This is a genomic window from Acidipila sp. EB88, from assembly GCF_003858395.1.
GTDB lineage: Bacteria > Acidobacteriota > Terriglobia > Terriglobales > Acidobacteriaceae > EB88.
The window spans coordinates 2,478,147-2,708,832 of the sequence record NZ_QWEV01000005.1 but is presented as its reverse complement, the minus strand read 5'-3'; the positions used below and the strand labels follow the sequence as shown (position 1 = coordinate 2,708,832).

The window sequence follows — 230,686 nt, the reverse complement described above, 5'->3', positions numbered from 1 at the left end:
AGCAGTCCACCAGCAACGAGCAGAAAGTCGCCGTGCTGCTGCAGCGCGCCGTGATTGAAGATCGCCAGAAGCACAACGACGCTGCCGACGCCGACTACAACAAGGCTCTTGCGATTGATCCCAACAACAGCCTGGTACTGAACAATTACGGCTACATGCTAGCGGATCGCGGCGCGCGCCTGAACGACGCGCTCGCGATGATCCAGAAGGCCGTCAAGCTCGACCCGCAGAACTACGCCAATCTCGACTCGCTGGGCTGGGCGTACTTCAAGCTGGGGCAGTATGCGCTGGCAGAGAACAACCTGCTGCGCGCCTCGCAGCGATCCACGCAGGACCCCACCGTGCACGAGCACCTCGGCGACCTGTACGAGAAAACCAATCGCCTGAAACAGGCCGCTTCCCAGTGGGAAGAATCGCTTCGCCTTTACAGCAAGACCGATCCAGGGGACGCCGAGCCGGGCGAAGGCCCGCGGTTGCAGAAGAAGCTCGACACCGCCCGCGTGAAGCTGGCGAAAGAAATGCCGCCACCTGCGCAAACGGACAAGCAGCACCCCTGAACCCAGGCCACCGAGGTCCTGAGGAGTCGAGTACACGCGTATGCATTCAACCCATGATTGATGCACCGTAGGATTCGCCAGGTCAAATCCATGCTTCGTTGACAGACTGATCCAACGGGTACCGTCCCGAAGGGACAGCGAGCCGCGCAGCCGGTTTCGCCTTTGCATTACCCTTGAAGCATATGCACCCGCTCGAACACTGCGCCGTCTCGAACGAACCGGCCGACCTGCTCGCCCGGCGGGCCTACCCGGAGCCTGAGCACGCGTATCGCTCACCCTTTGAACGCGACCGCGCTCGCATCATTCACTCCCGCGCCTTTCGCCGCCTCGCCGGCAAAACCCAGGTGTTCTCCTCGGGTGGCACCGCGGGCAGCCTCATCGCCGGTGAGCCTTCAGACCACTTTCGTTCCCGTCTCACGCACACCATGGAGGTCGCGCAGATCGCGCGCACCATGGCCACCACCCTCGGCCTCAACCACAACCTGACCGAAGCGCTGGCGTTAGTGCATGACATCGGCCACCCCCCGTTTGGACACGCCGGTGAGCGCGCGCTGGATGCGGCGCTGCGGGAACATGATCTGCGCTTCGATCACAACCTGCATGCCCTGCGCATCGTGGAGTCGTTCGAGGTGCGCTACGCCGGCTTCCCCGGTCTTAACCTCACCCTGGCCGTACGCGAAGGCATCATCAAGCACTCGCACGATTACACAACGGCTGAGCAGCCGCAGCTTGCCGAGTATCTGCTGGACGAACCGCCGCCACTCGAAGCACAGATCATCGACCTCGCCGACGAGATCGCCTACCTGACCGCCGACCTGGACGACGGCATGGAAGCAGGCCTGCTCGACCTCGCGCATGTGCGCGCACACCTGGACCTGTTCGAGCGCTTCTACGAGCCCCTCGCCCAGGCGCATGCGGGTGTTAGCGAAAAGCTCGTCTTCAACGAAGCATTGAAGCGCATGCTCAACGCGCTCGTGGGCGATCTGCTCGACGAAACCGTATGCCACGTGCAAGCCACCGGCGCTCGCTCCCTGGCAGATATTCGCTCCGCCGGTCGTCGCCTGGTTGCGTTCTCTCCATCGATGGAAGCCGATCGCATGGAAGCCAAGCGCTACCTGTACGCGCACCTGTACGGCTCTGCCGCACTCAAGCGCGACCACGCCATGGCCGAGACGGTGGTACGCGACCTGTTCCGCGCCTGGATGGCAGACCCTGCACTGCTGCCTGCGAGCTATGCGGCGCGCATGCAGAACGCGCACGAGAAACCGGCTCGCGTCGTGGCTGACTACATCGCCGGCATGACCGATCACTTCATCCTGCAGCAGCACGCCGCCTGGAAGAACGCGCGCTAGCCGCGAAGAGGCGCGTGCTCCGTTCTGCCGACCGCTGACTGCTCGGGGCTCTACGGTGTCTCGCGCATCCACCGGAAGCTGTGCGCGGCGAACCAGCACTCGATCGCTGCCACCATGGGAAACAACACACACACGGCGAACACCGACAGCCAGTGCGAGGCCGCACCACCATGTGCCCAGCCCGCCGCGCCGTAGAAGCAGAACACCACAAACGCTGTGAAGAAGGCCATGATGCAGCGCCTTGCCTTGGAGCCGCGAAACAGCCGTCGCTGCGCCGCGGGCTCGAACAGAAAGAAGAAGTGCAGCAGCACCAGCGCCGTGGGAAGCCCCAGCACCAGCAGCACCCACCAGGGCGAACAGGCAAAGCCCTGCGCCACGGTGTGCATATCTTCACGATAGGAGAAGGTGCGGACCGGCACGTAATCCAGGAGATTGCCGACACTGGCCACCACCAGCCAGTAGGCAAACAGGGCTGCTGTGCGACGGCCCTGTCGTGCTGCCGCATGGTGCCACCAGCGCGCCAGCGGATAGGTGACCAGTGCATTGCCGATAAACGCTCCGGCGGCGGCAATCAGGCCAGCCTGCCAGCCGTGGTGCGTTCCGAAGATGGGTCCGTAATCGACATTCTCGTCGATCTCGGACATGATCAGCAGGTTCGCCGCATCCAGGTGCCCGTAAGTGAGTGCCCACGGGTTTTGCTTCCAGCCCAGTGCCCACGCCAGGAACGAATGTGCGAACTCATGTGCAAAGAATGCCAAAGCATGCGCGAAGTAAAGCTGCACCAGAACCGAGAGTGCAAAAATGGCCCAACCCTGCGCGCGTCTCCACAATTTTCGGGATCGCTGCATGGGCGGATGATATCAGCGACCGGACACAAAAGGCACTGGATTGAGAGGCTTTAACGCTCCATGGTGCTCCAGCGGTGGTAACTTTCGGGGCCCCAGTCCCGGAATGCAACAGGCAAGCCGCGCCCCGTGTTCTTTCCATGCAGGGGCGGCTTTCGGGTACAAGCGTGGTTACAGTAACCGCCTACTGTACCTTGCCCTGTGGCCGCAGCTTCTTGAGTTCGCCGGCACACGCGATCGCGTTCAGGCTCGCGAGCTTCAGGTTGTCGAAAGCAGCCCAGATCCAGAAGCGCGTCGACAGCCCTTCGTTCGCATCTGCCTGCCGGATCCGCAGCAGCATGTCTTCCTGCCCGGCCGAGCTCAAATTGCTGGGCGGGTCGCCGTCGCCGATGATCACGTCCGCGTGCTCGCCCGCAAGGGTGGCCTCGAGGTGTTCCAGGGCAACGGGCTTGTCCAGCTCCACACCCAGCGAAATACCGTAGCCATGGAACGCCGGCACCTGCAGCAACTGGATGCTTACCCGGGGTAGCCTGCCGCCGGAAAGCAGTGCGTAGTGCCGCCGGATGCGTGCTTCGGTAGCCACCAGGTCGATCTTCGCGGCCTCACCCAGCACGGGCGTCAGGTTGAACGCCACCTGCATGTCAAACACATCCTTGGGCATGTTCTGGAAGTTCAGCAGGGTCACCGTCTGCTGGTGCAGTTCATCCACCGCCGCGCGCCCGTGTTCCGAGGCCGGTTCATGCACCGTGGCCCACGCGCTCTGCACCGCGCCCACGTCCTGCAGGCGCGCCAGGATCATTCCCAGCGCGGTCGCGGCGATGTGCGCCGGCACCAGCGCCGGGGTATGCAGATCGGGCAACGGAGTCGTGGGATGCTCGATCGAGTCCCGCACCCACGGCGAAGCCACCAGCACGCCGGGCTCGCTCTCGAGCACGCCGGACAGATCGATAATGCTCGCATGCGCCGCCACCGCGGCCTGCCAGTGCGTGCTCGCCTGCGCCTGCGGTCCGCTGAAGAACACATAGTCCACGTGGCGGAACGAGTCCTGGTCCACGCCCTGGATCACCGTGACTTCATCGCCGATGGTCTCGATCTGCCCTTGACTTTCGTTCTCATCCATCAGCACGATCTCGGCAGCCGCAAACGCGCTGTCTTCCAGCGCTTCGGCCAGTTCCTTGCCGATCAGCGAGGCTGCTCCAACGATCGCGATCTTTTGCTTCACCAACGTACCTTCCTTCTTTGCTGCTTAAGCGCTGCCAAGCGGGGCAGACTTGCGCTGCCACGAGTACAACAGCCGCGCCAGAATGCCGGAGAACATGTACACCAGCGCAATCGCTGCCAGCACATATTGCGAAAAGAACACCAGGGCGTACAGGAATACGCCGAGCAGCACGATCCAGCGGAATGGATGCGTGTGCGCGAGGTTGATCTCCTTGCCGCTCCAGAACCGCCAGGTACTCACCATGAGGAAGCCGATAAAGCCCACAAACGCGCCCCACAGCATGGCCACCCAGTACACCGCCACCGGGATGCCGGAGAAGAAGTGCACCACCGCGGCAATAGCCCCGGCCGCAGCCGGGATCGGCATACCCACAAAATACTTGCGCCCCGGCCTGCCGGGGTTTTTCGGCATCGGCGTGCCTGTGCTATTGAACCGGGCAAGGCGTGCCGCGCCGCACAGCAGGAACAGGAAGCACAGCAGCGCGCCAAACTGGATCAACTTGTGCCGCAGGCCGCCACCCATCGAGGGCGGCAGCATCTGGAAGCCCCAGCAGTAGGCCAGCAGCGAAGGCGCCACGCCAAAGGTGATCACGTCCGCCAGCGAGTCCAGCTCCTTGCCGAACTCGCTGGTCGTGTTGGTCATGCGCGCGATGCGCCCGTCGATCGTGTCGAACGGAATCGCGAAGCCGATCGCCAGCGCCGCATAATCGAAGTGCTGCGGCTCCAGCACCGAGCCTTCAAGGCTCTGCGTGATGGCAAAGTAGCCGGCAGCGATGTTGCCCGCCGTGAACAGCGAGGGCAGGATGTAGGCGCCGCGCCGAGGACGGCGGGGTCCCCGACGGGGCGGCTCTGCTACGGGGGTCGCATCTGCCGGACTGTACTCCGCCTGGTTCAACGTCCCGACTCCCGTGCCTCGGCAGCAAGCGCATCGCGCGACGTGATCTGATCCCGCATCGTGGCGCCATCCAGGTCTCCGCGGGGTGGCACGGTGGCAAGCACAGTGCTGCCGCCCTTCACAATCGCGCTCACGGCCACGTGCATTTCGGCGTCTGCCGGGAGAATGATGTCAGTGCGTGAACCGAACTTGATCAGGCCCACGCGCTGCCCGCGCGCCAGGCGGTCACCCACTACCTGCCGGAACACGATGCGGCGGGCCAGCAGCCCGGCAATCTGCTTGAACACCACCTGGTAGCCGTCATCGGCTTCCATCACGCAGATGTTCTGCTCGTTGCGATCCGCCGAAGCAGCGTCCATCGCGTTGACGAACTTGCCCTTCTGGTAGCGCACCTCGCGCACCACGCCGGCAACCGGCGCGCGGTTCACATGCACGTTGAACACGTTGAGGAAAATCGAAATGCGGGTGCGCGGCCCTTCGGGGGTCGCAATGGTCTCGATGCTCGTGACCTTGCCGTCGGCAGGCGAAACCACCAGCCCCTGGCCCTGCGGAATGGTGCGTTCGGGGTCGCGAAAGAACCACAAAAAGAACGCGGCAAACCCAAGCGGCAGCACCGCCCAAACCAGGGAGTGCGTCAGCGCAACCACCACAAGCGCTACCAGAACCAAAGAAATGCCGTAGAAATACCCGTCGCGAACCATCGGTCTGATTATAGGGCCGTCTTCTGCTTCGGCCATTTTGCAAATGCACCCCGGGCGTGGCGGCGAGGCCTGTCAACATTGCGCGCGATCCCGGCAAAGGGCACACGTTACTCAACCAGCGGTGGCAAGCAAAACACGAGGGTTCCCTTTTGACTCCGCCCGCCTTCTCCGCCCTGCCCTGGGGTGCAATCCCGGCCAGCCGCTACGGGTTCCGTTCCATCGGCAGCGCACAGCTCAGCAGCACGGCATCCTCTACCGGGTTGTTGTAGTATCCCGGCCGTACCCCGTCGTCCTGGAATCCCATGCGCCGGTAGAGCCGCAGTGCGTCCTGGTTCGATGCCCGCGCCTCGAGCAGCAGCCGCTCGGCGCCCTGCGCCACGGCCCAGCCAGCCGTAGCTGCCAGCAACGCCGCGCCCACGCCCCGGCGGCGAAACCCGGGCGCCGTGACCACGGCCTCCAGCTCGGCAATGCCAGCGACCTGCGAAGCCATGGCGAAACCCCAGACCACGCCCATGCCCTCAGGGTCGGCACCGGGCGGCCCGATGCGGCCCGAAGGGTTCACGGCCGCCGGCTGCTGTTTTCGCCGGACCATCGGCACAACCAGGCCCGGCACTTCCGCCCCGGCGCTCCGCGGTTCTCCATAGCCAACCCATGCGCCCCGCCGCCCAGGCTGGGCCTGGATCACGTCCAGCATGCGCAGAAATTCGCTCGGCGGCCAGTGCGGAGCAGTCGGCACCACCGCCGCGATCGCCACCACGTCGGCGAGGTCCGAGGCCAGCATGGGACGCACCCGCACCTCCTGCGAGGTCCGGCCCAGGGTTTCCATCAGGGCTGCGACACCGCGGCTACCGGGGAAACGGTCGTGGGTGCGCCCAGCATCTGTTCGGCCTGCCACAGGTACAGGGCATCGAGCGTAGCCGCGTCGTCCGCGCGCCCGCTTCCGATCCGCCCGCTCGCGTATCGCAGGGCGTCTGCCGCGGTAGGCTCGGCAACCCTGCGCGCCCCGGCGAACATTGTTTCCACCTTTTCCTCGCAGACCACGAGCCCCGTCGTGGGCCCGGCTTCGCCAGCAGCAAGCAGGCACTCCGTTGCCGCATCCTCATGGCCCCGCGCGGCCCGCAGGTACACATTGCCGCGCCCGGCATACAGTGCCACGCGCGGGGCGTGCTCGCGTGCGGCGAGCACCGCGAGTCGCGAGACGCCGAACAGCGGCACATTCAGCGCTTCCGACAGGGCCTTGGCCGCGCTCAGGCCGATGCGCATGCCGGTAAAGCTTCCCGGTCCCCGCACCACCACGATCGCCGCCAGCGACTGCAGCGGCGAGCCTGCTGCATGCTCACCTGCGCGACTTCCCAGCGCATCGTCGAGCGCCTGCGTAATCTGCGCCCCCGCGGTGCGCGCGCCCAGGCGCACTTCGCGCAGGATCAACACGTTCGCGGCAACCCCAGTTCCAGCAACGCGCCCCAGTGCCAGCGTCGTTTCTGTTCCACACGCGTCAAGGCTCAACACCAGGCCCGGCATCAGGCCCGACCCCGTCCCGTCTGACGAGTCGGGCGCCGGCACTGCATCCGCGCGCGGCTCCATCCGCGCCGCTGCTCGCAACGACGGCACCTTGCCGGGTCCATCCTCAACCGCTGATTTCACCTGCTTCACCTCGTGACCGCTCCCCGGCGGGACCGGCGGTCCCGGAACATCTACGTTGCTTCATCCAGACGCCCCAGCACCTTGGCAAGTTGCGCGTCATTGCTGTACCCGGAGCGCACAGCCCGCGCGCGCCCTGCCGCGGCGATACGTTCACGCTCCTCCGGGTGTTCCAGGTAGTAGCGCGCCTTGTCCGCGCACTCCTCCTGCGACTCGTAAAACACGGCTTCACGGTCTTCTTCAAACGCTTCCAGGTGCCCGGGCGATCGCTCGGCCAGCAGGAACTGCGCGCACGCCGTGATCTCGAACGACTTATGCGCGACGTCTTCCTCGTTCTTGCGCGTCACAAACGCCATGTTGATGCGCGAGCGCCACATCGACTCGCGATACGCGCCGCCTTTCATCATGCCGCCAAACACAAACCGCTTCTGCAGCTCTTCCGGCCATGCCTTGTCCCAGCGAGGCCCTGCCACTGAGAGCGGCAGCCCGTACGTGTCGCCGAGCCCGCGCAAAAACTCCGGGCGGTCTTCAAGCGGCGAGCCGGTGTAAGCCAGCCCTCGGTCCCGGTCGGCATCCGACCAGCCGGCCGGCGGTGGAAAATGCTGCAGCGGATCGTACGACAGCGCGATCTTGATCGCCGGCAGGCCCCACTCGCGGTAGCGCTCCACATCCACCGTGCGAAACAGGCAGTGCAGGTCGAACAGCCGGTACACCTTGTAAAACTGCATCCAGCAGCCATCGTTGCGCGGGCCGAACGGATTGTCCTGGTTGTAGCAGACGGTGGTCGCGCCTGTGCTCTTCACCATCTCGATGGTGCCCGCATGAAAGTGCACCGGCTTGTCGAACCACACCACGTCCGGCTTGTGCTCGCGCACGGCCTTCTGCAGCGCCCGGTTCGCCCGGCTGATCAGCGGGCCGACCGGGTAGCGATAGCGCAGCGCGGCCACGTACCGGGACTTCGGCTCAAAGGCATCCGCCGCGAAAGGGATCATCTCCTGCCCGAGTCGCCGAAACGCCTCCAGCCGGTACAGCGAGGTGTTGCCGGCGTCCAGCGGCGCCACGTACAGAATCTTCCGCCGCCTCGGCGTTTGCCCGCCTGACGACCCCAGCGCGTCCTGCTCGTTCATCTTTGCTTCTCCGACGTTGCTTCTCCAGAACTCGCGCTACAGGCTGTTGAGCGCCTGCTGCAGGTCTGCTTCCAGGTCCGCAAGGTCTTCAATCCCGACCGAGATGCGCACCATGCCGTCCGTGATCCCGAGCCGCGTGCGCGCCTCCTGACCTATCGCCGCGTGCGTCATCGTGGCCGGGTGCGAGATCAGCGTCTCCACGCCACCCAGCGACTCGGCCAGCGTGCACACCGTCAGCTTTGTCAGGAACCGGTTTGCCCGTTCCAGCGAGCCCATCTCGAACGCGATCATCCCGCCAAAGCCGCTCATCTGGCTCTTGGCCAGCGCATACTGCGGGTGCGTCGGCAGCCCCGGGTACCACACCCGCTCCACCGCCGGGTGCGCTTCCAGCAGCGCCGCAATCGCGCGGCCGTTGCGGTCATGCTCGCGCATCCGCACCGCCAGCGTCTTGATACCGCGCATCACCAGCCACGCCTCGAACGGCGAAAGAATGCCGCCCGTGCACTTCTGGATAAATGCGAACTGCTCCTTGTGCCGGGGCTTCGTCCCGACCAGCACCCCGCCCAGCCCGTCCGAGTGGCCGTTCAGATACTTGGTGGTCGAGTGCATTACCAGGTCCGCACCCAGCGCAATGGGCTGCTGAAAGTACGGCGACATAAAAGTGTTGTCGACAGCGAGATCAAGATCCGGGTTGTGCGCATGGCAGATCTCGGCGGCCTGCCGGATGTCCGTCAGCGTCATCAGCGGATTGGTCGGTGTTTCGATATGCACGAGCTTCGTATTGGGCCGGAGCGCGGCCCGTAGCGCCACCGGGTCCGAGGTATCCACGTACGAGAACTCGATGCCGTAGCCCGCGACGATCTGGTCAAACAGGCGCGGCGTGCCCCCGTAGACATTCTCGCCGCACACCACGTGGTCGCCCGTCTTCAGCAGCGTCACCATCGCCGAGATCGCGGCCATGCCGCTCGCAAACACATGCGCGCTGGTGCCACCCTCAAGCGAGGCCAGGTTGGCCTCAAGCGCGTCCCGCGTCGGGTTCGATACCCGCGAGTACTCCCAGCCTTTATGCTTGCCGATCTCCTCCTGCGCATACGTCGAAGAAAGATAAATCGGTACGTTCACAGCGCCGGTCGTTGCGTCCGGCTCCTGCCCATCATGAATTGCACGCGTGGAAAATCCAGCCATGGCTTCAAGGTATCAGGCCAAAACCGCCTGCGCGGCTCGCGGTCCCTTCGGGACGGGTCCTCGTGCAGTACCAAAGCCTCAAGGTACACACGCCACGAAGTGGCCGCCTCCCGCGCAGGGGTTCTTACTCGCCGCCCTCGAAGATATGCTTCGACAGGTAGCGCTCTGCTGAGTCCGGCACGATGGTCACGACGCGCTTGCCCGGCCCAAGCCGCTCCGCCAGCTGCAGTGCCGCAAACACGGCAGCGCCTGCGCTCGAGCCCGCCAGCACGCCCTCTTCCGCCGCCAGTCGCTGCACCATGCGGAACGCGTCCCCGTCCATCACGCGCACGATCTCGTCTGCTGCGGTGCCGTCAAAGGTCCCCGGCACAAACGACACGCCGATGCCTTCCACGCGGTGCCGCCCCGGTTCGCCACCCTGCAGCACGGACCCCTCGGTCTCGACCGCCATCGTGAGGATGCGCGGATCCTGCTCTTTCAAGAACCTCGCGACCCCGGTAAAGGTGCCCCCGGTGCCGACTCCGGCCACAAACGCATCCACGCGGCGGTCCATCTGCTCCCACAGTTCACGGGCGGTGGTCTCGTAGTGAAATACCGGGTTGGCCTGGTTCTCAAACTGCCCGGCCAGGAAGCACTGAGGGTCGCTTGCCGCCAGCTCCCGCGCCATCCGGATCGCCCCGCGAATGCCGTCCGCCTCCGGAGTGCGGATCACCTCCGCGCCAAACGCGCGCATCAGCGTGCACTTCTCCTCGGCAAAACCTTCCGGAACATAAAGGATGACCTTGAAGCCGCGGTTGATGCCAGCCAGCGCCAGGCCCACGCCCGTGTTGCCGGCAGTGGCCTCGACGATGGTCATGCCCGGGCGCAGCGCGCCGCGCCGCTCCCCGTCCAGCACGATGCCGAGCGCTGCGCGGTCCTTGACGCTCCCGCCAGGGTTCAGAAATTCAAGTTTGGCAAACAGCGCGGCGCGCCCCGGCGATCCAGTATTGTCCTGCGGCGTGGGCGTGAGCCGGCGCATCTCGAGCATCGGTGTTTCCCCGATCAGCTCCAGGATGCTGCTGGCCACGCGCAGTCTGCTTGCTTCCGCGGCAGCATCCGCCACGCGCTACGCCTTCTGCTCGGGCGCCGAGACCACTCCGAGCCCGGGCGCACTCGCCAGCACCGACTGCACCGCGTCCCGGATCTTGCCGTTGATCAGCGAGCAGGGCAGCAGCATCGGCGATTGCACGCACTGCACTGAAAGCGTCTGCGATGCCTCCACGTAGCTCCAGCGAATGGTCACACCCATGTGCGATGCCTCGCCTGTATACCCCGTGCCATTCAGCCCGGGCAATCCCAGCTGCTGTCCCTTTTTCAGGAACAGGGCGAAATGCTCGCTGGTTACCCCGGAAAAGCCCTGCTCTTCACATTGCGCCATCTGCAAAACCCTCTTTCTGTCTGAGGCCACGATCGCGCCTGTTATTTGCTGCCCTGCGCAGCGGTTTCCGGTGCACCTGCAGCCGCGGTCTTCGGGTAATACCCGCTGCGCGTCCGCACGTTCAGGCTTTTCTTGCCCCCATTGGGATGCGCCATCACCTTGACCTGTCGAAATCCGCCCAGTGCCGCCGGCTTGGTGGAGTGGTACCCCAGCGTGTACTGCGAGCGAATATCCTTGGCCACCTCGTCCGCGATCGCGTCCACATCGCCCAGTGCCCGTGGGAAATACGCAATCCCGCCGGTTTCCTGCGCCAGCAACTGCAGCGCGCGCTTGGCCTGCTTGGCCTCGTGCCCGCCTCCGTCATCGCCGAACAGTAGCCCGATGCAGTACACGATCGGACCCTGCAGGTCCTGCACGCGGCGAATCGTCTGCTCCAGCGTCAGCCCGGATGCATTGTCCTCGCCATCCGTGATGATCAGGATCACCTGCTTGGGCCGCTTGGCGCCCTTGCTCAGCTCGTCAGCCGACGCCACCGCGGCGTCGTACAGAGCGGTGCCGCCCTTGGAGTCGTAGTGGGCCAGCCCGTCGCGCAGCTTGTTCAGGTCGCTCGTAAAATCCTGGTCGATAAACGCCTCATCGGAGAAGTTCACGATAAAGGCCTCATCCTGCGGGTTGGAAGCGCGCACCAGGTCCAGCGCCGCCGCATTCACCGCGCCGCGCTTGGCCCGCATCGAACCCGAGTTGTCCACCAGGATGCCCATCGACACCGGCGTATCCGTGTGCTGGAACGAGGCCAGCGTCTGCGGCACGCCATCTTCGAACACGTGAAAGTCATCCTTGGCGAGGTCGTTCACCAGGTGTCCCTGGTCGTCCAGCACCGTGGCGTTGAGCACCACTTCCTGCACGTCGCGACGCAGCGTGTAGCGGCCATCCGACTTGCTGATGTCGGCGCTTTGCGAGGCGGCAGCGCCTGCGTCGACCCCGGCCCCGGGCTTCACGGCCGCATTGTCGGCCTCGTCGGGCGAGCGTACAGGGTCCCGCTCCACGTCGAGCGGCTGCTGCACCTCGGCGGGCATGACCGGCGCCGAAGCAGATGTCTGGCTTTGCGCCGGCGCGGCAGCAGGCGGCGGTGCGGCCTGGGAAGCAACCTGCGCACCTTGCGCAGGCACAGCCATCGGCAACACGAGCAGCAACAGAAGGGCGAGATGTCTATTGGGCAGGGGCATAGTAGCCGGATCGGGCATGCACCGTAAGCAGCGGAAGCCCCGGTGGCGGCTCCAGCCGCACCTTCACTTTACGCCACTTGCCATCCCGTTTGGTATCGGTGGACCGGTAACCCAGTACATACTCGTCGCGGATCTCGTCGCTGATCTTGGACGCCACATCCGCCATATCGCTCAGGTCATTCACCCGGAAAAGCCTGCCCCCGGTCTCTTCGCACAGATCGTTCAGCAGCAGCGGGCCGAGGCGTTCCTCGGTAGTCGGCGCAAACTCGTCAAAGATCCCGATCGAGTACATCTGCACATCGCTCTCACGCACGATCGACTTCACCTCGCCCTCGGTGTAGCGCGACCGGTTGTCGCCGCCGTCGGAAACCACCAGCAGCGCCTTGCGCGCATACTTCGCGTCCTTCATCTTGTTCACGCCGAAATAGATCGCGTCCAGCAGCGCAGTGCGCTTGCCGGGCTTGGTCATCGCCAGCCGCGCATCCACGTCATCCACCGACGAGGTGAAGTCCTCGATCAGCTCCGGCCTGTCATTGAACGCCACCACGAAAAACTCGTCCTGCGGATTGGCTGTTTTCAGGAACGCGCGGATCGACTGGCGCGACCGGTTGAACTTGCTGGTCATCGAGCCGCTCAGGTCCAGGATGATCCCCAGCGAGACCGGTGCATCCTCGGTCGAAAAGGTCTTGATCGTCTGGTACTGTTCGGAGCCGGTGCCCTTCTCCGAGATAAAGAAGTTTTCCTTCTCGAGCCCGGTCACAAGACGGTTCATCGGATCTGTCACCGTCACGGGAATCAATGTAAGGTCCACATCCACCCGGATCCGCTCGTTCGCGCGCGCCTTCAACGCGGCGGCCCCCTCAAGCGGCGCGGGCTGCTGCACCGGCTTTTCGTCCTTGCTTCCGGGCGCGGCGCCCGGAGCCGCGCCGGGAGGAGGAGGCGGCGGCACATGCACCTGGTCGAGCGGGGCGGGGTTCTGCGCCAGCAACACGGGGCCGCCTGCAAAAACCCCGAGGTACGCCACCACCACCAGGGCAATCAGCAGCCCGGACCGGGTGGGCCGCTTTCTGTTCCGGGAACCCGCAACTTGAGGCGTTCTCTGCATCTGTGTGTCCCTTGCTTTGTTCTACCGCGCAACCCATGGCAGGCGCCAGAGCATTCCCGCATCTGCTTGCGGCTGCTCGATCCCGCAAAGGCCCGAGAGCAGCGCCCGGGGCGAGACCAGGCCGCGATGAGCCACCGGCCATGCACTGCCGGCCACTCTCTCAGAGCCTGCCAGGAACATCTGCGCCATGGACCCGCCGCCCCCGGCCGCACGCGACCCGCTAGAATCGTGCAACGCGCCGCGCCTGCTCACCCGCCGGCTCAGCCTTCGACCGCAAAGGACACGACTCCCCGCATGGCTCGCATCTTTCCCTTCCGCGCCCTCCGCTACAACCCCTCGCTCGTCCGCGTGGAAGACTGCGTTACGCAGCCTTATGACAAGATCACCCCGTCGATGCAGCAGAGTTACTACAGCCGCAGCCCCTACAACCTCGTGCGCATCATCCTCGGGCTGCCCGAGCTTTTCGACGAGACTGGCGTAAACGATGTGTACACCCGCGCGGCCCGCGACTTCGCCGACTGGCGAGAGGCCGGCGTCCTGGCCGAAGAGCCGGAACCCTGCGTCTTTGCCTATGCCCAGCGCTTCCAGGTTCCCGGCACGGGCGAAACCGCCGAACGACGCGGACTGATCGCGCTCGGTGCCGTGTCGCCCTACAGCGAGGGCGTGGTGTTTCGCCATGAGCAGACGCACACGCGCGCCCGCGTCGACCGGCTCAACCTGCTGCGCGCCACCCGCGCGCACTTCGGGCAGATCTTCATGCTCTACTCCGATCCCGCGCACACGGTGGAGTCCCTGGTCTTCCCCGCCGCGGGCAAACCGGCAGCCGTGCCCGAGATCGAATTGACCGACGAGTTCGGAACACTGCACCGGGTCTGGCGCATCAGCGACCCGGCCACCATCAACATGGTCCAGGGCGCCCTTGGCGACAAGAAGCTCATCATCGCCGACGGCCATCACCGGTACGAAACCGCGCTGGCGTACGCGGCGGAACAGGCCCCGGCGACAGCCTTGACTGCCCAGGCACAGCACGGCACACCAGGCAGCGAGAGCCGCGCAGCCAACAGCCGGACCCCTGCGCCCGCCCAGCACCCCAGCCTTGGCAATCCCGCGCTTGCCGCACTCGCCGAGCCCGCCTACCCGGAAGCCGCGGTGTTGATGTGCTTTCACAACATGGACAGTGTCGGCCTCCACATCCTGCCGACCCATCGCATCGTGAGCGGTCTCCGCTCCTTCGATCCGCAGGCATTCCTCCAGGCGGCGGAAGCTTTGTGCACCCGGGTCGAGCTGCTCGCCGTGGATCCGCGCCAGCCGGACGCCCTGTTCGCCGCGCTGGCAGAGCACACGGCAGCAGCCGGCCCTAACACCTCCACAATACTGGCCGTTCTGCGCGACCAGGTTCTGATGCTCTCGCTTGATGCCGAAGCGCGCGAGCGAGCGCTGCCGCAGGTACCCGCGCGCAAGCGACAGCTCGACCTGGTGGTGCTGCACGACGCCATTCTGCACGGGCTGCTCGGGATCAGTCCCGAAGCAGTCAAGGCCGGGGAGTACGTGCAGTACGCGCGCGAGGCCGCCGATGCCGTTGCCGCGGTGCTTCGCGGTGACGCCGAACTGGCGTTCCTGGTCAATCCGGTAACGCTTGAACAGCTGCGGGAAAACAGCTTTGCCGGCGAGGTCATGCCGCAGAAGTCCACTGACTTCTATCCCAAGCTGCTGAGCGGCCTGGCTATCTACGCCCTCGATGAACAGCCGGCCGGCTCGCCGGGCAGCCGCGAAGCCTGAGCGGACAGGGTCGCACAGTAGGGTCGGCGGGAGCGCAGAAGCTTCCGCATCGGGCTCGGGCGGAGTCGAGCCCGGGCGGAAAGGAAGGAAGCTTTGCCGGGCAAGCCATGCATTGATGCTGCACAGCGAGGATGGGGAACGAGGCAGGCGCGCGCTCCAAGTGTGTATTCGCAAAGTGCCCGCCGATACCGCGCTCTGCTCGCCTTCGCCGGCCTCGCGGTGCTGCCGGCATCCGCTGCCATGGCGCAGGCTCCGGCCGGGGCCGCTGCTACGGTCGTGCTCGATGCGGCGCACGGCGGCTCGGAGACCGGCACACTGCTGAGCTCGCAGCTGCTCGAAAAGAACCTCGTGCTCGATCTGTCTATTCGGCTCCGGTCCGCGCTGACCGCGCGGGGCATGCACGTCGTTACCACCCGCGAAGCCGACACCAACCCTTCTGCCGATGCCCGCGCAGGCGAGGCCAACCACGCGCGCCCCACCGCCTGCGTGGTGCTGCACGCCACGGCCAGCGGTTCCGGCGTTCACATCTACACTTCTTCGCTTGAGCAGGCGGCCCCCGTGACGCAGGGGCTGGTGCCGTGGAGCACCGCCGGCGCGCCGTTCGCTACCGACAGCCTCAAGCTCGCGTCCGACATCAGCGCCGCGCTCGGCGCAGCCGCGCTTCCCTTCACGCTGGGCCGGGTCCGGCTCGCGCCGCTTGACGCTCTCCGGTGCCCCGCGGTCGCGGTTGAAGTCGCGCCGCTCCGCGCCACCACGCACGGCAACCGGCCCGCAGCGATCGACGATGCCGCCTACCAGGGCCGCATCGTGGACGCGCTTGCCGCCGCGCTGCTGCAGTGGACCGGCGAGCACCCCTCGGTGGCTGCGCAATGAGCCCCCGCAACGAACCGCCCTTTGACGAAGCGCCCGATCGCCGGGCTCCGGATGGTCCGGAGCCCGGCGCGGGACGCAAACCGCCCGCGGGACGCGACGATCGCGCCGGCCTGCCGCCCCGGCGCGGAAGCTGGCAGGCACCTGCTGGGGAGCCCGGCACGCCTGCGCCCCCGGCACAGCCGACGGCACGGCCACCGGCTCGGCCACCATCCGGGCCACCCGCCCCGCGCGCACCCAGAGTCCCGGGCAGCGGCAATCCCGCGCCCTCGGGCAAGTTCCCCGGCCCGTCCCCATCCGGATCGTTCGTCCCACCCCGCGGAACGGGTCCGACGGCAACTCCAGGCAAAAGCCCGGGCACGGCGCAGGCCCCAACCCCGGGGGCAAAAAGCACCACTCCACCCGCGAAGCCCTCCACACCTGGGCAGTCTTCGGACGCGGCGTGGCGAGCGCCCCAGGGAACCCGGCGGCCGGCTGCTTCTGATGCAATCGCGACCCGCGATCCGGGAGCGAGCGTTCCCGGGCAACCTCCAGCCGCACAGGGCACCGCCCGCGCACGCTCCATGCCTACGCAGCCTGCAGGCTCGTTCCGCGCACCCGGCGCGGCGACGGCACCCACGGCCAGACGCCCCTCGTTCATCTCGCGGGGCGAGCGCACGCTGTTCTGGACGCTGCTGGCCGCGGTGCTCGCCATGTGCATCTTCCTGGTCCGGTATCGTGAACGGGCCGATGCGCACTTCGCCTCCCGGGCGCTGCCGATCCCGCTCGCGACCGCGACCGCCGGCTCCGGACCGGCGTCGCTGCTGCTGTATCTCGCGAGCGACGACTCGGGCGCTCTGGCCGAGCGGCCGCTGTCTTTTCCGCTCCCCGAAGACCCCAACACCCGCGCGCGCGTCGTGCTGTCCAAGCTCCTCTCCGAGTACACGGCCACCGGCTCGCTACACCCGCTGCCGCCCGCGGCGCCCGGCGTAGACGCCGTAGACGAGGTCTACCTCACCCCACTGCCTGGCACCGGGGCGGGTTCTGCCGCGGGCGCCGGCGGCCGCCGGCCCTTGCTCGCGGTCGTCGACCTCGCGCCCACCTTCGTCCACACCCATCCCTCCGGGATCGAGCCCGAGACCCTGACCTTGCTCTCCATGATTGCGACCCTGCACGCCAACCTGCCCGATGTTGCCGAGGTGCGCTTCCTCGTCGATGGCCAGCCGCGCCCCACCCTGGCCGGCCACGCAGACCTGCTCCACACCTATCTCGCCGGCGGGGCGCAGCTCACCCCCGGTGAGGCCTTCACCACACGCGGGAGCCAGCCATGACCGCGCCCGGCAGCACCCTCCGCATTGGCGTCTTCGACTCCGGCGTCGGTGGACTCACCGTACTGCGCGCGCTGCGTGCGCGCCTGCCGCACGCCCACTACCTTTACCTCGGCGACACGGCCCGGCTGCCCTACGGTTCCAAGTCCCAGGCGACCATCGCCCGCTACGCCGTGGAAAGTGTTCGCTTCCTGCTCGAGCAGGGCGCCGAATACCTGGTCATCGCCTGCAACACCGCGTCCGCGCTGGCTCTTCCCGAGATCCGTGCCGCCAGCCCTGTGCCCGTGCTGGGCGTGATCGAGACGGGCGCCGATGCAGCCCTCGCAGCCTCCCGCTCGGGCGACGTGTCAATCCTGGCGACCGCCGCGACCGTGGCAAGCCTCGCCTACTCTGCCGCCTGCGCGGAGCGCGGTCTCCGGGCCAGCGAGATGGCCTGCCCGCTGCTCGTGCCCCTGGTCGAAGAAGGCTGGGTTGCCCACCCCGTGACCCGCGACGTGCTGCGCATTTACCTCGCGCAGTCCACCGCGGCAGCCCGGGGCGACGCGCTCCACCCGGACGCGCTCGTGCTCGGCTGCACCCACTACCCACTGCTGCGCTCAGAAATCGAAGCCCTGGTGCCGCGCGGTATGGCGGTGATCGACTCGGCCGCCGTCACTGCGGAAGCCGTCACCCGCGCACTTGGGCTCGTTGCGGACCGCGAACCTGTTTCCACCGGCACGCTCGCGAAGCCCCCGATCCGCTTCTTCGCGACGGATGGCGCCGAACGCTTCAAAGCATTAGGCAGCCGCTTCCTGGATGAACCCATCGAAGCCGTCACCCTGATCGACCTGGGCGGCTGAACGGGAGCCGTTCTGCTTTAACGATTGGCTTTCAACCCAGCCGCCGCCCAACGGAAGGCCCACTCCAGCCCGCGCATTCGCCCCGGGTACACGTGCCACGAAGTGGCCGCCAGCCGCGCAGGCGGTCCACCAGCCAGCAGTGAATTTCCCGGGGCTGCTATCCTTTCGTTGCCCCGCTGCACGCCGGCGGGTCGAAAGGATCCAAGTTCATGCTTAACCTGCAGGGCCGCGTCGCGGTCGTCTTCGGCGTCGCCAACAAGCGATCGATCGCCTATGCCATCGCCCAGAAGCTCGCCGAAGCCGGCTGTACCCTCGCCATCGGCTACCAGAGCGAACGACTCAAGGGCGAAGCCGACGCACTGATCCAGGGTCTCGAAAACGCCAGCACCTTCCAGTGCGATGTATCGAGCGACGAAGAGATCGAGCGCTCCTTCGCCGCACTCAAGCAGCGTTACGGCACGATCCACACCCTGGTCCACTCGATCGCCTTTGCGCCCGCGCACGAGATCCACAACGACTTCCTGGAGACCACGCGCGAAGGCTTCCGCATCGCGCACGACGTCAGCGTGTACTCGCTGATCGCGCTGGCCCGTGCCGCCGCACCGCTCATGTCCGAGGGCGGCTCCATCATGACGCTCTCCTACTACGGCTCGGAAAAAGTCTTCCCCAACTACAACGTCATGGGCGTCGCCAAGGCTGCGCTCGAGTCCACCGTGCGCTATCTCGCTGCATCGCTCGGCGCGCGCAAAATCCGCGTCAACGCCATCTCCGCCGGCCCCATCAAGACCCTGGCTGCACGCGGCATCGGCGACCTCTCCATCATGCTCAAGGGCCATGCCGACCGCTCACCGCTGGGCCGCAACGTCGAGCAGGCCGAGGTCGCAGGTGCAGCCGTGTACCTCGCGTCCGATCTCTCCACCGGCGTCACCGGCGAGGTCACCTACGTCGACTGCGGCTACAACGTCATGGGGCTCTAACACGAGGGCGATAGAGTACAGCGCATGCCGATCAACCAGTACAGCGTGCTCAAGGGCACACCTCTCTCCGGCTCCATTTCGAAAGACTCGCGCCCCCACTACCTCATCGAGCTCTCTGCCGGCAGCGTGAGCTGGCAGATAGCGGTCAACGTGGAGTCCGACACCGGCTCTGGCTCCAGCGCCGAGGTGCTCTACGCGCTCGATGAAGACTGGACCCCACCGGACGCGGCTGCCTTGGCTGCCCTGCCGATGGGCGCAACCAGCCTCGCCGGCAAGGACGCTAACCCGGCCATCGACTACCTGCGCAGCCGCACACCCGCAAACCAGCCGCTGATCACCCGCGCCGCCATGACGGACCTGCCGCTGCCAGGCAAAACCGCCGCGCAGAACCTGCAGAACGCGGTGATCCAGTACCTGAACCAGGCCATCGCGGACAAAGACGGCACCATCTACGCCTTCGGCGCGCTCTACACCTCGGGCAATGGCATCCACGATATCCACATGAACCAGGGCAATCCCGCCAATGACCACGCCAGCGACAACGGCATCTGGCAGGACGGACTGCTGGTTTTCTCCATGCCCAATGCCCCGGCCGGCGCCTCGCAGTGGACCGCCATCTTCATCGCGTTCCAGGAACAGGTCTGGTCTACGGACAACAGCGGCAACGTGACTTCGTAAGTACAGAGCTTTGACTATGCAGCAAAGAAACGCGGCAACCTTCAGGGAAGGTGTATTCCCCACGAGGTTGCCGCGTTTCTTTTTGGCTTTTCAGCCCGCACTGCATCATGGCGGTCGCGGGTGGTGCCGTTCAGGCCGCTCGCCGCGGCTTCTCGCGCCTAAGCCGACTGCTGCAGTTCCTGGCGAAGCTTGACGCTGATCTTGCGCCCATCGCCACCTTCCGACTCCATCACGATCTCCCCGGCCGCGCGACGCTGGATTGAAGCGAACTTCTCGCCCCACTCCACCAGCACAATCGCGTCATCCTCCAGCAGCTCGTCAATGCCGAGCTGCTCCACCTGCCGCTCGCTTTCGAGGCGGTACAGGTCGAGGTGATACAGCGAGACGGGCTTGCCGTTGAGCGAGCCTTCGTACTCGTGCATCAGCGTAAACGTCGGGCTCGTCACCTCGTCCGGCTCAGCCGCGCCCAGCGCATCGGCAATGCCTTTCACCAGCGTGGTCTTGCCGGCGCCCAGCGTGCCGGTCAGGATCATCAGCACGGGCGGCTGCAGCGTCTTCAGCAGCTCCGCCCCGGCGCGGATCGTTTCCGCTGCATTCTCCGTGTGGAACTCCATCGTGCGCGTCGCCAGCTCTTCCGTCATTTAGGTAGGCCCTCCCACCAAACATACCCGCCTTTTGCTTCAGTCCGGTAACGAAATGCCTTCCACAGGTTTTGCAATACATCCGTGACCAGCAGAGTATGTTCATCCTGCGCACGTACCGCGATGTCCGCCGCCAGCCCGTGCATAAACACCGCTGCTTCCACCGCCAGCTCCAGCTTGTCCGGATACTGCGCGACAAACGCCGCCACGATCCCGGTGAGCATGTCGCCCGACCCGCCCTTGGCCAGCCCCGGGTTGCCGGTCGTGTTTACCGCGACCATGCCGTCGGGGTGCGCCACCAGCGTGCGCCAGCCTTTCAACACCAGCGTCACGCCATACTCCATCGCAAACCTCCGCGCCAGCCCGATGCGATCCTTCTGCACCTCGGCAATCGACATCCCCGCCAGCCGCGCCATTTCGCCTGGGTGCGGCGTCATCACCACACGTTGCCCATCCCGGTTAGCGCGTTCGCGGAACCGCGGCATATCCTTCGCCACCAGGTTCAACGCATCCGCGTCCAACACCAGCGGCACCTCGGCTCGCTCCACCAAGGCCCACACCAGCCCTGCTGCCTGCTCGCTCTCCCCCAGCCCGGGGCCGACTGCAATCACCGACTTCTTCTTCAGCAACGCGGCAAGCGCGTCCTGCCCCGGCGCGTTGAAAAAGCTGGTGTCGAGCTGCGCCTGCGCATCTTCGGGTAATGGCTCGGTCATCAGCTCCGGGGCCACCAGCGCCACCGTGTTCAGAACAGACGCAGGCACCGCCGCCGTCACCAGCCCCGCCCCTGCTCGCAGCCCGGCCAGCGAGGCCATCGAGGGCGCGCCCGCCTTGCCGTGGCTCCCGGCAAACAGCACCACGTGCCCATGCCTGCCCTTGTTGTCGTCTGCCTTGCGCGGCCTTTCGGTAATCCACTTGGCCGAGCCCGTCCAGCGCAGCTGCTGCCCGGACACAATCGCTTCGTCCGGCGATCCGATGTTGGCGATCACAATCGGCCGGGTGGCCGAGCCCGTAAGGTTGCCGAACGCATGCGCCAGCTTGGGCGCCGTAAACGTGACCACCGCGTCCGCCCGCACCACGCCCTGCTCCTCGTACGCCAGCGAGTCCGCATCCCAGCCCGACGGCAGGTCCACCGCCACGATCGGCGTCGGCAGCATCGGGTTTACCAGGTCGCGCACCGCCGAGAGCACCCCGCGCATGGGCGGCTTGAACCCCGTCCCCACCATCGCGTCAAGGATCAGGTCCGCTCCGGCAAACAGCCTCGCCACCGCCTCGGTATGCAGCTCCGCCTCCGTCGGGATCTCGGTGACCGGCACCAGCGGCTGCGAGCGATCGAACATGGCCTCAGGATCACCCTTCAACTCTTCCTTGCGACCAAGCAGCAGCACATGCGGCTTCAGCCCCGCTTCCGCCAGGGCCGCCGACGCCATCAGCCCGTCGCCGCCGTTATTGCCCTTGCCGCACAGCACCACGATGTTGCGTGCCTCCGGAAACTCCGCCGCGACGAAGCGCGCCACCGCCTCGCCTGCATGCACCATCAGCCGCGTCAGGCTCACCCCGTACTGCTCCGCCGTCGCGCGGTCGCACGCGCGCATCTCTTCCGCCGTCAAGATCTTCATCCGGTTCCTCACTCAACACAGATGCAGAAACGAAACCCAGGACCCCCTGCGCGGGAGGCGGCCACTTCGTGGCGGGTACACCAGAAAAGCAGAAGCCCTGGAACACCCGGATCGATCTTGCCGGGGTGTCTCAGGGCTTCTGTTTCTAGAAAGTACATGTCCCGAAGGGACCGCCAGCCGCGCAGGCGGCTTGGCTCTTACCGGGAAGAGTTCCCCGGCAGCGCCACGGTGGCTTCCCGCGAGGCGAAGTAGCTGTGATCCCACATGTTCTTGTAGAACAGCCCGGTCAGCTCTGCCGCCTTGGGTCCAAATGTAGCGCGGCCGCCTTCCAGGAAGATCACCGTGACGATGCGCCCGTACTGCTGCGTATCGGCAAAGCTGGCAAACCAGCCGAACCGGGTGCCGTCGTTGGAGCACGTGCCCGTCTTGCCCATCACCGGGAACTGGTTGAACGAGGCACGCAGCGAACGCGCCGTGCCCCAGCCGACTGCGCCTGCCATGCCGGGTTCAATTTCGGGAATCAGGTTCTTGATGTTGAGCGTCCGCTTGATGCGGGGCTGGTAGGTGGCGATCGCCTGCGCGGTGGTCGGGTGCTGCAGGTAGTACAGCGTGCCCCCGTTGGCGATGGCCGAAACCAGCGCACCCAGCTGCAGCGGCGTCATCGAAACGCCCTCACCGAAGGAGCACATGCGGCCGACGCCACCCTTGGAGTCAGGCAGCGGCTGCGAAGGGTACACGCCGAGCTGCTCGTTGGGGATGTTGTAGCCGGCAAGCTCGCCCAGCCCGAACTGGTTGGCGTAGTGCCGCACCCGCTCGAAGCCAAGCCGGCGGCCCAGCACTTCAAAGTACGGGTTGACCGACTTGGCCAGCGCCGTGGTCAGGTCCAGCGAGTAGTGCCCACCCAGGTTAACCGGCGTGTCCTTGGTGATGATGCCCTCGGACAGGGCAGCCAGCGCGACCGAAACCTTGATGGTCGAGCAGGGCTCAGCACCGCTGGACAATGCCAGCTTCTGGTTCACCATGGCCAGGATGCGGCCATTGTCGGGGTTGATCGCGACCACCGTGCCGTACATGTTGCCCAGCGCGTCGATGGCGGCCTGGCGCACCACCGGGTCTTCGCCCGTGGTGATGTCGTTCTGGCCTACGTTTTCGTTGGTGAATGAGTCCGCGGTGAACCGCTCGCCGTAAACATGGCGGCGGACCGCGACCCGGCGCATGCGACCATTGCGCCCCCGCACCAGCCGCGTGGTGGAAGCTACCGCCACGGCGCGTCCGTGCCGTCTACCTGCCGCAACTACGCGATGGCTGCTCTGGAGCGAGGCCAGGTGGCGTCGGGCACGCGGACTTTCCTGGACGCGCGCCGTGGCCCGGGCATGGTGCCTGCGCGTGCTTGCGGTCGCGAAACTGCTCAACGGCAGAAACAGCAAAGCCAGTACTGCAAATAAGGGCAGAATACGTCTCATGCAAAAGCTCTCGAGTCTGCTGCGGAGCAAGCCCCACCGCTGAAAGTTCAAGTCATTCATGTACTTGTCATGCAGAGCTTTACCAGGCTGCCTCGCCCGGGTGTCCGCGAATGGCGATACTTGAATGCAAATCGCCATTCAAGCGGTGGTTTATGCATTCGGTGCAATCACTCTAGCAAAGCTTTGGCTCAAATCTGCCAAAAGTCGCCCTGCTAGTTACCTCCGCGCCGCAAATACGCCGGGATCTCCAGGTCATCCTCTTCCGACTGCTGGCTTTCGGCCATGGAAAGCTGCTGCGGCTGCTGCTCCCAGCTATGCTCCGCGCGATCGCTCGCCTCGCTTTCCCACGCGCCACGCGGTCGATTTTCCGCCGGACGCTCCTCGCGGAAGTCATCGGTAAAGAACGAGTCCACCGGCTCGGGAGCCGGCCGGGCGGCAGCGCCGGTGTTTTCCCGTGCGAAGTCACGCGGCAGAAAGATCTCCTGCTCCGCGAGTTCCTGCGCCGTGGGCGCGGCCTGCACCAGGGCACTCTCACGCCGTGGGAGCCGCTGCGAAGGCGTCGGCTCGTCTTCAAGCTCGCTGGCGAACCGCGGCTTCTCGGCCGGCGCGCTCGGCTTGGCTGCTGCCTTTGCAAGGCTGGGCTGGGCGGCTACCGCCGCCCGCTCCTGCGGACTTGGCTGGCCCTGGCGAAAGCCGGTAGCAATCACAGTGATCTTGACGTCGTCGCCCATGGTTTCATCCAGCACCGCGCCGAAGATAATGTTGGCATCCTCATGCGCCGCGCTCTGGATCAGCGTCGAGGCCGCATTGACCTCGCTCAGCTTCAGCGACGACGAACCCGAAATGTTGATCAGGATGCCGCGTGCCCCGTCGATAGCGCCGTCCTCGAGCAGGGGCGAGGCCATCGCGGCCTGCGCGGCGGCAATCGCCCGGTTGTCGCCCGAACGCTGCGCCGTGCCCATCACCGCGTAGCCCATGCCCGCCATCGTGGTCTTCACGTCGGCGAAGTCGCGGTTGATGATGCCCGGGATCGTGATGATGTCCGAGATGCCCTGCACCCCCTGCCGCAGCACGTCGTCCGCCACGCGGAACGACTCGAAGAACCCGGCGTCCTGCGCCACAGCGAGCAGCTTCTCATTGGGAATCACGATCATCGTGTCCACGGAGTCCAGCAGCTCCTGCATGCCGCGCTCGGCCTGCGCCATGCGGCGCTTGCCCTCGAAGCCGAAGGGCCGCGTTACGACCGCGACGGTCAGCGCCCCCATCTCACTGGCCAGCGAGGCAATCACCGGTGCCGCACCCGTGCCGGTGCCGCCGCCCATGCCCGCCGTCACAAACACCATGTCCGCGCCTTCCAGCGCTTCAATAATCTTTTCCGAGTCTTCCAGCGCCGCCCGCCGGCCCACATCGGGGTTCGCACCGGCGCCAAGCCCGCTCGTCAGCTTCACCCCGAGCTGCAGCTTCACCGACGCCGAAGAGAGCTGCAGCGCCTGCACATCGGTGTTGGCGACGATAAACTCCACGCCCTCAACCCGTGCCGCGATCATGCGGTTTACCGCGTTGCCACCGCCGCCGCCCACGCCGATCACCTTGATCTTCGCCCCACGTGGGATCTCGTCGTGATACTGGATCCGCATCTCTTCTGCTTCGCTCATCGCACCCTCACCTTTTACTTCCATCTCGCCCTACTTCTAACCGCCTGCCAGCGCACCGCCGCTCGGCCTGCACAAACTGAAACCCGCATCGGGCCAGAACGTTCCTGGCCAGAATCCTAGATACTTCCCGCAAACATCGACCGCAGCTTGGCCCGCAGCGACCCTTCCTGCTCCGCGCGAATCGTGCTGGTGCGATGCGCATACAGCATCAGTCCTACCAGTGTCGCGTACTCCGGCTGCTGCAGTTCGGCCGGCATCCTGGACAGCGGCACCGGCGTACCGATGCGCGCCGGCACCCGCAGAATGCTTTCCGCGGTATCCAGCAGGCCGGCCAGCTTCGCGCCGCCACCAACCAGCACGCACCCCGCGCCCAGTGCTTCCAGCACCGCGCCATTCCGCAGCGAATCGCGAATCAGCGTGAACAGTTCCCGCGCCCGCGGCTCAAGAATTTCCGCCAGCGCTCTCTGCCGGATCGATCCCCGCGGCATCACGCCCTGGTCTTCCGGCTGCCACTCGATCTCGCTAGTCTGCGAGACCGAGGTCACAACCGCGTGGCCGTACTCGCATTTCAGGTACTCCGCCTCGGGCAGACCCAGGTGCTGGCCTACCGCCAAGTCGTTGGTAAAGTGGCTGCCCCCGATCGGGATCGCCGCCGTGTACACCACCGCGCCTTCAAAGTAGACGATCAGCTCCGTCGATCCCGCGCCGATATCGATCAGGCAGCAGCCCAGCTCGCGCTCATCCGGGGAAAGCGAGCTTTCCGCCGCCGCTAGCGCCTCGTACACCGTCTCCGTTGCTGCCAGCCCCGCCTTGTTGCAGCAGGTCACCAGGCTCTGGTGCGCGCTGGCCGAGCAGGTCGCCAAATGCAGCGAAACTTCCAGCTGGTGCCCCACCATGCCCACCGGGTCATGGATCCCCGGCACCTCGTCCAGCAGAAAATGCCGCGGCAGCAGGTGCAGGATCTCGCGATCGCTCGGCAGCGAGATCGCCCGGGCCCGGTCGGCGGCCGCCCGCACATCCTCCCGCGTAATCTCGCGCATCTTCGAGCCCAGCGCGATGCCGCCCTGCGAGTTCACCCCGCGCACATGGTTGCCGCCAATCCCGGCCACGCACTGCTCGATCACGGCCTGCGAGGACGCCTCCGCCAGCACCGACGCCTGGTTGATCGACTCGGTCGCCGGCTTCAGGTCCGCAATCACGCCCCGGCGAATGCCCGCGCTTGCCGCCACCCCGTGCCCGCGATACCGCAGCGAGCCTTCGTGCAGCTCCGCCACCAGCATCCGTGTCTTGTGGCTGCCCACATCCAGAACCGCCAGCACCGGCTCACCTTTCGGCGTCATTGCGACCTCCCGGCATGTGCCCTTCCTGCGTGATCTACGTAGTGCGGCACCCACTGCACCGAATGGTGCGGCCCGCGACGTTCCGAGTACCAGGCCGGGTGTTTGCCGGGGTGTTGTGCCGCATGGGCTGCCGGATGGCTGACCACAGCATGCGGGTCATGCGACCCGTGGGAACTGCCTGCCCTGGCACCGCTATGCCCGCTGTTGCCTGCCGCTTCACCTGACCCTGGGTTCGATGCAGCCACAGCCTGCGCCGCGGCCGCCTTCTGCTCCGCGGCCTCATCCGCCTGCGCGGCATCAGCCATCTTCAGCACCACCTGCTTGTCGTAGCGCAGGTCCACGGCGCTCAGGTTGGGATACTGCTGGCGCCACTCGGCCAGGTGTTGCTGATACGAGTGGTACCGCTCCAGGAAGTCGCCATTGCCGAAGTGCAGCAGGATATCCGTACCCTGCGCCGGCACCACGGCACGCACGTCATCCAGGTCGCTCAGGTCGACCTCGCTCAGCAGCGGCGTCACCTTGGTCGGCCCTGCATCCAGCGCAGCCGAGAAGCGCGCAAACAACTGCATCCGCTCCGCCCTCGCGGCCAGCGGTCCGTTCGCATCCAGTCCCGTCACTACCGGGAACGAGTAATGCCGGGCCGCCAGGGTCGCCGGGGCCATGCTCAGCAGCACGCCCTCGGCATCCACCAGTCCGATCTGCCGGCCCACGCGCACAAAGGCAACCGGCACCCGCTCCTGAATCTCGACCCGCAAGGTATGCGGCAGCAGGCGCATTACGGTGGCATGCCTGACCCATGGCTCTGCTTCCAGCGCTGCCTCGCGCTTTGCCAGCGGAACGAAGAAGATGTTGCGGCCAATGTCGGACCCGAAAGCATTCACCAGCTCGGTGCGACTTAGTTCGGTGTTGCCCGTGGCCTCGATGGCGGCCGAGGAGTCGATGCGGAAATGCGCGTCATGGGCGAGAAATGAATGCACCTCCCAGGCTGCGGCAGCGAAGCAGCCGAGCACCACCAGCACTGCCAGTGCCACAAGGACGCGGCCCACACGGGTCTGCAGCAGCAGGCGCCACCACGCGCCCTTGCGCCGCTGCCGGCCACTGGCATCCCGCTGGCCGTTGGGGCCGACCCGACGGCTGCCGCGCAGGAAAGGCGCAGCCCCGCGATCGTCCGCTGTGTCGCGGTCGAGCGCGGGGTCATAGTTGGGCACCAGCTCGCCATCGGCCCCGCGCCGTGCCGGCTTGCGCCGGCGGCTGCCAGGTGCCGCAGGCACGTCCGGGCGCAGGAACGAGTCATCCTCGTCCTCGGCGACCGCCGCACGCTGCCGGCTGGTCCATCCATCTTGGTTCAGTTTTGCCACGCCCGAGCCAGGTCGTGGAGAATCGCCACCCTGACTATAGCCCGCCACAATCGCTCCACCGCCCGGTTCCCGGGCGAATTCCTCGGCAATGATCCATATCGGTAACGCAGCGCGCTGTCACGTGCCGCGACGCCTCGTCAATCCACTGCAGGCACAGCAGCCGCCAGCGATGCCTTGTCCAGAGCACTGCGCCGCCGGATCGCCCGGTTCATGGGTTCTGCATACAGAATGGCCACGCCCCATCCAAGCACGGCCGCCGTCACCAGCACCGCGACGAACAACACGGGGACACCCGCCATCGGCTTGCCCACCGCAACGAACACCGCAAACAAGGCCACCACGGCAAACATGTGCGTCAGGTAGATCTCGTAGCTTCGCTGTCCAACAAGCAACAGGGGCGCGAGTACGCGTGGGGCTCGCCATCCCGACTGCGTCGCAGCGGCGATCACGAGCGCGACCCCGCCGCCCAGCATCGTGAAGTCCAACCCGCTGCGGCCCAGGCCCAGCTTCAAGGCCTCGACCGAAAACCCCAGGTTGAAGACCAGCACGGCCGCCCCGATTGCCCCGCAAACATAGATCCACGGGCGCGAGAGGTGCTTGTTCGCAAGGAACATGGCGGTGAGGCACCCAAGGGCGATCCCGTCCATGCCGCCCAGGTACGAGTACTCGCGCCAGACCGGGTTCGGGTTAAACCCCTTCATCCGTGCAAACGGCCCGGCAACCACAAAGCAGATCAGCAGCGGCACCAGCAGCCACTGCCTGCGCAATACGCGGGCCACCACGGGGAAAAACAGGTAAAACATCTCTTCAACGGAAAGCGACCAGAGGATGTCCCAGTTCCCCGGAAGGTAGCCCCGCGTCGCTTCCAGGTACCCGATGTGCAACGTGGCTGCCGCGAGAAGCGCCCGTGGCAGTCCGCCCGTTTTTGGCGAAACGACGTACCCCGGTACATGCACCAGGTGCAGCACACTCAGCAGCAGCAACACCAGGATCATCAGCGGGGCGATCCGTGCAAAGCGCAGCAGGTAAAAGGCTCGGACCTCGAGCGTCTCCGGTCCCTTCCACCGCCGCATGCTTGTCGACGTGATCAGGTATCCCGAAATCACGAAAAACATTTGCACCGCAAACTGGCCATTCCACACCAGTGTGTCGGTGAGCTGCGTCGGCAGCCCATGGGTATACGGCACCCGGGCTCCCAGCAGGCGCATGTTCACGTGGTTCATCAGGACGAAGAAGATAGATAGCCCACGCAACAGGTCAATGCCATCGACCCGATCCCAACTCCTGGCAGTCGCCCCGGAGAAATCACCGAGCATGGTGCCGCTTGTGGAGCCCGTCTCTTCCTGCACAGCATCTCTCCAGCGCAAACCCAGCGACACGTTTCGATCGGGAAACAAACGCCCGGCGGGCTATCGGCCTGCGGGCACTCCTGCCTTCAAGGCTTCAAGCACCAGCGGCGCAATCTGCGACACGCTCCCCGCGCCCAGCGTCAGGATCACATCCCCGTCCTCGGCAGCCATGATAGCCCGCTCGACCGCTTCGATCGCGCTCCCGGCATACCGCATGCCGGTCTGCGCCGCCGCGGCCACCAGTGCCTCGGCGGTGATCCCGGCGATCGGCTGCTCGCTCGCCGGGTAGATCTCCAGCACCTGCACCGTAGCCGCGCCCTGGAACGCCCCGGCGAACTCCGGCATCAGGTCGCGCGTGCGCGTGTACCGGTGCGGCTGAAAGATCACGTGCACCTGCCCAAACCCGCACTGCTCCGCCGCCCGCAGCGTCGCCACAATCTCGGTCGGATGGTGCCCGTAGTCATCGACCACGGTGACGCCGCGCACGCAGCCCTTGTTCTGAAAGCGCCGGTCGACCCCGCGAAACTGCCGCAGCCCCGCAATCATCTCCGCAGGCTGCACCTCGAGCTGATGCGCAATCGCAATGGCTGCCGTCGCATTCAGGACGTTGTGCGCGCCCGGCACCAGGAGGTCGAATGGACCAAGCACCGTGCCATCGGCCACAATCTCGAACCGCGAGCGCACCGGCATGCCGTCCGCACCCTCGTGTTCGGTCGCCTGCGGCGCCAGTCCGCTGGTCGTTGGGAGTGAGCGCACCACGTAGTCGGCATGCGGGCTGGTGCCGTAGGTAAACACGCGCCGTCGCACCCGCGGCAGCAGCGCGTTCAGCGCGGCATTGTCACAGCAGGCCACCACGGCGCCATAGAACGGCACCCGGTCCATGAACTCCACAAACGCCGCTTCCACGTCGGCCATGTCCCGGTAGCAGTCCATGTGCTCACGGTCCAGGTTGGTCACGACTGCCAGGATCGGCGAAAGCTTCAGGAACGACCGGTCGCTCTCATCCGCCTCCGCCACCAGGTACTGCGATTTGCCCAGGCGCGCATTCGAGTCCAGCGCATCGACCCGTCCGCCCACCACCAGCGTCGGGTCGAGCCCACCGGCGCCCAGCACGCTGGCAATCATCGACGTGGTAGTCGTCTTGCCGTGCATGCCAGCCACGGCGATGCCGTACTTCAGGCGCATCAGCTCCGCCAGCATCTCGGCCCGCTGGATCACCGGGATCTTTCTCCGGCGCGACTCGACGACCTCCGGGTTGGCGGGATCGATCGCTGAGCTCGCAACCACGACGCCCGCGCCCACCACGTTGGCGGCCGCATGCCCCAGGAACACGCTCGCGCCCAGTCGCTGCAGGCGCTCGGTGACGGAGCTGTGCCGCTGGTCAGAACCGGAGACTGAGTACCCCAGGGTAAGCAGGATCTCGGCAATACCGCTCATGCCGATCCCGCCGATGCCGATAAAGTGAACGCGCTGTGCCTTGGCAAACATGCTGTGCTAGCAGACTATCGCAGGGCGCTGGCGCCAGTTCCGGCGCGCGCCTTCTCCCCGAGGCCTCTGGCGCCCACAAGCCGTTCTTCGGGAGTGCAGACGAGGCCGAGGGGGTTGCCTGGACTACGCCCGTGCATTGGTCACCACGCAGCATGCCCCTTCCGCCGCACCCCGGGCGCAACGCGCATCCAATCGTAGGTCTGGGTTGGAAAACAAGTGTCTGCCCGCGCAACTACTGCCAATGATGCGTGTTTCCACAGACAGTCCGGCCGAACGCAGCAACGCCGGCCAAGCGGTCATACCCGCCGCGAGAAGCACGTGGCTCAGCGCGGGATGAGGAGAAATCAAATCATGAAGAACATCGTTCGCGCTCTCGCACTTTCTGCTCTGCTGGCTACTCCCTTCCTGGCAACGCCGCGTGCCGCAGAAGCACAGGTTGCGGTGGGCATTGGCATCGGCCCTGCAGTGGACTACCCCGGGTACGGCTACGGTTATGCCGATGTGGCGCCGGCCTGCTCCTACGGCTACTACAGCTACTACCCCTACTCCTGCGCGCCCTACGGCTATTACGGCGCTGACTGGTTCCTGGGCGGCGTCTTCATCGGCGCGGGCCCCTGGTACCACGGCTTTTACGGACGCGGCTGGGGCTACGGCTATGGCCGCATCGGCTACGGTTACGGCGGCTTTGGTTATGGCCGCGGCGGCTACGGTGGCTACGGCCGTGGTGGATACGGCGGCTACGGTCGCGGTGGATACGGCGGCGGCGGTTACCGCGGTGGCTATGCCGGCGGCAATGGCTATCGTGGGGGCGGCTACACGGGCGGCGTAGCCCGTGGCGGCAACTTCGCAGGCGGCGGCTACGCGGGCGCTCGCTCCGGCGGTTTCGCTGGTGGTGGCTACTCCGGCGCGCGCTCCGGCGGCTTCGCGGGCGGCGGTGGTGGCTTCCATGGCGGCGGCGCTGGCGGCGGCTTCTCCGGTGCTCACGCCGGCGGTGGCGGTGGCGGCTTCCATGGCGGCGGTGGTGGCGGCGGACACCGCTAAAGCAGGCCGAACCTGCAGCTACCCCAAACCCGGGGCGGCAGTACCAACAACAAGAGCGGAGCCCGCATGGGACTCCGCTCTTTGTTTTGTTCGCTGCTCTTCAGTGACAGCGAGCTGCCCGCCTGCTATCTCTTCAATCGTTTCTGCTCACCCTCCGCGAGACCACGCAGGGTGAGCACGCCCGCGTTGCAAGATGCCTGGCCGCTCTACTTCCGGCGCAGCTCCCGCACCATGGTCGCAATCTCCTCCGCCGCATGCGGCCGCGCTAACGCGCGCGCCGCGCCGGCCATGCGTGCAAGGCGCGGCTCGTCGCCCAGCAGCCCCACCAGCTCCTGCAGCAACCGGTCCGCCGTCAGCTCCGGCTCGAGCACCACTACCGCGGCCCCGCGTGCCGCCAGCTCCTCGGCATTGCGCCTCTGGTGATCGTCCGCGGCCAGCGGAAACGGCACCAGCAGCGATGGCTTCCCTGCCGCGCACAGCTCCGCCACCGTGCTCGCCCCCGAGCGGGCCAGCACCAGGTCAGCCGCACCGAACCGGGCCGGCATGTCGTCCACAAACGCGCTGACCTGCCACCGCCCCGGGTCAGCCCCGGTTGCGGCAAAAGCCCGCCGGGTTTCCTCCGCAGCACGCGCCCCTGCCTGGTGCAGCACCCGCAGCCCTGGCACGGCGGCCAGCAGGCGCACCAGCACCTCGGGCATCACCCGGTTCAGCGCCCGCGCCCCCTGGCTGCCGCCAAACACCAGCAGCTCCGGCGCCTGGTCCGCATTGGCATCCCGCGTCGGCAGCGAGAAGAACGCCCCCCGCACCGGGATCCCCGTCACCCGCGCATTGCGAAAGAAGCGTGCCGCCGGCGCAAAATTCACCGCAGCCGCGGACACCCGCTTACCCACCAGCCGGTTCGCCAGCCCGGGAGCCGCATTTGGCTCGAACGCCAGCGTGGGCACCCCGCCCAACACGGCCGCGGCCATCGCCGGGCCTGAAGCATACCCGCCCACGCCGACCACAACATCCGGCTTGAAACTCCGCAGCAGCGCCCGCGCCCGCAGCACGGCACGCGGCAAGTCCAGCAGCGTCCGCGCCCGGGTTGCGAGGCTCACGCCCTTTAACTGCCCTACCTCGATCAGCTCCAGGCGATACCCCGCCTGCGGCACCAGCCTCGACTCAAGACCCCGCGAGGTTCCCAGGAACAGCAGCTCCGCCCCACCCGGTCCCGTCTCCAGCGCAGTCGCAATCGCCAGCGCCGGGATGATATGCCCGCCCGTGCCGCCGCCCGCGATCAACACCCGGATGGGCCGTCCCTGCTCCACTCCAGCAACACCCGCTGCCGTCACTCGATCTCCCGCGTAATATTCAGCAGCACCCCAACCGAGGCAAGCGTAATAAACAGAGACGTTCCGCCGTAAGAAACAAACGGCAATGTGATGCCCTTGGTCGGCAGCAGCGCGATCACCACGCTGATGTTGAAGAACGCCTGGATCAGCACCGTCGACGTAATCCCGAACGCGAGGAACCGCGCAAATGGGTCCGTCGACAGGATCGCCGCGCGGATTCCGCGATAGCCGAACCCCACAAACAGGAGCAGAATGCAGATCGCCCCGATCAGTCCAAGCTCCTCCGCGACATTCGCAAAGATGTAATCGGTGTGCGGCTCAGGCAGGTAGAACAGCTTCTGCCGCCCCTCCATGTAGCCCACGCCGTGGAACCCGCCCGTGCCCACGGCGATCAGCGACTGGATGATGTGAAACCCCTTACCCAGCGGGTCCGCTTCCGGATTCAGAAACGCGAAAATCCGGTCCCGGCGAAACTTCACCCGGAACAGCAGCACGTACAAAAACGGCAGTGATCCCAGCGCCGCCCACCACAGGTACTTGAAGTTCATCCCCGCCAGGTACAGCAGCAGCGCCGTCACCGCAGCGCACACCATCGCGGTGCCCAGGTCGGGCTCCTTTACGATCAACAGCACAAACAGCAGCGACGGGATCACCGCCGGCAGGATCGTCTGCTTGACCTCTTCAATCCGGCTCATGCGGTCCTGCAGCCACCATGCCAGGAACAGTACCAGCGCCGGCTTCGCCAGCTCCGACGGTTGAAACTGCATCGGTCCCAGCTTGATCCAGCGATGCGCGCCATGCGAGTCATGCCCGAAGAACGCGCCCACCAGCAGGATGATTGTGATCGCCACCCCCGGAAACACCACGGTCGGGTTGTTCAGCTTGCGATAGTCCACGTGCATCAGCGCCCACATGGCCAGCAGCCCGGCCACCGCCCAGATCGCCTGCCGCTTTACAAAATAGTAGGCCGAGTTGAACTTCGCGCTCGCCATCACCGCTGACGAAGAAAAAATCATCAGCAGCCCCGCCACCACCAGCAGCAGCGTAATGCAGAAGATCCACTTATCCACGCCGACGCGTTTGGCCACCGGCTAGCTTCCCTGCCGCGTTGCTTCAAGGTCAGAGGTTTCGACGGGTGCCTGGGCAGTCGCCAGGGGCAAAGCCCGCACCAGGTCCTTGAATCGCTCGCCTCGCTGCTCGTAGTCGCGAAACTGATCGAAGCTTGAGCAGGCCGGCGCCAGCAGCACCGTCTCGCCCGGCGTCGCCGACTCCGAAGCGAGCGCAACCGCGCGCTCCAGCGTGTCGGCACGCACCACCGGGATCGCGCCGGCCTGTTCCCGGAGCACGTCCAGGTGCGACTCGATCTTGGCCGCAGCCGCGCCGATCGTGTACACCGCACGCACCCGCTCGCGGATCAGCGGCAGCAGCGCCCGGTAATCCGAGTCCTTGTCCTTGCCACCCAGGATCAGGTGTACGCCTGCCGGGAACGAACTCACAGCCTTGGCCGCCGCGTCCACGTTGGTCGCCTTGGAATCGTTGTAGTACGCAACCCCGCGCACATCCGCCACAAACTCCAGCCGGTGCTCCACCGCCTGGAAGCTGCTGACCGTCGCATGGATCACCTCGGCCGGCACCCCGGCGAGCCGGGTCGCCACCACGGCTGCCAGCACGTTCTCAAGGTTGTGCACACCCTTGAGCGGGATTGCCGCCACCGGCAGCACCGGCTCCGCAGGACCACTCTCCGTGGCGCGGAACATCACCACGCCCTCGTGCACAAACGCGCCCTGCCGCACCACCCGCTTGCGCGAAAACCAGAACACCTGCGACTGAGCGCGCGCCGCTGCCCGGTGGGTCACGTCATCATCCGCGTTCAGCACCAGGAAGTCCGCAGCCGTCTGGTTCGCGAAGATCCGCTCCTTGGCCTCGCGGTACTTTTCAAACGACCCATGCCGGTCCAGGTGATCGGGGGTTATGTTTAACAGCACCGCGATCTCCGGGCGGAACGTATCGATCGTCTCCAGCTGGAACGACGAGATCTCCAGCACATTCCAGCCCTCGTCCCGCGACGCGTCCGTCAGCGCCACCACGGGCACCCCGATATTGCCGCCCACCACCGTCGGCACCCCGCTCGCCGCGAGGATCGCCCCGCACAGGGTTGTCGTCGTTGTCTTACCGTTCGACCCGGTAATCGCCAGTGTCCTGCCCTTCAGGAAGCGCGACGCCAGCTCCACCTCGCCCACGATCTGCTGCCCGAACGCCCGCACCTGCCGGATCTCCGGCGTATCCAGAGGCACGCCGGGACTCAGTACCAGCAGGTCCTGCCTGCGGAACGTCAGCAGGCCATGGCCGCCGGCTTCGACCGCGATGCCTTCTTCCAGCAGCATCGGGATCTCCAGCTCCAGCGCCTTGGCGCTGCGCATATCCGAGACCGTAACCTGCGCTCCCTGCCGCCGCAGAAACAAGGCCGCAGCCAGTCCCGACCGGCCCAATCCCACTACCAGCACGCGTTTGCCCTTCAGCTCCATCCAGCCGCCTCTGCCCTCTGCAAAATCTTCAGCCCAATTGAAACACGCGGGCCCGACCGGACGATAGACGGGCGAGACAAGCAAGACCGCCTGCGCGGCGTGCGGTCCCTTCGGGACATGTGTTCTTTAAGTACACACGCCACGAAGTGGCCGCCAGCCGCGAAGGCGGTTTACCTCAGCTTCAACGTCGTCAACGCAAACAGCGCAAACACCAGCGAGCCGATCCAGAACCGGGCGATCACCTTGGACTCCGACCAGCCCATCAGCTCGAAGTGATGGTGCAGCGGCGCCATCTTGAAAATGCGCTTCTTGCGGAGCTTGTACGAGCCCACCTGCAGAATCACCGAGGCTGCCTCCAGCACGAAGATGCCACCGATAAACGGCAGCAGCAGCTCCTGCTTGATTGCCACCGCCACGGTGCCAATCGCGCCGCCCAGCGCCAGCGATCCCACGTCACCCATGAACACCTCGGCGGGGTGCGCGTTGTACCAGAGGAACCCGATGCTTGCGCCCACCATCGATCCACAGAAGATCGTCAACTCGCTCACCATCGGCATGCGCGAAAGCTCGAGGTAGTCCGCAAACACCACGTGCCCGCTCACATAGGTCAGCACCGTCAGTGCCGCTGCCGCGACGATCGTGCAGCCGATGGCGAGACCATCCAGCCCGTCCGTGAGGTTCACGGCGTTGCTTGAGCCCACCACCACCAGCACCACGAACGCGATAAACGGTAGAAATGCCAGCAGGTGCAGGTGCGGCAGGTGCGCCAGCACCGGGATCGACAGCGCCGGATGAAACCGCTTCAGAAACGGCACCACCAGCTCGGTCGAGTAGTTCCCCTGCGTCTGCATCGATACCAGCGCCACGGCTACACCCGTGCTCACCAGGATCTGGTAGCCCATCTTCGCGCGCGAGGTCAGCCCCAGGTTCCGCCGGTGCACGACCTTGATGTAGTCATCGGCAAAGCCGATCGCACCGAAGCCCAGCGTCGACAGCATCACCAGCCAGATGAAAGGGTTCGACAGGTCGGCCCAGAGCAGCGTGGGCAGCAGAATCGAGATGCAGATCAGCACGCCACCCATCGTCGGTGTGCCTGCCTTCTTCTGGTGCGCCTGCGGCCCGTCCTCGCGGATGTACTGGCCGATCTGGAACTCGCGCAGCTTCTCGATCACGTACGGGCCGATAAACAGGCCGATCAGCAGCGCGGTGAGCGAGGCAAAGGCTGTGCGAAAGGTGAGGTAGCGAAAGATGCGAAACGGCGAAACGTAGGGAAACAACTTTTGATAAAGCAGCCAGTAAAGCAACGGGCCTCCAGGCGCAAGCAGATGCGGGTCCCACACAGCAACTCGTGCAGCGCTTACACAACGCCCCGCGCCACCACTGCGGCTCTATCTTACAGTCGCTGCCGTCAGCCGCTGCGTGTATTCCCCGGGGGTACCGTCTCCAACCGGGTTCCCCTTGTGCGCCCATGTGTTTCGTCCCCGCACCTGCCCGGGCTGCAACCAGGCGCTCCCCGGCAGAGCGCTGCCGTGCGCATGCTCGACCGCGGTCAAAGCCGCTTGCCGCGCCGCTTGGCTGCCTGCTTCGGCCAGTACTGAAAGGCATCGGCATACAGTTCGCCGCTCAGGTCCAGCACCCTCTGCTGCAGGCGCGCCTGCGCTTCGGCGATCGCGCCGTTGTAAATCACGGGACCCACTTCCTCGATGAAAAAGTCCAGCAGCAGCCCCGCCGGCAACTCACCGAGCGGCTCCGGCAAATTCTCTTCAAAGTAGCGACGGATCGAAGCAATCGCCTCCGCCCGCACCTGCTTGGATATCTCCACCGGCATCGCATGCTCCTCTTGGCGCAAGCCTATCGCAGCGCCGTCGAAGGTGTGCATCGCAACCCGCAACACCATGGCGTTCGCCTTGAGGGAACCAATAGCCCCCAACCTGCGTACCTTCCTGCACGACGAGTTTGACTGAACCATGGCAGCAGATCCCGTCGCACTGCACCGGCCGCTGTTGCGACCAAGAGGGATATCCCATGTCGATTCGCTTTGTGTCTACTGCTGCTTCCAGGTTTGTCGCCGTCACCGCTCTCACCCTCGCCGCAGCATCCGGCGCCCACGCACTGCCGCTTCCCGGCCTGTTTCACCTGCACACCGGCGCGTCCATCAAGGCGTCCGGGGATACCCGGCTCCTCGTCAAGGTTGAGAACCCGAACACTTTTTCTCGCGATGTCGCGATCGACAACCACGTGTACACCATCCCGTCCGGAGAAGGGGTGTTCGTGAAAGCTCCGGCCGGCACACCCATTTATGCAGCGAGCAACACGTTCGCGCGCCACGCCAGGGGCTCTGTCATCGCACAGCTCACGCGCGGCCGCAACGTCATCCTGCTTCCCTAGCGGCAGTTCCCTGACCATGCGCGCGCACAAAAAAGGGCCGTCTGTAAGACCCGGGGGTGGGTTCTACAGACGGCTCTGGTTGTATGTCTCTCTGATCGAACCTGCGCCAGTCGATGCAGGACGGTGAACCCTGACGACCTCGCCGGCGGTGCGCCCGAACTTTGAACTACAGGTTGAGATTAAGTCCGATGTGAAGCCCAAGCAGAATAAGACTGATGACCATAACTTATCTCCCTTCTACGCATCTGGAGTGCGTATTACTAAGTAGATAAGAAACGATCCGCCCACTTAAAGCTAGATAGCTGCGCAATATTTACATTACTCACGTACTAAGTCGACGCGCTCTACCCCTAAACTTACCCACTTACCCGGCACGCTCAGGCCGTGAGCCGCATGGGCTGCCGCTTCCAGTAGGTCAGCGAACGCCACAGCCACTCCACCGGCCCGAAGCGGAAGTGGCGCAGCCATACCGGACTGACCGTAAGATTGATCAACCACATACCCAGCACCACCAGGTAAAGCTGGTAGTACTCCAGCATGCCGTACCAGTGCAGCGGTCCCCACACAAACAACCATTGCATCAGGATGCTGGTCAGCAGGTAATTGCTCAGCGCGGTTTGCCCGATGGCCGCCATGCGCCCGAGCAGTGGACGGAAGATGCCGCGCTTCACCAGCAGGATCACCAGCGCCGCATTGCCAATGGCTCCAAACAGTCGGCTTACCTGGAAAGTAAGCTGCTGCGGCAGGGTATGCAGCAGTTCAAAATGCCCGTGCCACTCGTACCACGTCGACCCCGCAGCCAGCGGCCACGCCACACCAAGCCCCACGAGCGCACAAACCAAGTACGTGCGGGCGCGCAGCCGTCCCACCAGGAAACCGTTCCGGAAAAGTCCCATCCCGATCAGCATCATGCTCAACACATCCATGGTGTCGCGCGGCATCTGCGTGGTCTGCCAGCCAAACACAATGGGTGCGTTTGTCTTCTGCGCGGCGAGGTAGCCGTGATGCGCAGCGATGTCCTGGTACAGCGACGCGCGCGTCGGGATCTGCGCGGCCTCGCGTGCTTCCCAGGTCGCGATCGCACCCTGCTGCGGGGCAGACAGCGACTGATGTGCATCGCGCGCCGCATACGCACTTACGGCAGCTGCGTGGTCGTGCAGAACCTTGCGCACATGCAGCGGCTCAAGCACCAGCGGTTGAATGGAGAGCAGCACCACGCCGGCCCATAGCAGTGTCTTCGCTTTCAGGTGGCGCAGCGGGAACAGGAACAGCAGCGCAAAAATCCCGTACGGATACAGGATGTCGCCGAACCAGATGAGATAGCTGTGCACGAGGCCAAACACCACCAGCCACATGTTGCGCCGGGTAAAGATGTCTGCCGTACGTACGCCGGCGCCACGGCTTTCTGCGCGGCTCGTCAGCAGGATCACGCCTGCGCCGAACAGCATCGAGAACAGTGCGCGCATACGCCCTTCCGCGAAGATCCAGCGCGCGAACCAGATCGCCGTGTTGACGTGCCAGTGCGGACCGGAGAATACCGGCTTGATCATCGTGATGGGGTTTACGTTGTCGAACTCCGGCAGGGAAAAACCAGGGATAGTCATCAGCAGGATGCCCATCAAGGCGAACCCGCGCAGCACATCCAGGGTGCCGATGCGTTCACTCCGGCTGACCGGACCTTCTGCGATCGGGGCTGGCCCCGCCAGCTCTTCGGGCGCACCCGCTCTAACTGGCGATTGATCCAGCACGTACGTCTCCGACCTCATGAAACCTCCGGGGTGTAACAGGGCTTGTTGCGAGTGAGTCTAGGGGGTACGGGGCGCTACAGCAAGTACATTCGCGTCCCGCGACGCATGCGCAGTTGCTTCCGTCTTCAATGCGTCATTGTTGTTACGCTAGGAGTCACACCCAGCCTTGGTAACACTGCACAGGTAATACTTTGTGTTGTTACTAAAATAGACAGCGTGACTGATCTACCTGCCGCAGCACACAGGTATGTGCACCGACTGCACGCACGCATACGGCTGATTCACACAAGTTCTCTCTAAGTGCAGGAGGAAGTCAGCCACTAACTCGCACGCACGGGTTCACAGTTGCCGGTCGCGTGCGCCGGGCATGCTAGGCCCGGCGCATCGTGCCAGCGGCTGCGTCTATCCCTCGCGTCGCTCCGCCTGCAACAGCAGCAGCGCCCGCTCCAGCCGCACACCGCGGGAGCCCTTCAACAGCACGGCATCCCCGGGGCGCAGTTCGCGGCGCATCCACGCTCCCGCCTCGTCGGCGTTCTGCAGAAACAGCGCAGGTGTTCCACGCAGGGCAGCGGCCTCGGCCAGTGCGAGCGCAGCACCCTGTACCCCGATCACCCAGGCCGCACCCGCCTCTGCTGCGGCTGCGCCGCAGGCTGCATGCAGCGCGCCCGTGTCAGGGCCCAGCTCCAGCATCTCGCCCGCGACCACGATATGCCGCTCCGCCGGCACCTGCATCAGCGCGGCGATCATCGCATGCAGCGCGGCGGGGTTGGAGTTGTAGGAATCGTTGATGATGCGCGCCCCGGCAAACCACACCGTCTCGCCGCGCTTCTCGCCCGGCGCCATCCTGGCCAGCGCCGCGGCACCGTCTGCAAGCGGCACGCCAGCTTCCAGCCCCACGGCGAGCGCCAGCAGCGCATTCCCAACGTTGTGGCCGCCCAGGAATTGCAACCGCAACTGTGTCTTTTGCGGAAGCCCCGCATGCACCGCCTCTACCTCCATGTCGAGGCCGCTCGCACCCAGCTCGTGCACCGCTGCCGCGCGTACTTCGGCTTCCGGTCCGCGCCCTACCAGCACCGAGCGCCCGGCGAACGAAGCCGCAAAGTGCGCAACGCGCGTGTCATCGCCGTTCAAAAACGCAACGCCCGTCTCCGGCTGCAGGGCATCCACAAGCTCCCGCTTGGCGAGGGCAATGCCTTCGATCCCATCCGCGAAGTTCTGCGCGTGCGCCATGCCCACGTTGCAGACAACGGCCCAGTCCGGCGCAGCCAGTCGTGCGAGCAGTGCGATCTCGCCCGCGGCCGACATGCCCATCTCGATCACTGCGTACTGGTGGTCCTGCTCCAATCGCAACAACTGCAGTGGCAAACCAAAGTGGTTGTTCAGGTTGCCCGCTGAGCGGAGCACCTTGTACTTCGCGCCCAACACCTCGGCCACCATCTCCTTGGTCGTGGTCTTGCCCGCGGAGCCGGTTACGCCGATCAGCGTGCCGCCCCAGTGTCGCCGCATCGCGGCCGCCAGGCGCTGCAGGGCCAGTAGCGGATCATCCACCACGACCAGCACCGCACGGCGCGCCTCATCGCTGAGCAGCGCCACGTGGTCTTGCGCGACCACCGCCGCAGCGGCCCCGCGCTCCATTGCATCGGCCACAAACGCATGCCCATCGAAGCGTTCGCCCGAGACCGCAAAAAAGAGCTCGTCGCGCTGTACCGTGCGCGAGTCAATGGAGTACCCGGCAATCACCAGCAGTGCGGGCTGCTGGAGCAACATCGTGTCAGAGCTTGCGCCGGCCAGCAGCCCCGGTTCCTGTTCTTGCTCCTGTTCCGGGCTCGCGGTCGCGGCGCTTAGCCCGCCAGCTTCGGGCACCAGCAACGTGCCGCCCATCCACTCCACGCATATCTGCAGCGGCAGCTTCATCGCGCCTCTCCGTGGCCCAAATAGCCCAGCGCGGCCAATGCCTCGGCCGCCACGCTGGCATCATCAAACGGCAGCAGCTCGGCGCCAACCTGCTGCGTCTTCTCATGACCCTTGCCCGCGATCAGCACGATGTCCCCAGCCTGCGCCTCGCGCAGCAGCCGCCGAATCGCAGTGGCCCTGTCCACTTCCACCAGGAAGCGCACCCCGCTTTCACGCAAACCGGGCAGCACATCGTCCAGGATGGCCTCGGGCTGCTCGGAGCGCGGGTTGTCGCTGGTCAGCATGCACAGGTCGCTCCCGGCGCCCGCGGCCTTGCCCATGCGCGGCCGCTTCGCTCGATCCCGGTCACCACCACAGCCAAACAGCGTGAGCACGCGACCCGGCTTCGGTTGCGCATCCGCAAACTCGCGCGCCACCGCGATCAGGTTGCGCAGCGCGTCGTCGGTGTGCGCGTAGTCCACCACCACCGTGAACGGCTGCCCACTCTGCACCGTCTGGAACCGTCCCGGCACATGCCTGAGCGCAGTCGCGCCATCCACCACCTGCTGCAACGACAAGCCGCGCCCCAGTGCCGCGGCAGCCGCGGCAAGCATGTTCTGCACGTTGACACGGCCTGTCAGCTCCGAATGAATCTCGGCCGAGCCCCACGGCGTCTCCAGCGCAAACTGCATGCCTTCGGGTCGTAGCTGGATGCTGCTCGCGCGGAACTCGCCAACCCCGAGCCCGTACGAGAACAGCTCCGCCCCGGCTTCGCGTGAGCGCAACGCCAGCTCCAGTCCATGATCGTCTTCCACGTTGATCACCGCGATCCGCGGCGGCGCGCCCAGGCGGCCATCGAACAGCCGCTGCTTCGCCTTGAAGTACTGCTGCATGGTCTGGTGATAGTCCAGGTGGTCCTGGGTGAGGTTGGTGAAGATGGCCACATCAAACGGCAAGCCATGCACCCTGCCCTGCTCCAGCGCGTGCGAGCTCACCTCCATCACCGCCTCGGTCGCACCCAGCTGCGTGCCTTCGGCGAATAGCTGCAGGAGGTCGCGGCTTTCCGGCGTCGTATGTGGAGAAGCGCGCACATCGCCTGCCACGTGGTACTCAATCGTGCCCACCAGCACCGTCTTGCGACCGGCCTCGCGCAACATGGCGTCGAGCAGAAACGCTGTCGTGGTCTTTCCGTTTGTGCCGGTCACGCCCGATAAGCCCAGCAGCTCCTCGGGGTGGTTGTAGAGATTGGACGCCAGCCGTGCCAGCGCCTCGCGCCCGTGCGGCACCAGCAACAGTGGCAGCCGGGGATGCCGCTCCACCAGCGAGGCAAACTTCTCCGCGGCATCCGTCGCCACTGCCGCGGCCCCGGCAGCTACCGCCGCATCCACAAACTGTGAGCCATCCACCGTGCCGCCGCGCATCGCCATGAACAGCGAGCCTTTGCCCACAGCCCGCGAGTCGAACTCCACCGAGCGAATCTCGGCCGTCGCAGGGCCCGAGCGGCTCAGAACGTTTACTTCGTGCAGCACCTGTTCCAAACGCATATGTGCCTCTGATGCTATCCGCTGCCGTCCCACCTTCGCGCGCCTGCATGCGAAGTGCGGGCTCGTGCGAGGGCGAAACCGCCTGCGCGGCTGGCGGCCACTTCGTGGCGGGTCGATGTGTGGGCTGCTTTGGAACGGGGTCGGGAGATACGGCTGGGGCGGATGCTGCTGCTGGCCTCGCGAGAAACTGCTGATCGAGCCATTCAAACTTCCCATCGTTTCGCGGCAGTCACGCAGCACAATCAACCGCAAGAATGGCACACGTCATACTTCATCAAGTACGCGAGGTGTGCCACTGCTGCTCCTCCGCGCACCGCCAGCCGCGGCTCCGGAGCGTTTGTCCGCAGTGCTCACTGACGCGTAAAGCGCACCACGATCTCGGTCCCGTCGGGTACCTTGGTCCCCGGCGCAGGCGCCTGCGCCCGTGCCAGCCCGCTCCCGATCACCTGCACACCAAGTCCGATCGCTCCAGCCTTCTCCGTGGCGCCGCGCACGGTGGAGCCCACGAGGTCGGGCACGGCCACGGTGTGGCCCCCGGCTACACGCACGGTGCCATGCGCATCGGGCTTTGGCTCCTCCGCAGCAGCAAAGGCCGCGGAGTCATCCACCGGGGGCACCGGAGCCGGAGCTTCGGGAGTGCGGCCCTGGCGTGCCGTGCCTTCTGCGCGATCCTGCGTGGGGGCCGGCGCACCGGCACGCAGATCCGCCGGCGTTCCAGCCGCGGCAGCAGCCGCCGCGCTGTCTTCTGCCGGTGCGCTCGAGAGCAGCACCGCGGGCTTCCGCAGCGGGTCATCCGCTGGCAGGTCGTTGATATCGCCAAACAGCGCATTCAGGTCACCCACGGGACCCGACAAGTCCTCGGGCGCACTCGGCCTGCTGTTGGCTTTCTCTTTCGCCATCTCCGGCGCGGTCTTCAGCGATTCATCGTGGGGCACGCCCAGGTACTCGAGCACTTCTTGTGCCAGCTCCTGGAACACCGGCGCGCTCACCAGCCGTCCAAAGTGGCCGCCCACCGTCGGCGAGTCGATAATCACCGCGATTGTCACCGCCGGGTCGTTCACCGGGGCAAAGCCCACAAACGAAGCCACGTACGCAGTCCTGGAGTACGTATGCGTGCGCACATCGATCTTCTGCGCGGTTCCCGTCTTGCCGGCGGCGCTGTAGCCGTTCAGGTTCGCCATGCCCTTGCCCGTGCCGTACAGCACCACGCCTTCCATCATCTTGCGCATCTGCGCCGAGGTCACCGTCGTGATCACGCGATGTGCCTCCGCTGGCAGCGGGTTTGGTAGTTCGGTTCCCGGGTGAAACACCGCCGGCTGCAGCCCGGGGTTTCCTCGCACCTTGTCGGTTGCCTGCAACACGATGTGCGGAGCAAGGTACGTCCCACCATTCGCAATCGTCGAGGCCATCGTCACCAGCTGGATCGGCGTCACCGCCACCTCGTGTCCCATCGGCACGGAACCAATCGTGGTCGGCTGCCACCGCTGCGGTGGCTTCAGCAGCCCGCGTGTCTCGCCCGGCAGCTCCAGGCCCGTCCGCTGCCCGAACCCGTACGCGTGAATGTACGAGTAGAACGTGTCCTTGCCCATGCGCTCGGCCAGCTTGATCGCCGCCACGTCGCTCGACTCCCACAGCGCCTGGCTCGTGGTCAGCACGCCGTTGTACTGGTCGTCATGCACCGTGCGCCCCGCCACCACGATCTTGCCGCCCTGGCAGTCGATCTTCTGGTCCGGCGTCGTCACGTGCTGGTCCAGCGCCGCCGAGTACGTTACCAGCTTGAACGTCGAGCCCGGCTCATACACGTCGCTCACCGCGTGGTCCCGCAGCAGTTGCGGCGAGGTATGTTTCACATCGTTCGGGTTAAACGTCGGCCGGATCGCCAGAGCCAGGATCTGCCCCGTGTGCGGATCCTGCACCACCACCGTGCCGTTCAGCGGCTTCACCCGCTCCATCGCGTGGTCCAGCGCCTGCTCCGCCATAAACTGGATATTCGCGTCCAGCGTCAGCACCAGGTTCTGCCCCGGCGCCGGGTCGCGCTCCACCGAGTCCAGCACATGCCGCCTGGCATCGAGCGCCGTCAGCTCATGCCCCGGCTGCCCGTGCAGGTCCTTGTCGAAGCGCTGCTCCACCCCGCCCAGCCCGTTCTCGTCCACGCCCACATACCCCAGCACCTGCGCGGCGATATCGTTCTCCGGGTAAAACCGCTTGAACTCTTTCTGGAAGTACACGCCCTTCAGCTTCAGCGCGCGCACCGCCTCCACCACCCGCGGATCCTGCTTGCGCGCAATCCACGTGAAATACCGCGAGCTGTTGATGCGCTTCAGGATCTCCGCCGTCTCCGTAAACCGGTCCTGCGGATCGGTATGCAGCACGCCCGAAAGCGCCTCCGCCAGTGCCGGCCTCCGGTCCGCCGGGATCTCCCCCGGCACCGCGTAGATCGAGTCCACCGACACCGTCATCGCCAGCTCATGGAGGTTGCGGTCGTACAGCACCCCCCGCCGCGGCGCCACCTGGAACGTCCTCTGCTGCTGCTGCGCCGCGCGCGCCACCCACTCCGGGTTCTTCACCACCTGCAGCCACACCAGGCGCAGCCCGATCAGCAGCGCCCAGCTCAGAAACAGCGCCGCAATCGCAAACACGCGCACGCGCTGCATCGGCGTCGCGATCTTGGTCCGGTGCTTCGACCCCGGCAGGTGCGCAAACGAGAACGGCTTCATCGCGCCCACGCAGCAAGGCAGCAGGAGCTCAGGCACCGCACCGTGCCGGCAGCAACGCCGAGGCCGCAGCAGCAAGGCACGCAGAACAACAGCGACGCAGCAACAGGATTTCGCATGATGGGCATGATTCGCTTGGTTCGAATGATTGGCTTGATTCGCATGATTCGCTTGGCTGGCTCACAGCTTCCGGCCGCCTCATTCCCATGCGTATGGTCGTCAGCCTCGCGCATGCAACAAAGCTTCAACCAAAGCATACTGCCCGCCCCCGGCCTGCCCGTGCCGTCCCGCGCCGATCCTGCACAGGAGGAACCACGGCCGCCATCTTACCCGCGCCGCGCCGCCACTACGCCAAAATACCTTTTCGACAAAACCCGCCAAAACCCGAAGAAAGGGTCACCGAAGTACCGTAGCGGTCCGCCGTTTATGCACCATCCTCAAAAACACTGCATAAATATGCATCGGTGTTTTTGCAAACGCGCACAAAACGCGTCCAAAAACACGCATTTTGCGCAAACTGCAAACGATCAGTTTTTTTGATCGTTTTGCAGATGTCAGGGCTGAGCCGCGGCACACTGCAGGAGTGTTTGGCACTTGGCGGCCGTAGCAGCTCCAGGGTTACATTCCACTGAGGTAAGACTTCTAGATTTACTGGCGTTAGGCCCACATCATTGCACTAGCAATGAATTCCTTGCATTCCGTTGAGGAATCGTCAACATCCCCGCAGCATCCTGACCGGATGGTAGAGGCGCATGCCGCCTAAAGATCCTCAGAAATGCTCTTCTCGCCAGTCGAGGATTGCAAACGATCCTCCAGCATACCGGTACTTAATCACGGCCTACTTTTTGGAAAGATAATCGTAAGCGACAGTGCCGTCTTCACGAAGAAACTGAAGGTAGTGATTTTGAAAATCATTTTTCAATGTTCTTCTTACAGCGCAACGCAAGAACGGCAACCATCTGGTGATTTCACGAGTAGATGTCAAATCATCGAAATGCAAGTAGCTGCCTGTATCCAAAATCCCGTGAGCAATTTTGTCCCTTACCCGCCGGAGTGGACCGTCAAACACCGCTGTCAATTTCTTCCCTCGTACTTCCAAGGGAAATATCTGGTCAAGCGTGATTTCCTCCCACTTGCGTGGCCCGACAAAAATTGCTTTAAGCCATGCAATCTGTTCAGCATGAGTTGTAGGAATTACTTCGCCTATTCGAACAGGGCGATGTTCCCTCTTTAGATTCCGAATAAGGCGCTCGCGCCGTTTCCGGCTCGCCTCCAATATCTTGTAAAGGCACAAAAAGCGGTAAGCGGGCGTATTAGAGTTAAGTGCCTCGCGATATAGCGCAGCTACATTTGCAAACTCGGGATCGTAAGCTTCAATCGGCGCCGAAGTGCCACCACTTTGGAACGGGGTCATCAAAGCGAGGCTCTTATTTGATGTCGCTACTTCTGTGACTTCTATGAGATTGATCCGGAGAGGGATATCGAGATTTGCTGAATACTCGCTCAGCACGCTCTGCGCAGCCTTGGTTGCTCGCGTTTCCGCATCGTTGCGATCTTGAGCTTGGAACGGTTTGCTGTGCAGTTTGGCGAGGAAGCCCCCCTTATCAGGTGATCCTTCAAAAACAAACGAGTCAGTCTCGCCTTCTACGGCTATGACAATTCTCATGGCATCAGCAGGAGCAGGAAATGCAGGGGAGAGGATCGCGAGATGAGAACTCCCTTCCATAAAATCCGCAAACTTCACTTCGTTCTCTGGGAAGGTGCGTACTCCCGGCTTTCCCAGCACAAGGGTCACTTCATAGAGCCCGGGGAGACCCCATGGAGGAACGGCATTTAGGTGAGCGCTTGGCTCTTTGAAAATATTGGTCAACACTAGGGAATAAGGCTCACCCGGAAATCCAATCCCGCCTATGTTGATCTTCCTCTGCTCAGGGTCTTCGTTCTGGAACTCTGTAGTGTGATCCATGTCGACATTCGCAAGACGTACTTATGATTTCAACGGCCCATTAGTCCTGAGAAACACTCTTCTCGCGACCAAGTCGTGTGCTCCCGTGTCTCGCCTCTGAGACGGGGGATCCAACACCCACGACCCAGTCTTTAACCTAACCTATCGCCCCGCCCCAACTTCGGCGGCTTTGCCATCGTCGCTCGTAAACGTCCCAGCCGGCCGCAACACCTGCCCCGCTGCTGCCTATCGCTAGGGCGTCCACGCTCGCTTTGGAGACATGGAACACCACCAAACTCCGCCCAGCCTTCGCCCGCTTACCGCCCCAGCGGCAACTCCCGCGCCATCGCCATCGTTGCCCCATCCGCACCGGTCAACAATCCATCCGGACGCACCACCTGGCCGGGCGCCGGCTGCTGCAGGCCCATCTGCCGGGCCATGCGATCGATCCGCGCCGGGTCGCTCAACTGCGCCTCGCTCAAACGCAGCTGGCGGTTCTGCTCCTGCAACTGTGCCAGTTGCTGTTTCTGCGTCTCCACGTGGTACCCCGCCTGAATCGACGAGTAGTGCTGCCAGCCGTAAAACATCACCAGCGCAAACAGCATCACCATCGCGCTCGCAAACGAGCGCATCTCGCGCTTGCGCTCCGGGCACTGCGCCTTGACCAGCCGCGAATTATCCATCCGCTTGGTGAAAAAGATTTCAGGGGTCGGTCCGCGGCGCACCCGCTGCTCCGCCATCAGGCGCGAACCATGCCGGTTGTCACCAGGCTCGGGGCTCGCAACTTCCCGTGCCATGCTGAAGATCTCCGATAGTACCTGTGTCGCCATGCTGCACCCTCTTGGTCTGTGTGGTCGTGTTCGGGGTCTTGCGCCGCTTCCTTCGACCGGGCCAGGTCGCTGTTGCTTTGGAAGTGGGTGGTGCGCGGTTTGTTCGTGCGTGGGTTTGTCTTTCGCCATTTGGTGCGGCTGGACGACCCGGCCCGATCTGCTCTAGCGCTGCCTTGCCTGCTGCCGCGCCTTCATCTTTTCGGCTCCCCGCAGTGGCGTTCTGTCCACCCCGGTGAGCTCAATCCGTTCCGCTGCCCGCAGCTTCGCGCTGCGGCTGCGCGGGTTTCTCTGCACTTCATCCTCGCCCGCCGTCACCGGCTTGCGGGTCAACACTTCCAAGGTTCCGGCTTCCTTGCCATCGCGCATGGCATCCTTCGCCAGCCGGTCTTCCAGCGAGTGAAACGAGATCAGCACCAACCGCCCCCCGGGCTTCAACAGTGCCGGCGCGTTCTCGAGCAGCGCCTTGATCTCGTCCAACTCTCCATTCACGTGAATTCGGAGTGCCTGAAAAGTTCTGGTCGCCGGATGAATCTTGTCGCCTTTCATTGCTGGGGCCGAACTCCTTACCACTCCGGCTAACTGCGCCGTGGTGGTAATCGGTCGGGCCCTCACAATGGCTCTGGCGATTCTCCGCGACCTCCTTTCCTCTCCGAGTTCGTAAATCAGGTTGGCGAGATCGTTTTCGTCCACCTGATTTACCACTTGTTCGGCAGTCAGCTCCTGCGCGGTATTCATCCGCATGTCCAGGGGTCCGTCTGCCTGAAAACTAAATCCGCGATGCGCCTGGTCCAGGTGCATGGAACTGGTGCCGAAATCCGCCAGCATGCCGTCCAGCTCGCCCGGCTTCACAAACTCTGCCACCCGGCTGAACTCGCCGTGGATCAGCGTGAGCTTCGGCATCGCCTCGCCCAACTCACCGGCCAGCGTCGCCAGCCTTGCCCGCGCCAGCTCCAGTGCCTCCGGGTCCCGGTCAAAACCGATCAGGTGCCCGGCACCGCCCAGTGCCTTCGCAATCGCGCTCGCATGTCCGGCAAAGCCCAAGGTGCAATCCACGTAGGTGCCGCCCCGCCGTACCGCGAGATACTCCATCACTTCCATCCAAAGAACTGGCACATGCCGTTCACCGCTCATATGCCCCGGCCCCTCAGAGCCTTTTGCTGCCACTTTCACTTGCCGTCCCTACAATCCGTATGCCGCCAGCGACTGCTCATCCTGCTCGGTCAGCGGGTTGGCTTCCATGTTCTGCCGGAAGCTTTCGTGGTTGGCGACCTCGAGATAGTTCTGCATCCCGAACACCACCACGTCCCCCATCACCTTGGCCTGCTCCCGCAGAATCTGCGGCACCAGCACCCGGCCCTGCTCGTCCATCTTTGCCATCTGCCCGTAGTAGTTCAGGCGGTCCAGCAGCTTCTTCTTCGCCGGGTTAAAGCTCGGAATCGCTGCCAGCTTGGCTTCAAACTTTTCCCACTCCGGCAACGCATGAATCTCAGCTACCTTGCCGTCCCTGCTGGTGATGTAAAACCACACATCCTTCTGGTCTGCATACAGCTCGTCAATCTGGCGCTTGAACTCCGCGGGGAGCTTCAGCCGGCCTTTTTCATCAACCCGGGCTGGATGGTTTCCGCGGTACATCGTCTGGCGCCTCGTTCATGGGGTCAAAAGCAAACCCGGGAGTGATTTTGCTCCCGCGCCGGAGAACTCTGCAACTTTTTCTCCACTTTCAACCACTTTTGACCACAGCTTAGAACAGAATTTGCCAATCCCCCACCCAAATCGAATGTGGAATTACCGATATGGGGTTACTAATGGGGGCTGCCGGTGGAAGTCCTGTGCAAAACCGAGGCCGGAATGCCTATGGCGCTACTTTGATCTCTTATCGACTCAGGTCTTATGAACGTGAACCGGCATGCTGGAGGGGGTATGGGCCCGGAGCCGCTTCTGCAGGTAGGCGGCAAGATAGAGGACCACACCAATATTGAGCAGTGTGAAGATGCACTTTGGCCAGTTGGGTTTGTGGATGATCTCGAAGAACTCCCACGGCAGAAACGAGGCGGTCACAATCAGCGTCAGGTACTCGGCCCAGCGTTTGCCCAGCACAAGGCCGGTACCCTCCAGGACATCCAGCGCTGCGTAGCAGAAGATGGCCGTGGAGATCAGCCGCAGCTTGTGCGGGCTGATCAGCGCGATCTTTTCGAGGATGAGATTGACCATGCGGCCTTCCGGATCGAAGCGCATGTCCACAATCCAATGCGTGACCAGGCTGACCAGGTCGCGATGAACCAGGCGCAGCGCGCCGAAACCGAGCGCCACGAACAGCACCGCCTTCAGCAGCTTGGCGACTCCGATTAAGACCAGCCATCGGTTGGTCTCTTCTTTTGGACGATTTGAGGTAGGCAGGGTCTGCTGCATGGCAAAAGGGAAAAGCGAGGCGTTCTCTGTAGCATACGCAAGTCTCGGCCGCATCGTTGTATCGGGCGGCATCCCAGTACCGGACGACATGCAGGGGCTTGCGCGTCGAGTATTCATCCGGTACCTGGCAGAGCCGAAAACCGCAGCCGGGCAGGAATCTGATCCGGCAGGGCTCGCGTTTTACCATCAGACCGGCGAGTGGCAACTCTTTGCTTCTGGTCTGGGTTGACGTTTGTTTCACTTGTGCAGCAGAACTCCTCGGTTAGAGGAAATGAAAGGCAATACATCTCATGTTGAAGCAAAGAGCAGTCCTCGCAGCAACGCTGGCCTTGGCCATGGGTTTCTCCGCAGTCGCAGTGCACGCCGAGAAGGATCCGATGGTTGGTGGGGCCGCCATGTACCCGACCAAGAACATCGTTGAGAACGCCATGAACTCCAAGGACCACACCACCCTGGTTGCCGCAGTCAAGGCAGCGGGCCTCGTGGATACCCTGGAAGGTACGGGACCGTTCACAGTGTTTGCACCGACCAACGAAGCGTTCGACAAGCTGCCAGCTGGGACCGTGGACACGCTCGTGAAGCCGGAGAACAAGGACCAGCTCACCAAGATCCTGACCTACCACGTGGTTCCGGGCAAGATCACGTCCAAGGACCTGATGAAGATGATCAAGAAGGGCGACGGCAAGGCCGAGCTGAAGACCGTGCAGGGCGAGACGCTGACGGCCGCCGTGCAGGACGGCAAGATCGTGCTGACCGACCAGAAGGGCGGCACCGCCACCGTGACGATCCCCAACGTCATCCAGTCCAACGGCGTGATCCACGTTGTAGACTCCGTGTTGATGCCCAACTAATCGCGATTTCGCAAACAAAGGCGCCCCGTGCTGGGGCGCCTTTTTACGTGCCCTCACCACCGCCACCTGCCCTCCGAACGCGCGGGCAAGCGGGCGCGCATCCAAGCCGCATGCGCCATCGTCTCCAGATGCACCAGTGGGTTCCGTATGCAGTGCCCGCAGTGTTCGACTTCTTCGCCAATCCTGCCAACCTGCCGCCGCTGATGCCGCGCTGGCAGGCAGCCCGCATCGACACCGCGGAGCTGGTAGATCCCGTGCCTGCTCCCGCAGATCGTCCTGCAGCGAAAACGCCGGCAGCCGGCCAGGGCTCCCGCATGCTGATCAGCTTTCGACTCGTGCCGTTGCTGCCGATACGGATGCAGTGGGACGCGCGCATCGTGGAGTTTGCGTGGGACGATCACTTCTGCGATGCCCAGGTGACTGGCCCCTTTGCCTACTGGCGGCACTGTCATCGGCTGCACGCGGAAACGCGCCAGGGTGCCGAGGGAACAGTGGTCACGGACGACGTGACCTACGCCTTTCCGCTGGGGCCGCTGGGCGACCTGGCATGGCTGGCGGGAGGCGCGCTGCAGGTGCAGTCGCTGTTCCGCTACCGGCAGCGTCAGTTGCTCAAGCTGCTGCCAGCAGCGCGCTAACCGACCGCCACCACCTGTGGACGGCGGCGCGGCATCTTCTCGAGGATCGGCTGCAGGCGGGCCCAGGCGGCTTCCACCGTGATGCCGTAGCGGGTGCGCAGTGCATCCACCGTGCCGTGTTCGATGAACTGGTCGGGCCAGCCGATCCGGACGACCGGAACGAAGATCCCGGCCAGTTCCAGCTCTTCCAGCACGGCACTGCCGAAGCCACCGGCGAGCACGTGGTCTTCAAACGTGACCACGGCTGTCGAGCGCTCGGCGTACTGCAGCAGCAGTGCACGGTCGAGCGGCTTCACAAAGCGGGGGTTGATCACCGCGGCCGAGTAGCCGTGGTCGCTGAGCTTCACAGCGAGCTCCTGTGCCATGGGCAGCAGGGCTCCCAGGCCGAAGATCACGATCTCCTCGCCTTCGCGGATGACCTTGGCCCGGCCGATCTCGATGGGTTGCGGATTGGCTTTCAACGCTATCCCGGGGCCGACGCCACGCGGGTACCGGATTGCACTGGGGCCGGGGTGCTGGTGCGCGGTGACCAGCATGTCCGCCAGTTCGTCCTCGTCCGCCGGCACCATGTGCACGATGTTGGGCACGGGGCGCAGATAGCTGATGTCGAACAGGCCATGATGCGTAGCGCCGTCGTCGCCGCTGAGCGAACCGCGATCCATGCAGAAAACCACGGGCAGGTTCTGCAGGCACACGTCATGCACGATCGGGTCAAACGCCCGCTGCAGGAACGTGGAGTAGATCGCCACGAATGGCTTGAAGCCGCGCGTGGCCATGCCTGCCGCGAAGATCACGGCATGCTCTTCCGCGATGCCGACGTCGAAGTAGCGCTGCGGGTGGTGCGGGCGGAACAGGTCAAGCGCAGTGCCGTTGGGCATCGCCGCGGTGATCGCGACGATCTTCTCGTCGCCGTCCGCGAGCTTCACCAGTGTGTTCGCAAACACCTCGGAATAGGTCTGCCGGCCGGGGGAGTGGGTATGCCCGGTTTCGGGATCGTACGGGCCGAGGCCGTGAAACTTCTTCTGGCCGTTCAGTGCAGGCTCGAATCCCCTGCCCTTCTGCGTGATGACATGCAGCAACACGGGCCGCTCCTGCTCTTTCAGGAACTCAAAGGTCTCGATGAGCAGGCCGACGTTGTGTCCATCAAGCGGGCCGTAGTAGGTCAGGCCGAAGTCCTCGAAGAACGAGGACGGAAACACCATGCCCTTGGCGGCTTCTTCCGCACGGCGCACTGCCTTCTTCGCGGCCTTGCCACCGATGCGCTCAACCAGGCGCGTGGCCCCGGAGTGGAGCGACGTGACGTGGTGGTTGGTCACGATCTTGTGCAGGTACTTGGCAATGGCCCCGACATTGCGGTCGATCGACCACTCGTTGTCATTGAGCACCACGATCAGGCGCCTGGTCTGGTCTGCGATGTTGTTGAGCGCTTCAAAGGAGATGCCGTTGGTGAATGCGGCGTCGCCGGCCAGGGCCACCACGTGCTCCTTGCCCCCCGCGAGGTCGCGTGCCACAGCCATGCCCAGCGCGGCGGACAGTGCCGTGCCGGCATGCCCCGCACCGTAGCTGTCGTGTTCACTCTCGGTACGCAGCATGAAGCCGTTCAGGCCGCCGCCCTGCCGGATCGTGTCGAACCGATCTTCACGGCCGGTGAGCAGCTTATGGATGTAGGACTGGTGGCTCACGTCGAAGACAAACTTGTCCGCAGGCGTGGAGAAGACGTAGTGCATGGCCAGCGTGAGTTCCACCACGCCGAGATTGGGTCCCAGGTGTCCGCCGGTTTTGGAAAGCGAAACGATCAGACGCTCGCGGATCTCCTGCGCCAGTGCTTCCAGCTCGGGGATGCTGAGCTTCTTGATGTCGGCTGGAGACTGAATGGTGCCAAGTCGAGTGGTCATGCTGCTCCTGCGCTGCTGCGGCACTGCCCTGGCGAAGCAGCCGCCTGATGCAAGGCGACTGTGCATGCAGCGCCCTGGCGTGCGCAGACCGGCCTTCCCATAACCTCGAAGTATACCAGCCGGGGATTCGCTGCCCGGCTTCGCACGGCCAGGGGAGATGCGCCCGGCGGAATCAGAAACCGGGTGCTCTAGGCCAGTTCGGCGACTTCCGGCGCGGGCGCCTCAGTGCGGAACACACCCTCCCAGCGGGCGATCACCGCGGCAGCCAGGCAGTTGCCCGTGACGTTCACCACGGTGCGACCCATGTCCATCAGCGCGTCGATCCCCAGGATCAGGAAGATAGGCGCCTCCGGCAGGTGAAACGCGCCGGCCGTGGCGAGCAGCACCACCAGCACTGCGCGCGGCACCCCTGCCACACCTTTGCTGGTGAGCATCAGCACCAGCAGCATACTCACCTGTTCCCGCAGGGACATGTGCACACCCGCTGCCTGGGCAACAAATACCGAGGCAAGCGCCAGGTAGAGTGCCGAGCCGGCGAGGTTGAAACTGTAGCCGGCGGGGATCACGAAGCTCGTGACGTAGCGTGGCACACCGAAGGCCTCCATCGCCTCCATTGCACGCGGCAAGGCAGCCTCGCTGGTGCTGGTGGCAAACGCGATGGTCGCAGGCTCCGCAACGGCCCGCAGAAAGCCTCGCACCGGCACGCGCGCGATCAGGGCGGCTGGCAGCATAGCCAACAGTCCGAAGGTGAACAACGCCGCATACAGCGTGGCCAGCAGGCGCGCGAGGTGCGCCATGACACCCATGCCTGCGCTTGCCACCGTGTAAGCCAGGGCCGCGCCTACACCGATCGGCGCAAAGTACATCACGAGATTGGTGAAGGCGAACATCGTCTCGGTAAGCGACTCCACCAGCGCAAGCATCGGCAGCCTTCGGGCGAGCGGCACGTTGCGCAGCGCCAGCGCGAACAACAGCGCGAACACCGCAACTTCCAGGATCTGCCCGTCGGCGACCGCCTTGGCAATGTTGTCCGGGAAGACGCGCAGCAGAAATGCCTGCCAGCTTCCCATCTCCGCTGATGCCGGTGCGAGGCTGCTGGCGCCGGAACCCGACTGCTGCAGGGCTACACCTACCCCAGCGCGGGAAAGGTTGATCGCCACGAGGCCGATGGCCAGGGCAGCCGTGGTGAGCACTTCGAAATACACCAGGGACTTCCAGCCGAGGCGTCCTACACTGCTGTTCTGCCCAGCTTGAGTGTGTCCGGCGATCCCGGTGACCAGGGTGCCAAAGATCAGCGGGGCCACGATGCACTTGATGAGCCGAAGAAAGATGTCGGAGAACACGCGCGATGCGAGCGCGGCATGCGGCAGGTCCAGGCCATACTCCACGCCGGCCAGCATGCTCCAGAAGATCCACGGCGTAAGCGACCGACGGCGCAAGGCCCAGCCCGCAAGAAGCGCAAGCGCGAGGCAGCGCAGCCCAAGGGTGCCTGCCACGTGCGCGGGCGTCCGGAGCCAAAGGCCAAGTCCCCAGAGCAGGAGGCTCGCTCCCACAACGGAGGTCTGCGTTGAAGATTCGGGATGCCGGATGCGCTGCAGGTAAGGAACGGCCACGCACCCAGCATAGTGCCAACGCCCTGCCTCGCCTGCCTGGCAAGACGCGCTGCCTCTTTAAAACCAGGACAACCGCCTGCGCGGCTGGCGGTCCCTTCGGGACAGGTACTCGCTAAAAACAGTAGCTTCAACGCGCCAAAAAGCTTCCGGCGCCTTGAGGCGTTCGACTTTCCGGTACACACGCCACGAAGTGGCCGCAAGCCGCGCAGGAGGTTTTCGAGAACTAGAAAAGATGCTCCTGGAGCTACTCCGAAAGCTCACCCGAGAGTTCATCGGTGGACGAGTTCCACTCGTGTTCGAGCGATTCCCTGATGCGATCCAGCACTTCTTCCCGGTCCAGCCCTGCGCCCTGCTCATAGGAGTTGGCGATATGGCCCGCGAGGTCGGCGAGCATCATGCCCCAGGCAGCCGGATCCTCCCAGATGCCGGCGCGCAGGCTCACGTGCTGTGCGCCATCCGCGACCCAGACCCGGAGCAACTCAAACGCTTTGGGGTCCTGCCGGGCGTCCTCCGGGATCAGCAACTGCTTTGCGTCTGCCATGCTTTTCTCCTCGATCCCGTGTGTGTGACGCGGAGCCTTGTGGGTTAATCGTCTTCTTCGTGTGCCTTGGCCAGACCGCCAAAGTCTTCCAGCGTGGTGATGTCGCCACGGATTTCGCCATGCTCCGCGAGCTCGCGCAAAAGCCTGCGCATGATCTTGCCGGAGCGCGTCTTGGGCAACTGCTCCAGGAAGCGCACCTCGTCCGGCCGCGCCAGCGAGCCGATCTCCTTGGCCACCCAGGTGCGCAGTTCTTCCATCAGTTCAGCGGAGGGAGCGTGCCCGCTTTCGAGTGTCACAAAGACCGCGATGGCTTGCCCTTTGAGCTCGTGCGGCTTGCCTACCGCCGCTGCCTCGGAAACCTTGCGGTGCGCTATCAGGGCTGATTCGATCTCCATGGTGCCCAGGCGGTGGCCGCTGACGTTGATCACATCGTCCACTCGCCCCATCAGCCAGTAGTAGCCGTCCTCGTCGCGCCGCGCGCCATCGCCCGAGAAGTAGCAGCCCGGAATCTCGCTCCAGTATGTCTTGACGTACCGGTCATGGTCGCCCCAGATCGTGCGTGCCATGGACGGCCATGGCTTGCGGATCACCAGCAACCCACCCTGCCCGTCGGGTACCGGTTCGCCCTGTTTCGTGACAATCTCCGGCAGCACGCCGAAAAACGGCACGGTGGCCGAGCCGGGCTTGGTCGCGATAGCGCCAGGCAGGGGCGTCAGCATGTGCGCGCCGGTCTCGGTTTGCCACCAGGTATCGGCGATTGGGCAGCGTCCACGACCGATCTCAGTGTGGTACCACATCCAGGCTTCCGGATTGATGGGCTCGCCCACCGTTCCCAGCACCCGCAGGGAATCGAGCTTCGCTGCCCTGGGAAAGCTGTCGCCCCACTTCATGAACGCGCGGATCGCGGTCGGCGCCGTGTAGAACGCGGTGACCCGGTGCCGATCGATCACCTGCCAGAAGCGGCCTGGGTCCGGAAAGTTGGGCGCCCCCTCGTACAGCAGGGTCGTGACGCCATTCAGCAGCGCGCCGTACAACACGTAGGAATGCCCGGTGATCCAGCCCACGTCCGCCGTGCACCAGAACACATCGTCATCGCGTGTTTCGGGGTGCAGGTCGAACACCAGCTTCGTGGTCAGGTAGGAACCCACCGCGTAACCGCCATTGGTGTGCACCAGGCCCTTGGGCTTGCCGGTGGTTCCGGAGGTATAGAGGATGAACAACGGGTCTTCCGCTGCAAGCTGCTCGGGCGCGCAGTGCGGCTCGGCGGCTGCCATGGCGTCGTGCCACCACAGGTCGCGATCCGGGTGCATCGCAAGCGGCGAACCGGTGCGCGCATAGACCACCACGTGCTGCACGTCGGGGCACTGTTTCAGCGCTTCATCGACGGACTGCTTGAGCTTGATTTCGCCGCCACGACGGTAGGTTCCGTCCTGGGTGAGCACGACGCGGCAATCAGCATCCAGGATCCGGTCGGCAATGGCCTGCGGGGCAAACCCGCCAAAGATGACCGAGTGCACAGCGCCGATCCGCGTGCAGGCGAGCATGGCGATCGCCACTTCAAGCGACATGCCCATGTAAATGGCGACCCGATCGCCCTTGCCAACGCCCAGCATCCGCAGCATGCTGGCACACCGCTCCACCTCGGCTAGAAGAGCAGAGAAGGTCAGGGTGCGAGTTTCGCCGAGTTCCCCTTCCCAGATCAGCGCGGTGCGATCACCGCGTCCGGCGGCCACATGCCGATCCACGCAGTTGTCGCTCATGTTGAGCGTGCCATCGGCAAACCAGCGGGCGGCTGTCTCCGGTTTCAGGGCGTTCCAGTCCACCACTTCGCTCGGTTCGCGAAACCAGCGCAGGGCCTTGGCCTGCTCCATCCAGAACTCCTCTGGAGACTCGATGGAGCGCCGGTACGTTGCCTGGTACTGAGCCACGCTTTGTACATGGGCATGCGCTGCAAACTCCGCCGGGGGTGCAAACAGGCGGGTCTCACGGAGGGTAGACGTCAGGTTCTCGGAAGCGTTGTGCGGAGTTGCAGCCATGCGAGCCAGGTAGCCCTTTCACGTACGCGCCCCCTGCCTGCAAAAACCACAAACAGGACACACCGTACGAGACCACAGTAAAGGTGCCACGCGTCCCAAGCAAGCCATGCACGCGTTGCGGAGCCGTCGGTACGCTGCCGCCTTGTTCGTCATGCAGGGGATCGGATAGAGCTTTGTACGTTCCTGCGGCAGCGCGCGGTGCTTCGGTGCCGCAACAGGGTGCAAGAATGGAAGCAGATACGAAAGAGGCATTCACCCATGAGCACCTTTTCCTTTCTAGACCGGGAGCGCACCATTGCCCGGCCCGGCTACAGCCGCTGGCTTGTGCCCCCGGCTGCCCTTGCCATTCATCTTGCCATCGGCCAGGTGTACTCATTTTCTGTTTTCGTTAAACCGCTCCTGGGTCTGCATGACAGTGCAGGGGCGGCCTGGAGCCAGAAGGAGATCGGCTATATCTTCTCGATCGCCATCGCTTTCCTGGGGATCTCGGCGGCCTTGTTCAGCAAGTGGCTGGAGCGTGCGGGGCCGCGCAAGGTGCTGTTCGTGGCTGCGATCTGCTTTGGAGTAGGCTTCATCGTTTCGGCAATCGGGGTGCAGATCCACTCGCTGGCGCTGGTGTACCTGGGGTACGGGGCCATTGGCGGCATCGGGCTCGGCCTGGGCTATATCTCACCGGTAGCCACCCTGCTGCGCTGGTTCCCTGACCGCCCGGGACTGGCCACGGGCATGGCCATCATGGGCTTCGGGGGCGGCGCCATGATCGGCTCCCCACTCGGCACCCAGCTCATGGGCTTCTTTCACACGCACTCGCACTACCAGCCCATTGCCGCAACCTGGGTCACCATGGGCGTGGTGTACTTCCTGTTCATGATGTTCGGCGTGTTCATGATCCGTATTCCGAGGCCTGACTGGAAGCCCGCCGGATGGACGCCCAAGGCCAGCACCTCGGCCCTGATCAGCACTCACAACGTGTCTGCCAATTCCGCCATGAAGACACCGCAGTTCTGGCTGCTGTGGGTAATGCTTTGCCTCAATACGACGGCCGGCATCGGCATTCTCGAATCGGCTTCGCCCATGATCCAGAACCTGTTTCTCGGCAAGGTCACCGCGGCAGCAGCCGGCGGTTTCGTGGGCGTGCTTTCGCTGTTCAACATGGGAGGACGTTTCATCTGGTCGTCCATGTCTGACTATGTGGGCCGCAAAACGACCTTCACCCTCTTCTTCGTGCTGGGCACTGTGTTGTTCTACCTGCTGCCGGGATTCAGCTCGATCGGCCTGTTTGTGCTCACAGCCGGGGTGCTGATCAGCATGTATGGCGGCGGCTTCTCCACTGCCCCCGCCTTTCTCAAGGACCTGTACGGCTCGGCCGAGGTAAGCGCCATCTATGGGCGCCTGCTGACCGCCTGGTCGACCGCGGGCATCGTGGGGCCGCTGATCGTCAACGGCATCCTGGACCACACCGTGGCCTCAGGCCAGCCGCTGCGTAGCGCGTACCCGCTGGTGCTGCACATCATGGCTGCGCTGCTGCTGGTCGGGTTCCTCGCCAGTCTGCTGGTCCGCCCTGTTGCGGAGCGCTTCTGGATGCGCGAAGGCGACAAGGTCGCCCCGAGCTACGGAGCGCACTAACAGCGCGAGAACGGAAACAGGAACAAGACCCGGAATGGAGAACACGGAATGAACACAGCAATCTCGGACGAGAAAGTGACCAGCTCATCGCTGAGCGTCGCGCTGGCGTGGGCAGTGGTGGTACTGCCCGCGGCATGGGGCGTCTACAACACGGTGCTACGCGCGATCAACCTCTTCACCAAGTAAGCGGCACACCCACAGGCTCAAAACGCAGAACGCCAGCCCTTTGGCTGGCGTTTCTGCGTTTTGAAGCAAAGTCGCGGTTAGAAGCCTGTGCGTTGATAACGCTGCTGGTGCCACTCCCACGCGCTCTTGATGATGCCGTCGATTTGGGTGTATTCCGGACGCCAGCCGAGTTCTGCCGCAATCTTTTCAGAGCTCGCGATCAACACGGCTGGGTCGCCCGCGCGCCGGGGCTCTTCCACGACTGCGATGGGGCGGCCGGTGACCCGGCGCACCGCCTCAATGATCTCGCGGACGCTGAACCCAACACCATTGCCCAGGTTGTAGATCAGGCGAACGGGCTGCTCACTCTTGAGCAGCGCCGCGAACGCCATCTGGTGTGCCCGGGAAAGATCGCTGGTGTGGATGTAATCCCGAACCGCAGTGCCGTCGGGCGTCGGATAGTCCTGCCCAAAGATCTTGATGGAAGCCCGGCGGCCGATCGCGACATCGAGCACCAGGGGGATCAGGTGCGACTCCGGCTCGTGCGCTTCGCCCCTGCCCGGCACAGCGCCGGCCACGTTGAAGTAGCGAAGGCTGGCATAGGAGAAGCCATGGCTCTGGTAGAACCAGCGCAACATCTGCTCCACCAGCAGCTTGGACTCGCCGTACGCATTGGTGGGGCGCAGGGGTGCGTCCTCCAGGATGGGCGTGCTTTCGGGCTCGCCGTACAAGGCCGCGGTGGACGAAAACACCAGGCGGCGCACGTTGGCGGCGAGCATGGCTTCAAGCAGCGTCAGCGTGCTGGCGCTGTTGTTGCGGAAGTAGGTCTCGGGCGTTTTCATGCTTTCGCCTGCTTCGATCAGCGCCGCAAAATGCATGACGCCGTCGAAGCTCCCGGTGCGCAGCGTCTTCTCGATCAGCGCACGGTCGCCGAGTTCGCCTTCGACAAAGGTGGCGCCGGGTGGAAGCATCGATCGATGCCCGTGGCATAGGTTGTCAAAGATCACAACCTCGTGCCCGGCCTTGAGCAGGTCTTCCGCTACCGTGCCACCAACATAGCCTGCCCCACCTGTAACCAAGATCCTCATGCATCACGTCCTTCCAGAGACATCTAATAACTAGAGCCGAAACTCAGCGACCACCTTTGCAGAGCAGCGGGTTGGCGCCAAGTTCCCAATGGTAATCGAAAGGTTTCAGTTCTTCGCGAAAAGAACAGCAGCGTCGCTAGAATGGGTGTGACTTCCCCGTGACAGGTAATACAGGTTTAACGGGGACAAAGCTCATGAGGGGGCCGGGGAAGCTGGCAATGCGAAGTGAAAGTGCTTGTCTCAAGGCTCTTTCGCACGATTCGCCCTGCTGCCTTCCGTGCACGCGATGACCAAAGAGACTGCTATCTCGACGACCCAGGTAACAGACGCCCCGAGGCCCCCTGAAACGGGGCCATGGCCGCATGCGTCTAATTCGTACAGCCGCACCAGTACACAGGAGGCAGCAATCGCCACCCCGACCCTCGAGCGTGGGACACAACGCGACGTGCTTAACCACGCGAATTTTGGCCTTCTCAAGGAAGACAAGGGAAGGTTCGGTTCTTTTGGCGTGTCCGTCGGCATCAACCTTGCCATCGTGGCGGCGATCCTGGCGTTCACCATCAACCAGGTGCATGAAGAGCATGTGCGGCGGCAGGAGCAGTTGGTCTACCTGGCTCCAGAGCCCAAGCCGTATGTGCCACCCGTTCCCAAGGTGAAGCTGCCGCCCATTCCACCGCTTCCACGCGACCAGCCCAAGATCCAGCCGCCGGTGCCTACGCCGGTAGTGGAACCGCCCAAGCCGGAGCCGATCAAGGTAGCAGTGAAGCAGCCCACACTCCCGAACCCGGCACCCCGGCCCGTGGTTGCTCCACCGAAGCCGGTCGTGGGCGTGTTCAAGTCGCCTGCGGCACCGGCGGCCCAGGCGCCCAAGGTAGCCGCGGCGCAGGCCGCGGGTTTTGGAGCGCCCACGGGCGTACAGGCAAATCCCAATGCGAACCGGCCTTCGCAGCTCGCCACGGTAGGAGCATTTGGCGCCGCCGCAAACAGCAACCAGGGCGCCGCAGCGCGCCAGGGTGCGGTGACCAGCAGCGGCTTCGGTTCCGGCGCACCCTCCGGCTCGCCTAACGGCAGCGCACGTGGGGTCGTCTCCACGAGCGGCTTCGGTTCAGGCACGCAGGCATCCGGCGCACCCGGCGGCCGGGGCACTGTTGCATCAACGGGTTTCGGCCAGGGCAGTGCTCCGGCCGGGGCCTCGGCGGCAGCCCGCGCGCAGCAGCCCGTGGTGACCAGTATTGTGTTGTTATCAAAGCCGGTTCCCCAGTACACCGAAGAAGCGCGGGAAGCGCATGTGCAGGGGGATGTCACGCTGGAAGTCAGGTTCACGGCGGATGGCCAGGTGCAGGTCTTGCGGGTTGTGAGTGGTCTCGGGCATGGTCTGGATGAACAGGCGCAGCTGGCTGCTTCCAGGATCCGCTTCAAGCCGGCTACGCGCGACGGCAAACCTGTGGATCAGGTCGTAAACATCCACATCAGCTTCCAACAGGCTTAAGGCAGCACCGCCTATAGCGGGCGGCGTTGCCCGTTCAATCAATGCTCGTCAACGGGCATACCAATGAGCACACCACCGGGGTACCCGGTAGATGAGGACGTTTTCATGATCGCTCGAAAGCTCGGGCTGTTTGCACTCGGCACAGCACTGGCAGCCGCGCCAGCTTTTGCCAAGAAGGAAAAGCCGCTGCAACTGGCTCCTTTGACCGCCGAACAGAAGGAACTCGTTACCAAGGCGATGGACCGGGAGAAAAATACGGTCAAGCAGATTGCCAAGCACACGCCCGTAGTGCAGACCTACATCCAGAACATGCGTCCGGATGCGATCGAGTACCAAGTTCCTGTTTCGGACCAGTACATCATCGGGCGCGTGGATTTCGGCAAGACGTTCTCCAACGACCAGTACGACAGCAAGGCGACCAAGAAGGGTCTGCTGCACGGATCACTCGGGTACATCACGGGCCTCAGCAAGGCATTCGAGCTGAGCTACTCGGCCACCGGCTTCATGGACATGATGTTTATCGATCCGGCCGGCTTCGACTTCCAGCACTATGACTTCACCTTCGTGCGCCGCGAGTTCATCGGCAATATCCGGACTTCGGTGTTTGACGTAAAGCCCAACAAGAAGGCAGGCGCAGGGCGTTTCTTCGGACGCCTCTGGGTGGAGAACCGGGATGGCAACATCGTGCGCTTCAATGGCACGTACACCAGCAATCCCAACGACGAGGACACGCACTACTACCACTTCGACAGCTGGCGCTCCAACCTGCAGGAGGGCCTGTGGCTGCCCTCCGTGATCTACACGGAGGAGTCGGACCACTCGGCCGCTGCGCACGCCAAGGGTTTCAAGGCGCAGACCTCTTTCTGGGGCTACTCGTTGAAGCTGCCGCAGGGTGACTCGGAAAACACCTCGGTCGAGGTCGAAGGTGCGCAGGACCAGAGCCAGAACTCGCAGGATGTCAGCCCCCTGCAGGCACAGCGGCTGTTTGTGACGCAGGCGGAAAACAACGTCCTGGATCGGCTGGTGCAGGCCGGGCTACTCGCTCCGCCGAGCCCGTTCGACAAGGTGCTTGAGACTGTTACAAACAACATCATCATCGGCAACAACCTTGCCCTGCCGAGCGATATCCACTGCCGCGTTATGCTGACGCAGCCACTCGAGGCGCTGGCGGTCGGCAACACGATCCTGCTCTCCAAGGGCCTCGTCGACGCCCTGCCCAACGAAGAAGACCTGGCAGCGGTGCTTTCCTTCGAGCTGGCGCACATCACCCTGGGGCATCACATCGACACGCGCTACGCGTTCAATGACCGGCTGCTCTTCCCCGATGAGGCGGCATTCCAACGCATCAACATGAACCACACGGATAAAGACAATGCGGCGGCGGCCAAGCGTGCGGTCGACCTGTTCAACAACTCCGTGTACAAGGACAAGGCCGGCAGCGTAGGCCTGTTCTTCGCAGAGCTGCAGAGCCGCGAGAAGGAACTCACAGCCCTGCTCTCGCCGCGGCTCGGCGATTCGCTGATCCAGCCGAGTGGCGTGCCGTGGCTCGATGCCCTGGGCAAGAACCAGGTGAAGCTGGACGTGGCCGACATCAAGCAGCAGGCTGCCCTGCCCCTTGGAAGCCATCTCCGCATCGACTCCTGGGATGACAAGGTCATCGCTCTGAATGCGCCGGCCCCGTTGATCACCAATGCCAGCGACAAGCTGCCGCTTGAGATCACGCCCGTCTACCAGCGGCTGACGTACTACCAGCCCCAGCAGGATGCGGCCCCCGCAGCCACCGGGCAGGCTGTTGCACCCGCACCGGCCTCGCCGGATGCCCAGCAGCCTGCCAACGCACCCGACGCGGCTCCTGCGCCCGGTGCTGCCACGTCGCCGGCGCCTGCCGGCGCACCGCAACGATAGAATCAAGGCTGAGGGCGCATCCCCTGCGCCCTCAGCGATGGAATGCCTTCCGGCTATCGCAATTCTGGAGATCCATCATGCGTATGCCGCAGGCCTGTGCCTGTTTTATTGCAGTAATCCTGCTTGCTTCTACCGCTATCGCCCACGCCCAGGTACACGAATCAGCCACTGGCGCCGCGCGCCATTTGTGGGCCGGTGCGGAGTTTTCTAGCTTCGATCCTGACTACGGTCCAGACCGCCTTGAAGGCGTCGGGCTCTATGCCGACTACTTCATCACGCGCACCTTCGCCATGGAAGGCGAGGTTCGCCTGCTCGACTTCAACAAGCCCAATGGCCTGACCGAGAAGACGTTCTTGGGCGGCCCGCTGTACACCTTCTACCGGCACGCTCGATTTTCCGCCTACGGCAAGGGGTTGCTGGGGGGCGCAACTGTCAACTACCCATTCGACATCGGGTATGGCAGTTACTTCGCCGCGGAGGCCGGCGGGGGCATCGAGTACCGCCTGCTTCCCAGGGTCAAACTGCGGGGCGAGTACACGTACCAGTTTCTGCCTGGCGCGCCCGGCTTTTCTTTGCCCGGCTACCCGGATGACGGGTTGACTCCTTCCGGGATCAATATCGGGCTGTCGTATCGCATCTTCTAAACCCAGCTCAAACCATGCTGCAAAAGCAAAAGCCCCGCATCCGCGGGGCTTTTGCTGGTCGGAGAGAAAAGAAGCTTAGAAGTGGTACGCCACGCCGACAATTGGGTTCGAGATGTTCTCGTACCGGCCGGTGTTGGTGGAGTTCCCGGTCGCGCCATAGTTCGGCGCCTTGACCACAATGCCACGATACTGCACGCGGATATCAAAGCTCGGGCTCAGCTCATACGCCACGCCGCCGCCGTAAGGAACACCGATCTGCGTGCTGCTCTTAAGCGGGTTGTAGTTCGTCTTGTTGTCGTTGATGATGCCGAAGAAGTAGCCGCCGATACCGCCTTCAACAAACGGGAAGAAGTTCTTGTACGAGAAGGCGCTGTACACGTACTCGGCGGAGAACTCCTGGAACTGGGTGTGTGCCCGGATCGATGCTGCGTTGGTCGCGAAGTCAGCAATGTACCGGTTGTAGCCGTAGTTCACCTCGGCTGCGCCCCTGGGGGTCAGCAGGTAGCGGTAGCTGGCGACGAGCCCAATGTCGGCGACCGTCCCGGTCTGGTGAACGCCGTTGCCCACTACCTCCGGAGAAAAGAGCCCGGAGTAGCTGACACTTGCGTCCTGCCGGCTTTCCTGTGCGTGCGCCACGGTGGCGGCGACCAGAGGCAGGCTCGCCAGAAACAAGATCCATTTGTTCATTCGCTGTGTTGACCTCTCGCCCGGCGCAAACCTAGCTCTTCCTAAGCGCGGAGCGTGCCCTGTGGGCTTCACCAAGTTCCGGATGCATCCAAAAGTACGACGCCACTCCCGGTCAATCGCAATTGTACCTGTGCGAGGGCTGGGTTGTGCGACGCCGCTGAGGAATGTGGCTCTGCGAAGGCGAAGCTCCCGTCGTGGATGCACGGGTTCATGATCCGCAGCGTACGCTCGTCGTCGGTCACCCCGCCGGGGTCGGCGCCGGCTACGACTCCGGCTCTTCCGCAAAGGCATGGGGAGCGCCCCGTTGCTCCGCCAGGGTTTGCAGGCTCCGCAGGAATGCGCTTGCGGCATGGGAAAGCGTGCCATGCCGCCGCCGAATGAGCCACATGCGACGCTTCCAGTCGAATTCCGGCACCGGCACCCGGACGAGCATGCCCTGCTCTACCTCCTGCGCAACGGCTAGCGCGGGCAGGATTGCCACGCCTGCGCCCAAGGCCACAAACCGCTTGATCGCCTCGAGGCTGGGCAACTGCACCCCCATATGCAATGGCGTCTTCAAGCGGGCGAACAAGGCGGTGATTTCCCGCCGCAGCGGCGAGGCGACGGCATGGCCGATGAAGTTCTGCGTGCCGAGGTCGCGCACCGATACCTGGGGCGCCGAGGCCAACGGGTGCTGCGGGTCCACCACCAGCGCCACCTCGTCGTCGTATATCGCGGTCGCAAGCAGCCCTTCCTGCTCCGGCTGAAAGCTCAGGACACCCAGTTCCACCGAGCGCTCGAGGACCTGCTCTGGGATGCGGCTGGCCAGAGACCGCTGCACCACGATGTTGATCTGCGGACTCACCTGACGGTAGGCAGCCAGGACCGGGATTAGAAGGTGCGAGGTGTACTCGTTCGCGGCAACCAGAAGCCGGCCGCGCTCGAGCGAGCGCAACTCTTCCACCGCACTGGCCGCCTCGACCCGGAGACGCAACAGTCGCTCGGCATAGTCGCGCAGGACTTCTCCGGCTGCGGTGAGCGTGCCGTCCCGAGTGCCCCGTTCAAACAGCCGCTCGCCGAGTTCTTCTTCGAGCTTGCGGATCGTCTGGCTGACCGCGGGCTGGGTGCGCCGGAGACGTACGGCTGCCCTCGAGAAGCCCTGTTCTTCCGCAATGGCCAAAAATGTCTCGAGATGCGCCAGCTCCATAATGTTGACCCTTTGCAGTTGACCTTGAGGCAAGCATGTATTCGCTCAACTAATCATAAAGCGAATAATTTCGAATTGGAATTATGCAAGCTCCTCTGACACACTGTTGATGGAATCGTAAAAGCAGGGGCGGACTTATGGCAGGCGCACCAAACAACGTTGTTTTCTTCGACACCACGCTTCGCGACGGCGAGCAGTCGCCCGGGTGCAGCATGACCGAGGCCGAGAAGCTGAGGATGGCCCATGCCCTTGAGGATCTCGGGGTCGACATCATGGAGGCCGGCTTCGCCATCTCCTCCGAGGGCGACTTTCAGGCGATCCAGCGCATTGCCCGGGAGATCCGCCGGCCCGTGATCGCGTCCCTCGCGCGCGCCCGACGCGAGGATATCGAGCGCGCCGCGGCGTCCATCGAGGGTGCGGCCAAGGCCCGCATTCACACGTTCCTGGCCAGCTCCGACATTCACCTCGAGTTCAAGCTCAAGATGAGCCGAGAGAAAGCGCTCGCGCAGGTGGGCGAGATGGTCGCGCTGGCCCGGACCTACGTTGAGGACATCGAGTTTTCCGCTGAAGACGCCACGCGCACGGACATGGACTATCTCTGCGCGATGACGCAGATCGCCATCGAAGCCGGGGCAACCACGATCAACCTGCCGGACACGACCGGCTACTCGACGCCCGAGGATTACGCGGCGATGTACCGCGTCGTGTACCAGCGCGTACTTGCCGGAACGCCGTACGCGGATACCGTGATCCTGTCGACGCACTGCCATGACGATCTTGGTCTGGCGGTGGCAAATACGCTGGCGGGTATCGAAGGCGGGGCGCGGCAGGTGGAGTGCACGATCAATGGAATCGGCGAACGCGCCGGCAATGCCGCGCTCGAAGAGATAGCAGCGGCCCTGCGCGTGCGTGCGGACCGCTACAAGGTGGAGAGCAACATCGTGCTCGAAAAGCTTTACCCCACGAGCCAGTTGCTGGGCGAGACCATCTCGTTCCGCCCGGCGCCCAACAAGGCAATTGTGGGAGAGAACGCGTTTGCGCATGAAGCCGGCATTCATCAGCATGGCATGCTGGCCAACCCGCTGACATACGAGATCATGACGCCGGCCTCGGTCGGGCAGCCTGCCAACAAGCTGGTGCTGGGCAAGCACTCGGGTCGCGCGGCCTTGCGGTCGCGACTGGCGGAGCTGGGATTCGTTCTGCCGGCCGAGCAGCTCGACGCGGCCTATGCGGCGTTTACCACCTTGGCGGACAAGAAGAAGTCGATCTATGACCAGGACCTGGTGAAGCTGGCGAACCAGGCCAGCGGCGTCGAAGCCGCAGACGACGCGGCGCAGGCAGCACAGGTCTAGTCTGAAGAGACAGGAGCAAGCAATGCAGTTGAAAGTTCTGGTACTGGCCGGCGATGGCATCGGCCCCGAAGTGACGGAGCAGGCGATCCGCGTCCTGCGCACGGTCGCCGCGCATGGCGATCACGCGTTTACGTTCGAAGATGGCCTGATCGGCGGCGCGGCGATCGATGCCGCGGGCACACCGTTCCCCCCGGCCACGCGCGAAGCAGCGCTGGCGAGCGACGCGGTGTTTCTGGGTGCGGTGGGGCACAACAAGTTCAACGCACTGCCGCCCAGCGAGCGCCCTGAGGCGGGCCTGCTGGCGCTGCGCGCCGCGCTTGGCGGCTTCGCCAACCTGCGTCCGGCGTTTGCGCACCCGGCGCTTGCCGATAACTCGCCGTTGCGCCCCGCCGTGATCGAGGAAGTCGACATCCTGTTTGTGCGCGAGCTGCTGGGCGGCCTGTACTTTGGCCAGCCGCGCGAGTGGAACCGCGCCACCAACGAGGCCTGGAACACCATGCGCTATACCCGCGCCGAGATCGAGCGCGTGGCCCGCGTGGCGTTTGAGCTTGCCGGCAAGCGCCGCAAAAAGCTCACCTCGGTAGACAAAGCCAACGTGCTCGAGGTTTCGCAGCTTTGGCGCGCCACTGTGAACGAGGTTGCGAAGGATTATCCGGAAATCACCGTGGAGCACGAGTTCGTGGATGCCTGCTCCATGCACCTGATGAACAACCCGCGCCGCTTCGACGTGATCCTTACCGAGAACCTTTTCGGGGACATCCTGTCGGATGAAGCCGGCGTGATCACCGGCTCACTCGGCGTGCTGCCTTCCGCCACGATCGGGGGACAGGTGGACCTGTTCGAGCCCGTGCATGGCTCGGCGCCCGACATCGCAGGCCAGGGCATTGCGAATCCCGTGGGCGCGATCCTGACGGCGGCGATGCTGCTGCGCCACTCGGCAAAGCTTGAAGCCGAAGCCCTGGCAGTGGAGCAGGCGGTGCGCACCGTGCTTGAGTCCGGAGCGCGTACCAAGGATCTTGCACGCGGCCAGCAGGGCACCATCCTCAGCACGCAGGAGATGGGGACCAGGGTCAACGATGCGCTGATCGACGTGCTGCGCGGGCAGGCCGAGAGTGCCCGTCTTACAGGCGTCACCCGCTAAGCGCTTTGCAACAGTTGCAGTAGTCAAGTGTCGTAAGCCGCGCAGGCGGCGAACAGAGGTCACATGAGCCAAGCAAAAACACTTTTCGAAAAAGTCTGGGAGCAGCACATCGTCGCCGAGCCTGCGGGCGAGCCGACGATCCTCTACATCGATCTGCAGCTCGTTCACGAAGTCACGTCTCCCCAGGCATTCGAGGGGCTTCGCCTGGCCGGTCGCCGGGTGGCCCGTGCCGACCGGACGCTCGCGACTGTGGACCACAATGTGCCAACCGACAAGGATCGGATCCATATCAAGGACCCGATCGCGGCCAAGCAGATCGAGGCACTGCGGAAGAACTGCGCGGAGTTCGGCGTGGAACTGTTCGATGTGAACTCCGTCGACCAGGGCATTGTGCACATGATCGGACCGGAGCTTGGCGCAACCAAGCCGGGCATGACCATCGTCTGCGGGGACTCGCATACCTCCACGCACGGAGCCTTCGGCGCACTTGCATTCGGCATCGGCACGAGCGAGGTCGAGCATGTGCTGGCCACGCAGACCCTGCCCCAGTCGCGTCCGAAGACCTTCCGCATTGCCGTGGAAGGCGAACTGCCGCACGGTGTCACCGCGAAGGATATTGTGCTCGGCATTATCGGCCGGATCGGCACCGACGGAGCGACCGGCTATGCCATCGAGTTCGCGGGTTCCGCTATCCGCGCGCTGTCGATGGAAGGCCGCATGACCATCTGCAACATGAGCATCGAGGCCGGTGCACGTGCCGGCATGATCGCTCCGGACGAGACCACCTTTGCGTACCTGGAAGGCCGCCGCTTCGCGCCCAAGGACGCGGACTGGGAGCGCGCCAAGCAGGAGTGGCGCAAGCTGCCGACTGATGAGGGCGCCGCCTTTGATCGCGAACTGCTGATCCCCGCGCACGAGCTCACTCCCTACGTCACCTGGGGCACCAGCCCGGGCATGGTGGTCGGCGTCACCGACGTGGTGCCGGACCCTTCGCTGGGCGAAACAGAAGCCGATCGCAATGGCCTTGCGCGCGCGCTCGAATACATGGACCTGCGCGCCGGGACCCCGATTGAGGAGATCACGATCGACCGCGTGTTTATCGGCTCATGCACCAATGCGCGCATCGAGGACCTGCGCGCTGCCGCCAAGGTGCTTGCGGGTTACCAGGTGCATGCCAACGTACGCGGCATGGTCGTTCCCGGGTCGCAGCAGGTCAAGGCGCAGGCAGAGCGCGAGGGGCTGGACCATGTTTTCAGGGAAGCAGGTTTCGACTGGCGGGAGCCGGGCTGCTCCATGTGCCTCGGCATGAACCCGGACATTCTGCAGCCAGGCGAGCGGTGCGCTTCAACCTCGAACCGCAATTTTGAAGGACGCCAGGGCAAGGGCGGCCGCACCCACCTGGTGAGCCCTGCCATGGCCGCAGCCGCGGCCGTGATGGGTCGCTTCACCGACATTCGAACCTGGCAGTACCGAACCGCCAGCCGCGAAGCCGAGGTACTCGCATAATGCAGGCCTTTACGACTCTCACCTCCATCGTCACGCCGCTCGAGCTGTCCAATGTCGACACGGACCAGATCATCCCGAAACAGTTCCTGAAGCGCATCGAGCGCACGGGCTACGAAGATTATTTGTTCTTTGACTGGCGGCAGGACCCGGGCTTTGTTCTGAATAACCCGGCGTACGGGGGCTCGCACATCCTGGTGGCCGGCAAGAATTTTGGCTGCGGCTCGTCGCGCGAGCACGCTGCCTGGGCGCTGGAGCAGTATGGCTTCCGCTGCGTGATCGCACCCAGCTTCGCCGACATCTTCTACTCCAATGCCGGCAAGAACGGCATCCTGGCGATCACGCTGAGCGAGGCCGAGGTGGAACGGCTGCTGCTGCAGGCAAAGACCGCCGATGGCTACCGGCTGACGGTTTCACTCGAGAGCAACACCATCGAGGATGAGAGCGGCTTTGCCACCAGCTTCCAGATCGATCCCTTCCGGCGCGATTGCCTGCTGCAGGGACTCGACGACATCGGGCTCACACTTCGCCATGCCGCCTTGCTTTCGGCCTATGAGCAGAAACACGATACGGAAAACTGGCTGCTCGCCCGCGCGTAAACGAACCGCGGCGCAGCGCGACCTGTAGTGCACCACAAGAAAAGAGAAAACAGTTGAGCACGAACGACAAGCTTCACCAGATCGACCCGGCAAAGCGCAACAGCGCAGTCGTGACTGAAGGACCGAGCCGCGCCGCGGCGCGCTCCTACCTGCGGGGCGTTGGTTTCTCCAAGGAAGACCTGCACAAGCCGATCATCGGCATCGCCAACACCTGGACCGAGATCGGCCCCTGCAACTTTCACCTGCGACAGGTGGCCGAGGCCGTGAAGCAGGGCGTGCGCGACGCCGGCGGCACCCCGATGGAGTTCAACACCGTCACGATTTCGGACGGCATCACCATGGGTACCGAGGGTATGAAGGCGTCGCTGATTTCACGCGAGGTCATCGCCGACTCGATCGAGCTGGTGACGCGTGGCAACTCGTTTGATGGATTGGTCTGCATTGCAGGCTGCGACAAGAACATGCCTGCGGCCATCATGGCGCTGGCTCGGCTTAATATCCCTGGCCTGATGCTGTACGGCGGTTCCATTGCGCCCGGCCTGCTGCCGCAGCCTGACGGCAGCACCAAGGAAATAACAATCCTGAACGTGTTTGAGGCCATTGGCTCGCACGCTGCCGGCAAGATCGACGATGCGCAGCTCGAGGCGGTGGAAGCAGCCGCCTGCCCTGGCGCCGGCGCCTGCGGTGGACAGTTCACGGCGAACACCATGGCCATGGCCGGTGAGTTCCTCGGCATCTCGCCCATGCAGATCACCGGGGTACCGGCGATGAGCAAGGACAAGCACGAGGCTTCGCGCGAGGCGGGACGCCTGGTGATGGAACTCACGCGCAAGCAGATCAAGCCGCGGGACCTGCTCAACCGCCAGGCCATTGAGAATGCAATCACCGCGGTAGCAGCATCGGGCGGCAGCACCAATGCCGTGCTCCACCTGATCGCAATTGCCGATGAGCTGGACATCCCGCTCTCGATGGAGGATTTCGACACCATCAGCGAGAACACGCCCTTCATCTGCGACCTGTCGCCCGGCGGCAAGTACGCGGCCAAGGATTATCAGGAAGCTGGCGGCTCTCGCGTACTGGCTGCACGGCTGGTGGAACGTGGCCTGCTGCACAATCAGCCCACCGTGACTGGCAAAACGCTGCACGAAGAGGCCGCGCTTGTGGAAGAGACAGCTGGCCAGCAGGTGATTCGCCCCTGGGACAACCCGCTCAAGGCGACAGGCGGCCTCGTGATCCTGCGTGGCAACCTTGCGCCCGAGGGCTGCGTGGTCAAGGTGGCGGGCCACGAGCGCGTCTTCCATAAGGGACCGGCGCGCGTGTTTGACTCCGAAGACGCCTGCTTTGAAGCAGTCGAGAACGGGCAGATCAAGCCGGACGATGTGTGCGTGATTCGCTATGAAGGTCCCAAGGGTGGGCCTGGGATGCGTGAGATGCTGGCAGTGACTGCAGCGATCAAGGGCATTCCGGAACTGAGCGAGACCGTAGCGCTGCTGACCGACGGGCGATTCTCAGGCGCGACACGCGGGCTGATGGCCGGCCATGTCGCACCCGAGGCGCAGGTGGGCGGCCCCATTGCTGCAATCCGCGAAGGGGACACGATCCTCTTCGATATCAAGAACCGCACGCTCTCGGTCGATGTGCCGCAGCACGAGATCGACGAGCGGCTCAAGGCATGGAGAGCGCCCGAACCGCGCTACAAGCGCGGCGTCTTCCGCAAGTACGCGGACTCGGTTTCCTCCGCATCCCTTGGAGCGGTCACCAGGTAAGCAGCAGCCAACGCGATACAGGAGCGCACCATGAGCGATCCCAGGCACGACAAGACCGTAGAGAACCAGAAGGCCGAAGCCAGCAAGGCCGAGGCCACCGACAGGGCCGGCGACCAGTTGCCCAACCCGTATCAGGACCCACAGATGGGCCTCAGCACGCACGGCGACGCGCTCGCGGACTACCAGCCATCCACACACCCGGCGGCAGAGGTCGAGCACGCCGTGGAAGCACACCAGCCGATCAGCCTCACGGGAGCCGAGATCGTGTGGGCGACGCTGGAAGGCGAAGGCGTACGCGAGGTGTTCGGCTACCCGGGTGGTGCGATCCTGCCGGTGTACGACGCCCTGCGCAAATTCCCGATCAAGCACATCCTGGTGCGGCACGAGCAGGGCGCCACGCACATGGCCGACGGCTACGCGCGTGCTTCGGGCCGCGTCGGTGTGGCGATTGCCACCAGCGGCCCCGGCGCGACCAACATGGTGACCGGGCTTGCGACCGCGATGCTCGACTCCATCCCGATCGTCTGCATCACGGGCCAGGTTTCAAGCAAGGTGCTTGGCTCGGACGCGTTCCAGGAGGTCGACATCACGGGCGTGACCCTGCCGATCACCAAGCACAACTACCTGGTGACCAAGGCCGAGGACATCGCGCCGGTGCTGCGCGAAGCCTTTGCCGTGGCCCAGGCAGGCCGCCCTGGTCCGGTGCTGGTCGATATCACCAAGGACGCGCAACAGGCGACCGCCTCGTTCGACTTTGCCGCGGCGGCTCCGGCCGCACGCCGTCCCCACCCCATGCTCTCGGCAAGCTATGACTCCATCACTGATGCCGCGACGCTGATCCGCGCGGCCAAACGCCCGGTGATTCTCTCGGGCCACGGCGTGATCAAGGCCAAGGCGACCGAGCAGGTACTCACGCTGAGTGAACGGCTGCAGATCCCGGTCGCGACCACGTTGCTGGGCCTTGGCGGATACCCTGCCTCACACCCGCTCGCGCTGGGCATGATGGGTATGCACGGCGAGTCGTGGGTCAATGACGCCATCCAGAAGTCGGACCTGCTGATCGCGTGCGGCATGCGCTTCGACGACCGCGTGACCGGCACCCTGGCCACCTACGCGCCGCACGCCAAGAAGATCCACATCGAGATCGACCCGGCGGAGATCAACAAGAACGTCAAGGCAGATGTGGCCCTGATCGGCGACCTGCGCGAAGTGCTCGAGCTGCTGCTGCCGCATATTTACCAGAGCAATGCCCCGGCGGAAAGCGCGTGGCTACGGGAGATCAACGAGAGCAAGGGCGAGAGTGCGGTGCGCGACATTCGCAACCTGCCTGACCTCGGCCACCTGTATGCCGCGCACGTGATGCACGATCTGTGGCGCGTGACCGAGGGAAATGCGATCGTCGCGACGGACGTGGGCCAGCACCAGATGTGGGAAGCGCAGTACTACCGGCACGAGCACCCGCGCACGCTGATCACCTCCGGCGGTCTTGGCACCATGGGCTTTGCGCTGCCTGCAGGCATTGGCGCAAAGGTAGCGTGTCCGGATCGCGAAGTGTGGGTCATCGCCGGCGACGGCGGCTTCCAGATGACCGCCTGCGAGCTTTCGACCATCGCGCAGGAGCAGCTCGATATCAACATCGCCGTGATCAACAACGGCTATCTTGGCATGGTGCGCCAGTGGCAGGAGTTCTTCTACGAGAAGAACTATGCCTCTTCCCCGATCCTCAGCCCCGACTTCGTAAAGCTGGCGGAAGCGCACGGCATCGCGGGAGCAACGGTGCGCTCGCGCAGCGAGGTCGATGCGGCCATGACGCAGGCACGCACAACCAGGGGGCCGTTCCTGATCAATTTTCTGGTGGAGAAGGAAGAGTCGGTGTACCCGATGATTCCGGCGGGTGCGGCACTGCACGAGATGATTCGGCGGCCCGCTGCCGGGCCTGATCCGATGCTTGAGAGTTCTGAAGATCTGTAACCGCTGCTGCGCAGAAGAAACGAGAAGCAATGCTGCACACTTTTGTGGCCCTGGTGGAAGACAAGCCGGGCGTACTGAGCCGGGTTTCCCTGCTGTTTCGCAGGCTCAACGTCAACATCTATTCCCTGTCCGTGGGTCGATCGGAGCGCGTCGGCACCTCGCGCATGACGATCATCGCCGAGGCCTCGGCAACGGCGAGCCACCGCATTGCGGCCAGCCTGTACAAGCTCGAGAATGTGATCAGCGTGGAAGATGTAGGAGAGCAGGCGACTGTGAACCGCGAACTCGCGCTGATCAAGGTTGCGGCCACACCGCAAACACGCTCGCACATTTTCGAACTGGTCGAGGTTTTCCGTGCCCGCATCGTGGACCTCGCCAAAGAATCGCTCATGATCGAACTGACCGGGGTGGAGAGCAAGATTGAAGGACTCATCCAGGTGCTTGAAGAGAGTGGCGATGAGGTGCTGGAAGTCGCGCGCACCGGTCGCATGGTGATGCGTCGCGGCAAGCATGGCTCGCGCGTGCTGGGTGCCATGCGACTGGCCGATGCGGGCGATGCGCCGCGCGAACCCGGTACGCTGGACGAGGGCGAACCCACGGAACACCGCTTCAACGATTAACCAAAACCGCAGCCGTTTCATCCACCGAAGGGACACAGAAGAACGATGGCAAAGACATACCATGACAGCGACGCAGACCTCTCGATCATCCAGGGCAAAAAGGTAGCGATTATCGGCTACGGCTCGCAGGGTCATGCCCACGCGCTCAATCTCAAGGACTCGGGTGTGGACGTGCGCATCGGTCTGCGTGAAGGTTCCAAGTCGGCCGACAAGGCACGCAAGAGCGGTCTCGAGGTCGCCTCCGTTGCCGATGCTGCGAAATGGGCCGACGTTGTGATGATCCTGGCGCCGGACGAACTTCAGCGGACCATTTACGCGGAGCACGTCAAGGACAACCTCGAGCCCGGCAACGCGCTGGCTTTTGCTCACGGCTTCAACGTGCGCTTCGGCACCATTGCACCGCCCGCAGGCGTGGACGTGTTCCTGGCAGCGCCGAAGTCCCCGGGGCACCGCGTGCGCGAGGTCTTTACCGAGGGCGGCGGCGTTCCCGGGCTGATCGCTGTCGAGCAGGATGCCACCGGCAATGCGCACGCGCTTGCCCTGAGCTACTCCAAGGGCATCGGCTGCACGCGCGCCGGCGTGCTCGAGACCACGTTCAAGGAAGAAACCGAGACTGACCTCTTCGGTGAGCAGGCAGTGCTCTGCGGCGGCACAGCGGAACTGGTCAAGGCCGGGTTTGAAACGCTGGTCGATGCCGGTTACCAGCCTGAAATCGCTTACTTCGAGTGCCTGCACGAGCTCAAGCTCATCGTCGACCTGATGTATCGCGGCGGACTTGCGTACATGCGCCACTCCATCTCGAACACAGCCGAGTGGGGCGACTACGAGTCGGGCAAGCGCGTGGTGACGCCCGCGGTGCGTGCCGCCATGAAGGACATCCTCACGGACATCCAGAACGGTGAGTTCGCAAGAAAGTTCATCGCGGAGAACGAGGCCGGCAACAAGACGTTCAACGAGATCCGGGCGCGGGAAGCCGTGCACCCGATCGAAACAGTGGGCGCGGAACTGCGCGCGGCCATGCCATTCCTTGATCCGGTCGTGGTCAAGGACGGTACGCCGCAGCCGGCCGCGCACGTGTCCTCACGCGCCGAGACCGCCAAGGCGTAAGCCAGGCGCCGGCAGGCTGCGGAGCGCGTCTCTGCAGCCTGCCTGTGTTGCTCCCGCCGGCGCTGGCTCCCCCAGGACCGCTGCATCCACAACTGCTGCTTGTGCCGTCTCCCTCCTCTATGCGTTTCTGCCTCGTCTCATTGCTGCTCATTTTGCCGCTCGGTGCTGCCCGGGCCCAGGCGCATGCCGGCTGCCCGGAGCATCCGCACAGCCTCGCAGCCATGCAGGGCTGCTACCGTCCGCTGCTCGTGTTCAGCCCTTCTGCCACGGACCCGCGATGGCTCCAACAGGAACGCCTGCTGGACCATGACGCCGACGACATGATGGATCGGGATGTTGTGCTGCTGCCCGTACTTACGAATGCCCGCGGGTACAAACCTCCACTGGACGCGCCGTCTATCACCCTGCCACCACAGGAGCTTGCCATGGTTCGCAAGCGCTTCGGCGTCGCCGCCAGTCGCTTCGTGGTGGTGCTGCTGGGCGAGGATGGCTCCGCGAAACTGCGGGAGAGCAAGCCTGTCTCGACAGACACTTTAAATGGATTGATCGACACCATGCCGACGCGCCGGCAGGAGATGCAGCAGCCACACAGCAACTAGCTGCTTCGTCCGTTCCCTCACCGCCCTCGCACGCTGGCACCAGGAGTACGATGAGCACACGCCTATGAGTACCGCGCCCTACACTCTGGAAGCTTCTCCTGGTTCTGAACCCCTGGTACCGGGCCCACGCGAAGACGTCATCGCTGCGCTGGAGCGGATCACGGCCCTGCAGGGTCTCACCGCGGCCGAGCTTGCATGGTTCGCCGAGCATGGCGTGCAGCGCGTCGCCACGTCGGGGGAAACGCTCTTCCAGGAGGGGCAGGCCGCCGTAGCGATGGTGATGCTGCTGCGTGGCGAGATTCACGTGCGCCGCGAGTATGGCGGGGTGCTTCCGCTGTTTATCGGCCGCTCCGGGCAGCTCACCGGCCTGATTCCTTTTTCGCGCATGAAGACCTATGGCGGCATCGGCTTCGCCGTCGGGGATGTGTGGGCGCTGGTTATTCACAAATCGCTCTTCGACGACATGTTGCGTGCCATCCCGTCCATGGCGCAGCGCTCCGTCAGCGTGCTGCTGGATCGCGTGCGCGAGGTGACCCGGATTGAGCAACAGGCAGAGAAGCTCAACGCGCTTGGCAAACTTGCCGGCAACCTGGCGCACGAGCTGAACAACCCTGCCTCGGCGGCGCAGCGGGCAGCTTCGGGCCTGCTGTCCGAGCTGAGAACCTACGGGCAGCAGAAGTTTGAACTGGGCGCGATCTGTTTGCAGGACTCCGAATTGTCAGCGGTGCGGGCGTGGCAGGACGAGATACGTCATCGGGCCGTACCGGCTGACTCCCTGGCCGTGGCGGAACGGGAAGATACGCTGTCGCGGTGGTTCAGCCAGCACCAGCTTGCCCAGAGCTGGCAGGCCACACCGGACCTGAGCGAGCTTGGAGTGGAGGCGCCGGACCTGGACCGCCTCGACAGCCTGCTGAAGGGCCGCGGCGTGGACGTCGTGCTGCGGCAGTTTGCCTCCGCGCTCCGCGCCGAGCGCATGACCGAGGCCATGGTCGATGCCACGGCACGCATCTTTGACCTGATCCGCGCGGTCAAAGACTACTCCTACATGGACCAGGCGCCGATCCAGGAGATCAGCATTCCGCTGGGGATCGAGAGCACCCTGGCCATGCTGCAGTCACGCCTCAACGGCATCGAAGTCGACCAGCACTATGCCGCCGATCTGCCTACAATCTCGGCCTACGGGTCCGAACTCAACCAGGTATGGATGGCGCTTCTTGAGAATGCGATTGACTCAATCGCCACGCAGAAACAGAAGCAAGGCAGGATCACGGTGCGCGTCACCACTGCGGGACCGCTCTTGCTGACCGAGATCTGGGATAACGGGCCGGGCATCCCCGCCGAGCTGCGGGACCGGGTTTTCGAGCCCTTTTTCACCACGCGACCGCCCGGCGTGAACCTGGGGCTTGGCCTGGACATGGTGCAGCGCGTGGTGCGGAAGCATCGCGGCTACGTACGGGTGCAAAGTGTTCCAGGCGAGACGTGCTTCCAGGTCCGGCTGCCAATCGATCAGCTACAGGCTTACTGAGGCCTACTGAACGACCCGAAAGGGGGAGTTGTCGCTCCCCTTCGTGATGGCTTACTGGTCGACTTCCACGCCCCGCCAGAAGGCGACGTGGTTCTTGATATTGTGTGCTGCGGGCTTGGGATCCGGGTAATACCAAGCGGCATCCTGGTTTTCCTGACCATCAATCAGGAGGGAGTAATAGCGAGCTTGTCCCTTCCAGGGGCAGGTTGAGGTGGTGGTGCTGGGACGGAAGAACTCACGCTTCAGCGCACTCTCGTGGAAATACACATTGCCTTCGACCATCTCGAACTGATCGCCTTCTGCAACTACCTTGCCATTCCAAACTGCACGCGCCATGCTCTTTTGCCTTTCGCCTTGCTTTATCAAATTAGCAGATCAGCAGGGTTTTGCCTGCTGATCTGTCAGACCGCGATCCGCTCCCGTTTTGCCCCGGGCCTTGGTTTGGCGCTCTTCTTTGCCGGGGCTTTTTTTGCAGCAGCCTTGGCCGGCATCACCGTTTTAACCGCGACCGTGGCGGTCGCCGCAACAGCGCCGTCGGCAGAAGGAGCATCGCCGATGCGTTCGGTGAACGAACAGACGATCGGCTCCATTGGCTCATCTGCCACGAGGGAACCCTTTTTGCCTTTGGCCTTCTTCCTGGGAGCTTCCACAACAGCGACCGGGCCGCCTTTCTTGTTGTTGGGGCAGACCAGGTACACGCCTGACTTCAACGTCTTCTCCATCAGGTACGGGCTGTCGCACTCGGGGCAGTGCTGATCAATCGGTTTGTGGTTCGCCGTGAAGTCGCACTTGGGATAGTTGGTGCAGGAGTAGAACATGGTCCCGAAGCGTGACTTCTTCTGCGCGATCTCGCCGTCGGCGCATTTCGGGCAGTGCATCCCGATGGTGTCCTGCTTGATGTACTTGCACTTGGGGTAGGCGGAGCAGGAGACGAACTCGCCGTACTGTCCGCTGCGCAACACCAGCTGCGAGTCGCACTTGGGGCAGTTTTCATCGAGCGGCACGGCCGGCTTCTGCTGCTGCTTCGAGGTGAGACGGCGCACCGTTTTGCAGGCAGGGTCTTCGTTGTAGCCGGTGCAGGCCATGAAGGGGCCGAAGCGGCCATTGCGCAGCACCATCGGGCGGCCACAGGCTTCGCAGAACTCTTCCTTGTCCTCGGCATCGCCTTCGGGCAGGTTGAGGTTGGGCTTGGTGTCGTAGTTCTCCTTGGTGAACGAGCAGGAGCCCTTCACCTTCTTGTCGTAGGCGCTGCAGGCGTAGAAGGTCCCGAACTTGCCCCACTTCATGACCAGGGGCGAGCCGCACAGGTCGCATTTCTGGTCCGTCGGGACCTCCATGCGCTTCAGGTCCTCCATGTGCTCACTGGCGTGCACCAGTTCCTTCTTCAGGTGGCCATAGAAACCCTGCAGCAGCGACGTCCAGGGTTCCTTGCCGGCTTCCACATCATCCAGTTCGGTCTCGAGCCGGGCGGTGTACTGCGTGTCGAAGATGTAAGGGAAGTTCTTCACCAGCAACTCGGCGACCACGGTGCCGATCTCGGTGGGAATAAAGCCGCCGTTCTTCTTGCCGCCGACCTTCTGGACGTATTCGCGCTCCTGGATGGTGTTGATGATCGCCGCATAGGTCGATGGGCGACCGATGCCCCGCTCTTCAAGCACCTTGACCAGCGAGGCTTCGGAGTAGCGTGCGGGTGGCTCGGTGAACTTCTGCACCGTGTCCACGGCGGAGCGCACCTTGAGCGGATCGGTGCTCTCACGCGGGGCCTCGCCGAGCTCGGCCAGCATCGCGCCGAGAGTCGAGTCCTCCAGATCCTGGTCTTCAGCACGCGCCTCGATCTTGGCTTTGCGCATCTCGTACTGCCGCCGCGCATCTGCAAGCCGCGTTTCCCGTTGTTTCAGCGCGGCCGCCTCAAGGGCCTCGGCCGGGGCGAGCACGAGTTCCTGCTTCTCGTTAAGCGCGGGCAGCTTCTGCTCCTCGTCGCCATCTTCCGTGTCCTCGTAGACCTTGAGGAAGCCGTCGAACTTGAGCACAGAGCCGCTGAGGCGATAGTTATACACGTGGCTGGACGGCTTGACCGCGTGGGCATCGATCTCCACCGTGGTCACGTCGAACACTGCCGGCATCATCTGCGAAGCAATGAAACGCTGCCAGATCAACCGATACAGGCGGTACTCGGCATCGCTGAGGTACTTTCGCAGCGAGTCCGGGTTCATTTCCGGGTGGGTGGGGCGGATGGCCTCATGGGCATCCTGCGCATCCTTCTTGCTCTTGAAGCTGTTGGGCTTCTCCGGCAGGTACTGCTCGCCGAGCTCCTGGCCGATCCATGCACGGGTTTCCGTGATGGCGTCAGGCGAGACGCGCGTCGAGTCGGTACGCATGTAGGTGATAAGGCCGATCGTGTCAGGCTGACCGTCCTTGTCCTTGCCAAGCTCTACACCCTCATAGAGGCGCTGGGCCAGGCCCATGGTCTGCTTGACCCCGAAGCCGAGCTTGCCGGCGGCATCCTGCTGCAGCTTGCTGGTCGTGAAAGGGGCAGGCGCGTTGCGCTTGCGCTCCTTCTTCTCGACCGTACGCACGGTCCAGCGAGCAGTGGTTGCACCTGCAACCGCCGCCCGGGCGGCATCGCCATTCGGCAGGGCCGGCTGGCTGACCGTGTCGACGGAGATGCGCTCCCCATCAATGCCGACCAGGCGTGCGGTGAACAGCTCGGAGGCCTTGGCTGGCGATTGCAACACGGCATCAACGGTCCAGTGTTCCACGGGCTTGAAAGCCTTGATCTCGCTTTCGCGTTCCACGATGAGGCGTACGGCGACGGTCTGCACGCGCCCCGCAGAGAGTCCACGACGCACCTTGTCCCACAGGAGCGGTGAGATCTGATACCCCACAATGCGGTCCAGCACGCGGCGGGTCTGCTGCGCGTCCACGAGGTTCACGTTGACCTTGCGCGCGTTGTCAAATGCAGCCAGCACGGCCTTGGGGGTGATCTCGTTGAAGGTGACGCGCTGAATATCGGCGGTGCCGATACCGCGCAGCTCTTCCTCAAGGTGCGCGGCAATGGCTTCGCCTTCGCGGTCAGGGTCAGGCGCCAGATAGATGTGATCCATCTTGCGGGCGAGCTTCTTGAGGTGGTCGACCACCTTTTCCTTGCCCGGGATCACGATGAGGTCTGGCCGGAACGAGCCGCCGTCCAGGTCCACGCCGATCTTGGACTTCGGCAGGTCCTTGATGTGACCGAGAGAGGCTTCGACGATAAAGTCGCTGCCCAAATACTTGTTGATTGTCTTGGCCTTTGCGGGCGATTCGACAATCACGAGAGATTTACCCATTGTTTCCTTCTTTACCTGCCGCGGCGAATGGGCGGCCATACCGAAATCTAATGGAAGCTACCACGCGGCTCACCTTTGGGGCCAGCAGCGGCAGCAACGCGGATGGGGAAAAGAGTTCCCGAAAGTCGCAGGCAATCGTGAAAAGACCGTTGGAACGATCCTGATTGCCTGTCTGGATAGCTAAAGATGCAGGCACACGTGGAAAAGTCGCACGGCCGCCCTATTCTGCAATGAATTCAAGATGACCTTGTGGTTAAAAGGCCCGGACGTAGTGCTTGCCGGGCAGCGCTTTGACCTTGCCCGCCAGTTCAAGCTCGAACAGCGCGGTGAACACCTCGGAGGAGGAGAACTCGCCTTCGAGCTTCTCCATGATCTCGTCCAACTGGAGCGATTCATCATGATGTAGGACGGAGATTACCCGGGATTCGGTAGGCGGCAGCCCGTGATCTTCAAACAGGGTGGCGGCGGTACCGGCCGGCTCGGGGGCGTAGCCGGGCAGCGTTGCTTCCAGCTCGACGCGCACCTGGGTCGGCAGATCCTCCCATACATCCTCCCAGGTAGCCACCAGCTTGGCGCCCTGCTTGATCAGCGTATTAGGACCCCAGGAGTTCTTGTTGGTGACGTTGCCGGGCACAGCGTACACGTCGCGGTTCTGCTCCAGGGCACAGCGCGCGGTCACTCGCGAGCCCGAGTATTCGGCGGCCTCGATCACCAGAACCCCGATGCTCAAGGCACTGAGAATGCGGTTGCGCTTGGGGAAGTTGGGCGGAGCCGGGTAGGTGCCGAGGGGCTGCTCGGTAGCGATGCAGCCGCCGGTAGCGAGGATCTGCTCGGCCAGTGCCTTGTTTTCCTTGGGATAAATGACGTCGATGCCGGTACCCCAGATCGCAACCGTGGGCTTGTTGCTGGCAATGGCGCCGCGGTGCGCAAAGGCATCGATGCCGCGCGCCATGCCGCTCATGATGATGAGGTTGCGACTGGCCAGATCGCGCGAGAGCAGCTCGGCCATGCCAGAGCCGTACGGGCTGGGTTGCCGCGTGCCCACGACCGCGATGCCGTGGCCGGAGAGCAGTTCGGCGTTGCCGCGAATCCAGAGCACAGGCGGCGGGTCGTAGATCTCGCGCAGACGCTCGGGTAATGCTCGTCGCCGAAGCAAAGGAAGCCGGCACCCATGGCGCGCAGGCGCTCGGCCTCCTCGTTCGCGGCCCGCCAGGCGTGGCCATCGGCGATGTGCTGCACGGCGGGCGCGGGGAAGCGCTGCGCTTCCAGCGCGGTCAGCGGCAGCCGAGCCACCTGCAGCGCCGAACCGACCCGCTCCACGGCCTGCAGGATGCGACGCGGGCCGAGCTGCGGGGTGAGCACCAGTGCGAGCCAGGCAAGCCGTTCCGGATCTTCCGCGGCTGGCGTGCCGGCGGGGAGGACGACCTGGGGCGGGGGCAGCGGGGCGAACGACTTTGTTGCCGGCACGGGAACCTCGCAGGGGCAGCCGCGCGCAGACCGGTGGTTGCGTCCGGGGGCGATGCCAAGCAGGAATGGTGGAGAGACTTGCCCGGAGCGTACGTGGCCGCAGGCGGGTGGGCAAGGTGCCAAAGGTACCGGCTGAAGGCAGGCGGTGGACGGACTGGAGGCGAGCGGGTGCCGGGATGGGTTATGAGCGGAGACGCTATGGGCGGGCTGGATGCGAAGGGGCGCCTTGACTGGAGGAGACGCAGTCGACAGGGCGTGGGCGTGAGCCAGGACGCGGGTGCGCGGAGAAGCGGTTCGATGGGGCGCACAGTTCTGGATGGGCCAGGCGGGGTGCTTGAGCAGCGGCGGGCGCTGCTCAAAGTGGACTTAGCGATGCGCCAGCGCGATATCAGCCCTGGACCATCTCGCGGTCCAGGGCGTACTGCAGCAGCACCTCGAGCGGCACGGACTGCAGGGCGGCTTCGTGGGTCGCGGCGAGCACGATCGGCGGGGCCACACCACCGCGCTGTGCCTCGACCCAGCGGCTGACGCAAAGGCACCAGGGGTCGCCCGGCTGCAGCCCGGGGAAGCCAGGGCGGGGGGTGGAAAGGTCATTGCCCCGGCTCTTCGAGAACAGCAGAAATTCCTGCGTCACGACCGCGCATACCACGTGGGAGCCGGCGTCATCGGGCCCCGTATCGCAGCAGCCATTGCGGTAAAAGCCGGTGACCGGATCGCGGCCGCAGGTTTCCAGCCGTCCCCCTAATACGTTGCGTGCCTCTTCATTGGTTCCCATCGCACTCACCTCTCTGCTGGTCGGCTCGGCTACAGTGTCTCAAGGGACACTCCAATGCCTGCCATCTTTTCTTTGCCACCCACCAAAACGCTTGACCAGATGAACCGCCTTGGTGATATGGGCCGGTTCCCTGCCATTGTGCATGCGGGCGCGACGTTGAACGTGCTGTTGACGATCGCCTTCACACTGGTTGTGTTTGCCCACTACGGCGCCCTGCCCTGGGCGCTGCCTTTGTGGGTTGCACTGGTGCTTGCTCTTAATCTGATGCCGGTCCTGGCCCTGCGTGCTGTGGGCTGGCGCGCGGGCGAGGCGTATCCCGCAATCGAGCAGATGCAGTTCGTGGGCGACCAGCATCGTTTCCCGGACTGGGTGTACCTGGCGGCCTCGGCGGACATGGCGTTCTGGATCGCGCTGGCCTGGGCCGCGTACGCGGTGGCGCCGCCGCTGTGGGCGCTGCTGGGCGTGCAGCTGCTGGCGCTGGTGTGTACGTTTGCGCCGGTCTGGCTGCGCCTGCTGGGACGCGGCGGCGGCGCGCAGTGACGCCACTGTTGCGCATGGCGGCGATTGACTTTTTGAACCCGGCCCCGCTGATGTGGAACTTTGAACATGCCCCCGAAGCCGAAGAGCTGGCGGAGCGGTACGCGGTGGAGAAGATGACCCCGGCGGCCTGTGCCGCAGCGCTGGCGCAAGGCGAAGCGGACCTGGGGTTGATCCCCGTGGGGGCCTACGCCACGCTGCCGGGGCTGCTGGTGGTGCCGGGCTGTGCGATTGCCTCGCGCGGCGCGATCCGCTCGCTGCTGCTGGTGATTCGCGGCGATAGCGAGGCACTGACGGGGCAGGCAACAGGGCAGGAGGCTGATCTCGAAGGGCCTTCAGCGCGGGAGCTGGCGCGCATCCGGACGGTGGCGCTGGACACCTCGTCCCGGACCTCGGCGCTGTACACGCAGGTCCTGTTCCGGCGCTTCTGGGGGCATGCTCCCATGTTTGTGAGCCGGGCACCGCAACTGGACGCGATGCTGGCGGGCGCGGACGCGGCGCTGCTGATCGGCGACCCGGCGCTACACGCCCTGCGGGACCGCCAGGCGCGCATGGAGCGGACCGGCGAGCACCTGCGCTACCTGGACCTGGGTCACTTGTGGCAGGTGGCGACCGGGACGCGCTGGGTGTCGGCGTTCTGGGCCGTTCGGGACGCGGGCCTGCGGGGTATGCGGGCCGGGGAACGAGCGCAGATCCAGATCGACCTGGAGCGCTCGCGCGACGCGGGGCTGGCGCATGTGCCGGAGCTGGTGGAGGAGTGGGCGCCGCGGCTGGGGCTTGATCGCGCCATCGTCGGAACCTACCTGCGGCACAACATTCATTACCACCTGGATGCCGAGGCGATTGCCGGGGTGGAGCGATTTCTGCACGAGGCGCACGCACTGCGGCTGATCCCGGCACCGCCGAAGCTTGCATTTCTGGGCTGAAAACAGGTGCACAAAGCGGTGCGAAACGCGTGCGTTGCGCAAAAAGCGAATTTATATTTATGCAGCGATTTCGAGAATGACGCATAACTATGCACGAAATAACGCGCTATTTGCAAAATCCAATTCCGCGGAATGCATATTTATGCGTGTCACATCGTTTACGGTGCATGTGAGAGGATGTCGCCTGCGCACAGTGGTGGTGGGCTGATCCCTGCCAGGTGCCCGGTTTGCAGCAGAAGTGCTGTGACCGTCCTGAACGGCACGGCTGCAAGCTGGCGGATGCTGACGCAACGTACGGGCCGATGAGGCACCCGGGCGGGTTGCGACACCTGGACATTTGCAGCAGGGTCGAGGGCGGAGTAAGTGGCGGCCGAGAGTAGCCAGAGCGGCGGGTGCCTGGGCCGGACAGGCGCTGGGCGGGCGAGTCACTCAACGGAAGCAGGCGACTGGGCCGGGCGGGTCGCTAGACGAAGCAGCGTCAAAGCGAGGCCGGTATCTCGGCGCGGGCCATTTCGGGAGCCATGTATGCGAGTGGGGATCGCGGAGCATGAAAAGGAATTTGGCCGCGGTGCATACGCGTGGGGGGATGTTTGCTTCCTATCATCGTCCATGCCAGTTCCCCATCTTCCCTCTCTCTTGTTGTTGCTGCTGAAAACCGCCCCTGCTGCCGCCGTGCACCACGGTAAAGGCGGCCACATGCCGCGCTGGCTCATCCACCTGGGCATGCCGGGCCTGTTTGTGGTGTCTCTACTGGATGCGGCAATCATTCCGCTGCCGCTGCCGGGCAGCACAGATGTGCTGCTGCTGCTGCTGTGCGCGCAGCATGGGTCGCACCCAGCGCTGCTGGCGGCCATCGCCATCGTGGCCAGCGTGATCGGCGGGTACACGACGTGGGCCGCGGGACACAAGGGCGGCGAGTCGATGCTGGCGCACTTTGCGCCGAAGCGGATGGTGGAGCCGGTGACGCGCTGGATGAAGGGGCATGGGTTTGCCACGATCGCAGTGAGCGGCGTGCTGCCGCCGCCAGTTCCGCTGATGCCACTGCTGCTGGGCGCGGGTGCGCTGGGTGCCTCGCGGCGGCATTTTCTGCTGGCGTTTTCGCTGGCGCGGGCTGCACGCTACGGGCTGATCGCGTGGGTCGGGGCAACGTATGGGCGGCGGGTGCTGCGTACGTGGAACCAGTACCTAGCGGAGTGGTCGGAGCCGATCCTTTGGACGTTTTTCGGGTTGCTGGTGGCGGCGATCTGCTTCGGGTTCTGGCAGTACAGGCGGCAAAAGCGATCGTGGGAAGCAGAGCAGGGGCGGCGGATGCCAGCGGCTGCGAAGGCTTGAAAGTGTGGGCAAGGGTGGTTCCCACGTCTCAGAAGCGACATGGGACATCCGGCGTATTGGATGAGGCTTAAACCGCCTGCGCGGCTCGCGGCCACTTCGTGGCGGGTCTACCCGAAAGGCAAAAGCCCGAGGCTATGTAAGAGAGATGTACCTCTCCTGTATAGCCTTGGGCCTTTGTTCTTAGCGAGAACATGTCCCGGAGGGACCGCGAGCCGCGCAGGCGGTTTGCGCTAGTCCATTTCCCAGCGGAGAAGAGTTGCGCCTGCGGTGAAGCCGGCCCCTACGCTGGCCAGGACGACCAGGTCACCGCGCTTGATCCGGGCTTCGTCGCGGGCGGTGCCCATGGCGAGTGGCACGGTGGCCGCGGTGGTGTTGCCGAAGCGGTCGATGTTGATGATGACGCGGTCGAGCGGCAGCCCAAGGCGCTGGGCGGTGGACTCGATGATGCGGCGGTTGGCCTGGTGGGGGATGAGGCAGGCGAGGTCCTGGCCGGTGAGCCCGTTGCGGTCGAGAACCTTTTCGGCGATCTCGGCCATCTTGCGCACGGCGAACTTGTAGACGGTCTGGCCGTCCTGATGCACGTAATGCTGCTTGTTGGCGACCGTTTCAGCAGACGCGGGCAGGAGACTGCCGCCGGCAGGCAGGCGCAGCGCGGAGGCACCGGAGCCGTCGATCTCGTGGGCGTAGTCGATGATGCCGAGCTCGCCTTCAGCAGCAGCCTCGAGCAGCACGGCGCCTGCGCCGTCGCCAAACAGGATGCAGGTGGAGCGATCGGAGTAGTCGATGAACGAGCTCATGGTGTCGGCGCCGATGACCATGACGGTCTTCTGGGCGCCGCTCTCGATGAGCTTGGCGCCGACCTGCAGGGCATACAGGAAGCCGGAGCAGGCCGCGCCCAAATCGAAGCCCCAAGCCTGGTGAGCCCCGATCTTGCCCTGCACGAGGCAGGCGGTAGCGGGAAAAGGCATGTCGGGGCTGACGGTGGCGACGATGATGACCTCGACCTCATCGGGAGCCATGCCGCGCAACTCAAGGCAGCGGCGTGCGGCTTCGGCGGCGAGGTCGCTCGTGGCCTGGCCCTGTGCGGCGATGTGACGCTCGCGGATGCCGGTGCGCTCGAGGATCCACTCGTTGGAGGTGTCGACCATGCGTTCGAAGTCAGCATTGGTGAGCACGCGGTCGGGCACATAGGTGCCGATGGAACTGATTTTGGCGCGTTGCAGAAGTCGTTGCGATGTGAGCTTGGTGTTCAGTGCACTCGCTGCGTCCCGCGGTTGATTCGGGGTCAAGAAAACTCTCCAGGCAAAGCAGGGAATCAAGGACAGCAGCCCGGAAGAGTCGCCGGGCAACTGATCTGCTCTGATTGTCGCCGAGGATCGTCTTCGCGGGGGCCTGCCTTGTGGCAAACCACGCAAGCTTTATGTACCGGGGGACCTGCTGCGCACGCACTGGCCCGTTGCCGTTGCTTCCTTCCGGACCTGGCGGGGTTGGCGGGATTGCGCCGCGCAGGACCCGGCACTCCGTGATTCTAGCACTGCGGACGTGGCAGGGAAAACCACCTGGGGCTAATGACCCGCCCGGTTGGCTTCCCTGCCGGCGCGCAGACTACGCAGACCTACCGGGCGGGCGGGGTAGCGCTGCCGGCCACGGGGGTGGCACGGCCCTTGGTAATGGAGTAGAGCAGGGCGTGGTCGACCACGGCGTAGAGCAGCTGGTCGGGGTCCTTGAGCGCCTGGGTACGGATCCACTGGCCGGCGCGGGCACCGGCTTCCTTGTCGTCGGGCAGGGTGACGCCGCGGTTCTGGGCAGAAAGCTCGGCAAGCTGCTTGACGATGGCGAAGAAGCCTTCCTGGTCGCGCCCGCCTGCCTGCCAGGCCTGGCGGCAGGTCATAATGACGAGTTTGTCAATGGAGGGGAGGGAGGCCGGCGCGTGCGCGGACTGGCCGGCAGAGGAGCCGGCGGTTTGTGCCTGGGTGGCGGGGCCGGCGTACAGGGCTGCCGCGGCGAGGGTGAGCGAGAGCGCGAGGGCGCTGGAACGGCTCGGCTTCTTCATGGGGTTGTCTCCTGGATCATTGCGTGCATAAGTGGCGTGGAGCGGCTGGGTAGCAGGTGCGGAGCTTAGCGGCGGTGGCCGTGATGGTCGTTGCCCTGGGCAAGCTTGCCGCCGAGTGCGCCGAGACCGGCACCGGCTGCGCCGCCGATCAGGGTTCCCTTGACGCCGCCACCGAAGGCCGCACCGAGCACCGCGCCGCCGCCGGCGCCGATGAGCGCGCCATAGCCGGGGCCGATGCCGCCGCCACCGCGATGATCGCGACGGTGATCGTCGCGCCCGTAGCGTTGGTTGTAGTTGCCGCGCACGTTGTTGTGCATGCCGCCGTAGTAATTATCGTGGCCGCGCTGGGCGAGGCCCGCGGGGGCAAAGGGTGCCGCGGTACCAAGCAGCAGCACCCCGCTGGCGAGCCATGCTGTGCCTTGATTGAGCTTCATGCCGCTCCTTTTCGCTGAGCAGCGCCCGGGGCAGGCGCTGTCAGCCATTGAATGCGATGCACAGAGCGGGGCAGCAGGATAGATGGAGCGCGCAGAAAGACCACGCCCGGCCTTTGATGCTGCGGAATCGGCTAGAATACTACAGTGCAGCCCTCCCTTCTCTCACCTGAATTGCTCCCCGTGTCTCGCCCCGAAATGCTCGCTGGAGCGCCGCCGTCCGCGCCCGTGGCGCAGGAGCCTCCGACTGCTGCGGGGGCCGAGCCCCGCGCGCTCAAGATCGGCTTTGTGTCGCTGGGCTGCCCCAAGAATCTGGTGGACAGCGAAGTGATGATGGGCATGCTGCAGCAGGCGGGCGCGGAGCTGACGACCGACACTGAGCAGGCGGACGTGCTGGTGGTGAATACGTGCTCGTTTATCGACTCGGCCAAGCAGGAGTCAGTGGACACAATTTTGGAAATGGCTGGGCACAAGGTGGCGGCGGGGGGACGGGCGCAGAAGCTGATCGTGGCCGGGTGCCTGGTGGAGCGGTACCGGGACGAGATCCGGAAGAACATACCCGAGGTGGACGCAGTGGTCGGAACCGGCGAGCTGGAGGGCATTCTCCTGGCGGCCGGGTTGAGGAAGCCGGTGATGCAGACGGCGGCGGTGGCCAGTTCGCCGTTCCAGATCCTGGGGAGCACGAGTGCAGCGGCTGTGGCTTCCCTTCCGACGGCGGTGGTGATTCCCGCGGCGGAGAGCACGGTATCGAGCCCGGCTTACGAGAACGCACCAGCCGTAGTGGCTTCGCGGCCGGAGGGTGACCTGCGCGAGCAGCAGGGCCGGTTCGATCGCGGAGCGTGGGATGGCGCGGAGACCTCGGCGCTGCCGACCTACCTGTACACGGACGAGACGCCAAGGCTGCTGGCGACCGGGCGGACGTCTGCGTATATCAAGATTGCGGAGGGTTGCGATCACCCGTGCACGTTCTGCGTGATCCCCAATCTCAGGGGCAAGTTCCGTTCGCGCCGGCTGGAGTCGATCGTGGTGGAAGCGGAGCGGCTGATTGCAAGCGGCGTGCGGGAGCTGACACTGATCGGGCAGGACACGACCTGTTATGGCGAGGACCTGGGGCTGCGGGACGGGCTGGCGATGCTGCTGGACCGCCTGGCGGGGCTAGAGGGGCTGGTGTGGCTGCGCTTTCTGTACACGTACCCGAACCGCATCACGACGCGGCTGCTGGAGACGATGGCCAAGCATGCCAAGATCTGCCCGTACCTGGATGTGCCGCTGCAGCATGCATCGCCGGCGGTGCTGAAAAACATGCGCCGCGGTGGCGGGGCGGAGATCTTCCTCAGGACGCTCGAAAAGGCGCGGTCGATCGTGCCGGACCTCGCGGTGCGGACAGGCTTTATCGTGGGGTTCCCGGGGGAGACGGACGAGGACTTCCAGGTACTGAAGCAGTTTGTGCGCGAGGCGCGGTTCGACTGGATGGGCGTGTTTTCGTACTCGGATGAAGAGGGCGCGAAGGCGTTCGATTTCGGCGAGAAGGTGCCACGGCGCACGATCGAGGCACGGCGACGGTCGCTGATGAAGCTGCAGCAGGGCGTGTCGAAGGCGGGCAAGCAGGGCTGGGTCGGGCGGCAGGTCGAGGTGTTGGTGGAGGGTGAGTCCGAAGAGACCCCCCTGCTATGGGAAGGGCGATCGGCCTTCCATGCACCAGAAATCGATGGCAAGCTGTATCTGAATGACTTCGGCGACCACAGCATGCTGGTGCCGGGCACTTTCTATACTTGCGAGATCACCGAGGCGCACGACTATGATGTGGTCGCCCGGGTGCTGTAGGGCGCTGCACAAAGGCTAAGAGGATGGCGACGAAGAAGACAACAGCACTGCGCTGCCCGACCTGCGGGACGCTGGTCACGGCCGGGGATGCGGAGTTTCCCTTCTGCACGGACCGCTGCCGGGTGATCGACCTGGGCAAGTGGGCCAGCGGCGCGTACCGGATTTCTTCGCCGATCCACGACCCGGAGCTGCTGGACGAGCTGGACGGATTGCGTGGAGCCGGCAGGGCCACGAGCCAACACCTTGATCACGACCTGGACGAGAATGGCTGAGCCACTGGTTCCGCAGGCGAGATCGGCGATGGAGACCCAGGCTGCGCTGGAAGCATCGGCGGCAGAGGGCGCAGGACGCGGAGTGAGCGCGCAGTCGGACCCCGATCGCCATGTAGAGGTGCCGCTGCTGCCGGATGAACCGGTGGTGCGCAGGCCGGATCGGACGCCCTGGGCGTGGGCGGTGGGTACCTTCTTCGGCGCAGGTTTTCTGAAGCCGGGGCCGGGAACCTGGGGCTCGGTGGCGGCGATGCTGCTGTGGCTGGTGTTCCAGTGGGCGGTGAATCCTTCGCCGCCGGCGCTGCGAGCGGCGACCCTGCTGGCGGCGCTGCTGGCGCTGGTGTGCGGGATCCCGGCGGCGTCGCTGGTGGAGCAGGAGTCGCCGCGCGAAGACCCGGGACACGTGGTAATCGACGAGGTGGCGGGTCAGTGGATCGCGCTGCTTCCCTTCTGCGGGTACCTGCGCTCGGACCTGCCGCACGCGCTGCTGGCGCTGGGACTGTTCCGGCTGTTCGACATTACCAAGCCGCCGCCGGCGCGGCAGCTGGAGCGGCTGCATGGCGGAGTCGGCATCATGCTGGACGATGTAGCGGCCGGCGTGTACGCGCTGATTGTGGGCGCGATCATCGGTCACTGGTGGTAGCAGCAACCGCCGGATGGTAGCGGAGGGGTCAGCTTCGCTACAGTAGAAGCAGTATGCTATCCGACGTTCTTGCCTCCCCTACTCCTGAGCCGCGCATCACGCGGGTGCACCCCATTGCCGCTCTGCCCGGAGGCGAAATCCACGTGCATGGTTCCGCACTCCAGCCGGTGGCTGGCCGACTGCCCGTGGCCATGCTGGGTGAGCTGGCAGCGGGCGTGCTGCTGAGCCGCGAAGATCGCCTGGTGCTGCGGATCCCGGATGAAGGCGAGTCGGCGCTGCTGCGGGTGCTGCGCAACGGAGCCCAGAGTAACTCGGTGCCGATCGACGTAGCACAGCTGCTGACGGCGGGTGTGCACCAGGTGTCGAACCCGGCGGTGGATGCCGAGGGCAACGTGTACGGCACGTTCTCGGGCCAGCGCGGGCAGGAGACGCCGGTTTCGGTGTTCAAGGTGAGCCCCGCGGGCGAGATGACGCCGTTTGTGACCGGGATTGTGAATGCGACCGGCCTGGCAATGGGCGCGGACGGCTACCTGTATGTTTCCTCACGCAATGACGGGACGATCTACCGGGTATCGCCGGACGGGGCGGTTTCGACGTTCTCGGAAGGCATGGGCGTGGCGACCGGGATCGCGTTTGACGCGGCCGGCAACCTGTACGTGGGCGATCGCTCGGGAACCATCTTCAAGATTGCGCCGGACCGGCAGATTTTTGTGTTTGCGACGCTGGAGCCCTCGATCGCGGCGTATCACCTGGCGTTCGGGATGGACGGAACGCTGTTTGTGGCGGGGCCGACGACCTCGTCGTATGACACGCTGTATGCGATCGGCGCGGATGGCACGCCGAGTGTGCACTACCGCGGACTGGGTCGGCCGCAGGGGCTGATGCTGGATATTGCGGGCAACGTGTACGTAGGGGCGTCGCTCTCCGGGCGCCGCGGCATCGTACAAATTTCGCTCGATGGCACGGCGGAGCTGGTGGCCTCGGGTGCGGGCATTGCGGGGATGGCATTTATTCCGGGTGGAGACGCGGTGATTGCCACGGCGAATGCCTTGTTTACGCTGCCGCTCGGGGTTGAGGGATTGCGGCTGGTGTAGCGTGTGCAGGGCAAGACCGCCTGCGCGGCTTGCGGCCACTTCGTGGCGGGTGATCGTTTGTGGTTGCTTGTGGTTTGGTGGGTCCCACGTCTCTGCGAGACACGGGGCACCCGCTTTCGCTTGCAATGCGAGATATTTGTAACTTCTTTAGTGTCGATTTATCCGCGTACGGCGAGTATGGTTTTTTCGAGCTTCGGGGTAAGGAAAGAGCGCACATGAACTGTGACATTATCGCGGTCGGGTCAGAGCTGCTGACGCCCTACCGGCAGGACACCAACTCGCTGTACCTGACGGCCCAGCTGAACGAGCTGGGTGTGCGTATTTCGGCAAAGACGATTGTGGGCGACCGGCGCGAGCACCTGGTGGCGGCGGTGCGCAACGCGCTGGAGCGTGCGGATATCGTGATCACCATGGGCGGGCTGGGGCCGACCGAGGACGACCTGACGCGCGAGGCGGTGGCCGAGGCGCTGGGCGTGCGGTTGCGGCGCAACCAGGAGATCGTGGCGGCCTTGTATGCGCGGTTCGCAGCGCGGCGCATCCAGATCACGGACAACAACACCAAGCAGGGCGATGTGCTCGAAGGGGCAGAGGCACTGGCCAATGCGTCGGGCACCGCACCGGGGCAGTGGCTGGACACGGTGCACAACGGGCATCGCAAGCTGGTGGTGCTGCTGCCGGGGCCGCCCTCGGAGCTGAAGCCGATGTTTGAGGGCGAGGTGCTGCCGCGGCTGGTGGCGACGATCCCGCGGCGTTACTTCGCAACGCGGACGCTCAAGGTGGCGATGATGGGCGAGTCGGCGTGCGATGCGCGCATTGCGCCGATTTACCGCTCCTACGCGGACGTGGAGACGACGATCCTGGCGCACCTGGGCGATATCCAGCTGAACCTGATCGCGACCAAGCCGACGCGGGCGGAGGCGCAGCAGCGGGTGGACGCGCTGGCCAGCGCGATCGAAGAGGAGCTGGACGACGTGCTGTATTCGTCGAATGGCGAAACGCTGGAGCGGATCGTGCTGTACCACCTGGAGCTGGCGGGCGCGACGCTGGCCACGGCGGAGAGCTGCACGGGCGGGCTGATTGCGCAGCGGCTGACCAGCATCAGCGGGTCGTCGCGGTCGTTCCTGGGCGGCGCGGTGGTGTATTCGAACGAGCTGAAGACGCTGTTTGCGGATGTGCCGACGGAGATGATCGCGGAGCATGGCGCGGTGAGCCGGGACGTGGCGGTGGCGCTGGCGACCGGCATCCGGGCACGGGTCGGGAGCACATTTGGCGTGGGCGTAACGGGGATTGCGGGACCGGGTGGCGGCTCGGATGAGAAGCCGGTCGGGCTCGTCTATATCGCAGTGTCGGATGGCACGACCACCGAGGTAGTGGAGAAGCAGTTCTCGGGGGATCGCGACCGGATCCGGCAGTACTCAGCGCAGCAGGCGCTGGACATGGTGCGACGGCGGTTGCTGGTGGCGCGAGGCTAGGGCCGGCACAGCTGTTGGTCCTGAGCGAGGGCTCGCAGCAATCTCGGTTGCTCGTCGCTCTACCCCGGTGATATCAGGGAGGCATGGCAATCAAGCATGCGTTCCTGCGCCCATGGCTGCGGCATTTCCTCGTCTGTTTCCCGGCGTATTGCGCGTGCCAAGGTGTGTGGGACTGGACCAGGTTTCGGCATGCGGAGCTGGCGCATTTCAGCCTGGCGAGCTTCTTTGTGGATGGCGCGGTTTTCGCCCTGTTTCTGAGTCTGACGCTGGCAGCTACGGACCAGCGCTTCAGGTCTCGGTAGACTTCCCCACTGCGCTCAGCAGATGGGTGGGGAGCGCCTCGTTTAGTGAAGGTCGGGCGAAACGCTGCCGATGCTGTAGAAGGTGTACAGCGCGGAGTACGAGACGGCGGTCGTCTTGTTTTCGTTGCTGGGGTTGCAGGCTTCCGGCGGCGGCATGGCGCCACCATGGGTCTCGGACCGACGCACAAAGACGATAGGCGTGAGCTTACCCGCTTTCGTGCCGGGTACAGGATGGGAGCGCAGCAGCAGCCATGGCACGCTGCCTGCCTCGGTAGAAGCCTGGGTGCGCAGCACCGTCCCGGTGAGTGCGCTGCCGTCGTTCCAGACCCACATAGGCCCGGCGCCGTGCAGCCCCAGGATGGCGTGGCTGGCGGGGTCAAGCAGCTTTGCGTTGGGCGACTGGAAGGTCCAGGCGTGGACGCCGCCCTTAACGCCGCACCCGTAGAGCTGTGTGCCCTGGCCAATCACCTGCAGTTCAAGGCGCGCGCCGACCGGGACCGTGGTGTCGGAGGGCGGCACGGGGCGGGGCGCGATCTGCGCATAGCCGTGGAGGTTGCAGGCGAGAGCGCAGGCCAGGGCGATGGTGCGGGTACGGGAAAAAATGTGCATGACGCACTCAAGATATACGGTTCCGGGCTTTGTCCCGCGGTTCTTTGTGTCGGCGCATGTAAGTGCAGTGAGTCGGAGGCGTCGCGTGGCTCAGCCAAACTCCTGCGAGTGGGCCCATACCTCCGCCCACGGACGGCGGAGATGGTGGCAGACCAGGATGTCGGGGTGGCGCACGGCTTCTTCGTTGCGAACGCCGTAGGGCGCGTGGATGGTGGCGGCCACGGAGCACTGGTCGAAGTTGTAGAGCTGGTCTTCGAGGGTGCCGCCGGTGACGATCACGGTTTCCGGATCGAAGGCGCCCCAGCCGCGCGCGTGGAAGCTGTTGGTGCTGCTGATCGGCGTGGGCAGGTGATAGGCGGGGCCATAGAGTGCGAGCGCTCCGGCTTCTCCGTAGTTGTTGGCGAGCACGCCGAGACGGGCGCGGTCGGCCGCAGGGAGGGTGTCGCGCACGGCGGCTACCTGGGCGACGAACTCGGGCCAGCCGACTTCATCGGCCATGTCCTGGTTGTGGTCCATCTGCCAGGTCCAGCCGGAGGAGCCGGGCGGCCAGATAGGGAGGTAGGTCCACGCGATGGCGACGGAGTTGGCGAGCATGGCTGCGGCAACCACGGTACGGATGATGTTGCGTGGCAGCTTGCCGCGGTGGGCCAGAACGCGCTCAAGCGCGATGGCCCCGGCGGCGTACAGGACGGGGTAGGCCGGCAGCAGGTAGTAGCCACGCCCTTTTGCCGCGGCGATGAGCAGGAACGGGCCGAGGAAGAACGCGCTGAGCAGGCGGAAGCGCGGGCTGCGCAGGAGCGAAACGAGACCGGCGACCGCGAGTGGGAAGGCCAGGAACGTGTAGCGGAGCTGGTCGGAGTAGTAGCCCTCGGCGCGGCCGAGGCGGATGTCGCGGAGATGGATGAAGTGCTCCATCTGGAGGGTGATGAAGTGGTGCGTGGCAAGCCACAGGAGATTGGGCGCGGCAAGGATCGTGGCGGTGGCGGCGCCGTACCAGAACCACCGGGAGCGGACGTGGTGCCGCTGCGCGGGCAGCAGCAGCAGTCCGACGACGAGGGAAACGGCGGGAAAGGCGATGGAGTACTTGGAAAGCACGCCAAGGCCGATGCCGGCGCCGGCGCCGATCCAGTTGCGGGGGTCGCCGGAGCGCAGCACGCGCGCGGTCGACAGGATGGTGAGCGACCAGGCGAACAGGTCGGTGGTGTTGTACTGCAGCACCGAGGAGAAGGCGAGCGCGATAGGAAAGGTCGCGAGCAAGGCGAGGCACTGGGCTGCGCGGCCGCCGCCGAGCGTGCGGGTGAGCAGGCCGACGAGCACGAGGCTGGCGCCGTTGACCAGGGCGGCGGGAAGACGGAGGTGTGCGGGCGAGATGCCCAGAAGCTCGATGGCAATACGGCCCAAAAACGAGGTCAGCGGGGGTAGGCGACGAAGCCCCACTGGAGGTGGCGCGCGTCGTCGAGGAACTGGAGCTCGTCGCGATGGAAGCCATAGCCATTGCCCATGGCGAAGTGCAGCAGCAGGAGCAGCGCGGCGAAGGCGCCGGGAACAGCGAGACGGGAGCGCAGCGACTGGTTGGGTATGGCGGTCGTCATAGGCGTCGCGAGCAAGGGTGTGCAGGGCGAGACCAGCTTAGTGCCGTCGGGGAACTTTGCGGTGGAGTTTCTTTTCGACCCGCGCCGGCTACGGGTGGGGAGATGCGTTGGCGGTCGGGCGGGTATGGGGGCCGCGCAGGGCAGCACCATGACGACGGCCCGGGTGAGCCAGACGGGAGCCGTGGAGCCGAACCGGTGTGCGGCGGCCACACTGGAGAAGGGCTAATTGCCAGAGGCATGTCGGGCAAGAGCAGAAGGCCGGGTACGGGCGTCGACATGGGGTGGCAGTTCACCCTAACTGTGGGTGCGGGCACAGGTAATCGGGAGTGCTCCGTGGGGAGGCGAGCGCCGGGAGACGGACTGGTAGACTCAGAGCGCGATGAATGCTATTCCCTTTCTCCTGATCGCCCTGGTGGCGTACTTGCTGGGCTCTATTCCGTGGGGTTATTTGCTGGTGCGCATGTTCCGCAAGGAAGATATACGCGCGATCGGCTCGGGCAATATCGGTGCGACCAACGTGGTGCGTTCCGGGGCGAAGGGGCTGGGTGCGGCGACGTTTGTGCTGGATGCGGCGAAGGGCTGGGCGGCGGTGGTTTTTGCGACCGGCGTGCTGCCGATGCTGCCGGCCCGCTGGGTGCAGCATGATGCCGCCTACACGTACCACGTGGCGGTCGCGGCGGCACTGGCGGGCATGTGCGCGCTGCTGGGGCACATTTTCCCGGTGTGGCTCGGGTTTCGCGGGGGCAAGGGCGTGGCCACGGCATTTGGCGTGACGCTGGCGCTGGCCTGGCCGGTGGCGCTGCTGTCGCTGGCGTCGTTCATCGTAGCGATGCTGATCTGGCGGATCGTGTCGCTGGCCTCAATCGTGGGCGCGTTCGTGATCCCGATAATGGCATTCGCACTGCCGCCGCACCTGGGGCGTGGCTGGGCTATCTTGACCGTGCTAATTGCGGGGCCGGCGCTGGTGGTGGTGAAGCACCATGCCAACATCGGGCGGCTGCTGCGTGGGACGGAGTATCGCTTTGGCAACGGCCCGAAAGGCACTCCCGGGGAACAGGGCACGGCGCAGGCATGAGCAGGATCGCGGTACTGGGCGCGGGCGCCTGGGGTACGGCGCTGGCGATCTGCCTGAGCCGCCGATGGGACCACGCGGTGATGCTGTGGTCGCACCGGCCTGAGCATGCGGCGCGGCTCGCGGAGGCGCGTGAGAACGCGCGGTATCTTGCTGGGTATGCGTTTCCGGAAGCGCTTGGGGTGACGGGCTCGCTCGAAGAGGCTGTCCGCGGGGCGGATGCGGTGCTGTTCGTAATGCCCTCACAGCATGTGCGGGCGGCTGCCGAGGCAGTGCGGCCGCTGCTTGCGCCAGGTGCGCTGCTGGTGAGTGCGGCCAAGGGAATTGAGGAAAACACGTTGCTGCGTATGAGCCAGGTGCTTGCGGCGGCGCTGGGCGCGGACGCGGCGCGGCACCCGATCGGGGTACTGAGCGGGCCCTCGTTTGCGCAGGAGGTGGCGGCGGGTGCGCCGGCGGCGGTCACCGTGGCGTTTGCCGAGGCAGCCGACGGAGAGCGCGCGCAGGCGATGCTGAGCACCGATACGCTGCGGCTGTATCGCAGCTCCGACGTGGTGGGCGTGGAGCTGGGCGGCGCGCTGAAAAACGTGATTGCCATCGCGGCGGGTGCGGTGGTGGGGCTGGAGCTTGGGCACAACAGTGGCGCGGCGCTGATTACGCGCGGGATCGCCGAGCTCACGCGGCTGTGCCTGGCGTGCGGCGGGCGGCGGGAGACGCTGGCCGGGCTGGCCGGGGTGGGCGACCTGATCCTGACCTGTACCGGGGCGCTTTCGCGCAACCGCTTTGTGGGCGTGGAGCTGGGGCGCGGGCGGAGCCTCGCGGAGATCGTGGCAAGCCTGGACGGCAAGGTGGCCGAGGGCGTGCGAACGACAGACGCGGCGCTGCGGCTGGCGGAGCGGGTCGGGGTGGATATGCCGATCGCGACGCAGGTGCGCGCGGTACTGCGTGGGGAGTGCTCGGCGGGCGAGGCGGTGCGGTTGTTGATGGCGCGGCCTGGGCGTGAGGAGTAGGACAAACCGCCTGCGCGGCTGGCGGCCACTTCGTGGCGGGTACCTAAAAAGCCAAAAGCCTCAAGCTATCCGGGAGGGCGGCATCCGGGATAGCTCGAGGGTTTCGTTCTTGGGAGTCACATGTCCCGAAGGGACCGCCAGCCGCGCAGGCGGTCTGGTGGTGGCTTATAGACTGGTAGAACCATGATTCAGACCCTGTTCGGCTCCCTGGACGAACCAAAAAAGAGTGGCGTATTCGACCGCATGCGCGAGGCGGTCTCGCGTACCCGTGAGTCCCTTTCGGACAAGATCGAGGGCGTGGTTGCGCTGACACGCGAGGTGGACGAGGCGGCGTTCGAAGAGCTTGAGGGCGTGCTGCTGGCCTCGGACTTGGGGATGACGACGACCACGGTGGTGCTGGGTGCTTTGCGCGAGCGGGCGCGGCGCGAGGCGATTCGCGATGGCGCGGAGCTGAAGGCGCTGTTGAAAGCGGAACTGCTGCGCATATTGAACAAGAAGAGCGGGCTGCCGCCGCGCCGGATCACGCCGCCGGAGGTGGTGTTCCTGGTGGGTGTGAACGGGACGGGCAAGACCACGACCTCGGGCAAGCTGGCGGCGTGGTATCGCGCGCAGGGCAAGACCGTGCTGTTGTGCGCGGCGGACACATTTCGCGCGGCGGCGATCGAGCAACTGGAGGTGTGGGGCCAGCGCGCGGGCGTGGAGATTATCAAGACCCGGCAGGGTGGCGACCCGTCAGCGGTTTTGTTTGACGCGGTCACAGCGGCGAACGCGCGGCGCACGGACCTGCTGCTGGTAGATACGGCAGGCCGGCTGCATACAAAAACCGGGCTGATGGCTGAGCTGGAGAAGATGCGCCGAACGGCGCAGCGCATTATCTGGGACGCGCCGCACGAGGTGTTGTTGGTACTGGACGCAACGACCGGTCAAAACGGTATGCAGCAGGCCAAGCTTTTTACCGAGTCGGCGGGAGTTACAGGCATCGTACTTACCAAGCTGGATGGAACAGCCAAGGGCGGCATTGTTGTAGCCATTGCGCAGGAGCTCGAGTTACCGGTGCGGTTTGTCGGGGTCGGCGAAAAGATGGGCGACCTGCTTGCCTTTGACAGCGAAGCTTTTGTGGACGCATTGCTGGGAGAGTAAGGATGGCGGAGCAGCAGCTACAGGCGCGCGAGCGATTGGAACCCCGCCTCTTGGGGGATCGCCACGCGATCGATGCACAAAGAATGTCACAGGCACTGTTGCTGGCACACGAGTCGATCGGGCAGGCCTCGCCGAATCCGCGTGTGGGCTGCGTGCTGGTGCGGGATGGGTTGATTGTAGGCGCGGGTGCGCACTACTACGACCGCAAGGACCACGCAGAGATTGTGGCACTGCGGGAAGCGGGCGACAAGGCACGCGGCGCCACGGCGTACGTGACGCTGGAGCCGTGCTCGCATACCGGGCGGACGGGGCCATGCGCCGAGGCGCTGGCACGGGCCGGGGTGGAGCGCGTGGTGATTGCGACAGGCGACCCGAACCCGCTGGTGAACGGCAAAGGGGTGGAGCTGCTGCGGGCGGCCGGGGTGCAGATCACGACCGGGATTCTGACAGACAAGGCGCGGGCGATCAACGACGGCTTTGCGCGTTGGATTCGCAAGCAGCTGCCCTTTGTGACGCTCAAGGCCGGGCTGTCGCTGGACGGGCGGATTGCGCCGCCGCCGGCGACCAAGGCCGCGGGCAGCGTTGCCTACCTGACGGGCGCGCACTCGCTGCTGGCAGTGCAGAAGATGCGGCTCGGTTCGGATGCGGTGTTGACCGGCATCGGCACGGTGCTCGAGGATAATCCCCTGCTGACGGATCGCTCGGGCTCGAAACGTCGAAGGCCGTTGCTGCGCGTGGTGCTGGACTCGGAGCTGCGCCTGCCGCTGGGCTGCCAGCTGGTGGAGACCGCGGCCGAGGATGTGCTGGTGTGCACAACGGATGGCCCGATCGACAGTGAAAAACGGGCGCGATGGATGGCGCTCGAGGCAAAGGGCGTGCAGGTGCGCGCGGTGCGAAGCATGCGGGACAAAGCCGCAGCCGAGGATGTGTCGCTGGAAGGCATGGCCGGCGGCACGCAGCAGGCGACCAGCCAGCCGGGAGCAGACGCCGGGCAGTCTGCGCCTCCGCAGCAGTCGCAGCAACGCCATGGACTCGATCTACGCGGCGTGCTGCACCTGCTGGCCGAGCAGTACAGGGTGCTGAACCTGCTCGTGGAAGGCGGGTCGCGGCTGAACCGCGCGCTGCTGGACAACGGCGAGGGCACGCAGCTGGCGGACAAGCTGTGCCTGTTTTACGCGCCGATGTTCCTGGGGGAACAAGGGGTGCCGCTGCTGGCCGGGGGGATGCCGTTGCCGGTGGAGATCCGGCAGGTGGCGGTGTCGGACTCGGGCTCGGACCTGCGGCTGGATGCGTACCTGCGCGATCCGTGGCGGGATGGATAGCGGCTGCCGGGCCTGAGCCCGTTGTGCGCGGCTGCGGCATTGTGCGAGATTGCTTGCTCGAGGAGAACGGCGTGTTTACAGGACTGGTACAGAGCATGGGAACGATCGAGTCGGTGACACCGGCTGCGGGGACTTTGCGCCTCGCGGTGCTGGCGCCGAAGCTGGCGGCGAGCCTCAAGGTCGGCGACAGCGTGGCGGTAAGCGGGGTGTGCCTGACGGCGCTGGAGCCGGGCGCGGATCGCTTCTACGCGGAGCTGGCGCAGGAGACGGTGGATCGGACGTCGCTGGCGGCGTTGGCGGTGGGCTCGGCGGTAAACCTGGAGCTGCCAACGCCGGCGGGAACGCCGCTGGGCGGGCATATTGTGCAGGGACACGTGGACGCGACAGGGGAGCTGCTGGGGCTGGAGCGGATCGGCGAGGGTGAGCGCACAGACTGGCGGCTGCGCGTGGCGGTGCCGCCGGCGGTGGGACGATTCGTGGTGGAGAAGGGCTCGGTCACGATCGAAGGAATCAGCCTGACGGTTGCGCGGTGGTTCCCGGAGAAGGATGCCCAGGACGACACGCTGACGGGCGCGGGCGAACTGCATGTGGCGGTGATTCCGCACACGTACGAGGCGACCAACCTCCATACGCTTCAGGTGGGCTCGCGCGTGAACCTGGAAGCGGACGTGTTGATGAAGCTGGCGGTGCAGAATGGCCTGCTGGGACCGGGCCGGAACGACGACCAGTGGACGCGGTTGGCGGAGCGGGACACAACCGGAGACGTGGGATTTGCGGTGAGCCTGGAGTACCTGATGGCGAATGGGTATTAGCTCGGCAAAACACGTTTGAACCGCCTGCGCGGCGGCCGGCCACTTCGTGGCGGGTGATCGTTAAAGACCAAGGCGTTGAGCAACAGCTTCGGAATCCCCCATCGAGACAGAGCGAGCAGCACACACAAGGGGCAATGTATGGCGAAGCGATACGGCAACATTCTCGAAACAGTGGGTAAGACGCCGGTGGTGCGGATCAACCGGCTGGCTCCCGAGCATGTGGACCTGTACGTGAAGGTCGAGGCGTTCAACCCGCTGGGCTCGGTCAAGGACCGGTTGGCGCTGGGCGTGATTGAAGAGGCGGAGCGCACCGGCCAGTTGAAGCCGGGGCAGACAGTGGTAGAGGCAACGAGCGGCAACACCGGCATCGGGCTGGCCATGGTGTGCGCGCAGAAGGGGTATCCGCTGGTGCTGGTGATGGCGGAGACCTTCTCGGTGGAGCGGCGCAAGCTGATGCGATTCCTGGGAGCCAAGGTGGTGCTGACACCGGCGGCGGGACGGGGCACGGGCATGGTGGCCAAGGCGCGCGAGCTGGCGGCTGCGCATGGCTGGTTCTGGACGCGGCAGTTCGAGAACGAGGCGAACGCGGATATGCATTCGCGGACTACGGCGCGCGAGATCGTGGACGACTTTGCGGGCGAGCGGCTGGACTACTGGGTGACGGGGTTTGGCACGGGCGGGACGCTCAAGGGTGTGTCGCGGGTGCTGGCGAAAGAGCGGCCGGAATGCCGGATCGTGGTGTGCGAGCCGGACGATGCGCCGATGCTGGCGAGCGGGATCGCGCAGGCGCGCAACCCGGATGGATCGGGCGCGGGCAGCCACCCGGCTTGGCATCCGCACCCGCAGCAGGGCTGGAGCCCGGACTTTATTCCCAAGCTGACGGAGGACGCGATGGAGCTTGCGGGGGTGAACTTCTGGAGCCCAATTCTGCGAATTCCAAATGCGGAGGCGTACCGGTGCAGCCGGGAGCTGGCGCAGCGGGAAGGGATTTTTGTGGGGATCAGCTCGGGCGCGACGTTTGCCGCGGCGCTGATGGTGGCTAAGGAGGCACCGGCCGGGTCGACGATCTTGTGCATGCTGCCGGATACGGGGGAGCGGTATTTGAGTACGCCGCTGTTTGGGGAGGTGGGCGTGGAGATGAACGCGGCGGAGCAGGAGATTTCGCAGTCGACGCCGTCGGGGCAGATGCAGCCTGTTTCGGTTTGAGTGTGCGGGCGGTCGTAGGGGGCTGTCGGACGACCGCGGAGGGCGACCGCGGATCCTTCGCTTCGCTCAGGATGACAGTTGGGTGTGGGGTGGGGCGAGGCTGCCTGCTGGGGCAGCGCTGTTGTTGGCGCTCGAAGTTGGCGACTTGCTTGAAGTTAGCGACTTGCTGAGGCTGGCGGCTTGCTGAGGCTGGCGGCTTAGTGAGGCTGGCGGCTGGCGGCTTACCGCGACTTACTGGCGGGTGTTGCGAGATTGGGTCGCTGGTGATCTGGGGGTACGCGGAGCCCACGTCTAAAACGCGAGACATGGGGCACCCGCTGTGTTGTAGGCTCCGGGATTTGTTGTCTGCTCTGTCCCGTGTAAAGACATGTTGCGGCGTGTGCGCTTCCCGCGCAGGACATCTTGCGTTTACTGCGGGGTGATGATGCCGCCTACGGGCATGCGGGCGGGCAGGTCCGCCTCGGTGACGGGGCGTTTGAGGCCCATCTGCTGGGCGGTGAGGTCGGTGTACTTGAGGCCGGCGCCGGTGTTGAACAGGACCACGCGATCGGTTTTGCTCAGGAAGCCGGTGGCGAGCAGGTGGTCGTAAGCAGCGGTGGCGGCGGCGCCTTCGGGTGAGAGCAGCAGACCCTCGTGCCGGGACCAGTCGAGCAGCGAGCGCAGAATGTCTTCGTCGGGGAAGTCGAGCACAAGGCCGCCGGATTGCTCGGCTATGTCGAGCACGATGTAGTCGCCGTAAGGCTTGGGCACGCGCAGGCCGGAGGCGAAGGTGGCGGCGTTCTGCCACATGGTGGAGGCGTGCTCGTGCTCGCGGAAAGCGCGGGCGACGGGAGCGCAGCCGGAGCTTTGGATAGCGATCATCTTGGGGCGCTTGCCGGTGACCCAGCCGAGCTGTTCCATCTCTTCGAACGCCTTCCACATGCCGATGAGGCCGACGCCGCCGCCGGTGGGGTAGAAGACAGCGTCGGGGTACTCCCAGCCAAGCTGCTCGACGAGCTCGTAGCCCATGGTCTTTTTGCCCTCGACGCGGTAGGGCTCCTTGACGGTGGAGATGTCGAACCAGCCCTCGGCCTCCTTGCGCTCGTTGACGATGCGCGCGCAGTCGGAGATGAGGCCGTCGACCAGGGTGGTATGTGCGCCGTAGGCGATGCATTCGAGGTAGTTGGCAAACGGCACGTCGCGCGGCATGAAGATGTGCGCCTCGATGCCGGCGGCCGCGGCATAAGCGGCGAGCGCACCGGCGGCGTTGCCGGCCGAGGGTACGGCGAGCTTTTTGAGGCCGTAGTGGCGGGCCAGCGTGACGGCCATGGACAGGCCGCGCGCCTTGAAAGTGCCGGTGGGGTTAGTGGCTTCTTCCTTGAGCCAGGCGTTCTCGTAGCGGCGGCTCTGGAGCATGGGGGTCCAGCCCTCGCCGAGCGTGACGGGCTCGACCGCGGGCAGCACATCGCGATAGCGCCACATGCTGTGGTCGAGCTGGCGCTCACGGGGGTTGCCGCGGGTGCCGTCTCAGGCTTGCGGGCGGTCTGGCGCAAGGCGTTCATGTCGTAGCGCACGTAGAGCACGCCGGCGCAGTGCGGGCAGACGGTTTGCGGGGTGGCGGCCGAGGTGTGCTTGTGGCAGCGCGAGCATTGGAGCGAGTCGATCCGGGGCATGCGTTCAAGGGTATAGCGGCGGCGGATGAAGGCAAAACCGCCTGCGCGGCTTGCGGTCCCTTCGGGACATGTGCACCTGAAAAGCAGGAGGCCTCAAGGCGCCCCGGATAGCTTCACCCGGGCACCTGAGACCTTTGTTCTTAACGAGTACTCGCCACGAAGTGGCCGCGAGCCGCGCAGGCGGTTTTGCCGTCCAGGCCCGGAATGGGAAGCGGTGCCGGTTGCGGGACGGGGCGTTACCGGATGCAAGGCTTTGTTGGCGCTGTTACCCGGGCAGGGAGTGTGGCCCGGTAGACTTGGCCCATGACTCCGCGCCCTGCCCACCTGCCCCCGGTTGCCCTTGTTGCGTTCGATATTGATGGAACCCTGCTGCCTACGCGTGGGGAGCAGATGAGCGCGCGCACGATTGCGGCGCTGCGTGCGGCGGTGGCGGCGGGGGTCGAGGTGGTGGTGGCGACGGGGCGTCGTGCGGCGTATGCACTGCCGCTGCTTGAGCCGGCGGGGCTTGCGCCGGAGACGGTGCTGATCTCGTCAAACGGGGCGTCGACGCGCGAGTTTGGCGGGGCGGAGATGCACCGGTTCTTTCTTGATCTCGCAACCTCGCGTGCTTTGTGTGCGGAACTGCGGCCGTTTGGCGGGACGATGGTGTTTACCTTCGACAAGGTGGGGCGCGGCGAGCTGGTGCTGGAGTCGCTGGAGCGGCTGCATGACCGGATAGCTCTGTGGGTGGATGCGAACCTGCCGTTTATCGAGCAGGTGGATCCGCTGGAGCGGGTGTTCGACCGGGGCGATGCGCCGATGCAGGGGATGATCTGCGGAACAGTGGCGCAGATGCATGCGGCGGAGACGCACCTGCTCACGACGCCGTTTGCAGCAAGGGTCGAGATGCACCGGACCGAGTATGTGGACAAGGACCTGAGCATCCTGGATATTTTGCCACTGGGCTGCAACAAGGGCGTGGCGCTGGCGCGGCTGGCCGAGCAGCGCGGGATTGCGCGGGAGAACGTGATGGCGGTGGGCGACAACTGGAACGACCTGGAGATGCTGCGCTGGGCCGGGCAGCCCGTGTTGATGGGCAACGCGGCGGAACTGCTGCATGCCGAGGCGGAGCGCGGCGGGTGGCAGGTGTGCGCGACCAATGATGAGGACGGCGCGGCGCAGGCGCTGGAACAGGCGCTGGAAGCGCTGGTGGAAGCGGGCAACGTGGCGGCCGAGGCGCAGACTGCTTAGCTGCTGGGCTTGAGGCCGTTGTCGAGAACGACTGCGAGTAAGTCAGCGCTGAGCATGGGTGTGCTTGAAGCTGGTCTTCGAAAAGGACTAGGCGGGTAACTCGCCTCAGGTCAAGAGTGCTGCACTTGAGGCGGGTCTGGAGCTGGACGATCGCGCCTCACTCAGCTTTGTTCAGCGTTGCTACGCTTGCGGCGGGTTCTTGAGAGGCCTGATTTGAGTGAGTCAGCGCTGCTTAGCGTGGGCGTGCTTGAGGCGGGTTCCGGGACCGTGTATTACGACTCATTGCCCGTGTTCAGCGTGGCTGAGTTCAAGGCGGCCTTTCGAGAAGGACGATCGTGAGCAAGTCACTCCGCTCAGCGTTGTGGCGCTCAAGGCAAGCCGCGGAGAAGGTCGGGCGCGGATCACTCACTTCCCTGCCTCCCTTTTGACTCTCCTCCCTGGTGTGGCAGCCACTCCCCTCCCGTTCAGGCCCTGAGATCTTTCAAGCCCACCCGCCACGAAGTGGCCGCGAGCCGCGCAGGCGGTTTTGTGCTGCTCGCGCCTGGACCGGCGCGCCTGCTTTACGTTGCAGGTGTGGTGGGCTTATGGGGGAAGCCCTGGCTTGCCGGGGGGCTCAGGCGTTGGTGCCTCCGTCGACCGTGAGGTTGGCGCCGGTGATGTAGGAGGCTTCGGGGCTGGCCACGAAGGCGACGAGCGAAGCGACCTCTTCCACGTGGCCGTAGCGGTGCAGCGCGGTGTTGGCGAGTTGCGGCGCGGCCCACTCCGCGGCTGCGGGGTTGAGGTCTGTGTCGATGGGGCCGGGCTGGACATTGTTGACGGTGATGCCGCGGGAGCCGACCTCGCGGGCGAGGCCCTGCGTGAACATCCTGAACGCGCCCTTGGTGGCTGCGTATGCGGTCATGCCGGGGGTCATGTCGCGCTCGCCGAGGCAGGAGCCAATGGAGATGATGCGGCCGTTGTCGGGCATGTGTTTGAGCGCGGCCTGCGCGGCGACCAGGACGCCGTGAAAGTTGATGTCGATCACGCGATCCATCTCCTCGAGCGTTGCTTCTTCAAACAGCCTGGGAAAGGCTGTGCCCGCATTGTTGACCAGCACGTCGATGTGTCCGAAGGTTGCGGCAGTTTTGTTCACCGCGGCAGCGACCGCTTCGGTGTCGGCTGCGTCGGCCTGGACGGCCAGGGCGCGCTGCCCGGTGGACTCGATTGCCGTGACCACGGCGGCGGCGGCCTGCGCGTCCCGGGCATAGGTGATGGCGACGTCTGCACCGTTAGCTGCGAGTCGCTGTGCGATGGCGGCGCCGATGCCGCGGGAACCACCGGTGATGAGTGCCACTTTGTTTGTGAGGGTGGGCATGGAAGCTGCTCCTTGAACGGTGCGGTTAGGCTGCGCGGCGCAGATGGACTCGCCGGCAGGGTGTGGTTGTGCATGCCAGTCGCCGGTGCGTGGCCCCCGCGTGTGTTTGCGGCTGCGCGAAGTTGCAGCTTTGCAGGCAGCAACGCTGCCCCCATGGGACGCCGCGCGGCGTGCGCGGGCCAGCCTGAACCGGGGAGTGCGGGGCTCCTCAGAGGCAGGGGATGGAGGCTCCCTCGAAAGAGTGAGCGGGTGTGAGCGGGAAGCACGTAGTCTGGGCGGGGCGGTGGAGCGGCTGGAGTAGACTGTGGGCGATTCCTGGGGCAGGTGCTGTGGGGCACTGGCGCGGTTGCACTTGCCTGCGATGGAGCGGCTGCACTGGTGTCTGGCCGCAAAGGAGATGGGCCAAAAGGGGCATGCGTGTGGGCTGGACGCCGGGGTTGCTGTGTGGAGAAAGGGCTAGCGCGATGGCCAGGATTGCCGGGAACCTCGCGTGCTGGGGCCTTCTGGCCTGTGCCTGTTTCTGCACGTGGGGCTGCCATGCGGGGCGCGCCCGCAGCGAACCGGTGCTGGTGTTTGACCAGGTGCCGTTGCCGGGGCCAAGCGGCGCGGGAGCCACGGGTGTGCTGCGCGGCCACGTGCGCGGCGCGCGTGCAGGGCAGCACGTGGTGCTGTATGCGCTGAGCGGGACGACGTGGTGGATCCAGCCGCTGACGATCCGGCCGCTGACCGAGATTGCCGCGGATGGAAGCTGGAGCAACGCGACCCATCTGGGCACACGCTATGCGGCGCTGCTGGTAAATCCAGGCTTTGTGCCCGCGCACCAGATGGAAACGCTGCCGGCGGAGAACCAGGAATATGCGGCGGTGGCGACCGTGGCGCCAAGCGGCGGGCCGGCGCCGGTGCAGCATCTCCGCTTCAGCAACTATGACTGGGACATACGAGAGATCGGGAGCGACCGCAACGGCTCACCCCATAACTACGACCTGGCGAATGCGAGCGTGGATGCGCGCGGCGCGCTGCACCTGCACATCACGCGCACGCCCAGCGGCTGGGCGTGTGCCGAGGTGGCGCTGGGGCGGAGCCTTGGGTATGGCACCTACGTGTTCTCAGTAGGGGACGTGGCGAGGATGGACCCGGCGGCGGTGTTGAGTTTCTTTACATGGGACGCGATGGGAACGGACCAGGACCGGCGCGAGATGGCCGCGGTGGTGAGCCAGTGGGGGAGCCCCAGGGGGAGCAACGCGCAGTACATTGTGCAGCCGTTCTATCGGCCTGCAAACACTTACCGGTACGTGGCGCCCGCGGGCGCGCTGACATTCATGCTGCGTTGGGACCCGTCGAAAACCACCTTCACCACGGTGCGCGGATCGGGCCCGGCCGGCAGGAGGACGACCATTGCCGAGCACGCGTTTACGTCGGATGTGCCGACGCCGAGGACCGAGTCGGTACACATCAACCTTTGCACCTTTGACTACACCCCGGCCCCGCAGCAGCAGGCCACCGAGGTGGTGGTGCAGCGGTTCCAGTTTCTGCCCTGAGCCATGCTGACCCTGCGCTCATGGCTGGTACTCGGCGTGGTGCTGCTTGGGTGGTGGGGCCGTGCCGCGTCGGCACTGGACCCGCACCGGGCGACGGTGCAGTACCTGCGCAGCACCTGGACCGAGGAGGACGGGTTCCCTGCCGGACAGGTGACCGCCTTTGCGCAGACGCCGGATGGCTGCCTGTGGATCGGAGGCGCGCGCGGGCTGGTGCGCTTCGACGGCCTGGGCTTTCACACGGTGCAGGAGTCAAGCCGGGGCGTGCCGATCACGCATGTGCTGGGCCTGGCGACTGATGCCGAGGGTGGGCTGTGGGTGTGGATGCAGGGCGCCAACATCCTGCGCTACTCGAACGGCCGGTTTGAGAACTTCGCTTCGAGGGCGATGCTGCCGGACGGGTATGTCACGGCGATGTCGGCAAGCCCGGACGGCGGCGTGCTGCTGGCCACGGTGGGGCAGGAGGTGTTCGCGTACCGCAGGGGACGCGTCGAGAAAGCGGGGTCGATCGCGGTGCCCGGAACGCTGATCCTGGCCACGGCAAAGACCACGGACGGCAGGCTATGGGTAGGTACCAGCGATAACGGATTGTTCTCGATGGAGCAAGGCCGCGCCGTGCAGCGCAGCGGGGGCTCTGGGCCGAAGAAGATCAACGTGCTGATGGCTGCGCCGGGAAACCGGCTTTGGGTTGGCACGGACGACGGGCTTTTTGCTTGGGACGGCGCACGGATCGGCAATGCCGGGGTGCCGCTCGCGCTGCGCAGCGGCCAGGTGTTTACGCTGGCTGCTGACCGCGACGGCAATGTGTGGGCGGGCACGACACGGGGACTGTTTCGGTTTGCGGCCGCGGCAGGCGGTGAGGCTGCACCGCCGCCGGAGGCCGAACGCACCGCGGTGGTGTGCACCGCGATGCTGGAAGACCGTGAGGGGGACCTGTGGATCGGCAGTGCCGCAGGGCTGCAACGCTGGCGGGACGGGGTGTTTGTGTCGTATGCAGGCACGGCGGGGATGCCGCGCGGCGATGGTGGGCCGATCTTTGCGGCGCCGGATGGACGCGTGTGGTTTGCGCCGGCGAGCGGCGGCCTGCGCTGGATGGAGCATGGCAGGGTGGAGCGCGCCCGGGTGGCTGCGCTCCAGGGCGACACGGTGTACTCAATCGCCGGCGTGGGCGACGCGGTGTGGGTGGGCGGGCAGCAGAGCGGGCTGACGCGCCTGAAGCGCGTCGGCGACGCGCTCACGAGCAGGACGTATACCCGGGCAGACGGACTGGCGCAGAACAGTGTGTATGCGGTGCACGCGAGCCAGGATGGGACCGTGTGGGCCGGGACGCTGAGTGCGGGCCTGAGCCGCTGGAAGGATGGGGAGTTTCGCACGTACACCACCGCCGACGGGCTGGCGGCGAACACCGTCACCGCGATTGCCGAGGACGATGGGGGCGCTGTGTGGGTCGCTACGCCGAACGGGGTGAGCGTGCTGCGCGGGGGCACGTGGCGGACGTTGCGGGTGGAGGATGGGCTGCCCTCGAACGAGGTGACAGCGCTGCTGCGGGAGCGGTCGGGGCCTGGGAACGCGGGGCGCGGCATGTGGATCGGCACCGCGGATGGGCCGGTTTTGTTTGCGGCGGGCGTGCTGCACCGGCTGCCGCATGTGCCTGCGCCGCTGCAGCAGCCGGTGCTGGGCATGGCAGAGGACAGCGCGGGCTCGGTGTGGTTCGCGATGCCGGACCAGGTGCTGCGGGTCGACGCTGCGAAGCTGACGGCGGGCACGCTGGACGCGGCAGAGGTGCGCCGGTACAGCCGCGCGGATGGGCTGCTTTCGACCGAGGGCGTGCGGCGCTCCCGTTCGATGCTGGAGGACAGGGATGGACGGGTCTGGATCTCTACGCGCAGCGGGCTTGCCGCGGCCAGCCCGGTGGATTTTGCGCGGCCTGCAGCGGCGGCGGTGGTGCAGATCAAGGCGCTGCTGGCGGACGGGCGCACGGTGCCGATAGGGGACGCGCGGGTGCCTGCCTCGCAGCAGCGGCTGCTGTTGCAGTTCGCAGGGGTAAGCCTGGCGATGCCGGAGCGGGTGCGCTACCGCTATCGGTTGGACGCGTTTGACAAGGGGTGGAGCGAGGCCACGGACGCGCGCGAGGCGGACTACACCCATCTCGATCCGGGCACGTACCGCTTCCACTTGATCGCGTCGAACGGCGAAGGGGTGTGGAACTCCGCAGATACTTCGCTACCTTTTGTGATCGAGCCAGCGCTGTGGCAGACATGGTGGTTCCGGCTATGCGCGGCGGGGCTGGTGGTGCTTGCGATGTGGTGGGCGCACAGGCTGCGCACTCTGCAGCTGGCGAGCCAGTTACACATCCGCTTTGAAGAGCGACTGGCCGAGCGCATGCGCATTGCGCAGGACCTGCATGACACGTTGCTGCAGGGATTCCTGAGCGCGTCGCTGCAGCTCGACGTGGCGGCGGAGTACGTGCCGCGCGAGTCGCCGGCAGCGCCCATGCTCCGGCGGGTGCTGGCGCTGATGCGCCAGGTCTCAGAAGACTGCCGCAGTGCGCTGATGACGCTACGCACGGGGGTGCGCTTCAGCCACGACCTGGAGAGTGGCCTGGCCGCCGTGCCGCAGGAGCTGGGACTGGAAGGGACGGCGGCCTATCGCATCGTGGTGAATGGCTCGCCGGAGGCACTGGAGCCGCTGTGCAGCGACGAGGTGTTCCTGATCGGCCGCGAGGCGGTGTTGAACGCGTACCGCCATGCGCAGGCTTCGCTGATCGAGGTGGAGTTGGTGTACAAGAGTGCGGGCCTGCACCTGTTCGTGCGCGATGACGGGATCGGCATTGCGGAAGCGATCGTGCAGTCGGGCAAAGAGAAACACTGGGGCCTGACGGGCATGCGCGAGCGCGCCGCCAAGACAGGCGCACAGCTCAGGATCTGGACGCGTCCCGCAGAAGGCACAGAGATTGAACTGATTGTGCCGGGGCACATGGCGTATGTGCGCAGTGGGCGGCGGGGATGGTGGGCACGGGTGCGGGCGCGGTTCGCCCCTGCGCTGCGAGCGCAGGGGCAGAAGTCTTTGGAAAAGGAACAGGTGCGTGATGAACCAGCCGATCAGAATACTTATCGTTGACGATCATCCCTTGCTGCAGGAAGGGATCGTGATGGTGGTGGAACATGAGCCGGACATGCAGGTGGTGGGCTCGGCCGCGACCGGGCGCGAGTCGATTGCTTTGTGCGAGCGCCTGCAGCCCAACCTGGTGTTGATGGACCTGCGCCTGCCGGATATCAGCGGCATCGATGCGATGATCGCGATTCGCGCGAAGTGGCCAACTGTGAAGGTCATCCTGCTGACGACGTTTGCCGGGGATGCGGAGGTGAACCGCGCGCTCAAGGCGGGTGCGGCGGGTTACCTGCTGAAAACGATGCCGCGCAAGCAGATCGTGGAGTCCATACGGCAGATCCACGCGGGACGGCGGCGCATCGATCCGGGTGTCGCAGCGAACCTGGCGGAACACATGGGGCTGGAAACGCTGAGTCAGCGCGAAGTCGAGATCCTGAAGCAGGTGGCGGAGGGCAATCGCAACAAGGAGATTGCGCACCAGTTCGCGTTGTCTGAGGAGACGATCAAGAGCCACATGAAGAACATCCTGGAGAAGCTGGGCGCGAGTGACCGGACGCAGGCGGTTTCGATCGCGGTGCGCCGGGGCATTATGCAGCTTTGAATTTTGCGTGGGCTGCGTTGTGTGGGCTGGTGGCACGCGTGCTGGCCGCGGGCTTTGTCGCGCGATTCTAGAGTGTGTGGAATGGTTGCGGGTGCGTTGCATCGCAAGCTCCACGTTGCCGTGGTGCCGGTCACTCACTTGAGGGATGCCGTGGTCCGCCTTGCTGGCTAAGCTTGGAGGGGATGTGGCTTGTCGGTGGGAGGCTGTTGGTGCAGCGATTATTTTTTGCGTTTCCCGCTGGACTGCCTGGAGCCGGACTGTTGCTGCTGCGCGTGGCCGTGGCGATGCAGAGTGTGCAGGACGCACAGGTGTTTCTGTTGTGGATGGCCATGCCGCTCTCCGTGCTCGTGGTGCTGCGCGTTGTTTCGTTCCTGGCGGTGCTCTGCGTTCTGATCGGCGTGGCTACACCGATCGCGTCGCTGACGCTGAGCCTTGAAGCCGCACTGGCGCTGCTGCTGTGTTCGCTGCGCGGTGCCGCGCCCGCGTTGCATGCGTCGCTACTGTTGCAGCTGTCGGTGATCACCATGGTGCTGGCCGCGGTGGGCCCGGGTGCGTTCTCGCTGGATGCGCGCCTGTTCGGGCGGCGCGAGATCATGCTGCACGATTGACGCCGGCGTTGCCGCGCGGCTCTCGCTCGATCTCTCTCAACGTGTCGCAAATGGTGCAATGCCTGCGCTCGATGGCAGGCCATTGCACTCACTCGATGCAGTGACGGTTTGCTCGCTTCACAGGGGCTGAGCAGATTGGTCGCAAGCGGCGAGCATGGCTTCAACAGGGTGCTGCCATGACGGCTTCAGCGAATGCTTCCGCGACTGCATCAGCAACTACTTCAGCACACTTCTCGCAAGGGGTTTGCTCGCTACCGATGGGTCACCTTGCCGCGGTGAGTTCCTGGACGCGGGCATGGTTGCAGAGCGGCTTGCAGATGATCGCATCCCCGCGAGGGGTAAGCGACGGGGTGGCAGCCGCGCTGCTGCTGGTTGCGTGTCGTGCGCGATGTGGGCGCCACCTGAGTGGTTCCCTCGGTACAGAGCTGTTGCCGGCGGTGCCGGCAACAGAGGAAAACACCCGCGCGGATCCAGAGTGATCCCCGCGGTCCGTCCCGCAGGTTGTGGCTCGCCAACACGCACGCAGGACGCTGCCCTTCCACGCTTCGCAACCAGAAAGGAACACTATGCCGCTCCGCTCCGTGTTGTTCGTCCTCAGCCGCGCGATCGTGCTCTTCCCGTTCGCTGTGCCATCGTTTGCTCCAGCACGCGCCTGGGCAGCGACTCCCATCAAGAACGTCGTGCTGGTGCACGGCGCATGGGCCGATGGATCGAGCTGGTCAAAGCTTGTGCCGTTGCTGGAGGCGAAAGGGCTGCACGTGGTGTGCGTGCAGAACCCGTTGACCTCGTTTGCGGACGATGTGGCGGCGACCCGGCGCATCATCGACGCGCAGGATGGCCCGGTGCTGCTGGTGGGCCACTCGTATGGCGGAGCGGTGATCACGGAAGCCGGCAACAATGCCAAGGTGGCAGGGCTGGTGTACGTGGCGGCGTTTGCGCCGGACGCCGGCGAGTCGTCGGGCAGCCTGGGCAAGTCGTACGGGCCGACGCCTGGCGTGAGCGAGCTGCGCCCGATTGAAGACGGCTTCCTGGTGTTGACGCCCACGGGAGTGCTTGAGGATTTCGCCCAGGACCTGCCGGAGGCGGAGAAGGCCATCCTGCTGGCGACGGAGACGCCGACGCAGGGAGCGGTGCTGGGCGCGTCGATCACCACGGCTGCGTGGCACGAAAAGCCGAGCTGGTTTGTGGTGGCAACGCACGATCGCATGATCTCGCCGGACCAGGAACAGGCCACGGCCAAGCGCATGCATGCCACGGTGTTGACGCTGCCGACGAGCCACGTGCCCATGCTTTCCAAGCCGAACGACGTGGCCGACTTTATCGGGCAGGCCGCCGGCGGCCGGGGCACAGCCCCAACAGCCACCGGGAACTAGTGGGCGGCGTGCTCGTTGTTAGCAACCCGCAGGCAGGGGCTGCCATGGAACAAGGGATCTCCACAACAACGCAATGGAGGAAGTGTGAGCAAAGCAAACATCCTGTTGGTACACGGAGCCTGGGCCGATGGCTCGTGCTGGAGCAAGGTCATTCTGTTGCTGCAAGCCAAGGGCTACACGGTGACGGCGGCGCAGATTCCGCTTGTGTCGCTGGCGGAGGACATAGCAGTGACGCAGCGGCTGCTGGCTGAGCAGGCAGAACCAACCGTGCTGGTTGGGCACTCGTACGGAGGCGCGGTGATTACCGGGGCGGCCACGGCGACGCCGCAGGTGAAGGCCCTGGTGTACGTCACCGCCTTCGGGCTGGCCGAAGGGGAAAGCCTGGCGTCGCTTGCGAGCCAGGGACCGCCGCCGCCCGGTGCCGCGGCTGTGAAACCGGATGCCCATGGCTTCCTGTGGATTGAGCGGGAGCAACTTCACAAGGTGTTTGCGGGCGATGCCACCGACGACGAGGCGGCGGTGCTGGCCGCGGTGCAGAAACCGCTCAGCGTGGCTGCCTTTGAAGAAAAACAGGGTACCCCGGCGTGGGCGACGATTCCCTCCTGGTACCTGGTCTGCACGGAGGACCAGATGATTCCGCCGCCCGCGCAGCAGTTCCTGGCCGAGCGCATGCAGGCGACGGTGCACTCGGTTCCGTCGAGCCATTGCCCGTTCCTGTCCCATCCGCAGGCCGTGGCGGACATCATCGCGCTTGCAGCCGAGTCGGTGGGCTAGCCGGGACGAACAGCCGAGAGTGGGCCGGGCCACGGTGATGCAAGCGGGGGGAGACTCGGCCTGGTTGCAGTGGGTGCGCCGGGTGGTGCGCGCGGTGTGACCGCCGGGTTGGGGATGGGCGCGCCTCCCCGAAATACTACCCGGCACCGTGGTAGGCTTTGCCCAATGCTCTCCCTGTTCCATGCCCCGTACCGGGTCGCCCTGCTGGCGACGGCGCTGCCCGCCCTGATTGCCCCGGCGGCGCTGGCGGCCGAACACATTACGCTGCGGAACGGGTATGACCTGGTCTGCGATCACCGCGTGGTGGAGGGTGAGCGCACTCGCTTGTACCTTGACCAGGTGGCGGCGGACTACGTGGAAGTGCGTACCGACGATATCGTTGCCGCCGAAGCCTTTACCCCGATGGTGCCGGCGCAAGCGGCGAGCACGACGCCGCTGGTTGTTGCGGCGCAGCAGGCGGGCGGGACACCCCCAAAAACACCCGAAAACCTGACCGGCGCGGAACTGCACGAGGTACTGGCAGGAGCAGGCGCTGCGCATGACCTCGACGTAGACCTGCTGGCCAGCGTGGTGCATGCCGAGAGCAATGGCCGGGTGCATGCGCGGTCGCACGCCGGCGCCGAAGGGCTGATGCAGCTGATGCCGGGTACCGCCGCGGCGCTTGGCGTGCATGACAGCTTTGCGCCCGCCGAGAACGTAGGCGGAGGCGCGGCGTACCTAGGCTCGCTGCTGCAGCGATACCACGAGAACCTGGCCTACGCGCTGGCAGCTTACAACGCCGGACCGGGTGCGGTGGACCGCTGGCACGGGGTGCCACCTTATCGCGAGACACGGGCCTATGTTGCCCGGATCATTCATGAATTTAACCAGCGCTACGCCGCTCGCCAGGCGATGACGCTTGCGGCTGCCGTGCGCGTCACCAAGCCTTGACCTCGCGCCGCCGGGAGCTTTGAGGATCAGCTTCGAGCCAGGACTTTGCGCCGGTTCGCGAGTCCGGTCTGCAAGCGCCGCTCCGAGTCCGGGCGTCCACTACAGCTTGAGCCAAGGCAGAGCACCATGCGCCACAATGTTTCGCAGGAGAACCAGCGTTGAAAGAGAAAAGCAAGGGACCCAACCGCACCACACTCGGCATTGCGGTGCTGGTGATTCTGGCAGTGGGCGTTTTCCTGCTGCGGGGCCGCATTCATTTTGACTGGGGCACCTTTGTGAACCAGCTACGGCTGGCGGACTGGAAGCTGTTCGGGGTGGGAGTGCTGCTGATCTGGGGCGGCTACGTGATCCGTGCGGTTCGCTGGGCGGCGCTGCTGCGGCCGACCAAGCGGGTGAGTGGCGTGTCGCTGCTGGGCACGCAGGTGATCGGCTTTACGGCGGTGGCGCTGTTCGGGCGGCTGGCCGACCTGGTGCGGCCATACCTGGTGGCTCGCAGGACCAACATTCCGTTGACCGCGCAGGTGGCGGTGTACACGGTGGAGCGCATGTTCGACATGGGCTCGGTGGCGCTGATTTTCGCGCTGGTGCTGCTGTTCGCGCCGGATCGTCACACGCTGCCGCATGCGGACCGGATCAACCACACGGCGCTGCTGGCGCTGGCGGTGGTGATCGTGTTTGTGGGCTTTGCAGTGTTTGTGCGGGCTGCGGGCAAGCAGGTGGCGGAGCTCATGGGACGCAGCGTGGGTTCGCTTTCCCCGAAGCTGGGTGCGAGTGTGCGCGAGAAGATCCTGGTGTTCCGGGAAGGTCTGAACGCGATCAACTCGTTTGGCGGCTTTGTGCAGGCGCTGGTGCTGTCGCTGGTGATGTGGATGATGATTGCGTACTCGTACCTGGAGACGCTGCGGGCGTTTACGGCGTCGGCGGAGCTGGCGCACATGACGCTGTCGCGCTGCATGCTGCTGATGGCGACCAGCACCGCGGGGTCGCTGATCCAGTTGCCGATCATCGGGTGGTTTACGCAGATCGGCATCGTGGCCAAGGCGATGCAGAGCTTCTTCAACGTGGCGCCGGAACCGGCGCTGGGTGCGGCGGCGATGCTGCTGGTGGTGACGTTTATGAGCATCATCCCGGTAGGGCTGGTGTGGTCGCGGTTTGAGCACGTGTCGCTGAAGAAGCTGACCGAGGAGAGCGAGACAGCGGCAGAGACGCTGGACCAGCCGGTGAAGCCGGAGTTTGTGCCTGAGGCGTAAGTGCCGGTGTGGGTGCAGCAACAGAAAAGCGACCCTGCAGGGTCGCTTTTCTGTTGCTGAGAAGTCTTGTGGGTGGGTCGGCGGGGCCGGAACAAGCGTCGCCAGTAAGACACGTGGTGCGCACGCATCGAAGTACCGGGTCGGCCATAGGGTCCTTGCCCCGCGACTTGATAGATAGGATTCGGGTGGGCGGTGTGGCGTTGCCAGCGGGTTGGAGTGGATACCGGGCGAGCTTTTCTGTGGAGCAACAAGCCGCATCAGACAGAGCATGAGCAAGACACCCTCGCAACACGTGCCTCCTTCGTTTCATAAAGCGCTGCTTGCCGGGCTGGCGGGCGGGCTGGTTGGGTCAGCCACCAAGACGCTGGCCGAGAAGCTGGTGCCGCCGCGCACCCAAGGGCAGGAGCCTCCGCCGAAGCTGGTGGTGGAGCGCGCCGCCAGCGCTGCCGATGTGCCGCTTGAAGGCACGGCCAAGAAGGTTGCGACGGAGAGCCTGCACTGGGGCTTCGGGACGCTGACCGGCGGGCTGTATGGGCTGGCGGCGGAGTACCAGCCGCGCACCACGGCTTGGCGCGGCGCGGCGTTTGGGCTGGCGGTGAACCGGATGATGCATGAGGGACTGCTGCCGCGTACCGGGCTGGTGGAACCGGTGGCGGAGCAGCCGGCGCAGGAGCGGGTGAGTGAGTGGTTTACGCACCTGGTGTATGGGGTATCGGTGGAGCTGGTGCGGCGTGCGGTGCGGAAGCGGTTGTAGGCGGGTCGAGGGTGCGGATGCCGGGTCTGGTGGTACCCACGTCTCGAATTCGAGACGTGGTGCGCCAGTGTTGTTGCGGACGGTGGCAACAACGTCCTGGTGTCGCGTGCGGTAAGATAAGCGGCACTGACTATGAAGTGCCCTTTCTGCGGTTTCGCACAGGATCGTGTCGTGGATTCGCGAGAGATCGAAGAGTCCGCCGCGGTGCGCAGACGCCGGGAGTGCGACCGATGCAACAAGCGTTTCACCACGTATGAGCGGATCGACGAGATCCCGTACATGGTGGTTAAGAAAGATGGACGCCGCGAAAAGTTTGACCGGCAGAAGATGCTGACCGGGCTGCAGCATGCGTGCGAGAAGCGGCCCATTGCGATGCGCCAACTGGAGCAGGTTGCCGATGCCGCCGAGGCGTACCTGAGCGAAGCGCCGGACCGCGAGCGCTCCACCGCAGAGCTGGGCGAGCTGATCATGGATGGGCTCAAGAAGCTCGACACGATTGCCTATATCCGCTTTGCGAGTGTGTATCGCGAGTTCAAGGACGCTGCCGAGTTTCGCGATGAGCTGGAGCAACTGGTACAGGCCGCGACCGCGGATGCGGTGAAAGATGCGATCTCAAAGGCGGTGAAAGAAGCTGGGGGCGGGGATGCTGCGCTTGCGAAGCCGCCGGGTTCTGCGCTGCCCCGGCCGGGCGCGACGCCTGCGTCCGCTTCTTCGCTTCCGTCTTCACAGTCGGCCCAGTCCTCTCAGCCATCCCCTGAAACAGAGTCGCCAGCGAATCCTGCGGCGACCGCCGCCACGCCGGCGTAGGAGCCGCAGCCAAACACTTATGAGCCAACACACAATCACCCTGATCCCCGGCGATGGCATTGGTCCTGAAGTGACCGACGCTACCGTACGCATTGTTGAGACCGCAGCCAAGCAGCACGGCACCACGTTCAGCTGGGAGCGGCATGATGCCGGGGCCGATGCGTTCGCCAAGACCGGCGAGTATATCCCGAAGGCGCTGTATGACTCGGTGAGCACCACCAAGGTTGCGCTGAAGGGACCGGTGACAACGCCGATTGGTTCGGGGTTCAAGTCCATCAACGTGACGCTGCGCAAGCAGTTTGACCTGTATGCGAACTTTCGCCCGATCAAGAATCTGCCAGGACTCAAGACGAAGTACCCGGATGTGGATTTGATCATTGTGCGCGAGAACACCGAGGGGCTGTACGTGGGGCTCGAGCAGGAGATTGTGCCGGGGGTGTGCACGTCGCTCAAGGTGACGACCGAGAAGGGCTCGACGCGGATCGCAAAGTTTGCGTTTGAGTACGCGGCAAAGCATGGCCGCAAGAAGGTGCACTCGATCCACAAGGCCAACATCATGAAGCTCACCGATGGCCTGTTTCTGAAGTGCGCGCAGGCGGTGGCGAAGGATCATCCGGAAATCCAGTATGCGGAGCACATTGTGGACAATGCCTGCATGCAGCTGGTGACCAACCCGTACCAGTACGACGTGATGGTGATGGAGAACCTGTACGGCGACATCTTGAGCGACCTGTGCTCGGGGTTCGTGGGCGGCCTGGGGCTGGTACCAGGCGCAAACCTGGGCGAGCATGCGGCGATCTTTGAAGCGGTGCACGGCTCGGCACCGGACATCGCGGGGCAGGACAAGGCCAACCCGACGGCGCTGCTGCAGTCGGCGGTGTTGATGCTGCGGCACCTGGATGAGACGGCCACGGCGGACAGCATCCAGGGGGCGATCGATGCAGTGTATGCGGAGGGCAAAACGCTGACACGCGATGTCGGGGGTACTTCGGGCACGAGCGCGTTCGCGGATGCCATTGTTGCCGCGCTGTGATCGGTAACAACACGTGCTACAAACGGTGAGTCGGAGGACCAACACAAGCCATGCATTTTCTGCCGCTCTGGTTCCTGGTGCTGAGCCTCTTTCTCCCGCGTGTGGCGCTGTTTCTGGGCTGGATGTCGCACTGGCGGTTCCCGGTGGCGCCGGCGCCGGTGGGCGACTTGCTGAGCCCCGTGCTTTGGCTGGTGCTGCCGCGGCTGCTGGTGCTGATCATGATCTTCTTCAGCCAGGGCATCTCGCTGTGGTTTGTGCTGCACCTGCTGGCGGCGTTCGGGGTGTTCGGGTTCGGCACGCACCGGACGGTGTACCGCGACCGGTACCGGGACCGCTAGTCGCCGGGTGAAACCGGCCCGGGTCGTTGCCCGGGGGATGGCCGCCGGCGCGGGCGTAGCATAACTGTATGTCTCCTGTTTCGAACCGGCTCCATACATGGCAGCGCGGCTGGCTTGCGGCAGCGCTTGCCGCCGCGGCGGTGCTGCCTCTCGCGGCGTGCAAGCCCGGCACGCTCGGGCCTTCTAAGGACTTTACCCAGATCGACTATGCGCACGGCGGAGTTGTGACCGGAGTGGTGCAGTACGCGGAGACGCCACCCAAGCCGGTCGAGATCGACATGGCGCAGGACCCGGTGTGCGCGATGAGCCCCACCAGCATGTTCGACGACTACGTGGTGCATGATGGCGGACTCGCGAACGTGATGGTGTACATCGAGAGTGGGCTGGGCAACAAGGCGTACCCGATCCCGCGGCAGCCCGCGGTGATGGACCAGACGGGATGCCGGTTTGAGCCGCACGTGATCGGCGCAATGGTGGGGCAGGGTGTGCACTTTCTGAACTCCGACAACACGGTGCACAACGTGCACATGTCGCCGACCCACCCGGGCAACAATGCGTTTGACGTGTCGCAGCAGGCGCATGCGGACCCGGTGACGCGCTATTTCACGTCGCCGGAGACAATGATCCCGGTCCGGTGCAACAGCCACCCGTGGATGCATGCATACGTGAACATCCTGCCGAACCCCTTCTTCGCGGTAACGGATGCGCAGGGCCGGTTCACGATCAAGGGACTGCCGCCGGGGACGTATACGCTGGTGGCCGTGCATGAGAAGGCCGGGAAGCAGACGGCGACGATCACGGTGAAGGCGGATGGGACTGTGCAGCAGGGGTTCAAGTTTTAGGTTTTGCTGTGCCGGGGCGAAGTTTGCTGGGTCCGGTTCGGCGCGTGTCCTTGTAGACTAAGTTAGTCCACCGAGGAGCGCGCTATGGAATACACGGTGCATGAGGCGAAGACCCAGTTCTCCAAGCTGCTGGCAAAGGTCGCGGCGGGGGAAGAGGTGACGATTACGTCCGGCAAGGAGCGGAAGCCGGTGGCGCGGCTGGTGAAGCCGGCGAAGGCTGCGCCGCGGCGGCTGGGCTGGCTTGCAGGTAAGGCTCCGATTATTGGTCCCGAATTTTGGGAATCATTGCCAGATGAGGAACTCAAAGCCTGGGAGGGCGGCGAGTGAGGTACCTGCTGGATACCCACACGCTGCTCTGGACAGTGCTTGACCCTTCTCACCTTTCGGAGACCGTGCGCTCGCTGGTCGAGGCGCCGCAAAACCAGGTCTACGTGTCGGCAGCGTCCAGTTGGGAGATTGCGACGAAGTACCGGCTCGGCAAGCTCCCGGTGGCGGAGCCGCTGCTGCAGGGCTTTGAGGAGCAGCTTGAGCATGCGGGATTTTCGCTGCTGTCGATCACCAGCGAGCAGGCTCGGCTGGCCGGGAGCTTTGACGCGAAGCACCGTGACCCCTTTGACCGCGTGCTTGCAGCGCAGGCGATCCTGGAGGAACTTGTGCTGCTGAGCCTGGACCAGCAACTCGACCAGTTCGGGGTGCGCCGCATCTGGTAACAGCGCTGCGCGGCAAAGCACAAGGCCGCGGTCTCGATGGGAGTAAAAGCCGGTACACTTACCGGAAAGCCAGCGCTTCAGTCCTCTTCCCTCAAAAGCGGCGAAGCATCGAGCTTCCGGCGAGGTGCGCGTGTGCGCCGCTGGAAAATTGCTGGGTTCAGGGAGACACACACAGCAGCATGCAACAGGTTGATATTGGCATACTGGGCGCCACCGGCATGGTGGGGCAGCGTTTTCTGGAACTCCTCGCAAACCATCCCTGGTTCAACGTGACGTGGCTGGCGGCGAGCGACCGCTCGAGCGGCAAACCCTACGGCGAGGCCGTGCGCTGGAAGCTGTCGACGCCGCTGCCGGAGCGCTATGCGGCCATGCCGCTTTCGCCGGCCGTGCCGGACGAGCATACGCCGCGCGTGATTTTTGCCGCGCTCGATACGGACATTGCGCTGGAACTGGAGCCGCGGTTTGCCAATGCGGGCTGCGCGGTGATCTCGAACTCGGCCGCGTTTCGCATGGAAGCGCACACGCCGCTGGTAATCCCGGAAGTGAACGAGGGGCACCTCAGCATGGTGCGCCACCAGAGCTGGGCGGATGGCGGGTATGTTGTCACGAACCCCAACTGCTCGGCAATTGGACTGGTGCTGGCGTTGAAGCCGCTGGAGGCGACGTTCGGCATCGAGAGCCTGTTTGTGACGACGATGCAGGCGATCTCGGGCGCGGGCTACCCGGGCGTGGCGTCGCTGGACATCCTGGGCAACGTGGTGCCGTTTATCCGCAATGAAGAAGAGAAGATGGTGGCCGAGACGGCGAAGCTGCTGGGCGGCGTGTCGGACGCGGGTGAGTCGCTGCCGCTGGCGCTGCGCATGACGGCGCACTGCAACCGGGTCGCGGTGGAAGACGGGCATACGGAGTCGGTGTCGATCAAGCTGCGCAAGCCGGCGACGGCGGAGCAGATCCTGGAATGCTGGCAGCAGTTCCGGCCGTTGAGCGGGCGCGGGTTGCCCTCGGCGCCGGAGCAGCCGGTGGAGTACCTGCACGCGGAAGACCGGCCGCAACCGCGCCTGGATCGGATGCGTGGCGGCGGCATGGCCTCGGTGGTGGGTCGTTTGCGGCCCTGCACGCTGCTGGACTGGAAGTTCACGGTGTTGTCGCACAACACGATTCGCGGGGCCGCGGGTGCGGCGCTGTTGAACGCAGAACTGCTGCACCAGCAGGGTCGTTTAGTGCCGGATAGAGCTGCGCGGGGTGCCCGATGAAGTACGTGGTGATGAAGTTTGGCGGGACCTCCGTGGAGGATGCGGCGGCGATGCAGCGCACGACCGCGATTGTGGCCGGGCGGCGCACGTTGGAGCAGCAGCCGATCGTGGTGGTATCTGCCATGGCCAAGGTTACAGATCAACTGTTGCTGGCAGCGGCGACTGCGGCGCGTGGTGAGCGCGAGTCGGCGCTGGCGATCTCGGAGCGCTTGCTGGTGCGCCACCAGGCGGTGGCAATCGAACTTGGGGTAGACGGCGGCTGGCTGGCGCAGGAATTTGCGGCGCTGGACGAGATCTTGCGCGGGCTGGCGGCGGTGGGCGAACTGACGCCGCGCATCAACGACATGATCGTGTCGTATGGCGAGCGGTTGTCGAGCCGGATCATCGCGGCGGCGTTTGCCCAGCAGGGGCTCGACGGCGTGCACGTGGATGCGCGCACGTGCATCATCACCGACGCGCAGCATATGAAAGCGGTGCCGAACGATGCGCGCATCGAGGAGCAACTGCGCAAGTTTGTGCTGCCGCATGCGGATGCGCGGCGGACCGTGGTGATGGGCGGGTTTATCGGTTCGACCGAGCAGGGTGTGACGACGACGCTGGGACGTGGCGGCTCGGATTACACGGGCGCGCTGGTGGGCGCGGGCGTGAACGCGGAAGCAATCGAAATCTGGACGGATGTGAATGGGATCATGACGACGGATCCGCGCGTGGTGCCGACGGCACTGCGGGTGCGGTCGATCTCGTTTGAAGAGGCGGCGGAGCTCGCGTACTTCGGCGCGAAGGTGCTGCACCCGGCAACGATTCTGCCGGCGGTGAAAAAGAACATCCCAGTGCTGGTGTTGAACTCGCGCAATGCCGCGAACGAGGGCACGCGCATCCAGGCGCTGGCGCCGCCGTGCCGCAATCCTGTAAAGTCGATTGCCGCGAAGAAGCGGCTGACGATCGTGGACGTGGTGGCGAGCCGCATGCTGATGACGCACGGCTACATGAAGGCGATCTTCGACATCTTCGACAAGCACAAATGCGTGGTGGACATGGTCTCGACCTCGGAGGTTTCGGTGTCGCTGACTGTGGATTCGAACGAGGCGCTGCCTGCGATTACGGCGGACCTGTCGATGCTGGCGGATGTGAAGTACGAGGGGCGCAAGGCGCTGGTGTGCCTGGTGGGCGAGGACATTCGCGGCCACTCGGGCACGGCGGCGCGGCTGTTCAACGCGATCAAGCACATCAATGTCCGGATGATTTCGCAGGGCGCGAGCGAGATCAACATGAGCTTCATGATCGACGAGGACGACGTGGAAGAAGCGATTCGGTCGCTGCATGCGGAGTTCTTTTCAGACCCGGATCCAACGATCTTCGACGTCGAAGGCCTGGCTTAGTCTTTCAAGAGTACCCGCCACGAAGTGGCCGCAAGCCGCGCAGGCGGTCTTAGCTTGTTGAGGATGCATGTCGAATTTCCTGGTTCTAGGTCGCGGTAAGACCGGCTCGGCTGTCGCGCAGGTGGTGCGGCAGCGCGGGCATGATCTGCAGGTGGTGACGTCGGAAGACAACCATGGCGGACGGGCACTGACGCCGGGTTTTCTCGCGTCGATTGACGTGGTGGTGGACTTTACGACGCCGGAAGCGGTGGTGGACAACCTCCGCATGCTGTTGCCGCAGGGTGCGAAGGTAGTGGTCGGCACGACCGGCTGGTATGCCGCGCTGCCGGAGCTTGCGGCGCTGGCCGAGGCGCATGGCGCTTCCCTGCTGCATGGCACGAACTACTCGCTGGGCGTGCAGGCGTTTTTTCGTGCGGCGAAGCAGCTGGCGGCAGCGCTGCCGGGGTATGCGCTGGAGATTGAAGAGACGCACCACGTGACCAAGAAGGATGTGCCCTCGGGCACCGCGTTGACGCTGCAGCGCATCGTGCAACAGGCCGCGGGGCTGGCGCGGGAGCAGACCGCTTGGCAGTTTGCGCCGGAGTCGGAGGCGCCGATTACTTCGCATCGCGAGGCCGATGCCGCCGGACTGCATGTGCTAACGCTGTCGTCGCCGGAAGAGGTACTAACGCTTCGACACGAGGCGTTCTCGCGGATGGGATTTGCGAATGGTGCGGTGCGGGCGGCGGAGTGGCTGGTGGCGCGGGAAGCGCCGGGCGTGTGGGACTTTGCTGACGTTGCGACGGAGCTGAGCTAAGGCAAGCCCCCCTTCAAACCAAGTTGCCCAGCGCGGCTTGCGGCCAGTGCGTAGCGGATCTTGTTTGAACAAGAAGCAAACGGGCGACGACCAACTCGTCCCACCTATTTTCCCGTTGCGTGTCTCACAAGGAAGGGCATCGGTGACTCTTGGCGTCTACACCCATCGTGTTTCAGCATGGCCAGGATCCGACTGCAGCGCTGCGGTACAGCAGGTCGAGAGGCGAACGCTTCGTTCAGGAATTAAGTCGATTCCAACCCGTACCGCCATGCATCTAGTACGGCGAGGAGGGACCATGAAAATCTCAGGCAATACCATCCTAGTCACAGGAGCCACCAGCGGTATCGGCCGCGCCCTTGCCGAGGCACTGCACGGCAAGGGAAACAAGGTCATTATCGCCGGGCGGCGACAGGCACTGCTGGACGAGGTCACCGGGCGCAATCCCGGGATGACCGGTATCGCTGTGGACTTAAGTGACACTGCGGCCATTGCGAAGTTCGCGGAGTCGGTGAAGGCACAGTTCCCTCAATTAAATGTATTAATCAACAACGCGGGGATCGCCGGGCACGAGGACTACACGGCAGATGCGGTCGATCTTGAGCGCGCTTACAGCACGATCCAAACCAACATCACCGGCGTTGTGCAACTGTCGGCGGCACTGCTGCCCGTGCTGCGGGCACAGCCGCACTCGACGCTGATGGTGACCACTTCCGGGCTTGCGTTTGTTCCCTACCCGCCGGGTCCGGTGTACAGCGCGACCAAGGCCTTTATGCATAACTGGCTCGATGCGCTGCGCGTGCAACTGCAGAAGACCAGCGTTGAAGTGCTGGAGCTCGCGCCGCCGTATGTGCAGACAGAGCTGGGCGGTCCGCAGCAAGCCAGCGATCCGCGTGCCATGCCTCTTGAGGCATACACCAGCGAGGTGATGCAGATCCTGGAGCAGAACACTCTCGAGAAGGGCGAAATCCTGGTCGAGCGAGTGAAGCCTTTGCGTACCGCAGAGAAGGATGGCAAGTACCAGGAGTTTCTCGACATGTTCGCAGCGATGCACGTTTAGGCACCCGCACGAGCCGCCGCGCTTCAGTGAGCCAGTTGCGGCTCACCCCAAGCAAAATCCTCGCACGGGAGGCGCTCACTTCGTGGGGAGTACCCCGCAGACACAAAGGCCGCTCTCGGAACCACGAGGGCGGCCTTTGTATCTGATCCCTGGGCTCATCTCGAAGTGAGCATGAGCGGCAACAGCGCTGGGCCAGCAGGTTTAGCTATTCAGCGACATTCGGCAGGCACGGCTGTGCGTTCGCGTTCGCGGATTTTCTTTGCGGGGACGCCGGCGTAGACGCCAAAGGGTTCGAGGTCGCGGGTGGCGATGGAGCCGAGACCCAGGATCGCGCCGTTGCCGAGGTTGACGCCGGGCGACACGATGGCACGGGCGCAGACCCAGGAGTAGGCGCCGAACCGCATTGGAGCCGAGGTGAGTGGGAAGGTGGGGTCGTTGTAAGTGTGGGTGGCGCCGCAGACGTACGCTCCCTGCGAAACGATGGCGTGCGAGCCGAAGTAGAAGGGCGAAGGGTTGTAGAGCTCGGCATCGTCGGCGAGCGAGACGCGGTCTTCGCAGACCAGGTTCCACGGGGCCCAGATGCGGCCCTTGGCGTAGAAGTGGCACTTGTCGCCGAGCTTGGCGCCGAAGAGGCGCAGGAGCATGGCGCGCCAGGCATGCATCGGGCGCGGCGTGGGGCGGTAGAGCAGAGCGTAGGTGATGCCCCAGACCAGGCGCATGATCCGGTTGCGGCGGGAAAAAGCCGCACGCAGGGTTGGGTCGGCGACTTGTGCGGCAGATGGGTCGGGGGATGTGGCTGGCTCGATCATCGTTGCTTTTTCGATCCTTTGGCTTCCTGCAGTTCGCGGGTCTTGAGCACAATCAGCCACTCGTAGAAGGCCTGCAGCGTGGAGTAGACGAAGCCGGCGCGGCCGTCGAGGATGCCGCGTCGATAGAACATGAGGTAGGCCCAGCGCATGAGCGGGCGGCCGGGCAGCGAGTAGAAGATGGCCTTCCGTGCGGCGTGCTTGTCGTTGAAGTCTTTCGCAAAGAAGGCTTTTTTCCAGGAGACTTCCCCGGCGTAGGCGCTGGCAGCAACGATTTTGGCTTCGCCGGAGGAGTAGCTGTTGTGCTTGGCGACCCAGTGGGTAAGGCCCTTAGAGAACGGGTAGTGGTCGAAGTAGGCGTCTTCGATGTCCACGATGGAGCCATCGACCTCGACAACCTCGTTGACCTCGCGGCGGAAGCGTGTGCGGCCGAGACGCAGCACGCGGATGTAGAAGGGCGTGGTTTGCGCGTGCTTGAGCCACTGGCCGAGGAAGTGATCGCGGCGACGCAGGCGGAAGGCGTCGACCTCGGCTGGAGCGGCAGCGGTGCGGGCGGCAAGCACGCGCTGCATCTCGGGGTTGGCGCGTTCGTCGGCGTCGAGGATTAGCAGCCAGGGGTAGCGATAGGCGACGGTGAGCAGCCCGGCGTTGCGCTGCGCGGCGTAGGAGTCAAATGCGCGCTGGTGCACGTGCGCGCCGTGCTCGCGGGCTATCTCGACGGTGCGGTCGGTGGAGAAGGAGTCGAAGACGTGCACGTCGTCGGACCAGGCGACGGAGGCGAGACAGCCGGGCAGGTCAAGCTCTTCATTTTTGGTGATGATCAGGACGGAGAGCATGGGCTCGGGGTTGGCTCGCTTTCACCGGGGGCTGTGCCCGGAAGCCAGTGAACTGGTTCCGGTCAACTGCAGTGTACCGGGAGCACTGCCTCAAGCGCGGTCGCATGCTAAAGCTTCCTCGCGGTACAGGTGACCTTGGCTACCGGCTGCCGTGGCTACGGCGGCAGCCGGCGCGGGCGGCAGCGTGGGATGCGTGGCGACCAGATGCGTGGGCATGGAGGCGGCGAGCCGCTCGCGTGTTTTGAGCACGATCTGCCACTCGTAAAAGGCCTGCAGCGTGGCGTAGGCGATGCCGGCGGTGCCGTCGAGCAGGCCGCCGCGCGCGACCAGGATGTAGAGCCAGCGCACCAATGGTCGCGCAGGCAGCAGGTAAAAGATGGCCTTGCGGGCGCGATGGCGGGTGTGGAAGTCGGGGTGGAGCAAGGCGGTGTGAAGGCTGGCTTCGCCGCGAAAAGCGCGGTCGGCGACGATCTCGGCTTCCATCGACGAGTACTGGTTGTGCTTCTCAAACCAGCGGGCGAGGCCCTTGGAAAACGGGTAGTGCTGGAAGCTGCCGCGCAGGGTGCGGGTCTCGCCGTCGGTCTCCAGGAACTCGTTGATGGCACGGGTGTAGCGCACGCGGCCGAGGCGGACGAGACGGGGATAGAGCGACAGGATCTGGGCGTGGCGCAGCGGGCGGTTGAAGAAGTGGTCGTGCCGCCGGATCCGGAAGGCAGCCACGGGGGGCTCGTCGGAAAGCGGAAGCGCGGCCACGGCGGCCGTGGCTTCCGTCCAGAGCTCGGGGTTGATGCGTTCGTCAGCATCAAGCACCAGCACCCATGGGTGGCGGAACGGGACGGTATCGAGGGCGGCGTTGCGCTGGGCGGCGTAGGAGTCAAACGCGCGCTGGTGCACGTGCGCACCGAACGCCCGGGCAATTGCGCATGTGTTGTCGGTGGAGCAGGAGTCGAACACATGCACGTCGTCGCAGCACGCGACAGACTGGAGGCACGCCGGTAGGTCCTGCTCTTCGTTCCGGGTCAGGATCAGGGTGGAGATCAGATTGGAAGTCATGGACGCCCTCGCGGTGGGTTGCGGGCAGGCGGGCCCGCATGGTGCTGCCGGGCTTATCGGCAGCGGGTGCGTCGGCTGCAGCATGCCGGCGACGCGGGGGCTCGCGCGATGCAGGATCGGGAAACGCGCGGTGCGGGCTCCGCATTTTGGGCGCGGGAATGCGCGGTATAGACTCGGGAAGGTATGAAACTGGTTGGATGTGGAACAGCGCTGGTGACCCCGTTTCGCGCCGATGGCGCGGTAGACGAACCGGCATTGCGGGCTTTGGTGGACTGGCAGATCGGTCAGCCGCAGGAGGCGGGCAGCACGGAAAAGCTGCCGGCCGGCGTGGACTGGCTGGTGGCCTGCGGCACCACGGGAGAAACACCGACGCTCTCGCACGCGGAGTGGGCACAGGTGATCCGGGTGGTTGCGGCGCAGGCGGCATTGCGCGTGCCGGTGTGGGCGGGCTGTTCGAGCAACTCAACGCGCGAGGCTGTGGAGCGCGCGCAGGAAGCAGCGGCGATCCCCGGTGTTTCGGCGATTTTGACGGCAAACCCGTTCTACAACAAGCCTGGACAGGAAGGGCAGTTTCAACATTTCCAGGCAGTGGCGCAGGCGGTCGCGCCGTTTCCAGTGGTGCTGTACAACATCCCGGGACGCACCGGGGTGAACCTGGAGCCTGCAACGGTAGTGCGGCTCGCGGAGAGCTGCGACAACATCGTGGCGGTCAAGGAGTCGAGCGGCAACATGGCGCAGATCGCCGAGCTGCTGTGCCTGCTGCCGCGCACGTTCCAGGTGTATGCCGGGGACGATGCGATGTGCCTTGGCGTGCTGGGAGCCGGCGGCGCCGGGCTGATCTCTGTGACCTCAAACGTGCTGCCCCGAGAGATTGCCGGGTTGGTGCAGGCGGCGCTGCGCAATGACTGGGCGACCGCGCGCAGCCTGAATCACACGTGCTTTCCCCTGATGGTGGCAAGCTTCCTGGAGCCGAGCCCCGGACCGGTGAAAGCGCTGCTGGCGATGATGGGCAAACTGCACGAGACGTATCGCCTGCCGATGATGCCGGTAACCGCGGCGACGCGAGAGCGGTTGCATGCGCTGGCCAGTGGGCTTGGACTCCTGGACCAGGTCGAGTCCGCGGCCGCGGCGCGCTAGGCAGCCGACCGCGGTGGTGCTGCGTTACGACGCCGCGCTTGTTTTCATCAGGGGGTGCGGCCGCCGGCATGCACCGAGGCGCGCACAACCGGGCGCTGCGTGCCCCTGCTGATCGTTGTGGTGCCTGTAGAACGGGTGCAGCAATCAGCGCGACAAAGCGTAGCGTGTTGAGCGGCTTGCCCCGGGTTACAGGACTTGGGCGGCCGCTACTGTTTTCATTACAACGAAAAGAACCTTTGCCTCAGCCTTACCCCCGACTGGAAGGAACTACGGAACACCATGCCTGAATCAGTGTCTGAAACCCTGCAACAATCGTTGACCAACGTGGAACATGCCGAGCTGGAAACACGGATCGAGACGGCCTTTGCGGCGGGCGCTGCCGCCGTGCAGGATGCGAGCGCGATGGCAGCCTTTGTGGAATTGCGCGATGCCCTGGAAGCAGGCACCCTGCGCTCCGCTGAGCCGGACACGAGCACAGCCCTGGGCTGGCGCGTAAACGCGTGGGTGAAGCGCGGGATCCTGCTGGGCTTCCGGCTGGGGCAGTTGCAGGGTCTCGGGCCGAATGTGGGTGGCGAACACTTCCCTTTCGTGGACAAGCACACGTACCCTGCGCGGGATTGGGCCGTGGCCGATGGTGTGCGCGTGGTGCCGGGCGGCTCGTCGGTGCGGGCCGGTGCCTACCTGGCGCCGGGCGTGGTGTGCATGCCGCCGATGTACGTGAACGTGGGAGCGTATGTGGACGCGGGCACGATGGTGGACTCGCATGCGCTGGTGGGCTCGTGCGCGCAGGTGGGCAAGCGCGTGCACCTGAGCGCCGCGGCGCAGATCGGCGGGGTGCTCGAGCCGGTGAATGCGAGCCCCGTGATTCTTGAAGATGATGTGCTGGTGGGCGGCAACTGCGGTGTGTACGAAGGCACCATCGTGCGCAAGGGCGCGGTGCTGGCTGCCGGGACCGTGCTGACCCGCGGGACTCCCGTGTATGACGTGGTCACGGGCGAGGTACTAAGGGCGACGGCAGGCATGCCGTTGATCATCCCGGAGAATGCAGTGGTGGTGCCGGGCGCGCGTGCTGTGCAGAAGGGCAAGGCTGCCGAGTGGGGCCTGAGCGTGTACACGCCGGTGATTGTGAAGTATCGCGATGCCAAGACGGAGCTGTCGCTGGCGCTGGAAGACCTGCTGCGGTAAGGGCCGAACCGCCTGCGCGGCTGGCGGCCACTTCGTGGCGTGTGTACCTGAAAAGCAGAGGCCTCAAGCGGTCCCGGGTGAACCATCCCGGGCCTGCTTGAGGCTTCTGTACTTCGAGAAGACATGTCCTGAAGGGACAGCCTCCCGCGATAGCGCTATGCGCCAGTAGTGGGTCTTACGGAAGCAGGCCAGGGCGGCCGGAGCGGAACTGCAGGCGGGCGAAGCCGCTCATGAGAAGGCTGATGCCGACGATGGTGCCGAGGGCCCAGACGGAGCTATAGGGCCACTGGGCCCAGATCATGATGCCGAGGATGAGCGTGATGAGGCCGTCCCAGAGGAACCAGCTGGCGCGATGACCAGCGCGCAGACGGAAGTAGAGCACCAGTTCGAAAGCGCCTTCGATGACGAAGTAGGCGGCGAGCAGGATGGTGAGCTGGGGCAGGGCGCGTGCGGGGTGCACCACGAGGAAGAAGCCCACCACGACATAGACAAGACCGATGAGGCATTGCCAGACCACGGCGCCGGTGGTGCGTGCGTGATAGCCAAAGTAGAAGTGTGCGGCGCCGGCGAGGACGAGAACCCAGCCCACGACGGCGGTAATGGCGACGCCGGCCACAAGGGGCAGGAACAGGGCGAGCAGGCCCAGGATGATCAGCACGATGCCTGCGGTCTTGTTGGTGCTTCCTGTGGAGTGCGGCAGGATCTCTGGGGTCATGGTGCTCATGGTTCACCTCTCGCTTGCTTGCTGGTCCGGCGCGGCACGCACGGGCGATTAGACGCTTGAATGATCGGCTAAAGCGTTTGTGTCGTAGAGCTTAGCACCAAGGGATGCATTGTGTTGCCTGCAGTGTGCGCGGCCAACCCTGCTGCGAAGAACCTGGGGGCGCCTGACGCCAGTGTGCGCCGAAGCACGATGCGGGGCGCTGTACGGGCGGAAATCGGCAGGCGGAGACTGCTTTCCAGCAAGCTGCGCCGCGCTCGCGGAGCCTGGGCAACTTGTAGACTCATGCAAAGGTGCGGATGAATCCCTCAGAGAAAAACGAGCTTTCGGGCGCGGAGCCGGCGATTGCCGACACGGTGGACCGATTGCCGAACCAGCAACCGTCGTCGTCCATCGCAGACGGGCTGAGCACGGCCGGTACGGCATCAGAGCAAAGCGGTCCACGCAGGGCCGCGGCGCTGTTTATCTTCTTCACGGTGGCGCTGGACATGATCGCGCTGGGCATGATCGCGCCGGTGCTGCCGCGGCTGGTGGAGACGCTGATGCATGGCACCACCTCGCAGGCCTCGGTGATGCTGGGCGTATTCGGGACGGTGTTTGCGGGGATGCAGTTTGTGTGTTCGCCGATTATCGGGTCGCTGTCGGACCGGTGGGGACGGCAGCCGGTGGTGCTGCTGTCGAACCTCGGGCTGGGGCTCGATTACGTGCTGATGGCCTGGGCGCCCTCGATCGAGTGGCTGCTGGTGGGACGCATTGTTTCAGGGCTGGCGTCGTCAAGCATTCCCACGGCGCAGGCGTACATTGCCGATGTGACGCCGCCGGAGAAGCGCGCCAGCGCATTCGGGCTGCTGGGCGGCGCGTTCGCAATGGGCTTCGTGCTGGGGCCGGCGGTGGGTGGTTTGCTGGGCACGGTGAACCCGCGGCTGCCGTTCTGGGTGTCGGCCGGGCTGAGCCTGCTCAATGCCTTGTACGGGCTGTTTGTGCTGCCAGAGTCGCTGGCACGCGCGAACCGTGCGCCGTTCTCCTGGCGACGCGCTAACCCAGTGGGCTCGGTGCGGATGCTGGCGCGCTCGCAGCTGGTGCTGGTGCTTGCGGGCATCCTGCTGCTGGCGTATTTGGCGCAGCAGGCGCTGATGAATGTGTACATCCTGTATGCGGACTACCGGTTCCACTGGACCGACCGGACTGCCGGACTTTCGCTGGCGCTGGTGGGTATCTGTTCGGGGATTTACGGCGGCGCGCTGGTGAAGCATGCGATTCGCTTCGCGGGCGAACGCGGCTCGATGATCTTCGGGCTGCTACTGGGGATCGCTGGCTTCTCCATGATCGGCGCATCGCGGACGGGCCTGCTGGTCTGGTTCGCGATCCCGGTGATGAACGGCATGAGCTTTGTGTGGCCGGCCGCGCAGAGCATGATGACGCGCGGTGCGGCGGCCAACGAGCAGGGCCAGATGCAGGGCGCGATCCACAGCCTGCGCGGCATTTCGGGGCTGGTGGGGCCAGGCATCTTTGCGTGGATTTTCGCGCGTGCCATTCGCCCGGGTGCTGCCATGCAGGTGCCGGGTTCGCCGTTCTTTCTGGCCTCGGCGCTCCTGCTGCTGGCGCTGCTTGCCACGCTGGCGACACGGATGCCGCGCGCGGTTCGAGCCTAGCGCGCGGGCGGAACCGGCAGCCGCTCAGGCAGGGGCCTGCCGTGCAGCAGCGCTGCGACGCGCAGGCGGAACAGCCGGAAGCTGGTTGGTTTGCGCACGGTAAACCAGAGCACGATCAGTATCAGGAAGACGATGTGGGCGCTGGCCATGAGCAGCCCTGCGACTTCCACCAGGTGGTCCGCGGATTTTGGCCAGGTGTCGACCTGCATGTTTCTAGGTGTACCAGACGGGCCAAGGCGGGTGCTTTGCAGGATGAAAACAGGACCGCCTGCGCGGCTGGCGGTCCCTTCGTGACTCATGTTCTTTAAGGGCAGAGATCTCTTGAGGGCTTTGCTTTCAAGGGACACCTGTCCCGAAGGGACGGCCAGCCGCGCAGGCGGTTTTCAAGGGTAGCTCTGCGCATCTGCTAGCATTAAAGATTCAGATGGCAGAAGAGAACGTAAAACTAATTCCCCTTGGCGGCTTGGGCGAGTTCGGCATGAACTGCATGGCCGTTCGCTATGGAAACGACATCCTGGTCATTGACGCTGGGCTGATGTTTCCTGAGTCGGAGCTCCTTGGCGTCGATATCGTCGTCCCCGATATCTCCTATCTTGTCGAGAACAGGGCGCATGTGCGCGGCATCCTGTTGACGCATGGGCATGAGGATCATATCGGCGGCTTGCCGTGGATTCTCTCCGAGATCAATGTGCCCGTGTACGGCACCGAGTTCACCCTCGCTTATGTCGAGGGCAAGCTCGACGAGCACAAGATGCTCGACAACACCGAACTGATCGAGATTGCGCCGAATCACAAATTCCAGATCGGAGCGTTCACGATCGAGCCGATCCGTGTGACGCACTCGATGGTGGACTGCGTGGCGCTGGCAATCGAGACACCGGTGGGTGTGATCGTGCACACGGGCGATTTCAAGATCGACCTGTCGCCGCCAGACGGCAAGGCATTCGACCTGCACAAGTTCGCGGAGTACGGCCAGAAGGGCGTGCTGGCGCTGCTGCAGGACTCCACGAACGTGGATCGTCCGGGCTACACGCCGAGCGAGTGGGCGGTGAAGCCGCGCCTCGACGAGGTGTTCCAGCGGACCAAGAAGAAGCTGTTCTTCTCGTGCTTCTCGTCTTCGATCTACCGCATCCAGATCGCGCTGGACCTGGCGCACAAGCATGGCCGCAAGGTGGCCGTGGTTGGCCGCTCCATGATGGAGTCGAGCGAGATTGCGCAGGACCTGGGCTACCTGAACCTGCCGCCGGGCCTGATGATTCATCCGGGGCAGATCGGCGACCACTCCCCTGAGAACGTGATGGTGCTGATCTCCGGCACGCAGGGCGAGCCGATGTCGGCGTTGTCCCGCGCGGCCGTGGATAACCACAAGCACGCGCGCATCTCCAAGGGCGATACCGTGCTGCTTTCGTCGCGCGTGATCCCGGGCAACGAGAAATCGATCTATCGCGTGATCGATCACCTGTATCGCCGCGAAGCCGAGATCCTGTACGACGACGGCACCATGGGCCTGATCCACGTGTCGGGGCATGCCTCGCAGGAAGAGCAGCGCCTGCTAATCAACCTGTTGCGGCCGAAGTTCTTTATCCCGGTGCATGGTGACTTCCGCCACCTGAAGAAGCACTGCGAGCTGGCGCTTTCGACCGGTGTGGTGGGCGAAGCGATCCTGATTGAAGACGGCGATGTTCTGGAGCTGTCGGCGACCAAGGCACGCAAGGCGGGCAAGGTCACGGCAGGCCGTGTGTGCATCGACTCCGGCTCGACCGCGGACGTGGTGGGCGACATGGTCATTCGTGACCGGCGCAACCTGTCGGAGGACGGCATCATTCTGCCGATCCTGACGATCAACAAGCTTACCGGCAAGGTAGAGCGGCAGCCCGAGGTGGTGACGCGCGGATTCATCGGTGCGGATGCGGCGGTGCTTCGCGAGGCAGCGAACATCATCACGCAGACGTTGGACAGCTCGTCGGCAGAGGAAAAGGCTGACCCGGGCGTGATGAAGGAGAAGATCCGCATCGACCTGAAGCGGTATATCCAGAAGCACACCAGCCGTCGTCCTTTGATCATGCCGGTGATTCTCGAGGTGTAAGTGAGTTTTGCTGGAAACGGAAAGGGCGGCCATTGGCCGCCCTTTTTTGTTGTGGGTGCAGACGCGAACTAGCGAAGCAGCACTGGCTTCGCGTCGACCTGGATGCGGAACATGGAGTAGGGCTTGACGCGCTCGTCCTTGCCGTTGTGCATGGTGGGCTGGCGGTGGAGCTGGTTGGCGTTGACGTAGAGATAGCCGTCGCTGGCGAGGCTCAGCGTGTCGGGCCAGAGCAGGCGCGGGTCGTGCACGATGGTCTCGGTGAGGCCGGTCTTTGGATCGAAGCGGTGAATGGAATTTGTCACCGGGTCGGTTTCATAGATACGGCCTTCGGCATCGGACTCAAGACCGTCGGAAGGCATTTTGCCGGTAACGATGTGTACCGTGCTGGCGACATCGGCGTCGGACTTCGAGCGGTCACGAAGCGCAGCAGTGCTGACGCCGTAGAGCTTGGTGGAACTGATGGGGCAGTAGTAGAGCTCCGCGCCGTCGGCCGAGATGGCGATTCCGTCGGCAGCGAAGAGCACGGGCTCAGCGGGCTTGCCCGGCAGCGTCTGGTACACGGGGCGGCCTTCGGCAAACATCAGGAAGCCCGGCTCACCCTGCGTGCTGATGTGCTGATTGAGGCGGCGGAAGCTCTTGCCGGTCGCGAGGTCGACCACGATGATGGCGTTGGGTCCTTCGCTGGATGAGTCGGTGATATAGGCAGTGCCGTGCATGTTGACGGCGGGCGTGTTGTCGGAGGAGCCTTCGCGATGCGCGGCGGGGTGGGCCGGATCTTCAGGCGGCGTGTTGGGATCGGGCGCGGGCTTGCTGCCGATCATGGTGCCCGGGTCCTGTGCGCCGATGTTGCCGACGCGCAGGTCGAAGCGCACATCGTTCATGTAGCTGTTGGTGCCGGCGACGTCGGGCGGCAGCAGAATGGTGCGGATGACCTGGTTGGTGCGCAGATCAATGCAGACGAGCTTGGGGCCGCCAGGCACGGTGTTCTTGAGCAGCGGCGCGCCGGTGTCGAGCACCCAGAGGCGATCAAGTGGATCCACCACGACGGATTGCACACTGACGAAGTGGGCCTGGTTGGCGGCGGCATCCATGAAGGCGTTGGGGTTGGGGAGCTTGCGGCCGGGCCAGTCGTTGATCTCGGCGTTGGGGTAAGCCACGGCCTTGCTGCCGTGCATTTCAGCGACGGTGGCGGGTGCGTCGTCGCCCCAGCGCGGAAAGTTCACGAAGATGCGGCCGGTGTGCGAGACGGTGACGCCGGTGGGCATGGGGCCGTTGAAGGTCGCGACAGTTTCGAGCGTGCCGGTGGGCTGGTCGGTGGCGACCTGCTGCGCGGGCAGTGCCACGGCGCAGCAGAGCACGGCGGCGGCGAACAAGGGGAGCGGAGAGACTTTCATATGGCAACTGTGATGCGGATCGCGCGCGTGGCCGGGAAAGGTGCGGCTGGTGCGATCAACGCGGACCGCAAGCGCGTGCCACTTAGAATGGAGCCCATGACAGAACCTTCCACTCCCCTGCACCTTGTTTCCCTTGCTGAGCTTCACCAGGCGCAACAGCGCATCCAGGGCACAGCCGTGAGAACGCCGCTGGTTGCTTTCGCGGCGGAGGGGGTGCCGGCGCAGGTGTGGCTCAAGGACGAGGGCGCGCAGCCGATCGGGTCGTTCAAGCTGCGGGGCGCGGCGAACAAGATCCTGTCGATGACGCCGGAAGCGCGCGCGGCCGGAGTGATTACGTACTCGAGCGGCAACCATGCGCAGGGTGTGGCGTATGCGGCATGGGTCGCGGGCATCAAGGCGGTGATCGTGATGCCGCGCAATGCGCCGGCGGTGAAGCGCGCGGCGACCGAAGCGCTCGGCGCGGAGATCGTGTTTGTGGAGACGGCGAGCAGTGCCGTACGCAAGCTGCGCGCGGAGGAGCTGGCGGCCGAGCATGGCTACGTGATGGTGCCGCCGTACGACGACCCGGCGATCATCGCCGGGCAGGGCACCTGCGGGCTCGAAATCCTGGAGGAGCTGCCGGATGTGGACCTGGTGCTGGTGCCGGTCTCGGGCGGAGGGCTGCTGTCGGGGATCGCGGCGGCCATCAAGCAGCAGCGGCCGGAGGTTTCGGTGATCGGCGTAGAGCCGGAGCTGGCGGGCGATGCGCGGGAAAGTTTTTTGTCCGGCAGGCTGACGGAATGGCCCGCCGAGCTGACGACGCGGACGCTGGCCGATGGCCTGCGCACGCAGTCGCTGGGCGAGCGGAACTGGCAGCATATTCACGCGTACGTGGACAACATCGTCACGGTCACGGAGGATGAGATCCGGGCCGCGGTGCGCGCGATTTACCGGGGTGCGCCCGGGCGTGCCGACAGCGATGCGGCGGGGCTGGTGGCCGAGCCGAGCGGTGCGGTGACGATGGCGGCGCTGCTGTTCCACACCACGGCATTGCTTCCCTTTCGCAGGGCGGTGGCGGTGTTGAGCGGGCGCAACGTGGAGCCCGCGCTGCTGGAGGAACTGGTCGGCGGGGCTGCCGCGGGCTAATGCGGCAACACGCGGCGGCCCGAGAAAGACGCGATGCGCCGGGCGAGCACGCGGGGCAGGCGACATGGCCGCACGGCGAGAAAGCGCTGCCGCACGCATGACTGCCGCGGACCCTCGGAGTGTGCTCTCACCGGGCGCTTGACGCGGTGGGAGCTTCGTTCTCGGCGAGAGCGGTGTCGGCAGCGTCTGCCTTGAAGGCATGCAGCCAGGATGCCAAGTACTCAAGGCACGGAGCCCAGATGGCGAGCAGCGCGAAAAGCATCACGGTGAGAAAGCTGGCGAAGATGGATTGCGACATGGATGCCTCCAGGGATGCGGCGGTGCTGGGTCCTTGTCAGCAATAGCGCAGGGCGCAGCAAAAAGGGGACACGCAATCGGCGCTGTGGTCTGAGCGCGCAACCAGCAGCGCGGGGGCACAGTTCAGCGGGGCGCGCGGCTGGGCCGGGGCGAGACTGCTGTGGCGAGCCGCCGGATGACCGGCGGTGCGAACGAGCCGGCGTGCAGCAGGCTGCTGCCGCTGCGTTGAGGATGGCCGAGTTTTCCAGCGTGCATGGCAGCCGCTATACTGCCTCCGGTCAAGAAAGAGAGATCCCCGTTGGCTCATCCTGTTTCCCGTCGTACCTTTGCCCGACTCCTTGGTGCTGGTGCTGCCGCCGTTGCTGCCCCTGCCATGCCTGCGCTCGCCCAGGCGCAAACAAGCGCACCCGGCTCCATGCCGAGCGGTGAGAAGTTTCCAGAAGGCTTTTTGTGGGGCTCGGCCACGGCTTCGTACCAGGTGGAAGGCGCGGTTAAGGAAGATGGCCGCGGCACCACGATCTGGGACACCTTTGCGCACACGCCGGGCAAAACGCATGACGGCGACACGGGCGACGTGGCGGACGACGATTACCACCGCTACAAGGAAGACATCGGCGTGATGAAAGAGCTGGGGCTCAAGAGCTGCCGGTTCTCGGTGGCGTGGTCGCGCATTTTTCCAAGCGGCACCGGCACGCCCAACCCCAAGGGGCTGGACCACTACCACCGGTTCGTGGACGCGCTGCTCGAAGCCGGGATTGCGCCGTACTGCACGCTGTATCACTGGGACCTGCCGCAGGCCCTCGAGGACAAGGGCGGCTGGCAGTCCAAGGACACGAGCAAGGCGTATGCGGACTACGCCGGGTACACCGCGGGCAAGCTCTCGGACAAGGTCAAGAACTTTATGACAATGAACGAGATTCGCTCGTTCACGGAGCTGGGCTACGGCAATGGGCGGCATGCGCCGGGGCTGCAGATCGGCAAGAAGGGCCTGGCGCAGGTGAACCACAACGCAGTGCTCGGGCACGGACTTGGCGTCAAGGCGATCCGCGCGCAGGCAAAGGCCGGCACGCTGGTGGGGCTGGCCGATAATGCCACGGTGACATGCCCAGTGATCGCAAATGCCGAGCATATCGAGGCCGCGCGCCATGCCTACCGCGAAGAAAACGCGATGTACCTGAACGTGATCATGACGGGCAAGTACACGGACGCGTACCTGAAGATGCTGGGTGCGGATGCGCCGCAGACCACGCCGGATGAGTTGCAGACCATTGCCAGCCCGCTGGACTTTGTGGGACTCAACGTGTACCAGCCGACGTGGGTGATGGCGGACAAGTCGAAGGAAACAGGCTACTCCGTTGTGCCCAAGCCTTCGTCGTACCCGCACATGTTTTCGGACTGGCTGGATATCGGGCCGGAAGCGCTGTACTGGTCGCCCAAGCTGGCGCATGAGCTGTACGGGATCAAGACGCTGTACATCACGGAGAATGGCGCGTCGTCAGACGACAAGCTGACGGCGGATGGGCAGATCCTGGATACGGATCGCACGATGTACCTGCGGAACTACATCCGCAACCTGCAGAAGGCGGTGGCGGAGGGGGTGCCGGTCAAGGGCTACTTCCTGTGGAGCCTGCTGGACAACTATGAGTGGGCGGACGGGTACCAGAAGCGGTTCGGGATCACGTATGTGGATTTTGAAACGCAGAAGCGGACGCCCAAGCTTTCATCGCGGTTCTACAAGTCGGTGATCGAGGCGAACGCGGTGTAAGTATGGCGCGAGTGCGCGGGAATGGCACGAGCAAGTCAAAGGGCTGCCTGAAAAGGGCAGCCCTTTGACTTGCGTTGCTGAAGCTGCGGCATCGCGCTTCGCGAGCGCCGCAGGGCTAGTGCGAAGCTGGCGCCTCAGCCAGCTTACGTTCCAGGTAGGTGTAGATCTGGGCCTCGGTGGTGGCCTGCTGCTTCAGGTCCGCACCCGTGTTGTGGCCGCCTTCAATAACTTCCTCGAACAGAAACGGCTCGTGGAAGCTGTCCATCTTGGCGGCGAACTTGCGGGCATGCTGCGGGCCCACGCGGTCGTCCTTGGTGGTGGTGAAGAGGAAGGGTTCGGGGTAGTGCACGTCGGGCTTGAGCTGGTTGTACGGCGAGATGGAGGCGAGGAACGCGCGCTCCTCCGGGTTGCTGACCGAGCCGTACTCCCCGACCCACGAGGCGCCGGCGGCGATGTGCTCGTAGCCGAGCATGTCGAGCAGCGGCACGCCGATGACGACCGCCTGCCACAGGTCGGGGTGCTGCTCCATCTCGACGCCCACGAGCAGGCCGCCATTGGAGCCGCCCTCGATGCCGAGGTGGCGGGGCGTGGTGATGCGGCGCGTGATGAGGTCCTGGGCGACGGCGGCGAAGTCGTCGTAGATGCGCTGGCGGTGCGTTTTGAGGCCGGCCTCGTGCCACGCGGGACCGAACTCGCCGCCGCCGCGAATGTTGGCGAGCACGTACACGCCGCCGTTCTCAAGCCAGAGCTTGCCGGTCACGCCCGAATAGGACGGCGTGTTTGAAACCTGGAAGCCACCGTAGGCGGACAACAGGGTGGGGTGGGTACCGTCGAGCGCCATGCCGGTGGGGTGAACGACGAAGTAGGGCACGCGGGTGCCGTCCCTGGAGGTCGCGAAGAACTGCTCGACGGTGTCGTGCGAGGCGTCGAACAGCGCGGGCTGGGTCTTGCTTTCGGCAATCGTGGCAGCGGCTGCGTCGCCAAGCCAGATGGAGGGCGGGGTGAGGAAGCCGTCGATGTGAAGAAAGAAGTGGTCGTCGGTCTTGCTGGTGGTGCTGATGGAGACGGCGACGTTCGCGGGCACGGGGAGCGGCTTCCGGGTCCAGCCGCCATTGCTCCAGGTGTATACCGACGCACGGCCCTGCACGTCTTCGAGCGTGGTCAGGATGAGGTGGTTCTTCGTGGTCGCGGCGGTCTCGAGGAACTCGTGCGCGGAGGGGGTGAAGACGCTGGTGGGTTTGAGGTGCGCGGGATCGCGCACCACCTCGGCGAGTTCGAGCGAGACCAGCGAACCCTGTGGGTAGGACTGCGTGGCACCCGTAGGGGCCCAGTCTTCGTTAAGTTCGACCAATAGTTGCCCGTCAAGCAGGCCGTCGACCTCGGACTTGGCGGGAATGCCAAGTGCCTCGAGGCCGCGCGTGGTGCGCACAGACACAGGGCGCGAGAAGAAGGTGAGGCCCCGGCGCACGATTGTGAGGCTATGGCCCTGGGAGTCGTGCAGGGTTTCCGCAGAGGCTCCGAGCTGATCGGTGGCGGCACCGCGGAAGATCTCCTGCGCGGAGGCCAGCGGCGTGCCGCGCTTCCACTCCTTGATGATGAAGGGATAGCCGGACTGGGTCATGGTGCCTGCACCCCAGTCGCTCGCAATCAGCAACGTGTCCTTGTCTGCCCAGTCGAGCGTCTGCTTGCTATGCGGAATGGTGAAGCCGCCCGCGACGAATCGCCCGGTGCGGAGATCGAACTCACGCGTGGTGGCAGCGTCTTCGCCGCCCGCAGAGAGACCGACCATGCACAGGCCGCCGCCGGGATACAGGCACTCACGCGCATGCGGCACCCAGCCCACGTGCTCGGCGCGGCCGAGAGCGTCGTAGTCGAGCACGGGCTGCCAATGCGGCTCGGCGGTGAGATAGTCAGCAAGGGTGGTCTTGCGCAGCAGGCCGCGTGGGTTGGTGGCGTCGCGCCAGTTGTTGAACACGGCGTCGCCTTCAAGGTCGGGCAGCGGCAGGCGGCGCGGATCCTGTGCTACCGCGAGCGCGTCGGCAAAGTAGGTGGCGTAGTGCGGGTCGCCGCCGAGCACCTGCTCGGTGCGCGCGTTCTGCGCCTTGACCCAGGTCATGGAGCGGTCGCCGGACACGTCCTCAAGCCACTGGAAGGGGTCGCTCGCTGCAGCCGGGGCTGTGGTGGGTTGCTGCGCGCGCATGGCCGCGCCGGATGCCAGAAGGGCTGTGAGCGCGAGTGCAGCAAGGGCTCTGCCGGAAAAACTATGCATCGATGGCTCCAGGGTGCTTTGGGTGTTCGTTCGGTTTTGTTCCGGGTGTTTCGGTCTGGCGGAGAACGTCTGCCGAGTGTTTCAGCGACCTTATCACCGAGCGCCACCTGCCGGATGGAGGAAACCGGGCACACCGCGCGGGTCGTGACGCTGCTGCCGCAGGGGGCCTCGGAGCGGGCGGGCACTCACCCGGGCCGGGCATTCCCAGACGGCGGCTAGCGTGTGTTGACCAGCGCCGAGGCATTGCCGCTGATGAACGTGCAGGTATGGCGCAGGCAAACGTTCTCCTGCATCTTGATGCGCTGCAGTTCGATGAACTGCTCGGGGCTGAGGCCGAGCGAGTTGCGGTAAGCATTGTCGGCCTCGGCGCGGCTGGTTTCGGCTGCCTTGCGCGCGTCTTCGGCGATCTTGGTCTGGGCCTCGGTGAGGGCGCGCTGCTCCTGTTGCGCGGTCTCGATGCGTTGCGACTTCACGGCGTCGGGCGGGTTGGCCTTGCCCGCGGTGACGCCGATGAGACGCACCGGCAGACCGGCTTCCCTGAGGTACCGGCTCATGCCTTCGCCGACCTTCTGGTCGATGGAGTCGAGCGCGGTGGAGGCGATGGCGGTCTCGTTCATGCCGTGGGTCTTGACCTGGTCGCGCATCAGGATGGCGAACTCGCGCTCGACGTTGTTGTGGTACCAGTCGGTGCCGAAATGGGCGATCAGCGCGACCGGGTCCGTGACCTGCAGCAGGATGATGGCGTCGAAGTCGAGGGGTACGCCGTCGCTGGTCATGAGGTCGTTGAGGCGCAAATCGTGCCGCTCGGGCACCATAGACACATCGATGGTCTGGGTGGTGGGCGCGATCCACACGCTGCCGGTTTGGACCGGCACGGAGTCAACGCCGCCATGGCCGAAGAACAGCGGCTTTTCGACGAGCACGATGGCGTGGCCGGCGTCAGGCGTGGCACGTCCGCAGGCGGTGAGGCTCAGCAGCACGGCCAGCGTTGTTGCTGCGGCAGGGATCCAGAGCCGCTTCCTTCGTGGTGAGGCTCCGCTGCTCTGCTGCATATCGACATACTTCTCGAACATGGAACGGCTCCTGGGGTGGGTGCATGGCGGCCGGGCGACCAGTCGAGTCGCAACGGCGCCGGGAATCGCTGGAGCAGTTCTACACGAAGAGGCGTGCGCCGACTGCAGGCAAAGCGCGCGTGCGCCAAGGAGGCTGTTCCGAAGCGGGAGGGGCCGCTCGGCCCGGCCGCAATTGGTACGCTGCTGCGCACGGCGCATAGCGCACTTGCCAGTGGGGGCTTCTTGCTCGCTACACTGGTGGCCGGACGTTGTGTCTATCCACAACTCTTCCCAGGAGTGACCCTGTGCCTTTGCGGCTTCGATTCTGCCTGTCCCTGTTGCTGATGCTGCCGGTCGCGTTCGCCCAGAAGGCGCCGGACCCGCGCACCTCGCCCAAAGCCACGGTGATTCGCCCGACTGCCCTGTACCTGCAGGGGGACACGGGGTCGGACAAGCTGTCGACCGTGCAGCCGGGACGCGAGATGGCGATCCTGGAGCGCTCGGGCCACTGGATCAAGGTGTATGCGAACACCGACCAGGAGACCGTGCAGCAGGCAGACCAGCCGGTGTTTACCGAGCACGAGCCGGAACACCCGATCTCGGGCTGGGTGCAGGACCCCGGGGTGATCGCGGCAGACACACCCAACGGCGCCGCGGTGCTGTTCGGCGTCGCGATCACGGCGGAGCAGGCGGCCAGCGAGCCGCATGCCGCGGCTGGCTCAGCGCTCGACGCGCGGCGGCTGTACCGGATGGTGGCGGTGCTGTTCCCGGATGACGCACGCACCCCGGAGGCGATGTGGCGCACTGCGGATATTCGCTGGCAGCTGCAGAAAGAAGACGCCTCTACCCTGCCCTCGGCACATGAAAAGGAAAGCTACCTGCGCCAGCAGCCGGACGAGACGGAGATGAAGCGACTGGAGCGGCAGTTCCCGGGTACCAAGTGGGCGAGCTTTGCCGCGTATGCGCTGATCGACAACAAGCTGTGCGGCGACTGGCAGGGCGCCGAGAAGTGCCCTGAAAAAGAAGCGAGCTACTACGCCGAATTCGCGGATAAGTACCCGGACTCACCCAAGGCGGCGCAGGCGCTGTACGAGGCGGCATGGCGGCTGGCGTGCGCCGGGGACATGTGGAGCGCGGACAACGACGACAAGCGCGCAGCGGAGGATCGTCGTCGCTCGGTGGAGACGGCGGCGCATCTTGGAACCAGGTACACCACCACCGATTACGCCGCGCGTGGAGCGGGTCTGATATACAAGGTGCAGCAGTCTATCCCTGTATACGGCAGCGATCGCCAGTAAATATGCATCGCCCGCGGCAAAGGAACTCCGCTTGAACGATTATGTAGTCTCTGTGCTGCTTGGCATTGTGGAAGGCCTCACGGAGTTTCTGCCCGTAAGCTCCACTGCGCATCTTCGTATTACCGAAGCGCTGCTGCACGTGTCTCTGACCGATCCTTACTGGAAGATGTACACGATCGTGATTCAGCTGGGCGCCATCCTGGCGCTCATGCTGCTGTTTATCGGCAGGATCGTTGCGTTTCTGCGTACGTTCCCCAAGGGCGAGCAGGGCGACCGCACTGTGCTGACGCACCCGCTTTCGCTGGTGATGGTCGCGTTTGTGTGCACGGCGGCCCCGGCGTTCCTGCTGCAGAAGGTAATCGGCAAGCACCTTGAAAGTCTCGTGGTGATCGAGATGTCGCTGCTGATCGGCGGCATCGTGATGTGGGCGGTGGATGCATGGAGTTCGCGGCAGGAGTCTTCCACGAAAGACGTGGACCACATGGGACTGGGACAGGCGATCTGGATCGGTCTGTGCCAGGTATTGTCCGCAGTGTTTCCGGGTACGTCCCGCTCGATGTCGACGATCTCTGCCGGGCAGCTGGCCGGCATGACGCGCAACGCGGCGCTGGAGTTCTCGTTCCTGGTCTCGATCCCGGTAATGGTGGCGAGCACGGGTTTCGAGTTTTTGAAAACAGTGCACCCGAGCAAGAAGGCGCTGGCACAGGCCGCGGCGCAGGGTGACCCGATTGCGCCGCTGGTGATGACCGGCCATGGCTGGGTGGTGCTGCTGATCGGCTTCGTGGTGTCGTTTATCGTCGCGTTCTTCGTGGTGGAGTGGTTTCTGCAGTATGTGCGCAAGCATGGGTTCACGATTTTCGCGATATACCGCATTGTGCTGGCGGTCGTGTTGATTGCGTTTGGCGCTCACCTGTTCCACGCATAGTTCACGCGGAGTTCCCCGCGCATTCACGTTCCTGCAAGGTCATGCCGATAATCTCAGCACAATCTTGCAGGAGCCGAACATGTACGAGTCACCATCCGGGAACGACCCGGCGAACGCACCCGGGAACGAACTCGAAGCAGGTGGAGCAGCCCTGCTCCTGCTGCGCCAACCAGGTCGAGAGCCTGAAGGGATTCGCCGCATCGCTTCCCTGGCATCAAACCTTGCGTGGGGCACGATTGCCTTCGCCACGGCCCACCTGCTCTGCCTGCTGTTTGAACCTCGCCCGCTGCACCCGGGCACTCCCGATAGGGATGCCGGGCACCCTGATCTCGAAGAGGCTTCGCCCGTCGGCACCATCGTTACTCCTGCTGTACGCCCGGTGCACATCCCGTTGAACGCCCGCAAACCCAGTCCCTCAAGTCTGCAATACTGAAGTGGCTCTGGTTCAGAAGGTGATTGGTTGCCGTCCGCGCGCTGCTGTGTGAGCGCCGCAGCCACTCCGCGCCTGCCAAATGAGATCCCTAGCCCTGGTTGTGACGCCTACCCGGAACCGCCGCCTGAACGAACTGGTGGGCCTTGTGCTGCTGCTGGTAGCTGCCCTTCTGGTGCTGGCCCTGCTCTCCTACCGATCCGGCGACCCTTCGCTCGACACGGCCGGCGCCCGCGCGGTTCATAACTGGACCGGGCGGGTGGGTGCGTCGATCAGCGACCTGCTGTTCCAGATCGAAGGCGCTGCCGCGTTTGCACTGCCGCTGCTGCTGTCGATGCTGGGTTGGAGCTGGATGCGTTCGCGCGCGACCTCGGCCCCGTGGATCAAACTCGCTGGTGTAGCACTGGCGGTGGTGGTGCTGCCGGCCGTGTTTGCTCTGCTGCCCTGGAACCTGCACCTGTTTGGAGCGCTGCCGATCGGCGGCGTGGTGGGCACGCTGCTGCTGGACGCCCTGACGGCATGGATCAACTATCCCGGCGCGTGCGTGCTGCTGCTGTTCCTGGCTGCGATCTGCGTGTACCTGCTGACCGCGTTCACCTTTACCTCGGCGCGGCAGTGGCTGCTGGTGCACAGCGCGCCGCTGGCGGCGATGCGCGATCGCTGGCACCACTGGCGTCGCGGGCGGGCGCGGCGAAAGGCTGAGCGTCGTGCGGCCAAGGTCATGGCGCGGGAAGCCCGGGCGACGGAGACTGCGCAGGCTGAGCCAGAACAGGCACCGTATGCCGCGCCGGACGAGGCAGAGTACGCGGTGGAACCAGCGCCTGCGCGCAGCATGATGGCGCCCGCGCCCGACGGCCCCGCACCGGGGCGGCGGGGCAGCTTTGCCGAGATGCATGAGCCGTACACAACCGTAGCCGACGGCTGGGACGATGAAGCGTTTGCCGCGGAGGTAGGCTCGCCAATCGCTGCTGCTGAATCGTTTGAAGAGCTGGAAGACGAGATCGAGGAAGCGCCCCTGCGGCCCCAACTGGTCGCGCTGCCGCCGCGCCGACCCGTAGCGATGGTGGAAGAGGCGGCGCCGCTGCAGGCCGCCGACGGCGCCGTGGAGACTGCTGAGTTCGCCGTGTTGCCGGCCACACCGTTTGATCGCGTGCCCGCCTTGGCTGCTCCTGCCCAGGCAGCGGAGTCCGGTTCCGGCATCCGCTTCGCGCAGCGCGCGGATGCGAACGAGCGCCACATCACCATGACGGCAAAGACGGTGAACGGCTTTGAAAGCGCCTTTAAACTGCCGCCGACCACACTGCTGACACGCTCGGAGGAACACACACTGGTGCGGGAAGAAGCGCTGCGCGCCGAGGCACAGGTGCTGGTGGAGAAGTGCGGCGAGTTCGATGTAGGCGGGCAGGTGGTGCAGATCAACCCGGGACCGGTGGTGACGACGTTCGAGTTTCGGCCGGAAGCCGGCGTGAAGTACTCGCGCGTCACCGGCCTGGCCGAGGACCTGTGCCTTGCGATGGCAGCCGAGTCGATCCTGATCGAGCGCATGGCGGGCAAGTCCACCGTGGGTATCCAGGTGCCGAACTCCGAGCGCGAAACCATCTGGCTGCGCGACATCATCGAGGCCGAAGGGTTCGCGACGTCGAAGTCCAAGATCACGATGGCGATGGGCAAGGACATCAACGGCAAGGTCGTGGTGGCCGACCTGGCGACGATGCCGCACGTGCTGATCGCGGGTTCCACTGGTTCGGGTAAGTCGGTGGCGATCAACGCGATGATCATGTCGGTGCTGTTCAAGGCGACGCCGGAGCAGGTGCGCCTGATCCTGGTGGATCCGAAGCGGGTGGAACTGGGAATGTACGAGGGCATTCCGCACCTGTTCACGCCGATCATTACGGAACCCAAGCTGGCCGCGAACGCGCTCAAGAATGCGGTGCGCGAAATGGAGCGGCGGTTGAAGCTGCTGGCTTCGCGCTCGGTGCGCAACATCGACCAGTACAACCGGCTGTTCGACACGCAGCCGACGTTGTGGGACGAGCAGGGAGTGGAAGAGAAGCCGCTTCCCTACATCATGATCATCATCGACGAGCTGGCCGACCTGATGATCCTGGACAAGTCCAACGTGGAAGAGGCGATCACGCGGCTCGCGCAGATGGCGCGCGCGGTGGGCATTCACCTGATTCTTGCGACGCAAAGGCCGTCAGTGGACGTGATCACCGGCCTGATCAAGGCCAATGTGCCGACACGCATGAGCTTCCGGCTGGCCACCAAGATCGACTCGCGCACGATCCTCGACACCAATGGTGCCGAGTCGCTGCTGGGCCGCGGCGACATGCTGTTTCTGCCGCCGGGCACCTCGCGATTGGTGCGGGTGCATGCGCCGTTTGTGACCGAGAAGGAGACGGCGGCGGTGGTGTCGTTCTGGAAGGCGCAGGCGGACGTGCAGTATGCCGAAGGCTTTCTGGACGCGCCCAAGGATGCGAATGGACGCGAGATCGACGGAGATGGAGCGGGTGGAGGCGCTGATGAGAACGATCCGCTGTTTGACGATGCAGTGCGGCTGGTGTTCGAGTTCGGCAAAGCCAGCACGTCGCTGCTGCAGCGGCGCATGCGGATCGGCTATGGCCGGGCTGCCGCGCTGATCGACATGATGGAGCGGGATGGGCTGGTGGGGCCGCCGGAAGGCTCGAAACCGCGTGAACTGCTGAAGCCGGCCAGCTGGTTGAACGAGTCGGATGAGGCGTTGCGCTAGTAGCGGATGAAAGCTCGTGGTGAAACAAAGCCCTGCTCCTGGAGCGGGGCTTTTTTTTGGGCAGAGCAGGACCGCCTGCGCGGCTGGCGCCCACTTCGTGGGGAGTTTTCTTTGGGCCGGTGCAGGGCATGCACTGTGCATCCAAGCTAGGGCGTAACAAGGAAGGAAACAACACGATCATGGCGGACAACGTAGAACACGGACCGAGCAGCGAGCACGAGATCAACCCCAAAGTCGCTTCGGATATTCACTACTGGGCGGAGCACTTCAAGGTGTCGGGCGAGGCCCTGCACGAGGCGATCCGGGTGCATGGCACGTCGGTGGAAAAGGTAAAGGCTGCTCTGGCTGCGGGGCACGTCGATGCGCAGCATCAGAAGCAGGGCCGTTAATTTCAGCAGCTTAAGGTGGTCGGCGCTGTGACTGGCTGTTGACTGCCGGATTCAAGCGGAAAAGGCGCGGGGTGCTTGCCTGGTGGCGAGCGCCCTGCGCCTTTTCTCATGTGTGGTGGGTTAGCCGCCGTGCTCTTCCCCGCGCAGGTTGAGCAGGTCGCGCTGGTAGATGAACGACACGGCGAGCAGCAGAACGCCGAGACCCAGGAAGCTGAGAATGCGAAAGCCCTGGGAGAGGGCACGCGTGTCGAACAGGAAGACCTTGGCGATGGCCAGGGTGAGCAGGGCAAGCGCCTGCCAGCGCAGAAACGACCAACGCACGCGGAAGCCGCAAACCAGCAGGAGCACGCCGAGAATGGCAGCCCAGGCCGAGTCCCAGAAGTGCCCGGCCACTCCAGCGTCCAAGCCCGCAGGGCCCTGGTAGAGGGTGTGGATCTCGAAGATGCCCGCGAGCAGCAGCAGCGTGGTTGCCAGCACGGAACACAGCGCACCCATGGACGGCCACAGGGTGTCGGGGTGCTGGCGATGCTGCGCGTGGTGGAGCGCCGCGGCCCGCACGGCGAACAGCGACACGGCCACGACCAGCAGGTAGAGCGCAAACCGGAGGTTGAGCACGGCGTAGTCCATGGCGCGGAGTTCGCCGACCAGCGACTCGCCAACCAGCAACAGGGCGGAGGCTGCGAGCAGCAACGCCGATGGAACGGGCGAACTTACCAGCGAGCGGGTCGGAGAAGCGGCGCCGGACTCTGGCGCATTGAGTGCAGTGGGCACGCGGCGCAGGGAGAGCGCGAGCAGGGTTGCTGCTTCGAGCGTCCAGCCGGCGATGGCGCCGGGCGCGTTGCAGACGGACCAGAGTCCAAGCGCGACAAAGGTGATCACCAGCGCGGCAAGCAGGGGACGCAAGCTTTCAGATGCGGTGGGGATGGGTAGATTCGCAGCCGCTGGGCTGTTCGTGCCTGAGGATGTGGGGAGCAGGAACCGGCCGGAGAACAGCAGCAGTCCACACCAGGCGGCCACGGCCATGGGCAGCCAGCGCGCGGCCAAGGACGTATCTGGGAGGAAGCGCCACAGCTCCCAGCTGCCCAGCAGGATGTTGACCAGGAGGACCAGGCCTGCGATGTCGCGGGCGGTCGAGGGACTGCGCGCAGCTATACGCAGAGGCGCGACGGAAAAGGCAACGAAGCTCAGCAGGACGAGCCACAGGGCCGCGGTGCCGTCGCTGGTGGCCGTTACCTGCGCGGGATGCAGCGCATACGCGGCAAGGTAGCTGGTGGTGCCGACGAAGGCGGCGGGCAGGAGCCGTGGCCAGTTACGAAAGGCGATGAGCGTGAACAGTCCGGCGTTGAGCAGTGCGAGGTAGCAGCCCAGCACTGCGACCGAGTTGTGCTCCCCGGCGAGCAGAGCCGGCGTAAGGAAACCGCCGATCGCAACGTAGGCGGCGAGCACCTCGGACCGCTGGCCCCAGCAGAGCCACGCGTTGGCGACGGTGATCAGCACCATGCCGGCGAAGGCCATGGGGTAGCCGACCAGGTGGAACAAGGCGAATGCCGCCCAGAACGCCAAATAGAGCATGCCGGTGCCGGCAGCCTTGAGCGACAGCGAGAATACCGGATAGCCGCGCGTGCGAAAACGCTCGGACCAGCCGATGAGGCCGGCTCCGGCGCAGACACCCACCAGCACGCGGGCCAGGGGGCCGAGCCATTGCTGGTCCACCGCGTACTTGAGAAACCAGGCTGCCCCGATGAGCACGGCGACGATGCCGACCCGGTTGAACACCTGCGACCCGATGCGGGCTTCAAGCGAAGGTTTTGCGGGAGGGATGAAGCGCTGGGGCGGATCAGACGGGCGCGTGCCAGCCCGGGGTGGGACGGCTGCCGTGTCGAAGGGCCTGGGTGCGGAGTGCGCGGAGGGAGACTGCGCGAGGTGTGCGAGCTGCGACTCCAGCGTTTCCACGCGGGTGCGCAGGGCCGCGACTTCAGCGCGCAGGTCGTCTGGCTGCGTTGGATCCATGCCGAAGCGTACAGCGTTTCGGCACGGAGCGGGAGCAGGGGGCAGCGGGTCCTGCGTGGCTCACAAGATGGATGCACCCATCATGCGAACACCGATGACAGCGGATGCCAGGCAGGCGAAGTCCTGCGGCTTGCCTGACCGGGTGCAACGCTGCCGGGTTGAACCGACCGAATGGAGGCATCGCGGGCGGGACGTCCGCGAGCAGGGTGCACCGGAGCGGGCAATTCCGGGCGGATGCCGATGCGATCCACTGCTACTTTGGTGTGAGAATCTGCCGCGTTGAAGTACAAGAGTAACTTTCCTCCGCTTACGCATGGGGTATCGTCCGGGTATGCGGGATTTAAGAACAGGCTCCACTGGTAACCGCGAGGTGCGCGGGCAAAGGGCCACGCCGCCCCAGGTGCCTGCTCGGAGTGTCCCGCGGAAGAGTTACGAACCCAGCTTCCCAGCCCTGGATCCTTCCACGTTTGGAACGCTGCGCAGGCTGCTGGATGAAACGGTACTCGCCGACACCTATCGCGAGTTCCTCCGGCAGACACGGCGAAGGCTCGAGGCGGCGTTGAACGCCCCGGCTGAGCAGGACGTAGCGCACGTACTGGGTCACACCCTGCGCGGAACCGCCGGCATGCTTGGAGCCGCGGGCCTGGCCAGGGTAGCAGCAGAGTTCGAAGCAGAGTCGCTGCCTGAAACGCGCTTTCGGGCACTTGTCCAGGAAACGCTTCGCGGGTGCACATTGCTGGAAGCAGCACTGAGAGAGGCACACGTCGCTTTATGACACAAACTACAAACCTGCAACGTCCACCTGCTATTCGTGTGGTTCTTGCCGACGATCACCCTGTGGTGAGGATCGGTGTGCGCAACCTTTTAACCGCGCACGGAAATTTCCAAGTCATTGGCGAAGCTGAAAACGGCACGCAGGCAGTGGCCGCAACGGTGGAGCAGCGCCCGGACGTGCTTTTGCTGGACGTGCAGATGCCGCAGACCACCGGCTTCGACATTGTGCGGCAGGTCATGACCGCGGTGCCGCAGACCAAGATCCTGCTGCTGACCGGGTCGATCCAGGCGGAGCAGCTCGCGGAGGCCTTCACGGCCGGCGCGCGCGGCATCGTGCTGAAAAGTGCGCTGGCCGAGCAGATTGCCACGGCGCTGATCGCGGTGATGAACGGCTTTTACTGGGCGGACGGCAAACGCATCGAGCACCTGGCCGGGGTATTGGCCGAGCTGCGCACGCAGGTGCAACAGGAAAGCACGGAACGCTTCCACCTGACGCGCAGGGAGCTTGAGGTGGTTGGTCTGATCGTCAAGGGGCTGTCGAACCGCGAGATCGCCAAGCAGTTCAAGCTGAGCGAGGAGACGGTGAAGCGTCACCTTTCCAACACGTTCGAGAAGCTGAAGTTGTCGACACGGCTGGAACTTGCAATCTTCGCGATCGCGCACAAGCTGGTACCACCGAGCGAAGCGCAGTAGGGGCAAGAGGACGGGAGAGCGTTGTCTGTTCGATGGAAGACCTCCCGCCCTCCCTTTCGAGCATCTTTACTACTTGAATAACATCACTGGTCACCCAGCCTGGTCTTCCTCATCAAAGGGAGTGGCTGAGAATGGAAACCGCTTCATGCTGAAGTTCCAAAAGATCACCCCTGTCGTGCTGCTGGCTGGCGCCTTTTATGCCGCCGGAGCGCAGGCCCAGGAAATGAACCCGACCGCCACCGATCGCTTTCCGCAGCAGCAGGAGCAGGGCCCGTCGGCCGTGCGCAACGGGATTCCGCTGTACAAGATCCAGGTGGTCGCCCGCGATATCCCGGCGATTAACTACTTCCATCGCAGCGGCTCGACCAAGATCGGGTTTGAAGGAACACCACTGCTGGCGCGCGCCAAGGGCTCGGCCACGGTGCAGAGCAACAAGGGCGGCATCTCGATCGACCTCCACCTCGAAGGCCTGCCGCCGGCCAATGGCTTCGGCGTGGAGTACCTGACCTACGTGCTGTGGGCGATCTCGGCCGACGGGCATCCGCAGGCGCTGGGTGAAGTGCTGCCGACGGGCGGCGGCAACAAGGTCGACATGAAGGTGACGACCAACCTGCAGGCGTTCGCGCTGATCGTAACGGCCGAGCCGTATTTCTACGTGAGCGCGCCCAGTGACGTGGTGGTGTTGCAGAACGTGGTGTTGAACGACAAGACGCAGGGCATTATCGAGCCAGTGGTAGCGCACGCTTCCCTGCTGCCGCGCGGAGCCTACTCGACCACTAGCGGTTCGGACACGGTGCTGCACCCGATTACCCGCAATGACGAGTCGCCGCTGGAGCTGTACGAAGCGATCAATGCGATCCAGATCGCCAAGGCCGCGGGCGCGGACCGGTATGCGACGGATACGTTCCAGAGCGCGGTGCAGAACCTGCAGAACGCGCAGGCGATGGACGCGCACAAGAGCGAGCGCAAGCAGGAGATCACCTATGCGCGCGCAGCCGTGCAGAGTGCGGAGGACTCGCGCGTGATCGCGATCCGCAAGCACCAGGCGATGGATGCGGCAGCGCAGCAGCGGGCGAGCGAGCAGGCACAGCAGCAGGCGCAGCAGTCAGCGCTGGATGCGCAGCAGGCAAAACTGCAGGCCGAGCAGGCCTCAGCCGAGCGCGCCAAGGCAGAGCTGCAGGCGGCGCAGGCCCAGGCACAGGCTGCCCAGGCACAACAGGCGCAGCAGCAGGCTGCCCAGCAGACCCAGCAGATCCGCCAGCGTTTGCGCGACCAGTTGAACTCTGTGCTGAACACGCAGGAGTCGGCACGCGGCCTGATCGTGAACATGTCGGACGTGCTGTTTGACACGGGCAAGTACACGCTGAAGTCGGACGCGCAGGTGAAGCTGGCCAAGGTATCAGGCATCCTGCAGGCGTATCCGAGCCTGAAGGTGCAGGTTGAGGGCTACACCGACAATGTGGGCGGCGAACAGTACAACCAGAAGCTCTCGGAAAACCGCGCACAGGCAGTGGGTGACTTCCTGGTAGCGCAGGGTGTGCCACTGGCCAATGTGACGGCAACGGGCTTTGGCCTGACCAATCCGGTGGCGGATAATGGCAGCGCCGAGGGTCGGGCGCAGAACCGGCGCGTGGAGCTGGTGGTCTCAGGCGACGCGATTGGTGTGCAGCAGCAGGCCGAGCCTGCGGGCGGCACCACGGCGACACCGAACCAGGCTCAACCCCAGTAGCTGGTTGCAGCACAACGAAAAGGCCACCCGCGAGGGTGGTCTTTTGTTGTGCGACGGAGCGTGCGCGGGGAGTGGCGGGGTTGAAGCCGGCGTGGTTCGTGCATCCAACCGGGAAACAAGGAGAGTCTGGATGCGGATTGCGTTTCTAGGTTTGGGCCAGATGGGCAGCGGGATTGCGCGTCTCCTGGTCGCGAAGGGCTACGACACAGTGGTGTGGAACCGCACGGCCACGGCTGCCGCGCCCCTGCAGCAGGAGGCCGCCCAGGTAGCGGCGACCGCGGCCGAGGCGGTGCGGGACGCGAAGCTGATCTTCACGATGCTGAACGACGATGCAGCGGTGGAGGGCGTGCTGTTTGAACAAGGGGCGCTGGCCGCGATTCCCAAGGACGCTACGCACGTTTCACTTTCAACGATCAGCGTGGACCTCGCGCAGCGGCTGGAGCGGGAACATGCAGCGCACGGGCAGGGCTACGTGGGCTCACCGGTGTTTGGCCGCCCCAACATCGCGGCCGAAGGCAAGCTATGGCTGGCGGTAGCCGGCCCGGACACGTTGCTGCAGGAGATTACGCCGATCTTGGAGTGCTTCTCCCGTGGCATCACGGTGGTGGGTGAGAAGCCAAGCGTCGCCCACGCGTTGAAGCTGGGGGGCAACTTCCTGATCACGGCGATGATCGCGTCGCTGAGCGAGAGCTTTACGTTTGCCGAAGCGCACGGGATCGATCCCCAGGTGTTTCTGGAGACGGTGAACAGCGCGCTGTTTCAGTCTGCGTTTTACGCCAACTATGGCAAGGTGATGCTCGACCCGCCGGAGAAGCCGGGCGCTACGATGAAGCTGGGCGCCAAGGACATGACGCTGTATCGCGAGGCAGCCAAGGAAACGGCAACGCGCACACCGCTGGGCGACATTTTCCAACAGAACCTGAATGCTGCCATTCGCCGGGGCAACGGCGACAAGGACTGGGCCGCCGGCTACCTGGATGCGGTGCGCGCCGAAGCGAAAGGACTACAGGAGTGAGCGGATTGCAGGGCAAGGTGGTTTTGATCACGGGCGCGAGCTCAGGTATTGGCGAGGCGTGCGCGCGGGCGTTTGCCGCGGAAGGCGCGCGGCTGATCCTGGCGGCGCGGCGCACCGAGAAGCTGGACGCGCTGGCCCGTGAGTTGAGCGATCAGGGTGGAACGGCAGCCCACGTGGTGTCACTGGACGTGCAGCAGGCCGGGGCGGTGGAAGCGGCGATAGCGGCGCTGCCGGCGGAGTGGGCTGCGATCGACGTGCTGGTGAACAACGCCGGGCTTTCGCGCGGACTCGACAAGGTGCACGAGGGCAAGCCCTCGGACTGGGACGAGATGCTTGACACCAATGTAAAGGGCCTGCTGTTTGTGACCCGGTTCGTGGTGCCGGGCATGGTGGAGCGGGGGCGGGGCCACGTGATCAGCCTTGGCTCCACCGCCGGCGACATGACATACCCGGGAGGCGCGGTGTACTGCGCGACCAAGGCGGCGGAGCACGCCATCAACGATGGGCTTCGGCAGGACCTGCTCGGCACCCCGGTGCGGGTGACGTCGGTCGATCCGGGAATGGTGGAGACGGACTTTTCCAAGATTCGGTTCCGCGGCGACGAGGAACGCGCAGCAAAGGTGTACGCGAACCTCACGCCGTTGAAGCCGGAGGATGTGGCAGATGCAATCGTGTGGGCGGCGTGCCGGCCGGTGCACGTGAATATCGCGCGCATTTCGCTCACGTCGATTGACCAGGCCAACTCGCTGCTGTTCAACCGCAAAAGCTGACAAACAACGAACGAGGCGAGCTGCGCTCCGCGAAGAGCGGATCGCCGCTCGCCCGGGTTAAACGATCGGGCCGATCGCGGCGAGCTGCTCTTCCACATGCGCGAGCGCGGCCACCAGGGCGGCTCGTCGGTGCGGGTTGCTGGTGCGCTGGTTCAGAATCTGCTCTTTCTGCAGCTCCAGTGATTGCCGGTTGCGCAGAAGGTCGCCGCGCTCCCGGGTACTTGTGAACTGCGCAAGTCTGCGCGCCTCGACTGCGTTTTCCTGATCCGCAACCTGCTCTTCAACACTTTTACTTTCCCATCCCTTAGCCATGCAGGATTCGATGCCTGGAATCCCCTTCCGCACCACCCGCATCTTGTAGTTGCAATTTGTTGTGCTGATCAGCTTGACGCGCACCGGAGGCGCACACCATGAAGCTTTGGACCATTCCAGCATTCGGCATCGATCAGCTTGCTCTCGGTGAGGGCGCCATACCTGCACCAGCCGCCAACCAGGTGGTGGTGGAGGTGCATGCCGTTTCGCTGAACTATCGCGACCTGATGACGGTGACGGGCAAGTACAACCCCAAGCTGAAGCTGCCGCGCATTCCTCTTTCTGACGGCGCCGGGGTGGTGCACGCGGTGGGCGACGCGGTGCGGGGCTTCAAGGTGGGCGATCGGGTGGCGGGCATCTTCATGCAGAACTGGCAGGATGGCGCGCCCAGCAATGAGAAATACCGCGGAGCGCTGGGCGGCGACATCGATGGCATGGCAGCCCAGTACGTGACGCTCCATCAGGACGGCGTGGTGCTTATCCCGGATGGGCTAAGTTTTGCCGAAGCGGCGACGCTTCCCTGCGCGGGGGTCACGGCGTGGAGCGCGCTGCAAAAAGCGGGCGGCATTGCCCCCGGGAGCACGGTGCTGATCCAGGGTACGGGCGGCGTCTCGATTGCGGCGCTGCAGCTGGCGAAGGCGATGGGAGCGCGGGTGCTCGGCACTTCGTCAAGCGACGAAAAGCTCGAGCGGGCCAGGGCGCTTGGTCTCGATGCGGGGTTCAACTACAAGAGCGGTGGCAGCTGGGCCGACTGGGCGGTGGAGCAGACGGACGGCCGCGGTGTGGACCTGGTGATCGAAGTGGGTGGCTCGGGAACGTTCCTGGAGTCGCTCAAGGCGTGCGCGGTGGGCGGAGCCATGGCGCAGATCGGCGTGCTGACCGAGAGTGCGGAGCCGGTGGATGTGCGCGTGATCCTGCGCAAGCAGTTGCGGGTGCAGGGGATCTACGTGGGCTCGCGGACGGACTTCGAGGCGCTGAACCGGGCGCTGATCGCGACCGGGATCAAGCCGGTGATCGACAAGGAATTCGCGCTGGAAGAGCTACCCGAGGCCTTTCGGCAGATGGAGGCGGGGTCGCACTTCGGCAAACTGGTGGTGCGCCTGCGCTAGGGACCCGGCTGGCGATCCGCGGCACAAGCAACCCGGGGAGACGCGGAGCATCCCAGCTATGTCTGCCCGCTCACCTTTCCGATGGTGCGTCCCGGAGCAGCATGCGTCTCCGGGCTTCTGCACGGCACCGTTGACAGGCGCATTTCAAAGAAGAGGGCATATGAAGGTTCTCCAGGGTGCGATGCGCGCGGTTTCGTCGGTGTTTGGCTGTCAGCATGGCCGGCTGAGCCGGCCCTTCACGATCCAACAGCAGAGTTACATGGTCTGCCTGGACTGCGGGCACAAGCAGTTTTATTCCATGCAGGAGATGCGCCGTCTGTCGCGCAAGGAGATCAAGCGGTTGCTGGCGATCGAGGCGGGTGCCCTGCACCTGTCCGCTGCCGCGGCGGAAGCTTCGCTGCGCTCCGATGGCCCGTCCCTTGCGGCCTAGGAGCTGCAGCGCTCCGTCGCTGTGCGGAGTGCGACACCCATGATCGTGGAAGTTGCTTCGCTGCATAAGACTTACCAGACGAAAACCGGGGCGGTAGCGGCAGTAGCCGGCATCGACCTGGAGGTGCCGGCAGGCGAGATCTTCGGACTGCTCGGTCCGAATGGTGCGGGCAAGACCACTACTATCAGCATTTGCACAACGCGGGCATTGCCCACGTCGGGAAGCGTGCGGATTGCAGGCGTGGACGTGGTGCGGGAGCCGGCGCGTGCACGCGTGCACATGGGCGTGGTGCCGCAGTACAACACCCTGGATCGTTCGCTGACTGTTTTCGAAAACGTGTACTTTCACTGCCGCTACTTCGGCATGAACGGCGCAGCCGCGCGGGCACGATCGGAAGCGCTGCTGCAGCAGTTCCATCTGCAGGAACGGGGCAAGGCTCTCCCGACGCAGCTTTCGGGCGGCATGCAGCAGAGGGTGCAGATCGCGCGCGCCATTGCACACCATCCCGAGGTGCTTTTCCTCGATGAGCCGAGCGCGGGGCTGGACCCACAGAGTCGCATCGCCATGTGGGAGGCCGTGACCTCGCTGCGCAAGGAAGGCATCACCGTGGTGCTGACGACGCACTACATGGAAGAGGCCGATGCCCTGTGCGACCGGGTTGCGGTGGTGGACCAGGGCCGGGTGCTTGCGCTGGATACGCCGGCGGCGCTGAAGCAGCAGCATGGCGTGTACACGGTGCTGGAGTTGAAGCTGCGCGATCAAGTAAGTGCTCCCGCGCTGCTGCGCGAGATCGCCGCGTTGAGCGGCGTGGCCAGGGCGGAGTTGACCGGGGAAGGCATTCGCGTGTTTGCCGACCAGCTGGACGGCTTGCTGCCGCTGGTCGTAGCTGCGGCACGAGCCGCGGGACTGCGAGACCTGCGCGTGCAGGAGCCGAGCCTTGAAACGGTGTTTCTGCAACTGACCGGGAGAGAACTCCGTGACTGACGCCACCGCCCGGCCTGTGCGCTCTTCACCGCGCCCCACGGGCACACCGCTGCGTGCCTTTGGCGCGCTGATGCTGCGCGATACGCGCGTGCTGAGCCGCGAGCTGCTGCCATTTATCGTGCGCGTCATTATGCAACCGCTGCTGTTTCTCTTTGTGTTCACGTACCTGTTTCCGCGGATGGGTGGCGGCAACGGCATGATGATGGGTGGCGGCAGCTTTGCCACTGTGCTGCTGCCGGGGCTGATGGCGGTGGCCATCATGTTTACCGGGATTGCCGCAGTGGCGCTGCCGCTGTCGACCGAGTTCGGCGTGACGCGCGAGATTGATGATCGCGTGATGTGCCCGTTGCCGGTATACGCGGTGGCGCTTGAAAAGATCTGCTTCTCCGCACTGCAGTGCATCTTTGCGGCGCTGCTGGTGCTGCCGCTGGCCTACTACATCCCCAGCACGCCGGTGCTGCTGCACGTATCGAGCTGGCCAGTGTTTGTGGCGGTCATGATCCTGGCGAGTCTTGTGTCCGGAGCGCTGGGGCTGACGATCGGCGCGAGCGTGCAGCCGCGGCAGATCGGGCTGGTGTTTTCCATCGTGGTGATCCCGATCACGTTCCTGGGCTGCGTGTACTACCCATGGGCGCTGTTGTCGCACGTGCGCTGGTTGCAGATCGTGGTGCTGGCAAACCCGATCGTGTACATGAGCGAAGGGCTGCGCACGGCACTCACGCCGGGCATGCCGCACATGCCGGTACTGGCAGTGCTGGCGGGGCTGGTGGGCTCGCTGGCGGTGCTGGGCACGATCGGGGTGCGGAACTTTCTGCGCCGCGTGATCTCGTAGAGGCAGCAACTCTCGAATTGGCCTACAGCGCCGGGCGGCAAGTGTGTGCGTTGCCGTCACACTCTTCTCACACTTCGGTGGTAGGTTCAGCTTCCGAGGGCAGGATGTCGCCAGGCGGCAGAGGCCCCTGGAGATTGATCCCTGATGACCGCATACTTTCGCCTTCGTTCGCTTCCCGCTGCACTGGGTCTTGCTGTAGCCGGGCTCGCCGGCATTGCCGCCCCCTGTGTATACGCGCAGAGCACGCCCGCCGCTGCGCCCCTGTACCCCAACAACCTGGTGGTGAGCCGCGCGGTGTATGACAACAAGGCCGGCAACGTCACGGTAGGCCAGGCGCTGCCTCCGAACTGCAGTGCCGCATCAGGAGCGTGCCCCACGGGCGGCGCGACTGCGAACGGAACCTACCCGTACGTGTTCAACAACGTGCTGTATGACCCGGCGTTCGGCATCACCTCGCAGATTTACCTGGACCAGGTGACGGTGTTCGGGCAGCCGATCAACTCGATCCCGGTGCCGAGCAGTGCGCTCCCCGGTGCGGGCGGCGACCAGATGGTGACCAGCTTCAGCTCGAAGTCCGAGATCGCCCTGCAGCTCTCGACCGATGGCAATGTTTTGAGCTTCATGGGGTACGTGGCGCCGATCGATGCCATCGACGTCTCCAACTCCAGCACGCCGATGGCACCCGACCCGACCAACCCGGATGGGCAGACACCCGCGTACCGCGCGGTGGCGTCGATCGGGCTGGATAACCAGTTCCACTTCACCGAGACCAATGCCTACAGCGGCAACAACGGGCGCGCGGTGATCCTGAACAACAGCTACGGCAACCCTTTCTTTTACACCGCGGGCAATGCCGGCAACGGCTCCAACCCGCAGCCAAACGGGGTCGTGCTGGGCGCGGGCGCGCAGAGCGTGGTGCCGTCGCTGCTGTCGGAAGCGGCGCAGGCACCGGGGCTGCCGACGCCGGTGGCCAGCTTCTCCGTGGCCGAGCTTGGCCAGAAGGCTGACAAGGTCGGCAAGGATGATAATTTCCGCGGCGAAACCATCTTCAACAATGTGCTGTATTACTCCAAGGACAGTGGCAGCAACGGCGTGAACACCGTGTACTTCGTGGACACGGTTGGCACCGCGTGCCCGTCTGGCACGGGACTGCCCGTAGCCGGCGCAAAGCTGCCGACCGCGCCGCTCAGCTACGACCCATCGACGCTTCAGAGCAATGGATTGCCGAGCAACATGTGCATCCTTGCGGGCTTCCCCACCACGCTGGCCAAAAACTCCACCGGCTCCTACCCGGCTAGCCTGTGGTTTGCCAATGCGACCACGCTGTACGTAGCGGATGAAGGCGATGCGTATACCGGCGGATCGGACCTGTACACGCACGCGGCAGCGCAGACCACGGCCGGGCTGCAGAAGTGGGTGCTGAGCGCCTCCACCCACACGTGGCAGCACGTGTACACGCTGCAGAACGGGCTCGGCCTGGGCACGCCGTACACGGTTGCGGGGTACCCCACCGGCAACAACACGGCCACCGGGCTGCCCTGGGCACCGGCGACCGATGGGCTGCGCAACATCACGGGCCTGGTTGGACCGGATGGCGTGGCCGTGATCTGGGCGATTACCGCGACGGTGAGCGGCGGCGGCGACCTCGGTGCTGATCCTAACAAGCTGGTGGTGCTGTATGACCTGATCGGCAACACGGACGCATCGGTGGCTGCCGGTGAGCCGGGCTTTGACTTCAAGGATGCGAAGTTCGGCGAGGTACTGCGGGGGGTGTCGTTCACGCCGGGTTCGGACCTGGGTTTCTTTCAGAACCAGTAATGCGCTGGCCATTGTGGCAGTTGGAAAGCCGGCCCGCAAGGGCCGGCTTTTTTGTGTTGTGCCTCTTATTGAGAGGATGGTTCCCGCTTGCTCACCAAAGCGCTCAGCCCCGCCTGCTTGTCATAAGGGATGGGCGCGCGCCAGGAAGCTGGCGCTGATTGAAGAGAGCAATCACACGTGGCAGGATCTGAGTGAAGGCTGGGGGACGGCGGTGGCGCAGGAGGAAAAGGCTGTGCTGAGCGGGGCGGCCGGCCCGAATAAGCCGGCCGCAGATCCTTCGCTTCGCTCAGGATGACAGTGCTTGTAGGAAGCGGCCGGGGCGCGGGAGCGTGGCTTCGTTGCGGCGCGCAGCCAAGCCTTACAGCGTAGCCAGTTCCTGCTCCGGCGCGTGCAGTTTGCGTGACAGGTCGGCGGCGATTTCCTTGCCGTGGAAGCGGCCATTCTCGATGAAGATCTCGTTGGTGCGGTTGCCGGCGACGATGACGCCTGCGAGATACAGCCCGGGAACATTGCTTTCGCGGGTGTGGGGATCGCATACGGGCATCTGGTCTTCGCCGTGCATCTCGACGCCGAGGGCGCGCAGGAACGGGAAGTCGGGGTGGTAGCCGGTGAGCGCAAACACGAACTGGTTCTCGATCGTGAGCTCACCTTCCGGCGTGCGCAGCGTGACGGAATCGGGCTCGATGTGGGCGATCTCGGAGTGGAAAAAGACCTTGATCTCGCCGTTCTTGACGCGATTGTTGAAGTCCGGCAGGATCCAGTACTTGACGTGCCGGTGCATCTCGGGCCCGCGATGCACGAGGGTGACGCGTACGCCGTGACGCCACAGGTCGAGCGCGGCAATAGCAGCGGAGTTTTTGCCGCCGACCACCAGCACGTCCATGCCGTAGTAGGGGTGCGGGTCGTCGTAGTAGTGCATGACCTTGCTGAGGTCTTCGCCGGGCACGTTGAGGTAGTTGGGCAGGTCGTAGTAGCCGGTAGCGACGATGAGCTTGCGGGCGTAAATCGTCTGCCTGCGCTCGAAGCTGTCGGTGGTGTGGACGCGGAAGCTGCCGTCTTCGCCCTCGACCGACTGCACGGTGCGGTACTGGCGCACGTCGAGTTCGAACCGCTCGGCAACCTTGCGGTAGTACTCGAGCGCTTCGTTGCGGTTGGGCTTCTGGTTCTGCGAGGGAAACGGCACCTCGCCGATCTCGAGCAGCTCGGGCGTGGTGAAGAAGGTCATGTGCGCCGGATAGTGATAGATCGAGTTGCACAGGCAGCCCTTGTCGACCAGAGCGACCCGCAGACCGAGGCGCTTGGCCTCGAGCGCGCAGGCGAGGCCGGTGGGGCCCGCGCCGATGACCAATACGTCTAAATGCTCAGAACCTGCCTCGATGCTCATAAATACAGGGTAAACCGCCTGCGCGGCTGGCGGGCATTTCGTGCCGGGTTCTTGTTTCACCGGTGTCCGTGCCTGGGGTCCTCCTGTTTGCCGGGCGCGGCTGGTTTCGTGCTGCGGGTGCGAGACGCTAGAATCCGTGAGGACAAAGCGACACATAAGGAGTGGCAGTGGCAGAGACACGGCAGGAAAAGGATTCGCTCGGCTTGGTGGAGGTTCCGGCACACAGCCTGTACGGGGCGCAGACGGCGCGAGCGGTGGAGAACTTCCCGATCAGCGGGCTGCGGGCGCATCCTTTGCTGATTCGCGCCTTTGGACTGGTCAAAGCCGCCGCGGCCGAGGCGAACAAGTCACTGGGGCTGATCGACGAAAGAAGGGCGGACGCCATCATCACGGCGGCCACCGAGGTCGCCGAAGGCAAGTGGAACAGCGAGTTCGTGGTGGACGTGTTCCAGGCGGGCGCCGGTGTTTCCTTCCACATGAACACGAATGAGGTGGTTGCGAACCGGGCCAACCAGCTGCTGGGCGGCGCGCTGGGCGAGTACGCCGAGGTGCACCCCAACGACCATGTGAACTATGGCCAGTCCACCAACGATGTGTTCCCGACCGGGATGCGCGTGGCGACGCTGCTGGCGCTGGAAACGCTGTACCCGGTGCTGGAGGCGTTTGCCGCTACCTTTGCCGCCAAGGCGCGGGAGTTCGACGGGGTGATGAAGTCCGGACGAACGCATATGCAGGACGCTGTGCCGATCCGCCTGGGGCAGGAGTTTGCCGCATATGGACTGGCCATCGAGAAAGGGTGCCGCTTCCTGCGGTTCGCGGCGGGGTCGCTGCGCGAGCTGGGGCTGGGCGGCTCGGCGGTGGGCACCGGGATCAACACGCACCCGGACTATCGCGAAAAAGCGGTAGCCAACCTCGCGCGGCTGAGCGGGCAGGCGCTTGAGCCGGCGGCGGACATGCGCTGGGCGATGCAGTCGAATGCGGGCATGGCGGACGTGAGCGCAGCGCTGCGGGGCATTGCGCTTGAGGTGATCCGGATCTCGAATGACATCCGGCTGCTGTCCTCGGGGCCGAACACCGGGTTTGCGGAGATCTACCTGCCAAGCCTGCAACCGGGTTCGTCGATCATGCCGGGCAAGATCAACCCGGTGCTGCCGGAGCTGGTGGCGATGGTGGGCTTCCAGGTAGTGGGCAACGACACGGCCACGGCCATGGCGGTACAAGCGGGCCAACTGGAGCTGAACGTGATGATGCCGACCATGGCGCTGAACACTTTGCAGAGCATCACGATTCTGGCGAACACACTGCGGGAGTTCGATACCCGGTGCGTGGCAGGCATTACCGCGAACGTTTCCCGCTGCGTGGAATACAGTGAAAAAACTGTCTCGCTAGCCACTGCATTGAACCCGTATATTGGCTACGCGAAGGCAGCGGAGATCGTGAAGGAGTCGGTGGCGACCGGTGAAACGATCATCGCCCTGGCTCGCAAGCGAAAGCTGCTCAGCGAAGAGGAGATCGCCGAGATTCTTGCGCCCGAACGCATGACAGAGCCGCAGTATCCACTGGATGCGGCAAAGCGGCGCGACAGCTCCAGCTAGCAGCAACGGCTGGCCACCAGGAACGACGGCGGCAACGCCATGCACCTGTCATCAAACCTTTCGCATTGGATCTGTCTGCTCGCGGGGCTGTACCTCATCCTGACCGGAGTGATGCTGCGGGACCTTGTGGGTGAGCGCGCCGCGCTCACCTCGCCGCCCGCTCACCAGTCCACCGTGCGTGTTGCACGCACCAGCCGCATTACTGGCATCGGCCGCAGAGCCGGGCTGATCGTGGTCGGCATTGCCGCCGCCGCGTACGGTTTGCTGCGCATCCTGCCGTAGAGACTTCAGGCGGCCAGACTCAAGGCCCGCAAGCCCGGCCGCGGTTGCCGCCTTACTGGCGGCCCCAGCGATAGACGGCCCCGACGGTGAAGCCGAGGTTGTGTTGTGCTTCGCTTCCGTAATCGGAAAACAGGTAGTTCGGCATCAGCCGCAGCGCCAGGCCGGGGCCCAGGTTGTAGTCGATCGGCACGCCGGCGCTCACGGCCAGGCGGTTGCCGTCCGGGTAGAGCCCTACCAGCGTGCCCGGGAAGCCGCCGGTGCCGGTGCTGAAGTTGCCGTGCGTCACGCCGGCAAGCACCTGCGCGCTCCAGGCCCAGTGCTGGCTTTCATAGACGCGGTACTGCGGCCCTGCCATGAAGGTGTACTGGCTGATGGACGGCTTGAAGACCTGGAACTCAAAGTTGTCGGTAATCGCCGTACCGTAGTAGCCGCGGGCATCGGCGGTGATGCCCAGCTTGGGACGGATGTACTTGGTAACGCCAACGTTCCAGCCAGCCTCGGTGTTGTGCTGGAGATTGGGACCCGGATGGAAGCGCAGGTACTGGCCACCGAAGTACACCTCGTACTTGTGCGAATAGGTGTCCTGCACGATGGCCTGCTCGCGCAACCGGCGCCGTGCGTTGACGCGGGCCTGCGCATCGCGCAGGATGCGGGCGCGCTCCTGTTGGGTCTGGGGCTGGACCTGGTCGGTGGCGAGACCCTGCTGGGCCTGCTGGTCAGAGGACGGCTGGGCCTGCGCGGCGGCGGGGGCAGGGGTGGCATCCTGCGCCCTGGAAGCGATCGGAAGCAGTGCTGCACTCAAAAGAGCAAGCATGGGAGCGAGACGACTGTGGCGGTGCTGAAACAAGCTTGGTGCCTCCAAGGGCGGCCGGAGCAAACGGCCGAGAACGCGAGCAGGATTGCGCCCGGCAGACAGGGTACGCCGTTGTCTGCTGATGGAGCGCCACCCCCTATTTAATCATCGATAGGGCACTCCCTTCGGCGCGGCAGGCTATGCGGGGGAAACAAGCCCGGGTCCGGGCGGGGAGAGACGGGGCATTTTGCTTGCGCACGGGGCCTCCGTGGGATACATAGCTCAAAGTGCCGTGTAGCAAAGAGCGGAAACGAAAGGCCTGAACCGATGCGCGGATTTCTGCTGGGCTTGATTGTAGGTGTGCTTCTTGTCCCTGCCGCGGTGGCAGGGTGGCTCCACTATGGGCACCTGCCGGTGGCGGTTGCCGACCCGCGTATGCCGTTCGAGCAGGCGATCGTCAGTGTGCCTTTGCACGGGCGCATTGATCGGGAGATGCCCGCGCATGCAGCCATGGAGGCCAGCCCCGCCAACCTGCTGCTGGGCGCGGAGCTGTACCGGGAGCAGTGCGCCGGCTGCCATGGGCAGTATGGACGGCCTTCGGCCATTGCGCCGCACATGTTCCCTGCCGCGCCGCAGCTCTGGGCGCCGCACGGGCACGGGGTGGTGGGGGTCAGCGACGACCCGGCCGGGGAAACCTACTGGAAGATCAAGAACGGCATCCGCCTGTCGGCCATGCCGAGCTACCAGGCGATCCTGAACGAGGCGCAGATGTGGCAGATCTCGGTGCTGCTGGCCAGCGCAGACAAGCCGCTGCCGCCGGCGGTGTTAGCAGTGCTGAAGCAGCCGGTACCCGCCGATGCTCCAGCGGCGCGCCCCATGGCACCGGAAGCACCAGTGGTGATCCCGGTGCAGCCGGTGCCGACCGAGTAGCTGCTCCACGGCTAGTACTTCGATTTAAGGGTGTAGGTCACGCCGGTGGTGAACTGGAACGAGTTGCGCGTGGTGGGCGGTTCGGTCGGTACGGGGTCATTGAGGTAGCTGTCGATGGAGCCCACGGTGAAGGCGATGTTCTTGTACAGCGGGAAGGTCAGCGTGTCGCTCTCGTTTGCGGAGTAGGCACGCGCGTTGTTGTAGGCCGGGATGTAGGCGAGCTGCTGGTTGAAGACGATGCCCTTCTTTGACTTGAGCAGGTAGGTGACGGCAAAGGTGGAGCCGACCAGCTCCTGGTTGGTGCCGGAAGCGCTGGTGATAAAGACCTGGCGCTCGTACTGCAGGGTCGCCTTGAGGTCGAGCTGCTGCAGCGGCCGTTTCACCACGGTGTAGCCCATGCCTGCGCCGTAGATCTGCTGCAGATCGAGCCCCTGTGAGTAATTGTGGTCGAACGCGGTCTGGGTCAGCGCATAGAAGCGCTCGGACACGTACTGGTCGCGCTCGGCATCGGCATGGAAGATGGAGCTCTTGGTGTAGGTAGCCGGCACAAACGTTCCCGCGCTTGTATAGGCAGGCTGCGTGATCTTGCCGTAGGAGCTTGCGAAGTCGGCGGTGGTGCGGTTGCGCGTGGTGAGCCAGCTCACCGTGGGCACGGTACGCACAAGCGCGATGGCACTCGAGTAGGTGTACTGGTTCTGGGTTCCCTGCACGAGCGTCACGCCCGCGGTGGCGCTGCCGTTCCAACCCTCGAAGAAGTTGGGCTCGGCCTGCACCTGGCGGTTAAACGTCGCTTCGTCCAGGATGAACTGGACGTTCTTGACCGGGATGGGTTGCGGCGGGGCTGCGGCCGCAGGCTGCTGGCGAGCCACCGTGCCTTCTTTAAGCGGCGGCGGCACGTTGCCGGGGTCGAGCGTGATCGTGTCGTTTCTGAGTGTCAGCGCGCCGCGTGCCGCGTCGGCCGCATAGTGGCGAAGGTGCACACCCGGCTTGTTCTCGAGCACGACGAAGCCTGCGGCGGTGTGGAGGCTGCGCAGCTTGGTCCACGGTACGGAAACCTCGCCAAGCTCAGTGGAGTTGAAGTAGACGGTTCCCGAGACCTCGCGTTCGAGCCTTCCGGTGAGCGTGTCGCCGTTTTCAAAAACCAGCGTGTCGGACGGAGCGTTTGCCGCGGGCTTCGGTGCGGGGTTTGCGTCTGCGAAAGACCAGCCGGAAGGTACAGCGACTGCGAACAACACGAACCACAAGGGCGCCGGGCAAAGGCAGCGCCATGACTGGGCGAGGCGATGTTTCGACATGAGAAATCCCATGGTATCGCGCCACCGGCGCAGGAGCGATGGAGCGCGACCAGGTTACTGGCCCGCCCATTCGTTACCTACTGCACACTCCGCCGAAACCGCGATCAGGCACGAATACGGTTACTTACCGACACACTCCGCCATTATTTCTCGTTTCGCGCTGCGCACTGTGGATCCGGTACATCTCCGCATTGACGGTGTGCACCCTAGGGTGGTCATTTGCCTTCGTCCGACGTTACGAGACGCTCTAGCGCGCGGGCGGATGGCGAAGGCACACCAGTCCATTTGCAACAGTTGATTTTGTAGTCAGCCGTCTTCGGAGCATGGAGGGTTTCATGTTGGGCAAGACACGATTCTGGCAGTCCGTTGTGTGTGGTACGGCTCTTCTTTTCTCCGCGGCGAACCTGTTCGCCGCTTCTGACCCGGACCACCCGTCCTCTTCCTTCCGGGTTGCGGAACCAACCGCCATCCCGGGTCGCACGCTCGCTCCCGGCACCTACACGATCCACGTGGTGGACCACCTGACTGACCGCTACATCCTGCGGGTGGACAATGCCGCGGGTGGCGATCCGACACTGTTCCTGGGCGTGGTGGAAAAATCGGGCGGCCATGGAAGTGGTATGCAGAAGTGGGGAGCTCAGGTAAATGACGCGACCTACCTGCGTGGCTGGAGTTTCACGTCCATGCCGACCCCGCTTGAGTTCGCCTATCCCAAGAACGAAGCAGTGGCGGTGGCAAAGGCCAACAACGCACAGGTTCCGGCGATCGATCCCGAGTCGGAAGGGATTGTTTCCAAGGTCAACCTGTCCAGCAGCGAAATGCAGATCATCACGCTGTGGCTCCTGTCGCCCACCAGCGTAGGCCCCAAGTCCCCGGGTGGGATCAAGGCGGTGCGTTACGAGCAGTTGGCAAGCAATGCACACAAGCCGGTAGTGGCACGTCTGCCGCATACGGCGAGCATGCTGCCGTGGTTCTGGCTGGTAGGCACGCTGTCGCTGTGCGGGGCAGCGGGGACGCGCAGGATGCGGTTAGCTCCAGCGCGCCGGAGCTAACGGGGTGCAGCGCATGCGATGGCTTGAGTGGTCATTATGGGCCGTAGCATGCGTGTGCCTGCTGGTGTGCAGCTTTGCCTACGCGCAGCAACGCAGGGCAGCCAGCTTCGCAGTGAAGGCAAGTGCACCTGCTTCTACCGGAAACGACACGAATGTTGAGAGCGGCATCGTTCAGTCAGGCACCGTGTTTGGACTACTCCGCATTCCCGCGATCGACCTGCGTGTGCCGGTGGTCGAGGATGACGATACGACCAGCCTGTTGCGGGGCGTCGGGCATATTCGCGGCACGGCGCTGCCGGGCGGGCTGGGCACTGTAGGGCTTGCGGGGCACCGCGATACGTACCTGCGACCGCTTGAGAAGATCCGCCCGCAGATGCAGGTGGAGATCTCCCGTGGGCGCGCCATGTACAGGTACGTGGTGGACTCGACCGAGATTGTGACACCAGAGGCGGTGCGTGTGCTCGATACCGAGGACACGCCCGCCCTGGTGCTGGTGACCTGCTACCCGTTTCACTACATCGGGGCGGCGCCAATGCGATTCATCGTGCATGCGCATCTGGTCTCGCTGGTGCCGGAGACCGCTACGGGCAGTTAGTACTTCGACTTGATGCTGTAGGTTGCGCCGATGGTGAACTGGAACGAGTTGCGCTTGGTTTCGGGCAGGGTAACGGGCGCATCGTTGAGGTAGCTGTCGAGTGTGCCCACGGTGAAGCCGAAGTTCTTGTAGGCGGGGAACGTGAGGGTGTCGTTTTCCGTGGCGGAGTAGGCGCGCGTGTTGTTGAAGGCGGGAATGTAGGACACCTGCTGGTTAAACAGAATGCCGTGCGTCAGCGTGAGGTTGTAGTTCGCCGCGACGGTGGCGGCGATCAGGTTCTGGTTCGCACTCGCCGAGTTGAAAAACGCCTGCTTTTCGTACTGGGCAACGACCTTGACGTCCAGCTCCTGCTTGGGGGTTTTGAGCAAAGTGCGCCCGACGCCCGCACCGTAGATCTGCTGCAGCTGCAGCGACTGCGAGTAGTTGTGATCGAAGGACAGGTCTCCAAGATAGTAGAAGTTTTTGGAGAGGTACTCGTCACGCTCGGCGTCGGTGTGGAAGATGTTGCTCTTGGTGAAGGTGGCCGGCACCAGCGTGGCCGCGGTGGTGGTCGTGGCGGGAACCGTGTAGGCCGGCTCCGAGATGCGCCCGAAGCTCTCGTTGAGATTGAGCGTGGTGCGGTTGCGCGGGTCGAGCCAGCTGACAGTGGGCACTGTGCGCTGCAGGGCAGCGGCGGCGGTCACGGTGTACTGGTTCTGCGTGGCGCTCACGATTGTGACGCCGCCTGTGGCCGATCCATTCCAGGCTTCGAAGAAGCCCGGGTGACCCAGAAGCTGCTTGTCGAGTGTCGCCTTGTCGATGATGTAGTCGGCCTGCGCCACCGGCACGGTCTGTAGTTTGGTATCGACCGCGGAGGCTTGCAGTTCGATGTTGCCGCCCGTCACATTGACGGCGCCGATCGGGATCTGCGACTCGCCGAGTTTGCGGCTGGTGACCACGCCTTTTTGCAGCACAGCAAAGGGTTCGGAGGCATGCAGTGCCTTGATCTTGTCCCAGGAGACGGTGAGGTCGCCTGCGATGTCGCTGTGAAAGACCACGGAGCCGCCGGCCTCGCGCACAAGCTTGCCGGTGAGGTGATCACCATTGGTGAAGTCGATGGTGTCGGGCTCGGCCTTGGTCTGGGCGCCGGCGGTGAGGGTGCCGAGCAGGCACGCGGCCAACACGGCGCGTTGGAGTACGTTTGGCATGTGAAAGCCTCCCGCCCCAAGGTAGAGGAAGTTTGCCGCAGGGAGAAGCGAAGAATTGCCGGGCGGCCGTCGCGTTGGCCGTGCCATCTGGCTGGTTGTATACGTGGGACGCCTTGCGAGGGATGAAATACAACGCACCGCACCCGCTGTGTACGCGTCTGGAAGGAATAAACTGGAAGCATGTCGATCACCCGTGAACAGGCTCTTGACTACTTCCACTCAGACGATCTGCTGGGCCTGGGCATGGATGCCGATGCCATGCGCCGCAAGCTGCACCCGGAAGGCGTGGTGACGTACATCATCGACCGCAACATCAACTACACCAACTTCTGCACGGAGTATTGCACCTTTTGCGCCTTTTACCGGCCGCTCAAGGGCAAGCTCGCGAGCGAAGGGTACATTCTCGAGTTCGACACAATTCACCAGAAGATCGCCGAGACGTTGGAGATGGGCGGCACCGGCGTGCTGATGCAGGGCGGGATCCATCCTGACCTTAAGATCGACTGGTTCGAGCGGCTGCTGTCGGGCATCAAGCAGCGGTTCCCTTCGATCTGGCTCCATTGCTTCTCGGCTTCGGAGATCCTGGCAATTGCCGAGTACAGCGAGATCTCGCTGCGAGACACGATCATGCGGCTGCGTGATGCTGGGCTTGACTCAATCCCGGGCGGTGGCGCGGAGATCCTGGACGACGATGTGCGCAAGAAGATCGCCCGCCTGAAGTGCCGGACGGAAGACTGGATTGCCGTGCATCGCACCGCGCACGAGCTTGGCATGCGGACCACCGCGACCATGATGTTCGGGGTGGGTGAGTCGGTCGAGCAGCGCGTGAACCACTTCGAGGCGGTGCACCGTTTGCAGGAAGAGACCGGCGGGTTCACGGCGTTCATCCCGTGGAGCTTCCAGCCGAACAATACGGCGCTGGGCGGCCGTGGCTGGGAGGAAGCGACCGCGGTCGACTACCTCAAGGTGCTGGCGATCTCGCGGCTGTACCTGTCGAATATCGAGAACGTGCAGTCAAGCTGGGTGACGCAGGGGCTCAAGGTGCTGCAGATGGGGCTGCGCTTCGGCGGCAATGACGTGGGCTCGGTGATGCTCGAGGAGAACGTGGTGCGCGCGGCGGGCACGGCGAACTGCACCACCGAGGAAGAGCTGCGGCGCGTGATTCGCGATGCCGGCTTTAACCCCAAGCAGCGGGACACGCTGTACACGACGCTGTTCCTGAACTAGCCGGTGTCGCGACCCCACGCGGACCAGGGCGCGGTAGGCCCGGTGCGTTCTCCCCGGTTCAGGTGGCTGCCCGGTGGGGGCCGCTGTTCCCATACAATCGCGGAGTACCTAACGCGGAGGCCGCTTCCTGCTCGCACCTCTCTTGCATTTTGAACCGGCCACGCTCGCGCTGTTTGTCTCACGCGGGCTGAGCCACTACATGCGCTCGCACTATACCGACCCGACTTTTCAGCACCTGTACCAGTGGAACCTGTTCGACACGCTGCTGCTGATTCCCTACTTCCTGGTGATGATCGTGCTCGCGTTCTATGGCGTGCATCGCTACCAGTTGGTGTGGCTGTACTACCGCCATCGCAAAAACGCGACGCACGCGCCGGCGCAGCTGTTCCGGGAACTGCCGCGCGTCACGATCCAGCTGCCTATCTTCAACGAGCAGTACGTGATCGACCGGCTGATCGAGGCCTGCTGCAAACTCGATTACCCGCAGGACAGGCTGGAGATCCAGCTGCTCGACGACTCGACGGATGAGACGCAGCAGGTGGCTGCCGGGATCGTGGAGCGGTATCGCGCGGCCGGGCACCCGATCGTACACATGCACCGCACCAACCGGTATGGCTACAAGGCGGGCGCGCTCGACGCCGGGCTCAACACCGCGACGGGCGAGTTTGTGGCCATCTTCGACGCGGACTTTGTGCCGCCGACCGACTGGCTGATGGATGTGATTCACCACTTTGCCGATCCCAGGGTTGGCATGGTGCAGACGCGCTGGACGCACCTGAACCGTGACTACAGCTTTCTGACGCAGGTGGAAGCGATCCTGCTGGATGGCCACTTTGTGCTGGAGCATGGCGGGCGTTCGCGCGCGGGTGTGTTTTTCAACTTCAACGGCACGGCCGGCATGTGGCGTCGCGTGGCTATTGAAGAAGCAGGCGGCTGGCAGCACGACACCCTCACCGAAGACACGGACCTGAGTTATCGCGCACAGCTCAAGGGCTGGCAATTCCGCTACCTGCAGCACGTGGAGTGCCCGGCCGAGCTGCCGATCGAGATGACCGCCTTCAAAACGCAGCAGGCGCGCTGGGCCAAGGGACTGATCCAGACTTCGAAGAAGATCCTGCCGGTGGTGTGGCGATCCGATGCGCCGCTGCGCACCAAGATCGAAGCGGTGTACCACCTGACGGCTAACCTCAGCTATCCGCTGATGGTGGTGCTCTCGGTGCTGCTGATGCCGGCGATGATCATCCGCTTTTACCAGGGCTGGTTGCAGATGCTGCTGATCGATTTCCCGTTGATGATGATGTCGACGTTCTCGATATCGTCGTTCTACCTGGTCTCGCAGAAAGAGCTGTACCCGCGCACCTGGTACAAGACGGTGATCTACCTGCCGTTCCTGATGGCACTGGGGATCGGTCTGACGATCACCAACACGCGGGCCGTGCTGGAGGCGTTATTCGGCATCCAGAGCGCCTTCAAGCGCACCCCCAAGTACCGCGTGGAGAAGCGCGGGGAAACCTCGAAGGCAGCATTGAAGTATCGCAAGCGCCTGGGGATTGTGCCTTGGGTTGAGCTCATCATCGGCTGCTACTTTGCGCTCACCGTGTACTACGCGATCGTGAACGAGAACTACTTCACGATCCCGTTCCTGCTGTTGTTCGTGCTGGGCTACTGGTACACCGGGTTGCTGTCGCTGCTGCAGGGTCGACTCGATCGCTGGCGCGGCGGGGCGAACCTGGATGAGTCCTCACCCAAGCCGTTCCCTGTGGGCGTGTAGCGCTGCTTCGCAGGAACAGGAAAGGGCAGGCCACTGGCCTGCCCTTTCTGCTGCCCGCGATGCGCTGTTAGAAGCGGATGCCGAAGGTGATCGGGATGAGTTCTTCCGATCCGGTGTGGTAGTTGGTTTCGTTGGTGTTGGCGATGTCCGCAGGGGACTCGCCGGGCGTGTTGACGAAAACGTAGCGCGCTTCCGCGAAGAGCTTGGCGCGCGAGCCCTCGCCGAATGGCTTGAACGAGACGCCCGTGCCGAAGTTCAGGCCGAGGGCATTGTCGCTGTAGGTGTTGAACGTCTGGTTCGAGATGTACTCACCGTAGTACGTCTCCTCAAGCACAGGAGCTGTGAAGTTGGTGCTCTTGTGGTAAAAGCCGACGCCGCCGATCACATAGCCGGAGTACTTGTGCTTGTCGCTGTTGAGGTAATAGAACATCGGCTCCGCGGTGACGCTGAGCGTGTGCACGTTGCCGCCGATCGAGTCGATACCGGCCGAGGTGAACTCTCCACCCGGCGTACTGATCGTGTTGGTCGCGGCATTGGTGGCGTTGTAGATAGCCGAGAGCGTGCGACCGGGGATCTTGCTGGTGTTCCACTGTACTTCGCCCATCAGGGTAAAGCGCTTGGAGAACGCCCAGCCGGCGCCGCCCAGGATGTTGCCGCCCCAGCCATTGGTGCCGTAGTTGTTGCCGTCGCCCAGGTAGGTGGTGAAACCGCCATTGACATCGTTACCGATCGGCGCTGTGAACCCGCCGCCTACTTCGAATGCCAGGTGGCTCCAGCGGCTGTTGTCGTCGTACCGGTGATACCGGCCGCCGCCGTACCCGCCACCGTACTGGGGCTCAACGATCTTGACCGCTCCATCGGGAGCAGAAGTAAGCGACTGGCCATCGATGTCGTCGCCGCCAAAGGGATTCTGCCCGGTGTTGGAGGTGGAGAAGGCGACCGTCTGCAGGTGCGGAGCGGCGGAAGCAGACTGGGGAGCCGCCTGTGCGTTGGAACGAGGTGAAAGAGCCATGAGGGAGACTGCTGCGATCGCCAGAGCGACAGGCTTGCCTGCGAAAAGCGATGACCGGGAGAGATATGTCATGAAGTGATTCCTCATCTACTGAACTCAAGCGCGCGGGCTGAAATGGCCCGAAAAAGGAGCGACGCCCGCACCATAGCGGTAAGAACCCGTGCTTCCGCAAATAGATGCGGGCTCATTGCAGATATCTTTGCGAGCTCTTGCTGATAAGACGGGAAGAAGCGGGCCCGGGACGCCTCGTTCCGTGCGCATTCGTCTGCGGGAGCATCCGGATGTTCACCCTGCACCACGAAAGCTGTTGAGCAGCCATACGATATAGACGCACAAAGGGCCGGCTGAGCCGACCCTCTGTGTGGTGTTGCCCGAACAAACAGCCCGGGTTTAGTGGATGTCGAACTGCTCCGGGTGCAGGCTGGGATCGCTCTTGATGATGATGGTCTTGCCGACCATCTCCTCGTACTCGTTGATCCAGCGGCCATTGCCGCTCTTGAGCTGCTTGACCACCTCGGGGTTGACGCGCAGCATCACGTCCTTGCCGTCGAGGTGCTTCTGCATCTTGCGGAGCTCGATGAAGATCTCGTTGCACACGGTGATCGGGCTCTTGACCATGCCCGTGCCGGCGCAGGTTTCACAGGTGACCGAGAGCGTGCGCTCGAGCGACTGCTTGACGCGCTTGCGGGTGATGGCAACCAGTCCGAAATCGTTGAACTGCAGCACCTTGGAGGGTGCGCGGTCCACCTTCATCGCTTCTTCGAGCGCGGCCAGAACCTTGTGCCGGTTCTTGCGCTCGTCCATGTCGATGAAGTCGATGACGATGATGCCGCCAAGGTCGCGCAGGCGGATCTGCCGCACGATCTCGGGAATGGCATCGAGGTTGGTCTTGACGATGGTGTCTTCAAGCCGCGCCGTCTTGCCGACATATTTGCCGGTGTTGATGTCGATCGCGACCAGCGCTTCGGTCTGATTGATGACGATGGAGCCGCCGGACTTGAGCCACACCTTGGACTTGAGCGCCTTGGAGATTTCCTCCTGGATGCCGAAGTGCTCGAACAGCGGCGTTTCCTTGGTGTAGAGCTTGACGCGGCGCACCAGCGACGGCTGGAAGCGGTTCAGGAAGCGAACGATCCGCTCGTACTCCTGCTCCGTATCGACCCAGATGGTGGAGAAGTTGGAAGAGACTTGGTCGCGCAGGATCCGCTCAACCAGGTTGAGGTCGTGGTAGATCAGCGCGGGGGCCTTGGCTGTTTCCGAGCGGGTCTTGATCTCGGACCAGAGGTTGATCAGGAAGCGAAGATCGGCGCGAAGCTCTTCTTCGCTGGCGCCATCGGCTGCGGTGCGCACGATGAAACCACCCTGGAAATCGCCCTTTTCGCTGATCAGGATGCGCTTGAGACGCTGACGCTCCTCATCCGACGAGATCTTGCGGGAGACGCCGACATGCGAGACCGTCGGCATGAACACCAGGAAGCGGCCCGGAAGGGCGATGTGCGAGGTGATGCGCGCACCCTTCTTGGCAATCGGCTCCTTGGCGATCTGCACCAGGATTTCCTGGCCCTGCTTGAGCAGGTCCGAGATGATGGGCAGGTCCTGCGTCTGGGCGGACTGGCGACGACCACCGCCACCGCCGCTGCCCGGGCCGCCACGACGACGACCGGCGTTGCGGCCGGAACGGCGTGCGCGCTCTTCCCCGCCGCGTTCGGTGCGCTCGCGGTTAGGCGAGCCATCGGTGGCGAGGGGTGCGGCTTCTTCTTCCTCGTCGCCCTCTTCGAGCTCTTCCAGGGAGAAAGCCGAGGCTTCGTCCTCTTCAAACTCGGCGCGCTGGGCGTGGCCTGTGTTGTGGCGCGACTCCGCAGCATGGCGCGTTGCGGGCTCCTGCTCCTCGGCATCGTGCTCGCTGTCGGGCTCGCCGTGGTGCTCGTCGTGTGCGTGCCCGTCGAGGGTTTCTTCTTCCAGGTCTTCCAGATCGTGCTCGTCCGAGGTTGCGTCCAGCATCTCGAAGTCGTACTCGTCTTCGTCGATGACTTCTTCTTCCAGCAGTCCCATACCCGGCGCGAATCCCTGCAACTGGTCCACGAGTTCGGTGAACCCGTCGCTGCGGCGAGTGTGATCCGAGGAGTGGGTGCTCTCTTCATGCAGGGCCGGCGAAAGCTCGTGCGCTTCCGACAACTCGGTCGCTTCGGCTTCGGAATGATCCTCGAAACGGCCGGCAAAGCTGGGCGACAGGGCGCCTTCGATGCGGGCAAGCTCTGCGTCGTGGCTGGAGTGATCCACCGAAGCGTATGCCGGGTCGATCGTATGCGCGGGCTCGAAGCTGGGCTCCGCACCGCCGTATGCGCCCGGCTCGCCGTTGAGATCCAGGGTCATCTCTGGAATGCCTTCGTTGCCGGCCTCAAGGGTGGAGCGGGTTGCGTCTTCTTCGTGGCGGAAGGAATGCTCGGGCTCATGCACGACTGCGTGCGCAGGCTCGTGTGTGCCGGCAGCCAGGTGCGACTCTTCGGCGAGCGGTGCGTTCCACTGCTCGGTGGCTCCGCGCTCCTGCTCCGGTTCTGCAAGCGCCACGGGCGGGATTGTCTCCGGTGCTTCTTTCTCCGAAGCCTCTTCAGGAGCGGGCTTTTCGCCTCCGCCGAACAGGCGCGACAGGCGCAGTTCGTTGGTGGAGGGCGGCGCGAGGCGGGCGGCCGCATCGCCTTCCTGGGGCTCGTACTCGTCGTTCTCTGCAAGGGAGGCAGCGGTGGCCGCCGGATCGGCCATGGGGTGCTCGGCGAGCGGGTGCTCCACCAGGGGATGTTCGGTCACCGGGTGCGCCGAAACGGGCTCCACGGCGCTCTCGCTCTCGGCGATGGCGCTTTCGGCAACCGCGCTTGCGGTCTGCGCAGGCTCGTCGATGGGCTGAGCCGTGGTCACGTAGTCTTCAGCATGCGTGGCGGCGGGCAGGGCCTCGGCCACAATCTCAGGGGGTGCCGTGGTGGCTTCAGCAATCGCCGCGTCGATCTGCTGATCGCGCTGGGTTGTGTGGATGTCCGACTCGAGCACGGAAGCGGCAGCCGACTCCGAGGCGACCTGGTTCAGGCCGTCCGGGAGCGACTCCTGCGAGGAGGCTTCAGCCGTGTGGTTCTCCTGCGCAGCCGACGCTTCGATGCTGGCTGGCGCGTGGGCTGCCTGCTCCGTGACAAAGGACGAAGTGGAGCGCGAGGGCGCGGCTGCAGCCTGATACCGGGACAGCGACTCGCCCGGCAGCACGGAGCCACCATCCCAGCCTTCGCCCAGTTCCACCAGGGTGGAGGGCTTGGGCGGCGTGTAGTTTACGGGCCGCTGGGGCAGGGCGAGCTTGGCCTGCGGTGCTGGCGTCGCAGTGTCTGCGGGAGCGCCGCCGTACTTGGACAGGGACTCGCCGGGCAGAACCGGACCGGCAAGCGCGCTGGAGGCTACGCGTACCGGGGGCTCGGCGATGGTCTGCTCGGAAGTGACAAAAGGGACAGCAGGGGTGAAGTCGCGCTCGGCGGCTCCTTCACGGCCGCGCCGGCCACCACGCCGATCGCGATCCCGGGTGCGCTCGGGCCGGTCAGACGGTGTGGGTGCGGTGTCCTGTGCCATGGCGATGGCAGCGGATGCCTGCAGGTCCAGCGTTGTGTCTTCTTCGTCGGTGCCAAGCGAGGTGGCAATGCCGCCGGGGGCGCCACGCTCGGGCAGGGAAAAGGGTACGGCATCCAGCGAGACGGTCGGGGTTTCAGGGCTTTGTTCCGCGCCTGCGGCGGGGCGGCGTGCCGGTTCGGCACCGAGGACCCCTGCGCGCATGCCGCCACGACGGCGGCCGCGACGACCACGCCAGCGACGGGTGCCCTCGGGGCTGTCGTCGTCGCCCTTGCTGTCGCGATCATCTTCGGTTGGCTGGGCGGCGCGGAGAGCTGCGGCGGCCTGGGCGCGCTCTTCGCTGGCACGCATACGCGGCGCGGGTTCCGCCGCACGCTCCGGCACGGCCTCGATGGAGACTGCCTCCGCCGGCTTGCGTTCGTTGCGGCGGGCTTCGCCACGACCACCTTCGCGGCGACCATCGCGGCGGCCGCGACGCTCCTCACCTGCGGCTGCGGGTTCCTGCGCAGCACGCGGCTCTTCACGATCCGGGGTGCGCTCTGCATTGCGCTCGGGGGCACGCTCGCCGCCACGTTCTCCACCGCGACGGGGCGCGCCGCCAGTGCTGGAGGTTTCATACTCGTCGGAGTCTTCGCTGTCTTCGAGGAAGTCAGTGACGTACAGGAAAGCGTCGCGCTCGAGGCCGAGGTCGACAAAGGAGCTTTGCATGCCGGGGAGCACGCGGGTGACCTTGCCCTTGTAGATCGAGCCGGCCAGGGTGTATTCGTTTTCGCGCTCGTAGTAGATCTCAGCGAGCTGATCGTCTTCTAAAATGGCCAGCCGTGTTTCGTGCGGCGTGACAGAGATGCAGATTTCTTTTGCCATGGTGCCTCTTTCAGGCGAGGCAGGCGGGTGGAGCGGCAGCACGGGCACAAACGATGGAATGGTCTGGAGCGAAGAAGCTTACCGGCAGAGTGGATTGCACCGCGCATACGCTCAGGGGCTTCCGCGCCATGCGCGCAGGAAGGGGCGCCACGCAGCAAGGAATGCTGCCGAGCGGCTGAGGATGCGGGGTGTCGACTGCAGAGGAGCTTTGTTTCCAAAGGGGGCGTGAGAGGATGGTGACCGCGTCGACCTGCCATGCGGGTGGGGCCGTTTCCCATCCTCTTGCGCTCATTCCCAAAGTCCTGCCCGGCTGCAGTCCAACAGCGCTGCCTGACCGGTTCTTGTTTCTTCTTGATACTGCGCTACCTGTGGCTCACGGAACGGGCGAACACACCACCCAAGGAACCCGTGACATACCTTGCTACACAAGCTTTTTGAACCCGATCGATCAAGCTGCCGTAATGCCGCCAGCCCATCAATCCGTCCCACAATTTCCAATGCCTTGTGTCAGTTCACAAAGCGGTTCATGCGCACATTCATGACCATGCCGAGCGCCAGGAACGTGAACAGAACGGATGACCCACCATAGCTCATCAATGGAAGCGGAATCCCTGTCACCGGCATAAAACCGATGACCATTCCCACATTGACAGCGATCTGGAAGATCAGGACTGCCACCACCCCCATCACCAACAGGGTTCCGGAGAGGTCAGCAGCGGTTTGAGCGTTCTGAATCAAACGCATCAATATGAGGAAGTATAGCAGCAGCACCGCGACCGCGCCGATGAAGCCGTGCTCCTCGCTCCATGCCGCAAAGATGAAGTCAGTATAGGGAATGGGCAGGAAATCACCCTGTGTCTGCGTGCCCTTGGCGACGCCCCGGCCAAGCATGCCACCATCGCCCACCGCGATCAGGGACTGGCGGATCTGGTAGCCGGAGCCCTTGGGATCGTTGTCAGGATTGAGAAAGGACGTGAGGCGCGCCTTCTGGTACGGCTTGAGTACTTTGCCGCTGGACCAGATGCCGCCCACGAGCGTCAAGCCCACCACGGCCAGGATGGCCGCCTTTTTCCAGGGGATGCCACCCAGGAAAAGCCCCACGAGCAGGATGGGAGAATAGGTAAGCGCCGTGCCGAGATCAGGCTGCTTCAACACAAGCAGCATCGGCACAGCCACCAGCGCGATTCCCTTGCCGATGTCGCCCCAGGTCATGTTCTTGCCGATAAGCCGGGCGAAGTAGCGGGCGACGGCGATGATCAGCACGATCTTGACCCACTCGGACGGCTGAAAGTGGATGCCTCCCGGCAGCTTGATCCAGCGGCGGGCGCCCAGAACCTTGCTGCCGACGGCCAGCACCGCGACGAGCGAGACCAGGCAAAAGCCGTAGATCCACGGAATGGCGTCGAGCAGCACGTGGTAGTCGATGCGGCTGACCACGAACATCACGACCATGCCACCCAGCAGCCAGAGTGTCTGAGTCTTCTCAAAGCCGACGAACTTGGTATGCATGGTGGCCGAGTAGATCTCGAGCACCGAAAGCATGGATAGGATCAGGACAAAACCCAGCAGCGTCCAGTCGAAGTCGCGGAAGGAGAACAGGCGGCCTTTCATCGTGCGGGCACCCCGATCACCGGAGCGTGCAGGCTGGCTGCCATCGCCAGACCCTCCTGCGGGGCGCTTTGCCGTGAAGAGGGCTTGCGCGTCGGGACTGTGGCCGCTACGCTAGCGGCCCTGGCCGCGTTCCACGGATGCACCGGCACGAAGAAGTGGCCTCCGTGCATGCCGGCCGTGGGGCTGCCGGCGGGTGGGGCGGGCTTCTCAGCCGGGCCAACCGGGGTCGAGAGCGACTTGGCCGATGGCTTGTTGTTGGCGGCTCCATCCTGCTCGCCGGGTGCGGAGTAAATGGCGCCTACTTCAACCAGGGGTGCGGCCTTTGGAGGGGCCTGAAGGTTATGTTCCAGGCGGCGCTGCTTGTCCACGAAGGTCTCGATCACCTGGGCAGCGAGGTGCGCCGAACCGGCTCCCCAGCCGCCATGCTCCCAGAGCACGACCACGACAATATCGGGATTGCGGCGGGGCGCCACGCCTACGAACCACGCGTTGGCGCGGCCCGCAATGTTGGAGGAGACGCTCTTGGCGCCAAAGGAGTGGTTGAGCACCTGCGCGGTGCCGGTTTTGCCGGCGAAGTCGATGCCCTCTAGATGCGAGGCGTGCGCCGTGCCGCTTCCCGTGGTGGTGTCGGCCATGCCATCGGTGATGGTCTGCCAGGCGGCGGGATCGAGGCGGACCTCGGTGGCCCCGGAGCCGGGGAAGCTTTCGAGCATGGCCTGCTCATACTGGGCGGGCAGCTGGTTCGACATCACGACGTGCGGCCGCTGGAAGTCGCCGCCCGAGGTGATGCCGCCAATGGCGCGCGCAAGCTGGATCGGAGTGAGCGCAACAGCGCCCTGGCCGATACCGACCGAGATGGTTTCACCGGCATACCACTTGCGGTGGTAGTTGCGCATGGCCCACTCTTCGCTCGGCATGGTGCCGGCGACTTCGTTGGGCAGGTCAATGCCGGTCTTCTTGCCGATCCCCATCTTGTGGGCCCAGTCGGCGATCTTGGTGATGCCGAGGCGCTGCGCCAGCGTGTAGTAGTAGGTGTCGCAGGAGAAGGGCAGGGCGTTGCGGATGTCGACGTTGCCGTGATGCGCATCGCAGGCAAAGAAGCGGCCGTAGAAGCTGGCGCCGCCCTGGCAGTTGACCTTGAGCGTCTGCGCGACGTTCTCTTCAAGCCCCGCGACCGACATGATGACCTTGAAGGTGGACCCGGGGGCGAGCTGCGCCTGGATGGCCTTGTTGAGCAGCGGGTGATTCGGGTCGGTCATCAGCTTGTTCCAGTCGTCGCGGCCGATGCGGACCGCGAAACGATTGGGATCGAAGACCGGGCGCGAAACCATGGCGAGGATCTCGCCGGTGTGGGGGTCCATGGCGATCATGGCGCCATTGCGGTCGCCCATGGCGTTTTCAGCGGCGCGCTGGATGTCGAGGTCCACGGAGAGCTTGAGGTCCTTGCCGGGAACGGCAGGCTCGTTGCCGAGCACGCCGACTTCACGCCCGTGCGAGTCCACCAGCACGTCATGCGAGCCATCGGTGCCGCGCAGCAGCTGGTCATAGGTCTCCTCCACACCAGAGCGGCCGACCACGTCACCGGGCTCGTAGTAGGCGTACTGCGACTGCTGCAGCATGTCTTCCGAAACTTCGCCAACATAGCCGATCAGGTGAGCGGCAAAGCCATCGCGCGGGTAAAGGCGACGCTGTTCGTTGATGAGCTCGAGCTCGGGCAGCGCGTCGCGGTGAGCCTCGATGAACTCCTGTTCATCGGGCGTGATGTCCTGCTTGAGCGGGATCGGCTGGTACTTCGCCGAGATGCCGTACTTCTTGATCGCTGCCTGGATCTGGTCGATGCCCATGTTGAGACCGCGGGCGATCACGGGCAGGTCCGCATCGAGGTCACGGCCCTGCTCGTGCACCAGGAAGGCGGAAACCGAAGGATAGTTGTCGACGATCAGGCGGCCTTCGCGATCGAGCAGGCGTCCGCGCGGGGCGAGGATCGGCACCTTGCGGACGCGGTTCGCCTGCGCCAGCGCCCGGTAATTGTCCTTGCCGACGATCTGCAGGCGCCAGAGGCCTGCGATCAGGACCAGCAGGACGGCGAGCACAACATACTGCACAACGGAGAGTTTAGCGGCGGGGATCTCTTGTTCGCGGTTCAGCATTCCGGTGCACCTGGGGTATCGCGGTATCAATTAACGGGCACAAACGCCCAATGCCGAGGAGCTTTTCCAATTCCGATCCCGGCATTGCTTTCGTGCTACGGAAGCAGTTTTGGCTGTTCGTCTTTGCTTCAGAATATCTGGTTTCTGCCGGCGGTTGTAGCCGCCACCCGCCCGCATCTGCGGGCGGGCGTCTCTTTGGTAAAGGCCGGAATAGCCGTTGATCGGCGCAGCGGTCCGGTAGATGAAAGGCCTGCGCCCGCCCCACGATACGCGCTAGCTGGCCTCGCCCTGGGTGAGGTCGAGCACGGCAAACAGCAGCACGCCCACGATCGCGTTGATGCCGGCCCGCAGTACCTCGTGGAGCCAATCCCAGCCAACCGGCTGCGCCATCAGGCGCCCCACCAAGACCCAGTAAAGGCCGCTGTGCAGAAGCGACAGGGCAAACACGAACAGCACCCGCGCGCCATGGTTTTCCGTATCGATCCGGTTGCCGAGCAGACCCGCAATGTAGCCGATCACCGTCTTGGTGACGCCCATGACCCGAGCGGTTCGCGGGTAAGCGCGTCCTGCAGGATGCCGATGACGGCGCCCGAAATCGCGCCTACGACCGGGCTACGCTTGGCGATGGCGAAGTAGATCACCAGCAGCAGCGGCAGGTCGAGAAAAGCAGCCGGCGAAAAGTGGATCGGCAGGAACGAGTCGATGCCGATTGCGAGCACGGGAGCAATCAGCACCAGCCACACAGGCAGGGTAGGGGCTTCGGTTTCGCGGCGTGAGGCCGCAAGCAGCGCCATTATTGCTGTCCTTGGGGAGCGGGTTGCGTTGCCGCGGGCTGGGGCGCGCGTGCCGGTGGACGGCTTCCGTCATCGGGAACCAGCACGGGCGTGCGGCGACGCGGCGTTGCCGTTTGCGGCGCAGCACCAGGTTTTGCCGGGGCGGTGGTGGCAGATGGCCGCGGGGTACGTCCCGCGATCGGCCCATCCTGGATGACCTGCGTGGCGACGCTTCCCTGCCCGGCCGGACGGGTGGTGGATGCTCCGGCGGCCGGCGTCGTGCGAGGAGCAGCCTGGACGCCAGTTGCGGGAGTGGACGGCGCAGTGCGATGAATCACCGGCGTGCCGTCTGCGTTCACAGCCGGTGCGGTGCGATGGACCACCGGGGTGCCATCGGCGTTCAGTGCCGGTGCGGTGCGATGGACCACCGGGGTGCCATCGGCGTTCAGTGCCGGTGCGGTGCGATGGACCACCGGGGTGCCATCAGCGTTCAGTGCCGGCGCGGTGCGATGGATTGCCGGGGTGCCATCGGCGTTCAGTGCCGGTGCCGCGCGATGCGCGACCGGCGCACCTGTCGCGGGCGCAACGGTTGTGGTTGCATGCGGAACCGGAGACCCGGCTGCATTCACGGCAGGTGGGGTAACGGGTACGCGGTGCATGACCGGGGTGCCGTCCGGGTTGAGCACGGGCACCCGGCGTACGGAGGGCGTGCCATCCGCGTTGAGCATGGGTGTGCCATCAGCGTTCAGGATCGGAACACGCCGGATCACGGGTCGCATGACCGTACCGTCGGCGCTGGCAACCGTTGCCGCGCCAGGGGTGCCAGTCGCGGGCTTGGCGCCAGCGGCCGCCGGCGATGCTGTCGCGGTCGCGGGGGCAATGGTGGCGGGCGCACTGGCGACAGGCGCCGGCTTCGGATGGGGGCGCGCAGCCATCGCCGCATCGTGCGCGGCACGGAACGCGGGCGAGACCGAGGGGTTGGGCAACGCAGCAGCCGGGTCATCCGGCGACTTCACAGCCCGCTCGGTGTTGGGCACACCTTCCGCATAGGGCGCAAGGCGCTGGCCAGGGGTCAGGTTGGCAGCGGCCGGGGCGGTGCCTGGCGAATAGTGATCGGAGTGCAGGGCGGTCGGCGGGTGCAGCGGGGCGGCGTCCGAGTCGGCGGTTGCGGGCGACGATCCCGGAGTGGCATCGGGAGCATCCGGGTTCTCAACGTTGGAAGCACTGGGGAGCCGCTGCGCCAGGATGTCGGACGCGCGCTGTGCTTCCAGCGCCGCCTCGGCCTTGGCTGCGGCTTCTGCCTTGGCGACGGCCGCGGCCTTGACGGCAGAGGCGGTGCCTTCGCTCCGGGCAAGGTCGCGCCGCATCTGGCCGGAAGGAACGCTGCCCGTACCTGTGACAACCAGGACTTCTTCAAGCCGGCCCAGGTTCGCCGCGGGCTTCAGCACCACGTTCACCAGCGGCTGATTCTCCACGTCGGGTACGACCTTGTCGACCACGCCGACCGGCAGTCCGCGGGGAAAGATCTGGTCGCCGCCCGAGGTCAGCACCAGCTGCCCGGGCTTGATGCGGTCGTCCGGCATCAGGTTCACGATCTCGGGATGGCCCACGGTGTCGCCGCGCAGGATACCGCGGGTGCGGGTTTCTTCGAGCAGGACGCCGGCGGCGCTGGTGGGGTCCGAGATCTCAAGGACCTGGCTCGTGTGCGGGGTCACGTCCGTGACCTTGCCGACGATGCCGTCCGGGGTAATCACCGGCATCTCCGCCGCGATGCCGTCGTCGGAACCCTTGTCGATGTACACGACGCGGTTGTGGTCGGAACCGCCGGTGCCTACCACCTGGGCAGGCACGGTGGAGTCCACGTAGTGCTGCTTGAAGGCGAGCAGCTCCTGCAGGCGCTGCCCTTGGCGCGCATCTTCGGCAAGCGCGGCCTGCTCCAGCTGGAGCCGCTGGTTTTCGGCGAGCAACTGCTCGTTCTGCTGCTTGACGTTGATGAGACTGATGTAACTGGACCAGATCCCGCGTACGCCCAAACCGCTCTGGTGGAGGACTTTTTCAGGAGGAGCGACCACGGTGGTGACGCCCATCCGCAGCACCTTCACGCCGGTCTGGTCAGCAAGGGCGGCGCCCGGGAGGCGCGGCTTGATCTGCACCGCGAGCAGCGCAAACTGCGCCACCAGGATGAGCGCAAGTACCAGGGGATTCTTGTACCGGCCGAAGAAGGATTCCATAGCGGGGTTGGAGGCAGCGGGTTACGCCGCCTCCTGGCACTCCTCGGTTCTAGTCGATCTTGATCTTGCGCAGCAAACGAAAATCAGACAGCATTTTTCCAGTACCCAGCACCACAGACGCAAGCGGATCGTCGGCAACCGAAACAGGCAGACCCGTTTCTTCGCGAATGCGCTTGTCGAGGTTCTTGATCAGCGCGCCGCCACCGGTCAGCACGATGCCACGGTCGCTGATGTCGGCAGAGAGTTCGGGAGGCGTCCGTTCGAGTGCGACGCGGATCGCATTCATGATGGTCGAGATGGACTCGGCCAGTGCTTCGCGGATCTCCGAATCTTCAATCGTGATGGTCTTGGGCACGCCTTCAATGAGATTGCGTCCCTTGATCTCCATCATCAGCGGCTTGTCGAGCGGATAGGCCGAGCCGATCTCGATCTTGATCTGCTCGGCGGTGCGCTCGCCGATGAGCAGGTTATATTTCCGCTTCAGGTAGTTCATGATGGACTCGTCCATCTGGTTCCCTGCCATGCGAACGGAGCGCGAATACACGATGCCCGACAGCGAGATGACGGCAATGTCGGTGGTGCCGCCGCCAATGTCAACGACCATGTTGCCCTGCGGCTCGGTGATTGGCAGGCCGGCGCCGATCGCAGCGACCATGGCCTGTTCCACCAGGAACACTTCGCTCGCCTTGGCACGGTAGGCCGAGTCTTCCACGGCGCGCTTTTCTACCTGCGTGATCTCGGAAGGCACGCCGATAACGATGCGCGGGTGCACCATCATTTTGCGGTTGTGCGCCTTCTGGATGAAGTAGTTGAGCATCTTCTCGGTGATCTTGAAGTCGGCGATGACGCCGTCCTTCATGGGCCGAATAGCGACGATATTGCCCGGCGTGCGGCCAAGCATCTCCTTGGCCTCTTTGCCGACTGCTTCGACTTCGCCCGTGTTCTTGTTAATTGCAACGATCGAGGGCTCATTGACGACGATGCCCTTGCCCCGGGCATAGACCAGGGTGTTGGCTGTGCCTAAGTCAATCGCGAGATCGCTTGAGAAGACACTGAACAGCGACCGCATACCGTGCGATCGCGACGAACGCGAGTGGAAACCGTTGGCTGGCATGGAGCGGGTAAGTTTTTCCCCTTGAAGTCACCTCAATTGTAGCGCCTATGCTGTGCCCAACCGGCGAAGAGCCGCCACCGGCGCTGCAGTTGAGCCACGATAGTCACCTCGAGACCCGGCGGGCGCGCTCCGGTCCGTTCGCAGGAACGAGGCAGAGCGGCACGCTATGATTTTCAGAGAGGACCTCTGACTGATGATTATCGGCGTACCCAAAGAAGTGAAAGACCATGAAACACGCGTTGCGCTCACCCCGGCCGGCGCAAAGGAACTGAAAGCCGCAGGCCACTCGGTGCTGATCGAGCAGCATGCCGGCGAGCTTTCCGCCTTCTCGGATGATGATTACCAGGCAGCAGGCGCCGAGATCGTCGGCGAGGCCGGCCACGTCTGGGCGCACGCCGACATGGTGGTCAAGGTCAAGGAGCCGGTCGAGAAGGAGTACGTGCACTTCCGCCCTGGTCTTACGCTGTTCACCTATCTGCACCTCGCCCCGCTGCCGGCACTGACCGAGAAGCTGATGGAGCGCCAGGTCACCGGCATCGCCTACGAGACCATCACGGACTCACTCGGCACGCTGCCGCTGCTGACACCGATGTCCGAGGTCGCAGGACGCCTGAGCGTGCAGGTCGGCGCTGCTTATCTTGAAAAGAGCAACGGTGGACGCGGCCTGCTGCTGGGCGGCATCCCCGGCGTACCGCCGGCGGACGTGTGCATTATCGGCGGCGGCATCGTCGGCACCAACGCTGCCAAGATTGCGCTGGGCATGGGCGCCAAGGTCACGATCGTGGATCGCAACCTGCACCGCCTGCGCGAGCTCGACGACATCTTCGGCGGCCGCGTGTTTACGCTGGCCTCGAACCTGCACAACGTGACCGAAGCCGTGCGCGCCGCGGACCTCGTGATCGGCGGCGTGCTGATTCCGGGCGCGGCTGCTCCCAAGATTGTGACGGCCGAGATGGTGCGCGGCATGAAGCGGGGCGCGGTGATGGTCGACGTTGCCATCGATCAGGGCGGCTGCTTTGAAACGGCACGGCCCACCACGCACAGCGATCCCTCCTACGAGGTGGACGGCGTGGTGCACTACTGCGTCACCAACATGCCGGCTTCGGTACCGAACACCTCGACGCTGGGCCTGACCAACGCGACCTTCCCCTACGTACAGCGCCTGGCGCAGGGCGTGAAGGCAGCACTGCTGGCCGACAGTGGGCTGGCCGAAGGCGTCAACACGCACGAGGGTGTGCTGTGTTGCGAGCCGGTGGCCGTGTCGCAGGGCAAGCAGTGGAAGCCGATTCACTCGCTGCTGCAGTAGCGGTTCGCTCACGCGGGGTGAGCACGCAAAGAGGGGAGTGCCCTGGGCACTCCCCTCTTTGCGTGCGTTGTTATGGATCAACAGTGTGCGTTGAATCCCGGGCTCCCGGACCCACGCAGGTTCAGCGAGACACAGTGATCGAGCGACGCAGGCTGAACGAAACGCGCGACTCCGCGGGAATGTCGAGGTCCTTGTTGCCGGTAAAGGCAGCGCCGGCCGTGCCGCCGCCCGCGCCCACCAGTCCGCCGATCAGGGCGCCCTTGCCGCCGCCGGCGAGGCCACCGATGAGTGCGCCGACACCGGTACCACCACCTGCCATCACGGCCGTCCGCTTGCCCTTGCCCTTGACCGACTGCACGTAAGCGCTGGTCGAGACGGGGTAGCTGCGACCGCCGATCCGAAGGCTATCCAGGCGAATCGCAAGCGTGCCCGCACCCTTGAAGCGGCCGGGTGACTTCGAGTCGATCACGGTGCCGCTCGCCTCGGAACCGCTGCGCACCAGCGTTGCGCCACGCACCGTGATCGGCAGCGCCACGGTTGCGGAGAAGCTCTGGCCCGGCTGCGCGGTCTTGGTGTCGATGGTTTCATGCGTCGTCACCACGATCCGCGTGCCGGCCGGGATGGTATAGGAGACGGGCTGCGGCGGTGCGCTGGCAACCGGAGCAGCCGGCCCGGAGGCGGCACTTCCTGTTTCCGGGGGCGGTGCGGGCGGCATGGCCTGCGTCGTCGCTGCGGAGTTTCCGGGATTGATCGCCTGCTGCGCCGGCGCATTGGGGGCCACTTGGGCGGGTTGGCCCTGCTGCGGATACTGTTGCGGGTTGGACTGAGTCGCCTGCTGCGGAGCCTGTTTACTGCATCCGGCCAGCAACAGGGCTGCGAAGGCGAGGGGAACGGTTGCGTGAGCGAAGCGAGAGTTTTTCATGGCACCGTTGTGATGCGGCACCGGCAGGTCAAGTTTCCCTAAGACGCAGCAAAATGAGCGAGATATAACGAGCGCCCACACGGATCTCATCGCGGATCATGCGTAGTCACCACGCCGGGCCGCTGCTACTCTGGATACGCAAAGCACACCCGGGAGGCGTGCGTCGCGATGACGCCAGAGACGCAGAGGCAAGCGCGATCCAAACGACAGCTCAGCCTTTCGCTGCTGGGTGGCGCGCTGCTTGTTTTACTGCTGGCGATGAGTGGCTTCAATGCGTTCAACCTGGTGCCCCCGTCGCACGGCAGCCCGCTGGCACTGTTCCTGTTCACCGGCATCACGGTGGTGTTGTTTCTGTTGCTGCTGCTGCTGATTGTTCTGCTGGCGCGCAACATCCTCAAGATGTATGGCGATGGCCGGTCCAGGGTGCTGGGCTCACGACTGCGCTCGCGCATGCTGCTCGGCGCCCTGCTGCTCTCGTTCGCACCCATCGTCTTCATGGCGCTTTTTTCGTTCCTGCTGATGAACCGCTCGCTGGACCGGTGGTTTTCGCAACCGGTTTCGCACCTGCGAGACCAGTCGCTGCAGCTCGCACTGCAGCTTGCCCATTACGTGAGCGGCAACGCGCGCGCCGAGGCGGAATCGATTGCACGCGCCCCGGGCTTTCTCAAGGGATATGACACGGCAGACCGCGATGAACTCGCAACCGAGATGCGCAGGCATCGCATCACGCTCGAGGGCGGCTTTGTGCTGGTGTACCGGGATGGTGTGGCCGTGGCGAGCTACCAGGTGCCGACCGCCGTGGCCCATGCCGCGCTGCATACCTGGCCCGACGTTGCATTGAGCAGTGCGGACAATGCCACGGGCAGCAGCCCCACCCCCACGGTAGGCCGGGCACTGCCTGCGCGGCGTGCTCTGCAGAGCGCGCACCCGGGCAGCGCAGAACCGGCAGCAGCCAAGTTCGACCTCTCGACACTTTCGCCCGCGCAGCAGGCGTTCAGCAGCATGGCGCTGCGCGGCGCGGAAAGCCCTGACGGTCCGATCCTGTCGCTGGAGGAGGCGGACGCCTTTGCGCTGGGTGCAGCCTCGTTCGACGATGGCGGCGTGATTGTCGTGGCGCTCCCGCTGCCTACCGGCCTGGGCGCGACCGTGGACAATATCGCGGCCGGAGCACAGGAGTACTGGGCGGTGTACCGGCAGCGGCGCGCGGTACGCAGCACTTTTCTGCTGCTGCTTACGCTGGTGACCACGCTCACCTTTTTCGCGTCGAGCTGGCTTGCGCTGTTCCTGTCCAAGCAGATCACGCGGCCGGTTGAAGCGCTGGCCGATGCCATGGATGCGATCGCGGATGGCGACTACCGACAGCGCATCGACTCGCGCGCGACCGAGGAGTTGAGCGAGCTGATCGCCTCGTTCAACCAGATGGCGACCGATCTTGAAGAAAGCAGGATGATCGCCGATAGCTCGGCGGCCCGCATCGAGGAGGCGAATCGCAACCTCAAGGCGCGCCAGCACGAACTGGAGCTGATCCTCGAAACCATCCCCAGCGGCGTGGTGGTGCTGGACGGTGAGCGGTCGGTGCTGCAGGTGAACCGCGCCTTCCTGGACCTGCTGACCGCGTCCCTGCCAGCGGGCGCCACGCTGCTGGCACGCGAGCCGGACCAGCCTGTGCCGGCCGGCATCCGGCTCGAAGACCTGCTGCCGGCCGCCATCCTGGACGAGGTGCTGCGGCTGGAGCGGCGCGCGCAGCGCATGGGCGTCGCAGGTGTGGAGCTGGAGCTACCCGCCAGCAGCGCTGCCGCGCATGGAGGCCCGAGCAACCTGAAAGCGGGCGAAGCGCTCAGCCTGTCCGTCACTATTGCGGTGCTCAATCTCGGGCGCGACCAGACAGGCCAGCAACGCCGCGGCTCCATCGTGGTGGTCGATGATGTTTCCGACGTCCTGCAGGCGCAGCGGCAGGTGGCGTGGAAAGAAGTAGCGCAGCGGGTAGCGCACGAGATCAAGAACCCGCTGACGCCCATCGCACTCTCGGCAGAACGGATCCAGCGACACATTGACAGGAAGCAGCCGGAGTCGTGGACGATCATTCGCAAGTGCAGCGAGGTGATCCTGTCGTCGGTGGAGAGTATGCGGCTGCTGGTCGACCAGTTCGGCTCGCTGGCCGAGTTTCCCGTGGCGCAGCCCTGCGCGGCCTCATTGAACGAGATTGCCGAAAATGCGCTGCTGCTGTTCCATGGGCGGCTGGACGGAATCGAGATCCAGACGAAGTTCGCGCCCGCGCTGCCGCTAGTGATGGCAGACGCGGAAGCGCTGAAGCGCGCACTCGCCAACCTGATCGACAACGCCGCCGAGGCGATGAACGGAAGCTTCCATCGCATGCTGCGCATCGAGACCTCGCTGAGCGAGCGCACGGGCATGGCGGAGCTGATCGTCGCCGATACAGGCCCGGGCCTGAGCCGCGAGGTGCGCGAGCGGCTGTTTCTTCCCTACTTCTCCACCAAGCAGCGTGGCACCGGGCTGGGACTCTCCATCGCCGCCAAGATTGTGCAGGACCACCACGGCAACATACGCGCGGAGCAGCGCGGCTCTGCCGGTGCCTGTTTTGTGATTGAACTGCCGCTGGCGCGCGTGGCCGAACCGGAAGCAGAGAACATACCCGCATGACCCACATCCTCATCGCCGACGACGAGACCACGATCCGAACCTCGCTGTCTGAAATTCTCGAGGAAGAGGGCTACGCGGTCGCCTCCACGGGCACGGTGGCCGAAGCGATGGTGCTGCTGCGCGACGCACACTACGACGTGCTGCTGCTGGACGTATGGATGCCCGACCGCGACGGGCTCGATGCCCTGGACGAGATCAGCACCTTTCCCTCGGAAGGCAAGCCCGAGGTGATCATGATCTCGGGGCACGGCACGATCGAAACCGCGGTGCGCGCGACCAAGCTTGGCGCCTTCGACTTCCTGGAAAAGCCGCTCTCGATTGAACGCACGCTGATCACGATCAAGAACGCGGTGGACAAGCGCCAGCTGCGCGCGGACAACCGCGAACTCAAGCAGCAACTCGCCGGGGGCACATCGGTGAGCGGCAACAGCATCTCGGCGAAGGCGTTGCGCCAGCAGATCCGCCTGATGGCGCCAACCAATGGACGCGTGCTGATCTATGGCGAGTCGGGCGTGGGTAAGGAGCTGATCGCGCGCGCCATGCACGCCGAAAGCCTGCGCTCGGAGCGAATCTTCCTGGAGCTGAAATGCGCCGCGATTCCCGAGGACTTTATCGAGAGTGAGCTGTTCGGGCACCGCAATGGTGCAGTGGCCGGCGCGCCGCCGGAGAAGCGCGGCACGTTTGAACGCGCCGACGGCGGCACCCTGCTGCTTGACGAAGTGGGCGACATGAGCCTGAAAACACAGGCCAAGGTGCTGCGCGCGCTCGATGAGCAGAGCTTTACGCCGCTGGGCGGCCGCGAGCCGCTGCATGTGGATGTGCGCGTGATCGCGACCACCAATAAGAACCTCGAAGAAGAGATTGCGCACGGCAACTTTCGCGAGGACCTGTTCTATCGGCTGAACGTGATCCCGTTCTTCGTGCCGCCGCTGCGCGAGCGACGCGAGGACATTCCACCCCTGGTGAGCGGCTTTCTGCAGGAGCTGGGGCGCGAGTACGGAAGGCCCCACGTGGAAATCGCCGGGGACGCGCTGGAAGTAATGAAGGGCTACAACTGGCCCGGGAACGTGCGCGAGTTGAAGAACATCGTGGAGCGCATGCTGATCCTGAACCCGCAGGCGCAGCGGATCGAGCGCAAGCACCTGCCGGCGCTGATGCTGCGCACCCCGGCGCGGCCGGCCGGCGCCACCGAGGAGTTTGCCTCGCTGCAGCAGGCGCGCGAAGCCTACGAGCGCGACTTTATCCTGAAGAAGATCGACGAGTGCCTGGGCAACATGAGCCGGGCAGCGGAAGCCCTGGGACTGGAGCGCAGCCACCTGTATCGCAAGATGCGCGCGCTGGGCATTCCTGTGCGCGAGGTCTAGGTTCCCTCCACAGTCCGACCCTGTGCCGCCGAGCGATAGGATTCTCCAGGCTACGCCTTATGGCGGGGGGCCTTCTGCTCTGTCGGTGCTGCAGATTGTCCACGGTGCCGTCGCCTTGTACTCGGCAGCTGGCGACGCAGCACGTGAGTCTCCAAACGTGGAGAGGGCCCGCTTTCCAGCGGGCCCATGGAGGCGGACGGTATGTGGGGGAGCCAGTGCGGATTGGGTGACAGGCCACGAGTTATAGCTCGAGACCATTGTTTGATGGTGAAGCTATGGAAGAGTGCTGACGTCGCCTCCGTCGTTGGGCCTAGTATAAGCACTTCCGCCACGCACAGTCACCAGTTCCGGCGAGATGTGGCCTAAAACCGTCGTAACTGATGTATTTGGCTGATAGTAAGTAAAATTTAAGTGACTCCGGTAACCCCGACTGGCAAGCGCGGGCCCATTTCTGGGCGCCGGACAGCCGACGGACGTGGTCTGCACTGCGCCACCTGCAATCACTCGATCCGGAAGAACGCGGAACCGTGCGCGGGCAGGCTGCCCTGGATCTGAGTAGCGCGGCCGACATCCTGGGACATCCACAGGTCGCGCACCCGATGCTCTCCACCCCCATAGCTGAGCTGCTTCCACGTGTACTGGAAGGTGGCCGGGGTGTTGCCGAGGTTGAAGACAGCGTAGTAGCGGCCTTTTTTGGCTTCCGCTGACTTCGGCGCGTCGGCAGACCATACGACCAGGTTGCCGTCTACCAGCAACTCCTTGTTGTTGCTGGAATGCTGATCGGCCTCGATCATGTCGCGGTTGGTGAGCAGGTTTTCCGTGAAGGAGTCGAGCTGCAGCAGGTTGGCGCCCAGGATCATGGGGGAGCGCGCAATCGACCACAGCGTCAGGAGCGTGCGCGTTTCGTCGTAACTCAGGCGGGAATTACGTGGGAGGCCCCAGCCGGGGCGGGGCCCGAGGTAACCGATGGGTAGCATGTCCGCGTCGGGCCACCGGCCCGGCTGCTGGTACTGCATCCAGTTGGCAAGGTTGGTGAACTGGCGACGCACGGTCTGCGGAAAGCCGCCTTCGGGGATCGCCGGATCGCTCCAGATATCCCACACGTCGTCGGAGATGCGCCACATCTGCGCGTACTTCTGCGCATCGGCCGCGTTGGCCAGGGGGGTAGGACCAGGGGAAAGGCTCAGCACGATGGGGCGGCCGGTCTTGGCGATGGCTGCGCTGATCATGTGAATCTCGTGCGCGTCGTAGGGCTTGGCGATGCAGTCGACCTTGAGGAAGTCGATGCCCCAGCCAGCGTACAGGGCGAGCAGCGAGTCGTAGTAGGCCTGGCCGGCGGCGCTCTCCTTGATGCCGTAGTTGTCGGGGTTCCAGCGGCAGGTGTCAGTGGTGTCGGCCGCATCGGCAGCATGCGTAGTGCTGTCGGCGATCGGCAGGTTGCGGGTCACGGCGTCCTTGGGGATGCCGCGGATGATGTGGATGCCGAACTGCAACCCGAGCGAGTGCGCATAGGAGGCGAGGGCGGAGAGGCCATCCGGAAAGCGGGAGTCGGCGGGAATATAGCGACCGTTCGCATCCATGGTGTAGCCCTGGTCGAGCTTGCCGCCCGCGTTCTCAGGGTGCTGCAGGTACCAGCCTTCGTCGACCACGACGTACGTCCAGCCCGCGGGCTGCAGGTGGTCGTGGAACCAGTCGACGTTGCGCTTCCACTCATCCGCGTTGATGGTGAGCCCGTACGAGTCCCAACTGTTCCAGCCAAGCGGGGGCGTGGCAGCCAGTGTTGCCGCAGGCTTCGGCGCAGCCAGTGCACCGAGTGTGCTGCCGAGCAGGCAGGCGGCAATGCCAGGAATGATGGGCCATGGGAGCTTCGATCGACTGCGTCGCATGTAGGTAGGGACTCTCCGACTCGGGATGATGGCTGGGCAAGCCCAGTGTATCGCCGCTGCTTTCTCCCCTACGCGGACTGACCCGCTCCAACATGCGGCCGGACCAACCTTTGCAGGTGCACGATATACTTGGTCGTTGATGAGAGCCGTGTACGCAATTATTCCCGCAGCGGGATTAGGAACTCGGATGCAGGGAGCGGCGGGCGCTGCTCCCAAGCAGTTCCTGCTGCTCGGCGGCAACCCCATTCTGATCCAGACACTGCTTGCCTTTGCCGCAACCCCGGCGCTTCACTCGATATGGATCGCCGTGCGCGCGGGCGAGCGGGAACGCCTCACGGCGATGCTCGCGAGTTACGCGGCGTTGCTGCCCGCAGAGCTGCCGATCCACATCGTCGAAGGCGGCGACTCGCGCCAGGAGAGTGTGGCGCGGGCGCTTGCCGCGATTCCATGCGAGCCGGACGATGTCGTGCTGGTGCATGACGCGGTGCGTCCGCTGGTGGAACCCGGCGCAATCGTGCGGACCATCGCAGCCATTGAGAAGTACGGTGCTGCGATCGTGGCGCTGCCGGCAACCGACACCATCAAGCAGGTGGAGCGCACGGCTGATGGCGCGCTGATCACGGCGACGATTCCACGCGAGAATATTGTGCAGGCGCAGACACCCCAGGGCGCGCGTGCGGCCCTGCTCCGGCGAGCGATGCTGGAAGCAGAGGCTGACGGGTTCATGGGCACCGACGAGGCAAGCCTGCTGGAACGCGCGGGCATCGCAGTTGCGGTGGTGCCGGGCGCTGCAAGCAACCTCAAGATCACACAGGCAGGCGACCTGCCATTGGCCGAGTGGTACCTGGCCGAGCGCAAGCGCAAGGGAGAGAATCGATGAGCATGCGTATAGGCCAGGGCTATGATTCACATTCGTTCAAGGCGGGTGTGCCGCTGCGGATCGGCGGCCTCGCCATCGATCATCCGGAAGGCCTTGCCGGCCACTCGGATGGCGATGTGCTGCTGCATGCCGTCACCGATGCGCTGCTCGGCGCGGTTGCGGCGGGTGACATCGGCACGTTCTTTCCGCCCAGCGATCCGCGCTGGAAGGATGCCGAGTCCTCGATCTTTCTGAACCTTGCGCTGGAGGAGATTCAGCACGCGGGCTACCAGATCATGAACGTGGATGTGACGCTGGTGCTGTCGCAGCCCAAGATCTCGCCGATTGCGGGCGAGATGCGTGAACGCCTCGCGATCCTGCTCGACATTCTGCCGAACGTGGTCTCGATCAAGGCCAAGACGCCGGAAGGCCTGGGCCTCGACCACGTTGCGCAGGCGCACGCGGTGGTGCTGTTGGAGCGGGTGGAAGATCCGTCGGCGTTGAAGAGCATGACAGCAGTGATCGAGTCGCAGCGCCAGCTTGAAGACGTGGTCAAGGACCTAGTGAACGAGGTGCATCGCGGCGACCAGAAACGGCGCACAGTGGTGCCGGTGTTCGACACGGAAGACATCACCTAGCTGCCGCTACAGGACCTCCGCAAGCGCCTGCCCACGGCAGGCGTTTTGCTTTGCCCGCCACGGCGTGAAAGCGCAGCGAAGAAAGTCCTCCTGCCGCGCGGAACGCGCGCGATACACTCGCGCCATGTTTCGAATCACGCCCCGCTTGTTCCTGCAACCGACACTTGCTGTTGCCGCTCTCTGCTCCCTGCCCGTTGCCGCGACCGCGCAGACTGCGTCTGACTGGGCAACGCCCGCCGAGGCCGCCGAATACCGCACCACGCCCGACTACGACGCCACCATGGCGTACCTGCATCGCGTGCAGAGCGCAGCACCTGGACAGGTGCTGGTGCAGCCGTTCGGCGAAACAGCGGAAGGCCGCGAGCTCGACATCGTGGTGGCCTCGCGGGATGGCGTGTTCGACCCGGCCAGGCTGCACGAGCAGAAGCGGCCCATCGTGCTCGTACAGAACGCCATCCACGCAGGCGAAATGGACGGCAAGGACGCTTCGATGGCGCTGCTGCGGGACATGGTCATCACCAAGACGCAGGCCCATCTGCTGGACCGCGCGGTGTTCGTGTTCATCCCGGTCTACAACGCGGATGGGTTTGCCAACCTGTCGAAGTACAACCGCATTAACCAGAACGGGCCCGAGCTGATGGGGTGGCGCGGCAACGGCACCAACCTCAACCTGAATCGCGATTACATGAAGGCGCAGACGCCGGAAGCGCGCGCGTTCTGGCGTTTGTTCGAACGGTGGCTGCCCGACTTCTACGTCGACAACCACGTGACGGACGGCGCGGACTACCAGTACGACGTGACCTTCGCAATCGACCACGGACCCGACGTGGACCCGGGCATCGCGCAGTATGTGAGCGGCACGGTGACGCCGGAGCTGGTGGACAGCGTGGATCGCGTGAAGGGCCACCTGGCTGCGCCGAGCTACCTGGAACTGGTGGACGAGAATGATCCGGGCAAGGGGCTGGCTTACTTCCCGGACCCGCCACGGTACTCGTGCGGCGCCATGGTTCTTGAGAACCGGCCGGGCATGCTGGTGGAGATGCACATGCTCAAGGACTACAAGACGCGGGTGACCGGCAACTATGAAGTGATGGCTGCGCTGTTCCGGATCGTGAACCGGGACGCCGACAAGTTGATCGCGCTGAATGCCGCGGCCGATGCCGCCGCGGCGCAGGTCGGGACGAAGCAGGTGCAGATGCCGCTTGCCCTGGCATGGGACGGCTTTACGACCACGCCGTTTCTGTTCAAGGGGTACAAGTACACGCTGGCCAAGAGCGAAATCTCCGGCGGCCCGATGGTGACGTACTCGCATGACCCGGCTACCTTCCAGGTCACAGCCCAGAGCGCACCCAAGGCGATCGTATCGACCACGGCGCCGGCGGGGTATGTGATTCCCCGGCAGTGGCGCGAGGTGATCGATGTGCTCGCGGCGCACGGTGTGACGATGACGCGCCTCAGCAGCGCATGGACCGGCACGGTGGAGCAGTACCAGTGCGGCGGGATGCAATGGCAGCAGCCGCCGTTTGAAGGCAAACACCCGTTGTTCCCCGGAGAAGCCGGGCCACCGCTGGCCGGGCATTTCGGCACCTGCACGAGCTCCAATGAAACCGTCACCTACCCCGCCGGCTCCGTGGTGGTGCCGCTCAACCAGCGACTCAGCAAGGTAGCGATCGGCTGGCTCGAGCCAACGGCTCCTGACTCCGCGATGGCGTGGGGGTTCTTTGACGCGATCTTTGAACAGAAGGAGTATGGCGAACCGTACGTGCTCGAGCCGCTCGCGCGCAGGATGCTGGCAAATGATCCGCTCTTGAAGGCGGAGTTCGAGAGCAAGCTGCAGCTGGACCCCAAGTTCGCCGCAAGCCCGGAGGCGCGGTTGAAGTTCTTCTACGAACACTCGCCGTGGTTCAAAGCCAACCATGTGGGGCTGTACCCGGTGGGTCGCCTGCAGAGCCTGTCTGGCGTGCCGGTGCAACCATAGACCGCCTGCGCGGCTTGCGGTCCCTTCGGGACGTGCCTGCCAAAGAACGCCCGCCACGAAGGGGCCGCGAGCCGCGCAGGTGGTTTTGCTAGCATCAGGTTAGCCATGCCTGAAACACCTTTGACCTCTCCTCGTGTTCGCTTTGCTCCTTCCCCGACCGGCTACCTGCATGTCGGGGGCGCCCGTACCGCGCTGTTTAACTGGTTGTTTGCGCGGCACTGGGGCGGAACCCTGATCCTGCGGATCGAGGACACCGACTTCGAGCGCTCGTCTGAAGCGATGGTTGCAGGCATTCTTGAAGGCATGCAGTGGCTGGGTATGGACTGGGATGAGGGGCCGTTCTTCCAGTCGCAGCGCCTGCCACTGTACCGCGCCACGGCCGACAAACTGCTCGCTGCCGGGGCCGCCTACCCGTGTTTCTGCACCAAGGAAGAGCTGGAAGCACGCCGCGCCGAGGCAACCGCTGCCGGCCGGCCGCCCATGTACGATCGCCGCTGCCGGGCGCTTGCGCCGGCAGCAGCAGCAGCGCGGCAGGCTGCCGGGGAGGCTGCCGCAATCCGGTTCGCGGTGCCCGAGGGCGGCGCGACCAGCTTCGACGACGCGGTGTTCGGCACGGTGTCTTTCAACAACGCCGAGCTGGAAGACTTTGTCCTGCTGCGGTCGGACGGAATACCGACGTACCACCTGAGCGTGGTGGCCGATGACGTGGACATGCGGCTAACCCACATCATCCGAGGCGCCGATCACCTTTCCAACACGCCCAAGCAGGTGCTGCAGTACCAGGCACTGGGCGCGCCGCTGCCGGTGTTTGCGCATGTGCCACTGATCCTCGGACCCGACAAGACGCGGCTGTCCAAGCGGCATGGAGCCACCAGCGTGATCTCGTACAAGGACCTCGGCATTGTGCCGGAGGCATTCCGTAACTTTCTGGCACTGCTGGGGTGGACGCCGGGCACCGACGCAGCTGCTGGCGCCGATGGCAAGACGCGCGAGGTCTTTCTGTCCGACGAACTGATTCGCCTGTTTTCGCTCGCGGGCATCAGCAAGTCCAATTCGGTGTTCGACAACGACAAGCTGGCCTGGTTCAACACGGAGTACATCCGCGCCTACTCGCCGGAGCAGTTGCTGCCGCTGGTGCAGGCGGAGTGGGCCGCGGCGGGATTTTTGCCGACGCTGGCGCCGGACTCGATCCTCGCGACCATTGCCCTCTTGCAGACGCGGGCGCGCTCACTCAAGGATTTCGCCGGGGTGTTCCGCGCGTACTTCAGTGATGCGTTTGAGTTCGAACCAGCCGCGGTTGCTAAGTTTCTCAAGGACCCGGCGACACCACTGCTGCTGGTCGCGCTGGGCGAGCGTTTGCAGGCGGAGCCCGCGTTTACCGAGGCATCAACGGAGGCCACATTGCGCGCGCTGGCAGAGGAGCGCGGCATCAAGGCGGGCATCCTGATCAACGGGGCACGCGTGGCGCTGACCGGACAGGGCGTGGCGCCGAGCCTGTTTGCCGTGATGGTCGCGCTGGGGCGCGAGCGTACGGTAGACCGGCTGCTGGCGGCGCCGTCGATCCCTGTCGCTATGAGCTAGGCCACGGGGGCGCGCTTAACGTGCCACGATGTCCAGGGCGACCGGTGCGGTCTTCGGCGGAAGGCAGGCATCGGCGTCGCATGCCTGGTAGCGCAGTGCCGCCGCGAGCATCTGCTCGCCGGGGCGGGAAGCCTTGAGGCGGGCGTGGAGCACCACCTCACCCGTGTACACGCTGAGCTTTTCTCCGGGAAACGCCTTGGAGCTGAACTCCGCACCTTCTGGAAATATCACGGCCTGAACCACGACGCCGGGCCGCTCCACAACGATCAGCTCTGTGCGGATGAAACCCTTGTCGCGCGGAACATGCGAGTTGATGTGCAGCCCCTCGCGAATGCGGAAGTGCAGATCGACCTCGTGCGGCTCGCCGACTATCAACTGTGCCTGCTCGGGAAAGACGTACTGCACCGGCTCGCCCTGAGCGGCGGCCGGTTTGTGGGTCTGCCAGGGCATATCCTGCGCGCCCAAGGAGCACGCGAGCAGCAGGGCGGCCACCGCCAGCCCGGTCGTCAGGCGCAGGCTAGGCACCACTGGCGATCGCCTTCTTGATGTCGGCTTCTGCTTCCTGCTTGGAGCCGGCCCCGGTGATTACCGCGACAATCTTGCCGTTGCGATCCACGTAGAACGACTGCGGCAGCAGGTCGATGCCGCCATAACGCTGCGTGATGGTGTCGCCGCCGATCAGCACAGGGTAGTTGATGTGCAGCCGGTCGGCAGCTTTCGCAATCTCGGCCTTCTCTTCACCGGCCTTGCTCTGCTCTTCCTGGTCGAGCGAGTCGGAAGAGACGCCAAGGATCTCGAAGCCCTGCGGAGCATACTGCGTGTGCAACGCTGCCAGCCACGGGATCTCGTACTTGCAGGGTCCGCACCAGGTCGCCCAGAAGTTGATCAGCACCGGACGCCCCTTGTAGGAGGCGAGCGAGACCTTTTTGCCGCCTAAGTCCATCAGTTCAAAGTTGGGTGCGGGTTTGCCCAGCAGGGGGCTTGGTGGCAGCGCTGCGTCCGCACTGTCGGGCGGCACCGTCGCCGTGCCGGCGGCGTCGCCGGGGCCGGCCGGCGTCAGCACCATCTCTGGCCCGTGCCCTTGCAGGCCGTTCGTGCCCGCTTTCTGTGCCTGCCCGGTGTGGAAGTTGCTGACTCCTGCCCAGACAATCAAGCCAAGCGCTACCAGAACCATCAGAATGACCAACGTTTTACGGGCCAAGAGTGCTCCTTCTGCATGCGCCAGGACTGGAGACGCGGTGGCCATCAGCTGCATGCACAACAAAATGCTTTGTTTAGTGTAGAAGATGCCAGTGAACGCTGCGGGGCTGTCACACGACTCTGCATGGTGAGCCTTTGCGGCAGGCCGAGTGGCGCGCGAGGTTGCGTTGGCGGCGGAACCAGTGCTTTGATGGGGCTTGTCATGCCACCCAGCACCCCCTCCATGCTCGTCCGGACCGAAGCAGCTGCGCTGTCTGCCCTTGCCGACCGGCTGGATGGTGCCATGGCTGCGCCTTTTGAACAGGCAGTCGCCCTGCTGCTGCGCTGCGTGCAGGGGCGCGTCGTCGTGACCGGCATGGGCAAAAGCGGGATCATCGCGCAGAAGATTGCGGCGACGCTCTCCTCGACCGGCAGCCCGGCCCTGTTTCTGCACCCGGCTGAAGCCGTGCACGGGGATATCGGCATGCTGGCCCCGGGCGACGTGGTGGTGGCGCTCTCGGCCAGCGGCGAAACCGAGGAGCTGCTGCGCCTGCTGGCAACGATCAAGCGGGTGGGCGATGCCCTGATCACTTTTTGCTGCAATCTTGAATCGACCCTGGCACGAGCAAGTGACGTCGCCCTGGACTGCAGCGTGGCCGGGGAGGCCTGCGGACTCGGGCTGGCGCCGACGGCCTCGACGACGACCATGCTGGCGCTGGGCGACGCGCTGGCCATCGCTGTGTCCCTGCGCAAGGGGTTTCGCGTGGAAGATTTTGCCCGGCTGCACCCCGGGGGGCGCCTGGGTAAGCAGCTGGCGTCGGTGCGCGCACTGATGCACACGGGCGAGCGCATTCCCAGTGTCAGTTTACGTACGCCGATGAGCGAGGTGCTCGACGAGATGACCCGCAAGGGACTGGGCATGTGCGTGGTGCTGGATGCGAGCGGGAACGTTGCTGGCGTGGTGAGTGACGGTGACCTGCGGCGGCTGCTGGTGGGCCATGGCGGCGATGCTCTGGCACTGCGGGCCGAAGACGTGATGCACCGCGCTCCCCACATGATCGGCGCGGATGAGCTCGCGGCCAGTGCCCTGGCCGTGATGGAACAGCACCGCATCACCTCTCTGGTGGTCCAGGAGGCGGATGGCTCGCTCGCCGGCGTCGTGCACCTGCATGCGTTGTGGGGTCTGGGGCTGGTTTAAGGGCTTTTCGGCCCGGGTGGGTATGCCGTTGTGGGCTCCAGCATATTTTTTCAAGAAATCGGAGATCCAGCCCTGAACTTTTGGGACAAAGTGCCGATAGGGGAGCAGACAGTTTAGGTTTCCCGAGGTGTGACATGTCCGTTTCAGGAATCTCTGCTCTTCAGTCACTGACCAGCTTTGGCGACTCGCCCGCTGAGGCGCTGCCCCGCCCGACCTTGACCGAACAAATGCGCCAGATGCTGACCCAGGGTCAGAGCCTGCAGCAGATTGCCGCCAACCTTGGGCTTCCCGAGAGCCAGGTTGTGTCGAATCTCGGGCTGGGCACGAGCCAGGATGATAGCGGGACGGACACTGTGTCCATCGGCAAGTTGTCGGTGAACGCTTAAGCCAAAGCTGGCTGTTCCACTCTGCCCCAGCCACCGCTTCCGGCTGGCCGCGCGATGGCCGGCGGTCGAGCCCACGCGGGGTGCGCGGGGGCAGCGTCGTCGTCTGGGTTGCGCCCGGGAGGCAACGCTGCTGCCAGCAGGCTTGGCTGCGGTTTTGAAATCGCGACTACGGCCTGTGTGTTGGTGGCCTCGTTGGCGAAAGCGCACGCCGCTGCATGGTTCCGGCGGCAATCGGAGAGTTCGCGGGTCGCAGGTACGTGCGGGGTGCGTGGAGGCTACATGGATCGGCGCAGTCCCGCGAGTGGGCCTTTGCTTGGGCCTGTTGCCGGGGCGTATGCCGCCGAAGACGGTTAGAATCGTCCAGACTGCCCGTTTCTGCCGAGTGCATCCAGGCTCCGCGAACGGGAAGAAAGGCGTCTTTCCTTCATGCATCGCTGGTCCAAGCTTTTCATCCCCACCCTGCGCGAGGCGCCATCCGACGCTGAAGTCGCGAGCCACAAGTTCCTGCTGCGCGCCGGGTATGTGCGCCAGTTAGGCGCCGGCATTTATTCGTACCTCTTTCTTGGCCAGCGCTCCATTCAGAAGATCACCGCGATCGTGCGGGAGGAGATGGACCGGATCGGCCAGGAGTTCCTGCTGCCGGCGCTGCTGCCCGCCGATCTCTGGCAGCAGAGCGGACGCTGGACCACCATGGGCCAGAACATGTTCCGGCTGCAGGATCGCAAGGGTGCCGACCTTTGCCTGGGCATGACGCACGAAGAGGTGATGACCGATATCGCGCGCAAGGAACTGCGCTCCTACAAGCAGCTGCCGCAGATCTGGTACCAGATCCAGACCAAGTTCCGCGACGAACCGCGCCCCAAGGCCGGGCTGTTGCGGGTGCGCCAGTTCCTGATGAAGGACTCCTACTCCTTCGATATTGACCAGGACGGACTGGACCGGTCCTATAACCTGCATGATGCGGCATATTGCGCAATTTTCACCCGCTGCGGGCTGGAGTTTGTGGCCGTGGAAGCGGACTCGGGCGCGATGGGCGGTTCGCAGTCGCAGGAGTTCATGGTTTACACCGAGGCGGGCGAAGACCTGATCGCGAGCAATGTCGAGACGGGCTACGCCGCCAACATCGAAAAGGCGACCTCGCGCCTCGCGCCTATTGACGACCTCCAGCCGACCGGTGATGGCCAGCCCGAGCTTGTGCATACGCCGGGAGTGGCTGCGATCGCGGATGTGGCTGCCTTCTTCGGCATCCTGCCGGCGCAGGACATCAAGTGCGTGGCCTACATGGCCGAGGTGCGCGATGCCGCGGGTAAGTCTGCCTGGAAGCCGGTGGCGGCTTTTCTGCGCGGCGACCACTCGGTGAACGAAACCAAGCTGCTGGGCACGGTGCAGGGTGTGGAGTTGCGCACCATGAACGGCGACGAGCTGGCGCAGTGGCTCCAGGGGCCGGCAGGCTACCTTGGCCCGGTGGGCCTTGCTGCCGCCAAGACAATCACGGATGCCGGGCTGCTGGTCGTGGTCGACAGCGCGCTCGAGGGTCGACGCAACCTGGTATGCGGCGCCAACAAGCTGGATTACCACTTCCGCAATGTGTGCCCGGGCCGTGATTTCGACTGGACCGCGCTTGCCGATATTCGCAATGCAAACGAAGGCGAAGATGCGCCCAACGCTCCCGAGGGAGTTGCAGCACCACTGAGGATTGGCAAGGCGGTCGAGATCGGCCACATCTTCAAGCTGGGCTACCGCTACGCCGAGGCGCTCGGGGCCCGCGTGCTCGACCAGAACGGCAAGGAAAAGATGCCGATCATGGGCTGCTACGGCATCGGGATCGAACGTATTCTCACAGCGGCAATCGAGCAGTCGGCTACCCGCGGCACCGATCCGAATGGCCCATGGCTGCCCCGCTCCATCGCGCCTTTTGAGGTCGTGGTGACCATCACCAATGTGCGGGATGAGGCGCTGCTGGCTGCCGGCGAACACCTGGCGAACCAGCTCGAGGCAGCCGGCTTCGATGTGCTGCTGGACGATCGCGACGAGCGTGCCGGGGTGAAGTTCAAGGACGCGGACCTTGTGGGCATCCCGCTGCGTATCAATGTAGGCAAGAAGGTTGCGGACGGGTTTGTGGAAGTGGTGGACCGCGCAACCGGCACGACCCAGGACGTGGCGCTCGACGCTGTCGCCGCACACGTGTCTGCCCTGTAGTTTTTCTTTGGCGCGGCGTTATCTCCCGGGTTCGGCAAGGCGTCCAACAGCTGTCCTGCCGAATCGGGACATAACGGATTTCTGCGACTCCCTGCTCCGCCTTCCCCCGGGCGTGGGCCGCAAGCCACACTCGTTAGAGGACAAGGCGGTACGCTGCTTGGCAATTCGAATTGCACTTCCGCGCACGGGCGCTTCGCGCCCTGGGCTTCACCGGCTGCTGGCCGTCGTGCTGGTGGCCGTGGTAACCATTGCTCTCGCTGGCGCCGCCGTCTTCGGCTACTACTTCCACAAGTACGGCCAGATCGTCGACCAGCGACTTGAGAAGCCCTTATTTGTGAGCACGGCGCAGATCTACGCTGCGGCGCGGCAGGTGCGCACCGGTCAGCGGCTCACCGCTGCGGTGGTAGCGCAACAGTTGCGCACGGCGGGGTACACGGACGACTCGGACAGCGCGAAGTCAGAGCGGGGCACGTTCTCGGCCAATCAGGAAAGCATCACGATCCGGCCCGGGCCGCAGAGCTTCCATGCGCCCGAGGCTGCCACCATTACGTTTGATGGCGGCAAGGTCCAGCAGATTACGGCGACCAATGGCGAACAGCTTGCCAGCTACGCGCTGGAGCCGCTGCTGATCACCGGGCTCTCCGACGAAACCCGGACCAAGCGCCATCTTGTTACCTACCAGGAGCTGCCACAGTACCTTGTGCCAGCGGTCACGGCGATCGAGGACCGGCGCTTCTTTGCCCACGGCGGCGTGGATTACATTCGCATGGTCGGCGCCGCGCGTGCTGATCTACTGCATCACGGGTACCACGGCTCGACCGAAGGCGGCTCCACGCTCACGATGCAGCTCGCGCGCGGGTTCTTCCTGAGCCCCGCCAAGCACATCAAGCGCAAGCTGCTCGAGATCATGATTACCTGGCACCTGGAAAGCCGCTTCAACAAGCAGCAGATCTTTCAGATGTACGCCAACGAGATTCCGCTGGGGCAGGCTGGGTCGTTTGCGATCAACGGCTTTGGCGAGGCCGCGCAGACTTACTTCGGCAAGGATGTGAGCAAGCTCAACCTGCCGGAGTGCGCGCTGCTTGCGGGCATGATCCAAAGCCCCAGCCGCCTGAACCCGATGCGCCACCCGGTGCGCGCGGTGGAGCGTCGCAACGTGGTGCTGGACGCGATGGTCGAGGCGGGAGCCATCTCAAAGGAACAGGCCGAAGAAGCGAAGGCGTCGCCGCTGCGCCTTGCCTCGCAGAGCGTGCAGCAGAACCAGGCACCGTATTTTGTAGACCTGGTGCGTGACCAGGTGGCCGCGAAGCTGGGGGACAGCAACTGGAACCAGGAAGGGTTGCGCATCTACACCTCGCTCGACCCGCAGCTGCAGGAAGCCGCAAGCGCTGCGGTGGAAGCCGGCATGAAGCACGTGGACGAGCTGGTCGATCACCTACATGCCAAGGATGCTGCTGCGGGCACCCCCATCACTTACCCGCAGGTGGCGCTGATCGCGCTCGATCCGCATACCGGCCAGGTGCTGGCGCTGGTGGGCGGTCGCAACTATGGGCAGTCGCAGTTGAACCATGCGACGTCGCACCGGCCGACCGGCTCTATCTTTAAACCATTTGTGTATGCCTCGGCGTTTAACTCGTCACTTGCCGGCACTGAGCTTGCGAATACGGATGGTACGACCGGCGTGTTTACACAAGTGATGATGCTGCCGAACGAGCAGCAGACCTTTAACTACGGCAACGGGCAGACCTATACGCCACGCAATTTCCACGGCGAGTATACGGATGAGGTCACGGCACAGTTCGCGTTGAAGCGCTCAATGAACAATGCGACTATCGCGCTGGGACAGATGGTCGGCTTTGGTAACGTGGCAGCGCTGGCGCGAGATGCAGGCATTATAAGTGCACGCGCAACGCCTGCAGTTGCACTTGGCTCGTATGACGCAACGCCGCTCGAAATGGCTGGTGCGTACACGGTCTTTGCGAACAATGGCACGGCCATCAAGCCATGGATGCTGGCTTCGATTCGTTCGGCGAATGGCGACCCGCTGCAGGACTTTACCGCGCAGACCCACCCCGTACTCGACCCGCGCGTTGCCTACCTAACAACCAACATGATGCAAGCTGTACTGAGCGGCAATGGTACCGGTGCAGGCGTGCGCGCGATGGGCTTTTCCGCGCCGGCCGCAGGCAAGACCGGCACCTCGCGGGATGCGTGGTTCGCTGGCTACACCAGCAACCTGCTTTGCATCATCTGGGTCGGCAACGATGACTACTCCGATATCAAGCTGCAGGGTGCGGATGCGGCCGGGCCGATCTGGGGTGAGTTCATGAAGCGGGCCGTGGCGCTGCCGCAGTACAGCGACACGCACGACTTCGCGCCGCCCTCCGGAGTCTCACTGGTGCGGCTCGACAAGGCCACCAACCTGCTGGCCGATGCAAGCTGCCCGGACAACAACTACACGGCCGCATTCCTCGACGGGACACAGCCGACCGGGACCTGTGACGCGCCAGGAAACGACCAGCGCAACATCTTCCAGAAGCTGTTTGGCATCGGGCACGAGCCGCAGAATCCGCAACAGCAGCAGCCAGTAACCGCGAACCCGCAGGGTCCACAGGCAGCGCAGCCGCAACAGCAGCCACCTGTGCCGGGAGCCCCCGCGACGACCGAGCCTGCACTGCAGCCGGCGGAGCCTACGCAGGAAAAGAAGCCGGGCTTCTTCGGCAAGCTCTTCGGGCACAAACCCAAGGATGCCCAGCCGCAACCACAGCCACAACCGCAGGAGTAAGCTTAGCTGCTGATTGCCCGCGCTTTCGCGCGATCAGCAGCCCACGCGCTTACGCCCGCTGGTCATGGCCCAGCCCTGGACGAGGGCATCGCCCGGCTGGCACTGCGGGCACCAGTAGGTGGAGCGCGCATCAGGTCCCTGCTTGCGCATCAGCACAGCTGTCCCGCAGCGGCGGCAGGGCTGCCCTTGCCGTCCGTACACCCACAGCCGCGCAGCCTGGCTTGATGAGTTGGTGGTGCGGCGAGCGCCGGTGTAGGTCAGGATCTTGTCTTCTGATTCTTCCTGCACGTTGAGCCCGATGAGTCGACGCGACTGGTAGAGCAGGTCGTCGAGTTCTTTCTCCGTGATCGAGGAGACTTTGCGAAACGGGTGCACCCCACACAGAAACGGCACCTCGCACTTGTACACATTGCCGAGGCCGGCAATCACCTGCTGGTTGAGCAGCACGCTCGCGATCTCTTCGTCGGGCCGCGCCAGGATGCGCTTGCGTGCTTCCTGCTCGTCGTAGTCGGCGCGGAGCAGGTCGGGTCCGAGCCTGGGGATCATGCTGTTGCGCTCAAGGGTGCGCGCGGTGAAGAACTTCGCCACCGGCACGTTAAATGCTACGGCTTCGAAGTCTTCAACACGGATGACGCAGCGCATGCCGCGACGTGGGACGCGCCATCGCTCGCCGACGCGATAGATGTGCCACGAGCCGCTCATGAGCATGTGCGTGACGAGGATGAGGTCGCCGGAGAAATAAATCAGCAGCCACTTGCCGTTAGCCTCGATGTTTTCTACCGTGCGGCCATGGACTGGTGTGTTGTCGTCGACGCTGGCGAGTGGCGCGAGCGCTGTCTCAAACGCGGTGACGACCTTGCCGGTGAGCGCCCGGCTGAGTGCACGGGCCGAGCGGTAGATGGTATCGCCCTCTGGCATTAGTGCACCCCTCCGGAGATGTTTCCCCTGCCGCTTGCCGGGCTGCTGGCGACCGACGGCAGAACACGCCGCACGTTGAAGCCCATCGGCGCAGCCTGGAAGCCGGTGTCCTGCAGGATGCGGGCCATCCAGTGCAGGTGTGTGGGCTGGCCATTGATCGTGGCAAGCAATAGCCCGCCGCGCTGTTGCGCCTCGGAGCCGCTGCGCATCTCCTGCTGCGTTGAGCTTGCCAGGTGCGCAGCGAGATCGCGCGCGGCCTGCGAGCGCTCCGGCTCGTCCGCCGGCAGAAAGAACTGCACGTGCGGATTGCCGCGGCGCATGTAGGCGAGCAGCTCTCCATTGCGCATGACTACACTAGCGCCTGCGCTGCGCGTGAGGGTGCGCCCCGCGCTTGCGTCCTGCTCCTCTGTCTCCTCGGGCGCGGGCCAGCGCAGCACTGACCCATACGGGTTTGCAGGATCTGTCGCAGCGATGGTTACGAATTCGGCTTCGTCGTTCTGCGCTCCTGATCGCAAAGAACGCAGCAGGTCCACCGCAGCCGGGAGCGCGAACTGCGTTGCGCCCAGGCCCGCGACGAAGTAGCCGCGGCGGATCTTGCCACTCTCCTCCATGGCTTTGAGCACGTCGTACACAGCAGAGAAGCCGCCGGGCACATTCTCGCTGGCGACACTTTCGCGCGTGAGCACGCCGTAGCGGTTCAGCAGTTGCTGTGTGAGCGCGTGGCTCCACTCGGTGCCGTGTGCCTGCAGGTCAGGCGGCGGCAGCAGGGTCCAACGGCCCTGCGCGCTGGCCGGCGTGGTGCGCCGCGAGCGGAAGCTGCTTGGCTGGTTGTGCTGTCGCTTGGGGTTGCGCGTCGTGGCCGCGGTCTTCTGCACGTAAGCTCGCAATGCGTGAAAGGTATCGTTGCTCACGATGCCGCGCCACACCAGCGACCACAGGGCATCGAGCGTTTCGCCTGGATAACCGCCGCCTACCGCGTCGTGCAGCTGCGAGAAGAACATGGCGCCGCTGCGACCGAGCTGCGCGACCAGCTGCTCTTCCCTTTCGGAAAGCGGCGCTGCGTCGGCAGGGCGCGGAGCGCGCAGGGTGGGCAACATCTCGGCGAGATACAGGGCGACACGCCCATCGTGCTCGCCCAGCGCGTCCAGGCCGCACCAGGCTACTTCGCCCGCGGCGATGAGCGTATCGAGATCGCCCGGCATGTAGCGAACCACGCGTGCCGGGAGGATCGAGGTTTCGAGCAGCGAAGCCACCAGCGGCGCGCCCTGGAGCTGCTCGATCGTATCGAGCAGCGCGTCGAGGCCGTAGCGCTTTTGCAGGATGCCCTGCCAGTGCGTGCCGAGCCGCGCCAGCATCTGCTGCTCGACCGGTTCCACCTCCTTGCGCAGGCGGGCCAGCGACTTGCGACGGATCAGCCGCAGCACCTCGGCATCGCACCACTCGCGGTGGATGCCGCCCGGTCGGAAGCCGCCTTCGACGATGCGGCCATCGAGCAGTAACTGGCGCAGTGTCGCCTCGGTGATCTGCGCATCGAGAGCGAAGCGGGTTTGTGCTTCGGCAAGCGTGAAGGGGCCGTGGGTGCGCGCATAACGTCGCAGCAACTCGAGCACAGGCGCGGCCACGGCAGCGAGCAGCGCAGTGGGCAGCCCGGGTGGCAGCGGAATGCCGAGCGCGTCGCGATAGCGCGCCGCGTCTTCCACCGCGATCAGTCGCTTCTCGCCGGCGACGCGTACCTCCAGCACGCGTCGTGCGCGCAGCAGCCGGTCGAGCGTGTCGAACACTTCGGCCGACGTGGTGCGCCGGCGCAGCTCTTCGCGCGTCAGATCGCCGAGCCGCAGCAGCAGGTCGTGCATGGCGTCCATGGAGCGCGCGTGGCCCATCTCGCCGAGCGACTGCAGCGTTTCTTCCACTTCGGCGATCGCTTCCGGATCGAGCAGCTCGCGCAGGTCGGCGTCGCCCATCAGCTCGCGCAGCTGCTCCTGGTCAATGGAGAGTGCCTGCGCGCGCCGCTCGGCGAGTGGCGCATCGCCGTCGTAGATGTAGTTGGCCACGTAGGAGAACAGCAGTGACGAAGCGAACGGGGACGGCGTACGCGTGTCGGCAACATGCACGCGGATCTGCCGCTTCTCGACGGCACGCAGTGTTTCAAGAAATGCGGGCATGTCGAACACGTCGCGCATGCACTCGCGATAGGCCTCAAGCAGCATGGGAAACGAAGCATAGCGCGATGCGACGGCGAGCAGGTCGTACGCGCGCTTGCGCTGCTGCCACAAGGGAGCGCGGCCGGTGGCGCGCTTGCGGGGCAGCAGCAATGCACGCGCGGCGCTCTCGCGGAACTTTGCGGCAAACAGAGCGGTTGCTCCGAGCTGCCGCAGCACATGCGCGGTGGCTTCCTCCGCATCGAGCAGCAGCATGTCCGCGTCCGGCGCGACATCCGACTCCGGAAAGCGCAGCACGAAACCATCATCGGCCCACATGACCTCAACATCGGGGCCGCCGCTGGCACGGATGCGGCCCGTGACCGCCATCGCCCAGGGCGCGTGCACGCGCGAGCCGAACGGGGTCAGCACGCACACCCGCCAGTCGCCGAGCTCGTCGCGCACGCGCTCGATCACGATGGTGCGGTCATCTGGCACCACGCTGGTTGCCATTTCCTGGTCGGCGAGGTAACGCAGCAGGTTTTCGGCTGCCTTGGGTTCGAGGTCATGCTCGCGCACCAGACGCGTGAGTGCGACATTGTGCGGCTGCGCGCGTAACTCGCGCACCAGCGCACCGATGCGGCGGCCAAACTCCAGCGGGCGTCCCGCATTGTCGCCATGCCAGAACGGCATCTTGCCGGGCTCGCCGGGTGCGGGTGAAACCAGCACCTTGTCGTGCGTGATCTCGTCGATGCGCCACGTGCTGGCACCCAGAATGAAGGTGTCGCCGGTGCGTGACTCAAAGACCATCTCCTCGTCGAGCTCACCGACGCGGATCGGCTTCTTCTCGGAGCCGGAGAGAAACACGCCATATAGACCGCGATCCGGGATGGTGCCGCCGTTGAGAATGGCAAGCCCCTTGGCGCCCTGCCGCGGCGTCACGATGCCCGAGACGCGATCCCAGGTGACGCGTGGACGGAGCTCCGCGAACTCGTCCGAGGGGTAGCGGCCGGCGAGCAGGTCAAGCACGCCTTCAAATGCGCCGCGGCTCAGGTCTGCATAGGGTGCGCAGGCGCGCACGATGGCGTACAGCTCTTCCACGTGCAGACCAGGCGAGCGATCCTCGTCGAACTCGGCCTTGAGCTTGCGCGTGCGCTTTGATTCCTCATCGCGAAGAGCGAGTGAAGGCGGCTGGGCCACAATCGCGACCATCTGCTGCGCGAGCACGTCCAGCGGATTGCGCAGGAAGCGCGTGGACTCCACCAGCCCGTCGTGCATGGCGCGTGTGACGGCGGCGCAGGCAACAAGGTCGGCGCGGTACTTGGGAAAGATGATGCCTTCGCTTGCCGCGCCAACCGAGTGCCCGGCGCGCCCGATGCGCTGCATGCCGCTCGCGACGGATGGCGGCGCTTCGATCTGGATCACGAGGTCGACCGCGCCCATGTCGATGCCGAGCTCAAGCGACGAGGTTGCGACCAGCGCCTTGATCTTGCCGGCCTTGAGCAGCTCTTCGATCTCGGAGCGCTGCGGTGCGGCCAGCGAACCATGATGCGCGCGGGCGATGTTCTCTTCGGCAAGCTCGTTGAGCGCGCCGGCAAGCCGTTCGGCGATGCGCCGGCTGTTGACGAAGATCAGCGTGGAGGTGCGCTGACGCACGATCTCGAGCAAACGCGGATGGATCGCGCTCCAGATGGAGGTGCGCTTCGGCCCCTGCGAGGCGGCACCGCTTGGCAGCTCCTGCACCTCGCCGAGCTTGGCCATGTCTTCGACCGGTACTTCGATCTTGAGCTCGAGCCGCTTGGGCTCGCTCGCGTTGATGATGGTGACCGGGCGATAGCGGGCCGCAGTCTCCGCAATCTCTGCCGGTGTTGTTTCGCGCGACGGCTGCCGCGCAGCCTGGGGGGCTGCCAACTCATCGGCAACTACCTCTGCCTCGCTGGTCCACTCGCGCTCGCTTTCCTGGCGCAGGTCTTCGGCGGCTTCAGCCGGGGGCAAGGGGAGCTCGGCCAGAACCTCGCGCGGCTGCGTGCCGGCGAGAAAGTGCGCCACTTCTTCCAGCGGACGCTGCGTTGCGGAGAGACCGATGCGCTGCAGCGGCTTGCCCGTGGCCTCCCGAGTGATCGCTTCGAGGCGCTCGAGCGAAAGCGCCATATGCGCCCCGCGCTTGGTCGGCACCAGCGCGTGAATTTCGTCGATGATGACGGTTTCGACCGTCTTGAGCGAGGCAGCGGAGTCGGAGGTGAGCAGCAGGTAGAGCGATTCGGGCGTGGTGATCAGGATTTCGCCGGGGTGACGGCGAAAGCGTGCGCGATCCTTCTGCGAGGTGTCGCCTGTGCGGATGGAGATCTCGGGCAGGTGCACCGGGACGCCGCGCTGACGCGCCATGTTGGCGATGCCGGCAAGTGGAGAGCGAAGGTTGCGCTCAACGTCCACGGCCAGCGCCTTGAGCGGGCTGATGTAGATGACGCGGCAGCCGCCACTCTCGCGCGGCTTGCGCTTCGGCTTGGCGGCCGGTGGCGCCGTCTCCGCGGGCGGCACGCTCGACAGCATGATGCGGTCCAGGCACCACAGGAACGCGGTCAGCGTTTTGCCGGTACCGGTCGGCGCCAGGATCAGCGTGCTTTCGCCGCGGGCAATAGCCGGCCAGCCGAGCCGCTGGGGCGAGGTGGGCCGCTCGAACACGGCACGGAACCAGTCTGCGGTGACGGGATGAAAAAGGCGCAGAGCGGCCTCGGCTTCCTCGGCAGGCGTGGGCGCGGCAACTGGAGCATCGGCAATGGTGATCGTGTTCGGTAAGGCGTCTTTAGGCTTTGTCGTCTTCATGAATGCGCAAACAAGCTCTTATTCGATGCGCGAAGCCGGGCGACGCATGCCCGGAGGAGGAAAGCGCGCAGCATCTGGTTTAACCAGTGTGGAGCAGCTGTTGGCGCAGCACTGGATCGCCGGCGAGTGGCGCCCCGGCCGGGTGAGGTGGAGGTGCTGCCGCGCCGCGCAGATTCACGCAGGCGGCTTGCAGCGGTCCGGCCGGTGCAGGTAGCCTCCAGACACATCCTCGAAGACACAAGAGCGCCAGCATGCACCCAGACGACGCCGCACAACTTGCCCAACTGTATGCCCAGGCCCAGGCGGCCGCACTGCTCGCCTACGCCCCGTACTCGCGTTTCCGCGTGGGTGCTGCCCTGCTGTTCGACGATGGCGCCGTGGTCACCGGCTGCAACGTGGAGAATGCTTCGTTTGGACTGACGAGCTGCGCCGAGCGCAATGCCCTGTTCCGGTCGGTGAGCGAGCGGGGTGCCTCGCCGCGGATCGTGGCGATCGCGGTGGCCAACGCTAACCATGCATCGAGTCCGCCGTGTGGGGCCTGTCGCCAGGTACTGAGCGAGTTTGTCACGCCGGATGCGCTGGTGGTTTTTCCAGGCCAGACCGGCCTCGCGCTTGCGACCGTGTCGTTCCGCAGCCTGCTGCCGCACTCTTTCCAGTTCGAGGCGGCACTCTGATGCAGCCCTCGCTGCATGCTGTGGACCTGATCCGGAAGACGCGAGACGGTGAGCCGCTCGACGCGGCGGAAATCCACTTCCTCGTCGCGGGTGCGGCCGCGGAGAGCATTCCGGAGGCGCAACTCGCCGCGTGGCTCATGGCGGTGTTCCACAAGGGTCTGACCCTCGCGGAGCTGGGTGAACTGTGCGAGGCGATGCGCTGGTCAGGCGAAACGTTTGACGCGCGGGACCTGGGACGCGCGGTGGTGGACAAGCACTCCACCGGCGGGGTGGGCGATAAGACTTCGTTGATCGTGGCGCCGATTGCGGCGGCGGCAGGGCTGCTGGACCCGATGATCAGCGGCCGCGCGCTGGGCCACACCGGCGGCACGCTCGACAAGCTGGAGACGATTCCCGGCTTTCGGACCAGCTTGTCGCTCGCCGAGATGCGCACCGTGCTGGCAGCAACCGGGGCCTGCATGGCCGGGCAGAGCGCCAGGCTGGTACCCGCGGATCGCACGCTCTACTCACTGCGGGATCGTACCGCTACCGTAGAGAGCCCTTACCTGATCTGCGCGTCGATCATGAGCAAGAAGCTGGCCGCCGGGCTCGATGGCCTGATCCTGGACGTGAAGACCGGTTCGGGCGCTTTTCTGCGCGACCCGGAAGCGGCTCGCTTTCTTGCCCGGCTGATGGTGGAGACCGGCGAGCGGGCAGGCACCAAGACGGTCGCGGTGCTGTCGGACATGAGCCAGCCGCTGGGCGAGAGCGCCGGCAACTGGATCGAGGTGGCCGAGTGCTGCGCGCTGCTGCAGGGCGAGCGCTCCCCGATGACGCAGGACCTGCGCAACCTTTCACTGGTGCTGGCGGGCTGGATGCTGTTTCTTGGAGGCGGAGCGCCGGATGCCGAGCAGGGTTATCGGCAGGCCGAACGCCTGCTCGAGAGTGGCGCGGCGTGGCAGAGTTTTCGAGCGATTGTGTCCGCCCAGGGTGGCGATCTCAGCGTGCTTGACGCTGCAGCGAGCTACCACGCACCCGGCGCGCGCCTCGTGATCGCGGCGAAAGAAACAGGGTTCCTGAACGGGCTGGACACCACGGCGTTTGGCTGGGCGGTACAGCGCCTGGGCGCAGGCCGGGTTGAAGTTGGCGACGCGGTGGATGCGCATGCCGGGCTCACCATGCATGTGAAGCTGGGACAGCGCGTGGAACAGGGCAAGCCGGTATGCACGCTGTTTGCGGCGGAAGAACGGCTGTTTGCCGAGCCGACGCGTTTGCTTGAGGGCGCCGTCACCATCGAGGCAGAACGGCGCGAACCACCGCCGCTCATTGCAGAAGTCATCACAGCATTGCGTTAGGACCTACGCAGCGCGGCGGGGACAATGCCTGGTAGCTGCAACGTAGTGCCCAGTCCCCGCCCGCCGGTTGCTGCCCGAACGGCAGACGGTATGCTGGGTTTGCTCGTTACATGAAGGGGCTCGCGTTGGGACGATTCACCGGGATACTTGGCCTGCTCACCATGCTGCTGCTGGCGTGGTTGTTTTCGACGGATCGTCGCGCCATTCGCTGGCGCACCGTGTTTTGGGGAATCGGGCTGCAGTTCTGTTTCGCCTTCGTGGTGCTGCGCTCGACGTGGGGCCAGCGCGGGATCGCCGCGGCCGGCTCCGCGATCAACACGCTGCTGAGTTACGCATTTGCCGGCTCCTCAATTGTGTTCGGGGAGCTGGGCAAGCAGCACTCCACGTTCGGCTCCATCTTTGCCTTCCAAGTGTTGCCGACCATTATCTTCATCTCGGCCCTGTTTTCGGCGTTGTATGCGCTGGGCGTGATGCAGGTCGTCATCCGGATCTTTGCGCGGCTGATGCAGGTCACCCTGCGCGTGTCCGGCGCGGAGAGCCTCAATGTCGCGGCTTCCGTCTTCATGGGGCAGACCGAGGCGCCGCTCACCATCCGGCCTTTTCTGCCTGGCGCGACACGCTCCGAGTTGATGACCGTGATGACCAGCGGCATGGCGCATGTCTCCGGCGGCATTATGGCGGCGTACATCCTGTACGGCATCGAGGCCAAGCACCTGTTGGCTGCCGTGATCATGACGGCGCCGGGCACCATCCTGATCTCGAAGATGCTGGTGCCTGAAACGGAAACGCCGGCGACCGAGGGCACCGTGCACATGCCCAAGGACGAAGCCCACGCGGGCGAAAACCTGCTCGCTGCGATTGCGCGGGGCACCATCGATGGCGGTCAGCTCGCGTTCAACGTGGCCATCATGCTGATCTCGTTCCTGGCGCTGATCGCCATGGTGAATGGCTGCTTTGGCTGGGCGCACAACCACGCGCACTGGTTTCCGCATTCGCTCGATGCCGTGATCGGCTTTGTGTTCGCGCCGATCGCATGGCTGATCGGCATCCCGTGGCACTCGGCCACGCTGGTGGGCAACCTGCTGGGCACCCGCATGGTGATCAACGAACTGGTAGCGTACTCGCTGTTGGGCGCGCAGAAGAGCATGCTCGATCCACGTTCGTTCACCATCGCAACGTTTGCGCTGTGCGGCTTTGCCAACCTCAGCTCCATCGGCATTCAGATCGGCGGCATCGGGGCGCTTGCGCCGACGCGCCGCAACGAGCTGGCGCGGCTGGGGCTGCGCGCGATGCTGGCCGGCACCATGGCGAACCTTATGTCGGCTTCGATTGTGGGCATGCTCTTTCGCTAACGGAAACAGCGGGTAGACTGGGGCTACCGATGAACCAGCCAGCAGACTCCCCGGCCAGTGTGGCCGACGCAGATTGTCTTGATCAAGCCGCAGCGTACTTAGCTCAACGACTGGGCGGCTTCACCGCCCGCATCGCCATTGTTCTGGGCTCGGGCCTGGGCGCCTTTGCCGAACGGCTGCGCAACACAACCATCCTCCCTTACGCGGAGATTCCGCACTTCCCTGTTTCCGGCGTAGTGGGCCATGCCGGGCGTCTGGTAGCAGGCGAGCTCAACGGGGTGCCGGTGCTGGTGATGCAGGGCCGCGTGCACGCGTACGAAGGCCACTCGGCCGATGCAGTGGTGTTTGCCGTGCGGGTACTGGCAGCAATCGGTGTCAAGGTCATGATCCTGACCAATGCGGCGGGCGGAATCCGGCTCGATCTGCGCCAGGGCCAGCTTGTGCTGATCTCGGACCACATCAACCTGTCGGGGCTGAACCCGGCGGTGGGCCCGCTCCGGGGCGAGCGCCCGCGCTTCTTCGACATGAGCGAGGCGTACTCGCGCCCGTTGCGCCAGCTGGCGCATGCGGCTGCCGCGGCAAATGGCTCCTACATCTCCGAGGGCGTGTACATCAGCGTCCTGGGGCCCTCCTTCGAGACGCCGGCGGAGATTCGTGCGTTTCGCATGTGGGGTGCGGACCTGGTGGGGATGTCAACCACGCTGGAGACGATCGCGGCGCGGCAGGCAGGGGTTGAGGTGCTTGGCATCTCCTGCGTGACCAACATGGCTGCCGGGGTGGACGCCCATCCGCTGAGCCATGAAGAAGTGATGGAGACTGGTCGCGGCGTCGAGCAGCAGCTTACTGCCCTGCTGAACGGCATTGTGCCGCGTGCCGCCGCCTACCTGGAGCGGCCGCCCGAAACCAACCTGCTGGCGCAGTTTGAACCATCGCCGGGAAGCGACGAGGAAGCTCTCGACACGCTCGACCGCTTCGATAACGGGGATGAAGATTGAGCCGGGCGTATCCGGAGACCAGGGAAACGCAACGCCCGCTGCTGATCGCGATCGCCGGGGCTTCCGGCTCGGGCAAAACGACGCTCGCAGAGGAGATTGCGCGAGAGCTGGAAGGCACGCACTTTCACCTGGACCACTACTATCGCGACCTGAGCCACCTGGATGCGAAGGAGCGCCAGTGGCAGAACTTCGACCACCCGGACCAGCTGGAGCACGAGCTGCTGATTGAGCACCTGCGGGAGCTCGCCGAAGGCCGCTCCATTGATCGCCCCACGTATGACTTCGCAACCCACACGCGCGTAGGTGGCCGGACGGAGCGGGTCTGCGAACCGCACGTTTTGCTGATTGACGGCATCTTTGCGCTGCACTGGCCGGAGGTACGCGCACTGGCGGCGCTCACGGTCTACGTGGATACGCCGGACGAGATCTGCTACGAACGACGACTGCGGCGCGATGTGCGCGAACGCGGCCGTGCCCCGGAGCAGGTGGCCGAACATTACCGTGCCACGGTGCGCCCGATGGCCGAGCAGTTTGTGCGCCCGTCGGCCCGCTGGGCGGACCTGGTGGCGGATGGAACCTCTTCACTGGACTGGTCGGTGGAACAGGTGCTGAGCACCCTGCGCACGCGCGGACTGCTCTCACTGACGGCCGAGGAAGAGCCGCTCGGCTTCTCCTGAGTGCTGGCTGCCGCACGCAGCCAGCGCTTCGGTGGTGTTTACGCCACGAAGGTACGCGGCCGGGGCGACCGGCACGCAGGTGCCGCTTCCCGTCATCCAACCCGCCGTGATCCCGAAGAAACCGACGACTGAAGGAGCAAGGCTGTGGCAAATTTTGTAATTCTTGGCGGCTACGGTGGAGTGGGCACGGCGCTTTGCCGCACCCTGATCGCCCGCGGCGACCGGGTGCTGATCGCCGGACGCGACCCTGAAAAGCTACGCCAGCTTGCCGGCGAGCTTGGCGCGGCACAGGCCGTTGCCGATGCAACGAACAGTGCCTCGATTGAAGCAGCGATCGCAGAAGGGGCGCGCCAGTTCGGTGAACTGCACGGCGTAGCGAACTGCTTCGGCTCCCTGTTGTTGAAGCCCGGGCATGTGACCACGGATGACGAGTTTGACTCGGTGCTGACGCACAATCTCAAGAGCTCGTTCGCGGCGATGCGTGGTGCGGTGAAGGCGATCCCCGGCACGGGCTCGGTGGTGCTGGTGTCCAGCGCCGCGGCACGCATTGGGCTGGTGAACCATGAGGCGATTGCCGCAGCCAAGGCGGGCGTGCAGGGCCTTGCGCTCTCTGCGGCTGCCACCTACGCCCGGCGAGGGCTGCGGTTCAACTGCGTCGCGCCCGGGCTGACCGACACCCCACTGACCGCGCGGCTGATGAGCAACGAAGCCTCGATGAAGGCCTCGCTCAACATGCATGCGCTGGGTCGCCTGGGGAAGCCCGAAGACATCGCTTCGGCGATCGCGTTCCTGCTCGACCCGGCGCAAAGCTGGATCACGGGGCAGGTGCTCGGCGTGGACGGCGGGCTGGGTTCGCTCTGGAGCCGGGGCGGCAACTAGCAGCACGGAACGTTTCGCGGCAACACACCCGGCCAGGAACAGCGCTGCCGCAACGCTGTGCGCGGCAGCTCCTGTCCTCCCGTGTTGTGTTGCCCTGGCGATCCAGTGTCCGGGCAGCCCAGCGGATCAGTTGCCGCCGGCAGGAGACTTCGCGCCGGACGGGCCGGACGGGGCATCGTGGTGGTACTCGGGTACGGGTTCGGCGCTCTTCTGCCAAGCCGCGTAGATCAGGTCCCGCAGCATGCCGGCACCGGCTGCCAGCCTCTGCGCGGTAAAAGCCTTGCCCTCCGGCGTGCCCATGCCGTTGAAGCCGCCTGCTTTCTCAAGCGCGTAGGTCTGCTCGGTGAGCGAGGCTGAGTGCCGCAGGTAAGCCAGGTAGTCGGTCCATTCGTCGCCAATCGGCTGCAGCGGCTGCACCAGGGATGCCACGTCCGCCGGCTTGATCACCGAAGCTACAAACGTGGTTTCGAAGTCGGCGTGGATGTGGTGGTCGGTGGTGTAGCCATGCGGGTTCTCCTTCTCGACCCACCCGTTATAGTCGCGGGTGACATGGAGGGGCTGCGAGCCATCGCCCACGTAGTGCCCGAGCCAGCCTGCGTAAAACAGCACCGCGGCCTCCTGCGGCCGGGTGTCCTCGTGCTTTGCCAGGGCTGCCCGGTACTCTCGGAAACCGGACTTGAGCCGCTCCCAGACTTCCTCGGTCTGCCACGGCTGCATCCCTACCTTTTCGGGCGTCTCAACCGCGGCCTCGCCCGGGTGCGCAGCGCGATACCGGCTGAGCTGCTCGATGAAGTCATAGCGGCGAGGCGGCAGGGGGCCGAGCACATCCGCATATTCAAGATCGATGAAGTGGTCGGGTGCCTGCTCTGCGCTCAGCTCCGGCTCCGCCGGGGAGCGCCACCGGTCCGGCTCCGGCCCCAGGTACTCGATTTCCGCCAAGGCGGTGGGCGTGGTCAGAAATGCTGGCACGTCCCCGGGCAGCGATACCACGGCCAGGCGGTTGATGATGCGATGCCCGTCGGAGCCCCAGCCGAAGCAGTTTGGCGCTGCAGCGCCGGCGAAAAGCAGGAGAGCAACAACTGTGCGCACGCGTGCGGAGGAAGGGCAGAGACGGTTGGTTGGCATGCCCGAAAAGTATAGCCTCGGGCAGTTTGCCACATGGTGAACTTTGCAGGCGGATAACGCGTCCAACAGAGCGATGCGTCGCGACCTGCTTTCCCTTTGCTGCCTGCTGCTCTCTTCGCCTGTGCTGCTTGCCCAGGCGCCCGCGCCGAAAACGCCCGCCCCTGCCTCCAGTGCACCCGTCGAGACCGGCCCGCCCACCACCCTCTCCGTCAATGCACGACTGGTCACGCTGCCGGTGGTGGTGCGCGACAAGAAGGGCAAGATCGTCTCCGGGCTGACCAAGGAGGACTTTACCCTCACCGAGGACAGCCGGCCTGAAACGATCCGCTACTTCTCGCTCGATACCAACCTGCCGCTCACCCTGGCGCTCAACGTGGACACCAGCGGCAGCATGCGCGACGCGCTGGACACCGAGCGAACCGCGAGCCAGAGTTTTCTGGATGACATGATCACGCGACCCACCGACAAGGCGGCGGTGCTGCACTTTGACCGCGAGGTGGAACTGCTCGAAGACCTCACCTCGTCAAAGCCCAAGCTGAACGAGGCCCTGAACACGATGGGGCCGACGCCGGCGGAGAACAGTGACAGCGGCGGCAGCAGTGGAAGCAGTGGCGGTGGAAACCGTCGCGGTGGCACGCAGCTTTACGACGCCATCTACCTTTCCGCGCACGAACTGCTGCAGAAACAGACTGGGCGCAAGGCCATCATCGTGCTGAGCGATGGCGAAGACCGTGGCAGCAAGGAAACACTGCACGGCGCCATGGAAGCAGCGGAAAAAGCCGAAGCCGGGGTGTACACGATCTACTTCAAGGGCGATGACCACAACAACAGCGGCGGCAGCGGTCCGGGGCAGGGTGGCGGCCGGCGTGGTGGTGGCATCGGGTTCCCGGGTGGTGGCATGGGCTATCCCGGCGGTGGCGGCATGGGGTATCCGGGTGGCCGTGGCGGGGGTGGCCAGCGGCCCAGCGGCGGCGGCGGAGAGCCGCATGTCGATGGCAAGAAGATCATGCAGCAGATCGCCGATGAGACCGGCGGCCGCTTCTTCGAGGCCAAGAAGAAGGAGAACTTCGACGAGATCTACAAGCAGATCGCCGAAGAACTGCGCCAGCAGTACATGCTGGGCTACACGCCCGATGCCGCCAGCGAAGGCGACGGGTTCCATCGCATCAGCCTGGTCACCAGGAAGAAGGACCTGTTTGTGCAGACACGGGTCGGCTACTACGGAAGCAGCTCCAGCAGCGCGGGGGCCAAGGGCAACTAGCCCCGGCCCATGGTGGCCGGCAGCGGTGCCGGTGCAGGAGCGGCTTCGATAGGCCGGCGCACCAGCGTCGCGTAGGCAGCCGCACCCACCAGCGTGACGGCCGAGCAGAGAGACAGCGCCAGGGCAAAGGCGTGGGTGCGGTCCAGCAGCCAGCCCGTTAGCCACGGCGCCACCGAGGCCACCATAAACGAACCGAAATTCTGGATGGAGGCGATGGTGGCGACGCGCCCTGCGGGTGCGGCAAATTGCACGATGCCCCACGCCGCCGTGCCGGCAAAGTGCACGCAGAACAACGCGGCTGCGATGAGCAGCACGGCCGAACGGGTGGACCCGGCACCAGCCACGAAAAAGGTGAAGGCGGCGGACAAGACCATGCCCGAGACCACGATCCAACGCCGGCAGCGCAGAGGGTCCTGGCCCCGCCGGACCAGGGCGTCGGCAAGCAGGCCGCTCAGGAACATGCCACAGGCCCCCAGCAGGAAAGGCACGACTGAGAGTGCCCCGGTGCGGGCGACGGAGACGTGGCGGGCCTCTTCAAGGTAGCCGGGCAGCCATGCCATGTAGAGCCATGCCGTGTAGTTGATGCCGGAGAAACCGAGCAGCATGCCCCACATGGTGGCGCTGCGAAAGAACCCGATCCACTGCCGCACCGACAGGGTCGACGCCGTGGAATGTTGAGGGAGTCGAGTTTGCCTCGGACCTGGAAGAGCGGGCGCCGGCGGATCGCGGTAGAGCGGGAACCAGCACAACGCCAGCAGAACACCCAGGGCCCCGATTACGGCGAACATGGAGCGCCAGCCGCCATGCAGCATCAGCACGGTGAGCACCGGCGGCGCGATGGCCTGGCCCAGCATGGTGGAGGCGTTCATGAGCCCGGTCGGCCAGCCGCGCTCGCCCGGCGCGAACCAGCCCTCGATTGACTGGACACCCGCGGCAAAGAAAGGGGCCTCGCCAACGCCGAGCAGCAGGCGCAGCGGCACAAACTGGGCAAAGCTCCGGACCAGGGCAGTGGCTGCCTGTGCGGCCGACCAGAGCAGCAGGCCGCCGCCCAGCAGAAGGCGCGCCCGGAACCGGTCCAGCAACGCACCCACCGGCAGTTGTGCCAGCCCATACGCAAGGGAAAAGAACGAGAGCAGGGCTCCCATGTGCGAGCCGGAAAGGTGAAGCTCGCTTCGGATCGGCCCGTTGGCAATGGAAAGCGAACCACGATCGAGGAAGTTGATGGAGCCGGCGGCAAACAGCAGCGCCAGCACAATCCGCTGCATGGGGCGTCGGGAATCGGAACCACTGGGTTGGATAGGCAGCACGTGCCTGCGATGGTACTGCACCGGGCGGGTTGGGGCGCACCGGGAGCCAGGGCAGCGCTCGCACCGGCGCCCTGCGGCTACACCAAATGTTCAAGAAACACCGCAGCCCACGCTGTTAAACTACGACTTGCCATGCCTACAAAATCGGAACTCCTGACCACTCCTATCCAGCACATCGACATCAAGCAGCACGATGTGGTGGCGCTTGTCGATGCCATGCAGCACATGGCGTTCACCTCCCGTGACCTCGCCCGGGCGGCGTCGATTTACGAGCGCATGCTGCTCGATACGGAATGCGGCGTCATCCTGTGCCTCGCCGGCTCCCTGATCTCGTCCGGACTCAAGCAGGTATTTGTTGACCTGATCCGGAACAAGATGGTGGACGCAATTGTTTCGACGGGCGCCAACATCGTCGACCAGGACTTCTTTGAAGCACTGGGCTTCAAGCACTGGATCGCGGATGAACTGTATAAGCAGGGCACCGAGGATGCGACCCTGCGCGAACTGATGATCGACCGCATCTACGACACGCTGATCGACGAAGAAGAGCTGCGGATCTGCGACGACATTACCGGCCAGATCGCCGATTCGCTTGAGCCGCGCCCCCACTCTTCGCGTGAGTTTATCCGCGAGATGGGCGCCTACCTGGAGCGCGAGGGCAAGACCCTGGCCAAGGGTGGCGTGGACTCGATCGTGCATGCGGCCTACGAGTGCGACGTGCCGATCTTCTGCCCGGCGTTTTCGGACTGCTCGGCCGGCTTCGGACTGGTGGCGCACCAGCACGCACGCCAGGGCAAGCCGATGGTTTCCCTGGACTCGGCCAAGGATTTTTATGAGCTGACCCAGCTGAAGATTGCCAATCCGACGACCGGCCTGCTGATGATCGGGGGCGGCGTTCCAAAGAACTTCGCACAGGACATCGTGGTTGCCGCCGACATCCTGGGCATGGACGCCCCGATGCACAAGTATGCGATCCAGGTCACGGTCGCCGATGTGCGCGATGGCGCGCTCTCGTCGAGCACGCTGAAGGAAGCCAGCTCGTGGGGCAAGGTGGATACAACTTTCGAGCAGATGGTTTTCTCGGAGGCCACACTCGCCGTGCCGCTGATCGCGGGCTACGCTTTCCACAAGAAAGCGCACGCGGCCCGGGCGGGCAAGCACTTCGCGCGGGTGTTTGATCCAGTCACCGCCTAGTGCAAGTCCATTGCAATCAACGGGGCCCCCTCAAAAGGGAGGCCTTGTTGTTGCATCGAACTTTGTTAAAAAAAAGCTAAGAATAGGGGCGTTTTCTTGTAGCCAATCGTATTCATTTCGGCTTATCGTCTGGGCATCAAACATACGCGGAAGTTGTACTTCTTACCTGCCAGGCAGAGGGAGCGCAGCAACTGCGGGGGAGCCAAGTCGTGTCACTCTTTCTACAGGTCTATGGTGGTTGTGGCGTCGCCACCCTTGTCGGCTTCCTTGCACTTTGCCAGAACTCCGCACAGCGGACGCGGCTTACACACTCCCACCATGCCACGGCTCAGATGACCGGGGAGCACTCGATTTCGCACTAATTCTGCAGGATCAGCATGCGATGCATGCCACTCAGAAGCCGTCCCCCAGCGGGGCGGCTTCTTTTTTGTGGACGAGGAATGACGGCCGGCCCGCACCCGCAATCCGGAAAGCGCTCCCGGGAGGGCGCTGCTGGCTTAGAAGATGTGATGTTCCTCTTCGTGCTCTGGCTGTGGCGACGTGGGTCCGCTGGCGGAGGCGACCTGCGTCGCGTGCAGCACCTGGGCCACGGTCTGCCAATTGTCTCGACGCGGTCGCTGCGGCACAAAAGGAGGCACGTCCATGGAGAGGTACCGGCACAGGCACTCGACGTACGGCTCATAGAGCGCCCGCATTTCGGCCAGGCGCGCCTTTGAACCGGGGTCACGCGCGACCCGGGTTCCTGCCTGGCAGAGCAGGTCGTGGAGCTGCTCAAACGCACCGGGCGAGAGCCGGTCGTGTTCCGGCTGAACCGGCTCCAGCTCAAACACCTGCGATAGATCGACCACGGCGTGGCGCGCCATGGCAAAGGTCAACTGGGCCTGGCGGCCGGGCATATCCTGCACGGTCGCAACCATCAGCGCACAGGTGTCCAGCACCGCGCACAATGCGCTGAGCCAGCTCTGGTTTGTGTGCTGGGAGCGGAAATAGCACAGCAACGGGTAGGAGATGTGGCTCTCCAGCAGCTCCGCCGCCCATCGCTCCCACTCTTCCAGCAAGGTAACGAGAGCTGTGCTGCCGCCGGTGAACGCATGACGTCGCAGCAGCTCTGCTGCGGACGGCGGCGACCCGGCCCGCGCATCGAGCAGGGAGATGCTGACTTCGCGGCGGGAAAACGCGCCATAAAGCACGGGAAAGTAGCCGATCACGACGGCTACAAAGCCGAGGCCGAGCCCTGCCTCCACCACGAGCAACTCGCGCGTAAAACGGTTGTGCGGCAGCACGTCGCCGAGGCCGAGCGTGAACAGCGTGGTGCCACTGATGTAGATATCCGAGCGAAAGTCAGCGTGCGCGACCAGGGGATCGGTGACCGGGGAGCCTTCAGCGTAGAAACAAAGGCCGAAACCAAGCACCAGGCCAAGAGCCCACATCACGATCAGGAAGACGAGGGACGAAGGACCGTAGATGGAAAGCCAGGTTTCGCGGCTGCGCGGCTTGCGGACGAAGCGGCCCAGCCAGCACCAGGGGGCCCACGTGGCCATGTACACGAGCCGCGTGAGGCGAAACCGCCCGATTGCCCGCCGCGGCAGGATCACTGTCTGGAAAGCGTCCAGCAACACCAGCAGAATCGCAAGAACTCCGGCAACCGCAGCAATCGCACGCATCCTCACAAGAGAAGCAGCCGCAGTGCTATCCGTCAAGCAGGGAGTGCGGCCCGGGGTGCGGCAGCGGCGGCCGAATGAGCGCCATGCGGCGGCCGGAAACACAGTTGTAGAATCATGCAGTGAGCGCGACCTCCAGAGGTTCGGAATCCCCGGACGACCGCCAGCCGCTGGGCGGCAGCGACCTGGAAACGACGCAGCTGGGATTCTTCTTTGAAGAGCCGAAGAAGCAGTCGCCAGACCCTGCACCTGCAGCCAGCGCTAAAGCGCCCGAGACTCGGGCAGGCTCACCCCCCAGAAAGAAAGCCCGCCCCGACACTTTGCCTGCCTGGGCACGCGCCGCGATGCCGACTATGAGCAAACCGGTTGCGGAGCCGCCCGCGGTTGCAGAGCCCACGGCCCGCATCGAGCAGGCTGAACGGAGGCCGGCGCGACAGGTGTGGCGCGTGGCCGACCTGGTGGGCGAAGTGCGCAACCATATCGAACAGGCGTATGCGGACCTGTGGGTACGAGGAGAGATTTCCAACCTTCGCGCCGCGCCTTCCGGCCACATGTACTTCACCCTAAAGGACGGCGACGCGCAGCTACCGGCCGTGCTGTTTCGACGGCAGGCGCAGCTGTTGCGCTTCCGCCCGGAGGACGGGCTGGAAGTGCTGCTGCGCGGGCGAGTTTCGGTTTATGAGCAGCGCGGCCAGATGCAGTTGATTGCGGAGTACCTGGAGCCGGTCGGCGCCGGCTCGCTGCAGATTGCCTTTGAACAGCTCAAGCGCAAGCTCGAGGCAGAAGGCCTGTTTGCCATGGATCGCAAGCAGCCGCTGCCTGCGTACCCGCGCTGCGTCGGCATCGTCACGTCTCCTACCGGTGCGGTGATCCGCGACTTCCTCAACGTTGCCGGGCGGCGCCATGCCGCGCTCGATGTGCTGCTCTTCCCTGCCGCGGTGCAGGGAGACCAGTCCGCCGCGGAGGTTGCTGCCGGAATCGCGTACTTCAACCGGGTCCGGGACAAAGCGCATCCGCACTGCGTCGACGTCATCGTGATCGCGCGTGGCGGAGGCTCACTCGAGGACCTGGCCCCGTTCAACAGCGAGCTGGTGGCCCGCGCAATCGCCACATCCACGGTGCCAGTTGTGTCGGCGGTAGGGCACGAAACAGATTTTACGATCGCCGACTTTGTTGCCGACCTGCGCGCGCCCACGCCTTCCGCGGCCGCGGAACTGATTACCGCCGCGCAACACCGCGTGGAGGAACACGTCGCGGCGCTTGAGCAGCGGCTGGCGCGTGCGATGCGCTACGGCGTCGCGCTCTCCCATCAGCGCCTCGCCCGCGCGTCTATCGAAGCAGGTTTTGCAAGGTTGCGCGACAGCCTGGGTCGTCGCGAGCAGCGTCTGGATGAGCAACGGTTTCGGCTGGAAAGAGCGCAGTCTTCGCGACTGCGCTCTGTTGCGGAGAACCTGCAGCGCACCACGGCGCGGCTCCTGCACCAGGATGCGACACAGCGCCTGCACCTGATGCGCGAGCGACTCGCCGCGCTGCAGCAGCGGCTTGCGCGAGCCGGCGAGCAGCGTGTGTTGGTGGCAACCCAGCGGCAGATGCGCGCCGCCGATGCACTTGCGCGGTACGACGCGATGCAGCCGTTACGCACGCTCAAGGAGGCGCAGACTTCTCTCGGGGATCGCCTTGTGCGGGCTGTGGGTATGCGGGTCACCGCTGCGACGCAGCAACGGGAAACAGCTTCGCGCGCGTTGGGAGCGCTGTCGCCGCTGGCGGTGCTGGGGCGAGGGTATGCTCTGGTGTTCGCAGCAGATGGCTCGCTGATCACGACACCATCGGCGCCACAAAATGGCGACGCCATCCAGGTACGCATGGCAGCGGGTGTGCTCGATGCCACCGTGACAAAGTAGGATCACAAACGCAGTTGCAGAGTGCCGACAGGAGACAATGAGAAAGCTTTTTGGAACCGATGGAATCCGTGCCGTTGCTGGTGAGGCGCCGCTCGACGCCCGTACCATCTTTGCCGTGGGTGAGGCCCTGGCGCACACACTCAAGCAGCAGCACCCGATACCCCGCGTCCTGCTCGGCATGGACACGCGCGAAAGTGGGCCGTGGATCAGCCGGCTGCTGCATGCCGGGTTGATCGCAGGCGGCGCGACGCT

General features: G+C 64.8%; 197 protein-coding genes and 1 other RNA gene (2 of these 198 only partly in view). 112 read left to right on the top strand and 86 right to left on the bottom strand.

Annotated elements, in window-relative coordinates; translation table 11 throughout:
- Both D1Y84_RS11835 and D1Y84_RS11830 read left to right on the top strand, forming a co-directional pair.
- On the top strand, nt 1-557 hold the 3' portion of the coding sequence (locus D1Y84_RS11835; protein ID WP_158615435.1) for a tetratricopeptide repeat protein. Its footprint begins 1,612 nt before the window's first position; 557 of the gene's 2,169 nt are visible here — the last part of the coding sequence; the start codon falls outside the window, past its left edge; it ends in the stop codon at nt 555-557.
- 182 nt (nt 558-739) lie between these two features.
- On the top strand, nt 740-1,909 hold the full coding sequence (locus tag D1Y84_RS11830) for a deoxyguanosinetriphosphate triphosphohydrolase family protein (protein WP_124850101.1): 1,170 nt from the start codon (nt 740-742) through the stop codon (nt 1,907-1,909).
- A 50-nt stretch (nt 1,910-1,959) separates the two neighbouring features.
- Here the strand turns inward: D1Y84_RS11830 and D1Y84_RS11825 are convergent, their stop codons facing one another.
- The 12 genes from D1Y84_RS11825 to D1Y84_RS11770 form a co-directional block, all read right to left on the bottom strand.
- A complete protein-coding gene (locus D1Y84_RS11825; RefSeq protein WP_124848807.1) occupies nt 1,960-2,739 on the bottom strand; it encodes a hypothetical protein in 780 nt (259 codons plus the stop codon).
- A gap of 199 nt (nt 2,740-2,938) precedes the next feature.
- Nucleotides 2,939-3,976 (bottom strand): Asd/ArgC dimerization domain-containing protein, encoded by a 1,038-nt coding sequence (locus D1Y84_RS11820; protein ID WP_233581574.1) that lies wholly within the window; start codon nt 3,974-3,976, stop codon nt 2,939-2,941.
- Between the two features lie 24 nt (nt 3,977-4,000).
- A complete protein-coding gene (locus tag D1Y84_RS11815) occupies nt 4,001-4,870 on the bottom strand; it encodes a phosphatidylcholine/phosphatidylserine synthase (protein ID WP_124848803.1) in 870 nt (289 codons plus the stop codon).
- Nucleotides 4,867-5,571, bottom strand: coding sequence for a phosphatidylserine decarboxylase family protein (locus D1Y84_RS11810; protein ID WP_124848802.1), 705 nt, complete (start codon nt 5,569-5,571; stop codon nt 4,867-4,869). Before D1Y84_RS11810 ends, D1Y84_RS11815 begins: the two co-directional genes overlap by 4 nt.
- 202 nt (nt 5,572-5,773) lie before the next feature.
- Nucleotides 5,774-6,397 carry a GNAT family N-acetyltransferase gene (locus D1Y84_RS11805; RefSeq protein ID WP_124848800.1) on the bottom strand — a complete coding sequence of 208 codons (624 nt, stop codon included), beginning with the start codon at nt 6,395-6,397 and terminating at the stop codon, nt 5,774-5,776.
- On the bottom strand, nt 6,397-7,215 hold the full coding sequence (tsaB, locus tag D1Y84_RS11800; RefSeq protein ID WP_199726398.1) for a tRNA (adenosine(37)-N6)-threonylcarbamoyltransferase complex dimerization subunit type 1 TsaB: 819 nt from the start codon (nt 7,213-7,215) through the stop codon (nt 6,397-6,399). Before tsaB ends, D1Y84_RS11805 begins: the two co-directional genes overlap by 1 nt.
- A 50-nt stretch (nt 7,216-7,265) precedes the next feature.
- On the bottom strand, nt 7,266-8,339 hold the full coding sequence (locus D1Y84_RS11795) for a glycosyltransferase (RefSeq protein WP_124848798.1): 1,074 nt from the start codon (nt 8,337-8,339) through the stop codon (nt 7,266-7,268).
- 36 nt (nt 8,340-8,375) lie between these two features.
- Nucleotides 8,376-9,524, bottom strand: a complete 1,149-nt coding sequence (locus D1Y84_RS11790) for a PLP-dependent aspartate aminotransferase family protein (RefSeq protein ID WP_124848796.1) — start codon at nt 9,522-9,524, stop codon at nt 8,376-8,378.
- Between the two features lie 124 nt (nt 9,525-9,648).
- Complete coding sequence (locus tag D1Y84_RS11785) at nt 9,649-10,590, bottom strand: PLP-dependent cysteine synthase family protein (RefSeq protein WP_233581360.1); 942 nt, start codon at nt 10,588-10,590, stop codon at nt 9,649-9,651.
- A 39-nt stretch (nt 10,591-10,629) separates the two neighbouring features.
- Nucleotides 10,630-10,941, bottom strand: coding sequence for a hypothetical protein (locus D1Y84_RS11780; RefSeq protein ID WP_124848794.1), 312 nt, complete (start codon nt 10,939-10,941; stop codon nt 10,630-10,632).
- 41 nt (nt 10,942-10,982) lie between these two features.
- Nucleotides 10,983-12,167: a VWA domain-containing protein gene (locus D1Y84_RS11775; protein WP_233581359.1), complete on the bottom strand. Its 1,185-nt coding sequence runs from the start codon at nt 12,165-12,167 to the stop codon at nt 10,983-10,985.
- Nucleotides 12,151-13,272: a VWA domain-containing protein gene (locus D1Y84_RS11770; protein ID WP_124848792.1), complete on the bottom strand. Its 1,122-nt coding sequence runs from the start codon at nt 13,270-13,272 to the stop codon at nt 12,151-12,153. The genes D1Y84_RS11775 and D1Y84_RS11770 overlap by 17 nt, the downstream gene beginning before the upstream one ends.
- Before the next feature lie 294 nt (nt 13,273-13,566).
- Here D1Y84_RS11770 and D1Y84_RS11765 point away from each other — a divergent pair, with 294 nt between their 5' ends.
- From D1Y84_RS11765 to D1Y84_RS11740, 6 genes are all read left to right on the top strand, one after another.
- Nucleotides 13,567-15,051: a DUF1015 domain-containing protein gene (locus D1Y84_RS11765; RefSeq protein WP_124848790.1), complete on the top strand. Its 1,485-nt coding sequence runs from the start codon at nt 13,567-13,569 to the stop codon at nt 15,049-15,051.
- Between the two features lie 162 nt (nt 15,052-15,213).
- Nucleotides 15,214-15,924 (top strand): N-acetylmuramoyl-L-alanine amidase, encoded by a 711-nt coding sequence (locus D1Y84_RS11760; protein ID WP_124848788.1) that lies wholly within the window; start codon nt 15,214-15,216, stop codon nt 15,922-15,924.
- Nucleotides 15,921-17,231 (top strand): GerMN domain-containing protein, encoded by a 1,311-nt coding sequence (locus D1Y84_RS11755; RefSeq protein ID WP_124848786.1) that lies wholly within the window; start codon nt 15,921-15,923, stop codon nt 17,229-17,231. Before D1Y84_RS11760 ends, D1Y84_RS11755 begins: the two co-directional genes overlap by 4 nt.
- Nucleotides 17,228-18,067, top strand: coding sequence for a glutamate racemase (gene murI, locus D1Y84_RS11750; RefSeq protein ID WP_124848784.1), 840 nt, complete (start codon nt 17,228-17,230; stop codon nt 18,065-18,067). The genes D1Y84_RS11755 and murI overlap by 4 nt, the downstream gene beginning before the upstream one ends.
- Before the next feature lie 209 nt (nt 18,068-18,276).
- The gene (locus D1Y84_RS11745) at nt 18,277-19,044 is read left to right on the top strand and encodes an enoyl-ACP reductase (protein ID WP_124848782.1); all 768 of its coding nucleotides are present in this window, start codon (nt 18,277-18,279) and stop codon (nt 19,042-19,044) included.
- Between the two features lie 24 nt (nt 19,045-19,068).
- Entirely contained in the window at nt 19,069-19,722 is a 654-nt protein-coding gene (locus D1Y84_RS11740; RefSeq protein ID WP_124848780.1) for a DUF2278 family protein, read from the top strand.
- Nucleotides 19,723-19,880: 158 nt separating this feature from the next.
- Here D1Y84_RS11740 and tsaE read toward each other — a convergent pair whose 3' ends face one another.
- From tsaE to murC, 8 genes are all read right to left on the bottom strand, one after another.
- Entirely contained in the window at nt 19,881-20,363 is a 483-nt protein-coding gene (gene tsaE, locus D1Y84_RS11735) for a tRNA (adenosine(37)-N6)-threonylcarbamoyltransferase complex ATPase subunit type 1 TsaE (protein ID WP_124848778.1), read from the bottom strand.
- Nucleotides 20,360-21,979 (bottom strand): NAD(P)H-hydrate dehydratase, encoded by a 1,620-nt coding sequence (locus D1Y84_RS11730; RefSeq protein WP_124848776.1) that lies wholly within the window; start codon nt 21,977-21,979, stop codon nt 20,360-20,362. The genes tsaE and D1Y84_RS11730 overlap by 4 nt, the downstream gene beginning before the upstream one ends.
- Nucleotides 21,980-22,176: 197 nt before the next feature.
- On the bottom strand, nt 22,177-23,442 hold the full coding sequence (locus D1Y84_RS11725) for a penicillin-binding transpeptidase domain-containing protein (RefSeq protein WP_124848774.1): 1,266 nt from the start codon (nt 23,440-23,442) through the stop codon (nt 22,177-22,179).
- A gap of 212 nt (nt 23,443-23,654) precedes the next feature.
- A complete protein-coding gene (gene ftsZ, locus D1Y84_RS11720) occupies nt 23,655-25,097 on the bottom strand; it encodes a cell division protein FtsZ (RefSeq protein ID WP_124848772.1) in 1,443 nt (480 codons plus the stop codon).
- A gap of 116 nt (nt 25,098-25,213) precedes the next feature.
- Nucleotides 25,214-26,437 (bottom strand): cell division protein FtsA, encoded by a 1,224-nt coding sequence (gene ftsA, locus D1Y84_RS11715; RefSeq protein ID WP_124848771.1) that lies wholly within the window; start codon nt 26,435-26,437, stop codon nt 25,214-25,216.
- Nucleotides 26,434-27,843 carry a cell division protein FtsQ/DivIB gene (locus tag D1Y84_RS11710; RefSeq protein ID WP_124848769.1) on the bottom strand — a complete coding sequence of 470 codons (1,410 nt, stop codon included), beginning with the start codon at nt 27,841-27,843 and terminating at the stop codon, nt 26,434-26,436. The genes ftsA and D1Y84_RS11710 overlap by 4 nt, the downstream gene beginning before the upstream one ends.
- A gap of 89 nt (nt 27,844-27,932) precedes the next feature.
- On the bottom strand, nt 27,933-29,144 hold the full coding sequence (locus tag D1Y84_RS11705; RefSeq protein WP_233581358.1) for an acyltransferase: 1,212 nt from the start codon (nt 29,142-29,144) through the stop codon (nt 27,933-27,935).
- A gap of 60 nt (nt 29,145-29,204) precedes the next feature.
- Nucleotides 29,205-30,632, bottom strand: a complete 1,428-nt coding sequence (gene murC, locus D1Y84_RS11700) for a UDP-N-acetylmuramate--L-alanine ligase (protein ID WP_124848767.1) — start codon at nt 30,630-30,632, stop codon at nt 29,205-29,207.
- 351 nt (nt 30,633-30,983) lie between these two features.
- Here murC and D1Y84_RS17740 point away from each other — a divergent pair, with 351 nt between their 5' ends.
- Nucleotides 30,984-31,673 (top strand): hypothetical protein, encoded by a 690-nt coding sequence (locus tag D1Y84_RS17740; RefSeq protein WP_199726397.1) that lies wholly within the window; start codon nt 30,984-30,986, stop codon nt 31,671-31,673.
- 206 nt (nt 31,674-31,879) lie between these two features.
- Here the strand turns inward: D1Y84_RS17740 and murG are convergent, their stop codons facing one another.
- The 5 genes from murG to D1Y84_RS11670 form a co-directional block, all read right to left on the bottom strand.
- A complete protein-coding gene (gene murG, locus D1Y84_RS11690; protein ID WP_233581357.1) occupies nt 31,880-33,004 on the bottom strand; it encodes an undecaprenyldiphospho-muramoylpentapeptide beta-N-acetylglucosaminyltransferase in 1,125 nt (374 codons plus the stop codon).
- Entirely contained in the window at nt 33,001-34,092 is a 1,092-nt protein-coding gene (gene ftsW / locus D1Y84_RS11685; RefSeq protein ID WP_124848765.1) for a putative lipid II flippase FtsW, read from the bottom strand. Before ftsW ends, murG begins: the two co-directional genes overlap by 4 nt.
- A gap of 3 nt (nt 34,093-34,095) precedes the next feature.
- Nucleotides 34,096-35,529: a UDP-N-acetylmuramoyl-L-alanine--D-glutamate ligase gene (gene murD / locus D1Y84_RS11680; RefSeq protein ID WP_124848763.1), complete on the bottom strand. Its 1,434-nt coding sequence runs from the start codon at nt 35,527-35,529 to the stop codon at nt 34,096-34,098.
- A gap of 170 nt (nt 35,530-35,699) precedes the next feature.
- Complete coding sequence (mraY, locus tag D1Y84_RS11675; protein ID WP_124850095.1) at nt 35,700-36,833, bottom strand: phospho-N-acetylmuramoyl-pentapeptide-transferase; 1,134 nt, start codon at nt 36,831-36,833, stop codon at nt 35,700-35,702.
- Between the two features lie 245 nt (nt 36,834-37,078).
- Nucleotides 37,079-37,357, bottom strand: coding sequence for a DUF2164 domain-containing protein (locus D1Y84_RS11670; RefSeq protein WP_124848761.1), 279 nt, complete (start codon nt 37,355-37,357; stop codon nt 37,079-37,081).
- Between the two features lie 197 nt (nt 37,358-37,554).
- Here D1Y84_RS11670 and D1Y84_RS11665 point away from each other — a divergent pair, with 197 nt between their 5' ends.
- Nucleotides 37,555-37,917 carry a hypothetical protein gene (locus D1Y84_RS11665; RefSeq protein ID WP_124848759.1) on the top strand — a complete coding sequence of 121 codons (363 nt, stop codon included), beginning with the start codon at nt 37,555-37,557 and terminating at the stop codon, nt 37,915-37,917.
- Nucleotides 37,918-38,294: 377 nt separating this feature from the next.
- Here the strand turns inward: D1Y84_RS11665 and D1Y84_RS11660 are convergent, their stop codons facing one another.
- From D1Y84_RS11660 to D1Y84_RS11645, 4 genes are all read right to left on the bottom strand, one after another.
- Nucleotides 38,295-39,683 carry a DUF418 domain-containing protein gene (locus D1Y84_RS11660; RefSeq protein WP_124848758.1) on the bottom strand — a complete coding sequence of 463 codons (1,389 nt, stop codon included), beginning with the start codon at nt 39,681-39,683 and terminating at the stop codon, nt 38,295-38,297.
- A gap of 384 nt (nt 39,684-40,067) precedes the next feature.
- The gene (gene murF, locus D1Y84_RS11655; protein WP_124848756.1) at nt 40,068-41,579 is read right to left on the bottom strand and encodes a UDP-N-acetylmuramoyl-tripeptide--D-alanyl-D-alanine ligase; all 1,512 of its coding nucleotides are present in this window, start codon (nt 41,577-41,579) and stop codon (nt 40,068-40,070) included.
- The gene (locus D1Y84_RS11650; protein WP_124848755.1) at nt 41,576-43,102 is read right to left on the bottom strand and encodes a UDP-N-acetylmuramoyl-L-alanyl-D-glutamate--2,6-diaminopimelate ligase; all 1,527 of its coding nucleotides are present in this window, start codon (nt 43,100-43,102) and stop codon (nt 41,576-41,578) included. Before D1Y84_RS11650 ends, murF begins: the two co-directional genes overlap by 4 nt.
- A 350-nt stretch (nt 43,103-43,452) precedes the next feature.
- Complete coding sequence (locus D1Y84_RS11645; RefSeq protein WP_370245762.1) at nt 43,453-45,855, bottom strand: penicillin-binding protein; 2,403 nt, start codon at nt 45,853-45,855, stop codon at nt 43,453-43,455.
- Between the two features lie 6 nt (nt 45,856-45,861).
- Between D1Y84_RS11645 and D1Y84_RS11640 the strand changes: the two genes are divergently transcribed.
- Nucleotides 45,862-46,356, top strand: coding sequence for a hypothetical protein (locus D1Y84_RS11640; protein ID WP_124848753.1), 495 nt, complete (start codon nt 45,862-45,864; stop codon nt 46,354-46,356).
- A gap of 298 nt (nt 46,357-46,654) precedes the next feature.
- Here D1Y84_RS11640 and mauJ read toward each other — a convergent pair whose 3' ends face one another.
- From mauJ to D1Y84_RS11615, 5 genes are all read right to left on the bottom strand, one after another.
- Nucleotides 46,655-47,782: a methylamine utilization protein MauJ gene (mauJ, locus tag D1Y84_RS11635; RefSeq protein WP_124848751.1), complete on the bottom strand. Its 1,128-nt coding sequence runs from the start codon at nt 47,780-47,782 to the stop codon at nt 46,655-46,657.
- Nucleotides 47,783-48,078: 296 nt separating this feature from the next.
- Complete coding sequence (locus D1Y84_RS11630) at nt 48,079-48,591, bottom strand: septum formation initiator family protein (RefSeq protein WP_124848750.1); 513 nt, start codon at nt 48,589-48,591, stop codon at nt 48,079-48,081.
- 162 nt (nt 48,592-48,753) lie between these two features.
- On the bottom strand, nt 48,754-49,722 hold the full coding sequence (gene rsmH / locus D1Y84_RS11625) for a 16S rRNA (cytosine(1402)-N(4))-methyltransferase RsmH (protein WP_124850093.1): 969 nt from the start codon (nt 49,720-49,722) through the stop codon (nt 48,754-48,756).
- Nucleotides 49,723-49,770: 48 nt separating this feature from the next.
- Nucleotides 49,771-50,223 carry a division/cell wall cluster transcriptional repressor MraZ gene (locus D1Y84_RS11620; protein WP_124848749.1) on the bottom strand — a complete coding sequence of 151 codons (453 nt, stop codon included), beginning with the start codon at nt 50,221-50,223 and terminating at the stop codon, nt 49,771-49,773.
- Nucleotides 50,224-50,472: 249 nt separating this feature from the next.
- Complete coding sequence (locus tag D1Y84_RS11615; RefSeq protein WP_124848747.1) at nt 50,473-51,000, bottom strand: DUF2127 domain-containing protein; 528 nt, start codon at nt 50,998-51,000, stop codon at nt 50,473-50,475.
- On the opposite strand from D1Y84_RS11615, the gene D1Y84_RS11610 reads away from it, so the two are divergent.
- From D1Y84_RS11610 to D1Y84_RS11600, 3 genes are all read left to right on the top strand, one after another.
- Nucleotides 50,999-51,229 carry a hypothetical protein gene (locus tag D1Y84_RS11610; protein ID WP_124848746.1) on the top strand — a complete coding sequence of 77 codons (231 nt, stop codon included), beginning with the start codon at nt 50,999-51,001 and terminating at the stop codon, nt 51,227-51,229. The genes D1Y84_RS11615 and D1Y84_RS11610 overlap by 2 nt on opposite strands.
- A gap of 61 nt (nt 51,230-51,290) precedes the next feature.
- Nucleotides 51,291-51,851 (top strand): fasciclin domain-containing protein, encoded by a 561-nt coding sequence (locus D1Y84_RS11605; protein ID WP_199726396.1) that lies wholly within the window; start codon nt 51,291-51,293, stop codon nt 51,849-51,851.
- A 110-nt stretch (nt 51,852-51,961) separates the two neighbouring features.
- Complete coding sequence (locus D1Y84_RS11600) at nt 51,962-52,486, top strand: SRPBCC family protein (protein ID WP_124848744.1); 525 nt, start codon at nt 51,962-51,964, stop codon at nt 52,484-52,486.
- On the opposite strand, the gene dxs is transcribed toward D1Y84_RS11600, so the two are convergent.
- From dxs to acs, 4 genes are all read right to left on the bottom strand, one after another.
- Nucleotides 52,483-54,381 carry a 1-deoxy-D-xylulose-5-phosphate synthase gene (dxs, locus tag D1Y84_RS11595; RefSeq protein WP_124848743.1) on the bottom strand — a complete coding sequence of 633 codons (1,899 nt, stop codon included), beginning with the start codon at nt 54,379-54,381 and terminating at the stop codon, nt 52,483-52,485. The genes D1Y84_RS11600 and dxs overlap by 4 nt on opposite strands.
- 188 nt (nt 54,382-54,569) lie before the next feature.
- Nucleotides 54,570-55,994 carry a dicarboxylate/amino acid:cation symporter gene (locus D1Y84_RS11590; protein WP_233581356.1) on the bottom strand — a complete coding sequence of 475 codons (1,425 nt, stop codon included), beginning with the start codon at nt 55,992-55,994 and terminating at the stop codon, nt 54,570-54,572.
- Nucleotides 55,995-56,238: 244 nt separating this feature from the next.
- Nucleotides 56,239-56,535 carry a DUF5076 domain-containing protein gene (locus tag D1Y84_RS11585; RefSeq protein ID WP_124848741.1) on the bottom strand — a complete coding sequence of 99 codons (297 nt, stop codon included), beginning with the start codon at nt 56,533-56,535 and terminating at the stop codon, nt 56,239-56,241.
- 44 nt (nt 56,536-56,579) lie between these two features.
- The gene (gene acs / locus D1Y84_RS11580) at nt 56,580-58,571 is read right to left on the bottom strand and encodes an acetate--CoA ligase (RefSeq protein ID WP_124848739.1); all 1,992 of its coding nucleotides are present in this window, start codon (nt 58,569-58,571) and stop codon (nt 56,580-56,582) included.
- Between the two features lie 258 nt (nt 58,572-58,829).
- On the opposite strand from acs, the gene D1Y84_RS11575 reads away from it, so the two are divergent.
- On the top strand, nt 58,830-60,197 hold the full coding sequence (locus D1Y84_RS11575) for an OFA family MFS transporter (protein ID WP_199726395.1): 1,368 nt from the start codon (nt 58,830-58,832) through the stop codon (nt 60,195-60,197).
- Between the two features lie 48 nt (nt 60,198-60,245).
- Nucleotides 60,246-60,383, top strand: coding sequence for a hypothetical protein (locus tag D1Y84_RS18165; protein ID WP_199726394.1), 138 nt, complete (start codon nt 60,246-60,248; stop codon nt 60,381-60,383).
- A gap of 77 nt (nt 60,384-60,460) precedes the next feature.
- Here D1Y84_RS18165 and galE read toward each other — a convergent pair whose 3' ends face one another.
- The gene (gene galE, locus D1Y84_RS11570; RefSeq protein ID WP_124848737.1) at nt 60,461-61,450 is read right to left on the bottom strand and encodes a UDP-glucose 4-epimerase GalE; all 990 of its coding nucleotides are present in this window, start codon (nt 61,448-61,450) and stop codon (nt 60,461-60,463) included.
- Between the two features lie 235 nt (nt 61,451-61,685).
- On the opposite strand from galE, the gene D1Y84_RS11565 reads away from it, so the two are divergent.
- From D1Y84_RS11565 to D1Y84_RS11555, 3 genes are all read left to right on the top strand, one after another.
- Nucleotides 61,686-62,939: an energy transducer TonB gene (locus tag D1Y84_RS11565; protein ID WP_124848735.1), complete on the top strand. Its 1,254-nt coding sequence runs from the start codon at nt 61,686-61,688 to the stop codon at nt 62,937-62,939.
- 105 nt (nt 62,940-63,044) lie between these two features.
- The gene (locus tag D1Y84_RS11560; protein WP_124848733.1) at nt 63,045-64,844 is read left to right on the top strand and encodes a M48 family metalloprotease; all 1,800 of its coding nucleotides are present in this window, start codon (nt 63,045-63,047) and stop codon (nt 64,842-64,844) included.
- A 77-nt stretch (nt 64,845-64,921) separates the two neighbouring features.
- Nucleotides 64,922-65,488 (top strand): outer membrane beta-barrel protein, encoded by a 567-nt coding sequence (locus D1Y84_RS11555; protein ID WP_124848731.1) that lies wholly within the window; start codon nt 64,922-64,924, stop codon nt 65,486-65,488.
- A gap of 75 nt (nt 65,489-65,563) precedes the next feature.
- Here D1Y84_RS11555 and D1Y84_RS11550 read toward each other — a convergent pair whose 3' ends face one another.
- Both D1Y84_RS11550 and D1Y84_RS11545 read right to left on the bottom strand, forming a co-directional pair.
- Nucleotides 65,564-66,175, bottom strand: a complete 612-nt coding sequence (locus D1Y84_RS11550) for an outer membrane beta-barrel protein (RefSeq protein ID WP_124848730.1) — start codon at nt 66,173-66,175, stop codon at nt 65,564-65,566.
- Nucleotides 66,176-66,437: 262 nt separating this feature from the next.
- On the bottom strand, nt 66,438-67,361 hold the full coding sequence (locus D1Y84_RS11545) for a LysR family transcriptional regulator (protein ID WP_124850090.1): 924 nt from the start codon (nt 67,359-67,361) through the stop codon (nt 66,438-66,440).
- A gap of 137 nt (nt 67,362-67,498) precedes the next feature.
- On the opposite strand from D1Y84_RS11545, the gene D1Y84_RS11540 reads away from it, so the two are divergent.
- The 10 genes from D1Y84_RS11540 to D1Y84_RS11495 all read left to right on the top strand — a co-directional run bounded on the left by D1Y84_RS11540 (nt 67,499) and on the right by D1Y84_RS11495 (nt 79,544).
- Nucleotides 67,499-68,713 carry a 2-isopropylmalate synthase gene (locus D1Y84_RS11540; protein ID WP_124848728.1) on the top strand — a complete coding sequence of 405 codons (1,215 nt, stop codon included), beginning with the start codon at nt 67,499-67,501 and terminating at the stop codon, nt 68,711-68,713.
- Nucleotides 68,714-68,735: 22 nt separating this feature from the next.
- A complete protein-coding gene (gene leuB / locus D1Y84_RS11535) occupies nt 68,736-69,854 on the top strand; it encodes a 3-isopropylmalate dehydrogenase (RefSeq protein WP_124848726.1) in 1,119 nt (372 codons plus the stop codon).
- 63 nt (nt 69,855-69,917) lie between these two features.
- The gene (gene leuC / locus D1Y84_RS11530; RefSeq protein ID WP_124848724.1) at nt 69,918-71,360 is read left to right on the top strand and encodes a 3-isopropylmalate dehydratase large subunit; all 1,443 of its coding nucleotides are present in this window, start codon (nt 69,918-69,920) and stop codon (nt 71,358-71,360) included.
- The gene (leuD, locus tag D1Y84_RS11525; protein ID WP_124848723.1) at nt 71,360-71,956 is read left to right on the top strand and encodes a 3-isopropylmalate dehydratase small subunit; all 597 of its coding nucleotides are present in this window, start codon (nt 71,360-71,362) and stop codon (nt 71,954-71,956) included. Before leuC ends, leuD begins: the two co-directional genes overlap by 1 nt.
- A gap of 53 nt (nt 71,957-72,009) precedes the next feature.
- Nucleotides 72,010-73,722, top strand: coding sequence for a dihydroxy-acid dehydratase (gene ilvD / locus D1Y84_RS11520; RefSeq protein ID WP_233581355.1), 1,713 nt, complete (start codon nt 72,010-72,012; stop codon nt 73,720-73,722).
- A 30-nt stretch (nt 73,723-73,752) separates the two neighbouring features.
- Nucleotides 73,753-75,693 (top strand): biosynthetic-type acetolactate synthase large subunit, encoded by a 1,941-nt coding sequence (gene ilvB / locus D1Y84_RS11515; RefSeq protein WP_233581354.1) that lies wholly within the window; start codon nt 73,753-73,755, stop codon nt 75,691-75,693.
- 29 nt (nt 75,694-75,722) lie between these two features.
- Entirely contained in the window at nt 75,723-76,313 is a 591-nt protein-coding gene (gene ilvN, locus D1Y84_RS11510; protein ID WP_124848721.1) for an acetolactate synthase small subunit, read from the top strand.
- Nucleotides 76,314-76,358: 45 nt separating this feature from the next.
- Nucleotides 76,359-77,420, top strand: a complete 1,062-nt coding sequence (gene ilvC / locus D1Y84_RS11505; RefSeq protein WP_124848719.1) for a ketol-acid reductoisomerase — start codon at nt 76,359-76,361, stop codon at nt 77,418-77,420.
- 119 nt (nt 77,421-77,539) lie between these two features.
- Nucleotides 77,540-78,019, top strand: a complete 480-nt coding sequence (locus D1Y84_RS11500) for a DUF4174 domain-containing protein (RefSeq protein ID WP_124848717.1) — start codon at nt 77,540-77,542, stop codon at nt 78,017-78,019.
- Between the two features lie 64 nt (nt 78,020-78,083).
- Nucleotides 78,084-79,544, top strand: coding sequence for a sensor histidine kinase (locus D1Y84_RS11495; protein ID WP_124848716.1), 1,461 nt, complete (start codon nt 78,084-78,086; stop codon nt 79,542-79,544).
- A 51-nt stretch (nt 79,545-79,595) separates the two neighbouring features.
- Here the strand turns inward: D1Y84_RS11495 and D1Y84_RS11490 are convergent, their stop codons facing one another.
- The 4 genes from D1Y84_RS11490 to D1Y84_RS11475 form a co-directional block, all read right to left on the bottom strand.
- The gene (locus D1Y84_RS11490; protein WP_124848714.1) at nt 79,596-79,880 is read right to left on the bottom strand and encodes a DUF427 domain-containing protein; all 285 of its coding nucleotides are present in this window, start codon (nt 79,878-79,880) and stop codon (nt 79,596-79,598) included.
- Between the two features lie 65 nt (nt 79,881-79,945).
- On the bottom strand, nt 79,946-82,870 hold the full coding sequence (gene topA, locus D1Y84_RS11485) for a type I DNA topoisomerase (protein ID WP_124848712.1): 2,925 nt from the start codon (nt 82,868-82,870) through the stop codon (nt 79,946-79,948).
- Between the two features lie 253 nt (nt 82,871-83,123).
- The gene (gene dprA, locus D1Y84_RS11480) at nt 83,124-84,026 is read right to left on the bottom strand and encodes a DNA-processing protein DprA (protein ID WP_370245760.1); all 903 of its coding nucleotides are present in this window, start codon (nt 84,024-84,026) and stop codon (nt 83,124-83,126) included.
- A 699-nt stretch (nt 84,027-84,725) separates the two neighbouring features.
- Complete coding sequence (locus D1Y84_RS11475) at nt 84,726-85,112, bottom strand: DUF2237 family protein (protein ID WP_124848711.1); 387 nt, start codon at nt 85,110-85,112, stop codon at nt 84,726-84,728.
- A 54-nt stretch (nt 85,113-85,166) separates the two neighbouring features.
- On the opposite strand from D1Y84_RS11475, the gene D1Y84_RS11470 reads away from it, so the two are divergent.
- The 3 genes from D1Y84_RS11470 (at nt 85,167) to D1Y84_RS11460 (ending at nt 87,907) form a co-directional block, all read left to right on the top strand.
- Nucleotides 85,167-85,652, top strand: coding sequence for a hypothetical protein (locus D1Y84_RS11470; protein WP_124848710.1), 486 nt, complete (start codon nt 85,167-85,169; stop codon nt 85,650-85,652).
- Nucleotides 85,649-86,575, top strand: coding sequence for a menaquinone biosynthetic enzyme MqnA/MqnD family protein (locus D1Y84_RS11465; RefSeq protein ID WP_233581353.1), 927 nt, complete (start codon nt 85,649-85,651; stop codon nt 86,573-86,575). Before D1Y84_RS11470 ends, D1Y84_RS11465 begins: the two co-directional genes overlap by 4 nt.
- 609 nt (nt 86,576-87,184) lie before the next feature.
- Nucleotides 87,185-87,907 carry a VTT domain-containing protein gene (locus tag D1Y84_RS11460; RefSeq protein ID WP_124848708.1) on the top strand — a complete coding sequence of 241 codons (723 nt, stop codon included), beginning with the start codon at nt 87,185-87,187 and terminating at the stop codon, nt 87,905-87,907.
- A 230-nt stretch (nt 87,908-88,137) separates the two neighbouring features.
- On the opposite strand, the gene D1Y84_RS11455 is transcribed toward D1Y84_RS11460, so the two are convergent.
- The 4 genes from D1Y84_RS11455 to D1Y84_RS11440 all read right to left on the bottom strand — a co-directional run bounded on the left by D1Y84_RS11455 (nt 88,138) and on the right by D1Y84_RS11440 (nt 90,394).
- Nucleotides 88,138-89,160, bottom strand: coding sequence for a beta-ketoacyl-ACP synthase III (locus D1Y84_RS11455; protein ID WP_199726466.1), 1,023 nt, complete (start codon nt 89,158-89,160; stop codon nt 88,138-88,140).
- A gap of 167 nt (nt 89,161-89,327) precedes the next feature.
- Nucleotides 89,328-89,425, bottom strand: an RNA gene (ffs, locus tag D1Y84_RS11450) — signal recognition particle sRNA small type.
- Between the two features lie 97 nt (nt 89,426-89,522).
- On the bottom strand, nt 89,523-89,960 hold the full coding sequence (locus tag D1Y84_RS11445) for a hypothetical protein (RefSeq protein ID WP_124848706.1): 438 nt from the start codon (nt 89,958-89,960) through the stop codon (nt 89,523-89,525).
- A 65-nt stretch (nt 89,961-90,025) separates the two neighbouring features.
- A complete protein-coding gene (locus D1Y84_RS11440; protein WP_124848704.1) occupies nt 90,026-90,394 on the bottom strand; it encodes a hypothetical protein in 369 nt (122 codons plus the stop codon).
- Between the two features lie 195 nt (nt 90,395-90,589).
- Between D1Y84_RS11440 and rimO the strand changes: the two genes are divergently transcribed.
- From rimO to D1Y84_RS11415, 5 genes are all read left to right on the top strand, one after another.
- Nucleotides 90,590-92,215 carry a 30S ribosomal protein S12 methylthiotransferase RimO gene (rimO, locus tag D1Y84_RS11435; RefSeq protein ID WP_124850085.1) on the top strand — a complete coding sequence of 542 codons (1,626 nt, stop codon included), beginning with the start codon at nt 90,590-90,592 and terminating at the stop codon, nt 92,213-92,215.
- A 23-nt stretch (nt 92,216-92,238) separates the two neighbouring features.
- Nucleotides 92,239-92,487, top strand: coding sequence for a DNA gyrase inhibitor YacG (locus D1Y84_RS11430; RefSeq protein ID WP_124848703.1), 249 nt, complete (start codon nt 92,239-92,241; stop codon nt 92,485-92,487).
- A complete protein-coding gene (locus tag D1Y84_RS11425) occupies nt 92,480-93,127 on the top strand; it encodes a phosphatidylglycerophosphatase A (RefSeq protein WP_370245759.1) in 648 nt (215 codons plus the stop codon). The genes D1Y84_RS11430 and D1Y84_RS11425 overlap by 8 nt, the downstream gene beginning before the upstream one ends.
- A gap of 53 nt (nt 93,128-93,180) precedes the next feature.
- Nucleotides 93,181-94,221, top strand: coding sequence for a gluconolaconase (locus D1Y84_RS11420; RefSeq protein WP_124848701.1), 1,041 nt, complete (start codon nt 93,181-93,183; stop codon nt 94,219-94,221).
- Between the two features lie 215 nt (nt 94,222-94,436).
- The gene (locus D1Y84_RS11415; RefSeq protein WP_124848699.1) at nt 94,437-95,693 is read left to right on the top strand and encodes a competence/damage-inducible protein A; all 1,257 of its coding nucleotides are present in this window, start codon (nt 94,437-94,439) and stop codon (nt 95,691-95,693) included.
- Between the two features lie 344 nt (nt 95,694-96,037).
- Here the strand turns inward: D1Y84_RS11415 and D1Y84_RS11410 are convergent, their stop codons facing one another.
- The 3 genes from D1Y84_RS11410 to D1Y84_RS17950 form a co-directional block, all read right to left on the bottom strand.
- Nucleotides 96,038-96,604: a DUF3455 domain-containing protein gene (locus tag D1Y84_RS11410; protein ID WP_124848697.1), complete on the bottom strand. Its 567-nt coding sequence runs from the start codon at nt 96,602-96,604 to the stop codon at nt 96,038-96,040.
- Between the two features lie 90 nt (nt 96,605-96,694).
- Nucleotides 96,695-98,005, bottom strand: a complete 1,311-nt coding sequence (locus tag D1Y84_RS11405; protein WP_158615434.1) for a glycosyltransferase family 39 protein — start codon at nt 98,003-98,005, stop codon at nt 96,695-96,697.
- Between the two features lie 8 nt (nt 98,006-98,013).
- A complete protein-coding gene (locus D1Y84_RS17950; RefSeq protein ID WP_158615433.1) occupies nt 98,014-98,196 on the bottom strand; it encodes a hypothetical protein in 183 nt (60 codons plus the stop codon).
- A gap of 379 nt (nt 98,197-98,575) precedes the next feature.
- Between D1Y84_RS17950 and plsY the strand changes: the two genes are divergently transcribed.
- From plsY to cysK, 6 genes are all read left to right on the top strand, one after another.
- The gene (gene plsY / locus D1Y84_RS11400) at nt 98,576-99,271 is read left to right on the top strand and encodes a glycerol-3-phosphate 1-O-acyltransferase PlsY (protein ID WP_124848694.1); all 696 of its coding nucleotides are present in this window, start codon (nt 98,576-98,578) and stop codon (nt 99,269-99,271) included.
- The gene (locus D1Y84_RS11395; RefSeq protein ID WP_124848692.1) at nt 99,268-100,275 is read left to right on the top strand and encodes an NAD(P)H-dependent glycerol-3-phosphate dehydrogenase; all 1,008 of its coding nucleotides are present in this window, start codon (nt 99,268-99,270) and stop codon (nt 100,273-100,275) included. Before plsY ends, D1Y84_RS11395 begins: the two co-directional genes overlap by 4 nt.
- A 183-nt stretch (nt 100,276-100,458) precedes the next feature.
- Entirely contained in the window at nt 100,459-101,415 is a 957-nt protein-coding gene (gene ftsY, locus D1Y84_RS11390; protein ID WP_124848690.1) for a signal recognition particle-docking protein FtsY, read from the top strand.
- Nucleotides 101,416-101,498: 83 nt separating this feature from the next.
- Nucleotides 101,499-102,737, top strand: a complete 1,239-nt coding sequence (gene ribD, locus D1Y84_RS11385; RefSeq protein ID WP_158615432.1) for a bifunctional diaminohydroxyphosphoribosylaminopyrimidine deaminase/5-amino-6-(5-phosphoribosylamino)uracil reductase RibD — start codon at nt 101,499-101,501, stop codon at nt 102,735-102,737.
- Between the two features lie 71 nt (nt 102,738-102,808).
- Nucleotides 102,809-103,549, top strand: a complete 741-nt coding sequence (locus D1Y84_RS11380; protein ID WP_124848686.1) for a riboflavin synthase — start codon at nt 102,809-102,811, stop codon at nt 103,547-103,549.
- 138 nt (nt 103,550-103,687) lie between these two features.
- Nucleotides 103,688-104,755 carry a cysteine synthase A gene (cysK, locus tag D1Y84_RS11375; RefSeq protein WP_124848684.1) on the top strand — a complete coding sequence of 356 codons (1,068 nt, stop codon included), beginning with the start codon at nt 103,688-103,690 and terminating at the stop codon, nt 104,753-104,755.
- Between the two features lie 408 nt (nt 104,756-105,163).
- Here cysK and D1Y84_RS11370 read toward each other — a convergent pair whose 3' ends face one another.
- Nucleotides 105,164-106,216, bottom strand: coding sequence for a threonine synthase (locus D1Y84_RS11370; protein ID WP_233581352.1), 1,053 nt, complete (start codon nt 106,214-106,216; stop codon nt 105,164-105,166).
- 494 nt (nt 106,217-106,710) lie between these two features.
- Here D1Y84_RS11370 and D1Y84_RS11365 point away from each other — a divergent pair, with 494 nt between their 5' ends.
- Nucleotides 106,711-107,637 (top strand): HAD-IIB family hydrolase, encoded by a 927-nt coding sequence (locus D1Y84_RS11365; protein WP_124848682.1) that lies wholly within the window; start codon nt 106,711-106,713, stop codon nt 107,635-107,637.
- Nucleotides 107,638-108,250: 613 nt separating this feature from the next.
- Here the strand turns inward: D1Y84_RS11365 and D1Y84_RS11360 are convergent.
- Nucleotides 108,251-108,991, bottom strand: coding sequence for an SDR family oxidoreductase (locus D1Y84_RS11360; RefSeq protein ID WP_124848681.1), 741 nt, complete (start codon nt 108,989-108,991; stop codon nt 108,251-108,253).
- A gap of 464 nt (nt 108,992-109,455) precedes the next feature.
- On the opposite strand from D1Y84_RS11360, the gene D1Y84_RS11355 reads away from it, so the two are divergent.
- From D1Y84_RS11355 to D1Y84_RS11265, 19 genes are all read left to right on the top strand, one after another.
- Nucleotides 109,456-110,529, top strand: coding sequence for a hypothetical protein (locus tag D1Y84_RS11355; RefSeq protein WP_124848679.1), 1,074 nt, complete (start codon nt 109,456-109,458; stop codon nt 110,527-110,529).
- Nucleotides 110,530-110,532: 3 nt separating this feature from the next.
- The gene (locus D1Y84_RS11350; protein ID WP_124848677.1) at nt 110,533-113,646 is read left to right on the top strand and encodes a sensor histidine kinase; all 3,114 of its coding nucleotides are present in this window, start codon (nt 110,533-110,535) and stop codon (nt 113,644-113,646) included.
- Nucleotides 113,615-114,238 (top strand): response regulator transcription factor, encoded by a 624-nt coding sequence (locus D1Y84_RS11345; protein WP_124848676.1) that lies wholly within the window; start codon nt 113,615-113,617, stop codon nt 114,236-114,238. Before D1Y84_RS11350 ends, D1Y84_RS11345 begins: the two co-directional genes overlap by 32 nt.
- 209 nt (nt 114,239-114,447) lie before the next feature.
- On the top strand, nt 114,448-114,846 hold the full coding sequence (locus D1Y84_RS11340) for a hypothetical protein (RefSeq protein ID WP_124848674.1): 399 nt from the start codon (nt 114,448-114,450) through the stop codon (nt 114,844-114,846).
- Between the two features lie 566 nt (nt 114,847-115,412).
- Nucleotides 115,413-116,219 (top strand): alpha/beta fold hydrolase, encoded by an 807-nt coding sequence (locus D1Y84_RS11335; RefSeq protein WP_124848673.1) that lies wholly within the window; start codon nt 115,413-115,415, stop codon nt 116,217-116,219.
- 84 nt (nt 116,220-116,303) lie between these two features.
- Nucleotides 116,304-116,993, top strand: coding sequence for an alpha/beta fold hydrolase (locus D1Y84_RS11330; protein ID WP_124848671.1), 690 nt, complete (start codon nt 116,304-116,306; stop codon nt 116,991-116,993).
- Nucleotides 116,994-117,158: 165 nt separating this feature from the next.
- The gene (locus D1Y84_RS11325; RefSeq protein WP_124848669.1) at nt 117,159-117,923 is read left to right on the top strand and encodes a lytic transglycosylase domain-containing protein; all 765 of its coding nucleotides are present in this window, start codon (nt 117,159-117,161) and stop codon (nt 117,921-117,923) included.
- 158 nt (nt 117,924-118,081) lie between these two features.
- The gene (locus D1Y84_RS11320) at nt 118,082-119,173 is read left to right on the top strand and encodes a lysylphosphatidylglycerol synthase transmembrane domain-containing protein (RefSeq protein ID WP_124848667.1); all 1,092 of its coding nucleotides are present in this window, start codon (nt 118,082-118,084) and stop codon (nt 119,171-119,173) included.
- Nucleotides 119,174-119,441: 268 nt separating this feature from the next.
- Nucleotides 119,442-119,927 carry a DUF1440 domain-containing protein gene (locus D1Y84_RS11315; protein ID WP_124848665.1) on the top strand — a complete coding sequence of 162 codons (486 nt, stop codon included), beginning with the start codon at nt 119,442-119,444 and terminating at the stop codon, nt 119,925-119,927.
- A 132-nt stretch (nt 119,928-120,059) separates the two neighbouring features.
- A complete protein-coding gene (gene nrdR / locus D1Y84_RS11310; protein WP_124848663.1) occupies nt 120,060-120,734 on the top strand; it encodes a transcriptional regulator NrdR in 675 nt (224 codons plus the stop codon).
- A gap of 19 nt (nt 120,735-120,753) precedes the next feature.
- A complete protein-coding gene (locus D1Y84_RS11305) occupies nt 120,754-121,767 on the top strand; it encodes an isocitrate/isopropylmalate dehydrogenase family protein (RefSeq protein WP_124848661.1) in 1,014 nt (337 codons plus the stop codon).
- A gap of 50 nt (nt 121,768-121,817) precedes the next feature.
- Nucleotides 121,818-122,105 (top strand): hypothetical protein, encoded by a 288-nt coding sequence (locus D1Y84_RS11300; protein WP_124848660.1) that lies wholly within the window; start codon nt 121,818-121,820, stop codon nt 122,103-122,105.
- 68 nt (nt 122,106-122,173) lie between these two features.
- On the top strand, nt 122,174-122,947 hold the full coding sequence (locus D1Y84_RS11295; protein ID WP_124848659.1) for a carboxypeptidase regulatory-like domain-containing protein: 774 nt from the start codon (nt 122,174-122,176) through the stop codon (nt 122,945-122,947).
- A gap of 84 nt (nt 122,948-123,031) precedes the next feature.
- On the top strand, nt 123,032-123,274 hold the full coding sequence (locus tag D1Y84_RS11290) for a type II toxin-antitoxin system Phd/YefM family antitoxin (protein ID WP_124848657.1): 243 nt from the start codon (nt 123,032-123,034) through the stop codon (nt 123,272-123,274).
- Entirely contained in the window at nt 123,271-123,657 is a 387-nt protein-coding gene (locus D1Y84_RS11285) for a type II toxin-antitoxin system VapC family toxin (protein WP_124848655.1), read from the top strand. The genes D1Y84_RS11290 and D1Y84_RS11285 overlap by 4 nt, the downstream gene beginning before the upstream one ends.
- A 179-nt stretch (nt 123,658-123,836) precedes the next feature.
- The gene (asd, locus tag D1Y84_RS11280; RefSeq protein WP_124848653.1) at nt 123,837-124,910 is read left to right on the top strand and encodes an aspartate-semialdehyde dehydrogenase; all 1,074 of its coding nucleotides are present in this window, start codon (nt 123,837-123,839) and stop codon (nt 124,908-124,910) included.
- An 11-nt stretch (nt 124,911-124,921) separates the two neighbouring features.
- On the top strand, nt 124,922-126,289 hold the full coding sequence (lysC, locus tag D1Y84_RS11275) for a lysine-sensitive aspartokinase 3 (protein ID WP_233581351.1): 1,368 nt from the start codon (nt 124,922-124,924) through the stop codon (nt 126,287-126,289).
- 67 nt (nt 126,290-126,356) lie between these two features.
- A complete protein-coding gene (gene dapB, locus D1Y84_RS11270; RefSeq protein WP_124848649.1) occupies nt 126,357-127,085 on the top strand; it encodes a 4-hydroxy-tetrahydrodipicolinate reductase in 729 nt (242 codons plus the stop codon).
- A gap of 295 nt (nt 127,086-127,380) precedes the next feature.
- Entirely contained in the window at nt 127,381-128,142 is a 762-nt protein-coding gene (locus tag D1Y84_RS11265; protein ID WP_124848647.1) for an SDR family oxidoreductase, read from the top strand.
- A 209-nt stretch (nt 128,143-128,351) separates the two neighbouring features.
- On the opposite strand, the gene D1Y84_RS11260 is transcribed toward D1Y84_RS11265, so the two are convergent.
- The 3 genes from D1Y84_RS11260 to D1Y84_RS11250 all read right to left on the bottom strand — a co-directional run bounded on the left by D1Y84_RS11260 (nt 128,352) and on the right by D1Y84_RS11250 (nt 130,837).
- A complete protein-coding gene (locus D1Y84_RS11260) occupies nt 128,352-128,951 on the bottom strand; it encodes a putative colanic acid biosynthesis acetyltransferase (protein WP_124848645.1) in 600 nt (199 codons plus the stop codon).
- Nucleotides 128,948-129,784: a glycosyltransferase family 2 protein gene (locus D1Y84_RS11255; RefSeq protein ID WP_124848643.1), complete on the bottom strand. Its 837-nt coding sequence runs from the start codon at nt 129,782-129,784 to the stop codon at nt 128,948-128,950. The genes D1Y84_RS11260 and D1Y84_RS11255 overlap by 4 nt, the downstream gene beginning before the upstream one ends.
- Before the next feature lie 90 nt (nt 129,785-129,874).
- Nucleotides 129,875-130,837, bottom strand: coding sequence for a glycosyltransferase family 2 protein (locus D1Y84_RS11250; protein ID WP_233581350.1), 963 nt, complete (start codon nt 130,835-130,837; stop codon nt 129,875-129,877).
- Nucleotides 130,838-131,020: 183 nt separating this feature from the next.
- Between D1Y84_RS11250 and dapA the strand changes: the two genes are divergently transcribed.
- Nucleotides 131,021-131,974 carry a 4-hydroxy-tetrahydrodipicolinate synthase gene (gene dapA, locus D1Y84_RS11245; RefSeq protein ID WP_124848641.1) on the top strand — a complete coding sequence of 318 codons (954 nt, stop codon included), beginning with the start codon at nt 131,021-131,023 and terminating at the stop codon, nt 131,972-131,974.
- Between the two features lie 279 nt (nt 131,975-132,253).
- A complete protein-coding gene (locus tag D1Y84_RS11240) occupies nt 132,254-133,159 on the top strand; it encodes a 2,3,4,5-tetrahydropyridine-2,6-dicarboxylate N-succinyltransferase (protein WP_124848639.1) in 906 nt (301 codons plus the stop codon).
- Nucleotides 133,160-133,334: 175 nt separating this feature from the next.
- Here D1Y84_RS11240 and D1Y84_RS11235 read toward each other — a convergent pair whose 3' ends face one another.
- Nucleotides 133,335-133,883 (bottom strand): HdeD family acid-resistance protein, encoded by a 549-nt coding sequence (locus D1Y84_RS11235; protein WP_124848637.1) that lies wholly within the window; start codon nt 133,881-133,883, stop codon nt 133,335-133,337.
- 296 nt (nt 133,884-134,179) lie between these two features.
- On the opposite strand from D1Y84_RS11235, the gene D1Y84_RS11230 reads away from it, so the two are divergent.
- On the top strand, nt 134,180-135,532 hold the full coding sequence (locus D1Y84_RS11230) for an MFS transporter (protein ID WP_124848635.1): 1,353 nt from the start codon (nt 134,180-134,182) through the stop codon (nt 135,530-135,532).
- Here D1Y84_RS11230 and D1Y84_RS11225 read toward each other — a convergent pair.
- On the bottom strand, nt 135,529-135,831 hold the full coding sequence (locus D1Y84_RS11225) for a hypothetical protein (protein ID WP_124848633.1): 303 nt from the start codon (nt 135,829-135,831) through the stop codon (nt 135,529-135,531). The genes D1Y84_RS11230 and D1Y84_RS11225 overlap by 4 nt on opposite strands.
- Nucleotides 135,832-135,956: 125 nt before the next feature.
- Between D1Y84_RS11225 and D1Y84_RS11220 the strand changes: the two genes are divergently transcribed.
- Nucleotides 135,957-137,618, top strand: a complete 1,662-nt coding sequence (locus D1Y84_RS11220; RefSeq protein WP_124848632.1) for a ribonuclease J — start codon at nt 135,957-135,959, stop codon at nt 137,616-137,618.
- A 68-nt stretch (nt 137,619-137,686) separates the two neighbouring features.
- Here D1Y84_RS11220 and D1Y84_RS18160 read toward each other — a convergent pair whose 3' ends face one another.
- Nucleotides 137,687-139,012 (bottom strand): L-dopachrome tautomerase-related protein, encoded by a 1,326-nt coding sequence (locus tag D1Y84_RS18160; protein WP_199726393.1) that lies wholly within the window; start codon nt 139,010-139,012, stop codon nt 137,687-137,689.
- A gap of 96 nt (nt 139,013-139,108) precedes the next feature.
- Here D1Y84_RS18160 and D1Y84_RS11210 point away from each other — a divergent pair, with 96 nt between their 5' ends.
- Nucleotides 139,109-140,137, top strand: a complete 1,029-nt coding sequence (locus D1Y84_RS11210) for a threonine/serine dehydratase (protein WP_124848631.1) — start codon at nt 139,109-139,111, stop codon at nt 140,135-140,137.
- Between the two features lie 127 nt (nt 140,138-140,264).
- Here D1Y84_RS11210 and D1Y84_RS17945 read toward each other — a convergent pair whose 3' ends face one another.
- Nucleotides 140,265-140,435 (bottom strand): hypothetical protein, encoded by a 171-nt coding sequence (locus D1Y84_RS17945; RefSeq protein WP_158615431.1) that lies wholly within the window; start codon nt 140,433-140,435, stop codon nt 140,265-140,267.
- A 297-nt stretch (nt 140,436-140,732) separates the two neighbouring features.
- Between D1Y84_RS17945 and D1Y84_RS11205 the strand changes: the two genes are divergently transcribed.
- The gene (locus tag D1Y84_RS11205) at nt 140,733-142,199 is read left to right on the top strand and encodes a GH1 family beta-glucosidase (RefSeq protein WP_124848629.1); all 1,467 of its coding nucleotides are present in this window, start codon (nt 140,733-140,735) and stop codon (nt 142,197-142,199) included.
- Nucleotides 142,200-142,314: 115 nt separating this feature from the next.
- On the opposite strand, the gene D1Y84_RS11200 is transcribed toward D1Y84_RS11205, so the two are convergent.
- Entirely contained in the window at nt 142,315-144,468 is a 2,154-nt protein-coding gene (locus D1Y84_RS11200; protein ID WP_124848627.1) for a prolyl oligopeptidase family protein, read from the bottom strand.
- Nucleotides 144,469-144,683: 215 nt separating this feature from the next.
- The gene (locus tag D1Y84_RS11195) at nt 144,684-145,541 is read right to left on the bottom strand and encodes an SPFH domain-containing protein (protein WP_199726392.1); all 858 of its coding nucleotides are present in this window, start codon (nt 145,539-145,541) and stop codon (nt 144,684-144,686) included.
- A 284-nt stretch (nt 145,542-145,825) separates the two neighbouring features.
- On the opposite strand from D1Y84_RS11195, the gene D1Y84_RS11190 reads away from it, so the two are divergent.
- From D1Y84_RS11190 to D1Y84_RS11170, 5 genes are all read left to right on the top strand, one after another.
- Complete coding sequence (locus tag D1Y84_RS11190; RefSeq protein ID WP_124848625.1) at nt 145,826-146,818, top strand: tol-pal system YbgF family protein; 993 nt, start codon at nt 145,826-145,828, stop codon at nt 146,816-146,818.
- A gap of 31 nt (nt 146,819-146,849) precedes the next feature.
- Nucleotides 146,850-147,743, top strand: coding sequence for an undecaprenyl-diphosphate phosphatase (locus D1Y84_RS11185; RefSeq protein ID WP_124848623.1), 894 nt, complete (start codon nt 146,850-146,852; stop codon nt 147,741-147,743).
- Nucleotides 147,744-147,822: 79 nt separating this feature from the next.
- A complete protein-coding gene (locus tag D1Y84_RS11180; protein WP_124848621.1) occupies nt 147,823-148,176 on the top strand; it encodes a hypothetical protein in 354 nt (117 codons plus the stop codon).
- Between the two features lie 79 nt (nt 148,177-148,255).
- The gene (locus tag D1Y84_RS11175) at nt 148,256-150,922 is read left to right on the top strand and encodes a DNA translocase FtsK (protein ID WP_124848619.1); all 2,667 of its coding nucleotides are present in this window, start codon (nt 148,256-148,258) and stop codon (nt 150,920-150,922) included.
- Nucleotides 150,923-151,101: 179 nt separating this feature from the next.
- On the top strand, nt 151,102-151,311 hold the full coding sequence (locus D1Y84_RS11170; protein ID WP_124848617.1) for a DUF3606 domain-containing protein: 210 nt from the start codon (nt 151,102-151,104) through the stop codon (nt 151,309-151,311).
- A gap of 120 nt (nt 151,312-151,431) precedes the next feature.
- On the opposite strand, the gene D1Y84_RS11165 is transcribed toward D1Y84_RS11170, so the two are convergent.
- On the bottom strand, nt 151,432-153,321 hold the full coding sequence (locus D1Y84_RS11165) for a DUF2339 domain-containing protein (protein WP_124848615.1): 1,890 nt from the start codon (nt 153,319-153,321) through the stop codon (nt 151,432-151,434).
- Nucleotides 153,322-153,652: 331 nt separating this feature from the next.
- Here D1Y84_RS11165 and D1Y84_RS11160 point away from each other — a divergent pair, with 331 nt between their 5' ends.
- The 5 genes from D1Y84_RS11160 to D1Y84_RS11140 all read left to right on the top strand — a co-directional run bounded on the left by D1Y84_RS11160 (nt 153,653) and on the right by D1Y84_RS11140 (nt 158,302).
- A complete protein-coding gene (locus D1Y84_RS11160) occupies nt 153,653-154,096 on the top strand; it encodes an Hpt domain-containing protein (RefSeq protein WP_158615430.1) in 444 nt (147 codons plus the stop codon).
- Entirely contained in the window at nt 154,093-154,788 is a 696-nt protein-coding gene (locus D1Y84_RS11155; protein WP_124848611.1) for a response regulator transcription factor, read from the top strand. The genes D1Y84_RS11160 and D1Y84_RS11155 overlap by 4 nt, the downstream gene beginning before the upstream one ends.
- 145 nt (nt 154,789-154,933) lie before the next feature.
- Entirely contained in the window at nt 154,934-156,517 is a 1,584-nt protein-coding gene (locus D1Y84_RS11150; RefSeq protein ID WP_124848609.1) for an OmpA family protein, read from the top strand.
- 130 nt (nt 156,518-156,647) lie between these two features.
- Entirely contained in the window at nt 156,648-157,532 is an 885-nt protein-coding gene (locus D1Y84_RS11145; protein ID WP_124848608.1) for an NAD(P)-dependent oxidoreductase, read from the top strand.
- Nucleotides 157,529-158,302: an SDR family NAD(P)-dependent oxidoreductase gene (locus D1Y84_RS11140; RefSeq protein WP_124848606.1), complete on the top strand. Its 774-nt coding sequence runs from the start codon at nt 157,529-157,531 to the stop codon at nt 158,300-158,302. The genes D1Y84_RS11145 and D1Y84_RS11140 overlap by 4 nt, the downstream gene beginning before the upstream one ends.
- Nucleotides 158,303-158,359: 57 nt before the next feature.
- Here D1Y84_RS11140 and D1Y84_RS11135 read toward each other — a convergent pair whose 3' ends face one another.
- Nucleotides 158,360-158,698, bottom strand: coding sequence for a hypothetical protein (locus tag D1Y84_RS11135; protein ID WP_158615429.1), 339 nt, complete (start codon nt 158,696-158,698; stop codon nt 158,360-158,362).
- A 14-nt stretch (nt 158,699-158,712) separates the two neighbouring features.
- Here D1Y84_RS11135 and D1Y84_RS11130 point away from each other — a divergent pair, with 14 nt between their 5' ends.
- The 5 genes from D1Y84_RS11130 to D1Y84_RS11110 all read left to right on the top strand — a co-directional run bounded on the left by D1Y84_RS11130 (nt 158,713) and on the right by D1Y84_RS11110 (nt 163,787).
- A complete protein-coding gene (locus tag D1Y84_RS11130) occupies nt 158,713-159,723 on the top strand; it encodes an NAD(P)-dependent alcohol dehydrogenase (protein WP_124848602.1) in 1,011 nt (336 codons plus the stop codon).
- A gap of 160 nt (nt 159,724-159,883) precedes the next feature.
- A complete protein-coding gene (locus tag D1Y84_RS11125; RefSeq protein WP_124848600.1) occupies nt 159,884-160,153 on the top strand; it encodes a hypothetical protein in 270 nt (89 codons plus the stop codon).
- A 39-nt stretch (nt 160,154-160,192) separates the two neighbouring features.
- A complete protein-coding gene (locus D1Y84_RS11120) occupies nt 160,193-161,137 on the top strand; it encodes an ABC transporter ATP-binding protein (RefSeq protein WP_124848598.1) in 945 nt (314 codons plus the stop codon).
- Nucleotides 161,130-161,969, top strand: a complete 840-nt coding sequence (locus D1Y84_RS11115; protein WP_255424345.1) for an ABC transporter permease — start codon at nt 161,130-161,132, stop codon at nt 161,967-161,969. Before D1Y84_RS11120 ends, D1Y84_RS11115 begins: the two co-directional genes overlap by 8 nt.
- A 144-nt stretch (nt 161,970-162,113) precedes the next feature.
- Nucleotides 162,114-163,787, top strand: a complete 1,674-nt coding sequence (locus D1Y84_RS11110; RefSeq protein WP_199726391.1) for a hypothetical protein — start codon at nt 162,114-162,116, stop codon at nt 163,785-163,787.
- Between the two features lie 358 nt (nt 163,788-164,145).
- On the opposite strand, the gene D1Y84_RS11105 is transcribed toward D1Y84_RS11110, so the two are convergent.
- Entirely contained in the window at nt 164,146-165,171 is a 1,026-nt protein-coding gene (locus tag D1Y84_RS11105; protein WP_124848596.1) for a YpdA family putative bacillithiol disulfide reductase, read from the bottom strand.
- A 167-nt stretch (nt 165,172-165,338) separates the two neighbouring features.
- Between D1Y84_RS11105 and D1Y84_RS11100 the strand changes: the two genes are divergently transcribed.
- On the top strand, nt 165,339-166,766 hold the full coding sequence (locus D1Y84_RS11100; RefSeq protein WP_124848594.1) for an aspartate ammonia-lyase: 1,428 nt from the start codon (nt 165,339-165,341) through the stop codon (nt 166,764-166,766).
- A 39-nt stretch (nt 166,767-166,805) separates the two neighbouring features.
- A complete protein-coding gene (locus tag D1Y84_RS11095) occupies nt 166,806-167,048 on the top strand; it encodes a hypothetical protein (protein ID WP_124848592.1) in 243 nt (80 codons plus the stop codon).
- Between the two features lie 52 nt (nt 167,049-167,100).
- On the opposite strand, the gene D1Y84_RS11090 is transcribed toward D1Y84_RS11095, so the two are convergent.
- Nucleotides 167,101-167,850, bottom strand: a complete 750-nt coding sequence (locus D1Y84_RS11090) for a hypothetical protein (RefSeq protein WP_124848590.1) — start codon at nt 167,848-167,850, stop codon at nt 167,101-167,103.
- A 318-nt stretch (nt 167,851-168,168) separates the two neighbouring features.
- Between D1Y84_RS11090 and D1Y84_RS11085 the strand changes: the two genes are divergently transcribed.
- Nucleotides 168,169-168,771 (top strand): cytochrome c, encoded by a 603-nt coding sequence (locus D1Y84_RS11085; protein WP_124848588.1) that lies wholly within the window; start codon nt 168,169-168,171, stop codon nt 168,769-168,771.
- Between the two features lie 11 nt (nt 168,772-168,782).
- Here D1Y84_RS11085 and D1Y84_RS11080 read toward each other — a convergent pair whose 3' ends face one another.
- Nucleotides 168,783-170,066 (bottom strand): DUF481 domain-containing protein, encoded by a 1,284-nt coding sequence (locus tag D1Y84_RS11080; RefSeq protein WP_158615428.1) that lies wholly within the window; start codon nt 170,064-170,066, stop codon nt 168,783-168,785.
- 335 nt (nt 170,067-170,401) lie between these two features.
- Between D1Y84_RS11080 and D1Y84_RS11075 the strand changes: the two genes are divergently transcribed.
- Nucleotides 170,402-171,118, top strand: coding sequence for a hypothetical protein (locus tag D1Y84_RS11075; RefSeq protein WP_124848584.1), 717 nt, complete (start codon nt 170,402-170,404; stop codon nt 171,116-171,118).
- Between the two features lie 112 nt (nt 171,119-171,230).
- Nucleotides 171,231-171,713 carry a class D sortase gene (locus tag D1Y84_RS11070; protein WP_158615427.1) on the top strand — a complete coding sequence of 161 codons (483 nt, stop codon included), beginning with the start codon at nt 171,231-171,233 and terminating at the stop codon, nt 171,711-171,713.
- Here D1Y84_RS11070 and D1Y84_RS11065 read toward each other — a convergent pair.
- A complete protein-coding gene (locus D1Y84_RS11065; RefSeq protein ID WP_158615426.1) occupies nt 171,710-172,900 on the bottom strand; it encodes a DUF481 domain-containing protein in 1,191 nt (396 codons plus the stop codon). The two genes, D1Y84_RS11070 and D1Y84_RS11065, sit on opposite strands and share 4 nt — an antisense overlap.
- A 180-nt stretch (nt 172,901-173,080) precedes the next feature.
- On the opposite strand from D1Y84_RS11065, the gene mqnC reads away from it, so the two are divergent.
- Nucleotides 173,081-174,127, top strand: coding sequence for a cyclic dehypoxanthinyl futalosine synthase (gene mqnC, locus D1Y84_RS11060; RefSeq protein ID WP_124848578.1), 1,047 nt, complete (start codon nt 173,081-173,083; stop codon nt 174,125-174,127).
- Between the two features lie 199 nt (nt 174,128-174,326).
- Nucleotides 174,327-175,898, top strand: coding sequence for a cellulose synthase family protein (locus D1Y84_RS11055; protein WP_124850078.1), 1,572 nt, complete (start codon nt 174,327-174,329; stop codon nt 175,896-175,898).
- A 67-nt stretch (nt 175,899-175,965) separates the two neighbouring features.
- Here the strand turns inward: D1Y84_RS11055 and D1Y84_RS11050 are convergent, their stop codons facing one another.
- The 8 genes from D1Y84_RS11050 to D1Y84_RS11015 form a co-directional block, all read right to left on the bottom strand.
- Nucleotides 175,966-176,982: a hypothetical protein gene (locus tag D1Y84_RS11050; protein ID WP_124848576.1), complete on the bottom strand. Its 1,017-nt coding sequence runs from the start codon at nt 176,980-176,982 to the stop codon at nt 175,966-175,968.
- 318 nt (nt 176,983-177,300) lie between these two features.
- Nucleotides 177,301-181,374 (bottom strand): Rne/Rng family ribonuclease, encoded by a 4,074-nt coding sequence (locus D1Y84_RS11045; protein ID WP_124848574.1) that lies wholly within the window; start codon nt 181,372-181,374, stop codon nt 177,301-177,303.
- 507 nt (nt 181,375-181,881) lie between these two features.
- Complete coding sequence (rodA, locus tag D1Y84_RS11040; protein ID WP_124848572.1) at nt 181,882-182,985, bottom strand: rod shape-determining protein RodA; 1,104 nt, start codon at nt 182,983-182,985, stop codon at nt 181,882-181,884.
- Nucleotides 182,982-185,135 carry a penicillin-binding protein 2 gene (gene mrdA, locus D1Y84_RS11035; RefSeq protein ID WP_124848571.1) on the bottom strand — a complete coding sequence of 718 codons (2,154 nt, stop codon included), beginning with the start codon at nt 185,133-185,135 and terminating at the stop codon, nt 182,982-182,984. Before mrdA ends, rodA begins: the two co-directional genes overlap by 4 nt.
- Before the next feature lie 273 nt (nt 185,136-185,408).
- Nucleotides 185,409-185,672 carry a hypothetical protein gene (locus tag D1Y84_RS11030; protein WP_124848570.1) on the bottom strand — a complete coding sequence of 88 codons (264 nt, stop codon included), beginning with the start codon at nt 185,670-185,672 and terminating at the stop codon, nt 185,409-185,411.
- Nucleotides 185,651-185,929: a rod shape-determining protein MreD gene (mreD, locus tag D1Y84_RS11025; protein WP_124848568.1), complete on the bottom strand. Its 279-nt coding sequence runs from the start codon at nt 185,927-185,929 to the stop codon at nt 185,651-185,653. The genes D1Y84_RS11030 and mreD overlap by 22 nt, the downstream gene beginning before the upstream one ends.
- Nucleotides 185,929-188,139 (bottom strand): rod shape-determining protein MreC, encoded by a 2,211-nt coding sequence (gene mreC, locus D1Y84_RS11020; RefSeq protein WP_124848566.1) that lies wholly within the window; start codon nt 188,137-188,139, stop codon nt 185,929-185,931. The genes mreD and mreC overlap by 1 nt, the downstream gene beginning before the upstream one ends.
- A gap of 49 nt (nt 188,140-188,188) precedes the next feature.
- The gene (locus tag D1Y84_RS11015; protein WP_124848564.1) at nt 188,189-189,253 is read right to left on the bottom strand and encodes a rod shape-determining protein; all 1,065 of its coding nucleotides are present in this window, start codon (nt 189,251-189,253) and stop codon (nt 188,189-188,191) included.
- Nucleotides 189,254-189,446: 193 nt separating this feature from the next.
- On the opposite strand from D1Y84_RS11015, the gene ald reads away from it, so the two are divergent.
- Nucleotides 189,447-190,559 (top strand): alanine dehydrogenase, encoded by a 1,113-nt coding sequence (gene ald, locus D1Y84_RS11010; protein WP_124848562.1) that lies wholly within the window; start codon nt 189,447-189,449, stop codon nt 190,557-190,559.
- Nucleotides 190,560-190,680: 121 nt separating this feature from the next.
- On the opposite strand, the gene D1Y84_RS11005 is transcribed toward ald, so the two are convergent.
- Entirely contained in the window at nt 190,681-191,481 is an 801-nt protein-coding gene (locus D1Y84_RS11005; RefSeq protein WP_124848560.1) for a hypothetical protein, read from the bottom strand.
- 168 nt (nt 191,482-191,649) lie between these two features.
- Here D1Y84_RS11005 and D1Y84_RS11000 point away from each other — a divergent pair, with 168 nt between their 5' ends.
- Entirely contained in the window at nt 191,650-194,142 is a 2,493-nt protein-coding gene (locus D1Y84_RS11000; protein ID WP_233581349.1) for an ATP-binding protein, read from the top strand.
- A complete protein-coding gene (locus D1Y84_RS10995) occupies nt 194,139-195,506 on the top strand; it encodes a sigma-54 dependent transcriptional regulator (protein ID WP_124848559.1) in 1,368 nt (455 codons plus the stop codon). The genes D1Y84_RS11000 and D1Y84_RS10995 overlap by 4 nt, the downstream gene beginning before the upstream one ends.
- Before the next feature lie 500 nt (nt 195,507-196,006).
- Here D1Y84_RS10995 and D1Y84_RS10990 read toward each other — a convergent pair whose 3' ends face one another.
- Complete coding sequence (locus D1Y84_RS10990; RefSeq protein WP_124848557.1) at nt 196,007-197,392, bottom strand: glycoside hydrolase family 27 protein; 1,386 nt, start codon at nt 197,390-197,392, stop codon at nt 196,007-196,009.
- A 139-nt stretch (nt 197,393-197,531) separates the two neighbouring features.
- Here D1Y84_RS10990 and ispD point away from each other — a divergent pair, with 139 nt between their 5' ends.
- From ispD to gltX, 4 genes are all read left to right on the top strand, one after another.
- A complete protein-coding gene (ispD, locus tag D1Y84_RS10985; protein WP_124850076.1) occupies nt 197,532-198,272 on the top strand; it encodes a 2-C-methyl-D-erythritol 4-phosphate cytidylyltransferase in 741 nt (246 codons plus the stop codon).
- The gene (ispF, locus tag D1Y84_RS10980) at nt 198,269-198,889 is read left to right on the top strand and encodes a 2-C-methyl-D-erythritol 2,4-cyclodiphosphate synthase (RefSeq protein ID WP_124848555.1); all 621 of its coding nucleotides are present in this window, start codon (nt 198,269-198,271) and stop codon (nt 198,887-198,889) included. The genes ispD and ispF overlap by 4 nt, the downstream gene beginning before the upstream one ends.
- A gap of 124 nt (nt 198,890-199,013) precedes the next feature.
- Nucleotides 199,014-200,867, top strand: coding sequence for a M14 family metallopeptidase (locus D1Y84_RS10975; protein ID WP_124848553.1), 1,854 nt, complete (start codon nt 199,014-199,016; stop codon nt 200,865-200,867).
- A gap of 120 nt (nt 200,868-200,987) precedes the next feature.
- A complete protein-coding gene (gene gltX, locus D1Y84_RS10970; protein WP_233581347.1) occupies nt 200,988-202,448 on the top strand; it encodes a glutamate--tRNA ligase in 1,461 nt (486 codons plus the stop codon).
- 15 nt (nt 202,449-202,463) lie between these two features.
- Here gltX and D1Y84_RS10965 read toward each other — a convergent pair whose 3' ends face one another.
- Together D1Y84_RS10965 and D1Y84_RS10960 are read right to left on the bottom strand one after the other, a co-directional pair.
- Nucleotides 202,464-202,973 (bottom strand): protein-disulfide reductase DsbD domain-containing protein, encoded by a 510-nt coding sequence (locus tag D1Y84_RS10965; protein ID WP_124848549.1) that lies wholly within the window; start codon nt 202,971-202,973, stop codon nt 202,464-202,466.
- Complete coding sequence (locus tag D1Y84_RS10960; protein WP_124848547.1) at nt 202,966-203,649, bottom strand: TlpA disulfide reductase family protein; 684 nt, start codon at nt 203,647-203,649, stop codon at nt 202,966-202,968. Before D1Y84_RS10960 ends, D1Y84_RS10965 begins: the two co-directional genes overlap by 8 nt.
- 201 nt (nt 203,650-203,850) lie before the next feature.
- Here D1Y84_RS10960 and D1Y84_RS10955 point away from each other — a divergent pair, with 201 nt between their 5' ends.
- The 4 genes from D1Y84_RS10955 to D1Y84_RS10940 all read left to right on the top strand — a co-directional run bounded on the left by D1Y84_RS10955 (nt 203,851) and on the right by D1Y84_RS10940 (nt 210,195).
- A complete protein-coding gene (locus tag D1Y84_RS10955) occupies nt 203,851-204,825 on the top strand; it encodes an SIS domain-containing protein (protein ID WP_233581346.1) in 975 nt (324 codons plus the stop codon).
- Between the two features lie 134 nt (nt 204,826-204,959).
- A complete protein-coding gene (locus D1Y84_RS10950) occupies nt 204,960-205,211 on the top strand; it encodes a hypothetical protein (protein WP_124848543.1) in 252 nt (83 codons plus the stop codon).
- 426 nt (nt 205,212-205,637) lie between these two features.
- Nucleotides 205,638-207,410, top strand: a complete 1,773-nt coding sequence (locus D1Y84_RS10945) for a proline--tRNA ligase (RefSeq protein ID WP_124848541.1) — start codon at nt 205,638-205,640, stop codon at nt 207,408-207,410.
- A 157-nt stretch (nt 207,411-207,567) separates the two neighbouring features.
- Nucleotides 207,568-210,195, top strand: a complete 2,628-nt coding sequence (locus tag D1Y84_RS10940; protein WP_124848539.1) for a transglycosylase domain-containing protein — start codon at nt 207,568-207,570, stop codon at nt 210,193-210,195.
- Between the two features lie 33 nt (nt 210,196-210,228).
- Here the strand turns inward: D1Y84_RS10940 and D1Y84_RS10935 are convergent, their stop codons facing one another.
- Both D1Y84_RS10935 and D1Y84_RS10930 read right to left on the bottom strand, forming a co-directional pair.
- Nucleotides 210,229-211,113 (bottom strand): Fpg/Nei family DNA glycosylase, encoded by an 885-nt coding sequence (locus D1Y84_RS10935; RefSeq protein ID WP_124848538.1) that lies wholly within the window; start codon nt 211,111-211,113, stop codon nt 210,229-210,231.
- Nucleotides 211,113-216,074 (bottom strand): DEAD/DEAH box helicase, encoded by a 4,962-nt coding sequence (locus tag D1Y84_RS10930; RefSeq protein WP_124848537.1) that lies wholly within the window; start codon nt 216,072-216,074, stop codon nt 211,113-211,115. The genes D1Y84_RS10935 and D1Y84_RS10930 overlap by 1 nt, the downstream gene beginning before the upstream one ends.
- Before the next feature lie 251 nt (nt 216,075-216,325).
- Here D1Y84_RS10930 and D1Y84_RS10925 point away from each other — a divergent pair, with 251 nt between their 5' ends.
- From D1Y84_RS10925 to D1Y84_RS10900, 6 genes are all read left to right on the top strand, one after another.
- Nucleotides 216,326-216,748: a cytidine deaminase gene (locus D1Y84_RS10925; protein ID WP_124848536.1), complete on the top strand. Its 423-nt coding sequence runs from the start codon at nt 216,326-216,328 to the stop codon at nt 216,746-216,748.
- Entirely contained in the window at nt 216,748-218,082 is a 1,335-nt protein-coding gene (locus tag D1Y84_RS10920; RefSeq protein ID WP_124848534.1) for a thymidine phosphorylase, read from the top strand. The genes D1Y84_RS10925 and D1Y84_RS10920 overlap by 1 nt, the downstream gene beginning before the upstream one ends.
- Before the next feature lie 125 nt (nt 218,083-218,207).
- Nucleotides 218,208-219,434 carry a NupC/NupG family nucleoside CNT transporter gene (locus D1Y84_RS10915; protein WP_124848533.1) on the top strand — a complete coding sequence of 409 codons (1,227 nt, stop codon included), beginning with the start codon at nt 218,208-218,210 and terminating at the stop codon, nt 219,432-219,434.
- Between the two features lie 29 nt (nt 219,435-219,463).
- Nucleotides 219,464-220,429, top strand: coding sequence for a purine-nucleoside phosphorylase (locus tag D1Y84_RS10910; RefSeq protein ID WP_124848531.1), 966 nt, complete (start codon nt 219,464-219,466; stop codon nt 220,427-220,429).
- The gene (udk, locus tag D1Y84_RS10905; protein WP_124848529.1) at nt 220,426-221,106 is read left to right on the top strand and encodes a uridine kinase; all 681 of its coding nucleotides are present in this window, start codon (nt 220,426-220,428) and stop codon (nt 221,104-221,106) included. Before D1Y84_RS10910 ends, udk begins: the two co-directional genes overlap by 4 nt.
- Nucleotides 221,107-221,250: 144 nt before the next feature.
- Complete coding sequence (locus D1Y84_RS10900; protein ID WP_124848527.1) at nt 221,251-221,985, top strand: SDR family NAD(P)-dependent oxidoreductase; 735 nt, start codon at nt 221,251-221,253, stop codon at nt 221,983-221,985.
- Between the two features lie 126 nt (nt 221,986-222,111).
- Here the strand turns inward: D1Y84_RS10900 and D1Y84_RS10895 are convergent, their stop codons facing one another.
- Nucleotides 222,112-223,110: a nuclease gene (locus D1Y84_RS10895; protein ID WP_124848525.1), complete on the bottom strand. Its 999-nt coding sequence runs from the start codon at nt 223,108-223,110 to the stop codon at nt 222,112-222,114.
- A 73-nt stretch (nt 223,111-223,183) separates the two neighbouring features.
- On the opposite strand from D1Y84_RS10895, the gene D1Y84_RS10890 reads away from it, so the two are divergent.
- Entirely contained in the window at nt 223,184-224,371 is a 1,188-nt protein-coding gene (locus D1Y84_RS10890; RefSeq protein WP_124848524.1) for a VWA domain-containing protein, read from the top strand.
- On the opposite strand, the gene D1Y84_RS10885 is transcribed toward D1Y84_RS10890, so the two are convergent.
- The gene (locus D1Y84_RS10885) at nt 224,368-225,636 is read right to left on the bottom strand and encodes an MFS transporter (protein ID WP_124848523.1); all 1,269 of its coding nucleotides are present in this window, start codon (nt 225,634-225,636) and stop codon (nt 224,368-224,370) included. The two genes, D1Y84_RS10890 and D1Y84_RS10885, sit on opposite strands and share 4 nt — an antisense overlap.
- Nucleotides 225,637-225,810: 174 nt before the next feature.
- Here D1Y84_RS10885 and D1Y84_RS10880 point away from each other — a divergent pair, with 174 nt between their 5' ends.
- Entirely contained in the window at nt 225,811-226,872 is a 1,062-nt protein-coding gene (locus tag D1Y84_RS10880; protein WP_124848522.1) for a deoxyhypusine synthase, read from the top strand.
- A gap of 497 nt (nt 226,873-227,369) precedes the next feature.
- Here D1Y84_RS10880 and D1Y84_RS10875 read toward each other — a convergent pair whose 3' ends face one another.
- The gene (locus D1Y84_RS10875) at nt 227,370-228,536 is read right to left on the bottom strand and encodes a potassium channel family protein (RefSeq protein ID WP_124848521.1); all 1,167 of its coding nucleotides are present in this window, start codon (nt 228,534-228,536) and stop codon (nt 227,370-227,372) included.
- Nucleotides 228,537-228,886: 350 nt separating this feature from the next.
- On the opposite strand from D1Y84_RS10875, the gene xseA reads away from it, so the two are divergent.
- Together xseA and glmM are read left to right on the top strand one after the other, a co-directional pair.
- On the top strand, nt 228,887-230,434 hold the full coding sequence (xseA, locus tag D1Y84_RS10870) for an exodeoxyribonuclease VII large subunit (protein ID WP_233581345.1): 1,548 nt from the start codon (nt 228,887-228,889) through the stop codon (nt 230,432-230,434).
- 37 nt (nt 230,435-230,471) lie between these two features.
- Nucleotides 230,472-230,686 carry the start of a phosphoglucosamine mutase gene (gene glmM, locus D1Y84_RS10865; RefSeq protein WP_124848520.1) on the top strand. Its footprint extends 1,141 nt past the window's final position, so the window shows 215 of its 1,356 coding nt (coding positions 1-215); its start codon is at nt 230,472-230,474; its stop codon lies off the right edge, out of view.

Excerpts from the sequence above, each read along its gene's own strand:
- D1Y84_RS11830 (WP_124850101.1), top strand. The coding sequence starts at position 740 with ATGCACCCGCTCGAACACTGCGCCGTCTCGAACGAACCGGCCGACCTG.
- D1Y84_RS11810 (WP_124848802.1), bottom strand. The coding sequence starts at position 5,571 with ATGGTTCGCGACGGGTATTTCTACGGCATTTCTTTGGTTCTGGTAGCG.
- D1Y84_RS11805 (WP_124848800.1), bottom strand. The coding sequence starts at position 6,397 with ATGGAAACCCTGGGCCGGACCTCGCAGGAGGTGCGGGTGCGTCCCATG.
- D1Y84_RS11795 (WP_124848798.1), bottom strand. The coding sequence starts at position 8,339 with ATGAACGAGCAGGACGCGCTGGGGTCGTCAGGCGGGCAAACGCCGAGG.
- D1Y84_RS11790 (WP_124848796.1), bottom strand. The coding sequence starts at position 9,524 with ATGGCTGGATTTTCCACGCGTGCAATTCATGATGGGCAGGAGCCGGAC.
- D1Y84_RS11780 (WP_124848794.1), bottom strand. The coding sequence starts at position 10,941 with ATGGCGCAATGTGAAGAGCAGGGCTTTTCCGGGGTAACCAGCGAGCAT.
- D1Y84_RS11775 (WP_233581359.1), bottom strand. The coding sequence starts at position 12,167 with ATGCCCCTGCCCAATAGACATCTCGCCCTTCTGTTGCTGCTCGTGTTG.
- D1Y84_RS11770 (WP_124848792.1), bottom strand. The coding sequence starts at position 13,272 with ATGCAGAGAACGCCTCAAGTTGCGGGTTCCCGGAACAGAAAGCGGCCC.
- D1Y84_RS11765 (WP_124848790.1), top strand. The coding sequence starts at position 13,567 with ATGGCTCGCATCTTTCCCTTCCGCGCCCTCCGCTACAACCCCTCGCTC.
- D1Y84_RS11755 (WP_124848786.1), top strand. The coding sequence starts at position 15,921 with ATGAGCCCCCGCAACGAACCGCCCTTTGACGAAGCGCCCGATCGCCGG.
- murI (WP_124848784.1), top strand. The coding sequence starts at position 17,228 with ATGACCGCGCCCGGCAGCACCCTCCGCATTGGCGTCTTCGACTCCGGC.
- D1Y84_RS11745 (WP_124848782.1), top strand. The coding sequence starts at position 18,277 with ATGCTTAACCTGCAGGGCCGCGTCGCGGTCGTCTTCGGCGTCGCCAAC.
- D1Y84_RS11740 (WP_124848780.1), top strand. The coding sequence starts at position 19,069 with ATGCCGATCAACCAGTACAGCGTGCTCAAGGGCACACCTCTCTCCGGC.
- tsaE (WP_124848778.1), bottom strand. The coding sequence starts at position 20,363 with ATGACGGAAGAGCTGGCGACGCGCACGATGGAGTTCCACACGGAGAAT.
- D1Y84_RS11730 (WP_124848776.1), bottom strand. The coding sequence starts at position 21,979 with ATGAAGATCTTGACGGCGGAAGAGATGCGCGCGTGCGACCGCGCGACG.
- D1Y84_RS11725 (WP_124848774.1), bottom strand. The coding sequence starts at position 23,442 with ATGAGACGTATTCTGCCCTTATTTGCAGTACTGGCTTTGCTGTTTCTG.
- ftsZ (WP_124848772.1), bottom strand. The coding sequence starts at position 25,097 with ATGAGCGAAGCAGAAGAGATGCGGATCCAGTATCACGACGAGATCCCA.
- ftsA (WP_124848771.1), bottom strand. The coding sequence starts at position 26,437 with ATGACGCCGAAAGGTGAGCCGGTGCTGGCGGTTCTGGATGTGGGCAGC.
- murC (WP_124848767.1), bottom strand. The coding sequence starts at position 30,632 with ATGTTTGCCAAGGCACAGCGCGTTCACTTTATCGGCATCGGCGGGATC.
- D1Y84_RS17740 (WP_199726397.1), top strand. The coding sequence starts at position 30,984 with ATGAAGAACATCGTTCGCGCTCTCGCACTTTCTGCTCTGCTGGCTACT.
- murD (WP_124848763.1), bottom strand. The coding sequence starts at position 35,529 with ATGGAGCTGAAGGGCAAACGCGTGCTGGTAGTGGGATTGGGCCGGTCG.
- D1Y84_RS11670 (WP_124848761.1), bottom strand. The coding sequence starts at position 37,357 with ATGCCGGTGGAGATATCCAAGCAGGTGCGGGCGGAGGCGATTGCTTCG.
- D1Y84_RS11665 (WP_124848759.1), top strand. The coding sequence starts at position 37,555 with ATGTCGATTCGCTTTGTGTCTACTGCTGCTTCCAGGTTTGTCGCCGTC.
- D1Y84_RS11660 (WP_124848758.1), bottom strand. The coding sequence starts at position 39,683 with ATGAGGTCGGAGACGTACGTGCTGGATCAATCGCCAGTTAGAGCGGGT.
- murF (WP_124848756.1), bottom strand. The coding sequence starts at position 41,579 with ATGAAGCTGCCGCTGCAGATATGCGTGGAGTGGATGGGCGGCACGTTG.
- D1Y84_RS11650 (WP_124848755.1), bottom strand. The coding sequence starts at position 43,102 with ATGCGTTTGGAACAGGTGCTGCACGAAGTAAACGTTCTGAGCCGCTCG.
- mauJ (WP_124848751.1), bottom strand. The coding sequence starts at position 47,782 with ATGGATCACACTACAGAGTTCCAGAACGAAGACCCTGAGCAGAGGAAG.
- D1Y84_RS11630 (WP_124848750.1), bottom strand. The coding sequence starts at position 48,591 with ATGGCGACACAGGTACTATCGGAGATCTTCAGCATGGCACGGGAAGTT.
- rsmH (WP_124850093.1), bottom strand. The coding sequence starts at position 49,722 with ATGAGCGGTGAACGGCATGTGCCAGTTCTTTGGATGGAAGTGATGGAG.
- D1Y84_RS11620 (WP_124848749.1), bottom strand. The coding sequence starts at position 50,223 with ATGTACCGCGGAAACCATCCAGCCCGGGTTGATGAAAAAGGCCGGCTG.
- D1Y84_RS11610 (WP_124848746.1), top strand. The coding sequence starts at position 50,999 with ATGGCAAAAGGGAAAAGCGAGGCGTTCTCTGTAGCATACGCAAGTCTC.
- D1Y84_RS11615 (WP_124848747.1), bottom strand. The coding sequence starts at position 51,000 with ATGCAGCAGACCCTGCCTACCTCAAATCGTCCAAAAGAAGAGACCAAC.
- D1Y84_RS11605 (WP_199726396.1), top strand. The coding sequence starts at position 51,291 with ATGTTGAAGCAAAGAGCAGTCCTCGCAGCAACGCTGGCCTTGGCCATG.
- D1Y84_RS11600 (WP_124848744.1), top strand. The coding sequence starts at position 51,962 with ATGCGCCATCGTCTCCAGATGCACCAGTGGGTTCCGTATGCAGTGCCC.
- dxs (WP_124848743.1), bottom strand. The coding sequence starts at position 54,381 with ATGACCACTCGACTTGGCACCATTCAGTCTCCAGCCGACATCAAGAAG.
- D1Y84_RS11585 (WP_124848741.1), bottom strand. The coding sequence starts at position 56,535 with ATGGCAGACGCAAAGCAGTTGCTGATCCCGGAGGACGCCCGGCAGGAC.
- acs (WP_124848739.1), bottom strand. The coding sequence starts at position 58,571 with ATGGCTGCAACTCCGCACAACGCTTCCGAGAACCTGACGTCTACCCTC.
- D1Y84_RS11575 (WP_199726395.1), top strand. The coding sequence starts at position 58,830 with ATGAGCACCTTTTCCTTTCTAGACCGGGAGCGCACCATTGCCCGGCCC.
- D1Y84_RS18165 (WP_199726394.1), top strand. The coding sequence starts at position 60,246 with ATGAACACAGCAATCTCGGACGAGAAAGTGACCAGCTCATCGCTGAGC.
- galE (WP_124848737.1), bottom strand. The coding sequence starts at position 61,450 with ATGAGGATCTTGGTTACAGGTGGGGCAGGCTATGTTGGTGGCACGGTA.
- D1Y84_RS11560 (WP_124848733.1), top strand. The coding sequence starts at position 63,045 with ATGATCGCTCGAAAGCTCGGGCTGTTTGCACTCGGCACAGCACTGGCA.
- D1Y84_RS11555 (WP_124848731.1), top strand. The coding sequence starts at position 64,922 with ATGCGTATGCCGCAGGCCTGTGCCTGTTTTATTGCAGTAATCCTGCTT.
- D1Y84_RS11550 (WP_124848730.1), bottom strand. The coding sequence starts at position 66,175 with ATGAACAAATGGATCTTGTTTCTGGCGAGCCTGCCTCTGGTCGCCGCC.
- D1Y84_RS11545 (WP_124850090.1), bottom strand. The coding sequence starts at position 67,361 with ATGGAGCTGGCGCATCTCGAGACATTTTTGGCCATTGCGGAAGAACAG.
- D1Y84_RS11540 (WP_124848728.1), top strand. The coding sequence starts at position 67,499 with ATGGCAGGCGCACCAAACAACGTTGTTTTCTTCGACACCACGCTTCGC.
- leuB (WP_124848726.1), top strand. The coding sequence starts at position 68,736 with ATGCAGTTGAAAGTTCTGGTACTGGCCGGCGATGGCATCGGCCCCGAA.
- leuC (WP_124848724.1), top strand. The coding sequence starts at position 69,918 with ATGAGCCAAGCAAAAACACTTTTCGAAAAAGTCTGGGAGCAGCACATC.
- leuD (WP_124848723.1), top strand. The coding sequence starts at position 71,360 with ATGCAGGCCTTTACGACTCTCACCTCCATCGTCACGCCGCTCGAGCTG.
- ilvB (WP_233581354.1), top strand. The coding sequence starts at position 73,753 with ATGAGCGATCCCAGGCACGACAAGACCGTAGAGAACCAGAAGGCCGAA.
- ilvN (WP_124848721.1), top strand. The coding sequence starts at position 75,723 with ATGCTGCACACTTTTGTGGCCCTGGTGGAAGACAAGCCGGGCGTACTG.
- ilvC (WP_124848719.1), top strand. The coding sequence starts at position 76,359 with ATGGCAAAGACATACCATGACAGCGACGCAGACCTCTCGATCATCCAG.
- D1Y84_RS11500 (WP_124848717.1), top strand. The coding sequence starts at position 77,540 with ATGCGTTTCTGCCTCGTCTCATTGCTGCTCATTTTGCCGCTCGGTGCT.
- D1Y84_RS11495 (WP_124848716.1), top strand. The coding sequence starts at position 78,084 with ATGAGTACCGCGCCCTACACTCTGGAAGCTTCTCCTGGTTCTGAACCC.
- D1Y84_RS11490 (WP_124848714.1), bottom strand. The coding sequence starts at position 79,880 with ATGGCGCGTGCAGTTTGGAATGGCAAGGTAGTTGCAGAAGGCGATCAG.
- topA (WP_124848712.1), bottom strand. The coding sequence starts at position 82,870 with ATGGGTAAATCTCTCGTGATTGTCGAATCGCCCGCAAAGGCCAAGACA.
- D1Y84_RS11475 (WP_124848711.1), bottom strand. The coding sequence starts at position 85,112 with ATGGGAACCAATGAAGAGGCACGCAACGTATTAGGGGGACGGCTGGAA.
- D1Y84_RS11470 (WP_124848710.1), top strand. The coding sequence starts at position 85,167 with ATGCCTGCCATCTTTTCTTTGCCACCCACCAAAACGCTTGACCAGATG.
- D1Y84_RS11460 (WP_124848708.1), top strand. The coding sequence starts at position 87,185 with ATGCCAGTTCCCCATCTTCCCTCTCTCTTGTTGTTGCTGCTGAAAACC.
- D1Y84_RS11445 (WP_124848706.1), bottom strand. The coding sequence starts at position 89,960 with ATGAAGAAGCCGAGCCGTTCCAGCGCCCTCGCGCTCTCGCTCACCCTC.
- D1Y84_RS11440 (WP_124848704.1), bottom strand. The coding sequence starts at position 90,394 with ATGAAGCTCAATCAAGGCACAGCATGGCTCGCCAGCGGGGTGCTGCTG.
- rimO (WP_124850085.1), top strand. The coding sequence starts at position 90,590 with ATGCTCGCTGGAGCGCCGCCGTCCGCGCCCGTGGCGCAGGAGCCTCCG.
- D1Y84_RS11430 (WP_124848703.1), top strand. The coding sequence starts at position 92,239 with ATGGCGACGAAGAAGACAACAGCACTGCGCTGCCCGACCTGCGGGACG.
- D1Y84_RS11425 (WP_370245759.1), top strand. The coding sequence starts at position 92,480 with ATGGCTGAGCCACTGGTTCCGCAGGCGAGATCGGCGATGGAGACCCAG.
- D1Y84_RS11420 (WP_124848701.1), top strand. The coding sequence starts at position 93,181 with ATGCTATCCGACGTTCTTGCCTCCCCTACTCCTGAGCCGCGCATCACG.
- D1Y84_RS11415 (WP_124848699.1), top strand. The coding sequence starts at position 94,437 with ATGAACTGTGACATTATCGCGGTCGGGTCAGAGCTGCTGACGCCCTAC.
- D1Y84_RS11410 (WP_124848697.1), bottom strand. The coding sequence starts at position 96,604 with ATGCACATTTTTTCCCGTACCCGCACCATCGCCCTGGCCTGCGCTCTC.
- D1Y84_RS17950 (WP_158615433.1), bottom strand. The coding sequence starts at position 98,196 with ATGACGACCGCCATACCCAACCAGTCGCTGCGCTCCCGTCTCGCTGTT.
- plsY (WP_124848694.1), top strand. The coding sequence starts at position 98,576 with ATGAATGCTATTCCCTTTCTCCTGATCGCCCTGGTGGCGTACTTGCTG.
- D1Y84_RS11395 (WP_124848692.1), top strand. The coding sequence starts at position 99,268 with ATGAGCAGGATCGCGGTACTGGGCGCGGGCGCCTGGGGTACGGCGCTG.
- ftsY (WP_124848690.1), top strand. The coding sequence starts at position 100,459 with ATGATTCAGACCCTGTTCGGCTCCCTGGACGAACCAAAAAAGAGTGGC.
- ribD (WP_158615432.1), top strand. The coding sequence starts at position 101,499 with ATGTCACAGGCACTGTTGCTGGCACACGAGTCGATCGGGCAGGCCTCG.
- cysK (WP_124848684.1), top strand. The coding sequence starts at position 103,688 with ATGGCGAAGCGATACGGCAACATTCTCGAAACAGTGGGTAAGACGCCG.
- D1Y84_RS11370 (WP_233581352.1), bottom strand. The coding sequence starts at position 106,216 with ATGTGGCGCTATCGCGATGTGCTGCCCGCGGTCGAGCCCGTCACGCTC.
- D1Y84_RS11365 (WP_124848682.1), top strand. The coding sequence starts at position 106,711 with ATGACTCCGCGCCCTGCCCACCTGCCCCCGGTTGCCCTTGTTGCGTTC.
- D1Y84_RS11360 (WP_124848681.1), bottom strand. The coding sequence starts at position 108,991 with ATGCCCACCCTCACAAACAAAGTGGCACTCATCACCGGTGGTTCCCGC.
- D1Y84_RS11355 (WP_124848679.1), top strand. The coding sequence starts at position 109,456 with ATGGCCAGGATTGCCGGGAACCTCGCGTGCTGGGGCCTTCTGGCCTGT.
- D1Y84_RS11350 (WP_124848677.1), top strand. The coding sequence starts at position 110,533 with ATGCTGACCCTGCGCTCATGGCTGGTACTCGGCGTGGTGCTGCTTGGG.
- D1Y84_RS11345 (WP_124848676.1), top strand. The coding sequence starts at position 113,615 with ATGAACCAGCCGATCAGAATACTTATCGTTGACGATCATCCCTTGCTG.
- D1Y84_RS11335 (WP_124848673.1), top strand. The coding sequence starts at position 115,413 with ATGCCGCTCCGCTCCGTGTTGTTCGTCCTCAGCCGCGCGATCGTGCTC.
- D1Y84_RS11325 (WP_124848669.1), top strand. The coding sequence starts at position 117,159 with ATGCTCTCCCTGTTCCATGCCCCGTACCGGGTCGCCCTGCTGGCGACG.
- D1Y84_RS11315 (WP_124848665.1), top strand. The coding sequence starts at position 119,442 with ATGAGCAAGACACCCTCGCAACACGTGCCTCCTTCGTTTCATAAAGCG.
- nrdR (WP_124848663.1), top strand. The coding sequence starts at position 120,060 with ATGAAGTGCCCTTTCTGCGGTTTCGCACAGGATCGTGTCGTGGATTCG.
- D1Y84_RS11305 (WP_124848661.1), top strand. The coding sequence starts at position 120,754 with ATGAGCCAACACACAATCACCCTGATCCCCGGCGATGGCATTGGTCCT.
- D1Y84_RS11300 (WP_124848660.1), top strand. The coding sequence starts at position 121,818 with ATGCATTTTCTGCCGCTCTGGTTCCTGGTGCTGAGCCTCTTTCTCCCG.
- D1Y84_RS11295 (WP_124848659.1), top strand. The coding sequence starts at position 122,174 with ATGTCTCCTGTTTCGAACCGGCTCCATACATGGCAGCGCGGCTGGCTT.
- D1Y84_RS11290 (WP_124848657.1), top strand. The coding sequence starts at position 123,032 with ATGGAATACACGGTGCATGAGGCGAAGACCCAGTTCTCCAAGCTGCTG.
- asd (WP_124848653.1), top strand. The coding sequence starts at position 123,837 with ATGCAACAGGTTGATATTGGCATACTGGGCGCCACCGGCATGGTGGGG.
- lysC (WP_233581351.1), top strand. The coding sequence starts at position 124,922 with ATGAAGTTTGGCGGGACCTCCGTGGAGGATGCGGCGGCGATGCAGCGC.
- dapB (WP_124848649.1), top strand. The coding sequence starts at position 126,357 with ATGTCGAATTTCCTGGTTCTAGGTCGCGGTAAGACCGGCTCGGCTGTC.
- D1Y84_RS11265 (WP_124848647.1), top strand. The coding sequence starts at position 127,381 with ATGAAAATCTCAGGCAATACCATCCTAGTCACAGGAGCCACCAGCGGT.
- D1Y84_RS11260 (WP_124848645.1), bottom strand. The coding sequence starts at position 128,951 with ATGATCGAGCCAGCCACATCCCCCGACCCATCTGCCGCACAAGTCGCC.
- D1Y84_RS11255 (WP_124848643.1), bottom strand. The coding sequence starts at position 129,784 with ATGCTCTCCGTCCTGATCATCACCAAAAATGAAGAGCTTGACCTGCCC.
- D1Y84_RS11250 (WP_233581350.1), bottom strand. The coding sequence starts at position 130,837 with ATGACTTCCAATCTGATCTCCACCCTGATCCTGACCCGGAACGAAGAG.
- dapA (WP_124848641.1), top strand. The coding sequence starts at position 131,021 with ATGAAACTGGTTGGATGTGGAACAGCGCTGGTGACCCCGTTTCGCGCC.
- D1Y84_RS11240 (WP_124848639.1), top strand. The coding sequence starts at position 132,254 with ATGCCTGAATCAGTGTCTGAAACCCTGCAACAATCGTTGACCAACGTG.
- D1Y84_RS11235 (WP_124848637.1), bottom strand. The coding sequence starts at position 133,883 with ATGAGCACCATGACCCCAGAGATCCTGCCGCACTCCACAGGAAGCACC.
- D1Y84_RS11230 (WP_124848635.1), top strand. The coding sequence starts at position 134,180 with ATGAATCCCTCAGAGAAAAACGAGCTTTCGGGCGCGGAGCCGGCGATT.
- D1Y84_RS11225 (WP_124848633.1), bottom strand. The coding sequence starts at position 135,831 with ATGAGTCACGAAGGGACCGCCAGCCGCGCAGGCGGTCCTGTTTTCATC.
- D1Y84_RS11220 (WP_124848632.1), top strand. The coding sequence starts at position 135,957 with ATGGCAGAAGAGAACGTAAAACTAATTCCCCTTGGCGGCTTGGGCGAG.
- D1Y84_RS18160 (WP_199726393.1), bottom strand. The coding sequence starts at position 139,012 with ATGAAAGTCTCTCCGCTCCCCTTGTTCGCCGCCGCCGTGCTCTGCTGC.
- D1Y84_RS11210 (WP_124848631.1), top strand. The coding sequence starts at position 139,109 with ATGACAGAACCTTCCACTCCCCTGCACCTTGTTTCCCTTGCTGAGCTT.
- D1Y84_RS17945 (WP_158615431.1), bottom strand. The coding sequence starts at position 140,435 with ATGTCGCAATCCATCTTCGCCAGCTTTCTCACCGTGATGCTTTTCGCG.
- D1Y84_RS11200 (WP_124848627.1), bottom strand. The coding sequence starts at position 144,468 with ATGCATAGTTTTTCCGGCAGAGCCCTTGCTGCACTCGCGCTCACAGCC.
- D1Y84_RS11195 (WP_199726392.1), bottom strand. The coding sequence starts at position 145,541 with ATGTTCGAGAAGTATGTCGATATGCAGCAGAGCAGCGGAGCCTCACCA.
- D1Y84_RS11180 (WP_124848621.1), top strand. The coding sequence starts at position 147,823 with ATGTACGAGTCACCATCCGGGAACGACCCGGCGAACGCACCCGGGAAC.
- D1Y84_RS11175 (WP_124848619.1), top strand. The coding sequence starts at position 148,256 with ATGAGATCCCTAGCCCTGGTTGTGACGCCTACCCGGAACCGCCGCCTG.
- D1Y84_RS11170 (WP_124848617.1), top strand. The coding sequence starts at position 151,102 with ATGGCGGACAACGTAGAACACGGACCGAGCAGCGAGCACGAGATCAAC.
- D1Y84_RS11165 (WP_124848615.1), bottom strand. The coding sequence starts at position 153,321 with ATGGATCCAACGCAGCCAGACGACCTGCGCGCTGAAGTCGCGGCCCTG.
- D1Y84_RS11160 (WP_158615430.1), top strand. The coding sequence starts at position 153,653 with ATGCGGGATTTAAGAACAGGCTCCACTGGTAACCGCGAGGTGCGCGGG.
- D1Y84_RS11155 (WP_124848611.1), top strand. The coding sequence starts at position 154,093 with ATGACACAAACTACAAACCTGCAACGTCCACCTGCTATTCGTGTGGTT.
- D1Y84_RS11150 (WP_124848609.1), top strand. The coding sequence starts at position 154,934 with ATGCTGAAGTTCCAAAAGATCACCCCTGTCGTGCTGCTGGCTGGCGCC.
- D1Y84_RS11145 (WP_124848608.1), top strand. The coding sequence starts at position 156,648 with ATGCGGATTGCGTTTCTAGGTTTGGGCCAGATGGGCAGCGGGATTGCG.
- D1Y84_RS11130 (WP_124848602.1), top strand. The coding sequence starts at position 158,713 with ATGAAGCTTTGGACCATTCCAGCATTCGGCATCGATCAGCTTGCTCTC.
- D1Y84_RS11125 (WP_124848600.1), top strand. The coding sequence starts at position 159,884 with ATGAAGGTTCTCCAGGGTGCGATGCGCGCGGTTTCGTCGGTGTTTGGC.
- D1Y84_RS11120 (WP_124848598.1), top strand. The coding sequence starts at position 160,193 with ATGATCGTGGAAGTTGCTTCGCTGCATAAGACTTACCAGACGAAAACC.
- D1Y84_RS11110 (WP_199726391.1), top strand. The coding sequence starts at position 162,114 with ATGACCGCATACTTTCGCCTTCGTTCGCTTCCCGCTGCACTGGGTCTT.
- D1Y84_RS11105 (WP_124848596.1), bottom strand. The coding sequence starts at position 165,171 with ATGAGCATCGAGGCAGGTTCTGAGCATTTAGACGTATTGGTCATCGGC.
- D1Y84_RS11095 (WP_124848592.1), top strand. The coding sequence starts at position 166,806 with ATGCACCTGTCATCAAACCTTTCGCATTGGATCTGTCTGCTCGCGGGG.
- D1Y84_RS11085 (WP_124848588.1), top strand. The coding sequence starts at position 168,169 with ATGCGCGGATTTCTGCTGGGCTTGATTGTAGGTGTGCTTCTTGTCCCT.
- D1Y84_RS11080 (WP_158615428.1), bottom strand. The coding sequence starts at position 170,066 with ATGTCGAAACATCGCCTCGCCCAGTCATGGCGCTGCCTTTGCCCGGCG.
- D1Y84_RS11075 (WP_124848584.1), top strand. The coding sequence starts at position 170,402 with ATGTTGGGCAAGACACGATTCTGGCAGTCCGTTGTGTGTGGTACGGCT.
- D1Y84_RS11065 (WP_158615426.1), bottom strand. The coding sequence starts at position 172,900 with ATGCCAAACGTACTCCAACGCGCCGTGTTGGCCGCGTGCCTGCTCGGC.
- mqnC (WP_124848578.1), top strand. The coding sequence starts at position 173,081 with ATGTCGATCACCCGTGAACAGGCTCTTGACTACTTCCACTCAGACGAT.
- D1Y84_RS11055 (WP_124850078.1), top strand. The coding sequence starts at position 174,327 with ATGCGCTCGCACTATACCGACCCGACTTTTCAGCACCTGTACCAGTGG.
- D1Y84_RS11050 (WP_124848576.1), bottom strand. The coding sequence starts at position 176,982 with ATGACATATCTCTCCCGGTCATCGCTTTTCGCAGGCAAGCCTGTCGCT.
- D1Y84_RS11045 (WP_124848574.1), bottom strand. The coding sequence starts at position 181,374 with ATGGCAAAAGAAATCTGCATCTCTGTCACGCCGCACGAAACACGGCTG.
- rodA (WP_124848572.1), bottom strand. The coding sequence starts at position 182,985 with ATGAAAGGCCGCCTGTTCTCCTTCCGCGACTTCGACTGGACGCTGCTG.
- mrdA (WP_124848571.1), bottom strand. The coding sequence starts at position 185,135 with ATGCTGAACCGCGAACAAGAGATCCCCGCCGCTAAACTCTCCGTTGTG.
- D1Y84_RS11030 (WP_124848570.1), bottom strand. The coding sequence starts at position 185,672 with ATGGGCGTCACCAAGACGGTGATCGGCTACATTGCGGGTCTGCTCGGC.
- mreD (WP_124848568.1), bottom strand. The coding sequence starts at position 185,929 with ATGGCGCTGCTTGCGGCCTCACGCCGCGAAACCGAAGCCCCTACCCTG.
- mreC (WP_124848566.1), bottom strand. The coding sequence starts at position 188,139 with ATGGAATCCTTCTTCGGCCGGTACAAGAATCCCCTGGTACTTGCGCTC.
- D1Y84_RS11015 (WP_124848564.1), bottom strand. The coding sequence starts at position 189,253 with ATGCCAGCCAACGGTTTCCACTCGCGTTCGTCGCGATCGCACGGTATG.
- ald (WP_124848562.1), top strand. The coding sequence starts at position 189,447 with ATGATTATCGGCGTACCCAAAGAAGTGAAAGACCATGAAACACGCGTT.
- D1Y84_RS11005 (WP_124848560.1), bottom strand. The coding sequence starts at position 191,481 with ATGAAAAACTCTCGCTTCGCTCACGCAACCGTTCCCCTCGCCTTCGCA.
- D1Y84_RS11000 (WP_233581349.1), top strand. The coding sequence starts at position 191,650 with ATGACGCCAGAGACGCAGAGGCAAGCGCGATCCAAACGACAGCTCAGC.
- D1Y84_RS10995 (WP_124848559.1), top strand. The coding sequence starts at position 194,139 with ATGACCCACATCCTCATCGCCGACGACGAGACCACGATCCGAACCTCG.
- D1Y84_RS10990 (WP_124848557.1), bottom strand. The coding sequence starts at position 197,392 with ATGCGACGCAGTCGATCGAAGCTCCCATGGCCCATCATTCCTGGCATT.
- ispD (WP_124850076.1), top strand. The coding sequence starts at position 197,532 with ATGAGAGCCGTGTACGCAATTATTCCCGCAGCGGGATTAGGAACTCGG.
- ispF (WP_124848555.1), top strand. The coding sequence starts at position 198,269 with ATGAGCATGCGTATAGGCCAGGGCTATGATTCACATTCGTTCAAGGCG.
- D1Y84_RS10975 (WP_124848553.1), top strand. The coding sequence starts at position 199,014 with ATGTTTCGAATCACGCCCCGCTTGTTCCTGCAACCGACACTTGCTGTT.
- D1Y84_RS10955 (WP_233581346.1), top strand. The coding sequence starts at position 203,851 with ATGCCACCCAGCACCCCCTCCATGCTCGTCCGGACCGAAGCAGCTGCG.
- D1Y84_RS10950 (WP_124848543.1), top strand. The coding sequence starts at position 204,960 with ATGTCCGTTTCAGGAATCTCTGCTCTTCAGTCACTGACCAGCTTTGGC.
- D1Y84_RS10945 (WP_124848541.1), top strand. The coding sequence starts at position 205,638 with ATGCATCGCTGGTCCAAGCTTTTCATCCCCACCCTGCGCGAGGCGCCA.
- D1Y84_RS10935 (WP_124848538.1), bottom strand. The coding sequence starts at position 211,113 with ATGCCAGAGGGCGATACCATCTACCGCTCGGCCCGTGCACTCAGCCGG.
- D1Y84_RS10930 (WP_124848537.1), bottom strand. The coding sequence starts at position 216,074 with ATGAAGACGACAAAGCCTAAAGACGCCTTACCGAACACGATCACCATT.
- D1Y84_RS10925 (WP_124848536.1), top strand. The coding sequence starts at position 216,326 with ATGCACCCAGACGACGCCGCACAACTTGCCCAACTGTATGCCCAGGCC.
- D1Y84_RS10920 (WP_124848534.1), top strand. The coding sequence starts at position 216,748 with ATGCAGCCCTCGCTGCATGCTGTGGACCTGATCCGGAAGACGCGAGAC.
- D1Y84_RS10910 (WP_124848531.1), top strand. The coding sequence starts at position 219,464 with ATGAACCAGCCAGCAGACTCCCCGGCCAGTGTGGCCGACGCAGATTGT.
- D1Y84_RS10895 (WP_124848525.1), bottom strand. The coding sequence starts at position 223,110 with ATGCCAACCAACCGTCTCTGCCCTTCCTCCGCACGCGTGCGCACAGTT.
- D1Y84_RS10890 (WP_124848524.1), top strand. The coding sequence starts at position 223,184 with ATGCGTCGCGACCTGCTTTCCCTTTGCTGCCTGCTGCTCTCTTCGCCT.
- D1Y84_RS10885 (WP_124848523.1), bottom strand. The coding sequence starts at position 225,636 with ATGCAGCGGATTGTGCTGGCGCTGCTGTTTGCCGCCGGCTCCATCAAC.
- D1Y84_RS10880 (WP_124848522.1), top strand. The coding sequence starts at position 225,811 with ATGCCTACAAAATCGGAACTCCTGACCACTCCTATCCAGCACATCGAC.
- D1Y84_RS10875 (WP_124848521.1), bottom strand. The coding sequence starts at position 228,536 with ATGCGTGCGATTGCTGCGGTTGCCGGAGTTCTTGCGATTCTGCTGGTG.
- xseA (WP_233581345.1), top strand. The coding sequence starts at position 228,887 with ATGAGCAAACCGGTTGCGGAGCCGCCCGCGGTTGCAGAGCCCACGGCC.